The following is a 228,225-nucleotide window of genomic DNA, read 5'->3' as shown; positions in this document are numbered from 1 at the left end:
GGACAACGCACCGAAAGTCCCTCTGGAAAAAAACACCGACGGCACTAACCCCGGCACCAAAGGCACCAGTCCCGGCGTGAAAGGCATGGACCCGGAACCCGCCAATAAAGGCACGGACAGCGGCACCGGCGGCGGCATGAGCAACAAACAAGGCATGGGCGGTAGTGGCGGCGGCGGCGATGGCGGGACCGGTGGCGCGGGTGGCAACGGTGGCAGTGGCGGCAGTGGCGGCGGCAGTTAAGCGTTGAACCATCGCGGCCCCGCGTGCAACACCTGACGAACAAGCCTTTGCGGAGCATTGCATCGGCTTGTTTTGCCTTCTATCAAGCCCCGCTGAACGCGCGTTCCAGCCTCGCTATATCGAGTTTCTTCATCTGCAGGATCGCGTTCATCACCCGGTCATTCTGACTGGCGTTACCGCTGCCCATTTTTTTCAGCAACAGGCTAGGCAAAATCTGCCAGGACACGCCGTACTTATCCTTGAGCCAGCCACATTGCTGGGCATTCGGGTCGCCACCTGCCGAAAGCCGATCCCAGTAGTCATCCAGTTGCTCCTGGTTTTCACAGTACACCTGCAACGATATCGCTTCGTTGAAGGTAAAGAGCGGCCCGCCGTTAAGGGCAGTAAATAACTCCCCGCGCAACTCGAACATCACGGACATTACCGACCCGGCCGGCCGCCCATGCACCTCGAAGCCGGCCTCGCCATAGTGGGTAATACCAACAATTCGCGAATCTTCGAAAATACCGGTGTAGTACTCGGCAGCCTGCTGCGCCTGATCATCGAACCACAGGCAGGGACTGATCATTTGTTTATGGCCATGACTATTCTCCAGAGAAGCGTGACGCCCAACGCCACGTACTTCATTAATCGATTCACGATGCCCGGTTTCGACATCACTGCAATCAACGGCGGCACCCTCGATCCTTCAGCGTCTATAAACATGGAACAAGCCGTTTCAGGATTGAAACAACCAACTTCCTAAACTAGATAATAACTAACCAAACAACTTACCAATCGTCAGAAACAACCGTCCATAAGCACTTGATTTAGCCGCTCACGTGGCGATTTGATAGGTTGCTATTATGCTTGGCTTCTTGCGGGCGAACTCTGGCAGCCACGTTATTGATACGGGCACAGCAATTCAAATACCCAAAGGTAAAGCCATCATGAAAGTGATTACTATCAGTTTGATTGCCGTGGCAATTACAGCGGCGGCTATGCAATCAGCCGCCGCAGAAGCATTTGTCAGTGATCAAGGCGAAGCAAAAGGCTTCATGGAAGACGCCAAGGCCAATGTGCTATTGCGCAACTACTACTTCAATCGCGACGGTAAAAATGGCATTGGCGACCGAAGAGACTGGTCGCAGGGCGTATTGGGTAATTTCTCCTCAGGATTTACTCAAGGCACTGTCGGTTTCGGCGTGGATGCCTATGGCTGGTTCGGTCTTAAACTTGATGGCGGCGCAGGAACGTCAGGCACCGGCAACATTCCGGTAGACAGCGATGGCAGCCCGGAAAACAACTTCAGCAGTGCCGGTGGCGCACTCAAGGTGCGTTTCTCCAAGACCATGCTCAAGTGGGGCCAGATGCAGCCTACTGCACCAGTGTTCGCGGCGGGCGGCACCCGATTATTCCCCCAGACGGCGACGGGACTTTCCCTGCAAAGCAGCGAAATAACCGGACTGGATCTTGAGGCTGGCCACTTCACCGCCGCCAACGGTCCGCAACATACCGACTCCGACGGTGAAATTTTCGCGACCTACGCAGGGGTAACTGCCAACAGTGTTGATTATGTGGGTGGCAAGTATGCAATCACCGATACCCTCTCCGTTTCGCTGTACGGATCGGAGTTCGAAGACATCTGGCGTCAATACTATGCCAACGCTAACTACACCTTGGCGCTGGCCAACGATCAATCATTGATCTTCGACTTCAATATCTACCGCACTAACGATGAAGGCCAAGCCAAGGCTGGCGATATCAGCAACACTACGTGGTCGCTGTCTGGCGCCTATGCATTCCTGGCGGGCCATACTTTCACTCTCGCCTATCAACAAGTACACGGTGATGAGCCATTCGACTATGCAGGCTTTGGCGATAACGGACCTGGCTCGAGCGCGGACTCCATCTTCCTCGCCAACTCGATTCAATACTCGGACTTCAACGGCCCGGGTGAAAAGTCCTGGCAGGCACGTTACGACCTGGCTATGAGCGCCTACGGTGTTCCCGGTTTGAGCTTCATGGCGCGTTATGCCAACGGCAAAGACATCGACGGCACCAAGATGGCGCTGGACAGCCCGTATCGCGCGTACGGTTATGGTGAAGACGGCAAACATCACGAAACCAACCTGGAAGCCAAATACGTGGTCCAGCAAGGCCCGGCCAAGGATCTTTCGGTACGCCTGCGTCAGGCCTGGCATCGGGGCAACGCCGATCAGGCCGAAGGTGACCAGAATGAATTTCGGGTGATCGTCGATTATCCGATTTCGATTCTTTAACTCTTACGAAATTCGTTGGGGGCTTGCTGTAGGACCGGCTTTAGCCGGGAGGGTAATTGACGCCCTCGCGACTAAAGTCGCTCCTACGGCTGATTCGCGGGCAAGCCTCGCTCCAACGATTTGCCGCGCGATACTGTGGAAGAAATCGCTTTCATGCTGATATCCCGGTGCAACTGACTTCTTCCACCGGCACAACCTCCCACTGCACATAACACACCACCACCGGCATGCCATGCTCGGCGCAGAAATCCAGCCAGCGCAGTTGGTTGTCCTGCAAGCGGTCGCCGGGGCCTTTGACTTCGATCATGCGGTAGCGTCGCTGCTCAGGGAAAAACTGGATCAGGTCGGGCATGCCGGTGCGATTGGCCTTGATGTCCAGCAGAAGTCGCCGAAACCAATGGCGCAGATGCTCCACCGGCAAGCACAGCAAAGCCTGCTCCAGTAGTTCCGGCGTCAGCGCGCCCCAGAACACGAACGGCGATTGCAGGCCGAACTTGCTCAGGTAATGCTCGCGAATCGTCACTTTCCAGTCATCGCCATCCAGCTGTGCCAGGCACTCGTCGAACAGCGTAGCGCGGCGCTGATAGAAGTCCGGGCTGTGCAAGTCAGCAGGTCCACTGTGAAACGGATGAAAGAACGCGCCCGGCAATGGCGCAAAAATCGCCGGCCAGCACAGCAGGCCGAACAGCGAATTGATCAGGGTATTTTCCACGTAATGCACCTGGCTGCCCTCCTCGGCCAGATGCAGCTGAATCAACTGCTCGACGTGCAGATCCGGGCGCGGCGCTATGCAAAGGTCCAATCGCAGCACATCGCGAACCACGCGTCGTTGCTTACCGGCCAGGCCCAGCTTGCGTTGCAGACGCGGCAAGATGCGCAGCAAATGCTGTTTTTCCGCGTCGTTCTCCGGGGCGGTCTGCGCCTGTTCCAGCAGGGCCATGGCCTGTGCATACTCGGCGCTACGCTCCAGCACGCGAATTCGCCGGGAGCGGGCTCCGGGATATTGGCTCTGTTCATAGACGCGCAACGCCAGCGGCCAATTCTGTGCCCGCTCGGCCTGCTGCCCGATCTGAAACAGCAATTTGCCATGCCGCATGCTTAACCATGGGTTCGAGGTATTGATCCCGATGGCCGCGAGCGCCAGCTCAGTCAGATCCGCTGCATCATCCAAAGCCTGACGACACAGGTGCAGGGCGAGACAGGTGTCGACGTCCGCGCGTTCAGTGATGCCTCGGGACTCTATGGAGAATTCGACTTTCTCATAGCGATAGATGCCCAGATCAGCCAGCACAAACTCGGACCATTCCTGGTACAGGTTGCCGAAATACAACAGCCGCAGCCGGTCGCAGATGGGCATGACCGTCAGCTGAAAAACCTTGTCGTCGATCCCTGCAAACCATTCGTCCAACGCCAGCGCCGACTCATGTAATGGCTGCAACCGGGCCAGCAGCTCGGTTTTGCGTTCGACGCCTTTTATCCCGTGATTCTTGAAACACTGGCTCAGTTCCGCCTTGCGCAGCAACGCGAAGAGTTGTTCGAGGCTCAGCGCTGGCCGAGGATCGACCCAGCCAGTCTGCAACAACGGCATGACCGCCAGCTGGGTATCGCCGATTTCTTCGTAACTGAGCTTGCTGGCCCGAAACAACAGGCCCTTGCGCATGACCATGCGCACCAGCAGCCCTTGTGCAGGTTGCGGCAACGCGTCGAAGGTGGTGATGAAATGCCGTTCTTCCTCGTCGAGCAAATCGTCATAGCGCTGGGCGATCCAGGCCAGGACCTGACGAAAGTTATCGAGGTAGTAGAAAGGGTTTTCCAGTTCTAACGTAGGCACGGCCGGGTTCACGCGTGGGAAAGATCGCTCAAGGATACTGGTTATCCGTACAGATTCCAGCCTGGTTACCTGCGGCCGGATAAATGGTGGCGATACACGGTCCGGATCACGGTGAGTCATCCCCCGCGCAGGGTATAGAATCCCCCGATGCGACCGGCTCATTGGAGAACGCCATGCACATCCGCACTGCCCCGCAGATTTATCTGGCCGGCTTTGACGTGTTCCGTCAGGACGCCATCGAACACGGCAACTACCTCAAAGCCCTGTGTAGCGCCCACGGCCTGGAAGGTTTGTACCCATTCGACAACGAAGTCGTCCCTCAACTGTCGCCCGAAGCAACCGCCAGCATGATCTGCTCGATGAACATCGCGATGATCCAGCGCTGCTCGGCGGTGCTGGCCAACCTCAATGTATTTCGCGGATTCGAGCCTGACTCAGGCACGGCCTTCGAAGTGGGCATGGCGGTCGCGCTGAACAAGCCGGTGTGGGCGTATTTCGAGCCGGTGCCATCTCTGCGCGATCTGGTGCCACATGATGGCAACGGCTGCGATGCGAAAGGTTATGTGGTGGAGGATTTCGGCCTACCGCGCAACCTGATGCTGGCGTGTACCTGGGCCGGAGCCAGTTCGACTGTCGAGCTGGGCGTCGAGGCGCTGTCGCTGCATCTGGCGTCAATTCAGCGATGAAGAACCTACATCGCTGCCGAAGATCGGGTCCAGCTTGTCCGAGTCGCTGAATTCATCCAGCCCCAGTACATCCAGATCCAGATAACCTTCCGGGTCGGTATCTTCGTCGGCATCGGCGTCATTGAGGGGCGACTGATCACCACCAAAATGGTGATCGCTGCTGGCGAAAAGCGGCACCAATGCCTTATGGCTCAGCGATTGTAGGTGGCTCTGCATCGTGTCTTGCTCCTGATCGTTTTCCTCGATCGAGGGTGCCGTTCACCCCCGTATAAGCCACAGGCTAACCCAGTGCGCGCAGAAATGGAGCCACCCGCATCACGTCCAGCTCAAAAATTCCCCACTGCTGTCGCGCAACATCTGCACCATGGCGTGCGCCGCAGGCGACAGATAGCCGCCCTTGCGTACCGTGCAGCCGATGGTGCGTTTCATCGTCGTGTGTTCCAGCGCCACTTCGCGCAAGCGTTGCATATTGTTGCCGAACTCCAGGGTCTCCCTGGCGGTGAAGCTCAGCAGGCTGGTGCGCTCGATCAGGCCGGGCAACAGCGGAATGGAGTTGGCCTCGATCTGCACCACCGGCAACGGCAAGCGTTGCCTTAAAAAGGCCTCGTCCAGCCATTTGCGCGAAGAAACCCCCACCGGCGGCAGCACCCAGCGATAGCTCGCCAGGTCCTCCATGGTGTAGCGGGTCTTGAAAATCGGATGATCCTTGCTGGCGATGACCACAGCCTCATCCTTGAGGATTGCATGACTCTCGCACTGTTCGTCATCGGTGATCAGCGAGCAGATGATCATGTCCAGCTGGCCGGAACGCAGCGACTCGCGCAACAGGTCGTCCTGGCCGATGACCATTTTCAGGGTGATGTCCGGCGCCCGTTGCAGCAATGCCGAGGTCAGCTTCGGCAGCAGGTATTCGGCCATGGTCGCCGCGCAGCCCAGGCGAATGTTGCCCACCGCACCGCTGGCAAAATCCCGCACCTCGCGCTGGGTCTGGGCGATGCTCTGCTGCAGGACCTTGCCCCGCGCCTGCAACAGCTCACCTACCGGCGTCAACTTGATGCGCCGGCCGTCGCGCTGGAACAGCTTGGTACCGAATGATTCTTCCAGACGCTGGATGCTTTTGGTCAGCGCGGGCTGGCTGCGGTTGAGTTTCTGCGCAGCGCGGCCCAAGTGGCCCAGCTCGGCGATCGTTTCAAAATAGGTGAGATCGCGAAGATCCATAATTCATCAACCAAAGTTATCAATTCATGATTATTAGAAAATAGACTTGATCGGTTGCAGTGTCGATACTTGCCGGTACTGGATGCCTCGATGAGCATCTACCGTTACGGGAGCTCTCCCTTGCTGCGCGCACCACGCTTTTCCCTCCACGCCCTTCCCCCAATGCTGCAATGGTTCGGTTTGATCCTGATCGCCGGAGCGGTCGGGCAACTGTTGATGTATTGGCAAATCCCCGCTGCGCTGTTTCTCGGCCCGATGCTGGTCGCGATTGGTTTCGGCGTTTCCGGGGCCAGCATTCGCATGCCCAAGATCGCGTTTCAGCTGGGCCAGGGCACGGTAGGTGCATTGGTTGCGCACTCGATGAGCATGGCCGTGTTGGTGACTGTCGTGCAGTCCTGGTATGTGATGTTGTTCGCCACCGTGCTCATCGTGCTGCTCAGCGCTGTGGTTGGCTTGGCATTGGTGCGTTATGCGGGCATCTCTGGCAGCACGGCCGCTTGGGGCACTTCGCCAGGTGCGGCATCGGCAATGGTCGCTATGTCCGAGGATTACGGCGCCGATTCCCGCGTGGTTGCGACCATGCAATATGTGCGCGTGGTCTGCGTGGTCACTATCGGTGCGCTGGTCAGTCGCCTGATTGGCGTGGAAGGCGGCGGTACCCAGGCTCATGCACGCGATATCGCAGTGGAGGGCCTGAACCTGCTGAATTTCGCCCTGAGTCTGGGCGTGATCGTTTTCGGTATCTTTGTCGCCAAACGCATGCCGGCCGGGGCGTTGATGGGGCCGCTGTTGATTGGCGGTGCACTGCAATTGAGCGGGATGCTGCAAATCACCTTGCCGTCGTGGATGCTCGCTTTGGCTTATGGCGCTATCGGCAGTTATGTTGGCTTGCGTTTCGATCGGCCAACGATCAGTTATGTCTGGCGCCGCCTACCGGCAATGATTGCGGGCTCGTTGCTGCTGATTGTTCTGTGTGCCCTCTCCGCTTGGTTGATCGCCGTGATGCTTGGCAAGGATTTCCTCTCGGTCTATCTGGCCACCAGTCCCGGCGGGCTGGATGCTATGGCGATCATCGCCATCGATACCCACTCCGATGTTGGTTTCGTATTGGCCATGCAAACCCTGCGCTTGATCGGCGTGATCCTCACCGGCGCTTTCTTCGCTCGGCAGATCATTCGCCTGACGACACCAAAGACTGCGCAAGCCCATTGAAAACGCATTGAATCTCTTGTCCACGAACCTCTCAAATAGCTATCGGCTGCTGCACATGAGAGGAACGCCCCGTGGATCCGCTTAAAATCGCTACCTTCAACATCAACGGCATTCGCGCCCGGCTACCGATCCTGCTGGAATGGCTGGACCGCGAAGCCCCCGATATCGTCTGCCTGCAGGAGCTCAAGGCGACCGACCTGGCGTTTCCCATCGGCGATATCCGCGACGCCGGGTACGGCGCAATCTGGCACGGACAAACCTCCTGGAACGGCGTAGCGATCCTCGCCAAGGGCATGGAACCGCTGGAAATCCGCCGAGGCCTGCCGGGCAATGAAAAAGACAGTCACAGTCGCTACCTGGAGGCAGCCGCCCATGGGGTGATCGTGGGCTGTCTGTACCTGCCCAACGGCAACCCGCAGCCGGGGCCGAAGTTCGACTACAAACTGGCATGGTTCGAAAAGCTCATCGACCACGCCGCATCGCTGTACGCCAGCGGCCATCCGGTGGTGCTGGCGGGTGACTACAACGTGGTGCCGACCGATGAAGACATCTACAACACCCGTTCATGGCTCAAGGACGCGCTGCTGCAGCCGGAAAGCCGCGAGTGTTTTCAGCGCCTGCTCGACCAAGGCTGGACCGACGCCTTGCGTGCGCAGTTTCCGGACGAGAGGATTTATACGTTCTGGGACTATTTCCGCAATCACTGGAAAACCAATTCGGGGCTGCGCATCGATCATCTACTGCTCAATGCCGAAACCACTGCGCGCTTGACCAACGCTGGCGTAGACCGCTGGCCCCGCGACCTGCCCCACGCCAGCGACCATGCGCCGACCTGGGTTGAGCTGGATATGGGGGATTGATCGAACACAATCCCCGGCAGCAGCACGCGGGCGGCATTCGGACTTGTCGGCGAATCAGACGCCTCGGTGACCCAGTTCCACCGCGTCATCGTTCTTCGCGGGCAAGCCTCGCTCCAACGGGGCCGGTGTTGGCTGCTGGACGCATTGCTTGCTCCCACAAACCTGTTCTGGCTGTTGATCTGGCTTTGGCTTTGGCTTTGGCTTTGGCTTTGGCTTTGGCTTTGGCTTTTGATCTTGACCTGCCCCGTCGGGAGGCCGAGCGCAGGTTTTGCGCAGTGGGCAACCCGGCATGGATGCCGGGTTAGCCGCCCTTGGCCAGGGATGGCCGATGGCGGCGGGCCCACGGAGCAAGACCGGAGCGAGGGTATGTCGAGCCCAGGCGAGGCTCCGGACGTCAGGGGCGAGAGCGCTTGGTTACTTGGCGCTTTTCCAAGTAACCCGCCGTCAGGGCGGAACCCTAAGCTGCCGTTACCGCAGCAACGGATATGTACTCGATCAACAACCCTGTTTGGCAAACTACCCCATCGCCGCCAACCCCGTCGTCAAACTCGGCGCCAACGGCAGCACCGGCAGGACTGTCGCCTGATAAGCGTGATACAGGTCGGGTTTGCCAGCCCAGATGTCGGCGCTTGGCTGGTTTTGTGGGTTGAGTTCGTGATGCCAGCTACCCTGCTCATAGTCGATGAACAGGGTTTCGTTGAACTCCCAGAAGCGCCGATACCAGTCTTCATACTGCTTTTCGTCGGTGCGCTGTAACAAGGCAGCGGCAGCGGCGGCGGCCTCGCAATGCACCCAATGCAGACGATGACGCACCACCGGGCGATTTTGCCAGTCCAGGGTGTAGACGATCCCCGGCAAGCCATCGACTGCCCAGGCATTGCGGCAGGCGCTGGCGAACAACTGCTGCGCATCTTTCACCAGCCAGGCGGGCGTGGGCAGATGCGCCCGTTGCCGTGCCGCTTCCAGATGCAACAACAGCCGCGCCCATTCGAACGCATGGCCCGGCGTAGTGCCGAACGGGCGAAATCCGTCGGCGGGATTGTCCTGGTTATAGTCGGGCAACGGTTCCCAGCGCTGGCTGAAGTGCTCGACCACCTGAAAATCATTGGCGGCGGCGTGGCCGTGAATCACGCGTTCGACGATGCGCAGCGCACGATCCAGCCATTGCGCGTCGCCGGTCACATCGGCCAGGGCCAGAAAGGCTTCGGTGCTGTGCATATTGCTGTTGGCGCCGCGATATTGCTCTTCGCCGCTCCAGTCCCGAGCGAAGGATTCGCGCATGGTGCCTTCTGCTTCGCTCCAGAAGCGGTTCTGAATGACCCGGATCGACTCCGATAACAGCTCCTGCGCGCCCGCTCGCCCCGCCACCACAGCGGAGCTGGCCGCCAGCGCGACAAAGGCATGCAAATAGGCTTGCTTGTCAGCCTTGAGGCCGTCGTCAAGCGGCCCGCTGAACCAGCCACCGTGCTCGGCGTCGCGCAGCGGCCCGGCGAGCGCCGCAATGCCGTGATCCACCAATGCCGCGCAACCGGGTATGCCGCGCACATGGGCCATGGCGAAACTGTGGGTCATGCGGGCGGTATTCATGGTTTCGGCACGGGCGTCGGCAGCCAGTACGCCGCGTACGTCCAGATTGCCGAACCCTTGGGGCAGGCGCGAAGCCTTGGCGAAACTCAGCAGGCGGTTGCCTTCGCGAGCCAGCCATTCATGGTGGGCCGGCGCGCGCAGCCAACTGCTGAAGGTGTGATTTTTATTGTCCATGGAAGCTGTTTCGCCTCTGTCGATAGTCCGATGGCCGGGATGATCGGCCGTGGCGAATCATGCCCGGCCCGGACGGCCAGCGGCAAGCTATCCAGCACATGGACAGCTCGCCGTTACGCCTCGACAGCTGACGCCTGCTCAGACCTTGAAGCGCGCCACCACCGCGTTCAACTCCACGGCCAGACGCGACAGCTCATGGCTCGACGCACTGATCTGATTGGCGCCATGGGTCGATTGCATGGACAGATCACGGATGTTGACGATATTGCGATCAACTTCGCGCGCCACCTGCGCCTGCTCTTCAGCAGCGCTGGCGATGACCAGATTGCGCTCGGAAATCTGATTGATCGACGAGGTGATGTCGGTCAAGGATTCGCCCGCACCCTGCGCCAGCGACAGGGTCTCCCCCGCGCGCTGACTGCTGGTCTGCATCGATTCGAGCGCCTGAGCGGAACCACTGCGCATCGCCGTGACCATCTTGTCGATTTCCAGCGTCGACTGCTGGGTGCGGTGCGCCAAAGCCCGGACTTCATCGGCCACCACTGCGAAACCGCGTCCCGATTCCCCTGCCCGCGCGGCTTCGATGGCGGCGTTGAGCGCCAGAAGGTTGGTCTGCTCGGCAATCGAGCGAATCACGTCCAGTACCTTGCCGATATCCTGGGACTGATCCGCCAGGTTCTGCACCAGCTTCGAGGTTGCCTGGACGTTATCGGTCAGCGTCTGGATCGACTGCACCGTATCCACCACCCGAGCCTGCCCGGCCTGAGCCGACACGGTGGATTGATTGGACGCATCGGAGGTCGACACGGCGTTGCGTGCCACTTCTTCCACCGCCGAGGTCATTTCATTGATAGCGGTGGCCGCCTGATCGATTTCGGCGTTCTGCTGGTGCAGGCCACGGTAGCTGTCTTCGGTCACCGAATTCAGTTCAGTCGCCGCCGACGCCAGCTGGGTCGCCGAGCTGCCGATATGACGCATGGCCGAACGCAGGTTGCCCTGCATTTTTTCCAGCGCGGCGAGCAGACGCGTGACCTCGTCCTTGCCATCCACATGAATGGTTTGTGTAAGGTCGCCAGCAGCAACACCTTCAGCCGCGAGCACCGCCGTCTGTAACGGACGCACGATGCTGCGGGTCAGCCACAGCGCCAGGCCGATAGTGCCCAAGCCGGCAATGATCACGAAGATCAGCACAATGGTCTGCGACTTGCTGTATTGCGCCTCGGCTGCCTTGCCTTCGAGGTCGACCTGTTTGGCATAGAACTCGCTGAAATCGCTGAGTTGTTTGCCGGAGCCGTCGACAATCTGCTTCATGTCCACCAGCAGCAGCTTGTTCAGCGCGTCGCGGTCGTTCTGAGCCGCCAGGACGAATGAACGCTCGAGCCCTTTCTGATAGTCACCCAGCGTTATGCGGAACTGATCGTTGAGGACCTTTTCTTCCGGGGTATCGACAAAAGCGTTCAACGTATCCAGTTTTTTATTCAGGTCCTGATTGCGAACATCCAGCTGACCGCGATAGGTCGGGATGTTCTTTGGATCCGGGTCCAAAGCCATGCGCAGCGAGATAGTGCGGATACGCAGCATGTTCTCCCGAATATCGTTGACCACCCGCATACTCGGCATCCAGTTGCTTTCAACCGCCAATTCGCTCTGGCGAATGGCCGACATCTGCGCCAACGCGAACCAACCCAGCAATGCAACCAACAGGGAAATCAGGGTGAAGCCAAGGCCAGCCCGGCGGGCGATGGTCAAATTACGTAGGTTCATGGCCGTGAGCTCTTGTTATTGAACAGAAGGGTTATCAGGAAACAGGACTTGGCAGGCTTGAATTGTCCGACAACTTTAGACTCTATCGACTTGGCGACGGGGTTCTTGAGCGTTTCTTGGTAACAATTCTCTCATCTGATCAAGAATTGTCCGACGAACGAAGACACTCAATCCGATATCCGCTTGTCTAGAACCTAAGTGCCTGGAGTTTTTTATCAGCGCTCAGGCATGTCTTGAGGAGATTTCGTCATGCATCTTGAAGGTTCCTGCCATTGCGGTGAGGTCGAGTTCAGCCTGAACAGCGCCCATCCGTATCCTTATCAACGCTGCTACTGCTCGATCTGTCGCAAGACACAGGGCGGTGGCGGCTATTCGATCAACCTCAGCGGCGACGCTAAAAGCCTGAAGGTCAAAGGCCGCGCACACATCGCGATTTATCACGCCAGGATGCGTGAGGATCATCACGTGCATACCAGCAGTGCCGAGCGGCATTTCTGCAAACTGTGCGGCAGTGGCTTGTGGCTGTTCAGCCCTGAATGGCCCGAGCTGATCCATCCGTTTGCGTCAGCTATCGATACACCGCTGCCGACACCGCCGGAACACACGCATCTGCTGATCGACTCCAAGGCGTCGTGGGTGGAAGTGCAAGCCCACGAGGGCGATAAGCTGTTCGATGGCTTTCCCGAAGAATCCATTGCCGACTGGCACGAGCGCCTGGGTCTGGTCCGCTGAGGGATGTGGCTTTTACTTGCAGTGAACCTTGCACCCGGCGCCTGACTCCCAACAAAAAGCCTGTCAGGAGAACGCCATGGCCCTGCATACCGTCGCCCGCTTTGCTGATCTTGCAGAAGATCGCGGCAGCGAAATCAAGATCGGCGACCAGCCCATTGTTCTGGTGCGAATGGGTGAGCAAGTTCGCGCCTATCAAGGTAAATGTCCTCACGCAGGCGCACCATTGGCCAAAGGCGCGATTTGTAACGGCAGGTTGATTTGCCCCTGGCACAAGGCGATGTTCGAGCTAGAGGACGGCAGCCTGAGTGAACCTCCCGCGCTGGAAGGCTTGCGGCGTTATCCGGCGCAAATCCTGGACGGCATGATCGTGGTCGATGATCAGCCGATGCCTGCACCGGCTCGCGACGGCAGCGCCGATCCGCGCAGGTTTGTGCTCATCGGCGCAGGTGCTGCAGGCATCGCCGCCGCCAGTACCCTGCGGGAAAAGGGTTTTGGCGGGGCGTTGATCCTGATCGATGCAGAAGCGCAGCCCGGCTACGACCGCACCGCATTGAGCAAATTCGTGATCTCCGGGGATATGCCGCCGGATGAAACACCGCCGCTGCGGGAGGAAAGCTTCTATCGCGAACAGCACATACAACGCATCCATGCCAGGGTCGTATCCCTCGACAGCAGCACCAGGCAGGTGATTCTGGACGACGGGCAGACGCTGAACTACGACGCCGCCCTGATCGCGACCGGCGGCAAGCCCAAACCCATTGATTTACCCGGCTCGGATTTGCCTCAGGTGCTGCTGCTCCGCTCCCGCGACGATGCGCGCACTGTGCTGTACGCCGCGCAACCCGGTTCGAAGGTGGTGATCATCGGCGACAGTTTTATCGGGCTGGAGGCGGCCTCGGCCCTGCGCAAACGCGGTCTGGCAGTCACGGTACTCGCGCGTCATGAAATTCCGTTCCAGAAACAGTTCGGCGAACGTATCGGCAAAGCGCTACGCGGCTTGCATGAGCAGCATGGCGTGCTGTTCCGCACCCACGTCGAGGCCACTCATTTCGAGGGCGATGAACGCCTGGAAAGCGTGCGACTCAACAACGGGGAACATCTGCCTGCGGACCTCGTTCTGGTGGGAGTTGGCGTCAGTCCGGTGACCGATTTTGTCGAGGATATCGAACGCGAAGAAGATGGCTCGCTTCGCGTCGATAGCGGCATGCAACTCAGGGCGGGGCTTTGGGCCGCTGGCGATATTGCTACCTTCCCGCTGGCCGACAAGCCGCTGCGTATCGAGCACTGGCGCCTGGCACAACAACACGGCCGCATCGCCGCGCTCAACATGCTGGGCGGCGCTGAACACTATGCCGACGTGCCGTTCTTCTGGACCTACCACTTCGGCAAACGCATCGACTACCTCGGTCACGCCGAGCAATGGGATGACATTGTCTATACCGGCGAACCGGAAAAATTCGAGTTCGTCGCACTGCTCTGCCAGAGCGGAATTGTCGCGGCAATCGTGGCCTGTAAATACGAACGCGCTGTCGCGTTGCTGGCCGAGCGAATGAAACAGCCATTGCCGGTGCAGGAAGCATTGCAGTTAATGGAGGCGTGTCGGTGATGTGTTCCGTTGGAGCGAGGTTTGCCCGCAAATCAGGCGCCTCGGTGAGTCAGAGCCACCGCGTTATCGTTCTTCGCGGGCAAGCCTCGCTCCAACGGGGTATAAGGGCACGCCGTTCTGGCCAATTCAAACCCGCTCTGAAATCTCGATCAAATTTAGATCCGGATCACGCACATACACCGAGCGAATCGGCCCGGTAGCGCCGGTGCGCAGGATCGGGCCTTCGATGATCGACCACTGCGCCGCGTTCAAACGCTCGATGACCTGCTCCAGTGGAATCGACGCGATAAAGCACAAGTCCAGCGCGCCCGGCACCGGTACATGAGCCTTGGGCTCGAACTCATGGCCGCGAATGTGCAGATTGATTTTCTGATTGCCGAACCGAAACGCCATACGCCCGGCGCCGAAGGTTTCCAGCTGCATCCCCAGCACGCGAGTGTAGAAATCCTTGGTGGCTTCGCCATCGACGGCAGTCAGTACCAGGTGGTCCAGATGATCGATCATGGTTGGGCTCCGTTGTTTGGCGGGTTCAGCGTGGCCGCGGGAGGCTTGCCGGATAACAGGAGGCGCGCCTTGTCGGTCAAGTAGTAGGCCTGCGCGGGACTGCGCGGCGATGCAGGTTTGGTCATCTGGATGAGCCCGGCAACCAGTGCCGGGTTAAGGTAACTGTTGCGAAACGACTGGCGATGCGTAAGCCCTAGATGCTCAATCAGCTCGGCAGCACCAAGTGCCTGACCGATGCGCAAAGCGTCAAGAAGTCGCCGGACTTGGTCGGTCACTTGTGCGGCTACTTGTGCGGTAGCTTGTGCGGTCGGTTCAACACTCTGGATACTCGACGCAGCCGCTTCTGCGAGTGCCTGCTGTAGCGCGTTCAACATGAACTCTACAAACGGCGTGGCCTCAGCCAGTTGATCCGCCGCAGCCAGCGCTGCGTAGTAAGCCTCCTGCTGCTCGCGGATAACTGTCTCGACAGGAAGATAAGCCAGCATCGGTCGCCACTGGCTGAGCATGAGCGTTTGCCATAGTCGCCCCATCCGTCCATTACCATTGGCAAATGGATGAATGAATTCAAATTCGTAGTGAAAAATGCAACTGGCGATCAGTGGATGGACTTGCGCAGTTGCTACCCAACCGAGCAAATCATCTATCAAGGTCCTGACCCGATTGGCTGGCGGAGCCATGTGCAACAGTCGATTGCCACGATAGATGCCCACTCCTCCTTGCCTGAAGCAACCGGCATCATCAATCAATCCCTGCATCAGCAGGTTATGGGCAGCCAATAAATCGACACAGTTGCTCGGCCGCCATTCGGTCATCGCTTCATAGGCAGCGAACGCATTGCGTACTTCCTGAATTTCCCGAGGCAAACCCAATACCCGCTGCCCATCGAGAACCGCAGTCACTTGCTCAACACTCAAGGTGTTGTTTTCGATGGCAAGGGACGCCTGAATCGTCCGTATCCGATTACCGCGTCGCAACATCGGCGCTTGACTGACTTCACCCAGGGCCGACAGCCGCCCTAATTCTTCGCTGATGTCCGCCACCAAGGAAAGCATTCGCGGGGTCAAGGTCACGGGAGGTTGGTATTTCTTCATGCATTCGATTCCAGGATCAATTCACTGCGCAAACCGACACTATCGTCGCTCATCTGCCCGGCAGAATCACGCCCGAGACTGAACAGACGCTGCACCCCGCTTCACATGCTCAATAAACCGAGCCACGGCCGCAGCCTTTTCGTAGCGTCGGTAAATCAGCGACAGGCATGAGCGAGGCTGGCAGTCGTGGAGCGGACGGTAAAGCACGTTGGGCAGCTGGATGCGCTCGACCATCGATTGCGGCACCACGGCAACGCCCTGCCCCAATGAAACCAGGGCAACCACCGACACCAGTCCGCCGGGTTGCGGGCCCAGTTTCGGGGCGAACCCGCCTTGGGCTGCAACGTCGAAAGTGCCTGATATCTGCTCGGGCAGAATAAAGGTTTCGTTCTGCAGGTGCGATGCTTCGATCTGTTTCAGGTGGCAGAGCCAGGAACCGGCCGGCAGCGCCAGAACGAATGCTTCTTCGAGCAAATCCAGTCGGCTCAGCGACTCCCCCAACGGCATCGGCGAGCGCACGTAGCCGATATCCAGCCGCCCTTCCTCGATCAGGCGCGGCAAGGTCGGCATCAGCTGTTCGGTAATCGTGAAGCCCACATCCACATAGCGTTGTCGAAATTCGCTGACCTGATTTTGCAAAACACCCGAGAACACCGCCGAGGCGACGTAGCCCAGCTGGATATGTCCGGTTTCACCGCGCCCGGCCCGCTGTGCACTGAGCTGCGCGGATTCGAATTGGCGCAGCGTCGCCTCGGCTTCGATCTGCAAGGCACGTCCGGCTTCGGTAAGGCTCACGTCCCGTTGCGAGCGCTGCAACAGGCGCGTGCCGAGTTCGCTTTCCAGGTCCTGAATCTGCCGGGTCAAGGTCGGCGGCGCGATACCTAGCTGTTCGGCGGCGCGAACAAAACTCTTGTGCCGGGCGACCGCCAGGAAGTAGCGGAAATGACGTATTTCCATAGTTTAATTAGCTCACAGGTAATTAAGTGACGCGACGCAGGTAATAACACCAAGGGAATGCCGGGATAAGCTGCCCATTCATGCACCTTAGGAAGATCAGCGATGCGCGTCAAATCAGTTCTCGTCATGCTTTGCAGTGTGCTTGCCTTACAAATAGCCAACGCAGCCGAGCCCGCAGCGAGCATTACTCACAAAGCAACGCTGGATTTGAAAACCGCCAGCCGGTTGGTGCAGACGGCACAAGACTACGCCAGCCAGCACGGATGGCCCTGTGCGGTCGCGGTCGTTGACGACGGCGGATGGCCCATTCTGACGGCTCGCATGGGCAGCGCTCCGGTCGTGGCCGGCATCGAACTGGCCCAGGGCAAGGCGCGGACATCGGCCCTGTTCAAGCGTCCATCGGATGATCTGGAGAAAGGCATCAATGGCGGGCGCACAGCGGCCATCACTGCCGGGCTGCTGATGATGAAGGGCGGCCAGCCGATTCGCGTCGAAGGCCAGGTAGTGGGTGCCATCGGCGTCAGTGCCGACACGCCTGCCCACGATGATGAAATCGCCCTTGCCGCGCTGCAGTCCTTGCAGGTTCTTCAATCACACCAGTAATCGCAGGCCCACCATGAAAATCACCAGACCCAGCCCACGCATGACGCTCCTGACCGCTTCCGGCGTCTGCTCACTGATCGTTCTCGACACCAATATCGTCGCCGTGACGCTGCCCAGCATCGCTCGGGACCTGGGCGCCAACTTTGCCGACATCGAATGGGTGGTCAGTGCCTACATGCTGGCTTTCGCCGCGCTGTTGCTGCCGTCCGGCAGTGTGGCGGATCGTTTTGGGCGCAAGAAAATGCTGCTCTGCGGGCTGGTGCTGTTCATCGCGGCTTCGCTGGGTTGTGGCGCCGCGCCCAATATCCTGTTCCTCGACATTGCCCGCGCCCTCAAAGGCGTAGGTGCGGCCCTCCTGCTGACATCGGCACTGGCCACCATCGGCCATGCCTTTCATGACGAAACCGAACGGGCCAAAGCCTGGGCATTCTGGGGCGCCTGCATGGGCGTGGCGATGACGGCCGCGCCCACCGTGGGCGGGCTGATCGCCGAACTGTTGGGCTGGCGCTGGATTTTCTACCTGAATCTGCCCGTTGGCCTGCTGCTGATTGCCATGGTTCGCCGCAACATCGAAGAGTCGCGCAACGAACAGTCCGCGCGTCTTGATCCCTGGGGCAGCCTGACCTTCAGCGCGGCGTTGTTGTGCCTGATCTGGGGATTGATCGAAGCCAATCGTATCGGCTGGGACAGCCCGGTCACGTTTTTGCGGTTGTTCGGCGGCTTAGGTCTGCTGGCGTTGTTCGTGCTGGTCGAGCGGCTGCAACACAGGCCGATGGTGGATCTGCAGCTGTTCAAATCCCCGCGTTTCATTGGCGCATTGCTGGGCATGTTCGCTTACGCCGGATGCGCTCAGGTGATGATGACTCTGCTGCCGTTTTACCTGCAAAACGGACTGGGCTTCAGCGCCATTGCTTCAGGTCTGGGTATGCTGCCCTTTGCCCTGACCATGCTGGTTTGCCCGAAGATCGGCGCCAGGCTGGCGCGGTACTGGTCTCCGGCAACCCTGATGGCGTCGGGTTTGACGCTGGTCGGTTGCGGCAATTTGCTCAGCGCCTGGGCGGTGTCCGGCGTCGGTTATCTCGGATTTGCCTGTGCCATGGCGGTTACCGGTGCCGGTGCCGGGTTGCTGAACGGTGACACCCAGAAGAACATCATGGCGTGCGTGCCTCGTGACCGCGCCGGCATGGCCTCGGGCATGAGCACCACCATGCGCTTCAGCGCGATCATGCTGGCCATCGGCGTCTACGGTGCGTTATTGGCGAGCCACACCGAGCAAAGCCTGAAGGCCGCCATGCAGGCGCAGGCGTCGAACTGGCTGAATCAAGCCGACGGCATCGCCTCGAGGGTGGTTGCCGGCGATATGGGCGCGGCCATGGCACCCCTGACCGAGAGCGCGCGGCTGATCGTTCAACCCCTGGCGCAACAGGCCTTTGTGCAAGGCTTCGCGACATTGCTCTGGGTTGCCGGGCTGCTGGCCTTGCTTGGCGCTGCGGTGGTGGGTGCATTGATGCGCAAGCCCATTGCGCAGTTACATCTGCAATCGGCGTGAAGAGCGTTTTTTTATCCGGTTCTTTTCAGGCGAGGGAATAAAGCTCGATGAGCTTCGTCGTACAGGCTCAAGAAGTTGAACTCACCTGAACGAGATGCTCATCATGAAAACCGCACTGATTGCCTTCACTTTGCTGGCCCTGGGCAGCGTTGCTTCTGTCGCCAACGCTGGCCTCAAGCCTCAAGCCAATGTCCAGGATTACACCTACGGCACAAAACTGGACATCGCCAAAGTCGTCAGCACCCCGGAACTGAATTTCTGCGGGGTACGGCCAGTGGAAATGACTTACGTCGACCACATGGGCAAAACCCACACCCTGCGTTACGAGGTCAATGGCACCGGTTGCCTGGGTGACAATTGATCTGCGCTGATCAGCGCGCCGCCAGTTGCCAGAGGCGCGCCAGATCCCGCGCCCTGTCGTGCAACAGGGTCGGGGCGTCGCGACAGGCCTGCTCCAGTGTCATTGGTCCGCTGGCCAAGGCAAACGCCGCGCTGATGCCGTGCTCGTACAAGCTGGCGTAACCCTCGCCGAGGGTGCCGGCCAGGACAATGACCGGCACGCCAGCCCGCCGGGCGACGCGCGCCACGCCGAACGGCGTCTTGCCGCGCAAGGTTTGGGCATCGAAGCGACCTTCACCGGTAATCGCCAGATCCGCGCCTTGCAACGCCTGCGCAAGACCGGTGAGATCAGCCACCACCTCGACCCCCGGCCGGAACGACGCGTTCAAGTAGGCCTTGGCCGCAAAGCCCATACCGCCCGCCGCGCCGCAACCCGGCTCGTCACGCAGATCGTGGCCGAGAACTCCAGCCGAAAGATCGGCGAAGTGCCCAAGGGCGTCATCCAGTTGCAGAACCTGCTCTGGCGATGCGCCTTTCTGCGGGCCGAAAATGTGCGAGGCGCCGTTGAGCCCGCACAGCGGATTGTCGACATCAGCCGCCACTTCAAATTGCACGTCGCGCAAACGCGCATCCAGGTGTTGCACATCAATCCGGGCGACCTGCGCCAGTGCCAGCCCGCCCGGCGCAACCGGTCCGCCGTCGACATCAAAAAACCGTGCGCCGAGCGCCGCAAGCATGCCGCTACCCGCGTCATTGGTAGCGCTGCCGCCAATCGCCAGAATCACCCGCACGGCTCCGGCATCCAACGCCGCGAGGATCAACTCGCCGGTGCCTCGGGTGCTGGTGATGCGCGCGTCGCGCTGGTCGAGGGTCAACAATTGCAAGCCGCTGGCCATGGCCATTTCGATGATTGCGGTCTGGCTCGCGGCCAGCCAGCCCCAATGGGCAACAACCGGTTGACCCAGCGGGCCGCTGACTTCGGCGCTCATCAGCTCGCCGTCACACGCGGCGAGGACCGCTTCGATGGTGCCCTCGCCGCCATCGGCCATCGGGCATTTGATCAGCTCGGCGTCGGGCCAAACCTCGGCGAGCCCGCTGGCAATGGCATCCGCAACACCTTGAGCACTCAAGCTGTCCTTGAAGGAATCGGGGGCGATGACGATTTTCATGTTGTTGTTCTCCGTAAACGCAGTGTCGCGATGTTCTCATCCCGGAGCGGATTTGCCTCGCGCCCTGCGCACCACGCAAACGGCAGCTTATTGGTCATTTGAACAAAGCGCGGCGCGTGGCGTCATGTGCAGGCCCAGGTACAGGCGCAGCAGATCATCGGTGCGATAAGGATCGCAGCCGCTCAGTTCGGCAATTTTTTCCAGGCGATAGCGCAGGCTGTTGCGATGGATGCCCAGCACATCGGCGCAGGCCTGGCTTTCGCCGCTGTAGTCGAACCAGCTGCGCAGGGTTTCCAGCAGTTGAGCGTGGTTGTGCAAACGCGCAATCGGCTGGGCGACCTGCGCCGCCAGCCAGTCATGTCGATAGCGCCAGAACAGTACCGGCAGGCGATACGCTGCCAGGCGCAACAAACGTTGCTGCGGCTGAACCTCACGCGCGTAATCCAGCAAATCCCGGGCTGCGGCGACCGCATGACGCAAGTTAGGCAGGTCAGCTGATTGCTCCACCGTCGCCATGCGCAGCACCTGCCAGCCTTGCTCGTCGAATTGTTCCAGCAGCAACGCGTCGTCGCGGTCCTTGCCCACGGCCCGACACCAATGGATCAGCATCGGCTCGCGGGTCAGGCACCAACTGTTGGCATAACGGCCATTGAGCCAGGCCACGACTTTCGCGGCATCGGTCGCCGGCCCGGCCAGTTCGATCAACACCGCCTGTCGTGGCAAATCCGGTTGCAGCCCCAGCTGCTGGACCTCGTCCAGCAGATTCTGCGGACAGTCGGTCCGCAGCAGGCGCGCCAACAAATCCTCGCTGCGTTGATGTCGCCAGTGCTGATCGGCCTGCTGGCGGCGATGTTCCATGAGCATCTCGGCGGTCATTTTTACCAGTTCGGCGTAGACCCGCACCTGCTCCGGTTCGCCGGTGATACCGAGCACGCCCACCAGTTGCTGATCGAGCATCAACGGCAAGTTCACGCCCGGCTTCACCCCGTCCAGTTGCCGCGCCGTGCTGGCGTCGATTTCCACCACGCGGTGGTTGGCCAGCACCAATTGCGCACCTTCATGCCGGGTATACAAACGCTCGGCGTCGCCGCTGCCGATGATGATGCCCAGATAATCCATGACGTTGACGTTGCACGGCAATATGGCCATGGCCCGGTCGACGATGTCCTGCGCCAGCGAATGATCAAGGGCGAACATGGCGGGCTCCAGGCGAAGAACTAAAGATGATGTGCATACAGGTGCCGCTGGTTTTTATTTGAGCGTTGAGTCTGCCTGATTCTGGATGCGAGTGCGATTGACGTGGCAAAGTGCTGGCACTGCATGCATTTCGTTGAACCTGTCACGGCTTGCGCCGCTCTATCGATGCACCTTCTTCAGCGGAGAATCCCTTATCTTGCCCAGGCATCGACTTGCATTGCTGCTCTCTGCTCTCACCCTTCAGGCCTGTGGCTCGATGGCCAGCGACGATAAAGCGTCGGACAGCTTCGCCGCTTATCGCCAGCAGACCCTGGAATGGATGCAGCAACAGCGCAGCTTTCAGACCACGGATCACAAAGCGGAACTGCAATGGAACGCACCTCAGGAGTGGCGGCCGCAAGGTCAGCTCAAAGGTGGCATTTTGCTGGTCCATGGCTTGGGGGATTCGCCCTGGTCCTTCCATGACATCGGCGAAAAACTCGCCGCTCAAGGGTTTCTGGTGCGCACCGTGCTGCTGCCCGGTCATGGCACGAAGCCTTCGGACATGCTCGACGTGACACTCGCGCAGTGGCAGGACGTGGTCCGCCAACAGGCGAACATCCTCAGTCGTGACGTACCGAAGGTGTATCTGGGCGGGTTTTCCACGGGCGCCAATCTGGTGCTCGACTACGCCTATGATCACGATGAAATTGCCGGGCTGGTGCTGTTCTCGCCGGCGTTCCGCTCCGACAGCCCGTATGCGTGGATGACGCAATGGATCGTCTGGGCGCGGCCATGGCTGGCCAGCCCTGACGACGGCGTGCGCCCGCTGCAAACGCCGGTGCGTTACCTGAATGTGCCCACCAATGGCTTCGCCCAGTTTTATCGCAGCAGTGTTCTCGCGCAGAAACGCCTGGGCCAGCGCAGCTATGACAAGCCAGTGTTTGTCGCCATTACCGAGCATGATTCGGTGCTGGACACCGGTTATGTGCTGGACAACTTCAACCAGCGTTTCAGTAATCCGTCCAGCCGCCTCATCTGGTACGGCGACGATCCGGCTGAGTCAGCAAAAAGCGCCCGAGTGCTGGTCCGTACCGATTACCTGCCGGACTACCGGATCAGCCGCTTCTCGCACATGGGTTTGATGTTCTCCCCCGCCAACCCGCTGTATGGCGAAAATGGCAAACAGCGCATCTGCTGGAACGGCCAGAGCACCGCTGATATGCAGTTGTGCTTGAACGGGGATCAGGTCTGGTATTCAGACTGGGGTTATCGCGAGGCTGGCAAAGTGCACGCACGACTGACGTTCAACCCGTATTTCGAGTGGCAATCCGAAGTGATGTTGCAGGTGTTGGAGGCGTCCGGGTCTTTGGCAAAATAACGCGCCTGGTTCCTGAGACCTGTAGGAGGGAATTCATTCCCGAAGAGGCCGGCTGTAGCGCCGAGTAATCCGAAGCTTTACCGACGCCTTCCCGGATGAATCCGGCCCCACAAAAGCCCAACCGCCAGCATCCGCTTTCACTCCAGCGGCGCGAGCCTTTCGCGACTGTTGCTCAGGTGGGTCCACATGGCGGCGCGGGCGGCGTCCGGGTCCTGGCGGCGGATGGCGCTCAGCAGCGCTTCATGTTCCAGATTGGCCAGATAGCCATGATGCGCAAGGTTGCTGCCAGCGCGCTCACTGGCGGCGATGCGGCTGCGAGGGATGATCGCGCTGCCCAGGTGGTGCATGATTTCGGCGAAATACGGATTGCCGGTCGCTTCGGCGATCAGCATGTGAAAGCGCTTGTCCGCCTCCACGCAACTGTCTTCCTTGGCCAGCAGATCCTGATAATCATCCAGCGCCTGGCGCATGGCAGCCAGTTGCTCGTCCGTGCGGCGCAACGCCGCCAAGGCAACTGCCTGGGTCTCCAGGCCGATGCGCAGTTCGATGATGTCGCGCACGCTCGCCGCGGTTTCGACTTTCAGGCGCAGCCCGGTGTGATCGCTGCGCTCCAGGACGAACGTGCCGACACCGTGATGGGTCTCCACCAGTCCGGAAGCCTGCAATTTTGAAATCGCTTCGCGCACCACGGTGCGGCTGACCCCGTGCTCGCGGACGATTTCGCTTTCCGAAGGCAGCTTGTGGCCGGGCGGAATCTTGCCAAGAAGAATGCGCTGGCTCAGATCGGTGACCAGATCAGTGGCCAGATTATGTTGCCGACGCTTGGGAATCGGCCGGATAGGCTCTTGCATGGAAAGAGGTGTCCTGGACACGAAATCGCGGAATTGGCTTGGAAGACATAGTACTGCGCACTTGTCTGACGAGCTAGCGAAGCAAGCTGACTTGTCTATCTTGTATGACGAGTAAAAAATCACCCATCAGCTGTGAAAGCACCAATAGGCTGCCTGATAAATTTTTTTGCCGAGTCGTCAATTAACGCCTAAATCACCAGAAATACCAATTAATACAGGCATTATCCGGCAATTAAAGAGCCCCACCCGCGCCTACCCTTCCCTTGCCCGCAGAAAATAACTGACAAAACGGATCAATGCCTCCTTGCGTCATAAATCGTTACTTGTATGATGTCTATCAACACAAGCAACATAGCTTGCCCAAAACCCGCATAAAAATAACGAGTGGGAGATACACCTGTGAACACATCCAATACCAGGGTGAGTGACGGCGCGGATTCGGTTTTGCTTTCGGCGGTATCGAAAGTGAAGCGTCATGTTCTGCCACTGTTCGTCATCATGTTTATCGTCAATTACATCGACCGGGTGAACATCGGCTTTGTGCGTTCGCACATGGAGCACGATCTGGGCATCGGTGCCGCCGCCTACGGGTTTGGTGCCGGACTGTTCTTCATCGGTTACGCGCTGTTCGAAGTCCCTTCCAATATCCTCCTGCAAAAAGTCGGCGCCCGTATCTGGCTGACGCGCATCATGCTCACCTGGGGCATCGTCGCCGCCTGTATGGCGTTCATCCAGAACGAAACCCACTTCTATATCCTGCGTTTCCTGCTCGGCGTTGCCGAGGCCGGCTTCTTCCCTGGTGTGATCTATTACTTCACCCGCTGGCTTCCCGGTGTCGAGCGCGGCAAGGCCATTGCGATCTTTTTGAGCGGTTCGGCCATCGCCTCGCTGATTTCCGGCCCGCTGTCCGGCCTGTTGCTGCAAATCAACGGCTTCGGCATGCACGGCTGGCAATGGATGTACTTCATTGAAGGCATGTTCTCGGTGGGCTTGTGTGCCTTCGTCTGGTTCTGGCTGGACTCCAAACCTCACGATGCCAAATGGCTTACCCGTGAGGAACAGGACGCGCTGGTCAACGCCATCGACGAAGAACAACGGGCTCGGGAAGCCGCCAATCCGATCAAGGCGTCGTTGGGCAAGCTGCTCAAGGACCGCCAGATCATCCTGTTTTGCCTGATCTACTTCTTCATCCAGCTGACTATTTATGCCGCGACGTTCTGGCTGCCGAGCATCATCAAGAAAATGGGCGACCTGAGCGACATTCAAGTCGGCTTGTTCAACTCGATCCCCTGGTTGCTGTCGATCATCGGCATGTACGCCTTCGCTTCGTTCTCGGCGAAATGGAAGAAACAGCAGGCGTGGGTCGCAGTAGCCCTGCTGATTGCCGCCGCCGGGATGTTCATGTCAACCACCGGCAGCCCGATCTTCGCTTTCGTCGCAATCTGCTTTGCAGCGCTGGGCTTCAAGTCGGCATCGTCGCTGTTCTGGCCGATTCCCCAGGCTTATCTGGACGCCCGTATCGCCGCCGGCGTGATTGCCTTGATCAACTCGGTGGGTAACCTGGGTGGCTTCGTTGCACCAACCACCTTCGGGCTGCTGGAACAACATACCGGTTCGATTCAAGGCGGGCTTTACGGCTTGACGGCTACGTCAATCATCGCCGCCATCATCGTCTTCGCCGCCCGCAATACGCCCAAGGTTGCCAACGCCGCACCTGTGATCACTCCAGCACCGGCCTCCCACTCTTGATCGTGCGCCACGACTTTTAAGGACTCAAACATGAATACGTTGAACAACCAGACCGTCAACAAAGCGCCTGTCATCACCAGCATGCAAGTGGTTCCAGTGGCCGGTCACGATGACATGTTGCTCAATCTGAGCGGCGCCCACGGACCGTTTTTCACCCGCAATATCGTGATTCTCAAGGACAACGCCGGGCACACCGGTGTCGGCGAAGTGCCCGGCGGCGAACGCATTCGCCAGACCCTGGAAGACGCTCGGCAATTGGTGGTCGGCAGCGCCATCGGCACCTATCAGAAGATCCTCAACTCTGTACGCCAGGCATTCGCCGAGCGCGATTCCGGCGGACGCGGCCAGCAGACTTTCGATCTGCGGGTGACCATTCACGCGGTAACCGGAATCGAAGCCGCCCTGCTCGACCTGCTCGGCCAATATCTGGACGTGCCGGTCGCCGCCTTGCTGGGCGAAGGTCAGCAGCGCGACGAAGTGAAAATGCTCGGTTATCTGTTCTACGTCGGCGATCGCAACCAGACGGATCTGGCCTATCGCGGCGAGCCGGATGCCGACAACGACTGGTTCCGCCTGCGTCACGAAAAAGCCCTGACCGCCGACGCCGTGGTGCGCCTGGCCGAAGCCGCCCATCAGCGCTATGGCTTCCAGGACTTCAAACTCAAAGGCGGCGTGCTCAGTGGCGACGATGAAATCCAGGCCGTAACGGCATTGGCCGAACGTTTCCCCGAGGCGCGCATCACGCTTGATCCGAATGGCGCATGGTCGCTGAAAGAAGCGATTCGCCTGTGCCGGGATCAGCACCACGTGCTGGCTTATGCCGAAGACCCATGCGGTGCGGAAAACGGCTATTCGGGTCGTGAAGTCATGGCTGAATTCCGCCGGGCCACGGGCCTGAAGACTGCGACCAACATGATCGCCACCGACTGGCGAGAAATGGGTCATGCGATTCAGTTGCAATCGGTGGATATTCCGCTGGCCGATCCGCACTTCTGGACCATGCAGGGTTCGGTACGTGTCGCGCAGATGTGCAACGAATGGGGCCTGACCTGGGGCTCGCATTCCAACAATCACTTCGATATTTCCCTGGCGATGTTCACCCACGTGGCGGCAGCGGCACCGGGCAATATCACGGCTATCGACACCCACTGGATCTGGCAGGACGGCCAGCGCCTGACCAAAGCGCCGTTGCAGATCGTCGGCGGCTGTGTGCAGGTGCCGAAAAAACCCGGCCTGGGCGTCGAACTGGACATGGATCAGGTGCACAAGGCCCACGAACTCTATAAAGGCATGGGCCTCGGCGCACGAGACGACAGCGTGGCCATGCAATTCCTGATTCCGGACTGGAAATTCAACAACAAACAGCCGTGTCTGGTGCGTTGATTCCATAAACAAGCCCCACCCCGTTCCGTAGGAGCGAGGCTTGCCCGCGAATCAGGCGCCTCGGTGGACCAGACCCGCCGAGTTATCGTTCTTCGCGGGCAAGCCTCGCTCCTACGGGGACGGATGTTTGCCGCGCGATACCGGCGCGCCCCATTCATCATGGATTTGCCAAGCTGGCACGCGGCGCGCAACCCCCTTGCGCGCCGTTTTTTCTACCTGCGCAAAGGCCGTGCTAAGGTTTGCGAACCTTCCGTCTCGATGCCCCGCCATGTCCCATATCGCTCACACCCACCCCCGTCTGAGCATCGCCGCAGGCCTTGGCCTGATCAGCGGTTTCGCATCGGCAATCCTCACGCCGGATATTTCCCTGACCACCAAATGCCTGATTGCATGGAACGTCGGTGTGTGGATTTATCTGGGGCTGATCATGCTGCGCACCTTCCGAACCAATGCCGAAGACGTCGAACGCATTTCCCTGATCGAGGACGAAAACGCCCGCCAGGTGCTGTTTACCGTATGCATTGCCGCCTTGGCCAGCCTCGCGGCGATTACCCTGGAGCTGGCCGGCAGCAAGGAAATGACCACCGACGCCCGAGCCATGCATTACGCCTTCACCGGTTTCACCATCGTCGGTTCATGGCTGGTCACCGGGGTCATTTTCAGCCTGCATTACGCGCGGCTGTTCTACACCTGGAAAGGCAAGGAACCGGCGCTGCGTTTCGCCGACGGCGAACTGCATCCTGACTACTGGGACTTCCTGTATTTCTCCTTCACCCTCAGCGTTGCCGTGCAGACCTCCGATGTCGGCGTAGCCACCCAAGGGCTGCGCAAGACCGTCCTGGCTCAATGCCTGATCGGCTTTGTGTTCAATACCGCGATCCTCGGGTTTTCCATCAACATCGCGGCGGGACTGTTTGACTGAGGTGCAGCACTGACTCCAAATCCTGTTTCACACCGGGCTGACCAGGCGGTAAGGTAAGCGCACAATCCTAAAAACCTTTCCTTTGCTTTAGCGAGGCGATCTCCAAATGACTCAACGTTCTCCTACGAGAATTGCGGTGCTCGATGACTGGCAGTCGGTGGCCAGCGACGTCGTGGACTGGTCGGTATTGAACAGCATTGGCGAAGTCACCTTCCTCCACGAATTCCCGACCGACACCGACAGCATGGCCGCGCGCCTGCAGGCATTCGATGTCATTTGCGTGATGCGCGAACGCAGCACCTTCGATGAAGCCCTGCTCAGCCAGCTGCCGCACCTGAAATTGCTGGTCACCGGCGGTATGCGCAACGCTGCGATTGATGTGAAAGCCGCGGGCAAACTCGGTATTCAGGTGTGCGGCACCGACAGTTACAAGCACGCCGCGCCGGAACTGACCTGGGCGTTGATCATGGGCATCACCCGCAATCTGGTGGAGGAAGCCAATGCTCTGCGCAGCGGCCAATGGCAAGTCGGCCTGGGCAGCGATCTGCATGGCAAGACGCTGGGCATCCTCGGCCTGGGCAGCATCGGCAAGTGGATCGCCCGCTACGGCCAGGCGTTCGGCATGAAGGTGATTGCCTGGAGCGAAAACCTCACGGCCGAAGCGGCTGCCGAATCCGGCGTCACCTATGTCAGCAAGCAGCAATTGTTCGAACAGTCCGACGTGCTTTCGGTGCATCTGGTCCTCAGCGATCGCAGTCGCGGGCTGGTGGATGCGCAGGCCTTGAGCTGGATGAAGCCCAGCGCCTACCTGATCAACACGGCGCGCGGGCCGATTGTCGACGAGGCTGCATTGATTGAAACCCTGCAACAACGCCGCATCGCCGGCGCCGCGCTGGATGTGTTCGCTATCGAACCGCTGCCCGCCGAGCACCCGTTCCGCACCCTGGATAATGTGCTCGCCACGCCGCATATCGGCTATGTCACCGAGAATAACTACCGTACGTTCTTCAGCCAGATGATCGAGGATATCCAGGCCTGGGATGCCGGGGAGCCGATTCGGGTGTTTGCCTGATACATTCGGGGATAAATCCCCTCCTACAACGGCCTCCACTGTAGGAGGGGACTTGTCCCCGAAAAGGTCATGACCTTTACCAAAATGTTTTTGCCGCCACGGACGTCTGAATCTCTCAAATTGCGACCAAGGAGCTTCACCATGACCCAGCCTCGATTCGACCTCAACAGTGTCCTGCTGGTCATCGACATGCAATATGACTTCATGCCCGGCGGCGCGCTGGCGGTTGCCGATGGCGATGCGCTGGTGCCGCAGATCAATCGACTCGGCGAGCAATTCAGCGGCGTGGTTATCACTCAGGACTGGCACCCTGTCGGGCACATTTCATTCGCTTCCAGCCACCCCGGCCGATTGCCTTTCGAAACCACCACCCTGCCCTACGGCCCGCAAACCCTGTGGCCGGACCATTGCGTGCAGGGCAATCATGGCGCGCAATTGCACGCGAATCTCGATCTGCCTCACGCGCAATTGATCCTGCGCAAGGGCTGCAACCCGCATATCGACAGCTATTCAGCCTTCCTCGAAGCCGACCGCAGCACACCGACAGGTCTGGCAAGTTACTTGAAGGAACGCGGCGTGCAGACGGTCTTCGTGGTCGGCCTGGCCCTGGATTTTTGCGTGGCGTGGTCGGCGCTGGACGCACGGGCCGCGGGCTTTACCACGGTGGTGATTGAAGATGCCTGCCGCGCCATCGATATGAATGGTTCTCTCGACAAAGCCTGGCAGGACATGCTCGCGGCGGGTGTGACGCGGATTGATAGCAGTCAATTGCTGAATTAACGAATACCTCGTTGGAGCGAGGCTTGCCCGCGAAGAACGATAACGCGGTAAATCTGACCCAACGAGGCGCCTGATTCGCGGGCAAGCCTCGCTCCAACCGGCCGTGTTGCAACTCAACCCAACGCAAAACGCTTCAACGTCTCGCCTTCAAGGCGATAGCGCACCCATTCGTCCTGCGGCTGTGCGCCGATGGATTTATAGAAGTCGATGGCTGGCTGGTTCCAGTCCAGCACGCTCCATTCGAAGCGCCCGCAGCCGCTGTCGTAAGCGATTCTGGCCAGACGCCGCAACAACGCCTTGCCCGCACCGACGCCGCGATGCTGCGCGGAGACAAACAGATCCTCCAGATACAGCCCCTTGCGGCCCAGCCAGGTGGAGTAACTGAGGAAATACACAGCAAAGCCGATGGGTTCATCGTCCAGCAGGCAGATCAACGCCTTGGCCGGGGATGGCTCGTCGAACAGACTGCGCTCGATCTCCGCCACGCTGGTCAGCACTTCGTGCTCGGCTTTTTCGTAAATCGCCAGCTCAGTGATAAAGCCCAGAATGACCTTGGCATCGGCCCGGGTCGCTTCGCGGATTTCGAGGGTCAAAACAGTTCTCCTTTTTATGGATTGGGCATCGTTCAGGGTCGAACGATGGGCGGTGAATTGTGTCTTAACCAGCAGCCCGGCTGCAGCATTCATCTGTCTCAGCCCTCATCTGTCTGAGCCCCCATCAGTAGCAAGGAAGTCGTATGCAAGAGCACACCGAAGGCAAAACCCCGGGTCTGTCCGCTGAAGAAGAACGCGAAGTCGATAAAAACCAGCCGCCCCGCGCAGCGGTACTCCACGAGACTATCCGTATCCAGGGCGATCACGAACTGGAGCGCAGCGTTGCCGCGCTCTGGTGGTCGGCACTGGCTGCGGGCCTGACCATGGGCCTGTCGCTGATGGCCATGGGTTTGTTCAAATCCCGGCTGGCGGATGTCGAGTCCAGTCATGTGATCGCCAGCCTGGGTTATTCCGCCGGGTTCCTCGCGGTGATTCTGGCCCGTCAGCAACTGTTCACTGAAAACACCATCACTGCCGTTCTGCCGGTGATGAGCAAACCGACGCTGGCCAATTTCGGGCGCTTGCTGCGATTGTGGGGCGTGGTGCTGGTGGGCAATCTGTGCGGCACGCTGCTGGTTGCCTATGTGATGCTGCATTTGCCGATTTTCGATACCAAGACCGACGAAGCCTTTCTGGAAATCGGCCGCAAGGTCATGGAAAACGACGTCACGCACATGTTTTCCAAAGGCATCGTGTCCGGCTGGATGATCGCCACCATGGTGTGGATGATTGCTTCCATGGAGTCGGCGAAGATCTGGATCATCATCCTCATCACCTACCTGATGGCCCTGGGCGACTTCACCCACATCGTGGTGGGTTCCGCTGAAGCCGGGTATCTGGTGTTCGCCGGCGAGCTGTCCTGGCATGACTTCTGGCTGGTATTTGCCGGGCCGACTCTGGTGGGTAACATCATTGGCGGCAGCTTTATCTTCGCCCTGATCAGCCATGCGCAGATCCGCAGCGAGAACGACACCACCGCGAAAATGGAACGCGACCGCAAAGCCAGCGCCCTGGCCAAGAAGCAGCAGGATGAGCAGGATCAGGCGGCCAGCTAGAAGCGAGCCGTTGCACATGAAAATCTTTTCAGAAACCCGGCGCGCCTTTGCAGGCAGAATACGGCTTTGGCCGTAACCCTTTCAGGCAGGCAACATGACCCGAATTCTGACCATCGAAGACGACGCCGTCACGGCACAGGAAATCGTTGCCGAACTGAGCAGCCATGGACTTGACGTGGATTGGGTCGACAACGGCCGCGAAGGCCTGGCGCGGGCGGTCAGCGGTGATTATGACCTGATCACCCTGGATCGCATGCTGCCGGAAGTCGACGGCCTGGCGATTGTCACCACCTTGCGCGCTCAAGGCATCTATACCCCGATCCTGATGATCAGCGCCCTTTCCGATGTGGACGAACGGGTACGCGGCCTGCGTGCCGGTGGCGATGATTACCTGGCCAAACCCTTTGCCTCCGACGAAATGGCCGCGCGCGTTGAAGTCCTGCTGCGCAGACGTAATCCGGTAGCGGCCTCGGAAACCCTGCTGCGGGTTGGCGATCTTGAGCTGAACCTGATCAAACGCGAAGCCAGTCGCGGCAAACAGCCGCTGACGTTGCTGCCCACCGAATACAAGCTGCTGGAATTCATGATGCGCAACAGCGGGCAGATCATCACCCGGATGATGATCTTCGAAGAAGTCTGGGGTTATCACTTCGATCCGGGCACCAATCTGATCGACGTCCACATTGGTCGCTTGCGCAAGAAACTCGATCCACCCGGCATGACCCCGCTGATTCGAACCGTGCGAGGCTCGGGCTATGTCATTGCTGAACCCGTCTAACGGCTGGCGTTCATCCAGCAGCCGCTTGCTGGCGCTGTACAGTTTTCTCTTCGTGGCCTGGAGCTGCACCCTGATCGGCGTGGTGTACTGGGAAGTTACCAGCTATCTCGACAATCTCGCCCGCCACTCGCTCATGCAACGCCAACAACTGTTCGCCCGCTTCCAGGGCGAACAGCTGATCGAAGCGCTGGCCACCAGCATGACCTTCGACATGCGCGCCGTGGACGCCTACGGCCTGTTCGACGCGCGACTGCAACCATTGGCCGGACCGATCCGCACTATCCCGGCCAATCTGCCGCTGGACGGCACGATTCACGAGCTCAACAACTGCGTCGACTCCGATGACCCCGACATGCCGCGCGACAGTTGCGATGCCGTCGCCAGCCGAACCCTGGATGGCCACTGGCTGGTGCTGGTGCGCGACAACGGTTCACTGTTCGCCGTCACCACACTGATATTGCATGCCCTGCTCTGGGGTTTGTCGCTGACGATTATTCCCGGCATTGCCGGCTGGCATTTGCTGCGGCGTCGCCCGTTGCGGCGCATTCGCGGCATTCAGGCCAGCGCCGAGGCCATCGTCGCCGGGGACCTCACCCGCCGCTTGCCGGTCTCAAGCCGTCGCGACGAACTGGACATGCTGGCCGTGATTGTCAACGCGATGCTCGACCGTATCGAAAAACTGATGAACGAGGTCAAGGGCGTCTGCGACAACATCGCCCACGACCTGCGCACGCCGTTGACCCGTCTGCGTGCCCAGCTGTACCGCATTCAGCAGCAGTCGCCAGAAGACTCCCTGGTCGCCACGCAAATGGATCAAGTCATCGCCGAAGCCGACACGCTGATGGCGCGCTTTCGTGGCTTGCTGCGAATTTCCGAGCTGGAAGATCATCAACGACGCTCGGCATTCGTCGAACTGGAACCCACGGCGCTGTTGCAGGAAGTGCATGACTTCTATTTGCCATTGGCAGAAGAAGGCGGTGTCAGCCTGCATTTACAGGTGGACGACAACCTGCCGCCATTGCTGGGCGACCACGCCCTGCTGTTTGAAGCGTTGGCCAATCTGCTGAGCAACTCGATCAAGTTCACACCACCGGGCGGCAGCGTGATTCTTGGCGCACGGTCCGAAGGCGGCAGCACCTGCATCTCCGTGGAAGACTCCGGCCCCGGCATTCCTGAAGCAGAACGCAAAGCCGTATTCCGACGCTTCTATCGCAGTGAAAACGGCAATCAGCAAAGCGGCTTCGGCCTGGGCTTGTCCATCGTCGCGGCCATCGTCAACCTGCACGGCTTTACGCTGCACATCGGCACCAGCTCATTGGGTGGCGCGAGCTTGAGTCTGGATTGTCGGCAAAGCGCTACGGGGCGATTGTCGTAGGAGGGAATTCATTCCCGAAGGGATCTATCAGGCGCTGGAGATGCTTCGCCTGAGTTGACCTCTTCCCGGATGAATCCGGTCCCACAATACCGTCATCCCGTGGGACCGGATTTATCCGGGAAGGCGATGGTGTTTATTCGATCGTTTCAACCAACGGAAAATCAAACAACGCCTGCGGCGCTTCGATCAACAGCGCCCGGCGCACGCTATCCGCACAGCCTAATTCCTGCAGTTGCTGAACTACGGTATCGAAACTCACGTCCTGCTCATGCTGGGTATGCGGCCAATCGCTGCCCCAGACCAGTCGGTCCAGGCCGAAATGCTTGACCAGTAACGGCAAAGCCGCCTGGGCGAAGGTCATGTTTTGCTGGTTGCTGCCGCCGAGGCGGTAGATGGCCGAGACTTTTACCCACACTTGCCCTGTCGAACCGGTCTCCAGCAAAGCCTGGAACGCCGGATGTTCGACGCCCGACAGCGCGTCCGGACGGCCGAAGTGATCAATCACGATTTTGCAGCCGAAAGGCAACAGCCCGCTAATCACTTGCGGCAAATCGACAACGCCGCGATGCAGTTCCACGTGCCAGCCCAGATCGGCGACATGGCCTAACAGACGCTGCCACTGAGGCTCGGTAAAGTCAGGCAGCGCCTTGCCCATCAGATTCAAGCGTATGCCGACGATACCCTGCCCGGCCATCTGTTCCAGTTGCTCACGACTGGTATCGATATCCACCACGGCGACACCGCGCAGTTGCTTGGGGGCTTTTTGCAGGGCGGCCAACAGGTATCGGTTATCAGTGCCCAAAAAGCTCGGCTGCACCAATACGCCATGACTCAAACCGTGAATGCGCAATTGCGTGAGGTACGCATTCAGCGTGGCATCGTAATCGGGCGTGTAGCGTCGGCCTGACGTGAGTGTCAGCTCACGGTTGAATACATGGGCGTGGCCATCGATGCCGAGGATCGGCGAGGTAAGGGAATCAGGCATGGAACTCATCTTGGGAAAGAAAGGCGCGATGTTCGACACCGCGCCAGGGGCAAAGCGTCAGGCTTGCTGTGGGGCCTGGTTGCCTTTGGCATCGGTTTCGGTCGAAGTTGCATCGAGGCTGCGGCCACGGGTTTCCGGCAGGCAAAGCGCGGCGAGGACAGCAACGCCGTAGGCGATCCCGGCGTCGATACCAATCGCCGAACCCAGTGACATCGACTCACTCATGTGCCCGACCATGAACGGGAATACCGCTGACAGGACACGACCGAAGTTGTAGCAAAAACCAACCCCGGCGCCGCGCACGTCGGCTGGATACAGTTCGTTGAAAAACGCGCCGAGGCTGGCAGGAATACCGGCTGCGAAAAATCCCAGCGGGAAACCGAGGAACAGCATCTGCGTGTTGGTCAGCGGCAGGAATACGTAGCACTGCACGGTGACGACGCAGCACAGGGCGAACAGCAGAATATTCATGCGGCGGCCGATACGGTCGATCAAAAAGCCGCTGGCCACGCACCCGCACCAGAAGGCAAAGATGATCACCGCCAGGTAACCGCCGGAGTTCAGCACCGACAGGTTGCGTTCGGTCTTGAGGAAAGTCGGCAACCAGGTCATGACCGCGTGATAACCACCGTGCGCACCGAGGCCCAGCAGGCCGCCGAGCAAGGTGACGCGGATCAGTTCAGGGCGAAAAATACCGGCCATGGATTTGAAGAAGCTCGCCGGTTTGATCTTGGCTTTTTGCAGGCGCTGGAAGCTGTCGGGTTCTTCGACGTTACGACGCACCCAGATAATCATCAGCGACGGCAACAGACCGACCAGGAACATCACGCGCCAGGCCATGTCTTGCGGGACAAAAGAATAGATCAGCGTGAACACGCCGACCGCCAGGCCCCAGCCCACGGCCCATGCGCTCTGCACGGTGCCCATGACCTTGCCGCGATATTTCGACTGGATAGTTTCCGCCATCAGCACCGCGCCCGCTGCCCACTCGCCGCCGATACCGAAGCCTTGCAGCGCCTTGACGATCAGCAGTTGATGGAAGCCGGTGACGAACGCCGAAAGAAAGGTGAACACCGAAAACCAGAGGATCATCCATTGCAGGGTGCGCACCCGACCGTAGCGGTCCGACAGCGTGCCGCCGACCCAGCCACCCAGTGCCGAAGTGACCAGTGTCACGCCGCTGATCAGGCCTGCGTCGCCCTTGGTCAGGGCAAACGCGGCAATCAGCGCGGGAATCGCCAGGCCGAACATTTGCACTTCAAGGGCATCCAGCGACCAGCCGCCGAAGCAGGCCCAAAACGTTTTGCGCTCACGAGGAGTGACTTGGCGATACCAACTGAACATGTTTTTATCCTTATGGTTGTACGTGCTGTCAGCGGATCTCGACGCTGTAGCGGAAATGGCTGGCGTGGCCGCGTGAGCGACGCCATTCCAGAGGCTGGCCGGCGTAGTTGCGAGCCAGACGTTCGATCACCACCACCGGGCTGTTTTGCGGGATATGCAGCAATCGCGCATGCACATCGCTGGCGGCCTCGGCGGTCAGGGTTTCTTCGGCGTAGGCCACGACCTGGCCGCACAGGGTTTCGTAGATTGGGTAAAGCAACGGGCCGTGCAGCTGCAGATCGGTATCCAGCAGCGCCTGGAACAACACGCGCGGCAACCAGATTTCTTCAGCAAGCACCGGTTGTGCATCCAGCAGTCGCAGACGTACCAGGCGAATCACCGGCGCATCGGGAATCAGGCCCAGGGCCTGGCTAACGGCCGAAGGCGCAGCCATCGGTTCGATGGACAGGATCCGGCTCTCGGGAACCTGACGTTCGCCGGCAGCGGTCTGGAAGCGGAAAAAACGAAACAGCGAAGACTGAAATTGCGGCCGGCGAATGTAAGTGCCCCGCCCCTGCTGTCGTTCGAGAATGTTGTCGGCGACCAGCATGTCGATGGCCTTGCGCACCGTGCCGGTGGAGAGGCAATACTCGCTGGACAGCGCCGCTTCGGTGGGAATCGCTTCGCCTGGACGCCAGCGGTTATTGGCGATCTGCTCGGCCAGTTGGTCACGCAGGCGTTGGTAAAGCGGGAGACGTTCGTCGCTGGAGAGTCTGTTCATATTGTTATTGGTCTAGTCATCTATATGAATTTGTGCGGAAGTATTGTCTCGTTACAAATGCCCGTCAAGACCAAGACAAGCAATTCTCATAGATCCTTTTTCTATAAGATGGCTGAGTTTTGCCATCGAACTAACCCTCGGTGGTGATATTGAACCCGGCACCGAAGCGAGATGATGCAATTGACCGATATTGATGCCGAACTGGCGAACTGGAACGATCTGCAGCTCACCAGCCCGAACTGGGGCCTGCTGCTGGGTAACGGCGCGAGCCTGGCCGTGTGGAAGAATTTCGCCTATGACTCGCTGTTCGACCTGTCCCAGACCACCCGCAACAACCCCATGAGCCGTACCGAGCTGGCCGTGTTCAGCGCCATGGAAACGAGTAATTTCGAGCCGGTACTGGCCGCGCTGAAGTCGACGATGCGCGTCAACGCCGCGCTGACCATCAGCTCCTCCTCGCCGCGTAACCGTTACTTTGCGATCAAGGAAGCGCTGATTCACGCAATCCGTTCGGTGCACATTCCGTGGAAACTGATCGAAGTCAAGACCCTCGCGCGTCTGAATAGCGCGCTACAGCAGTATTCCAGCGTGTACTCAAGCAACTACGATCTGCTTGCCTATTGGGCGGTGATGCATGCGCCGGAGCACTTCGACGATCTGTTCAACGATGAAGCAACGTTCAATCTGCATGCAGCGCAGGCCAAAGCCACCCGCGTGCTTTATCTGCACGGCGGCATGCATCTGGTGAAAAACCTCGACGGCACGGTGCGCAAATTGCTCTCCTCGGAAAGCACCCTGCTGGGCAGCTTTGCCATCAACGCGCTGGACGACGTGCCGCTGTTCGTCTGCGAAGGGACCAGCGCGGAAAAAATGAAGATGATCCGGACTTCGGATTACCTGTCGTTCTGCCACGGACAACTGGCACAGCACTCCGATGCGCTATGCATCTTCGGCCACGCGCTGGGCAAACAGGACGCGCACATCCTCGCTGCAATCCGCCAGGCCAAACCGCAACGTATTGCGATCTCGGTGCTGCCGCGCAGCACTGCATTCGTTGAGTTCCAGAAGCGTCACTACCTTGAGCTGTTCGGCGATATGCAGACGCAACTGAGCTTTTTCGACGCGAAGAGTCACCCGCTGGGTAACCCGGATTTGCTGGTTGCGGCAAACCCGTCCTTGTAGGAGCAGCTGGCCTGACACGGAAAGTCGCACGCCCGTTGGAGCGAGGCTTGCCCGCGAAGGCTCCGTTTCAAGCGATAGATAAAGTCGACCGAAAATCCGGCTCCCGGACAAGTCCGGTCCTACCTGATCCGTGCAAATCTGTAGGAGGGGACTTGTCCCCGAGGCGTCAGTCAGCGGCACCCCTCCTTTGTGGGAGCAAACTTGTTCGCGAAGCGGCTTACCTGATACACCGCCTCGCCAACAAGTTGTCTCCTACAGGGATCAGCCTGCGACTTTCTTCAGCCACGCTTGCAGATCGTCAACTTCCGCTTCGCTGATGGTATGGCCGACGCCGGAATAGCTGTGGAATTCAGGCGTTATCCCTAACGTTTTCAAATAGGCTTCGGCATCTTTCGCGCCGCTGAACGACACTCGCGAATCGGCAGTGCCGTGACCGATGAACACGGCCAGGTCCTTGAGCTGCGCATCAGGCTTGGCTTTCAGGTCGGCGCGCAGTACCGGCAATAGCCGGCCGCTCAACGCCGCGATACCGCCGACCTGCTCGGGATGCCGCAGCCCGACTTCGTAACTCATCATCGCCCCCTGGCTGAAACCTACCAGGAAAACCTTGCCCGGTTGCGTGTGATATTTCTCGGTGGCCGCCTTGATGAAACGGCTCAACAGCTCGCCACTGTTTTTCAGATCCACGGTCACACCGTCGTATTCGGCGGTCTGCGGTTTTTGGGTGAACCACTGGTAGCTGCCGGGTTGCAGTTGCACCGGGGCGCGGACCGACAGGTAGTTGTAATCGGCCGCAAGCACGTCCTTGATACCGAACAGGTCTTTTTCGTTGCTGCCGTAGCCATGCATGAAGATGACCAGCGGCTTGTCCCTGGAATCAGTGCTGGCCTGGGCCAGATAACTCAAGGGCAAGTCGGTCTGGAGCGCGTCCTGCGCCTGAACCAGCCCCGAACACACCAACAGCAGTGCAGTAAAAAACTTCAGCATATCGTCATGACCTCATAAGAGCGCCGCCGGATCAGGCGGCGCGATGCGGATGTCGGGCGCCATCATACGCGGTTAATCGTCGAGGCTCTGGCGGGCTTTTTCCGGACGCAGCAACTGCATCTGCTGGCGATAATCGTCCGTCACCTGACGCGACTGGCTGCTGCTGGTGATCACACGCGGGGTGATCAGGACGATCAGCTCGGTGCGATCCTTGGTTTTCGTGGTGCTGCCGAACAGCCATTTCAGGCCGGGGATTTTCCCCAGATAAGGCACGGCGGTACCGCTGTCGCTGTTGTCCTGCTTGATCAAACCGCCGAGCAGCACGGTCTGACCACTTTGCACTGCAACCTGGGTCGAAACCGAGCGGGTCGAGATACGTGGGTTGGTCTGGGTGTCGGTGGTGGCGCCCGCATCGCTGACTTGCTGCTGGATGTCCATGTACACCAGGCCACCCGGATTGATCCGCGGCACCACATCGAGGATCACCCCGGTCTGGATGTATTCGACGCTGCTCAGCGTGGTGTCGGAGTTGGTGGTGTTGACGGTGGTCTGGCTGATGGGGATGTTGTCGCCGACCTGGATCTGTGCCGACTGGTTGTTCATCACCACCAGCGACGGTGCCGACAGCACTTGCGTGCGGCCATTGGTTTCCAGCGCGTGCAAGGCAATCTGCAAGTTGGTGCTGACGAACGAGTAGAACAGCGAATCCGTGCCCAGACCCGCGCCGCCAGCACCCAATGCGCCCTGGCTGCCCGCCGTGTTGGCGACAGTGGTGCTGGTGGAATTACCCGCTAGACGCCCGAGGTACCATTGCACGCCGAGTTCCAGGGAACCGCTGAGTTTCACTTCAAGAATGCGCGTTTCGATCTGCACTTGCAGCGGCGGATTGTCCAGGCGCTTGATCGCGACTTCAATCTCCTTCCACTGCGCCGGACGCGTACGCACCAGCAACTGGTTGCTGCTCTTTTGCGCGGTGATACGGGTGCTGGAATCGAGAGATTTTGCTGCCGTGCCAGACTCGCCGCCCTGCTCTGCACTGCTATCGGCTCCGCTGTCCTGGCTTTCGTCTTCGGTTTCGGCGTCGGGATCCTGCTCTGCCTCGGCATTGGAATTCTGGGTGTTGCCCATGCCCATGCCGCTGCTGTTGCCCATGCTGCCGGAGCTGTTCATGCCGCCGCTGCTGTTCATCCCGCCAGAGCCGCTGCTCGAATTGAGCGAAGACAGGGTCTTGGTGCGCAGGCCTGGCGCGACTTTGGCGGCTGCGTCGTCCTTGATCGCGCCATTGCCGTAGATCTGCCGCAGGTACTTGGCCAGGTCGGAGGCTTTCATGTTGCGCACGTCGTAAACGTACATTTGCGGCTCGTTGCCGCCGCCTTCATCAATGGTGTGAATCCACTCGCCGACTTCGCGCAGGTACTCGGGCTGCGATGAGATCGCCACAATCGAGTTGGTCCGCTCCACGGGCAGGAAACGCACCATGCCCGCCAATGGCATGCCGCTGTCGGGACCGAACATTTTCTGCAACTCGGGCATCAGCTCGCCGACCGACGCACGCTGCAGGCCGTACACGCCCACCGACATGCCTTTGAGCCAGTCCACATCGAAGGTGTCGATGGTTTCCTGATAGTTGGCCAGTTCGTCCGGCGTACCGGCCAGGCTCAACACATTGCGCGCCGGGTCCACCAGCAGGAAGGCGTTTTCCCGGGCGAAAGGCTTGAGCAGTTTCTGCATTTCCGTGGCCGAGATGTAGCGCAATGGAAATAGCCGCGCAGACATGCCGTTGGACGGCTGCGCCACGGCCATTTCCGGAACCAGCTTGCCGGCCACCGCCTGACTGGCAGGCAGGATCACGTAGCGATCACCCTGTTTGATCATGGCGTTGTCAGTCCAGGACAGCAGCGTTTCCAGAATCGACAGCGCCTGCTTCTTGTTCACCGGCTTGGACGTGGAAAAACTCACGTCGCCCTTCACGCCCTGGGCAATGCTGTAGTTCTCGTGCAGCAAGTCGCCCATGACGCTGTTGATCACCGCCTCAATCGGCTGATTGGTGAAGTTGAACACGATGTCGCCGCTCTCCCCCGCCCGCGCCGCAGGCGCCGCTGCCGGTTTACGCACGAATTGCTGATTGCCACGGATCAACTGCCGCGAAGGCGCGGTGGCGGCCTGCGGTTGCTGAGTATCGGCTGGCGGCAGCTCGCTGCGTGGATCCACCGGGGCCCGTTGCGCACCGGTGCCTTGCAGCGCCTCGCGCATCAGGCCGTCATCCTGATCGACAGAACTGGAAGGAGACGCGCAGCCGCCGAGGGCGACAGCGGTAGCAAGGCACAGCATGGGGGTGCGCAAGGTGGCTATGTTACGGACTCCTGGAAAAGTAGCGATCACGGGGTGGACTCACGGGGAAGAGAAATAGGGGGTGTGTTGGACGGCGGCGGCAAACGCGGAGCGCGCAGGCTCAGGGTCTGAGTGCGGCCATCGGAAGAAAAATCGGCTTGCATCGGGGTCAGTTGGTCGAGCTTCCAACCATTGGGCAGCGCCTGGCCCTGGTGAATTTTCAGTGGCGGGCCATCGGCGCGCTTGATCAGCGCCACACGCAGGTCGCCGTCGATCATCACGCCGGTCAGGGTCAGACCGGCAAGATTGGAAACCTGGGCTTGCTGGGTCGAGCGATCCGGGCTGCGGTCGGTGCTGAACAGCGGCGCTTGCCAGGTTGTCGACAGGCTTTGCAGGCTGGCGTTGGGCGCGACATGGGTTTTGCCCGCGTCATCGATCAGGTTGCGCGGTGCTCTTTCCGGCAACCAGCCAGGCGAATCAGCCACGCCGCCGAGAATGCCGGCGATCAGCAAACCCAGAACCAGCACGACGCCCAGCAGGCTCATTTCAGCAGCCCGTAATGAACCGATCATGGCGCGGTCTCCACAATGGCGGCTGGTTGCAGATATCCGCGCACCAGCAGATGCGCCACCAGCTTGCCCGCACCGCCCTTGGCTGGGGCGTTGGCGTCGCGGCGCACGCTCATTTCATCGACGAACAAAAACGGCCGCTGGTATTCCAGCTCATGCAGGATCACCGTCAGCGGCTCGATGCCGCATTCCAGGGTGAGACTGACTTTCACCTGCCGATAGGGCTCGGCGCCATCCTGTTCAGGGGTGATCGGCATGCGCTGGGTCAGGCTGCAACCGGCGCCGGTGCTGGCGTGGCGGTTGATCAGGTCGGCGATGCGTTGCATCAAGTCGGCGGCGACGGCGCTTGGGTCTTCGCCAGGCAACAGGCTGGTGCTGCTCGCCGGATCGTTGCGGGCTTGCTCCAGTTGTTGTTTCAGCGAATCGCCCTGGCGCAGCAGACCGGCATAGCGTTGCTGCTGTTCACGCAACTGCTCGGCCTGCTCGTTCATATCCCGCAGCGGTCCGGCGAACCAGCTGTCGACCAGCAGCCAGTAACCGGCGCAGAGCACCAGAGACAGCACGATCAACGCCGCGCCGCGACGTTCACGGGGTGTCAGTGGTCGGCGCATCGGCGGCCTCCTGATGCAGGTGGGCGCGCAAGGAAAAATGATCCTTGCCGGTTTGCGCGTCGGGTTGAATCACGCCCTGGAACTGCGCGTTCTCCAGGCTGTGGCAATCCTTGATCCGCGCGATCAAGGCACTGGCCTTGGCGCTCTGCCCGGAGAAAGACACTTCGGCGCTGTCATTGATTTCCAGTTGGTCGATCCAGGTGTCGCGCGGCAGGCAGGCGGTCAGCTCGTTGAGCAGCGCGGCCAGCGGCGGCTGCGCGGCTTTGCGGCGGATCAGGTAATTGGCGGCGCCACGGGTGTTGGTCAGTTGCTGACGGATTTTCTGCACTTCGGCGACCTGGGATTTCTGCGCTTGAACCGTGTTTTCCATCTCGGTTAACAGGCGCTGACGGTCGTCGAGCCACAGCAGCATGGCGGCGATCAGCAAGCCGCCGCACAGCCAGGCAAGTTTGCGTTGCAAGCCCAGACCGCTGCGGCGCTGGCGGGGACGCAGCGGAATCGGCAGCAAGTCGATGCCCATGCGCTGGTCGTCGCCACCGCCGACATCCACGGCATGCGGTTGCAACCCGAGGGCTGCGCATTCGGCGAGAATCTGATCCAGCCGCTCGCGCAAAATGGCCACCAGCGTGACCTCAATCGAACCGGCATTGCGGCGTTCCTGACGCGCCACGAAGTACAGTTGCGAAGCGTCGAACGGAGTAAAGCGGTCCAGCTCATAACCCACTACGGTGGCCAGATTGCGCGCGGCTGCCAGCGGTAGTTGCAGGGTTTGCACCAGCACCGCCGAGGGTGGCAGGAGAAGAATCTGCTGCACCTCGGCAGGCAGCACCGGCAACGCTGCGGTCAACGGCCAGGCGTGCAGCTGCTCCGGCGTGTCGTGGATCAACAACCGTTGCAGTTTCTGCGGCAGACAGGCGCGCAACTCGACCAGCCACAAGTGCCAGCCGCGTTGCAGCAGACTGCCGCGCCACTCCTGGGCGATGCGTTCGACCAGAGCCAATATCGGCGCTGGCAGCGTCGTCAGCCGCGCTGAAATAAGTCGATTCATTCTTGCCAACGCAGCACCCGATAAGGCTGTGCGCTTCCCTCCGATGGGCTCAATAAAACAGTGGTTTGCAAACGGGCCGCAAAGCCGCCCGCGCGTTGTGCCCGACTATCGATCATCAACACCTGTCCCGCATCGGCGCCAACCGCGCTCTGATTCGGCAGGTTCAACGCCCGGCGCACCAAGCCCGAAGCAAAGGCCGGATCGGGCCGATCCATCCCGCTCCACAAGGTCACTTCCGGCAGCAGGCGCAGGTAGAGCGCCTGAGTCATGCCCGGCAGCTGGCGCACTTCTTCAATCACCCTCAAGGGCGGCGAGCCATTGCCACGCCGGCCGTCCAGCGCCTGGGCCATGGCCGCGGCCTGGTCTTTACCCGCCCCGCACGCCTGCGCCACTCGCGCGATATCGCCGACCACCGCGCTGTTCAAATCCAGCTTGCCGCGCTCGCTGCGCACGCTGACCAACAGTTGCGCGTCATCGAAACGCAGGGCGATGTCCCGGCCATCGGCGATCCAACGCTTGCGCTGGGCCGGATCGGCCAGCCCCTGCACCGCCAGCGCCAAACCCGCTTCGGCCGCCAGCAGCGCCTGGGTATGCTGGCGGGCGAACAGCGCCTGACGGGTTTCCAGCTGTACCCAACCCGCCAACCCGCCCAGCAACAAACTGAGCAAGGCCAGCGCCCACAGCACCAGCAGCAAGGCAACGCCCCGTTCGTGTTTCATTGGCCGCCCGCTCCGCCGGATAGATCCAGACGCAGGGCGACTACTTCCGTCAGCCACGGCACCGGGCCATTGACCTTGGCGTCGATACGCACGGCGCGGGGCAGACGCGTCGGCCACGGCCAATCGCTGATCCAGCCTGTCGCTTCACCCTTGGGTGACACGCCGCGATAGCTGAGTTGCAGCTCTTCAACGTCATGCACCAGCACTTGCGGGTCGCCCCAGGGTTTGGCGACCGTGCCGTCGGCGCTGGACTGAACCTGGGCGAAGGCCACCTGCAGATCACGTTTGCCTTCGGCGCCGCTCAACTCCAGCGTATGCAGCTGAATGCCGCCGCCCAGAGTGCCGGGCAAGGTGGCCACGAACTGCAAACGTTGCGCCGAGCCGACAAAAAAGCCGCTGCTTTCGCTGTCGTCTTCCGAACTGTCCAACGGCAACGCCTGGCCGATGGAACTGCGCAAGAAGCGCTGCGCCGCACGCATTTCGTCCAGACTGGTGGTGTAACGCTGCGCTTTGAGCACCGCGCGATTGGCCCCCAGCAACGCGCCGCCGACCAAGGCCATCAGCACTCCCATCAGGCTCAGCACCAGGAGGATTTCCAGCAGCGTGAAACCACGCTGGCGCTGCTTCACGCGCCCGCCTTGTCAGTCGGCCCGCGCAGTTTCAGCGTGCTGAACGTCGCTTTGCGGCGGTCTTCGCTGACGGTCAGGTCCAGGCGATACACGCGCGCCTGACCGGCTTTGCCCGGCTGCTGACTGATTTCCAGCTGCCAGTTGATGTCGCCGTCGAGGACGCCGTTACGCGTACCACTTTGCAACGGCCCGGCGGCTTCCTGATCGAACACCGTGCGCGCGGCATGGCTGAGCCGATCACTGCGCGAGACCTGTTGCAACGAACGCGCGCTCTGACCGAAAGCCACCAACAGCACGCTGCTGCACACCGCCATGACGGTCAGGGCAGCAAGCATTTCCAGCAAGGTAAAACCCGTCTGGGCGCTGCGCCTCATTGCAACGCCTTGGACTGCACGCTGCCGGTCAGCCAGCCGATATCGATGCGCCAACGACGATCACCATTGGCCAGCATCACGTTGCCTCCGGTGGAACCACCATCGGGGTAAAACTCCACGGTGGAACCCATTTCGGCAGCGGTCTGCAAGGTAACCTTCAACTCCGCAGGCCACTGGCGAATCGGTTGCCCCGGCGCCTGAAAGGCCTTTTTGCGCAGATCAAATACGGTTCTGGCCGGCTGCCCGGTGACAATCGCATTGACCCGGGTTGCCCGCAGCGCATCAACCATCTGCCCGACCGCCTGACGCTCCTTCGCAGCGTGCAAGCCTTGTTGCAAGCCGAAACCCACCAGGCCAACGGCGATGCTCATCAGCACGATGACCACCAGCATTTCCATCAGCGTGAAACCACGGCTCGCAGCAGGCATTCGCATAAAACGTGTTATTCCCAGTTGCCAAGGTCGGCGCTGTAACCTTCGCCGCCCGGCTGGCCGTCCTGACCATAGAAAATCAGGTCAAAGGTGCCGTGCTGGCCGGGGAAGCGATAACCGAAGGCGTGACCGAACGGGTCTTTCAGGTCCGACGGCTTGGCATACGGGCCAGCCCAGCCAGCGGCATTGCCGGATTTTTCCACCAACTGTTGCAGACTTTTCGGCGGTGAACCGACGTCCAGGCTGTAGCTTTCGATTTTCATGCCGAGGCTGGCCAATTGCGCCTTGCCCGCGCCGTATTTGCCCTTATCGACGTTACCGCCCACCTGACGCACAACAATCGTCGCGACAATGCCCAGCAGGACAATGACCGCGAGCATTTCCAGCAGGGTGAAACCGCCTTGTTTACGGCCGGATGCAGCGTTGAATCGGGTACGGCTCATTGCGTTGAATCCTCAAGTTTTCACATTCAGATATTGCTGGTCAGGCTCATCAGCGGCAGCATGATGGCGAGCATGATCACCGCCACCATGGCGGCCATGACCACGGTTAGGGTCGGCACCAGTGCCGCGAGCATGCGGTCGATGCCGCGCTTGGCCTCGACGTCGAACACGTCGGCAACCTTGAGCAGCATGCTGTCCAGCTCACCGGCCTGTTCGCCGACTTCAATCATTTGCAGGGCCAGGTCCGGCAGCAGCGGTTGCGCACCGAAGGCGCTGGCCAGGGTGCCGCCGCCTTTGACCGATTCCGCGGCCTGCGCCACCTGCGCCTGCAACGCGCGGTTGGTGCAGACCTGTCGGGCAATCACCAGCGCTTGCAACAGCGCCACGCCGTTATGCAGCAAGGTGCCGAGGGTTCGCGCCAGACGCGCCGCTTCGATGCGCTGCAACAACGGACCGATGATGCGGATGCCCAGCAGACGCCGGTCGTTGCGCTCGCGGCGTTGTGGGTCGCGCATGCGTACGCGCAGGCCCCAGATCAAAGCAATCAGGCCGACCAGCACCGCCAGACCATACGCACTGAGGAACTGGCCGAGGGCCAGGATCACTTCGGTGATCATCGGGATCGGTACGCCCAGATCCTTGAAGATCGGCACAAACTGCGGCACGACATAGGCCAGCAGCAACGCCAGCGAACCGAGTACACCGACCACCAGAAACGCCGGATAGATCAGCGCATTGATCACTTCGCCGCGCAGCAACTGGCTGCGTTCCAGGTAATCGCTGAGCTGGCGCAGAGTGCTTTCCAGCGCGCCGCCGGCTTCACCGGCGCGGACCATGCTGATGTACAAGGCGGAGAACTGGCTGCCCTCCTCTTCCAGCGCCACCGATAAGGGTTTGCCGGCTTTTACCTGTTCACGAATACGTTCGATGAGGGCGCGGGTTTGCGGCTGGCCGGGTTGCTTGAGCAGAATGCCCAGCGAGCGCTCCAGCGGCTGACCGGCGCCGAGCAAGGTCGCCAGTTGCTGGGTGAAACTGACCAGCGCCGCGCCATTCAACAGCCCGCCGCCAAACGCGTTGCGCAAACCGCCGATGCCTGCTGCTTCTATATGCAGGATCATCAGGCCGCGTTTTTGCAGTGCCGCGACCGCAGCGGCCTGATCCTTGGCATCGAGGTTGCCGTTCTGCGCAGCGCCCTGGCTGTCGAGGGCGCGGTATTTGAACAGGCTCAATTGCCTTCACCGCGAGTCACGCGCAGCACTTCTTCAAGCGAGGTCACGCCGGCAACCGCCTGGCGCAAGCCTTCTTCATGCAGGGTGCGCAAGCCGCCGCGTCGCGCAGCCTGCTCCAACGTCGCCGCGTCGGCATGGCGCATCAACAGGCTGCGCAGTTCTTCATTCATGACCAGCAATTCGGTGATCGCGCTGCGGCCGTGATAACCGCCGCCCGGCGCATCGGCGCGCGGCCGGTACAGCAGGATCGGGCGTTGGTCGGTAAAACGATCAAGCCCGTGTTCTTCAATCAATTCAGGCGGTGCTTCGAAAGACTCGCGCGTAGCTGGATCAAGGCGGCGCACCAGACGCTGGGCCAAAATCCCGTTGACGGTCGAGGCAATCAGATAGCTTTCGACGCCCATGTCCAGCAAGCGGGTGATACTCGCCGCCGCGCTGTTGGTGTGCAGGGTCGACAGCACCAGGTGACCGGTCAGCGACGATTGAATCGCGATGCGGCAGGTTTCCAGGTCGCGCATCTCGCCGATCATGATCACGTCCGGATCCTGACGCACGATGGAACGCAGCGCGCCGGCGAAGTCCAGGCCGATGGCCGGCTTGACCTGAATCTGGTTGATGCCTTCGAGCTGGTATTCCACCGGATCTTCAACGGTGATGATCTTGCGCTCGGCGGTATTGAGCCGCGACAGCGCGGTATAAAGGGTAGTGGTCTTGCCGGAGCCGGTCGGCCCGGTGACCAGCAGAATGCCGTGGGGACGTTCCAGCACTTCAAGAAACTCATCGAGGCGCTCGCCATCGAAACCCAGGCTTGGAAAGTCAAAATTGATGGTCTGCCGATCCAGCAGCCGCATCACCACGGACTCACCGAAGCTGGTGGGCACCGTGGACACTCGCAAATCCAGCTCCTTGCCCTGGATGCGCAGCATGATCCGCCCGTCCTGCGGCAAACGGCGTTCGGCGATGTCCAGCCGCGCCATGATTTTCACCCGAGAAATCACCGCAGCGGAGGAACTCGACGGTGGCGCTTCGGCTTCGTGCAGCACGCCATCGATGCGATAGCGCACCTTGAGCTGGCTTTCGAAGGGTTCGATGTGAATGTCCGAAGCGCGATTTTCCACTGCGCGCTGCATGATCAGGTTGACCAGGCGGATCACCGGCGCTTCGGACGCCATGTCTTTAAGGTGCTCGATATCCTCAAGAGCACCGCCCTCTTCGTCGAGGTTCTCGATCAAGGTGCCCATGGCCGAACGACCCTGGCCGTAGTAGCGCTCGATCAGGGTTTCCACTTCATTGCGCGGCCCGATGGACAGCCACACCGGCACGCCACAGGCATAAGCGATGGCCTGAAACGGATACAAAACGCTGGGATTGGCGGCCAATACGCGCAACCCGCCCTGACTCCAGCCCACCGGTACCAGTTGGTACTGGCGCATGAAGCGTTCGGTCAGGGTTGGCAGCGGATCCAGCAAGGGTGGTGCGGAATCGGCGAGCAGCAGCGGCGCATCCAGCAGCGCCGACCAGGCTCGAGCCAATTCGAATTCGGAAACCAGCCCCAGGCGCGTCAACAGCCCGAGCAGTTCGGTGCCATCGGATTCCTGGGCCAGACGGCGGGCGCGTTCCAGATCCACGGTTTTCAGACCGGCGTTTTCCATCAGCCAGGCGCAGACCTGCTCGGCATCGGGAATCAGCAATCGGGAAGCGTCGACGGGAACTAACGGCATGGGCACGGACATCTGTGTAAATCGAAGGAGCAGTGTTCGCAGCGCTCCCTTGAATTAATGGAGCCTGAATCAAGGGAGCCTGCGAGCAGGAATCTCAAAGCGTGATCAGTTCGGCGCTTTTTGAGTCGTGGTGGTCTTGGTGGTGCTGCTGGTCGGGCGACCGCCTTTGGTGGTTTCAGTCTTCTGCTTCTTCACGGCCTTGGCGTCGTGAGTCTGGGTCAGCACGGTGGAGTCGGTAGCACCGGACTTTGCATCGGCGTCGGTTGCATCAGCGGCCATGGCAGCACCACAAAGCGCAAAACCCAAAACAACACCTGCACCGATCAAGGGCAACTTCATAAACAATCTCCACACACAAATATAATGAATAGACATAAAGATAGCCTGAGCAACTCAGGACATTCTCATGCAACTTAATAGAACTACGGCAAAAGGCCATCAAACCAGGCGGCCTACGCTGAAAATTCTTAAACCAATCGACCAGTAGGTTTAGCGAGAGTTCAAATTTGTAAGCAAAAAATTCCAAAAACCACTCAAAAGCGATCTGAATGAGCTTTTGTTTGACTTCTTATGACAAGAATTGTCTTAATTACGCCGCCAGTGACCTGCCGGACGCCATTTTTGTGATGGCACTTCGGCACTAGGCAAGAAGTGCAACTTAGACAATTCTTATAATATTAAATCGTCGAAATTAACCAGTTATTGCAATGAGCCATCACGCTCAAAGTTGCGAAAGTGGCCAACTATTGCCTGTAGAAACGTAACACACTTTGCCGGGATACATACTTCCCGGCCATGAATTTGAATGAGCAGTTGTCGGAGATACACATGAACAAACGGAAAATGATTGGCGCCCAGTCGGCCTTGGCGCTACTGGCATTGGCGGTGTCGCAGGTATATGCGGCGACCAGTCCTGCGCTGAACGAAGGCATGGTCACGCGAGCGGAAAAAGCCGCTGACAAGACCCTGGCCAAAATGACCATGGAAGAAAAACTGGCCTATATCGGCGGCACCGGCGGCTGGGACGTCAAGCCGCTGACCCAGTACGGCGTTCCGCAGATTCACGGTGCCGACGGCGGCGTCGGTGTGCGTTACACCAGCGAAGGCAATGATCAGGGCGTGGTTTACCCATCCGGCCCGAACCTGGCCGCGACCTGGAACCCGCGCCGCGCCATCGACCTGGGCCGCGCCCTGGGTTATGACACGGCTTCCGGTGGCTACCAGTTCATCACCGGCCCTGGCGTCAACCTGTACCGCATGCCGTACAGCGGTCGTGCCTTCGAATACCTCTCCGGTGAAGATCCGTTCCTCGGCGCCAGCCTGGGCCCTGCGGTCATCAACGGCATCCAGTCCCGTGGTGTCTGGGCCAACGCCAAGCACTTCGCGGCCAATGACCAGGAAAGCAATCGCTTCCACCTGGACGAAATCATCAGCGAGCGCGTGCTGCGCGAGATGACCCTGCCGTCCTTCGAGTCTGTGTCGAAGAACAGCAAAGTGGCGATGATGATGTGCTCGTTCCAGAAAGTGAACGGCGAATACGCCTGTGAAAACCAGCACCTGATGCGCGAAATTCTCAAGACCGAATGGGGCTATCCAGGCTTCGTCCAGAGCGATTACAACGCTGTGGTCAACGGTTTGAACGCTGCTCAGGCGGGTACCGACCTGGACATGATGGGCTATCAGATGAATAGCACCATTCTCAAGCCGTTCCTGGACAGCGGCGAGCTGAGCAGCGCGACCATCGATGACAAGGTCCGTCGCATTCTCAAGCAGATCTACCTGTACAAGTTCGACAGCAAGGCGCCGTTGACCACCCACAACATGAACAGCGCCACCAGCAACCGTGTTGCCTTGAACGCTGCGCGTGAAGGCATCGTGCTGCTGAAAAACCAGGACAGCCTGCTGCCGCTGGACGTCAAGAAAGTCAAAACCATCGCGGTGGTCGGCAGCCTGGCCAAATACGCGCCACCAACCGGTTTTGGTAGCGCCAACGTCATGGCGGCCAACTACATCAGCGAGCTGAGCGGCCTGCAACAGATCGCCAAAGGCGCCAAGGTCGAATTCATTGATGGCCTGTCCCTGGACCAGACCACTTCGAACTGGACCAGCACCAACACTGACGGCAAAAGCGTCAAGGGTCTGAAAGCGGAGTTCTTCAGCAACGCCAACTGGTCCGGCGATCCGTCGGTTACCCGTACCGACACCCATGTCAATCTTGACTGGTCCGAAGGCAACTTGCCGAGCGCCGATGACGCGTACAGCACCGGCAACACCTCCACCGATTACAACGGTCAGACCAGCGGCAATATCACTGGCGATGACTCCAACACCTCGATCCGTTACAGCGGCCAGTTCACCCCGGCCGTCAGTGGCGACCAGGTGTTCAAGGTGCGTGCCGACGGGGCGATTCGCCTGTGGGTCAACGGCAAGCAAATCATCAACAACGGTGATGGCAAGCCGCTGATCAACAACAGCATCCCGCCGACCATCCCGCAGTTCGCCAAGGTCAACCTGGAAGCCGGCAAAGCCTACGACATCAAGCTGGAATACTCCCGTCGTCCGGGCTACATCTCGACAATGGGCGGCCTGGTTGGCGTGCAGATGAGCTGGGCATCGCTGGCTGCGCCGCAGGATCTGTCCAAGTACGACGCGGTATTGGTCGCAGTGGGCAACAACAACGAATACGAAGGTGAAGGTTTCGACCACAGCTTCGATCTGCCGGAGTTCCAGGGCGAGCTGATTCAGAGCATCGCCAAGGTCAACCCCAATACCGTGGTAACCATGCACGGCGGTACCGGCCTGAAGATGAGCGACTGGATCGATCAGGTTCCGGCTGCGCTGCACGCGTTCTATCCAGGTCAGAACGGTGGTCAGGCCCTGGCCGAGATTCTGTTCGGCAAGGTCAACCCGTCGGGCAAGCTGCCGATCAGTATCGAACGCAATATCGAAGACAACCCGATCTACGCGACTTTCCCGAAATTCGACAATGCGGAAACCCTCACCGAGATGAGCTACAAGGACGACTTGTTCCTGGGCTATCGCGGTTACGAGAAGAACGGCACCAAGCCGCTCTACCCATTCGGTTACGGCCTGTCGTACACCACGTTCGGCTACAGCAACATCAGCGTGACGCCAGGTGTCGCAGTGGGCAACACGCCGATCAAGGTGTCGTTCGACCTGACCAACACCGGCAAGGTGGGTGGTTCGGAAGTGGCCGAGCTGTATGTCGGTCAGCAGAATCCGAAAGTCGAGCGCGCGCTCAAGGAACTCAAGGGCTACAAGAAAGTGTTCCTGAATCCGGGCGAGAGCAAGCACGTCACCATCGAGCTCAACGATCGTTCGTTGGCCTACTACGATGTGACCAGCAAGCAATGGGTCGTGGACGCAGACAGCTTCAATCTGTCGGTAGGCGCGTCGTCGCAGGATATTCGCCTGAACGCCAAGCTGGTCAACCCGTTCCGTCAGGAACTGTCGACCACTACCAGCAACCCGCTGCCACGTTCGGCGTTGAACTCGACGCTGCGTGAACTGCCAGCGGTCAACACTGGTGGCGTTCTGAACCAGAACACCGACGATGAGATGGACACGACCGAAGACAATTGATCGGTTGATTCAGGGATAGATAAAGGCTCAGGGACGAGCTCTTATCGCTGTATCGACCCGCGCGATGTAGCTGTCGAATCGCTCCACCAGATCGAGCTGATCGGGAAACCGCAGCCACTGGATCTGCAAACCGTCCATCATTGCCAGAATCTCCTGGATCAAACCCGCAAGATCTACATCCCCGCGTACTTCCCCCATTTCCACCAGATCGGCGAACTGGCTGTACAGACGCCCGTAAATCCCCTGATAGCGATCCTGAAACCAGTGCCAGGCTGGCTGGTTCTCGACCAGGCTTTCTGCGTTGAGGATGGTGAACGCGCGCACCACGCCAGGCGCGGTGGCGTTGGAACGATTGATGGCGCGCAGGCTGCCCAACAGACCTGAAAGAGATTTTTCGGCGCGGACTTCATCGGCGATGCGTTGATTGACCTCGTCACGGCGCTGCAAAACCCCCATCAGCAGGGAAATCTTGCTCGGGAAGTGGTGCAGCAATCCGGCGACGGAGATCCCCACAATACCGGCGACCTGCGCCATGGACGCGCCGCTGTAACCTTCCAGGGAAAACACCTGCAACGCAGCATCGAGTAATTCTTCGCGACGCTTCTCGCCTTTGGGCGCACGTCGATGTTTCGGGGTGACTGGCAGATCCGCTGCGACTCCAGGCGGGATTGACTGAGTCATTTCAAGCTCCTTCTTGGGCAGCCGCGTACCCTACCCACAAAGACAAATTGTCGCAATCAGCGCCGTCCGCGAAATGGATGCCCATCGGACTGCACATTGGCACGCTATTTTCAGGGGATTCACTGTTCTGGAGTGTCGGGCCAGCAAATCCGCTGCTGACACGGATGTAGCACGCACTAATGACAGCCACTCAATGCAGTGGCGTCCATTAATAGTGCAATGAGTCGATCAACGGCTCGCAAGCCTTGCCATCGAAAAGGAGCTTCTGCTTATGTTCACTCTATCGCAGCTCAAGGAATCCTGGTTTCCACGCCGCGAGGCGAGCCCGGAGCAAACCGGACTCGACACCGAGGTTACCGGCCACGAACCCGCAGAACCGCTGATGAACATTGCCATGGCCGACGCCAGCAGCGCCCATCTGGACGATTTCGTCGATGGCGTCGAATGGGACTTGCTGCTGGTAGACCTGGCCTGCTTCACGGAAATGCCGGATTACGCCGGCTATTCCAGGCTCTAGTCAGCCGGTGTAGCTACCAGCTTTCCCCCAGACCCAGCAGGCCGAGAATCTGTTTGCGTAGATCGACCAGATAAGGGTCATCGCGATGGCGTGGATACGGGCGCTCGATGGTCAGTTGCGCCTTGATACTGGCCGGGCGGTCACTGAACACGATGACCCGATTGGCCAGCAACAACGCCTCTTCCACGTCATGGGTGACCAGCAACGCCGTGTAGCCCTGACGTTGCCACAGATCGATCAGCTCTTTCTGCATGGTGATGCGGGTCAGTGAATCCAGCTTGCCCAACGGCTCGTCGAGAATCAGCAGGCGCGGTTCGTTGACCAGCGCACGCGCCAATGCCACCCGCTGCGCCATCCCACCGGATAATTGCCGGGGATAAGCGCGGCCGAACTCACTCAAACCCACCTTGGCCAGCGCCGCATCGACTTTGGCCTGATGCGTCTTGAGCAAACCCTGAGCCTGCAAGCCCAGCGCGACGTTGTCCCAGACGCGCCGCCACGGGTACAGCGTCGGGTCCTGAAACACCACGACCCGACTCGGATCAGGCCCGGTGATTGGTGCGCCGTCGGCCAGCAGCGCGCCGGAATCAGCAGGCTCCAGCCCGGCGACCAGACGCAGCAAGGTCGACTTGCCGCAGCCGGATGGCCCCAGCAACGCGACGAACTCACCAGGCGCAACATCAATGGAGACTTTTTCCAGTACGGGTAGACGTTGGCCGTCCAGTGCAAAACCGTGGCTGAGGTGTTCAATGCGCAGGGCCAATCCGGCCGTCTGCGTTGCTGTTGTATCGAAAGCTGCCGTTACCATTTCATGGCTCCTTGCTGCCAGGCCAACAGGCGATCACGAATCAGGAACAGAGCGGAAATCAGCCCCGAACAGGCCAGCGCCATGATCAACAGCGCGGCATACATGTTGGCGTAAGCCGCCCAGCCTTGCGCCCATTGCAGATACCAGCCAATGCCGGACTTGACGCCCATCATTTCGGCCACCACCAGCGTCGAGAACGATGCGCCAAGGCCCATGAACAAACCGACGAATACATGAGGCAACGCTGCCGGAATCGCCACGTTGAAAATCAGGAAAGCCGGCTTGGCGCCCAGGGTGCGCGCGACGTCGTAGTACGCCTTATCGACGCTGGCAACGCCGGACCAGGTCAGCACCGTGACCGGAAACCAGGTGGCCAGCGCAATCAGAAACACACTGGCACTCCAACTGGTCGGGAACAGGAAGAAACACAGCGGCAGCAACGCCGTGGACGGCACCGGGCCGAGAATCCGCAGCACCGGATGCAACCAGTAGCCAATGCTGGTGGACCAACCGATGGCCACGCCAGCGACAAAGCCGGTCGCCGCGCCGAGGGCAACGCCGGTGCCGAGCAACACCGCCGAATGCAGCAGACTGTCGCCCAGCCGTGGCCAATCCTCGACATAGACATCAAGCAAGGCTTGCGGCGGCGCGAAAAAAGGCACCGGCAGCACGCCCAGCTTGGCGGTGAGCAATTCCCAAATGCCCAGCAGAATCGGCAAGGCGATCAGCCAGGCCCCGGCAGGTTTGACCCGGCGCGAAACGGCCGGCAACCAGCGCCCGACAATCCCCGCCAGCCCGACCAGCGCGGCGACCACCAGACACAAATTCGCCAAGCCTTGAGTCATCGGCCAGTTGCGCGTGGCATTGGGCATGTAGACGATCAGTGCGGCGACCGCGATCCAGGCCGCGACCGCCACGGCGCCCTGAACCCAGTTACGTGCCGGAGCACGCACGGGCGAATCGACCCGGGAAATTGCTTCAGCTGAAGACATCGGCAGTGATCTCCTTGGCGAACGCCTTGGCATCGGTGCTTTGGCGAATGACTTCAACCGTCTGCAAGTCGGTGACGTAGGTGACGATTTCCTGAGTCAAAGCCGCGCCAACCGCGTGATGGCCGTGGGTGTGGTCATGCAGAATCGCTTCGACTTCCTCGGTGGAGGTGTTCAGCGCATAGGCCTGGAAGCCTTTGGCGACCACTGCGGGATTTTTCACTGAATAGTCATGGGCCTCGAGAATCGCCTGGGTCAGTGCCGCAGCCACGCGCTTGTCTTCACGCACCAGCTTGCCGGTCACGCCGACCACGCAGCAGCTGAGGTTGGCGTATTCCTCAACCAGGTTGGTCGACAGCTCCCGAGCCTGGCCGGACTTGATCAGGCGATACATGAACGGGTCACTGCCGCTTACGGCCTGCACTTCGCCACGCTCCAGCGCGGTGCCGAGCAGATCTGCCGGGTACAGGCGCCACTCGACATCGCGCACCGGATCGACGCCGTGCTTTTTCAGCAGGATGGAGAAGAAGTTGCGATCCGGACTGGCCATGTCGGTCACACCGATGGCCTTGCCCTTGAGGTCTTCGAGCTTATTGACGGTGCCGTTGACGGCACTGAGCAGGCGCAGGCAGCCGCCGTGGGTGCCCGCCGTCAGCTTGACATCGAAACCCTGCTCCAGCGCCTTGAGCCAGCGCAACGCCATGCCAATACCGGCATCGGCCTTGCCGGTGGCGATGGCTTCGAGCAGCACTTCGGTGGAGTTGCCGAAATTGACCAGCTCTACATCGAGGTTGTGCTTTTTGAAGAAACCCTGACCGTGAGCAATGACGACTGGCGCCAGGCACACCGCATTGAGGTTGATCGCCAGCTTGAGGGCGCGCGGTTCGGCAAGCTTGATGAATTCGCCGGTTCCGGCTGGCTCGGCGCCGATGTCAGCGTGATGCCCGGCATGTTCGTCCACAGCCCAGGCGGAACGCGGCAAGGAAGCCAGCAAAGGGCTGGCCAATGCGACACTGGCCAGACCCAGCAGACGACGACGGGTCAAATGATCAAAGGCTGTCATGCGGTGTTTCCTTGAGAAGTGATGAGGTCAGGCCGTCATCTGAAAATCCTTTTAATAACTTTTCTCAAGGTTCCAGTGACTGGTTAAAACCATATCACTGGTAAAAACATTCCGAAAATGCATTTAAATTCTAAACTAATATGCAAACAGTCTATTGGTCATAGGGATCGCTGAGCGAGCCGTCGCCGAGGGCTCGCTGCATCAAAACGGTGTCGACCCAGCGCCCGTGCTTGAAGCCTACCGCTTCAAATACGCCGACCCGCCGAAAACCCATCCGTTCGTGCAAGCGAATCGAAGCAATGTTCTCGCTATTGCCAATCACCGCAACCATTTGCCGCCAGCCGCCGCGCACACAATGTTCGATGACTTCGGCCAGCAACGCCTGACCAATGCCCTGCCCGCCCATGCCGTCTTTCATATAAACCGAGTCTTCGGCGGTAAAACGATAGGCAGGTCGCGGTCGATATAAGGTGGCGTAGCCATAACCGACGACTTCTCCGCCCAGCTCCGCAATCAGATAAGGCAACCGGCGAGCCAGGATCTCGGCACGACGACGGAGCATTTCTTCCAGACTGGGTGCTTCCAGTTCGAAGCTGGCAAGGCCGGTCAGCACGTGTTGCGCATAAATAGCCTGTACGGCAGGCATGTCATCCTCACGCGCGTCGCGCAAGGTCAGGGCTGGGTTCATGGTCAGTTCTCACAAGGGAAAGGTCGCTCCAACAACGAATCGAATTCTATCTGTAGGAGGCAACTTGTAGGCGAAGTAATGTCTCCGTCTCTTTATTCTGGCGCCGCGCTTCGAATCGAGTGGCACCAACAGCATTCGCGGTGCGGCTTATTCAGGTTCCGTCCTGACGGCCGGGTCCATTTTGTTACGGCAAAATAGACGAAAACCATGTGCGCTGACGTCCGGCCCGACTTCGTCGGGTTTGGCGGTGTCGGCAAGATAGCGGCACGGAAAGCAAAAAACAAAGCACGGGGCAAGGGCTGAACGCCGATTCCGTTGGAGCGAGGCTTGCCCGCGAATCAGCCGTAGGATCGACCGTAGGAGCGACTTCAGTCGCGAGCCGCTCAATTGCCTCCCGGCTAAAGCCGGTCCTACAACGATTCGCGGGCAAGCCTCGCTCCAACAACGGGCAGAGCGTCATCACCATTACGTTGATTGCCGAGCCAGCCGCCTGGAAGTAATCTGCTTCCCTGATCCCCGTAGGACAATCCACATGCAGTTCCTGCCGTTGCTGGAAGCCTCATCACCTATCAAGGCTCAGGTGCGCAACCTGCGTAATCAGCTCGCGGTGCGCAGTTTCATGTACAGCGATCATGAAATCAGCGAATCGGAACACGCTGCCTGGCTGCGATCTCTGGAAGACAATCCGCGCCAGTCGGTATTTGTGGTGCTGATCGACGGCCTTGCCTGCGGCGTGGTGGCGTTGAATGCGATCAACGCCACCCACCGCAGCGCCGACTGGGCGTTTTATCTGGACAGCGCGCTGCAAGGCAAAGGCGTTGGCAGTCGGGTCGAGTTCTGGTTGCTGGATCATGCCTTTAATACGGCAGGCCTGGAGAAGCTCAACTGCGAAGTGCTGGCGACCAATCAGGCGGTGATCCGGCTGCACCAGAAGTTCGGTTTCATTATCGAAGGCGTGCGTCGCCAGAACGTCATCAAAAACGACGAACGTATTGATGTGGTATTGCTGGGCATCACCCGGGATGAATGGGCTGTACAGCGGCCGAAGATGCTCGATGTGATGCGCCGGCTTAAGCGCTGAACCTGACTAATGTGGGAGGGAATTTATTCCCGAAAGCGTCGGAATGGCTGATGTAGATACGTCGCCCGGACCATTGTCTTCCCGGATGAATCCGGTCCCACAAGCGTTGTGAATACGGCGCTATAGTGAACGGTCTGCGCCGAATCGTCGGTTGCGCAGTCTGGCTTCTAGTTGTACGATGACTGTCAACTTTTTCGCTTCATCTACCGTGCTGGCAGCCTGTTTATCCGGTGCAGCGCGGTCGGCAGATGTCTAAAACAGGCAACACGCCCGATTAAACCCGCAAATATTTTTGCCAAACAACTCTTTACCTATAACAACAGGAGACACAGATGCCTAATGTTCTCGGCCACAACTTCATCGCAGGTGCCCGCAGCGCCCTTGGCGAGCCGCAACACAAAAGTCTCGACGCCACCACTGGCGAAGCGCTGCCATTCAGTTTTTATCAAGCCACCGACGCGGAAATCGATGCGGCAGCCCTGGCTGCGCAAGCTGCGTTTCCTGAATACCGTCAGCTGAGCCCGGCCCGTCGCGCAGAGTTTCTTGAAGCCATCGCTGATGAGCTGGATGCGCTCGGTGATGATTTCGTTGCTATCGTTTGCCAAGAAACCGCACTGCCAGCAGGGCGTATCCAGGGCGAGCGCGGTCGCACCAGCGGCCAGATGCGTCTGTTCGCCAAAGTCCTGCGTCGCGGTGATTACCTCGGTGCGCGCATCGACCTCGCCCTGCCGGATCGCAAGCCGTTGCCACGTACCGACCTGCGTCAATACCGCATTGGTGTAGGCCCTGTTGCCGTGTTCGGCGCCAGCAACTTCCCGTTGGCCTTCTCCACCGCTGGCGGCGACACCGCTTCGGCACTGGCCGCCGGTTGCCCGGTGGTGTTCAAGGCTCACAGCGGCCACATGGCGACTGCTGACCTGGTGGGCTGCGCAATCATCCGCGCTGCCGAGAAAACCAACATGCCTAAAGGCGTGTTCAACATGATTTTCGGCAGCGGCGTCGGCGAAGGCCTGGTCAAGCATCCGGCCATTCAGGCGGTGGGCTTCACCGGTTCCCTGAGCGGCGGCAATGCGCTGTGCAAAATGGCTGCGGAACGTCCGCAACCGATTCCAGTGTTCGCGGAAATGTCCAGCATCAACCCGGTGGTTCTGCTGCCGCAAGCCCTGTCCGCTCGCGGCGAATCCGTGGCCAAGGAACTTGCCGCTTCGGTGGTCATGGGCGCAGGTCAGTTCTGCACCAACCCTGGCGTCGTGATCGGCGTCAGCTCGCCTGCCTTCACCGCGTTCCTTGAGCAGCTCAAGGAACAAATGGGCGGCCAGCCAGCGCAAACCATGCTCAATGCTGGCGGTCTGCGCAGCTACAGCAAAGGCGTCGAGCATCTGTTGTCGCACCCTGGCATTACTCACCTGGCAGGCAAGCCGCAGGAAGGTAAACAGGCTCAGGCGCAACTGTTCAAGGCTGATATCAGCCTGCTGCTCAATGGCGACGAACTGTTGCAGGAAGAAGTTTTCGGCCCAACCACGCTGGTGATTGAAGCGGCTGACGATGCCCAGCTGAAAAGCGCGCTGCAAGCCTTGCGCGGCCAGCTCACCGCTACCCTGATCGGCGAACCGGCTGATCTTGAGCAATACCAATGGCTGGTGCCGGTGCTGGAAGAGAAAGTTGGCCGTATCCTGGTCAACGGCTACCCGACTGGTGTTGAAGTCTGCGAGGCCATGGTCCATGGCGGTCCATACCCGGCGACTTCCGATGCCCGTGGCACTTCGGTCGGCACCCTGGCGATCGATCGTTTCCTGCGTCCGGTCTGCTACCAGAACTACCCGGATGCCCTGCTTCCGGCAGCGTTGCAAAACGCTAACCCTCTGGGCCTCAAGCGCCTGGTGAACAGCGAGTGGAGCGATCAGCCCATCGCTTGAATACTGACTTCGGTCAGATAAAACGGCGCGGCCCTCAAGCCGCGCCGTTTTTTTTATGCCCCGCGCAAAACCATCAGAATGGGCTTGCTGTAGGCCGCACGATAATTTCGCTGACGTCCACATCTGCGGGCTGTTCGATTGCGTAAGCAATGGCGCGGGCAATCGCCTCGGCCGGAATCGATATCTTGCGAAATTCACGCATCTCAGCACGACCACCTTCGTCGGAGATACTTTCCGCCAGTTCCGATTCCGTAACTCCCGGCGACACCAGGGTCACGCGGATATCGCCGCCCACTTCCTGTCGCAAACCTTCGGAAATCGCCCGCACCGCGTACTTGGTGGCGCAGTACACCGCTGCCGTGGGCGATACCGCGTAGGCACCAATCGACGCGATGTTGATGAACTGACCCGAACGTTGCTGCTGCATGATCGGCAACGCAGCCGCGATGCCATGCAGCACGCCACGAATATTGACGTCGATCATCTGGTTCCACTCCTGAACCTTGAGTGCTTCCAGTTTTGAAAGCGGCATGACCCCGGCGTTGTTGAGCATCACGTCCAGGCGCCCGTGACGGGCGACCGTTTGCTCAACCAGCGCCTGCACGCTCTGCAGGTCGATCACATCCAGCGAATGATATTCAGCGCTGCCGCCCGCCTCCTGGATCTCGGAACACAGGCGCTGCAGACGCTCAGTGCGGCGCGCCCCCAGCACGACATGCGCGCCGCGCTCTGCAAGCAGCCGCGCAGTTGCTTCGCCAATGCCGCTGCTGGCACCGGTAATCACCACGATTTTGTCTTGAATAGTCGACATGTCGGCACACCTGAAAATGTGGATGCTCAGGGCGAGCATCGCTGCAGGATCAGGTTAGGCGCACGACAATTATGCAGTTAGACGGATTCTCCGCAGTTCTTGCCCGATTCTGTCCGCTGCGTCTGGAAGCGGATTGAACTCACGCCAGAGCGCCTCCTCGAATCTGAGAGGCAGGCATTCGCCCTTCCCTCCTCAAGAGGTAGCGTCATGGACATGAAAAAACTTGCCACACACGTCAAAGCCGGCGAAATCCAGGAGATTCAGCTGGTGACCATGGAAGGCGGTTCGTATGTGATTCACGCAGTGATGCAGGGCACTTCGCATCCGGTGCAGGACGGCCACGGCGACACCTTTCACGTCGCCTCGGTGGACGAGGCGCGTAAATATCTGGCGGGTGTACCGGAAGTGCCGCTTTATCTGGTGCATCCGACCGTTTATGACGAGATGGTGGGACAAGCCGACAGTGACGCCGTGCCCACCCGCGAGCCGATTCCGTTTCGCTCAAGCCTGTGACGGCTGACCCAGCACGGAGCTCATGCTGACACTGGTGAGCTCGTCGCGTAACTCTTCGATAAGCGTCAGCACGGCTTCATGGCTCTTGAGCTTGTCGACGGCGATACCCGTCACGACCAGATCGACCCGGCCGCTGTCGCGATCATAAATGCGCACCATCAGTGAGCCGTCCGGGCTGACAGTGCAGTCGCACGCCATGGGCTCGAAACTGTGTTCGATCAGTTGGCGCACCTGGGCCAAGTACGTCACGAGCGGCGGCCTGCGGTGATCATGCATCTGAGCATTTGCAATGTTTTCCCCTGCGTCAGTACGAAAAAGGATCGTCAGGTTATAAACAATGCAATGAATTAAACAGACGAATTTGCACTGGTCCGACTAGTACGTTCGCACCAGCACGGATGAGCTATTTACGTTTATCAGAGGAAAACAGCGCCCGCTTGCGCGCCCAGATAATCGCCTCCGAGCGACTGTGCAGGCCCAGTTTGGAGTACATGGTAGCCACGTGATTTCGCACGGTATTGGGCGCCAGCTTGAGTCGCAAGGCGATTTCCTTGTCTGCCAGGCCTTCGCAGATCAGGCCCAGCACGTCCTTTTCCCTGGCGGTAAGGTCAACCAGCGACGTGCCCGGCAACTCGGGTCGCTTGACGCTTTTGGCGCTGGCAAGCTTGTCGATCAGCGTGCGGGTGAACCATGACGCATCCTGCATCACCTCTTCAATTGCGCTGACCAACTCGCTTTCCGAACGCTTGCGTTCAGTAATGTCCATCAGCACCAGCAAGTAGCAGGTCGCGCCCTGAATACTGACCGTGTCCGCCGAGGCAACGCAGTCGATGATGCCGCCGTCTTTTCTGCGCACCTTCAGATCCATGCCCTCGATGCGGCCGGATTTTTCCAACGCCTGCAACAGTTGGGCGCTGGTGGTTTTGCCGTCCAGAAAGTCGATTTCCTTGAGCGTTCGCCCCGTGACTTCCTCGCCAGTAAAGCCAGTGGTTTTCAGGAAGGCGTCGTTGACTTCCACCGCCTGCTGAAGGTCAGCGCTGCACACCAGGGTTGGCACCGGGCTCAGGCGAAATGCCTTGGCGAAGCGCTCTTCGCTCTGGCGCAAGGCGATTTCGATCTTGCGCCGTGGCTCCAGATCCATGAAGGAGAACAGCATGCAGTCCTCCTCATTGATATCCAGCGGCTGGCCGGCGACGATAACCAGCTTGTTGCCACCGTCAGGCAACTTCAGGTCGGCCTGCATTTGCGGGATGGTGAGGCCGTCATTGAGGCGCTGGATCGCCAGATCCTTGCGCTCGGCGTTTTCCAGCACGTCCACTTCATAGACCGAACGGCCGATCACTTGCTCACGGCTGTAACCGGTCATTTCCAGAAAGCCCTGGTTGACCTTGATATAGCGCAAGTCACTAAGGCGACAGATGACCGCAGGTGCCGGATTGGCATTGAACGTCTTTTCAAAGCGCTCCTCGGCGTTGGCCCATTCCGTGGCGTCGGTCATGATCAAGACCAGCAATTCCGGTTTGCCGGCGCTGTCGGTGAGAATCATGCTGCGCACACTGTGCACCCAGCATTTGTCTTCAAAGGCTTTGGCCCGCACCTCCACTACCATGTCACTGAACGTCTCGCCGGTTGCGACCCGGTTGATGGGATAGTGCTTTTGAGCCAGCGTCTTACTGTCGCGATAGCGCAGGGCGAACCGCGACGCGTAATCGCTGGCGTCAGTACCCAACTGCCCGACCTTGTCCACGCCGTGCATGGCCAAGGCTGCTTCGTTGGCCCAGACGATGGTCTTGTCCAGCTCGATCAGCAGCACGCCATCGGACAATCCGGAGATGATCTCCTGCAATTGTCGACGATTGGTTTCACTCTCCAGAACTGCCTGACTCATTGCTTCTCCTTGGGTATTCATCTGCGTGGCTGGCAGCCAGCCTCTGCCACGGTTGGACCGGTGTGCCCCGTCACGAATTCCACGAGACCTGCATCCCTGCGCAAAAAACCTGTGCGACCGGTGGACACTTCGAAACCGGCGCGGTCAAACCCTGCGAATGCGCAAACGACTGCATGCAGTGGTTCATCGGGCATCGGCAGCAACCATCAGGCGCACGGCGCTTCCGCAGGGGAATCACATGGACGCTCAGGGGCTACGTCGCAATAACCTGTCCCTGGACGGGTTGAATTTTTTCCTCGCCGATGTCCGTGACGGGCTCGGCCCGTACCTCGCGATTTATCTGCTGGCGGTGCACCACTGGGACCCGGCCAGCATCGGTGTGGTCATGACCGTGGCGGCAATCGCCGGGCTGATCACCCAGGCGCCAGCCGGAGCCTTGATTGACCGCACGCGAAGCAAACGCGCCGTGGTGGCAGGCGCCGCCTTGCTGGTTACGGTGAGTTGCGTGGTGCTGCCGTTTATTACTTCATTCACGCTGGTGGCCTTGACCCAGGCCGTCAGTGGCGTTGCGGCGTCAGTGTTCGCCCCGGCGATTGCCGCGATTTCATTGGGGATCACCGGCCCCAAAGCGTTTACTCGCCGCACGGGTCGCAATGAAACCTTCAACCACGCGGGCAATGCCTGCGCAGCACTGCTGGCGGGCGGCTTCGCCTGGCTGTTTGGCCCGGTGGCGGTGTTCTACCTGATGGCGGCCATGGCAGTCGCCAGCGTGATAGCGGTGAGTTGCGTGTCCGCCAAGGCCATCGACCATGACCTGGCCCGCGGCCTGGATGCCGATCATGTGCACCACAGCGACCAGCCTTCAGGGCTCAAGGTCGTGCTGGGCAACAAGACGCTGCTGCTGTTCGCCATTTGCTGTGGGCTTTTCCACCTCGCCAATGCGGCGATGCTGCCCCTGGTCAGTCAGAAACTCGCTCAGGTCAATCTGCAGATGGCGACGCCGCTGACCTCAGCATGCATCGTTGCGGCGCAACTGGTGATGGTGCCTGTGGCTCTGCTGGTAGGCACCAAGGCCGACATTTGGGGGCGCAAACCTTTGTTGCTGGCCGGGTTCCTGATCCTGCCGATCCGCGGTGTGCTGTATGTGCTGTCCGACGATCCCTATTGGCTGGTCGCGGTGCAGTTGCTCGACGGCATCGGTGCCGGGCTGTTCGGCGCTCTGTTTCCGCTGGTGGTCAAGGACCTGACCCAAGGCACAGGCCGCTTCAACGTGAGCCTTGGTGTAATCTCGACGATCTTTGGCCTGGGCGCGGCGCTGAGCAACAGCCTGGCAGGATTCGTGGTGCAGGCGGCCGGTTACAGTGCGGCATTCCTGACCCTTGCGGCGATCGCGGCAGTGGCATTTGCCTTGTTGCTGATGATGCCGGAAACCCTGGAAACGTCCGTCAGGCACATCAGCAAGCCTGTGGGAGCCACACTGCCGAGCACCTGAAATCGATTGTCTCGCCGCTGTCATCCCCTTCAAACCTGAGTAGATTCAATGCCTGCATTCGACCCGTCAACGGCCATCTGGATCGTGGCCGCCCTGGCTACCTGTGGCGTCATTTTGCGTCCGTGGCGCGTGCCGGAATTTGTCTGGGCCATGGGCGGAGCCATTCTGCTGACGGTATCAGGACTGATCCCGCCCCACGCCGCGCTGCACGCAGTCGGCGAGGGCCTGGATGTTTATCTGTTCCTGATCGGCATGATGGTGCTGGCCGAACTGGCCCGCCAACAGGGGCTGTTCGACTGGCTTGCGATGTACGCCGCGCAACATGCGCGCGGTTCAGGGCAACGCCTGTTCGACCTGGTGTTTCTGGTCGGCACGCTGGTGACGGTGTTTCTCTCCAACGACGCAACAGCGGTGGTCTTGACCCCTGCGGTGTACGCGGCGGCGCGGGCAGCCAAAGCCGAACCGTTGCCCTATCTGTTCGTCTGCGCGTTCATCGCCAACGCAGCGAGCTTCGTCCTGCCGATTTCCAATCCGGCCAATCTGGTGATCTTCGGCAGCCACATGCCGCCGTTGCTGACCTGGCTCTGGCATTTCACCTTGCCGTCGATTGCCGCCATCGGCCTGACGTATCTGGTGCTGCGTTTCACCCAGCGCGCCCATCTGCGCCAGCCGCTGGAAACCACCATCAACCTGCAACCGCTGTCCAGCGGCGCCCGCCTGACTGCGTTTGGCATCGTGTTGACCGGGATTGTGCTGCTCAGCGCGTCGGCGCTTGGCGTGCAGCTTGGATTGCCGACCTTCTGCGCCGGTATCGCCACAGCCGGCCTGATTCACATGAGCCAGCGACTGAGCCCGTTACCGGTGCTCAAAGGTGTGTCGTGGGGCGTATTGCCCTTGGTGGCCGGGTTGTTTGTGCTGGTGGAAGCGCTCGCGCAGACCGGACTGATCGATCAGCTGGCCCATGCGCTGCAAACCCTGGCGGAACGCTCCAGCGTCCAGGCCATCTGGGGCGCCGGGGTGCTGGTGGCGATTGCCAGCAACCTGATCAACAACCTGCCAGCCGGATTGATTGCCGGGTCGATGGGCCACATCGCGCACCTGCCCACGGAAGTCAGCAGCGCGTTGCTGATCGGCGTCGATCTAGGCCCCAATCTGTCGATCACTGGTTCGCTGGCGACCTTGCTCTGGCTGATCGCGGTGCGCCGTGAAGGCGAGAATGTCAGTGCCTTCACTTTTCTGCGGCTGGGTATTCTGGTGATGCCGCCGGCGCTGATCAGCGCGCTAGCGGCGTTGTCGATCACGGCGGGCTGACAGCCGGGGATGGGCTTGCCGGAGTCAAGACGGATTGAGCGACTCCACGCCCATTTCGTCCCAGACTTCTTCGGCCAGATGAAACGTGGCATTGGCCGCTGGAATGCCGCAGTAAATCGCGCTTTGCATCAGCACTTCCTTGATCTCGTCGCGGGTCACGCCGTTGTTTTTCGCCGCCTTGAGGTGCAGGCGCAGTTCACCCTCGCGGTTCATGCCGATCAACATGGCGATAGTCACCAGGCTTCGGGTATGCCGTGGCAAGCCCGGCCGGGTCCAGATATCGCCCCAGGCATGCCGGGTGATCATTTCCTGAAACTCTTCATTGAACGGCGTGAGTTTCTTCAGGCTATTGTCGACGTGGGTATCGCCCAACACCGCGCGGCGTACTTGCATGCCCGCTTCATAACGTTGTTTCTCGTCCATCCTGTCCTCCGGTTTCAAGCTTGCAGAAAGGCCAGCACGCGCTCATTGAACGCAGCGGCGGCTTCGACACTGGAAAGGTGTGCCGCATTTAACTCGGCGTATTGCGCATCGGTAATCAGCTCGACGAGATAGTGCCCGTCGGCGGGCGTGGTGACTGGATCATGGGCACCGCTGACCACCAGCACCGGCAGCGAGATCGAGCCTAGCTGAGTACGGAAATCCGCGTCGCGCACCGCCGCGCAATTGGCCGCGTAACCTTGGGGAGAGGTCTGCGCAAGCATGTTCACCAAGGCCTCGACTTGTTGTGGCTGCGCCGCGACAAATCCGGGGGTAAACCAGCGTGCGATGGTCGCTTCGCGCAGCGCCTGCATCCCCGCAACACCGTCACGCAATACGCCTTCAATGCGCGGATTCCAGATGTCCGGGCTGCCGATTTTCGCCGCGGTATTGCACAGCACAACATGCTTGAATCGTTCAGCTGCGTTGATCGCCAGCCATTGGCCAATCAGCCCGCCCATGGACAGGCCGCAGAACGAAACCTGCTCCAGTTGCAGTGCATCCAGCAGCGCCAACACGTCGCGGCCATTCTGCTCGATGCTATACGGACCTTCGGTCACCAGCGACTGGCCATGCCCGCGCGTGTCGTAACGCAATACCTGAAAATGCTCGACGAACGCCGGAATCTGCGCGTCCCACATGTGCAGATCGGTGCCCAGCGAATTGGAAAGCACCAGTATCGGCGCGCCTTGTGGACCGTCGAGCTGGTAATGCAGATCGCCGTCAGTGAGATGAATGAAAGGCATTGAGGCTCCTGAATATTTAGTGAATGACGTTTGTAGGAGCCAACTTGTTGGCGAGGCAATCCGAGCCTCGCCAACAAATTCGCTCCTTGTATGTCGCCAGCGCGCATCGTCGAAGCGACGATTCACGTTGGTAGCGCATATTGAATCGGGTCGCATCAACAGAGTTTGTGGTGTGGCTGGATCTGGTTTCGCCCTGACGGTCGACCCCTTTGTTTCGGCATAGGGGGAAACCATTTTGCGCTGACGTCCGGCCCCTACGCTCAGCCTCCCGACGCGCGTCTGGCGGTGTCTGCCAGATCACGGCACTCAAAATCGTTGGAGCGAGGCTTGCCCGCGAAGGAGGCAATTCAGCCGGCGAAAATGTCGGCCGACAGACCCATTCGCGGGCAAGCCTCGCTCCAACAGAATCTGGATAAATCCGGTCAACTGAACACCGCAAATCCACTGTAGGAGCGGACTTGTCCGCGAATCAATAAAGGACATCACCGATCCTTCAGTGCTTCATGCTCTGCCACCGCCCGCTCGACCCAATGTCCGGCCTGACCCAGGTAATTGGCGGGGTCGAGCAGATGATCCAGTTCAGCGCTGGACAGCTCGGCGCTGACTTGCGGATGTTGCCCCAGCACCTGACGCAGTTGCGTGCCCTGCTCCACCGCGCTGCGACAGCATTGTTCGATCAGGTGATGGGCGGCATCGCGACCCAGACGTTTGGCCAGCGCGATGCTCACCGCTTCGGCCAGCACCAGGCCTTTGGTCGAACCGAGGTTTTCCAGCATCCGCGCTGCGTCCACTTCCAGTTCCGGAATGACCTGCAAGGCCTGCTGCAACGAGCCGGAAACCAGACAGCACAGTTCCGGCAGGGTTTCCCATTCGGCATGCCACAGGCCCAGACTGCGTTCGTGCTCCTGGGCCATGGCGGCAAACATCGTGGCGACCAGCCCCGGCGCGCGCACCGAGGCGCTGATCATCACCGCCGCGCCGACGGGATTGCGCTTGTGCGGCATGGTCGAGGAACCGCCCTTGCCCGCCGCTGCCGGTTCGAACAGCTCACCGACTTCGGTTTGCATCAATAGGCTGATGTCCCGACCGATCTTGCCCAGGCTGCCAGCGATCATGCCCAGCAGGCTGGCGAACTCCACCAGACGGTCGCGATGGGTGTGCCAGGGTTGCTCGGGCAGCGTCAATTGCAGCTCCCGCGCCAAGGCTTCGGCCACGGCAAAACCCTCGCCGCCCAGTGCCGCAAGGGTGCCGGATGCGCCGCCAAATTGCAGGCTCAACAGACGCGGCTTGATTTCCATCAGGCGCTGGCGATGCCGCGTCACGGCACCCAGCCAACCGGCGATCTTCATGCCCAGTGTTACCGGCGTCGCCTGCTGCAACCAGGTGCGCCCGGCCAGCGGCGTTAGCGCATAGCGTCGTGCCTGTTGCGCCAGAGTGTCCGCCAATTTGCGCAGATCGACTTCCAACAGTTGCACCGCCTGGCGCAGTTGCAGGATCAAGCCGCTGTCCATGGCGTCCTGACTGGTGGCGCCCATGTGCACGTAACGTTCGGCGGTGGGATTGCGCGCGGCGATCTTCTTGCCCAGCGCCTTGACCAACGGGATTGCCGAGTTACCTGAATTGCCTACGGCAACCGCCAGCTCATTGAAGTCGAACAACTCGGTGCGGCAGGCGGCTTCGATGTCCGCAACCACATCAGCCGGGATCAATCCGATACTGGCCTCGGCCCGGGCCAGCGCTGCCTCGAAGTCGAGCATGCCCTGCAGCCGACCGTGATCGGAGAACACCTCGCGCATGGCCGGTTGCGTGAAGTACGCGTCGAAAAGCTGATTCACTTCTGTGCTCCTTCTATCAGGTGGCGTCCGAGTGACTGACCCAGCCTTTGATCAATACGGCAATCGCCGCCAGCGCCGCAGGTACCACCAACGCAGTCAGCACCTGTTCGAAATTCCAGCCCAGGCCCAGCAACGTAGCGCCGGCCCATGCGCCGAGAATTGCGCCGAAACGGCCGATGCCGAGCATCCATGAAACACCGGTGGCGCGGCCTTGTGTGGGATAGAACCGCGCCGCCAGTGAAGGCATGGCCGATTGCGCGCCGTTGATGCACATCCCGGCCAGCAGCACCAACGTTGCCAATACCGCGACATTACCCAGGCTTTGACCAACCAGCCAGGCGAAGATCCCGGCCAGAAAATAAGCCACACCAATCACTTTATGCGGATTGAATTTGTCCATGGCCCAGCCCACGCCAACCGCACTCAACACACCGCCGAACTGAAACAGCGCGCCGATAAACGCCGATTGTTCCATGCTCGCGCCGCTGTCGCGCATCAGGGTCGGCAGCCAGCTGGTCAGCAGGTAGACGATCACCAGACCCATGAAATAGGTCAGCCACAGCAGCAAGGTGCCAGCGCTGTACGTACCGGAGAACACCACTTTCAGGACGTTGCGGCTGCGTACGGTTTTCTGCTCCGGCACGCTGAAGCCCTTGGCGTTGGCGACTTCCAGCGGCGAGATCGGCGCCAGCACCTTGCGAATGCGCTCCACACCGCGATTGCGCACCACCAGGAACCGTGCCGATTCCGGCAGCCAGAACAACAGCACCACGGTCAGCAGCAGCGGCAGGATTCCGCCGAGCATCAGCAGGCTATGCCAGCCCAGAGCAGGGATCAGTTTGGCGGAGATGAACCCACCGCAGGCCATGCCCAGATTGAACCCGCAGAACATGCTGGTCACCAGCAGCGACTTGAGTCGTTCCGGGGTGTACTCCGAGAGCAGCGTCGTCGCGTTGGGCATGGCGGCCCCCAGGCCGACGCCGGTCAGCAGGCGCAGGATCAGCAATTGGTCGATGTTGCTGCTATAGGCTGACAACAGGCTGAAGACGCCGAACACAAACACCGCCACGACCAACACCACCTTGCGGCCGAAGCGGTCGGCCAATGGCCCCGAACCCAATGCGCCAAAGACCATGCCGATCAGCGCAGCACTCATCACCGGGCCCAGGCTCGCGCGATTGATGCCCCAGTCCAGGCTCAATGCGGGCGCGATAAAACCCATGGCAGCGGTGTCCAGGCCATCGAGAAAAACAATCAGAAAACACAGCGCCACCACTCGCCACTGGTAGCGGGACAAGGGTTGGGCATTGATGAAAGCCTGCACGTCGAGCGTGCCAGCCTCCGGGAAGCGAGCCGAAAGTGTCATGGTTGTTCCTTTTCTTATTATTGGGGTCGCCCGCTACAGCGGACGCCCTATATGCACGCGTTTTTCTACACAACTGGAGCCGGTTCAGAAATCGAAGAACACCGTTTCGTCCTCGCCCTGCACCCGAATATCAAAGCGATAAGCCAACTTGCCATCGACGCTGCACCGCTTGGCAATCAGCGTTTCCCGGCGCGCTGGTTGCTCGATCAGGTTCAATACCGGATCAATCGCGTTGGCCTGGGCTTCATCATCGAAGTACAGCCGGGTTTGCAGGTGGATGTTGATCCCTCGGGCAAACAGCGACACGTTGATGTGCGCGGCCATCGGGGTACCGGCTGCATTGAGCACGATGCCCGGCTTGACGGTGTTCAACAACCACTGGCCATCCTCGCCCGTGGCAGTGCGACCAAAACAGTTGAAGGGCTTTTGCGGATCATAGATCGAGTCGTAAACGCCCTGGTGATCGGCCTGCCAGAACTCCAGAAAGGCATCGCGAATCAAGTGACCGTTGCCATCGAAGACGTTGCCCAGCAGCACGATATGCTCGCCTGGCGCGTCGGCCATGGCCATTTCATGAGCGATTTCCAGATCCCGGGGCGGGTTGCCCGCGGCTTCCAGCGCCAGGCCGATATGCACATAAGGACCGGCGGTTTGCGAAGGGGTTTCAGGCAAAAGTTGAACGGGCATGCTCGTGCCTCCTCAGCGGTTTTCGAAGTGCGTGCTGCGCTGGCCGCGCAGCACGATGTCAAAGCGGTAAGCCAGGCAATCCATGGGATTGGCCATGCCCATGTCGAGCCGGGCGATCAGGCTTTGCACGGCTTCCGGGTTGGCGATGGATTTGACAATCGGGCACAGCGGGATCAGCGGATCGCCTTCGAAATACAACTGGGTGATCAATCGCGTGGCAATCGATGGGCCACTGACCGATACGTGAATATGCGCCGGGCGCCAGTCATTGGGGCCGTTGCGCCACGGATAAGGGCCAGGTTTCACGGTGCGAAAACTGTAGTTGCCGTCACGATCGGTCAGGGCGCGACCGACGCCGCCAAAGTTAGGATCAATGGGTGCCAGATAAGCATCGCGCTTGTGCCGATATCGCCCGCCGGCGTTGGCCTGCCAGATCTCCACCAAGGTGTGCGGCACGGGTTTGCCGTATTGATCGCAGACCCGACCGGCAACGATGATGCGCTCGCCAATCGGCAAGCCGCCACGGTTGAAGTTCAGCAGCAGATCGTTGTCATGCACGCCAAAATTCAGGTGGGAAAAATCAGGGCCGGTGGCCTCGGAAACGGACTGCGGAATGCTCACCAGCGCTTGTTTTGGCGAGCGCAGGATCGAGGTCTTGTAATCGGGGGTCAAGGCTTTGGGGTGCCAGTTTCGGTCACGAATGACGAAACGACTGCTGTCTGCATCAGACATTGGGTTCTCCCTGGTTTTTATGAGGAGTTTTAAGTGGCGACATGACCGCTGAGGACGATGCACCAAGCTGTAGCGCAGTGTCCCTTGCCCTGAACCAAACCGAAATTGAATAAAATGACGCGATCCATATCCAGATGGTTATGGATGCACCGGTTTGCCGTAGTCATCGCCCACTTCCCGCAACACATCCACACACCACTGCGCGGCCCGGGAAAGTGGCAGGGCCGGATTGCTGCAAATGCCCACCGAACCACCCGGTTCACGGATGCCCAGTTCCAGCTCGCTCAACTCGCCGCTGTTCAGGTCTTGCTGCACTGCATCAAACGGCGCGATCCAGATAGCATCGCTGCTTTGCACATAGCGGCGACTCAAGGTCAGCGACAAGGTTTCCAGACGCTGGCGCGGCGGGTTGATGCCGTATTGCACGAACAGGCTGTCGGCGAATTTGCGAATGGTGGTCCCCGCCAATGGCAGGACCATGGGGAAATTTTCCAGGCTTTCGCGCTTGACCACACCTTGCAGCAACGGATGATCGCGGCGCACCACCAGGGTCATGGACTCGCTGTACAAGTGCTCAAAAGTCAGGCCCTGAATCAACGGGCTGTCGGTCATGCGCCCGACCACCAGATCCAGCTCGCCAACCCGTAGCTGCGACAGCAGATAAGCGCTCGGGCCGGTCATCACGCTGACGATCAACGCCGGATGTCGGGCGTGCAGGCGACACACCACTTCCGGCACCAGTTGGCTTTCGACGGTCGATAGCACACCCAGGCGCGCGGTAACCGGTTCATGTTCGCCGGAGCGCAGGCTGTTCACCCCTTCACGCAAGGACTGCACGCTCGGCCCGGCGAATCGCAGAAAGGCCACGCCCGCCTCGGTCAACGCCGCACCACTTTTACTGCGCAGGAACAACTGGGTCGCAAGCAGGGTTTCCAGCTCCTTGAGGGTCTTGGACAGGGCTGGCTGACTGATCGCCAGTTGGTCTGAGGCCCGGGCCAGACTGCCTTGGCGGGCAACCTCGAGAAAACACACCAGATGGCGAAACTTGATTCGGGTATCGATATTCAATGCAGTATTCGCCTTCGAAAGAAAGCATCCGCTCAACGCTGGATGCGGAAGTGCTTGGGTGACTGACCGGTGCAACGCTTGAAAAAACGCGAAAAATAAGCCGGCTCGGAAAACCCCAGACGGTCGGATACCTGATTGACGGTCAACGTGGTGTAGACCAGGTCGCGCTTGGCTTCCAGCAGCAGACGCTGATTGATGATCTGCAAGGCCGATTGTTCGGTCAGTCGCCGACACAAGGCATTCAGATACGCGGCGCTGATGCCCAGTTGCTCGGCGTAACGCTCGATAGGCCAGTGCTCACGAAAGTGCACACCGACGGCGCGAGTGAATGCCTGCAAATGCTCTCGCCCGCGCTCCCGGGATCGCAGGTCCTGCGGCACATGTTCAAGACTCCGCCGACCCAGCCAGATAGACAGCATGGTGATCAGGGATCGCAGCATCGAATCGCGTCCGGGCTTGTGCTGAGAATATTCATCGATGATCGCGGCAAACAGCGTATCCAGCTGTTGCCGCTGTTCGCTGTGCACGGCATGGCAGGCAGCGACGGCCAGTACCGGAGCATCCAGCGCTGCATTCAGCTGGTCAGCCAAAGGTTGGGCGAGACTGAGAATATAGCCCTGAATGTCTGCGGAAAAACTGAAGCGGTGCACACTCAGCGCCGGGATGACCTGCAGTGCAGCCGACTCCACGTGGCGAACGACATCTTCCACATACAGCGTCGCCAGCCCGGATTGCACGTAAAGCAGCTGCACCAGATCGCTGTGGGCATGAGAGCGAATTTCCCAGTCATGCAACTTGCTGCGCTCCGGAATCGACTCGCAATGAATCAGGTCCGGTGTCGGCCAGGCGCTGGTTTCGCCATAAAGCTTGAAGACCGGTACAGCCACTACGGACGGTTTGCTCATGCCGCCTCCGCTGAAAAATGCTATGAAAAATCCATGAAAAGCAGCGAATAATGTCTTCAATCCGTACCTTTAGCCACCAAAAATACAGGACAAAAAAATAACAGCGTCTCGCAAGGACCACCCGAATGAAAACCCAAGTCGCCATTATTGGCGGCGGGCCGTCCGGCCTGCTGCTCGGACAACTGCTGCAACGTGCCGGAATCGACAACGTCATCGTCGAGCGCAAGAACCCCGATTACATTCTTTCCCGAATTCGCGCCGGGGTGCTGGAACAAGGCATGGTCGACCTGCTGCGCGAAGCCGGCGTCGCTGAACGTATGGATCAGCAGGGCATGGTTCATGAAGGTTTCCAGATAGCGTTTGCTGATCGCTGCGAACGCATCGACCTCAAACAGCTGACGGGCGGCAAAACCGTCATGGTCTACGGCCAGACCGAAGTGACCCGCGACCTGATGGACGCTCGCGCCGAATCCGGGGCCGTCACCTTCTACGACGCAGAAAACGTCCAGCCACACGGTATGCAGACCGATTCACCGTATTTGACCTTCGAGCATGACGGCCAAACCCTGCGCCTGGACTGTGATTACATTGCCGGTTGCGACGGTTTCCATGGGGTTTCCCGGCAGTCGATTCCTGCTGAGAGCCTGGAGATCTTCGAGCGGGTCTATCCCTTCGGCTGGCTCGGCGTACTCGCCGACACCCCGCCAGTCGATCACGAATTGATTTACGCGCGCCACGAACGCGGCTTCGCCTTGTGCAGCATGCGCTCGGCCACCCGAACCCGTTATTACGTGCAAGTGGATGCCGGGGAAAAAGTCGAAGACTGGTCCGACGAGCGCTTTTGGCAAGAACTCAAGCGACGCCTGCCAGCGCCCGTTGCAGAACGCTTGATCACCGGGCCATCGATTGAAAAAAGCATCGCGCCACTGCGCAGTTTTGTCGTCGAACCCATGCAATACGGACGCCTGTTTCTACTCGGCGACGCGGCGCATATCGTGCCGCCCACCGGGGCCAAAGGTCTGAACCTGGCGGCCAGCGACGTCAGTACGCTGTACCGCATCCTGCTCAAGGTCTACCGGGAAAACCGCACCGACTTGCTGGAACGCTACTCACAGATCTGTTTGCGGCGCATCTGGAAAGCCGAGCGTTTTTCCTGGTGGATGACTTCGATGCTGCACAGTTTCCCCGACCACGACGCCTTCAGTCAGCGCATTCAGCAAACCGAACTGGATTACTTCGTGGGCTCGGAAGCCGGGCGCAGGACAATTGCAGAAAATTATGTCGGCCTGCGCTATGAAGAGATCGACTGAGGTTTGGACGTAACGCTTGGTGGCTGCTACAAAACGGTATTGAAAATCAAGAAAAAAACTCAAAATTTGTGGCTGCTCATTTCCTGACCATCGCCCGAAACGCCCGGCCCGCCGGGCTTTCACATTCTTATCCACAGACATACCCCCACTTTCCGTGGACAACTTTATTCACGCGTTCAACAAAAGATTTGCGGACCCTGTCAAGGGCATTACTGCAAACGAGTGATGCCCCCCTCTTTCGAGGTAAATGCTTGACCAGGCTTATTTCAGCGCCGATCAGTCCGGGCGGCTGTACCTCAACCAGACGCCACCGCCGTCCTGCACCTCTGCCGAATCCAGCTTCAGGTAGGTCGGCTGGGTCCATGCTTCAGTACTCACTTCGAAGGATGCCGGATGCTCGCCGCGACCGTCGATCAACGGCAGGATCAGCACGCTGACCTCATCCACCAGTCCGGCGTTGACGAAGGCACCGCTGACATGTGGGCCGCCTTCGACGATCAGACGTTTACTGCCCAATTCCCGGGAGAGCGTCTCGACGACGTGGGCCAGATCGATGCCGATCTTGCCGCCAAAAATGTAGGACACCTGAATGCTTTGCAGATACGCCAGATAATCGTCGGCCACGGTTTGCGCAACCACCTCGACCACATGGGAACCCAGCGCCTGATTGCTTTTCCAGGCGACTTTGCCATGGGGATCAATGGACACGGCGTAGCTGGAAGCATTGCGATCAGCGAAATAATCGGTGCGGGGGATTGGCGACAGGTTCAGGCCACGGGGGTAATCATCGCCATGGGCGATTTCCTGCATGGTCACGCGACCGCAGATCCAGGTATCGAAGTTGAAGGTTTTCGCCAGTTCCTCATAAAGGTCGCCAGCGGCTTTTTTGAACGGGCGTTCCCAGCCGTCGGTCAGGGCGTGGCCGTCGATGGACGACATCATGTGGCAGATGACATAGGGCTTCATGGTTCAGGCTCCGTGCATTATTCAGTGATTCGCCAAACGGCGACGCTGTAATTCCGACCCGATCCCGCAACCGATAGTTCGCAGCGTTCAAGGCTGAGTGCGGCACCCCTGGTGGTCCGCCCGCAGCCAGCGCAGGAGATGCTGCGCGTCCGGCTGATTTCGACATATTGCGCTTATTTGCAGTGAATTCGAGTCCGCTTTGGTTAGGCCGATGCCAGTACATTAACGTTGCAGGGTGCCGCAGAGCGACCTGAGAACAATCAAAAAATCGCCTCCAACACCTGCCAACCACTGGGAGTCCTTTATGACAACATCTGGTACCCGCGCATTCAAACTCGCTGGCCTGGCGCTATTGACCAGCAGTGCAACCCTGGCGTTCGCCGAAGACATCACCTTCGTTTCCCAAGGCGGGGCGTATCAGGAAGCCCAAAGCAAGGCGATCCTGGAACCGGCAGCGAAGAAGCTCGGCCTGACCCTGAAACAGGACAGCTCGCCCAAGGCCTACCCGATCATCAAGACTCAGGTGGAAAGCGGCAAAGTCACCTGGGATGTCGTCGACCTGCCCACTGGCGACTGCATTCGCGGCGAGCAGGAAGGCCTGTTCGAAAAGCTCGACCTGGCGCTGATCCCCAATGCCGCGCAATTGCCTGCGGACGTGAAAGACGACTACAGCGTCGGCTACATCAGCTACTCCACAGTGCTGGCGTATCGCACCGACGCCTTCAAGGGCAAAGCGGCACCCAAGACCTGGGCGGATTTCTGGGACACGAAGAAATTCCCCGGCCAGCGCTCACTGCGCAACCTGCCGCGCCCTACGCTGGAAATCGCCTTGATGGCCGACGGCGTTGCCCCGGACAAACTGTATCCGCTGGACGTTGAGCGCGCGTTCAAGAAGCTGGAAGAAATCAAGCCGCATATCGCCACCTGGTGGACTTCCGGCGGCCAGTCGGCACAGCTGATCAGCGACGGCGAAGTGGACATGATCCAGGCGTGGAACGGCCGCATCACAGCGGTACAGGCTGATGGTGCACCGGTGGCCTTCGATTACAACCAGGGCGTGCTGGAAACCAACTCGCTCTGCGTGCTCAAGGGCTCGCCACACAAAACCGCCGCCATGAAGTTCGTCAACGAAGCCATCGACGCCAAGTTGCAGGCCGCCCTGCCGATGATCATCGATTACGGCCCGCTCAACCCGGAAGCCTTCAAGACCGGCACCATCCCCGCCGAGCGCGCCGCGAAGCTGCCATCAGCCCCGGAAAACATGTCCCGCCAGGCCCTGCTCTCGGCCAAATGGTGGGCTTCCCAGGATGGCGTGAAAGCCGAAGAACGCTGGTTGGCGTTTGTGCAGAAGAAGTAAACCACAGCGCACCCGCTCACGATTGAACTGTAGGACCGGCTTTAGCCGGGAGGGCGACGGTCCTGACGACGGACCTGCCTCGAATGGATTGACCTCCTCCCGGCTAAAGCCGGTCCTACAAAATGCATTCCAATCCGATTCCAGCCGCAAGCCCCGGTGTAGACGGCCCAACGCAGGACATGCCGTCAGCCGACCCTATTACGCAATAAAGCGCTTCGCCACCAGGGATTTGTAGCCGCTTCATCCGCCGTCATCTCGGTACATTACAGGCTGCATGGTCCCGCAGAGTGACCGAGAATCACACGCCTGCTTTCAGAATATGCCCCTTCTTCGGGAGTCCTCCACATGACAACACCCAAGCACTGCGCACTTCAGGACGGAGGCCGATATGTCCAATGCCTATCTCGCTAAAACCCTGCCTGGCTCCGATGATCAGCCGCAGCCGCCGATGACCACCACTCAGGCGCTGGCCCGGGAAGAACGCAAAGAAAACACCTCGATGCTGCTTCTGCTGGCACCCGCGCTGTTCATGGTCGTGGTGTTGCTGATCCTGCCGATGTGCTGGCTGGCATTCCAGTCAGTGCAGACCGAGGAAGGCTTCTCGCTGGCCAACTACGCGCGGATCTTTCAGGAACGCATTTACTGGGACACCTTCAGCCTGACGTTCAAGATCAGCTTCATGGTGACCATTCTCTCCATCGTCCTGGGCTTCCCCATCGCCTACGCCGCCTCCCGGTTGCATGGTTTCTGGGCCAATCTGATTCTGGTCTGCGTGATCATCCCGTTCTGGACCAGCGTGCTGGTGCGGTCCTATGCCTGGCTGGTGCTGCTGCAACGACGCGGCCTGGTCAATCAGACGCTGATGGATCTGGGCATCATCGATCAGCCGCTGAACCTGATGCACAACACCACCGGCACGGTGATCGGCACGCTGCACGTCATGCTGCCGTTCATGGTCCTGCCGCTGTACTCGGTGATGAAAAAGATCCCGCAAGACTTGCTGCAAGCCTCGGAAAGCCTCGGCGCCAAACCGTTCTACACCTTCCGCCGCGTATTCCTGCCCATGGCCGCGCCGGGCATCATGGCCGGTTCGATTCTGGTGTTCGTGATCTGCCTGGGCTTCTTCATCACCCCTGAATTGCTGGGCGGCGGTCGCACGATTCTGGTGTCGATGCTGGTGCAGCGCAACGTCGAGCTGTATCACGCCTGGGGCGCCGCCAGCGCGGTCGGTCTGGTGCTGCTGTTCGTGGTGTTCCTGATTTTCTGGGGCATCAACCGCTTCATTCCTATCGAACGCATTCTGGGAGCGCGCTAAATGAAACTCCTTGCCAACCTGCGTCATGTGCGGCTTTCCCAGGTGTTGTTCACGCTGCTGGTCGCCGCGATCCTGCTGTACCTGATCATCCCGGTATTGATCGTGGTGCCGATGTCGTTTTCCGAAGCGCGCTTCCTGCAATTCCCGCCCAAACAGTGGTCGTTCCGCTGGTATGAAGCGTTCTTCAACAGCGCCGAATGGATGTCCGCCGCCAAGGTCAGCCTGATCACCGCGACGGCGACCATGGTCGTCAGCCTGCCAGTGGGCATGGCCGCGGCCTACGCGATCAACAGTTCGAGCCTGCGGGTGATTCGCACCCTGCAGATCATTCTGCTGTTGCCGATGATGGTGCCGATTATTCTGATCGCCGCCGGGGTGTTCTTTGTGTATGCGCGAGTCGGCCTGATCAGCACGCTGACCGGGCTGGTACTGGCGCACATCATGCTCGCCCTGCCCTACGTGATCATCGCCTTGCTGGCCGGACTGCGAAACTTTGATATGTCCCAGGAAATGGTCGCCCGCAGCCTGGGCATGAATCGCTTTCGCGCGTTCATGGCCGTGACCTTGCCGCAGATCAAACCGAGCCTGGTGTCGGCCACGCTGTTCGCGTTCATCACCTCGCTGGATGAAACCGTAGTGGCGCTGTTCATTTCCGGTGGCGACAACCAGACCCTGACCAAACGCATGTTCACCGCCTTGCGCGATGAAATCGACCCGACAATTGCGGCAATCAGTTCGCTGCTGATTCTCGCTTCGCTGCTGCTGGTGGTGATTGCCGGTCGCAACAAGTCATAAACCAGGCCCGGCCAATTGTGCCGCCAACGCAACGAATTCGGCATTTGCACTTCATTCCAGCGCCCATCTCGGCATCGGGCGCTGGCTGGACATTTTTACAATGAGTCCATCGTCCGGACCTTCAAGGCATTCTGATCATGTTGAAAAGCACACTGCGTGACCCTTCCCTGCTCGTCGAACGCGCCTATGTCAACGGCACCTGGATCGAGGCCGACGATGGCGCCACCATCGCCGTGACCAATCCCGCCGATGGCAGCGTTATCGCCCATGTCCCGGCCTTGCAGGCCGCTGAAACCCGCCGCGCCATCGAAGCCGCCGAGAGCCGCTTCGTCACCTGGCGAGAAGTACCGGCCGCCGAGCGAGCGCGGTATCTGGAAACCTGGTACGCACTGATCATGGAAAACCAGGAAGACCTGGCCCTGATCATGACCGCCGAACAAGGCAAGCCATTGAGCGAATCCCGTGGCGAAATCGGCTACGGCGCCAGCTTCGTCAAATGGTTCGCCGAAGAAGCCCGGCGCATCTACGGCGACACCATTCCGGCGCCCACTGCTGATCGCCGTATCGTGGTGCTCAAACAACCGATTGGTGTCGTGGCGGCAATCACGCCGTGGAACTTCCCCAACGCCATGATCACCCGCAAATGCGCCCCGGCGTTGGCTGCGGGCTGCACCGTGCTGGTCAAACCTTCGGAAATGACTCCATTGTCAGCCCTTGCCCTGGCGGTATTGGCAGAACGCGCGGGCATTCCCGCCGGTGTGTTCAGCGTGCTGACCGGCATGCCGGCGGGTGTCGGTAGCGAAATGACCAGCAATCCGGCGGTGCGCAAACTGTCGTTCACCGGTTCGACCAAGGTCGGCAAGCTGCTCATGAGCCAGTGCGCCAGCACCATCAAGCGCCTGAGCCTGGAACTGGGCGGCAACGCGCCGTTTATCGTGTTCGACGACGCTGACCTGGATCTGGCGATTGCCGGCGTCATGGTCAGCAAGTTCCGCAACGCCGGGCAAACTTGCGTCTGCGCCAACCGCATTCTGGTGCAGGACGGCATTTACGACCGATTTGCCGAGCGCCTGAGTCAGGCGGTTGCACAACTGAAAGTCGGCGACGGCTTGTCCGAGGGCGTGACCATCGGCCCGCTGATCAATGCCGCTGCGGTAGACAAAGTCGGTCATCACATCGGCGACGCCCTGGAAAAAGGCGCGAGCATCGCCATCGGCGGCATGCCGCAAGGCGACGGTTTATACGTGCAACCAACGGTATTGCTCGACGCCACGTCGGACATGTTGCTGGCCAGCGAAGAAACCTTCGGCCCGGTCGCCCCGCTGTTCCGCTTCAAGGACGAAGCCGAAGCGCTGGCAATGGCCAATTCCACGCCTTACGGTTTGGGCGCTTATTACTTCACCCAGGATATTCGCCGCGCCTTTCGCGTTGGCGAGCGCCTGGAGTTCGGCATGGTGGGCCTCAACACCGGCATCATCTCCATGGAAGTCGCCCCGTTTGGCGGTATGAAGCAATCCGGCACGGGGCGTGAAGGCTCCAAATATGGTCTGGACGAGTTCCTTGAGGTCAAGGCCTGGCACATCGGCGGCCTTGGCTGAGAACGGTTTGAAACCTTGCACGCCTTACGACTGTGCTCACATCGCAAGCAGAAACGCCGACAGCGTCGGCGCCCTGCAAAGGAGAATGCTTCATGAATTTCACTGAAGGCTTTGAATCGGTCAGCGTCAATCAGGTCTGCAAGGACTACGGCAGCCTCAAGGCCTTGAACAACGTCAGCCTCAAGGTCGAGGCTGGCGAGTTCATGTCGCTGCTTGGCCCCTCGGGCTCGGGCAAGACCACCTTGCTGAGCATTCTCGGCGGCTTCATTCGGGTCAGTTCCGGAAGCATTTTTTTCGGTGAGCGCGACGTCACCCTGATGCCGCCGCATAAGCGCGAAATCGGCGTGGTGTTCCAGAACTACGCGCTGTTCCCGCACATGACCGTTGGCGAAAACGTCGCCTTCCCATTGCGCGCCCGAGGCGAAAACGCCAGCAAAAGCCGCGACCGGGTCAAACAGGCATTGGCCACAGTAGAACTGTCCGGCTATGAAGAGCGCTCAATTGCCGCCCTCTCCGGCGGCCAGCGCCAGCGTGTCGCCCTGGCGCGAGCCATTGTCTTCGAACCCAAACTGATTCTTATGGATGAACCGCTTTCGGCGCTGGACAAACAGCTGCGTGAAACCATGCAGATCGAACTCCGCGCCCTGCACAAACGCCTCGGCGCCACGATGATCTACGTGACCCACGATCAGCGCGAAGCCCTGACCATGAGCGACCGCATCGCGATCATGCGCGGCGGGCAGCTGGTGCAGGTCGATACCCCGCGCCGTCTGCACGATCATCCCAGTGATGATTTCGTCGCCAGCTTCATCGGCGAAAGTACCCTCGTGCCGCTGCAACGCAGCGCTGGTAACGGCCTGACGTTGGGCAGCACGCCACTGCGCACCACGCGCCCGGTCCCGGCTTCCGGCGACCTGTTCCTGGCGTTGCAATCGGAGAAACTCATGCTCGACAGCGACGCTGCCGGGCCGGAGTGGAACCGCCTGCGCGGGCGGATCTCCGACATCGTGTTCCAGGGCGAGAGCCTCAAGGTGTTCGTCGACCTGGAAGGCGGCCCGACCGTCAGCCTGCGCCAGCCGAGCCACCACGAAGGCAACCTCAGCCTGCCGCCGATTGGCGCGCTGATGTCCATGCGTCTGCACCCGGAAGACACCATCGTGGTGCCGAGGGCGGTGGTTTAGATACGCAATTCCAAGCCGTAGGACCGGCTTTAGCCGGGAGGATGTTCTCGCGGCTAAAGCCGCTCCTACGGTTCGCATTTGCCCTATCCAATTACCAACAGCGAAATATTTCGTAACCCCCCTGCAAAACAGTCGATCACAGCACTGCCTGCGCCAAGTTCAGCGCTTGTCACTCGCGATCAATCCTTATCCTGAGCACATTACTTGCCGAGCCCGGCGCACACGGAGATCGAGATGAATTCTGCACTGACTGAAAACCAACGCCTGCTGGCCCTGCGCGAACAGCACATTCCTCGCGGTATCGTCACCGCGCACCCAGTGGTCGCCGCACGCGCCCAGGGCGCTGAATTGTGGGACGTGGACGGCAAGCGTTACCTGGATTTCGTGGGCGGCATCGGCGTGCTCAACGTCGGTCATAGCCATCCGCGCGTTGTGGAAGCGGTGCGCAGCCAGGTCGGGGACATCTCCCACGCCAGCTTTCAGGTGGTCGCCTACGAAACCTATATCGAAGTGGCTGCACGCCTCAACGCCATGATCGGCGGCGACGAGCACTACAAAAGCGTGCTGTTTACCTCTGGCGCGGAAGCCGTGGAAAACGCGATCAAGATCGCTCGGGGCTACACCAATCGTACTGGCGTGATCTCCTTTCGCGGCGGATTCCACGGTCGTACCTTGCTCGGCGTCACGCTGACCGGTATGAGCCAGCCGTACAAACAGAATTTCGGCCCCTTCCCCGCCGAGATCTATCACGCCACCTACCCGAATGCCTATCGCGGCATCAGCAGCGACGATGCCCTGGCGGAACTCGATGAACTGTTCGCCACCGACGTTGCGCCGGACCGCGTAGCAGCGATCCTCATCGAGCCGGTGCAAGGCGACGGCGGCTTCCTTACCGCGCCAAAGGAATTCCTCCAGGCCCTGCGCGAGCGCTGCACCAAACACGGCATTGTGCTGATCCTCGACGAAATCCAGACCGGCTTCGGTCGTACCGGCACCATGTTCGGCTTCCAGCATGCCGACATCAAACCCGACCTGGTCACGGTCGCCAAAAGCCTGGCTGGCGGCATGCCGCTGTCCGGCGTGGTCGGGCGCGCAGAAATGATGGACGCACCCACTCCGGGCGGTCTGGGCGGGACGTATGGCGGTAACGTCGTAGCCTGCGCAGCAGCACTGGCGGTCATGAAAATTTTTGAGGAAGAAGACCTGCTGGCCAAAGGCGAAGCCCTCGGCGCGCAGCTGCACGAAGGCTTGCTGACCTTGCAGAAACGCTATCCGCGAATCGGCAACGTGCGTGGTCTGGGCTTCATGCAGGCCATCGAAATGGTCGCCGACGATGCTCGGCAAAGCCCGGATGCGGCCTTGGCGCAAACCGTCATCGACCATGCGCGCAATGCCGGTCTGTTGGTGATCAAGTGCGGCGTGCATCGCAACGTGGTGCGTTTCCTCGCGCCACTGGTGACCAGCCCCGCGCAATTGGCCGAAGCCTTGCAGATGCTCGACAGCGCACTGGCCGCCGCCGGTGCCTGACATCCTGTTCGCCCGACCTGAACGTCGGGCGTCTTGCACGTGAAGGACCGCCACGAATCACTCAGGAGCGAACCATGAAAGTTACCCAATACCAGGCGTTGGGATTTTCCTTCGGCACCCTGGTTGATCGGGAACGGGGCATTCTCGAAGGCCTGCGACCGTTGGCAGTGCAAAGCGTGACGACCACCAGCGATGATCAGTTGCTGATGGCTTATCGACACATGGCCGACGAACTGGCGGCGAGCGGTTCAGACATCAGCCCGAGCGCTTTTCAGGGGCAACTCTATCAACGTCTGGCGCATCAATTGCATGTCACTCCCGGCTGGGACGAGAGTGTTGCGTTTAGTAGCTCCTCATCCCAGTGGCCGATTTTTGAAGACGCGCCGGGAGCCTTGCAGTACCTGAGCAAGTTTTACCGGTTGATACTCATCGCCCCACCCCACGGCATTGATGTGGGCTCGCTGCTGCGCCGTTTGCCGGTGGATTTCGATGCGATCATCGAGCCACAGAGCAACGACTGGCACGCCAGCCTGGACACCGCGCTGCAAGGGTTGGGACTGGAGCGCGCACAGATGTTACCGGTGCGCAGTACCGAAACAGATGATCCGTGGAATGAACGTGTGGATTTCCCGGTGTGTACCTTGCGCCGGGATCATGGCCAGCCGTGGAACAACTCACCTCAGGCGCTGGACGGCAAGCGCTGTGAATACGCCAGCCTCGCCGACCTGATACACGCCCATCAGAAGGCCTTGCACGCCTGAGGCCACGACCCAGATTCGAAATTGCGAGGATTGAACTATGGATGCTGCCACCAAGCTTGATCGTATCGACATCAACATCCTGGTCCAGTTGCAGAAAGACGGGCGCATGACCAATGTCAGCCTCGCCGAAGCCGTGGGCCTGTCCCCCAGTCCTTGCCTGCAACGGGTCAAGCGTCTTGAGTCGGCCGGTTACATCAGCGGCTACGAAGCCCACGTCAACCTGGCCAAATTCGCCAACTCGGTGACCGTGTTCACCGAAGTCACCCTCTGCGATCACAAGCGCTCCGACTTCGTGAAATTCGAGTCGAGCATCCGCAACATCGACGAAGTGCTGGAATGCCATTTGATCAGCGGCGGCTACGATTATCTGGTGCGCTTCCTGTGCAGCAGCATTCAGCATTATCAGGAGTTGATGGAGTCGATCCTGGACAAGAACATCGGCATCGAGAAGTACTTCAGCTACATCGTGATCAAGTCGCCGGTGATCAAAAGCACCGTGCCGTTGCGAAGTCTGGTCAGAGCGGTTTAACCGTGGGACAACCGTAGGACCGGCTTTAGCCGGGAGGGCGTTCTCCCGGCTGAAGCTGGTCCTACGGCCGTCGTACAAAATAGCGAATCGCGCTTCAACCTAGAATGCAATACACCTTGCGCACGGTCTCTTCGCTGCTCCAGGCGTTAGTTGCCCCCGCCGGCACCACAACGACTTCCCCCGCTTTCACACGATTGGCATGCCCGCGCTCCGACGTCAGTGTGACGCTGCCTTCCAGGATGTACATCAATTCGCTGTAACCCGGCTCGACCTGTTTGCGCGCATACGGCTCGCACTGCCAAAGGCCGATGCGCAAGTTGGAGGTGCTGAACACTTCAGCGCTCCAGGCTTGCGGTGCCGGAGTCAACAGTACGTTGGCCGCTGGCGGGCTGCACGATTGCAAGGTTGAGAGCAGATCGATTTTCACCGGGCGCTTCGGCATGCCCTTGCTCGGCGCCAGGCCCGGAAACGCCATGAACACCCGACGCAACAGACCCCGATGCTGCCAACGCACCTTTATCCCACGCGGCACCACAAAGCAGTCGCCCGCCTTGAGTTCAAGATCAAAACCGTCACCGCGCAGGCTCAGCTCGCCCGCTTCGACGATGCCCAGCTCAACCCAGGGGAAGTCTTCGATCAATAGGTTGGCGCCGACACTGACGCTTTCACCCACGGCATAGTCCTGCGCTGAATCATGAAAATGCACGGTGCGCCCGGCAGCCAGCGGATCGTTGTGCAAGGCAAAAGCGGCACGGGGCAACTGTCGGCGGGTGTGGGGAATCGGGTAATGTAAAATCTCGGGCATGGGATTGCGCTCGCCACGGCTCATCGGCCGATGATGTCCAGAAATTGCTGCCAGCCGGCTGCCAGACGAACGCCCGGTGCGCGGAAAGCATGCAGTGGAATAGGGTTGAAATGATCGCCGGCCAGCAAACCCAGCTCGACTTTTTCGCCAGCGGTCATGGCTGCCAGTTGCTTACCCATCCAGGTCGACATCGCCACGCCGCCACCGTTGTAACCGATGGCATAGAAGCTGCGCTCGTCGAGCTGACCGGCATGGGGCAGATAATCCAGAGTCATGGCCACCAGGCCCGACCAGCGATAGGCAATCTTCTGCTCGCGCAACGTCGGAAAAACCACCCCCATGCTGCGTTGCAAATCATTGAAAGCGCTGTCCGAGTCACCTTTGCCAAAGGCACCACGTCCGCCGAAAATCAGCCGATCACCGATGACCCGGAACCAGCGCAGCATGCGTTTGGTATCGCCGCACACCTGGCCGCCCGGCATGATGCCAGCGAGGATATGCGCGGGCAGCGGTTCGGTGGCGATGATCGCGCTGCGAAACGGAATCAACCGGCGATGCAAGGTGTCGGTGGCCTTGGTCTGATCGGAATAGCCGTTGGTGGCGTAGATCACCTGTTTGGCGATGACCCGCCCTTGAGGTGTCTGCACCACGACGTGCTCGCCTTCCCTGCGCACCTGCTGCGCCGGGCTGTTGATGTAGAGCTTGACCCCGCGATCATGCAGGCTCTGGGCAATGCCTCGGGCGTAATTCAACGGATGGATACCGCCTGCCTTGGGCGTCAGCAAGCCACCGCTGAAGATCGTCGAGCCGGTCATTTCCCGAACTTGTTCGGCGCTGATCATCACCGACGAACTGCCGCCGGTTTCGCGCTTGATCCAGTTTGCAGTGGACTCAAGACCGACCAACGCGTGAGCATTGTGTGCCGCAGCAATGTGCCCGCCCATGTGCAATTGCGCATGGGTGAGCCCGAGGCTGTCGATCAGTTCCACCAGGCTGTCCACGGCGGCATAACCGGTGTGATACATCTGCAAGGCCGTGTCACGACCAAAGCGCTGCATCAGAGTCGAAAAACCGACCCGGAATTTCGGCGAAACCACCCCGCCGTTGCGCCCGCTGGCGCCCCAGGCCAGGGTATTGGCCTCGACGATCAAGGGTTCGCGCCCACTGAGCGCAATATGGTGCGCAGCGCTCAAACCGGTATAACCCGCGCCGATGATCACCACGTCACAACGCCGCTCTCCCTCCAGGGATTGCAGCGCGGGCGCGGGTTGGGCGGTAGCAGCCCACAAACTGTCAGGAGTCATCGCCGACCTCATGTATGACATTTTTAACCAACTAAATAGCGATACTCATCGGTAGGAGGGGACTTGTCCCCGAAAAGCAGAGGGCCAGACAACGCGTGAATCCGACCAATCCACGCTGTTCGGCCTACCGCCTTCGGGGACAAGTCCCCTCCTACCCAGACTGTGTGAAAACTACTGCGCTCGACAATACTGCGTTAAAAACAGGCGAAAAATGCTCATTTAGAACACCTAGACTCCGCTTTTTCGCCTGTTTTTGCCTTGTCTTGTCATCGCTCGTGACGTTTTCACACAGTCTGTACCGGACCTGCATCAACCCAACTCTTTCTCGACCGCATCGGCCAGTTGCGCCAGGGACGTGAAGTGGTAATGCGGTTTGGTGTGCTCGGACTCCAGCGTGCCGCCGGAGCCTTTCTGGGCAAAGCGACGCTCGATCCAGCAGGTCTGATAACCCAGGCGCATGGCTACGCCTATATCGTGATACTGGCTCTGGGCAACGTGAAGGATGTTCTCGAACAGGATGCCTTGCGTCGCGAGCACGCCACGGGTGTAAGCGAAGAACTGTGGATCAGGCTTTTCGAAGCGTACGTCGTCAACCGTGACGCGCACATCGAAGGGTTCATCCAGGGTCTTGGCCATGAAATCCAGGGCCCAGATCCGCGAGTTAGTCGTAGCAACCAGCTTGAAGTGCTTGTGCAGACGTTTCAGGGCTTCGACCGAATCCGGGAAGGCCGGGAAGTTTTTCACTGCCAGACTCAAGCCTTTGGCGTACTCGTCGTTATCCGGCAAGCCGAGTTTGGCGGCCATCAAGTGATAGCAACGTTCCAGATCGTCTGGCCACCAGCCCGAATCCGGGTTGGCTCGGGCTTCGCGATAGGCCTTGAGGAGATCGTCATCGCTGCAGGCCTTGCCGGCATCGCCCGCGACTTCACGCACATGGTTCAGGATTCCGGCTTCGAAATCGATGAGGGTACCGACGACGTCGAACGTCAGGGCTTTGAACTGCTTGAATGACATAAGGCGCTCCGCAAGATAGGTCATGAGGGTGAAGCTGTCTGGGGTCAATTATCGACCCCGCTCTCTCACGAAATATTCTGTTTTGACCTGACCTCAGGGCATAACCTACTGTTTTTTTACTCCTCGCGGCACACCTGCCCTCAATCGGTAAAATCGACCTTTTCCGCCAGACCGAGATGCGGGTAGAGCGCATCGATTCGAACCAGGTCATCGCGCATTTCTTCGACGATCCACTCGCGGACATTTTCCACCACCGGGCGCAGTGGACGGTTGCTCGGGGAGACCAGACAGCAACGGCGCGAGGCAACCCGCACGTGATCGGCAGCCGGCAACAATTCGCCCTTCACCAGGCAGTGGGAAACCACGTTCAACCAACCCAGTGCAACGCCCTGCCCGAGCAAGGCCGCCTGCACCACCACCGCGTAATCGGAAAATACCAGGGCGTTGTCACTGCGGCCGGGAGCCGCGAAGCCCTCGGCCCAACTGCGGTCCTGGTTGTCCATATTGATCAGCGTTGGCGGACATTTCTGGTTGCTGCTGTTCAGCACGTTCTTGAGGTACGAAGCGTTGCACACCGGCAGGGTGATTTCCGGGACAAGCAGGCGATCCGTGGCTTTTACGCTGCCGGCGTCCAGATAACGCATGCCCAGATCGACATCCACCAACGGCCCGCCGATGCGCCCCGACATCAACTGGTAACGCATGTCCACGGTGGGGAATCGTTCGTTGAAACGGCTCATGCGCGGCATCAGCCAGTGAGTGGTGAACGCCGTGGAAACCGACAGGGTAACGGTTTCAATACCCGTGGCGCGGGACTCGATTTCACTGATCGCCGACTCGATGGTGCTGAAGCCTTCCTGCACCCGGCGATACAAAATGCTGCCACTTTCGGTCAGCCTGGCGCCGCCGCGCACCCGCTCGAACAGCTGCACGCCAAGGTGTTCTTCCAGCCGCGCCAACATGCGACTGACCGCAGGCTGGCTGACGCACAGCTCATCCGCCGCACGAGTGAAGCTGCCACATCGAGCGGCCGCCTCGAAGACGAATAATGAGCTGGAGCTGGGGAGCTTACGGCGTAAGTTAGACATGACCTGAGTTTATGCCTGACACAACTATTAGTAAATTGCCGGAATGAAAAATACCGGCTTATTCTTGCGAGGAAACGGCTATGCTTCTTGCCTGAAAAAACTCGCTTGCCGCCCCTTTCAATTCGCCTGCAGAAGAGCACTTTCCCCATGCATAACGCGCTTAAGTTCTATATCGATGGTTGCTGGGTCGAACCGCATTCCAGCAGTCGTATGCCAGTGATCAATCCGGCCACCGAGCAACCGTTCAGCGAGATCGCCCTGGGTAATCAGGCTGACGTGGACGCCGCCGTGTCCGCTGCGAAACGCGCCTTCCCGGCGTTCGCGCGCACTTCAGTGGCGGAACGCAAAGCGCTGCTCGAGCAGATTCTGGCTTCGTTCATGAAACGCTACGACGAGATCGCCGAAGCAATCATGCTGGAAGTCGGCGCACCGAAGAGCCTCGCCCATGACTGGCAAGCCGGTATCGGCAAGCGCCATCTGCAGGAGTTGCTGCGCAGCCTGGACGGTTTCGCCTTTCAGAAAATGCGCGGCTCGACCCTGATCAATTTCGAGCCGGTGGGCGTGGTGGCATTGATCACGCCATGGAACTGGCCAATCAACCAGATCGTCTGCAAGGCCGCGCCGGCCTTGGCCGCCGGCTGCACCATGGTGCTCAAGCCCAGCGAAATCGCGCCATTGAACGCGCTGCTGTTTGCCGAAGTGATGCACGACGCGGGCGTGCCTGCGGGAGTGTTCAATCTGATCAACGGTGACGGGCCTACGGTGGGCGCGGCGCTGGCCAGTCACCCGGATGTCGACATGGTTTCGTTCACCGGCTCGACCCGCGCCGGGGTTGAAGTCGCCCGTCTGGCGGCGCCGACGGTCAAGCGCGTGCATCAGGAACTGGGCGGCAAGTCAGCAAATATCCTGCTCGACGATGCGGACCTGGAAACTGCGGTCACCGCCGGGGTCAACTCCTGCTTCGGCAACAGCGGCCAATCCTGCAACGCGCCAACCCGCATGTTGGTGCCCGCAGCCTTGCATGACCAGGCTGTGGACATCGCGCGGCGCGCGGCCAGCGCGTGTCGTCTCGGTCCGCCGGAAGATCCGCAGACCACCATGGGCCCGGTGATCAGTGAGCGGCAGTACCAGGCCATTCAACGCATGATCGCCATTGGCATTGAGGAAGGCGCGCAGTTGATATGCGGTGGATTGGGACGCCCTGAACATCTTGATCAAGGTTATTACGTGCAGCCGACGATCTTCGCCGGGGTTGCGCCGCACATGACCATTTCCCGGGATGAAATCTTCGGCCCGGTACTGTGCATCCAGCCGTATGTCGACGAACAACAGGCCATCGCCATGGCCAATGACAGCGTGTTCGGCCTCGCCGCCTATGTGCAATCGGCAAGTCTTGAGCGGGCCCGAGCCGTTGCCCTGCAGCTGCGGGCGGGCAGCGTGTCGATCAATCATCCGGCCTGGGACGCGGGCGCGCCGTTCGGCGGCTACAAGCAGTCCGGCAATGGTCGCGAATATGCAGAGTGGGGGCTGGAAGCGTTTCTTGAGGTCAAGGGCATCATCGGCTATCAGCCTTGAGGTACTGACTTTGAACTGAAAGCCCGGCAAAGCAAAAGACCGCCCTGATCAGGCGGTCTTTTGCTTTGCACTGCTGCTCATGGACTCAGCCTTGATCAGATCGGCAATACGCTCGGCGATCATGATGGTCGGCACGTTGGTATTGGCGCAAGGAATGGAAGGCATCAGTGACGCATCGCACACCCGCAGATTGCCGACACCGATCACCCGCCCATCACTCAAGGTCACCGCCGCCGGATCATCAATGTTGCCCATGCGACAGGTGCCGGAAGGATGCCAGGTGCCGCCGACGTTCTTACGCACGAATTCGGTGAGGACTACATCGTCGGCCAAGAGCTTGTCCAGGGTTACGCCCTGCGTGACCAGACCGTGAATCAACGCCTTGCGCAGCGGACCGGCGATGTCCAGCAGCAGGCTCAACAACCCGCGCTGCACACCGTTGAACAGGCCCGGCATGGCGATTTTCGCTACCCGAGGCGAGTAGCTGGACGGGAACACCACGCTGCGCACGGCGGTCATCGAAGGTGCTCGCAAGGTATTGGCCCCCAAGCGCAACGCCTGTTTGAGACGCTCCAGATCGCGCGGGTCCGAGAGCATGTCGAAATTCACTTCAGGTTCATCGAGAGGATTGTTGGAGACCAGGCGCAGCCGCCCTCGGGAATAGGATTTATTGACCCAGAAGAACATCGTCCCCAGCCGATAGCCCACCGAATGCCAGCCCGAGCGCGACAGGATTGCACCATGCATGTCGCATTCAACGGTGTTATTCAGCCCGGACGAAAAGCGCACGATGGCCTGTTCGTGATGCTCATCCTTGAATGGCGTGCGTCCGGCTTTTTCCAGCAATGCGGACACGGCTATCGAGGGATGTTCCATCAGATTGCCGCCGACGCCCGGACGATCCACCACCAGGCGAATGCCCAGATTGAGCAGCTCATTGACCGGGCCGATGCCGCTGCGCATCAGCACCGCCGGGCTGTGGATCGCCCCGGCGCAGACAATCACTTCGCGCGCCATGACCTGCTCGACCGCGCCGCCCTGCCGGAGCAGCCGCGCGCCCGTGGCCCGACCCGCTTCGATCAGTACTCGATCGACAACGGTGTCGGTGAGCAAGGTGAGATTGCGCCGCTTGCGTACTTCGTCCGTCAGATAACAGACCGACGTGGGGATGCGCTCGCCCTGTTCGCTGACACCAATGGCCCCGGCATACACGCCCTGCTCCCAAACGCCATTCTGATCAGCCTTGCGCACCAGTCCGCGTTCGGCCAGGGCATTGATCACCGCATTGACGAAAGGTGACAGCGCAGCCTCGGGCGTGCGCCGAATTCTGATGGGGCCTTGTGAACCGTGCAGCGGACCAGCGAAATCGCAGTCTGTTTCCAGCTTGCGAAAATACGGCAGCACACTTTGCCAGTTCCAGCCGTCGGCGCCCAGTTGCTGCCATTCGTCATAGTCGGCCGGAGCGCCGCGATTGGTCATCAGCGCGTTAATCGCCGAACCGCCGCCAAGAATTCGCGCCTGCTCGTAACGACGCTCCGCCTGCGGCTTGCCACCCATCCTGGCGGCCAGCCGTTTCCAGATATTACTGACGTCCAGATAGGCCCGCCCCGGATAGCGACTGCGAATTTCTGCGGGCAAATCCCCGGCAGAAATGTCACGCCCGGCTTCCACCAGGCACACCTTGTGGTCAGGGTTTTCCGAGAGCCGCGCGGCCAGCACGCAACCCGCGCTGCCGCCGCCGAGAATCAGGTAGTCGATCATGGGCTACACGCTCCTTCTGGCAAGCTGGTAGGAGGGGACTTGTCCCCGAAGCCTATGGACCTGACAACGAGCTGATCCGAAATCAACGCCACCTGAACCAGAGCTTTCGGGGACGAGTCCCCTCCTACCTGATGCTGCCCAATCTTTTACTGAACGAACTGCAACCAACGATCCTTGGCGGCAATACCGGCAGGTGACGACCACCATTCTTCGGAAAGCAGCGCCTGTTTCGCCGCGTTCTCTGGCGAACTTGGCAGTTCCTTGGCGCGTTCGGCGGTAATCTTGCCAGTGGCAAACGCCGCCGGGTTGCCTGGACCGTAGTCGATGTACAGCGGCAGATTGGCCTGCAGATCCGGCGAGACCGCTTCGTCGAGGAACTTCACCGCCGTCGCGTAATTAGGCGCGTTTTTCAGGATGCATAACTGGGTGTTCTGCAACAGACCGTCGTTGTAGGTGAAATCCACGTCGGTGTTGTCCTTGCGCACGGCGCTGGCGCGACCGTTCCAGATCATCAGCATGTCAACTTCGCCGTCATTGAGCAGTTGCGCCGACTGGCCGCCGGAACTCCACCACACGGCGATATCCGGTTTGATCTGTTGCAGGCGTTTATAGGCGCGATCCACATCCAGCGGATAAAGCTTGTCGCGGGGCACGCCGTCGGACAGCAAGGCGGCTTCGAGTGTACCCATCGGGTCGTTGCGTAAGGCGCGGGTGCCGGGGAATTCCTTGACGTTCCAGAAATCGGCCCAGCTCTGCGGCACTTTTTTCAGGGTTTTCTTGTTGTAGCCGAGTACCGACGAATAGAACTCGTAGGCAACCGACCAGGTTGTGCGGTAAGCCGCGGGCATGCCCTGCGCATTGGGCATCTTGCTCAGGTCCAGCGGCTCGATCAAACCTTCTTTGCCGCCGCGAATGCAGTTCGAGGTTGGCGTATCGATCACGTCCCACAAGGGTTTTTTCGTCTCGCCCTGGGCTTTGACCATTGGCCATGCGTCTGGAACGCTGTCCTGTTTGACGGTGATGTTCAGGCGCTTCGCAGCCGGATCAAGGATCGCCTTGGTCTGCGCCTCCTGATAAGTCCCGCCCTGGGAAACAAAGGTAATCTCGGCCGCCATGGCGGGGATCGAGCAAGCTACCGACAGACACAACAGGGATAAGACTGAACCACGGGACAAGGTTTTCATGGCAAATCATCCTGAACGTAGATTAATTCGGCAGCTTCAAAAAACCTCGACTGAATCCTGGCAATGGCTTGCGTGCTCAGGTCTGATTTTTTTGTTTTACCGAGCGGGACGGCAGGACGTTACAAGAGCTGATCCCGAGTCGACAATGAACGAATAGTCAGACATAGCATAACTTCAGGTTATAAAACAAATCTCGGGAATGCCTTACCCTTGTTGGAGCGAGGCTTGCCCGCGAATAGCTATAACGCGATGGGCCTGGTCCACCGAGGCGCCTGATTCGCGGGCAAGCCTCGCTCCAACGGGACAGGAATGCGCGGCGCTTGCAGTGACTCAATCATGCACCCACCCATCAAGTACAAACGCTCATATTTAACTCGCCAGAAAGCAGGTTCTACCGTATCGGCGCGGCGAACGGCAGACGCTTGGCCAACGCCTGGGCCAGGTAATGGGTAAACACCGAAATCCGCTGCGGCAAATGGCGACGTTGCTGGTAAACCGCGTAGATGTCGCCATTGGGTGCCTGATGATCTTCCAGCACCGCTTGCAAGCGACCGCTTTCCAGATGTTCCTGAACGTCCCAGCGTGAGCGCAGGATCAGGCCGTGACCCTCCAGCGCCAGACCGACCGTGACCTCACCGTCGTTGCTCGACAAGGTTCCGCTGACCTTGTGTGCATAGTCGACGCCGTCCTTATGGAAACGCCAGATGGCATAGTCGCTGCCGAACTGACGCAGCACGATGCAGTTGTGCCGAACCAGATCCGCCACCTGTTGCGGCGCGGACATGCTTTCCAGATAGCGCGGCGCGGCACAGAGAATGCGCGGATTTTCCAGCAGACGAATACCGATCAACCGCGAGTCAGGCGGCTCGCCCATGCCCACACCGATATCGAACTGATCGTCCAGCAGACTGACCGGCTGGTTGGTCAACTCCAGGGAAATCTCCAGCTCCGGATGCAGTCGGGCAAAGCTCGACACCACGGGCGCCAGATGCCGACGGCCGAAACCCAGCGTGCCATTGATGCGCAGGCGCCCATGCAGCGTCGGTTGGCGACTGCTCAGCGCGCTTTCCAGTTCTTCAAGCTGGCGCAGGATCGGTCGGCCACCGTCCAGATAGAGCGTGCCTTCGGGCGTCAGCGACAAGCGGCGGGTGGTGCGTTGCAGCAATTGCACGCCCAGGCGACTTTCAAGCTGGCTCAAGCGTTTGCTCACCGCCGGCAGCGACAGGCCCAGATGACGCGCCACCTCCGTCAGGCTGCCTCGCGTTGCCACCTGCTGAAAGAACGCCAGGTCGTCGATCATGCTCACCGGATTGTTTCCTTAAATTTAAGAATGGCTTTCGTTCAAGGCCAATTATTAATTCAGAAACACTGCATACACTGAGTCGCATCCACTGATCAATCCCCTGGAGTCGAACACATGAGCAAGCCCCACTACAAAATTGCAGTGATCCCCGGCGACGGTATTGGCAAGGAAGTGATGCCCGAAGGCGCCCGCGTGCTGGATGTGGTCGCGAAAAACCACAATCTGCAGCTGCAATGGGACTGGTTCGATTTCGCCAGCGCCGATTATTACCTGGCCCACGGCAAGATGATGCCCGACGATTGGTTCGAGATTCTCAAAGGCTACGACGCGATTTACTTCGGCGCGGTGGGCTGGCCGGATGTAGTGCCGGACCATATTTCCCTGTGGGATTCGCTGTTGCAGTTCCGCCGCGAGTTCGATCAATACGTCAACCTGCGCCCGTGCCGCCTGATGCCCGGCGTCAAGGCGCCGCTGGCCAATCGCGAGCCCGGCGACATCGATTTCTGGGTGGTGCGCGAGAACACTGAAGGCGAGTATTCCAGCGTTGGTGGCAAGATGTTCCCCGGCACGGAACGGGAAATCGTCCTTCAGGAAACCGTGATGACCCGGATCGGCGTCGACCGCATCCTGAAGTTCGCCTACGAGCTGGCCCAGAGCCGGCCGAAAAAGCACCTGACCTCGGCCACCAAGTCCAACGGCATCGCCATCACCATGCCGTACTGGGATGAGCGCGTCGTGGAAATGGGCAAGAAATACCCTGAGGTCAAGGTGGACAAGTACCACATTGATATCCTCACCGCGAACTTCGTCCTGCACCCGGACTGGTTCGATGTGGTGGTGGCCAGCAACCTGTTCGGCGACATCCTCTCCGACCTCGGCCCGGCCTGCACTGGCACGATTGGTATCGCGCCGTCGGCGAATATCAACCCGGAGCGGCACTTCCCGAGCCTGTTTGAACCGGTACACGGTTCCGCGCCGGACATCGCCGGCAAAGGCATCGCCAACCCTATCGGGCAGATCTGGTGCGGCGCCATGATGCTCGAACATCTGGGCCACCCGAAAGCTGGCGCCGAAGTGTTGACCGCCATCGAAGCCGTGCTGGCCATGGGTCCGGAACGCGCGCCGCTGACTGCCGATATTGGCGGCACCGGCAACACCGAATCCCTGGGCAAGGCCATCGCAGCAGCCTGCGAGCGCTGAAATAAAGCGCAATCTCCCGTTTGCCAAACGAGAAACGGGGGATTGTTGCGTTCGAATCAGGCATCTTCATGGCTCACTTCAGAGCTGTGAGAACCACCATGACCCTGCTGTTCAAGATCGATGATGCACGTGGCCAAGTCTGGAAATCCCTGTTCCAGCAACATGCGCCAGACATCGACGTGCGTCTGGAATCCGACGGTTGTGATCCGGCTGACGTGCGCTATTTCGCCTCGTGGATCGCGCCCAAGGCGCTGCACAGCACTTACCCCAATCTGCAAGTGGTGTTCGCCACCTCGGCGGGCGTCGATCAGTTCGACCTGAGCGAACTGCCGCCACACATCGACGTGGTGCGCATGCTCGACCCCGGCATAGCCCAGGGCATCATCGAATACGCCTGCTTTGCGGTATTGAGCCTGCACCGGGAGATCCCGTTGTACCTCGAGCAGCAACGCCAGCATCAATGGCAAAACCGCCCGCTGGTGTCTGCCAGTCAACGACGCGTTGGCGTGATGGGCCTGGGCAATCTGGGCGTGGCGGTGCTGCAAAGCCTGCAAGCGTTCGGCTTTGCCCTGAGCGGCTGGGCACGCTCGGCCAAAGTGATCGACGGCGTGCAGTGCTTCGCCGGACAGGACCAACTCAAGCCGTTTCTCAATCAATGCGATGTGCTGATCTGCCTGTTGCCGCTGACCGATGACACTCGGGGCATCATCAAAGCTGAGCTGCTGGCGGCCCTGCCCCATGGCGCAAAACTGATCAATCTGGGGCGCGGCGGCCATCTGGTGGAGGCAGATCTGCTCGACGCGCTGGCGTCAGGCCAGATTGATCGGGCGATTCTCGATGTGCTTAACGACGAACCACCGGCAGATGACCATCCTTACTGGCAACACCCCCGCATATGGCTGACTCCACACATTGGCGCGATGACGTCACCGCAGACGGCTTTCGAAGTCTTGCTGGGCAATATCCGCCGCCATCAACGCGGCGAATTCATGCCGGGCACCATTGACCGTAGCGAGGGATATTGAGCCGCGGCACCCAGACCATATCTAAAACGTATCGAATCACAACTTTCTATATATTTTTAATTCCCGATTGCAAGCATTAGCCTTTGGAAACCGCGCGCTGTGATGAGCAGACGCGCGGCAATAATTCTAAAAATAAAGGCAACACGCCCGGGAATAACAATGCACAAATCCCCTTCTGCTCTAGGTTTCACCACTGCTGTACTTGGTTTGTCGATGGCTGCGCCGTCCATGGCCGAGGCGGATTTTCTAGCAGACAGCAAAGCCGAACTCGAACTGCGCAATTTCTATTTCAACAGTGACTATCGTCAGGACGGCGCCGCCCAGTCCAAGCGCGACGAGTGGGCACAAGGCTTTCTTCTCAAATACGAATCGGGTTTCACCGAAGGCCCAGTCGGTTTTGGTGTCGACGCCATGGGCTTGTTCGGCCTCAAGCTGGACTCCGGACCGGATCGCCAGAACTCAGGCCTGCTGCCGGTAGGCGACGAAAAAGCGCCGGATAATTACGGCCGCAGCGGCGTGACCGGCAAGGCGCGGATATCCAAGACCGTGCTGCGCGTCGGCACCTTGATCCCCAAACTGCCCACCGTGCTGCCCAATGATGGTCGTCTGCTGCCGCAAACCTTTCGCGGCGCCCAGGTAACGTCCACCGACATCGACCGCATGACACTCAATGCCGGACAGCTGACCAGCAACACCTTGCGCAACGTCAGTGGCCATGACGATATCGAAGTGGCGGCCAAAGGCGTCAAAGGTGCCGTGCCCAGCGATCAATTCAACTTCGCCAGCGCCAGCTATGCGTGGGACAAAACCCTCACCACCAGTTACCACTACGGCGGACTGGAGAAGAACTACAAGCAACACATCTTCAATATCGTCCACACCTTGCCCATCGGCGAATCCCAGTCGTTCAAGACTGACCTGCGCTACGCCGACTCCAGCAAGGACGGCAATACCAACATTGATAACCAGGCACTCGGCGCGCGCTTCACCTATCGCATCAGCGGGCATTCGTTCGGCGCCGCTTGGCAGAGCATGAAAGGTGAAACCGGATTCCCACACCTGGACGGCACCGATTCGTACCTCGTCAACTACGTGATGATCTCGCCGGACTTCGCCAACCCCGAAGAGAAATCCTGGCAGGCGCGTTATGACTTTGACTTCGCCAGCGTCGGCATTCCCGGCCTGACCTTCATGACTCGCTACCTCAAAGGCGACAACTTCGCCCGCACCAAAACCCTGGAAGGCACCGAGTGGGAGCGCAACACCGATATCAGCTACGCGTTCCAGAGCGCGCCTTTGAAAAACCTTGAAGTGACATGGCGTAACGGCAGCTACCGCAGCAACGGCACTGGCAGCGACATCGACCAGAACCGCTTCATCGTCAGCTACACGCTACCGCTGTTGTGAGCCCGACCCACCTCTAACACGCCTGAAATCCCGGCCTGTGCCGGGAACGGAGACTTCAATGAACACCAAGAAAACCCTGATTCAACTGGCCGTGGCTTATGTCCTGAGCACCAGTTACGGCGCCTATGCCGCAAACACGGCTGATGTCCCTTGCAGCAGCACCGAACAATGCGCCGCCCAGGCCGCAAAAATCGGCGCCACGGTCGACAAATCACAGGCCAGGGGCGATAAATCCGAAAGCCAGTTTTCCTGGCTGAACCGGATCAACAAGGCTTCAATCGTGATGCTCACCGAAGAAGGCATCGTCAAGCCGGAAATGGGCCGCAAGATCGCCGGTGGCGTGCGCTTCGCTATTGATCAGGCGGACAAACCCGGTGGCAAGCAGCCCAGCGATGTGTTGCAGCTCGAACAGATCATGACCGACAAGATCGGCCCTGAAGCGTCGCTGATTCACTCCGGCCGCAGCCGCCAGGACATGCTCGCTACTTACCGCCTGGCGAAGTTGCGTTTTCAGGTGCTGGCCTACGCCGACGCGCTGAACTCTACGCGACAACGTGTGCTTGAACTGGCCGCCAAAAACGTCAACACCCTGGTCCCGGCGTACACCAACGGTGTGCAGGCCATGCCGATCAGCTACGCCCACTATCTGCTGGCGTTTGAAGCCGCTTTCGACCGGGACGGCCAACGCATCCGCGAGCTGTACACACGTCTGAATCAGAGCCCAATGGGCACGGCGGTGCTGGCGAACTCTGCTTATCCGCTGAACCGCGAACGTCTGGCGCAGCTGCTCGGCTTTGATGGCGTACGGGAAAACTCCCTGGACTCCAGCCAGGTATCGACCTACGACATTCCGCTGGAAGCGGCGAATATCGCGTCGTCCTCGGCGATTCGTGTCGGCGCCATGATCGGTGACATCCACACGCAATATCACCAGATCCGCCCTTGGCTGCTGCTCGACGAAGGTTCGACTTACACCAGCAGCGCCATGCCGCAGAAGCGCAACCCTGGCCTGTTGATGCGCGCCCGTGAATCGGCTTCGGATGTGGTCGGCCTGGCGCAAACCGTGACCTTGCGCGCGCATAACGTCACCACCGGTATGACCGACTACAAGTTCGCCTTCGATTCCCTGGGGTTGTTCACCTCGACCAAGGACATGTTCGACGGCATGAACAGCGTGCTGGACGCCTTGCAGGTCAACCCGCAACGGGCGCTGGAAGAGCTTGAATCGGAATGGACGACTTCCATGGAACTGGCCGACACCCTGGAACGCCAGCACAAGGTGCCCTTCCGCATCGGTCACAGCTTTGCGTCGCTGATCGTCACCGAGGCTCGCGAAAACGGGACGACCCCCAAGACCTTCCCGTTTGCCGATGCGCAGAAGCTCTACACCAAGGCCGCTGACAAATACAGCTGGACGCCCAACACGCTGCCGCTGGACGAAGCCGCGTTCCGCGCTGCGCTGTCGCCGGAAAACATGGTCAAGACCCGCAAAGGCACTGGCGGCCCGCAGCCACAGGAAGTGCAACGCATGCTCACCGAAGCGCGCAAAACGCTGTCCGCAGACCAAGGCTGGTTGCAGGAACGCCGCCAGAAAATCACCCAGGCTGACGGCGATCTGGACCGCGCGTTCGAGAAGTTGCTGGATTCGAAGGGCTGAGTAAATACGGTTTCGTTGATACCGTCTTGACCTTCATCGCGCAAGCGCGGTGCAAGGGCCATAAAATACTTATGTAGGAGGGGACTTGTCCCCGAAAGGCGGTAGCTCAGGCAGCGTTAACCTTCCGGATTTTCGTTGTCAGGACCATCGCTTTCGGGGACAAGTCCCCTCCTACCGGTTGTTAGATATTCAGGAGCGAACTTGTTCGCGAGGCGCCATTTCGTTTTCGCAGGTTGAATGCCTCGCCAACGAGCTGGCTCCTACAGAAACCGGATTCAACAACTCGCCAACCCTTGCCGCAACGCCGCCCGGTCGATGGACCGCTGCCAGCAACAGATGACCAGACACGCGACGCAATTGCCCAGCACGTTGGTCAGGGATCGACATTTCATCAGGCGCTCGACACCCAGCAACAGACCCACGCTTTCCAGAGGAATGACATGCAGCATGTTCAAGGTGGCGATCAGGGTAAAAAACGCCGAGCCCGCGACGCTGGTCGAACCCAATGACGTCAGCATGCAGATCAGCAGCACACCGATCAATTGCACACTGCTCAGCTCCACTCCCGCCAGATGGGCAAGAAACATCACCGAGGTGGTGACATAAATATTTGACCCGCTCAAGTTAAAGGTATACCCGGTGGTCAACACCAGCCGCACAACTTGACGATCACACCCCAACTTTTCCAGCTTGCTTATCAGCCCTGGAATTGCAGCCACCGATGCGCCAGTGAACGTCACCAGCAATAGCTCTTCCTTGATATAAGCGGTCAGGCGCCACAAACTTATCCCGACCGCACGGGCAATACTTGCCAGAATAAAAATGACAAACAGCGCGCACACCAGATACATGACCAGCACAAATTTAAACAGCGGAAGAATTGACACAACCCCAAATTTACCCACGGTAAATGCCATGGCGCCAAATGCAGCGGCGGGGGCAAATTTCAAGATCAGGCGCAATACTCGAAATAACAGACTGATCGCGACTTCCAGACGGGCCTGCAAGACTTCCCCCACCTGCCCGACCCGAGGCAACAGCAGCCCCGACATTACCGCCAACAGCATGACCTGAAGGACCAGATTCTGGGACAAAGCCTGGTAAATGCTGGACCAGACCTCTCCCACGGAGAATTCGCCGAACAGCTTGAGCGTCGGTACGGCTGGACCGGCAAGTGCAGCCGCGGCTTGGACAATACGCTCAGGAAAGATCTGCGCCGTCGTCGTATCCAGACTGAACCACAGGGCTGTGCTCATCCCCAATAACAGCGCAACAATCGACATCACCTGGAAATAAACAACTACCTTGCGCACCAGTCGCACATGTTTGCCTTGCTGGTGCAGACTCGCCACCCCGGAACATACCAACAGGAACATAATGAAGGGCATCAGCAAGCCGATCAACTTCACGAAACCATCGCTCAGCGGTTTCATGTAGACGGCCAGATCCGGACGCAGCAATCCCAACAGGACGCCACAACTAATGGCGAGCAGGATTTGCAGGGTTGCGTTCTTCAGAAGCTTGACAGGCATCGAGGCTCCGCCACAAAAAATATTATTGTTATTGTCGCAACGTCGCGGCTTCAGCCATAGTAGCCACGCGTGTAATGAACTTCGCCGTAATGTTTTGGCCGGCCCGGAATAATAAGACTTGGAACAGGATATACCAACATGGAACTTCGGCATCTGCGTTATTTCGTCATGGTGGCCGAAGAACGACATTTCACCCGTGCGGCGGCGCGCCTGAATATGCAGCAACCGCCGCTGAGCCAGCAGATCCGCGCGCTGGAACAGGAGTTGGGTTTCGAGCTGTTCAAACGCCATCCCAAGGGCGTCGATCTGACGGCGGGCGGGCTGGTATTTCTTGCGGAAGCCCAGGAAATTCTGACCCGTGTCGAGCAAGGTGCGCTCAAGGCAGCGAGAGCCGCCAACGGCATCGAGGGCACGCTGATCATCGGTTTCACCAGTTCCGCCGCCACGCATCCGCTGATCCCGCAAATCATTCGTGCCTACCGCGAACGTTATCCCGGCGTCGAAGTGGCGTTGAAGGAAGGCAGTGCCCGGGAGCTGACTGAAGAAGCCATCGAAGGCCGTCTCGATGTGGGCATTCTCCGAGCCCCAGTAGGTCAGCACCACAGCATCCAGTTTCATCGCCTGCATAACGAAGAAATGCTGCTGACCTTGCCGCTGCGCCATCCGTTGCTGGATCAGGTAGACGCGTCGACGCAGATTCCGGAAATCTCTATCAACGCACTCAGGGATGAAAAATTCATCCTGGTACGTCGCCCCGGCGCACCGGGCATGTATGCGAATCTGATCAAGGCCTGTCAGAACGCCGGTTTTAATCCGCATATTGCGTTCGAGGTGGAACGCATGCTGACCAACGTCAGCCTGGTGGCGGCTGGCGCTGGCGTGTCAATTGTCCCGGCCTCCATGAAGGACGTGCATCGCGAAAGCGTCGTGTACTGCCGGATTCTCCACGCCCGTCCGCGCCTGCTTGCGCCGTTGACGCTGGTCTGTCGCACCTTCAACCTGCCCGCACCACTGGAAAATTTCATTCAACTGGCGCGCCACTTGAGCAGAATCTATCGCAAGGTCTGAGTGTCAGCGCAACACCGAACTCAAGAACTGCCGGGTGCGTTCTTCCCGTGGCGCAGAAAATATCTGCTCCGGCGGACCTTGCTCGATGATGCGCCCGCTGTCGAAGAACACCACTCGATCCGCCACTTCCCGCGCGAAACCCATTTCATGGGTGACGACGATCATGGTCATACCTTCCTTCGCCAGCCCTTTCATGACGTTGAGCACATCGCCGACGGTCTCCGGGTCCAGCGCGGAAGTGGGCTCATCGAACAGCAACAGGCGCGGGCGCATCGCCAGGGCGCGCACAATTGCCACGCGTTGCTGCTGACCGCCGGACAGTTCCGACGGATAACCATTGGCCTTGTGGCGCAAGCCGACGCGATCGAGCAACTGCAACGCACTTTCCCGGGCCTCGGCTTTGGACATCCGCTTGAGCTTGACCGGCGCCAGGGTCATGTTGGCGAGCACGGTCATGTGCGGGAACAGCGTGTAGTCCTGAAAGACCATGCCGACTTCTTCGCGCAGTTTCGCCAGTGCCTTGCGGTCGCCTGCTTTGGTGGCTGCGCCGCCATCAATCACCACGGTGCCGCCCGAAGGCTCTTCCAGGCTGTTGAGGCAGCGAATGAAGGTCGATTTGCCCGAGCCACTCGGCCCGATGACCACCACCACTTCGCCCTCCTCCACATCGAGGTCGACGCCCTTGACCACTTCGTGTTCGCCGAAGCGTTTGCGCAAATCGCGCACTGTCAGCATTGCGCTCATAGGCCGGCCTGAAGGCGCGTTGCGGCTTGCAGACGATCATCAGCGGCGGCGAAGCGGTCGCGGCGAGCCTGATTGGCCTGACGTTCGCGGGCAATCCGCGCGTCGGCCTTGTCCAGGCTCGGCAACAGCGAAACCAGCGACGGCCCGCCCGCCGAAGCACGGGATTGCACATTGGCGGCTGGATCAAGGCATTCGCGAACCTTGTCGGCGGACAACTTCAGCGGATGGCCCAATTGCTCAACCGCGCACATATCCACCATGGTGGTATCGATCTGATGCGCCGACAGCCCGGCATCCATGGCCATGCGCACCGCCGCGCCCACCACGTGGTGTGCCTCGCGGAACGACAGGTCGGCTTCGCGCACGATGAGATCGGCCAGACCGGTTGCCGTGGAAAAATCCTCGCTGGCGCGTCGCGCGGCCAATTGCGTATTCGGCGTGGCCGTGCGCAACACCAGATCCAGCAGTTTCAGACAACGCTGCACTTCCTCGGCGGCTTCCCAGAAACCTCGGGTGCCCTCACGATTGGCATCGCCGGTGTGGGAGAAGTTGCTGCCCTTGACGGTGATGCTGGCGCCCATCAACAGGCCGACGATATGCCCGGTGCGGCCTTTGAGGTATTCGAGGACCGTCGGGTTCTTCTTCTGCGGCATGATGCTGGAGGTGGCCGCAACGCTGTCCGGGAAATCGATGAGGCTGAATTCATGGGTGCTCCAGACAAAATAATCCTGCGCCACCCGACTCCAGAACACCGACAGCAAACTCAGGTGCGACAAGCTCTCGAGAATGAAATCCCGGGAACCCACCGCGTCCAGCGCGTTGTCCAGGTAGCCGTCGAAACCCAGCAGTTCGGCGGTGCGCGCGCGATCAATGGCAAACGGCGTGCCGGCGAATGCTGCGGCGCCCAGCGGGCTCTGGTTCATGGCGTCCAGGGTTTGCGTCAAGCGCTGGGTGTCGCGCTGCAAGGCCTGCTCCACCGCAGACAGGTAATAGCCATAAGTGATGGGTTGCGCCGGTTGCAAATGGGTGTAACCCGGCATGACGACTTCGGCATACAGCCGGGCGTTGGTGAGTGCGGTCTGCCTGACCTGATGCAGTAAGTCCACAAGGTTGAGCAGCACTTCCCGGCAACGCAGGCGGTCAAGGGTCGCAAGAATGTCGTTGCGGCTGCGTCCGGTGTGCAGGCGGCCGCCGATATCGGTGCCGATCTGCTCGATCAAATGGGCTTCGTAGTTGAAATACGCGTCTTCCCGAGACGGGTCCAGGGTTACCGCGTCAGGACCGGCGGCTTCCATGTCGAGCACGCCTTTGGCCAGCACGGCGGCATGTTCATGGCGAATCAGGCCCTGTTCGGCGAGCATCACAATGTGCGCCTTGTTGACGTTGCCCAGGCTGACAAAACCTTGGGCGAAGCCTTCCAAGCGCGGCTGATAGATGTATTCGTTGACCTCTGGCGCGGTGGTTTCTTTCAAGCGACGACTGACTTTGGATTCCTGCATGATCAAACCTCTGAATGAGTTGGACGCGTCACCGGGCGACCCAGGCGACGTTCGAGATAACGACTGAGCCAGGTCAGCGCCGAACAGATAACGAAATAAACCAGCAGCACCACGCCGTAGACCGTGAACGCCGGGCTGACGCCGGTCATGACCGTGGAGCGCTCGATAATGATTTGGCCGACCTTGAGAAACTCGCCGACACCGACCAGCGCACCCAGCGAGGTAGCTTGCACGAGCATGGTCAGCAGGCCGGTGAAGGCCGGCAGAATTGCCCGCATCGATTGCGGCGCGATGATGTACAAATAGATGTGCCAAGGCCGCAGCCCCAGCGCCCAGGCGCTTTTCCACTGGTGACGGGCCACCGATTCCAGACCGCCCCGCACGATTTCGATGCCATTGGCGCTGCCCCACAACGTCAGGCCGGTGGTCACTGCCGCGAACGGGCTGAGATCGAGGCCCAGCATCGGCGCGCCGAAGAAGATGAAGAACACGTTGACGATCAGCGGAATCGAACGAAACAGCTCGACGTAGGCATGGATCGTCCAGCGCAACAGCGGGCTGCGCAGCGTCGCCAGCACGCCGAACACCGCTGAAATGACAGAGGTGAACAGCAGGATGACCAGCGCCAGACGCAAGGTCATCCACAAGCCTTTGGAGATGAACCCCCAGTTTTCGATCACAAAATTCATGAGCAACTCACTGCCGGAAAGGACGTTGCAAATGCGCCGAGAGGCGGCTGGTCAATAACGCCAGAATCGCAACCAGCCCCAGATAGATCACGCAGATCGCGCTGAACATCTCGATCGCCCGAAAATCCGTGGCGATGCGATCCACCGCGACGAACGTCAGCTCCGCCAGGCCGATGGCCTGCAGGTAAGACGAGTTCTTGATCAGCGAAATCGCGGTATTGAGCACCGCTGGCAAACAGGTCCGAAAGGCAATCGGCAAGGCCACCAGATAAAAGTACTGGCTCGGTTTCAGGCACAGCGCCTGGCTTGCTTCATGCAAACCGTGCTCTACCGTGGCCAGCCCGCCGCGAATGTTTTCCACCTGATACGCCCCGGCCCACAACGACAGGCACAGCACGCCAGACCAGAACAGCGACAACTCCATGCCCACGGCGGGAAGCCCGTAGAAGATGAAGAACAGCTGCACCAGGATCGGCGTATTGCGGATCAACTCCACGTACGCCACCACCAGATGGGACAGCACCGGCACCTTCAGGACGCGCATCGCGCCACCAAAAACGCCGATCAGCAGCGAACAGGCTATGGCGATCAGCGACACACGCAGGGTCATCAAGACGCCGTCGAGCAGCGCTGGCCATTGCGCGACCAGGTAGTTGAAATCGAAGTCCATAGCGTCGTCCGATCAGATTTTTTCAGCAGGTTTGGCTTGCTCGAACACGCTCAGGTAATAGCTGCGGATGCTCTCCGGCACGTATTGCACGACCCAGCCACGGAACAGCTTTTCTTCGTGCATGCGCGCAATCGCCGCACTCAGGTAGTCGCGCCATTGCTCGTCGTTTTTGCGCACGCCGATGGCGGCATCGGAGATCTGGAAGGGTTCGCCGATCAGTCGGGCGTTGGCATCGTTGGCCGTTACCACCACCAGTGTTGCTGCGTCGTGGGTGTAAGCGTCGGCACGGCCCTGGCGGAAAGTCTGCAAGGCATCGGCGGCGCTGTTCATGCGCAGGGTCTTGACGTTGGGCATGTGGTCTTCAAACCACTTGGCCTGCACCGAGCCCTTCAAGGTCGCCAGAGTCTTGCCATCCAGATCGGCGATCTTCTTGATCGGGCTGTCCTTGGCGACGATGACGTCGCTGGCGCCCCAGCGATACGGCGTGGTGAAGTCGATCACCCGTTGACGCTCAGGGGTGACGCCCAGGGTTGCGATCAGGAAGTCCACTTTGCGCCCCAGCAACTGTGGCACGCGGTTTTCTGCGGTGACGCAGGTAAACGTGACCTTGTCCTTGGAACCCAGCGCCCAGAGCGCAACGGTGCGCGACATCTCGACTTCGATGCCGGCGAATTCACCGTTGTTATCCTGAAAACCATACGGCGGTTGGTCGCAACGCACACCAGCACGCAGCTGACCGGCTTGTTTGATTTCATCGGGAACTGCGGGAAGTTCGGCGGCATGGACCTGCGACAGCCCGGCAAGGGCCAGACAAGAGAGTGCCACTGCATTGCCAAGGAACTTGAGCGAAAACGACATAATGCCTCCTGGTGAATTAAACATGAGGTCCACCCACCGGCGGACTCATGTAACGGATTCAAGGGCAGAACTGAGAAGGTGGGACCTGTGCAGACTGGGCCGATCTCTATGGACGGCCTCGATGTGCAGAACAGTTATAAAGCCTCTGGCTCATGCCAACAAATGCCAATACAGTAGCCATCCATACGCAATTGATATGGCCGACCATGAACTTCAAACAAGTCGAAACGTTTCGCGCGGTAATGCTCAGTGGTTCGATGACGGCAGCGGCCGAATCCCTGCACACCTCGCAACCCAATGTCAGCCGTTTGATCGCGCAACTGGAACGCAGCAGCGGCTTCAAGCTGTTCGAGCGCGTGAGTGGGCGGCTGTTGCCAACGGATGAAGGTGCAGCGCTGTTCGCCGATGTGGAGCGGGCCTTTATCGGTTTGCAAAGCATCGAGGACTCGGCGCAGAACATTCGCCGGGCAGGTACCGGCAAACTGCGCATTGCTTCAGTGCCGTCGTTATCGCTGACGGTATTGCCCCGAGTCATCCAGCGTTTTCGCCAGCAGAATCCCGATGTGGCGATTTCGATTCACACCAGCGACTCGCCCACCGCCACGCACTGGACCGCCTCGCAATACTGCGATCTGGGCCTGGCGTCCTATATTGGCGAGGAAACACCGGGGGTGAAACCGACGCTGATCTGCGACGTGCCAGGGATCTGCATCTTTCCCAAAGGGCATCGGCTGGAGGCCTTGGAAACCATCGGCCCCGAGGATTTGCGCGAAGAAGAGTTTGTCTCGCTGCTGCATAACGACGGCACCCGGGCGCGGATCGACCGCGCGTTTGCCATGCCACTGGATCGCCGCAAGCTGAGCCTGGAAACACCTTTCGCCGCGACCATTTGCTCGCTGGTCGGGCTGGGGCTGGGCGTAAGTATCGTCAGCCCGATGGTGGCGTTGGAATACCGCCACATGGGCATCGAGATACGCCCTTTCCGGCCGCAGATTCGCTTCTCGACTTACTTGCTGTTGCCAGCGGATCGCCCGCAAAGCCTGCTTTCACAACGCTTTGGCGCGCTGATCACCGAGATGCTCACCGAAGCGGCCAAGGATTGGCAGTGAGCCGCGAACCCTCTGTAGGCACGAACTTGTTCGCGAAGAGGCCGGCGTAAATTGCGCAAATCTACGTCGCCGGCACCTACACCTCGCGGATAAATCCGCTCCTACAGGGTGGCCACATTTCAACTGTGGGAGCGAGGCTTGCCCGCGAATCATGCGCCTCGGTGAATCAGACCCTCCGCGTTATCGTTCTTCGCCGGCAAGCCTCGCTCCAACGGGCCGTGGCCAATCTGGAATATCACCTTTCATCCCAAGCCCAACAAAAAGTCCTGCACGTAGGGCACCACCGAAATGCCGGCGTGAGCGACGTTGGGCACGATGTCCTGTTGCACACGAATATCGTGGGCTTGCAGGTTGCGGGCGAGCGTGGCGTTGCGCTCGACTCGGGTGCTGCCGGCGTCGTTGATGCCTTCCTTGAATTGCACTGAACCCGGAGCGTAGTGAATCTCCCAGGTTTCCAGATCGGCTGCGCCCACCAACAATTGCACGTCCACTTCACGCAGCGCAGGCAGGTTCAGATTCTTGCCGAAGATTTTCTCGATGCCACCTGTGCCAACCCACCAGTCGCGGTTGTCGTCGATCAGAGTCACCGAACCGGGCGCGCCGATGGACACCGAGCGCAGCCGTTCCGGGTGCAGGTAATAAAACCGATTGGCGAAGTGCCCGCCGCCGGAATAACCAAACAGCGAAAAACGTTCGAACCGGGTATTCAGAACCTGCGCAATTTCATCGACCATCGCCAGCAAAACCTGGTCATAACGAATATCCCCTTCGACCAGATACTTGAAGCCATGAGGATTACCGTCGCCCAGCGGCCCTACCGGAAACAGCGGCGCGAGGATCACGTATTTGTTGAAACGCCCGAATTCGGCAAAGGCATCGCGGTACTCGACCATGGTGCGCCCGGTGCCATGCACGGCGACCAGCAAGCGGTGCTCTTCGGGACATTGATCGAAACTTTGCGGCACATACAGGCAGTACGCGAACCGTGGATCCATGCGGCAGGAAAAAATTGTCGTGGCGCCACGGTAGTAAAGCTTGCGACTGCGTGCTTCCGGGCTGTCTTCAGGGTTGGCTAACATCATTAAACCTCGGCGTTTTGTGCCATTATTGGCAGCCATTATTGGCGAAGGGTCGGTGACTGAGTCGGGGCCCTCGCTGCATCAAATTTTTTCGCCCGGTATCAAGCTATGTGTGGACGTTTCCATTGAAAAAAACCGTTACTGATCGCAGCCAACTGGTGGTGCTGATCTCCAAAGACATCAACGCGGGAATCCTCCCGGCGGGCAGCTGGCTCAAACAGATTGATCTGGAGGAGCGCTACGGCAGCTCCCGCCTCGACGTGCGCCGGGCGCTAGACCAGTTGGTGGTCAAGCGCATGGTCGAACATCTCCCCAATCGGGGTTACTACGTGCATACCCCGGACCTCGCGCAGGTCTCCGACGCCCGGGAGATACGCGTTGCGCTGGAATGCGCGGCGGTCAACCAGATGATCGTCAGCGACGCCGACCTGGAGCAGCTCGACGTCCTCGCCCAACGTTTCAATACGCTGGTGCAGGAAGGCACGCTGCTGGAACGCTACAACGCAAACCTGGATTTCCATCGCACCCTCTATGAGCTGTGCAGCAACCGGCAGTTGATCGAATTCATTGAAGACATGCGCAGTCGTCCACCGTCATCTCCCGGCGGAACCTGGCGTACCCATGTGCGGGCCGAGCAATCGAGCCGGGAGCATTTCCAGATGGTCGATGCCCTGCGCAACAACGACCGTGAACGACTCAAACAACTGATTGCCGCGCATATCCGCCAGATCCCGCTGGAGCAATGACCCTCAAGGCTTGACGCTGACGCCCCAGAGGCGCGGCTTCTGGCCTATCCACGAGTTGTAACCCTCGACCTTCTGGTTCAGCGCCATGATGTCCAGCCCGTTGTACATGACGATCATCGGCACCTGATCGATGAAGCGTTCATGCAACTGGTCGAACAGCACCTGGCGCTTGCTCACGTCGCCTTCTTTCAGCGATTGCGCCAGCAGGTCGATGGCGACCGGGTCTTCCCAGCCTTTACGCGGTTCCTTGTCCTTGTTGCCGGTGACCTGTTCAAAGCTCAAGGCCGGGTCGAAACGCGCTGAGTAGGTGAACGACATGGCCTGGTAGCGACCGGTCTGGTAGCGCTCCAGTTGCGTGCCCCACTCCAGCACTTCAACCTGAACGTTCATGCCGACGGCTTGCAGCATGGCCTGGGTAATGATCGCCAGGTCGTAACTGGGCACCATCGAGCGGCGGTTGGCGACGATGGTCAGCGGTTGCCCGTGATAGCCAGCCTGTTGCAACAGCGCAGCGGCCTTTTGCGGGTCGTAGCTGAAACCGGCTTTTTCGGCGGCACCGTAATAGTTGGACGCCACGCTGACGATGGAATTGTTGGCAACACCAAAGCCATTACTGGTGGTCGCCACCAGTTGATTGACGTCGATGGCCGCCGCAATCGCCTGACGAATGCGCTTGTCCTTGAGCAGCGGATCTCGGGTCTGGAACATCAGCACGTTCATGGTGGCGCTGGGCGATGTCGAGACTTTCAGATTGGAGTGGCTCTTGATTTCCGGCAGATCGGTTTCAGTGACTTCGGCCATGTCCAGGTCGCCGGAAAACAGCGCGGCCTTGACGGTTGCCTGATCGGGGATGATGACGAAACGCACCTCATCAGCCAGCGCCTGCTTGCCGCCGGTATAACCGTCACGCGGGCCGGGCAGCGACTGATATTTGGCGAATCTGGTCAGGCTGACGTATTGCCCGCGCTTCCACTCGCCCAACTGATACGGGCCGGTCCCCACCGGTTTGACAAACTCGCCCTGGGCGTTGAGCGATGCCTTGTTCAAGATGCCAGTGCCGCCGCAGTCGGTGCGCGCCAGGGTGGCGAGGAACATGCCGCTGGGCTTTTCCAGACGCATCACTACGGTGTGCTCGTCAGGCGCCTGGATGTCGATCACCTTGGTCAAGCCACTGCCATCGAACTCGGACAGACAACGCCATTGCGTCTTGGGCTCCATGTCGCGTTTCCAGCTCCACAGCACGTCGGCGGAGGTCAGCGTGTCGCCGTTGTGAAAGATCACGCCTTTGCGCAACGTGAAGGTGTAGCTCAGGCCATCGGCAGAAATGTCGACTTTCTCGGCAAGCAAGGGTTTGACTTCGCCTTTCTCGCCGTACGCCACCAGCCCCTCGACCATATGCAGCACAACCTGATCGGTGCGGTCATCGCGGTTGACGCCGGGGTCCAGCCCGCGAACATCCGAGTTCAGTGCCAGACGCAACGGCTGGGCTTGCACGACACCGGCGCCGAGCATGGCAACCAGACCAAAGGCCAGAGCCTTCTTCACAGAGCTTTTCATCAGCGATTCCTTGGAAAAACCAACACATTCGCGCCGTCGCCCAAGCCACGGCATTCAGATAAATCACAGGGTGATGCTGTAAACACAGAACTCATGGCGCCGCACTGCTGCGCAGCTGATAGCTGCCGTCGGGCAAACGCAGCAGCGGATTGGCGGCCGCCAGCAGACGTCGGGTAAACGGGTGCTGCGGGTGATCGAAGACCTGCGCGATGCTGCCCACTTCCACCAGGCAACCGTGCTGCATGACCGCAACCCGATGCGCGATGCGCTCCACAGCCGCCAGGTCATGGGAAATGAACAGGCAGGCAAAGCCGTACTGCGCCTGCAAGCGCTCGAACAATTCGAGAATCTGTTTCTGGATGGTCATGTCCAGCGCCGAAATCGGCTCGTCGGCGATGACCAGTTTCGGATGCCGAACCAGCGCCCGACCAATCGCCACCCGCTGGCGTTGCCCGCCAGACAGCTGATGCGGAAAGCGTGTGGCAAATTGCTCGTCCAGGCCCACGTCCTTGAGGATGATGCGCACCCGCTCGGCGCACTGCGCGCGGGTCAGGCCGGGCACGTGACGCAAGGGTTCGGCGAGGATGTCAGCGATCCTCGCGCGCGGGTCCAGTGAGGAAACCGGGTCCTGAAAAATCATCTGGCACTGCAGGCGATGCTCGCGGTTGCCGCGTTTGAGAATGTCCACGCCGTCAAAAAATATTTCCCCGGCGCTTGGTGTGATCAGGCCGACCACTGAGCGGCCCAAGGTGGTTTTGCCCGAACCGCTGGCGCCCACCAGCGCCACGGTTTCCCCGGCGGCAATCGTCAGGTTGACGCCATCCACCGCGCGCTTGGCTTCGGTACGGCGCATGAACCGCTTGCGACCGGGGTGATCGATGGTCACGTTGCGAATGTCCACCAACGTCGAAGACGTCGAAGGCGGCGCCAGTTCACCCCGGGTCGGCAACGCCTCCAGCAACTGCCGTGTGTAGTCAGCCTTGGGGCCAAGCAAGATGTCCCGGGTCGGCCCGATCTCCACCGCCTTGCCGTGACGCATCACGACGACCTTGTGGGCATGGCGCACCACCAGCGACAAATCGTGGCTGATGAACAGCACGGCGGTGCCGTATTCCCGGGTCAGTTCCAGCATTAATTCGATGACGTCGGCCTGAGCCAGGGTGTCCAGCGCCGTGGTGGGTTCGTCGGCAATCAGCAAGGCCGGACGCAACAGCATCACCGAGGCAAGCATGATGCGCTGGCGCATGCCGCCGGAAAACTCATGGGGGAACGCGCTCAGGCAGCGTTCCGGGTCGTCGATGCCGATGCGGCGGAGCATTTCCAGCGACCGGGCGCGAATGGTTTTCTCGTCCTGATCGGTGTGCAGGCGCAGCCCTTCAGCCATTTGCTGGCCGATGGTCAGCGTCGGGTTCAGCGAAACCATGGGTTCCTGAAAAACCATACCGATCCGCGCGCCGCGCACCTGGCGCAGTTGCTCGTGATCGAGGGTGCACAGGTCAACGTCATCGAGCAGCAACTGCCCTGCCGAAACCCGCATGGGCGGCGGCAGCAAGCCGATAACCGCTCGCGCGGCCATGGTCTTGCCGCTGCCGGATTCGCCCACCAGGGCGACAATCTCACCCGGCGCCATATCAAAGCTCAACCGATCTACGGCAAGCGCTCCATCGACGCCGACCTGGATGCTCAGATTGCTGACGCGCAGCAATGGCTTCACGCTGACCATTAACGGTTCATCCTTGGGTCGAGGCGATCACGCAATGCATCGCCGAAGAGGTTAATGCCGATCAAGGCGATGGCGATCATCAAGCCCGGGAAGAAGCCCAGCCATGGCGCAGTGGCCAGATGCGGACGGCTGGCGGCGAGCATGTTGCCCCAGGTCGCCGCGGGCGGCGGGACGCCGAGGCCGAGGAAACTCAAGGCGCTTTCCGAAAGGATTGCCCAGCCGAACATACTGGTCGCCAGGACAATCAGCGGCGCCACGCAGTTGGGTGCGATGTGTTTCCACATGGTGTACAGCTCGGAGTTGCCGATGACTCGCGAGGCCTCGATGAACTCCCGCTCGCGCAACGACAGCACAGTGCTGCGTACCACGCGCACCACCGTCGGAATGTAGGCGATGCCCAACGCCAGCACGATGCCGTACTGACTGGCGCCGACAATTGCCAGCAAACCCAGCGCCAGCAACATGCCGGGGAACGCCAGCAACGCGTCGTTGACCATCATCAGCAAGCGGTCAGTCCAGCCGCGCAAGTAACCGGCCAACAGGCCGAACAACGTGCCGACGGTAATCGCCAGGGAAACGGTGAGCAGGCTGATCCACAGACTGGTGCGCGCGCCAATAATGATCCGGCTGAGCACGTCACGGCCGAATTCGTCAGTGCCCAGCACATGCGCCCACGACGGTGGCTGGAAGCGATGCAGCAGGTCCAGTTTCAAGGGGTCGTAAGGGGTCCAGAACACTCCGGTCAGCGCCATTGCCAGCAGCACTGCCACCAGCAGACCACCGATCAGGGCGTTGAAAGACGGCATGCGCATTCTGCGAATGGGCGCCGCAGGCGGCACGGCAAGCGGCAATGACTCGTTCAGTGTTTTCATACTTTCACCCGAGGATCGAACAGCGGATACATCAGGTCGACGACCAGATTGACCAGCACATAAACAAAGGTGATCAGCAACAGGCTGCCCTGCAGCACCGGATAGTCCCGGGCATAGATGGCGTCGACCATCAGCCGGCCAATGCCCGGAATGGTGAACACGGTTTCGATCACCGCGATGCCGCCGAGCAAGTTACCGAGGATCAGGCCGATGAGCGTCCAGGTTGGCGCGAAGGCATTGCGCAGCGTGTGGCGCCAGAGCACCGCTCGTTCCGATAAGCCTTTGGCCCTGGCGTGGGCGATGTAATCCAGACGCAGCACTTCGATAGTGCTGGCCCTGGCCATGCGAATGATCACCCCGCTCTCATGCAGCACCAGCGTGGCGATCGGCAGAATCACGTAGGTCAGCGCCTTGCCGAAGTCTTCGCCAAACGGCACATAACCCACCACTGGTAACCAGCCCAGCGCCAGGCCAAACGCATACAGCAACAGCAGGCCCATCCAGAAACCGGGGATCGACAACAGCAAGGTTGCCGCTGTAACCAGCCCGAGGTCCACCAGGCTGTTCTGCTTCCAGGCGGCGAGCATGCCCAGCGGCACGGCGATCAGCGCGGCGAGAAACACGGCGCTCAGGACGATGGTCAGGCTGACGCTGAAACGGTCCAGAACCAGCGGTAATACCGCTTGCTGACTGGTGATGGAATGACCCAGATCACCGCTCAGCACCGCTTTGATCCAGATCAGGTACTGAATCCACATCGGCTGATCCAGGCCCAGAGACTGACGCAGCGCGCTCAGATTGGCCGGATCCGCCATGTCGCCCAGCATCAGCAATGCCGGATCGCCGGGAATCAGGCGAATCATCGCGAACACCGCGATGGAAATCAGCAGCAACGTCGGAACCGCCATGGCCAGACGCGCAATGATCAAACGAAGCATTTATCTTCCTCGGTACTGTACTGGCCGAAATGCATTTCTGTAGGAGCGAGCTTGCTCGCGAAGAACGATAACGCGTTGGATCTGGCCCACCGAGGCGCCTGATTCGCGGGCAAGTCGGACGCCGCCCGCTGGCTCCAACAGAAAAATGAAAATCGGCCGTTGGGCAATCCCCTACCATACTGCGTAACGTGCGTAATCGGACTCCATCTCCAGTTGGTACTTGCCGAAAAGACGACTGATTGCTGGCAGCGGTGCGATTTCCATGTAGCCGCTGGCCGGGCGCATGACGATCATCGCTACGGTTGCCGACAGATTGTCTTCACCGCTGGAGCTTGGCCGCGGCGGACGGCACACGGCGAACGGCGTGCCGAAGTCATCGAAGAAAGCGGTTTTCATATGTTCCAGGGTCAGGTCACCCTGGCGCTGGCGAAGGATTTTCTCGACCCGGATGTCGCGGTAGAAACTCTCCGGCGCGCCACCGATGCCGGTATTTTTCAACTTGACCTGTGCAACCGGGCTGCGCCAATGGTTGGCATGCACCAGCAAACCGTTGTCTTCAAACAACGGGAAGACTTCATCGGGCGCGCACTCGTAGTTGATGCCGAAACCACCGGCATGGCTGAGCATCATGTTGTTGGAGCCGGACTTGGGCGTCACCGCCACGACCTTCATCGCCAAGGCGAAATGATTGGCTTCCAGCGCCTTGCGCCGAATCAACGGCAAGGGTACGCCCAAGGTCTGGTAGTCGCGGTCCGATTCGAGGTTATTGCCGGTGATTGCGGTACCGATGGAGTTGAGCCCCGCCCGGCCCAGGCCACCGGCTTCGGTAAAGGTCAGCACATCCGGGCCGTCTTCACGGCGGATGTGCAGGACCACGCCGGTTTCGGCGCACTCGGCGCGCCAGTCCCAGTTCTGCCCGTGCAGCAATTCGTTGTGCAAGGTGGCGCCGGGCAGGATGATCGCCCCGGTGCAGCCATCCAGCTCAGGCCTGTCCAGCATGTTGCGACGGCCCAGATGGATAATCTCGGTCCGTGCGTTGATCAGGACGATGGCCTCGAAATCCTGACCGCAACCCTGGGCAATGCCGCGCATTTCTTCCAGGTACTGCGGTTCAAAGGCTTCTATGTTGGGCACGAACTGATTGACCAAGCGCCGAATGCCCGCCCAGTCGTAACCCATGTCCAACAATTGCTGACTGTAGACTTCGATGCTGCGGGCAATGATCAGCGGACAGGCTTTGCCGTATTGCACGCCGCGCTCAAAGGGCGTGCCGCTGATTTCGATGCAAGGGAACAGACGACTCATGTCACCACCTCAGTTGTTTGGCGGTTACCTGAGCAAGACCCGAGCCAAAAATCCAAAAACCCTGACAATATTGGCGCCAATTTAGGTTTTTAAAAAATACGGCCGCGTTTCGCCTGATTTTGGTGCGCAAATACGAGTATTGACTGGGTAGATGTTCCACAAACGTGCAGATAAGTGACAGATCCCATTACCGGCCGATCAGGCAGTAGCACCTGATCGGCCGCTATCCATCAGCGCCGTTCTTCTCGAATGAATGGCTCACCCAAGGCACCCGGTTGGCTGCCCGAGCTGGCCGCCGAGTCGCGCTGGCCCATGGCGACCCAGATCATCACCAGCAGCGTGACCGCGTAGGGCGTCATCAGCACGAAGTATTGCGGCAGGCGCACGCCTGTGGTCGCCAGTTGCGGAATCAACGCTTCGATGCAGCCGAACAACACGGCTCCGGCCAGCGCCCGCCAGGGCGACCAGCGCGCAAAGATCACCAGGGAAACGGCAATCCAGCCGCGCCCGCCGGTCATGTCGGCAATCCACATCTTGGTGCTGAGCACGGAGATGTAACCGCCCGCCAGACCGATCAACGCCGCACCGGCCATGATCGCCGCCAACCGATAGCCCAGCACGGAGATACCGGCGGCGTCCGCAGCCTGGGGATTTTCACCCACGGCACGCAAGCGCAGGCCGTGATTGCTGCGGTTGAGGAACCAGACCACGGCGATGAAAATGATCGGCGTGAGATAAACCAAAGGGTTCTGCACGAACACTTTGCCGATCAGGAGCAATTCGGAAAACGGCCAAAGCGGCACCGCTGCCAGCCCGGTGACCGGGTGGTTGGTCCACTCCAGCAAGGTGCCGAGTAATCCGGTCAGCCCCTGGCAGAAGAACACCAGCGCCAAACCGGCGATCACCTGATTGATGCGCATCACCAGCACCATCAGCGCGAACAGCAACGAAACCACGCTGCCCGCGAGCATTGCCGCCAGTAACGAAATCAATGGCGTACTGAAACTCAGTTGCGCACCGATGGCCGCCAGCGCGCCCACCAGCATCAAACCCTCGGCGCCCAGCGCCAGCACTCCGGCGCGCTCGGTAAGGATCAGGCCCAGCGCCGCAAGGGCGAAAGGTACGGCGAAGTCGGGCGAGTTGCCCAACCAGTTGGCAATCATGTCCATCAGGATTCTCCGCTCTGCTGGCTAGCCTGAATGCGCCGCAGGCGATGGCGAATGAAAAAATCCGACGAGGCGACGCAGATCACCAGGATTGCCTGGATCAGCTGCACCATGGAAAACGGGATCTGATAGAACACCTGCAAACTGCGCCCGGCCACGAACAGCATGGCCACCAGCAAGGCCACGATGGTCGCCGCCAGCGGGTTATTGCGCGCCAGGAATGCGATGAGGATTCCGGAAAAACCGTAGCCTTGATAGAACGCCTGAGTCAGGCGCCCTTCCTGCCCCGCCGTGACGATAAAACCGGCGACGCCGGCCAGCGCGCCGGATAACAGCACCGTGCCGATGATCATCTTGCGCACCGGCACGCCGACCGCACTGGCCACACGCGGGTTGGCATCGACGAAGCGCAGATACAACCCGGCGCGGGAAATGCCCACGAACCACAGGGCAAACAGCGTTACCAGCCCGGCCAGCAGGATCGCAGCGTTGTAACCTTCGAACAGATCCGGCAACCGCTCGAAGCTGCGGAACGCCGGGGAATACGGAAAGTTGTCGCGGGGGTCCTTCCAGCTGCCATACAGCAGATGCAGAAGGAAATTGGCCGCGATGTAATTGAGCATCAGCGTCGAAATAATCTCGTTGACCTTGAGACGCAACTTGAGCAGCACCGGCGCCAGCGTCCACAGCACACCGCAGATCATCGCGGCAGCCAGCATCAGCGGCAGGCGAATGCCTGGCGGGCCCACTTCGAACAATGAAATGGCGGTCGCGCCTATACCGCCCCAGATCATCTGGCCTTCCAGGCCGAGGTTCCAGAACCGCGCGCGAAACGCCATACAGCCGGCCAGGCCCACCAAAATCATCGGCGCGGCTTGAAACAGCACGGACTTGAAGTTCTGTGGATCGAGCACCGTCAACACCACGAACTCGTTGAGCAGTTCTTCGGCTGGCACCCCGGCACCGACCAGAATCGCCGCCGAAATCCACAGGCCAACCACCAGCGCCAGCGCGATGATCAGCGCCTGCCAATACCAGGCCAGTTGCTGGCGAATTTCCAGGGCATACCGCCGTGCCAATAAAGGCTGGCGGCGTGGCATTGAGGATGGAGTGGAATGCAAAATAGCTTCAGGAATAACGTCAGTCATGACTCACCATGGCCTTGCCAATCGCCTGACGATCCGCAGGACGCTCGAATTCCGCGACAATACGGCCGCTGTTCATGACGCCGATACGGTCGGCCAGCGCCAACACTTCATCAAGGTCTTCGCTGATCACCAACACCGCCGCGCCAGCGTCGCGAGCCGCGCGCAGTCGCCCGTGTACTGCCGCCGTGGCCCGCGCATCCAGGCCGCGACTCGGGCTATGCACCAGCACCAATTGCGGGTCACGGCTGAATTCCCGGGCGATCACCAGTTTCTGCGCGTTGCCCCCAGAGAGTAATGCCGCTTTCTGTTGCAGCGAACGCACGCCCTGTACATCGAAGGCGCGAATCGCCTCAGCGGCGTCCTGCTCCAGTTTTTTGCCGCGCAGGCGCAGGAACGAGCCGTAACGGCCGCTGTGGATCTGGCCGATGCCGAAGTTTTCCGCCACCGACAGCGAGCCGGCCAGCGCCGCGCCGTAGCGGTCGGCGGGAATCGACGCGATGCGCAAGTCGCGACGGCGCTCGGGCGAGGCCAGGCGCAAGTCGCCAAACCCTTGCAGGAGCATTTCGCCCTGGGTCGGCTGCGGCAAGCCCATCAAGGCGTTGGCCAGTTCGCTCTGACCGTTGCCGCCGACACCGGCGATGCCGTAGATCTGCCCGGCGTGCAGGGTCATGTTGACTCCGGCCAACGGGCCTTGCCCGGCTACCGAGCTGAGATTCTTCACAATCAGCCGCGCTTCACCGGCAGCCGCCATCGGGTATTCCTGGGTCGGCGCGGATTCACCTACCGTGAGGCGCACCAGCTGCTCGACCGTGACGCTTTGCGGATCAAGGGTTTCCACGGTACGTCCGCCGCGCATCACCGTGACCCGGTCGGCGTAGCGTTTGACGTCGGACATCTTGTGCGTCACCAGAATCACCGCCGCGCCTTGCCGCGCAAACGACTGCACCGTGCTCAACAGCCCTTCGGCTTCCTTATCAGTGAGAACCGCTGTCGGCTCATCGAGAATCAGAATGCGCGCCCCGGCCAGCAGCACCTTGAGGATTTCCACCCGCTGCTGCTCGGCAATCGACAAGCTCTCGATGGTCCGCCGTGGATCAATGGCAAAGCCCAGTTCCCGGGCCTTGGCGCTGATTTGCTGTTCAAGGGTTTGCAGACGTCTGGTATAGCTGCCCTGCCCCGGCTCAGGCGGCAGGCCCAGCAAAATATTCTGGGCAACCGTGAACGGCCGCACCAGCTTGAAATGTTGATGCACCATGCCAATCCGGTGGCGGCTGGCGTCCTTGGGACCGTTGAGCCGCACCGGGTTGTCATCGATGAACAGCGATCCACTCTCCGGCGCGTACAAACCCGCAGCGATATTCATCAGCGACGATTTGCCGGCACCGTTTTCCCCCAGCAGCGCATGCACTTCGCCCCATTTGGCGGTGAAGTGCGCATCGCTGAGGGCCTTGAAGCCATCAAACGTCTTGCTGATACCGGTGAGTTGGATCGCGTTAGCCTGGCTCATTGCTGGGAAGCCACACCTTTGACAAACCAGTCCATTTTCCACAGATCGGCATCGGACATGGCGGTGCCGGCAGCAATACGTTCCTTGCCGTCGCGGTCGTTCATCGGGCCGCTGTAAATAATCTTCTCGCCATTCATCAAGGCTTCCCGGGCCAGCTCGATTTTCTTCTTGTTCTCTGCCGAGATGTGTTCGCCCGCAGTGAGCGTAATGTCCGTGCCGCCCTGTTCCATGGACAACAGCGCGCCATTGGGATTGGGCACCCAATTGCCGGCCATGACTTTCTTCAGCTCAGGCGCCAGGAAGCGATCCCAGACCCAGGCCGAGGAACACACGGTGGCTTTCGGCGCGAATTCGCTTAGGTCGCGATGGTGACCGGTGCCGAGTACCCCGCGTTCCTGGGCGACAATCTGCGGAGTCGGACTGTCGACGTGCTGACCGATGACGTCGGCACCGTTATCAATCAGCGCCATGGCGGCGGCGCGTTCCTTGACCGGGTCGTTCCAGGCGCCGGTATAGATCACGTTGACCGTGGCATTGGGATTGATCTGTTGCGCGCCCAACTCGAACGCATTGACGGTCCAGTTCACCTGGCCAAAGGGATTTGCAGCGACGAAGCCGAGCTTGCCGGTCTTCGATGCAGCGCCCGCTGCCATGCCGCACAGGTATTGGCTTTCGTAGGTACGGCCGTAGAACGATTCCAGGTTCGGCGCATTGGTGGTACCGGAGCCGTTGAGGAAGGCAACTTTCGGGTATTTCTTCGCCAGTTCCAGGAAGGTGTCGGAATAGCCGAACGCGGTGCCGATGATCACGTTGGCACCCCGGGAAATCAGGCGGTCCACCACCGGGGTAATCGCTGCGGCGTTCTCCGGCACGCTTTCGACGTACTGGATTTTGGTGCCCAGCTCTTTCTCCAGCTTGACCCGCGACTCATCGAACGCCTGCGTCCAGCCACCGTCATTGCGCGGGCTGATATACACCATGGCGATTTTCGCCGGTTTTTCCAGGGTCAGGCCGTCCGCCATGGCGCCATTCGCCAAGCCGAGCAGTACCGCCGCACCCAAGGTGTGCTTGAGAAATCTGTTGAGCATTTTGATCTTCCTGATGATTGGCAAACGAAAGGCAATAAGCGACTTCACAGCATGAAATTGATACGAAACACGTTCTGTTCGGGGTCGAGCAGCACCGCCTGATACCAGTTGTAATAAGTCAGGTACGGCGCCTTGACCAATGTCGCGCCGCTGGCCAGCGCCAGCGGCACCAGACGGTCGACTTCGGCTTGTTCGGACACGTCGATATTGAGCAGAAACTTCACGCCGCTGCTCCCGGCATACTCGCCGAGACCGAGCAGCTCGTAAGCTTCTGGCGCGTTGAAACCGATGCAAGATTTGCCGGTGTCCAGGCCACGAAAAATCGGTGAGCGGATCGCGTCGATTTCGCTGAAGCCGAACAGCGCAGAATAGAATCCGCTCAGGGCAACGATGTCCCGGGCAAATACGTTGACGTAGGAAAGGTTGTTCATCAGGCCACCTTGCTGCCGCCGAAGGTGGTCTGCTTGACGAATTTCGACAGCAGATGGTCGCCGGAAGTGACCGGCGCGTGGCGTGCTTGCTGACCTTCGGCGAGGCAGCCGGGCAGGCATTCGATCAAGGCGTCGTAATTGGGCTGATGGAAAAAAACGAGGGACTGGCGGCGATTGTCAGACTCGCTGTCAGCGGGCGGATTGACCACGCGGTGCAAGGTGGAGATCCAGCGGTCGTTGGTCCACAGCATCATCAAGTCGCCGATATTGACCACGAAACCGTCCTCGACATACGGCACATCGACCCACTCACCCAGCTGATTGCGCACCTGCAATCCACCCAGCGCGCTGTCCGGACGGACGATGGTCATGCTGCCGTAGTCGGTGTGCGCGCTGGCACGCATCTGCCCGGCTTCCACCTCGGCCTTGATGTCCGGGTAACTCAGGGTGCGGAACATGCTGATGTGGCGGTCGATGCGGTCGTCGAAGAAGTGCTCGTCCAGCTCCAGCGCCAGGGCGAACAGTCGCATCATCGAGCACGCCAGCTCGCTCATGGCGGCAAAGTACTCGCGATAGGCGTCCTGAAAACCCGGCAACAGGCTTTCCGGCGGCCAGACATTGGGCGCGAAGTGCGAGCCAGCAACAGCGTTGTGATAGCAGTCCTCGTCCGGCACGTCGCTGGGGCCGATGGAAAACGACTCTTTCAAATCCCCCGGCGCGCTTTCTTCCAGCGAATAAGACAGGCTTTCCTCGGCCACTGCGCTGTAACCGCGCACCATCTCCGGGCTGGGCCGATCCACCTTGCGCTTTTCGGCCAGGGGTAAATCGAAGAACTGTCGAGTCAGAGCGGACACACGCTGCACCAATTCGGCGGGGATCTGATGATGAGTGATCACCAGGAAACCGATGTCCCGACAGGCCTGATTGACGGCCCTGGCGACGGCAGCCTTGCCTTCTGCGCTGCCGGAAAAATACGGTGCAAGATCGATAATGGGGACGGATTGCAAGGTCATGCGACTAACGCCTCTCGCGACACAACATTGAAGATGCACCGGTTGCCCGGCCTGAATGTGCGAGGGAGAAAAGCAGTAACTGTGCCAGTCTTTAAATAGGGCTGTTATTCAATGAGTTAGTTATTAATGATGAATATTTCAGATCAAATGGTCCGAAGCAGAGCACTTGGTTTGTGCGCGATGGCACGAAAAGCGGGCACGGGGGTTGATTTGGGTCATTGATAAATCCGGTCCCACAGGATCGCGTCGGCAGAACTGACGCCTTCGCGGGCAAGCCTCGCTCCAACGGATCCTGCTTCAATTCGGCCGCCAGAGGTGTCGACTGGACTGACGCCTTCGCGAATAAATTCGCTCCTACAATTTCAAAATCGGCGCGATCTGGTGGGACCGGATTTATCCGGGAAGGCGTCGGTTCAGTCAGCGAAATAGTCGGAGCCTGTCCCGGCCTCTTCCCGGATAAATCCGGTCCCACAGGGATCGCGTCGGCTGAACTGACACCTTCCTACTCAGCGCGAGGCTCAGCCTTGACGGGGTTTAATCCCATTAAGGATCAACCCTTGCAGATTCTCCAGGGTCTGGGTGAAGAACGCCGGGTCTTGCAGAGAATTGCCGGTCACTGCACTGATCTGCCGGGCGAAGTCTGCGTAGTGCTGAGTGGTCGCCCACAGGGAAAAAATCAGATGGTGCGGCTCGATAGGCGCCAGCTTGCCGGCATCGATCCAGCCCTGAATCACCGCCACCTTGGCTTCGACGATATCGCGCAACGGCTGCTCAAGTTCAGCGAGCATCAGCGGTGCACCCTGAATGATTTCCAGGCAGAACAAGCGGGATTCGGCCGGGTGATCACGGGACAATTCCAGCTTGACCTGAATGTAGTCGCTGATCGCCTGGATCGGGTCCTGCTCGGCGCTGAACCCGCGCAGCGGTTTAAGCCAGACGTCCAGCAACTGACGCAGCACGCTGGTGTACAGCTCTTCCTTGCTGCTGAAGTAATAAAGCAGGTTGGTCTTGGACACGTCGGCCATGCTCGCGACCTGATCCAGACTGGTGCCGTGCAAGCCGAAACGAGAAAAAATCTCCAGCGCTGCTTCGAGAATCGCCGTGCGCTTGCCTTCTACCAAACGCGTGCGACGGTTCAGCGTGGAAGCACTGGCGGCCCGCGTCCCCTTGTCCTTTGCGACAGATTTGGCTTTGATCGCAGCGACCTTGGGCTTGACCACACGCGTGCGTTTGAGAGGTTTGGGCGGCGTGGCTGGAGTTTCGTTATTCACGTTTACGACCGATTCGATAGTGCGTACGGGGGCACTTTACCCCGCAAGACACCTCTTGGGTATTTGCAGCATCTAATATGGAGTGAACTTGTGTGGGAGCGACCGGGGTGGCGATCCACCTTGCTCGCGAATCGTTATTTCAGGCGATACAAAATATCGGCTGGACTATCGATTCGCGGGCAAGCCTCGTTCCAACAGATCGTGTTCGGCGTTTCTGCCCCATCCCCGTGCGTCGCGCACAAACCAAGTGCTCTAACCTGGACCAAATGGTCTGAAATCTTCGCAATTATTTACCAAGCTATTGTTTTAAATAGACTAAAAAAATCTGGCCTGCTTCATGCAGAAGCCAATGTGTACCGTGTACCCGACTCTCCGGGCAGCGCAATCATCGTTCGCATGCAAGAGGCCTTCTCATGGATATTGGAATCTTCATTCCCATCGGCAACAACGGCTGGCTCATTTCAAGCAATGCGCCGCAGTACATGCCGACCTTTGAATTGAACAAGGAAATCGTGCAGAAGGCCGAGCATTACGGCTTCGAATTTGCGCTGTCGATGATCAAGCTGCGCGGCTTCGGCGGCAAGACAGAGTTCTGGGAACACAACATGGAGTCGTTCACCTTGATGGCCGGGCTTGCCGCCGTCACCAGTCGAATCCATTTGTTCGCAACGGTTGCCACGCTGACGATTCCGCCCGCCATCGTTGCGCGCATGGCCTCGACCATCGATTCGATTTCCGGCGGCCGCTTCGGCGTCAATCTGGTGACCGGCTGGCAGAAGCCGGAATACGAACAAATGGGCATGTGGCCGGGGGATGAATTCTTCTCGACCCGTTACGAATACCTGGCCGAATACGCCCAAGTGCTGCGCGACTTGTGGGGCACCGGGCACAGCGACCTGAAAGGCAAGTATTTCACCATGAACGACTGCCGGGTCAGCCCCAAACCTCAAGCCGAGATGAAGCTCATCTGCGCCGGGCAAAGTGAAGCCGGCATGGCATTTTCCTCGCAATACGCCGACTACAACTTCTGCTTCGGCAAGGGCGTGAACACGCCGATGGCCTATGCGCCGACCGCCGCGAAGCTGATCGAAGCCAACGAAAAAACCGGCCGCAACGTCACGTCTTGCCCGCTGTTCATGATCATCGCCGATGACACCGATGACGCCGCCCGAGTTCGCTGGGAGCACATCAAGGCTGGCGCCGATGAAGAAGCCATCGCCTGGCTCAGCGAAAAAGGCGCTGCAGACAAGAGCCCTGGCTCGAACATGCGGCAGATGGCCGACCCGACTTCGGCAGTAAACATCAACATGGGCACGCTGGTCGGTTCGTGGGCCAGCGTCGCGCGCATGCTCGATGAAGTCGCCACGGTGCCGGGCACCCAGGGCGTGATGCTGACCTTCGATGATTTCGTCAAAGGCGTTGAAGATTTCGGGCAAAAAATTCAGCCGCTGATGACCAGCCGTCAACATATCAACCCACTGCAGGAATCCGCCTGATGAATGCACCCGCGCACACTTCCGGTTATCTGCTGCCGGAATCCACATCGCCGACCCGGCAACTGCCCGCACGTCCTGAAGCGCTGAGCATGAAGGCCAGCGAGACCGCTTTGATCGTGGTCGACATGCAGAACGCCTATTCAACACTGGGCGGTTATCTGGACCTCGCCGGTTTCGATGTCAGCAGCACCGGACCGGTCATTGCCAATATCCAGAAAGCCCTGGTGGCCGCTCGGGCCGCCGGGATGCCGGTGATCTTTTTCCAGAACGGCTGGGACCCGGATTACGTCGAAGCTGGCGGTCCTGGTTCGCCCAACTGGCATAAATCCAACGCACTGAAAACCATGCGCAAGCGTCCTGAACTGCAAGGCAAGTTGCTCGCCAAAGGTGGCTGGGATTATCAGCTGGTGGATGAATTGCAGCCGCAGCCTGGCGACATCGTGGTGCCGAAAACCCGCTACAGCGGTTTTTTCAATACCAACTTCGACAGCCTGTTGCGCAGCCGCGGCATCCGCAATCTGGTGTTCACCGGCATCGCCACCAACGTCTGCGTCGAATCGACTCTGCGTGATGGTTTCTTCCTCGAATACTTTGGCGTGGTGCTGGCCGATGCAACCCACCAGGCCGGACCTGACTTTGCCCAGCAGGCTGCGTTGTTCAACATCGAAACCTTCTTTGGCTGGGTGTCCAGCGTCGAGGATTTCTGCACCACCTTTAGCACTCAAACCGCTGCGATCTGAGGAGTTTCATCATGGCCAAGAAATCAATCATTCCCGCCGGCACCAGCAAGCCCATCGCGCCCTTCGTGCCCGGTTCCATGGCGGATGGCGTGCTGTATGTTTCCGGCACCCTGCCCTTCGACAAGGACAACAATGTGGTTCATGTCGGCGATGCAACGGCGCAGACCCGCCACGTTCTGGAGACCATAAAAAGCGTGATCGAAACAGCGGGCGGCACGATGGATGACGTGACCTTCAACATGATCATGATTCGCGACTGGGCGGATTACGCCAAGGTCAACGAGGTGTATGCCGAATACTTCGCCGGGGAAAAACCGGCGCGCTATTGCATCCAGTGCGGCCTGGTGAAACCCGACGCCTTGATCGAAATTGCCAGCATCGCGCACATCGGCTGAACCTATAACGAAGCGGACGCACGAGCGTCCGCGCTGGAGTCTTGCATGCACTACGAAATACTCGGCTGTCAGGCAGCAGATGCACCGACGCTGGTGTTGAGTTCCGGTCTGGGTGGTTCAGCACGCTTCTGGGCGCCGCAGTTGCCGGTGCTCACTGAGCAATACCGCGTCGTGGTCTACGACCAGGCCGGAACCGGGCGCAGTCCGGCCAGCCTTGCCGAAGATTATTCGATTGCGAGCATGGCCGGTGAGTTGCTGGAAATGCTCGATGAACTGGATATCCGGCAATGTCACTTCATCGGCCATGCGCTGGGTGGATTGGTTGGACTGCAAGTGGCGCTGCAACGCCCGCAACTGCTGCAAAGCATGGTGTTGATCAACGCCTGGAGCAGCCCGAATCCCCACAGTGAACGCTGCTTCGCGATCCGCAAAAATCTGCTGCGCGATACCGGCCCGGCCGCTTACGTTCAGGCCCAGGCGCTGTTTTTGTACCCCGCCGACTGGATCGCCGCGCACAGCGCACAGCTGGCCGAAGATGAAGCGCACGCCTTGGCGCACTTCCCGGAAACCGACAACCTGCTGCGGCGCATCGCCGCCTTGCAAGCCTTCAACATTGAACAGCAGCTCGACCAGATCAAAACGCCTGCCCTGCTGATCGCCAATCGCGACGACATGCTCGTGCCGTGGCAGCGTTCGCAACATCTGGCCGACAACCTCTGTAACGCGCGCCTGGCATTGCTCAACTACGGCGGTCATGCCTCCAGCGTCAGTGACGTGGAGCCTTTCAATCGCGTACTTCTTGACTATCTGGCCAGCCAGGCCTGAGCGGAGACACTGACATGCAAATAGCCAAACTCGCCGTTGCCGCGCCAGCGCCGATTGCACAGCAGGATTTTCGCGACGCCATGGCCGGCCTGGCTGCCGCCGTCAACGTCATTACCACCGATGGGCCTCACGGCCGTTTCGGTTTCACCGCCACAGCGGTGTGCAGCGTTACCGATTCGCCGCCGACCCTGCTGGTGTGCCTGAATCGCTCGGCTTCGGTGCATCCGGCGCTGACCGCCCATGCAACCTTGTGCATCAATACCCTGACCAGCGATCAGCGCGAGCTGTCCAATCTTTTCGGCGGCAAGACGCCGATGGCCGAACGCTTCGCCGCCGCACGATGGTCTGAATGGGTGACCGGTGCGCCGGTCCTGGACGGTGCTGCCGCTTCGTTTGATTGCCGGGTCAGCCAGACGATGAGTGTCGGCACACATGACATTCTGTTCTGCGAAGTATTGGCCCTGCGTCGACAGAACGACGCAGCAGCGCTGGTGTATTTTGATCGCAGTTATCATGGCCTGCCCGCCGCCGCACCTATATAGCCCTTCAAATGAATGGTTAGATTAAGCAAGCAAAATCCAGACGAATGAATGCTCAACCGGCGAAGATTGATATCGGATTGCTATCGCTTATTCCGGTAACTTAGCGCGATATGCCGATCATCGGAAGTCGCGAATTTTCTCAACTACCAGGACTCCATCTATCGACGACATCAACAACAGAGGGGATGCAGACATGCATCATTCCAGACATTACCGGATCGACTATTTATTGCACGGCAAGTACAAGAGCTTCTATGTCTGCGCTCAGGCAATGGACAATGCGTCAGCCTGGAACTGGGCAGCCGTGGATGCGGGATTTGGCCAGATACCCAAATACCGTATGGACAAAGTACCCGTTATCAGTAAACCCAAAGCCGAGCAATTCGGCTTGAGTGATGTGCAGTGGACAGAGTCATGAGTTTCATTTAAACGCCCTTTTCGTTCATTGCACGAGCGCTCTCAAACGGGCCTCAAGCGCTGTTTCGAAGAACACATGCAAGTTGTCTATTTCACTGTGACTCATCGTTCCCGAAGCCTCCAGGCCGAGCACGAACCCATCGGCACGTGCGCCAGACTTTACTGCCTGGATCATGGAGTTTGCTTGTTCTATTTGTCTGAGCAGGCGCATTACCTGGCGTTTGACGGGTTCGGTGAGGATCAGTGTTTCGATGTTCATCTCTTCTGCGTCTCGTTAATCATCTGAACAATGGCACGCAGTCGGACAGCGCCGACCGGTGCCATTGATTACGAAACAGCACTTCGTAGAAAGTTTGCCTGATCGTTGTTTAGGCGGACGAACGGCGAGCCAAAAAAGCCCCGGTGTTTACCGAGGCTACATGCGCTGATCGGAATTACGGGCGCTCCGCTCGCTGAACCCTGGCCTGATAGGCCGGCAATGAGGCTGCATAGGCCAAGGCCTCTTGTCGGGTGCCGAAAGAACCCAGTCGATCATCCTTGGTACAGACTTTCCACGGACCGTTATTAACGCTGATGACTTGATAACCATTGATTTGCATCTTCGAGAGCATGGGCGTGCTCATACAGTTACCTCCATTTCAGTTAAGAGAAAGGGATTGCCTGCCTACCTTACACCCCGGCGAAGGCGATTCGAAGGCGATTCGGGTGCCTTACGTCGCGTTACCCTCCCCCCGCAATCCCGGCAGCAAACTGCCCCCACAGAATCGCGTCCAGCGGATTTGACCTCTGACGTATGCAGAAAGATTTGCACGCTAGATATTATGGTATACCATCAGACGCAATACACACCAATAACCCTGTCTGGGAGCCACTCATGAGTTTCGAAATTCGCAAAATCGTCAGCTACGCCGAGGAAACCTTCATCGAAGGCGGTAAAGCCACCGACAAACCGGTGACCATGATTGGCCTTGCCGTGGTGATCAAAAACCCGTGGCTCGGCCGTGGTTTCGTCGAAGATCTGAAGCCGGAAATCCGCGCCAATTGCTCGGCGCTGGGTGAATTGATGGTCCAGCGCCTGACTGACGCCATCGGCGGTGCCGACAAAATCGAAGCCTATGGCAAAGCGGCGGTGGTCGGTGCCGATGGCGAGATCGAGCATGCCTCGGCAGTGATCCACACCCTGCGCTTCGGCAATCATTACCGCGAAGCCGTGAAAGCCAAGAGCTACCTGAGCTTCACCAACAAACGCGGCGGCCCCGGCACTTCGATTCAGATCCCGATGATGCACAAGGATGACGAAGGCCTGCGCTCGCACTACATCACCCTGGAAATGAAGATCGAAGATGCGCCACGCGCCGATGAAATCGTCGTGGTCCTCGGTGCCGCCAATGGCGGGCGCCTGCACCCACGCATCGGTAACCGCTATATCGATCTTGAAGACCTGGCCGCCGAGAAAGCCCAGTAAGACTCATAGCGCAGGAGCGATCCATGATTCGGCTCACCGCTGAACGCACCCCCGCCGGCACCAGTTACCTGGCGACCGGCCAAGGCCATCCCGTGGTGTTGATCCACGGCGTTGGTTTGAACAAAGAGATGTGGGGCGGCCAGGTCGTAGGTCTGGCTCCGCACTATCAGGTCATCGCGTACGACATGCTCGGTCATGGCGCCAGTCCGCGCCCGGCGGCCGACACGCAATTGCGTGGTTATGCCGAACAGCTGGAAGAATTGCTCGACCATCTGGGCCTGGCGCAGGCCACGGTCATCGGTTTTTCCATGGGCGGGCTGGTCGCGCGGGCTTTCGCCCTGCACTTCCCGCAGCGCATTTCCGGCATGGTGATTCTCAACAGCGTGTTCAATCGCTCTGCCGAGCAACGTGCCGGAGTCATTGCCCGCACCAGCCAGGCCGCCGAGCACGGGCCGGACGCCAACGCCGCCGAAGCTTTATCGCGCTGGTTCAGCCGTGAATATCAGGCGGCCAACCCGGCGCAGATCGCCGCCATTCGCCAGGTACTGGCTGATAACGATCCGCAAGGCTATCTGACGACGTACACCTTGTTCGCTACCCAGGATATGTACCGCGCCGAAGACCTGGGCCGTATTCAAGTGCCGACGCTGATCGCCACTGGCGAACTGGACCCCGGCTCCACGCCGGAAATGGCAAGGCAACTGGCCACGCATATTCCGGGTGCGCAAGTTGCGGTGCTCGCCGAACAGCGGCATATGATGCCGGTGGAGTCGCCGCGTCTGGTCAACCAGGTGTTGCTGGAGTTTCTGACCAGGGCTGACGTAAACAATCAGGCAAAGGGGATCGTTGCATGACGCTCGCGCGCTTTCAGATGTGTATTGATGGGCAATGGGTCGACGCCCTCTCCGGCAAGACATTCCAGAGCCTCAACCCGGCCCTCGCCCAACCCTGGGCCGAGTTGCCCGACGCCGACGAAGCCGATGTCGACCGTGCCGTGCAGGCCGCTCAGCGGGCGTTCGAAAACCCAGCCTGGCGCAAGCTGACCGCTACGGCGCGGGGTAAGTTGCTGCGTCGGCTCGGTGACCTGATCGCCGAAAACAAGGAACAGCTGGCTCAACTCGAAAGCCGCGATAACGGCAAGCTGATTCGTGAAACTCGAGGTCAGGTCAGCTATCTGCCCGAGTTCTTCCACTACACCGCAGGCCTGGCGGACAAGCTCGAAGGCGGCACCCTGCCGCTGGACAAGCCCGACCTGTTCGCCTACACAGTGCACGAACCCATGGGCGTGGTGGCCGGGATCATTCCCTGGAACAGCCCGCTCTATCTGACCGCCATCAAGCTCGCCCCCGCACTGGCTGCAGGCAATACCATCGTCCTCAAACCTTCGGAACATGCTTCGGCAACCGTGCTGGAACTGGCGCGCCTGGCCCTTGAGGCGGGCATCCCGCCCGGCGTGGTCAACGTCGTGACCGGTTATGGCCCAAGTACCGGCGCGGCCCTGACCCGTCACCCGCTGGTGCGCAAGATTGCTTTCACCGGTGGCGCGGCGACCGCCCGCCACGTGGTGCGCAGCAGTGCCGAGAACTTCGCCAAGTTGTCCCTGGAGCTGGGTGGTAAATCACCCAACATCATTTTTGCCGACGCCGATCTGGACAGCGCCATCAACGGCGCGATTGCCGGGATCTACGCCGCGTCCGGGCAAAGTTGTGTGTCCGGTTCGCGGTTGTTGGTGCAAGACGAAATCTATGACGAGTTCGTTGAACGCCTGGTGGAGCGCGCCAAACGTATCCGCATTGGCAATCCTCAGGAAGACGCCAGCGAAATGGGGCCAATGGCTACCGCGCAACAACTGGCGGTGGTCGAAGGTCTGGTTGCCGATGCGCTCGCCGAAGGTGCGCGCCTGCGGACTGGCGGCAAGCGACCGCCGATGGACACAGAAGGCTGGTACTACGAGCCGACGCTGTTCGAATGCGACCGCAACTCGATGAAGATCATGCAGGAAGAAGTGTTCGGCCCAGTGGCGTCGGTGATTCGCTTCAAGGACGAAGCTGAGGCGCTGGCCATCGCCAACGACTCGCAGTTCGGCCTGGCGGCAGGCATCTGGACCCGGGACCTGGGCCGCGCCCATCGTCTGGCCCGGGATGTTCGCTCCGGAATCATCTGGGTGAACACCTATCGCGCCGTGTCAGCCATGGCGCCTATCGGCGGCTTCAAGAACAGCGGCTACGGTCGCGAAAGCGGCATCGATTCGGTGCTGGCCTATACCGAGCTGAAAACGGTGTGGATCAACCTGTCGGCCGAGCCAATGCCGGATCCGTTTGTGATGCGTTGAGGCAACCAGATCAGAGTCCGTTGGAGCGAGGCTTGCCCGCGAAACCATTGGATCAGTCATCAAATCCAGTGAATATGCCACCCGCTCGCTCCAACGCTTCAAACACAAAGGAGAGTCCCGAAATGATCGAACCTGGTATTTACAAAGAAGTCATGGGCTCATTTCCGTCCGGCGTCACGGTGGTCACCACCCTGGATGCCGAGGGCGGGATCGTCGGCATAACCGCCAGCGCCTTCAGTGCGCTGTCCATCGACCCGGCGCTGGTGCTGTTCTGCCCCAACTATGCTTCGGACACCTATCCGATCCTGCGTGACAGCAAGCAGTTCGCCATTCACTTGCTGTCCGCCGACCAAACCGCCGAAGCCTATGCGTTCGCCAGCAAGGGCAAGGATAAGGCCAAGGGTATCGAATGGCATTTGAGCGAACTGGGCAATCCGCTGCTGGGCAAGGCCACCGCGATCATCGAATGCGAGCTGTGGCGCGAATACGATGGCGGCGATCACGCGATCATCGTCGGCGCGGTGCGCAATCTGATCCTGCCGAAAAACCCGGTCACGCCGATGATTTATCACCGGGGCAAGCTGGGTCCGCTGCCGGTACTGGTCTGACAGGCGCCGGTCGCGCAGTGAAGTCCGCTTCGGTTGCAGTCAGCGTGTCGCTTGCACAAGCCTGCGTGATAAACTCGCCGCTGTTTTTGGCTGCGTCACCGGCGAGATTTGCCGATTCGCGGCCATGTACCAGACTTGCAGAGCATAACGGCTCTTTTCGCTTCACCCATGACAGTCACAATCAGAGCGGGACTCCATGAAACGCCTTCCACTCGACGACAGCTTCAAGGTCAATCGCAACCCTATTACCCTGCGCGAAATCGTGCTGGACAAGCTGCGTAGCGCCATCATGAATTTCCAGCTGCTGCCCGGCGACCGCCTGGTGGAACGCGATCTGTGCGAGCGTCTGGGCGTGAGTCGCACTTCGGTTCGCGAAGCCCTGCGCCATCTGGAATCCGAGGGCCTGGTGGAGTTCGCCGACGCCAAAGGGCCGCGCGTGGCAATCATCACTCTGGAAGATGCCTGCGATATCTACGAGCTGCGCTGTGTGCTCGAAGGCCTGATCGTGCAGTTGTTTACCCTGCGCGCCAAGGCCAAGAACATCCGGGCGCTGGAAAAAGCCCTCGAAGAAAACCGCAAGGCGCTCAACGAGGGTGAGCTGCAACAGGTCATCGACTCGGTGCAGAGCTTCTACGACGTGCTGCTCGAAGGTTCGGGCAACCATGTCGCAGCCACTCAGTTGCGCCAGTTGCAGGCACGCATCAGTTACCTGCGGGCGACCTCCGTGTCCCAGGAAAACCGTCGCAGCGCCAGTAACGAAGAGATGGAACGCATCGTTGCGGCCATCAAGAGCGGTGATCCGCTCGCCGCGCATCAGGCGTCGGTGGATCACGTTCGCAGTGCCGCCAAAGTGGCGCTGGATTACCTCAAGCTGAAGCAGAACGATGGCAGCAAGGTTCGTGAAATCGTCGAGCCGGTGGCCCTCAAAGAACCGCGCATAGGCCGTTGACATGGTCACTCCGCGCTTCTGTCCGCAATGTGGGGGCGCTGACCTCGCTCAGCGCATTCCAGCGGGTGACACACACCCGCGATTGATTTGCGGCAGTTGCGCTTACGTTCATTACGTCAATCCCAAGATCATTGCCGGCTGCATCATCGAGCGGGACGGCAAGTACCTGTTGTGTCAGCGCGCCATACCGCCGCGTCCCGGCACCTGGACGCTGCCGGCGGGCTTCATGGAAAGCGGCGAAACCACCGAACAGGCCGCACTGCGCGAAGTCTGGGAGGAAACTGGCGTACGCGCCGAAATCGTTTCACCCTACTCGATCTTCAGCGTGCCGCGCATCAGCGAGGTGTACATCGTATTCCGCGCCCTCGCCCTGGAGATCACCGGCCAGTTCGGCCCGGAAACCCTCGCCTGCCGCTTCTTCGCCCCCGAAGACATTCCGTGGGACAGCATTTATTACCCGGCAATCCGACAGATCCTCGAGCGCTACATCGAAGAACGCCAGACCGGTTCATACGGGATCTACGTCGGCAACGACGATACCGGCAAGGTGCATTTCATTCGCTGAACTGCGCTAGCCTTTTTTAGCGAACTTGGTGGGAGCGAGCTTGCTCGCGAAAGGGCAAGTTCGGCCGACACATTTTCTTAGCCTTATTTAAAAGCTTCGCGAGCAAGCTCGCTCCCACAAGAGCCGCTTCTCAAACTCCTTCTACAATCACAATCTCGGCCGTCGACGCGCCCTGGCGATAGCTCAGCGCGTCCTGATATTCCGCCGAGTGATAGCAGGCCAGTGCCTGTTCATACGAATCAAATTCGATCACCACGGTGCGCTGCGCAGCCGCCTTGCCTTCCACGGCCTCGCTACGCCCTCCTCGGGCCAGAAACCTGCCGCCATACAGCTTGAACGCGGCCGGGGCGCGCTGCGTATAGCCGGAATATTGCTCCGGATCGTTGACGTCCACCTGCGCAATCCAATAAGCCTTCATCTTCACCTCCGCCCTTGAAAAATATCTGTCGCTTATGATTTATCTGTCTTATGGTATACCACAAATAAACAGCGATACGACAGCCGGAGCCAGCCCATGCCTTTCAACCGAATCGAAGAAATCATAGAGGATTACCGTCAGGGCAAGATGGTCCTGCTGGTGGATGACGAAGACCGGGAGAACGAAGGCGATCTGTTGCTCGCGGCGGACTGTTGCGATGCCCAGGCGATCAGCTTCATGGCTCGCGAGGCGCGAGGCCTGATTTGCCTGACCCTGACCGACGAGCATTGCCAGCGTCTGGGCCTGGAACAAATGGTGCCCAGCAATGGCAGCGTGTTCGCCACGGCCTTCACAGTATCCATCGAAGCGGCCAGCGGGGTCAGCACCGGTATTTCCGCTGCCGACCGGGCCCGGACAGTCGCCGCAGCGGTAGCCAGCGATGCCTGCGCCGACGACCTGGTGCAACCCGGGCATATCTTCCCGCTGCGCGCCCGGGAAGGTGGCGTGCTGACCCGCGCCGGCCATACCGAAGCCGGTTGCGACCTGGCGCGGCTGGCCGGTTTCACTCCCGCTTCGGTGATCGTCGAGGTCATGAACGACGACGGCACCATGGCCCGACGCCCGGACCTGGAAACCTTCGCCGCCCGACACGGCATCAAGATCGGCACCATCGCCGACCTGATTCACTACCGCTTGAGCACCGAGCACACGGTCCTGCGCATCGGCGAGCGGGACTTGCCGACGGTACATGGCACCTTCCGTCTGATCAGTTATGAGGATCGCATCGAAGGCGGCGTCCACATGGCAATGGTCATGGGCGACATCAAGCGCGAAGAGCCGACGCTGGTGCGGGTCCATGTCATCGATCCGCTGCGGGATCTGGTGGGTGCCGAATACACCGGGCCGAGCAACTGGACACTTTGGGCTGCCCTGCAAAAGGTCGCAGAGGTGGGCACTGGCGTGGTCGTGGTGCTGGCCAACCACGAGTCATCTCAGGCGTTGCTGGAACGTATTCCGCAACTGACCCAGGCGCCCCGGCAGTTCAGCCGTTCGCAGTCGCGGATTTATTCGGAAGTCGGCACCGGGGCGCAAATCCTGCAAGACATTGGCGTCGGCAAACTGCGTCACATGGGTGCCCCGCTTAAATACGCGGGCTTGACTGGCTACGATCTGGAAGTGGTGGAGACCCTGCCTTTCCCGGGATGAAGGTCGATAAAAACCTGTTTTTTTCAGGTATTTTTCTGTTTTAGAGGCGGTTTTTCAAGTCGGTGGCAACACGCTGAAAGCCCTGCCACAAGGGCGTTTTGTCCAATATACAAAGGGGCTAAAGGCGATCACGGAGCATAATTCCAGTGATCTTTGATGGCTAAACCCTTGCAGAAAGTTTGGAATACCATAATATGATATTCCGTAGACCGGAAGAACAGTCAGGCGCGCTCCAGCACTGGAGACAGCACAAACAACAGCCCCTGACACGGTCGCCCGTACAAAGGCCCAATGGACCTACTGCTCCCGATAAGCGGGCAACAACAGCCCGCTCAAAACACAACAAATGAGGGCGTACAAAATGGTGTTGAGTAAACGTGCAATTGCAGTCCTGACGGCCGGTGTGTTGTCCGTATCAGGCGCCGCGGCGATGGCCGCTGACAGCCTGAACTTCGTCAGCTGGGGCGGTTCGACTCAGGACGCCCAGAAGCAGGCCTGGGCGACGCCTTTCACTAAATCCAGCGGCATTGCGGTGGTGCAGGACGGGCCGACCGACTACGGCAAACTCAAGGCAATGGTTGAAAGCGGCAATGTGCAGTGGGACGTCGTGGACGTCGAGGCTGACTTCGCCCTGCGCGCCGCCAGCGAAGGCTTGCTGGAGCCGCTGGACTTCAATGTCATCAAGAAGGATCGCCTCGACCCGCGCTTCGTGTCCGACAGCGGTGTGGGTTCGTTCTTCTTCTCCTTCGTGCTCGGCTACAACGAAGGCAAGACCGGCAAGAACAAGCCTGAAGACTGGGCCGCACTGTTCGACACCAAGACGTTCCCTGGCAAACGCGCGCTGTATAAATGGCCAAGCCCTGGCGTGCTGGAACTCGCCCTGCTCGCCGATGGCGTTGCCGCCGACAAGCTTTACCCGCTGGATCTGGATCGTGCCTTCAAGAAACTCGACACCATCAAGAAGGATATCGTCTGGTGGGGTGGCGGCGCGCAATCCCAGCAATTGCTGGCTTCCGGTGAAGTCTCCATGGGCCAGTTCTGGAACGGCCGGGTCTTCGCCGTACAGCAGGATGGCGCGCCAGTGGGCGTGAGCTGGAAGCAGAATCTGGTCATGTCGGACTTCCTGGTGGTACCAAAAGGCGCCAAGAACAAGGACGCGGCCATGAAGTTCATCGCCAATGCCACTGCAGCCAAAGGCCAGGCTGACTTCTCCAATCTGACCGCCTATGCTCCGGTGAACCTGGACAGCGTGCAGCGTCTGGACTCGACCCTGGCGCCTAACCTGCCTACAGCGTATGCCAAGGACCAAATCACTCTCGACTTCGCGTACTGGGCCAAGAACGGTTCGGCCATCGCGACACGGTGGAACGAATGGCTGGTCAAATAAAAATGACGGCCGTCACGGCCCGTCAATCCAACCCGGCCGGTGGTGCTTCCAGCACCGCCGGCGCGGTACCGAGCCAGGCGGTGACAACGAAGCAGTCCGCTTCCTTGGCACAGCGCTGGCGCGGCAGCCGCAATCTACTCCCGGCCCTGATCTTTCTGGGTCTGTTCTTCTTCGCTCCACTGATCGGGCTGTTGCTGCGCGGCGTGCTGGAGCCGACACCCGGCCTGGGCAACTACGAACAACTGTTCGCTAACTCAGCCTATTCCCGCGTGCTGTTCAATACCTTTTCGGTCGCTGGTCTGGTCACGCTATTCAGCCTGCTGCTGGGTTTCCCGCTGGCCTGGGCAATCACGCTGGTGCCTCGCGGCTGGGGCCGCTGGATGCTGAACATCGTGCTGCTGTCGATGTGGACCAGTCTGTTGGCACGCACCTATTCCTGGCTGGTCTTGCTGCAGGCTTCCGGAGTAATCAACAAAGCATTGATGGCCATGGGGGTGATCGATGAACCGCTGGAGATGGTGCACAACCTGACCGGCGTGGTGATCGGCATGAGTTACATCATGATTCCGTTCATCGTGCTGCCGTTGCAGGCAACCATGCAGGCGATTGATCCGATGGTGTTGCAGGCCGGTTCGATCTGCGGCGCGAGTCCCTGGACCAACTTCTTCAAGGTGTTTTTGCCGCTGTGTCGGCCGGGGCTGTTTTCCGGCGGGCTGATGGTCTTCGTCATGTCGCTGGGTTACTACGTGACCCCGGCATTGCTGGGCGGCGCGCAGGACATGATGCTGCCGGAGTTCATCGTGCAGCAGGTGCAATCGTTCCTCAACTGGGGTCTGGCCAGCGCCGCTGCGGCATTGCTGATCGTGATTACCCTGGTGCTGTTTTACTTCTACCTGAAGCTCCAGCCGGAATCCCCGGTCGGCGCCAGCAACGCGAGGTAAGCCGACATGCTCCTGACTCCCAATGCCATGAGCCCGCAATTACGCTTCGGGCTGTACCTGACCACGGGCCTGATCGCGCTGTTCCTGATCCTGCCCATCGTGTTTATCGTGCTGCTGTCGTTCGGTTCGTCGCAGTGGCTGGTGTTTCCACCGCCGGGCTGGACGCTGAAGTGGTATCAGCAATTCTTCTCCAATCCGGAGTGGATGGCCGCCGCGTTCGCCAGCCTGAAAGTCGCGGTGCTGACCACGATCTGCGCCGTCGCCCTCGGCCTGCCCACGGCTTTTGCCCTGGTGCGTGGTCGTTTTCCGGGTCGCGACCTGCTGTACGGCATCTTTACCCTGCCGATGATCGTGCCGCTGGTGATCATTGCGGTGGCGGTCTACGCGCTGTTTCTCAAGTTGGGCTACACCGGCACGCTGTTTTCATTCGTGGTCAGCCACGTGATCGTCGCCCTGCCCTTCACCATTATCTCGATCATCAATTCGCTGAAGCTGTTCGATCAGTCCATCGAAGACGCTGCGGTGATCTGCGGCGCATCGCGTCTCCAGGCCATCGTCAAAGTGACCTTCCCCGGCATCCGGCCCGGCATGGTCGCCGGAGCCCTGTTTGCGTTTCTGGTCTCGTGGGATGAAGTAGTCCTGAGCGTGATGATGGCCAGCCCGAACCTGCAAACCCTACCTGTCAAAATGTGGACCACCTTGCGTCAGGACCTGACACCCGTGATCGCCGTCGCTTCGACGCTGCTTATCGGTCTGTCAGTCATGGTCATGGTGATCGCAGCGACGCTGCGTCGACGCAACGAAGCGAGGAGTACGTCATGAGTGCGGTGATAAAAGAAGCCGGCCAGCACGATCAGAAAACCCTGGTCAGCCTGTGCAACCTGAACAAGCACTACGGCGATTTTGCTGCCGTGGACAACATCTCGCTGGATATTCAGGACGGTGAATTCCTCACCTTCCTGGGGTCCAGCGGCTCGGGCAAAAGCACCACGCTGTCGATGCTGGCCGGGTTCGAAACCCCCAGCTCCGGGGAGATTCTGGTCAGCGGCAAATCACTGATCAATGTGCCGCCGCACAAGCGCGACATCGGCATGGTGTTCCAGCGCTACTCGCTGTTTCCGCATCTTTCGGTGCGCGACAACATCGCCTTCCCGCTGGCGATTCGCAAACTGGCCAGCGCCGAACGGGAAAAACGCGTGGATGCGATGCTCAAGCTGGTTCAGCTCGAACAGTTCGCCCATCGCCGCCCTTCGCAGCTTTCCGGTGGCCAGCAACAGCGCGTGGCAATTGCCCGGGCGTTGGTTTACGAGCCGCGCATTCTGTTGATGGACGAACCCCTCGGCGCGCTGGACAAAAAACTGCGCGAAGAATTGCAGGACGAACTGCGTCAGCTGCACCGCAGGCTGGGCATCACCATTGTCTACGTGACCCACGATCAGGAAGAAGCCATGCGCCTGTCCCAGCGCATTGCGATCTTCAGCCACGGCAGGATCGTCGGTCTGGGCAGCGGTTATGACCTGTATCAGAACCCGCCGAATGCCTTCGTCGCCTCGTTCCTGGGCAACTCCAACTTCCTCAAGCTCAAGGCCCAGGGCAACGCGGCCGCGACGTTTGAAGGACAGCCACTGTCCATCCGGCTCACTGCCAGCCTGCAGATCGGGCAGGACGTATTGCTGATGATCCGCCCGGAAAAAGCCCAGGCGCTGAGCCTCGAACAGGCCGCCAGCGAACCTTTGCTCAGTGGCTGGAACGAAGTCACCGCCAGCGTCACCGAAGTGCTGTTCCTCGGCGAAAGCCAGACCTGCTCGGTGGTCACCGCCAGCGGCACCGCCATGACCGTCAAGGCACTGTCTGCCACCGGCATGCCGATGAAACCAGGCGACAAGGTTCGCGTGCGCTGGGCTGCTGGCGATGCCTGTGTGTATACCGAATGGGCCGAAAGCGATTTGAACAAGGTGGCTGGCGCCCACTGATCCTCGGCGTGTCGGCGATGCCCTCCACTGGAGGGCATCGTCGTTTTCGACTAACCCGATGTCGTGTAAAAAGCACTTGCAACAATGGTATTACGGTATACCATAAACCAACAAATACGTTACTCACGACCAGAATGCAGCCAAGACCCGCACGCAGAGGAAACGAACATGATCGACGCAAACGCCTACAAGAACGTCATGGGCTCGTTCCCGTCCGGCGTGACGGTGATTACCACGCTCAATGACGAAGGCGAAGTGGTCGGCCTGACCGCCAGCGCCTTCAGTTCGTTGTCCATGGACCCGCCGCTGGTGCTGTTCTGCCCCAACTACAGCTCGGATTCGTATCCGACCCTGATCAAGAACAAGCGCTTTGCGATCCATTTCCTGTCCGGCACCCAGCAGAGCGAAGCCTATGCCTTCGCGCGCAAGGGCAAGGACAAGGCCGCCGGCATCGACTGGACCCTGAGTGAACTGGGCAACCCGTTGCTCGCCAACGCGACGGCGATCATCGAGTGCGAACTGTGGCGCGAATATGAAGGTGGCGACCACGCAATCATGGTCGGCGCGGTGAAAAACCTGATCGTACCCGAGCTGCCAAACAGCCCGATGGTGTATTGCCGAGGCAAGATGGGTGCGTTGCCCGCTCTGGTTTGAACCAGCGCAACCCAGGCAATTCCGAAGCTGGCTTATTCATTCGCAAAACAAAAAATTCGAGGGAAAGCGTCATGAAATTTTCGTTGTTCGTGCATATGGAACGCTGGGATGAGCAAGTCAGCCACCGGCAGTTGTTCGAAGACCTGACCGAGCTGACGCTGATGGCCGAAGCCGGTGATTTCAGCACCGTGTGGATCGGCGAACACCACGCCATGGAATACACCATTTCCCCAAGCCCGATGCCCTTGCTGGCGTATCTGGCGGCAAAAACCACGAAGATCCATCTCGGCGCCGGTACGATTATCGCGCCGTTCTGGCACCCGCTGCGGGTGGCGGGCGAATGTGCCTTGCTGGATGTGATCAGCAATGGCCGCATGGAAGTCGGCCTGGCGCGCGGTGCCTATCAGGTGGAATTCGACCGTATGGCGGGCGGCATGCCCGCCTCTTCCGGTGGCCAGGCGCTGCGGGAAATGGTCCCGGTAGTGCGCGCACTGTGGCAGGGCGACTATGCCCACGACGGCGACATCTGGAAATTCCCTACCTCCACCAGTGTGCCAAAACCGATCAAGACGCCGCCGATGTGGATCGCCGCCCGCGACCCGGATTCCCACAACTTCGCCGTCGCCAATGGCTGCAATGTCATGGTCACGCCGTTGATGAAGGGCGACGAAGAAGTCGTCGACCTGAAGAACAAATTCGAAGCGGCCCTGGCCAATAACCCGGATGTCCCGCGCCCGCAGCTCATGGTGTTGCGTCACACCCACGTGCATGCAGTGGATGATCCCGAAGGCTGGAAAGTCGGCGCAACGGCGATCTCGAAGTTCTATCGCACCTTCGATGCCTGGTTCGGCAACAAACAGACGCCGGTGAACGGTTTCCTCGCCCCGAGCCCGGAAGAGAAGTTCAAGGAACGCCCGGAGTTCGAATTGGAGAACATCCGCAAGAACACCATGATCGGCACCCCAGAAGAAATCATTACCCGGATCAAGTACTACCAGGAACTGGGCGTCGACGAATTCAGCTTCTGGTGCGACAACAGCCTGCCCCATGCCGAGAAGAAGAAGTCGCTGAAGCTGTTTATCGAACACGTGGTGCCGGCGTTTCGTTGAGCCGGGCGCAATCCTGGAGGTATCCCCAGACGCAGATGTGGTGCCCATAATGTGGGAGCTCACGAGCAGCGCGAGGCTGCGATTTCGGTCTGCCTGACACACCGCATCGCGGCCGTCGTAACCTCCGAACGCTCCCACAGGGATCATGCGTCCCACGGGGTGACCGTATTCCAACCGTAGGACCCGTAGATACTCTGTTCCCGGGCGTGGGAGTCGCACACATATCCAGTAGCCGCAGTGGAGCGAATTCACCTTTGCGCTCTCACCGCGCATTCCGGTGTTTGGCAAAGGAGGTAGGCCGTTTGCTGAACCTGTGGGAGCGATCGGGCTTTTGATCTTCGCTTTTCCGTGCCGCGATCTGACAGACGCCGCCAAAAGCGCGTCGGGAGGCTGAGTGGAGGTGTCGTGGTGGGGTGCGCTCGGCATGGATGCCGAGCGAGCGAAGTTGGCAGGCCCGTGCCTTATACCGATTTGTTTGCGCTGAAACTGCGGGTCTGGGCATCGGTCGCTCCCCGCTCGAAAATTGCCCCTTCAATACCCAACACCTCCCGATTATCCGAATAGATGCCGACGCCGGTTTCATAGACCTGTTTGATTGAGTTGTCCGCGCAACGAATCCGGTAACTGAGCTTGAACGGTTCCTGGCGGGACAAGGCATATTGAACTTCACGCCAGACGTAGTCGGCGTCTTCGGGAAGAATCAGGCTGTTGTAGGTAAAGTCGTGATTGTCCACCAGCCGCTCCGGCGGATAGCCCGTCAGTTGCAGGCACCCGGCACTGACGAACTCCATCGTCCAGTCCCGGTTGTTGCGGCCCCGGTAAATCAGCCCCGGCATGCTGTCGAGCAGACTGACCGCACTGCGTTGACTGGCCTGGAGGGCAACCTCCCGGCGTTTATGTGCAGTTATGTCGCCAATGACCAGGTTGTAGCCCGCGCCTGCGGCTTTCAGGCTGACCTCGAACCAGCGCAGCTCCCCCGACGGGTGCACAAACCGAAGCCGCTGTTTGAAGGAAGTGTCCGGATGCCGACGCAGTTCCCGTAATGCCTGAAGCCAGAGCGAGCGATCTTCCTGGTGGACGTAATCCACGATGTCGCATTGCGCATCGGGCTTTTCCATCAGTTCAACCCAGGCCCGATTACAGCGCGCTATCCGGCCATCTTCATGCAGCTCCAGCAACGCAACAGGAAAACGGTCCAGCACTGCCAACGACTGCTCATCGCGTAACGAGTCCGGTGCGACACTTTGCAGGGTCATTCAGTGGCGCTCCTGTTGTCTGACCGAAGCAGCATTGTGCACCCAGGCCGCCAACTCCAGGCGTGAATGCAGGTTCAGTTTCTGCAACAGATTCTTGACGTAGATCTTGACCGTGCCGTCGCTGATGCCCAGCTCGCGAGCGATCTGTTTGTTGCTCATGCCGGCGGCAATCAGGGTCAGGGTTTGCCCCTCGCGCTCGGTCAGGCTGCTGGTATCGGCCATGGCAGGACCTCGCTCGGGCTCCAGCTGCCCGGCAAGCAACGACACCAGACAATCGTCCAGAACAATGGCGCCTTTGTTGCAGTTGCGCATGTAGGCCAGGAGCGCATCGGGCTCGGTTTCCTTGAGCACATAACCGTTGGCCCCAAGCCGCAACGCCGTCAGCAATTCACCGCGATCCATGGATGCGGTCAGCACCACGATTTGACACCCCAGGCTCAGCTGACGGAGCTCATCCAGAACTTGCAGGCCACTCAGGCCAGGCATATGCAAATCCAGCAACACCTGTTGCGGCGCCAGACTGACTGCCAGGTTGATTCCTTCTCTGCCGCTGGCCGCTTGCCCGACCACTTCAAAGTCGTCGCTGGCGGCAAACAATTGCGCCAGGCCCTTGCGAAACAGCGGGTGGTCATCGATCAGTAACAAGGTCGTGGCTGACATCGAAACTCCCTGATGTGTCCGCGTGAAAAGCAGATAGTCCCAGGTGCACGCGAACACCGTGGGGCCGGATTGGCTCGATGGATAGTCGAGCGCCAATAGCTGAAGCGCGCTCGCGGATGATCGCCAGGCCAAAGTGATTTTCTTCTTCTGAGGCAGGACTCAGGCCGATGCCGTCATCTTCGACCGAAATCGAAGCATCACCCTCCTGGTCCTGCCGTAATTCGATGCGCACATGCCGGGCATGGGAGTGGCGCACCGCGTTGGTCAAGGCCTCGCGAATGATCTGCAGGACTTGCAGCTCGGTTGCAGGACTCAAGGCATCGTCGGCCAGGCGGTTGTCCAATTCGAAGACGATGATGCAGCGCCGGGAAAATTCGGCGACCGAATCCGCCAGGGCCTGACGCAGCGACCGGCCGTCCATGGTCAGCCTTGCGCTGGTAATCAGCTCGCGTACCTGCCGCTGCAATTGGCTCAGGCCTGCACTCAGCTCTGTAAGGGAAGCGGCAACCACTTCAGGTTCCGACATTCGGCTCTGGATCAAGCGCGCCTGGAACGACAGATACCCCAATTGCTGGGCCACCGAATCGTGAAGCTCACGGGCCAGTGCGCCATGTTGAAACGTGGCCTGTTTGCGTTGCGACTCACGCTTGTGCCGCAGCAACTGCACCGCTACACCCAGTGAATGCGCTGCGTCTTGCAGCAGCAAGCGCAAATACCTGCCGGCCGCCCCGGTTGTATCGAGCAACACGAACCCTTTGCCCTGGGCGCCTTCGTCCGGCAGGGCACAGACCAGTCGCTGCACGCCACGCTTGCGGCATGTGGTGCAGGCCAGAGGCATCGGCCCCGGCGTGGCGGCCCGCCAGGGACAAGCCGCGTCCGTGTGGCACTCGCTGATCAGGATTTTGCGTGCTGGCCCGAAGTCCATGTCACTGAGAATCAAATTCAGCTTGCAGCCGGGCAGCAACGCGTCGAAACGGTCCAGAAACAGCGGCAGGGCACCGTCAGTGTGCACCACGCCCAACGGCAGCTCAGCCAGCAGCTTGCGTGCATGGCTATCCTGCCGGGGCTTGAGCCACTGAAACCAGCGTGCCAACCCGTGCAGTCGGTTTTGCAAACCAGAGATCCTTTTTTTATTGGCCGGCCATCTGTTTCGAACCAGCAAGTTTCATGCCCCAACCACCCGGTTTCACAGGACTACCCCCAAAGGGATACCCCTTTTTCCGGATTGATCGGACATTCCTTCTGGGAAATTATCTTGCCTGTCAGAAAACATTCCGGACCGCCAGGCTCAGTCATTCATGCCTGCCCGCCGCCATACGCTCAGCAAGGATGAAAACCCATGCTCGACAGACAATGCATTGACGACCACAGGCTGCATAACAGCCTTCCCCGCTATGCCGAACCGCAGTCAATGGCGGCGGTGACGCACTGTCTGGCGGTCACTCAATCAGCCGAAGCCTGCGCGCCCTTTGTCAGCCGGTTGGGGCAGCGGCGCATTCTCGATGCCCAGGCCGATGGTTTCGTGGAGGATCTGCGCCGGTGGCTCGCCGCCGCCAGAGTCGGCAGTCATCTGTGCATCATGGGCGACGAAGATTTTATCTGGCACGTCCACAGTCAGGCGCGGGATGCCGGGCTGCAAGACGACGAGATCGAAATGACGCTGTGCTCGGTGTCTGGCGCTCGCTCCGTCTACTGCGTGCATTGCGGGCTGACTCAGCCTGGTGATGCTGCCGCTTCCCTGCAATGCCGGGGCTGCGATGTTCTCCTGGAAATACGTGAGCATTTCTCACGACGCCTGGGCGCTTATCTGGGTGTCTGCATGGATGCCGATGCCCCCTACGCGAAGTTGCGTTCATGAGCGCCGGTCTGCAAGTCCAGGTCAGCGCAGCACGGATGCTCACGCCCATCGTGCGCGAATTCACTCTGGCTCCCTGCCGGGGAAACCTGCCCGGATTCTCGCCCGGCAGCCACGTGCAGGTGCATTTGCCCATCGGCGAGCGAAACCTGCGCAACGCCTATTCGCTGACGAGCGATCCGGCCAACAACGATCACTACCGGATCGCCGTGCGCTTGCAGGAGCGCTCCCGAGGCGGTTCCCGTTACCTGCACGACAGGGTAAAGGTGGGCGACACCCTGACCATTTCTGCGCCCGCCAATCTGTTCGCCCTGCACTCCACCGGGCAGTTGCACATTCTGATTGCCGGGGGCATCGGTATTACGCCGTTCATGGCCTACATCCAGACCCTGGAACAACGTCAGGCGAACTTCGAGCTGCATTACCTGTATCGCCCTAGCCTGACCGACGCTTATCTCGAACAACTGCGAGCACGTCTTGGCTCACGGTTGCACGGCTACGAAACCAGCAAGGATTTCGATCCGAAGGCGATTTTCAGCAATCGTCCCCTGGGCAGCCATGTCTACACCTGCGGCCCGCAATCGCTGCTCAGTGCTGTTGAAGAGCAGGCCAAGGCGCTGGGCTGGCCCGCCAGTCGCCTGCATTGCGAAGCCTTCAGCGCCCCGCAACCCGGCCAGCCATTCGAACTGGAACTTACCCGCAGCGGCAGGCGCCTCCAGGTCGGTGCCGACCAAAGCCTGCTCGAAGCCCTTGAAGACGCTGGCGTGCCAGTCCCGAACCTGTGTCGTGGCGGTGTCTGCGGCCACTGCGTAACCCGCCATCTGGGCGGCGAAATCGAACATCGGGACAACTTTCTCAGCGCTGCCGAACAGGCCGAGTTCCTCATGCCTTGTGTTTCCCGAGGCTACGGACCTTGCGTTGCGCTGGATCTTTAGTTTTCCGGATCTTTCAGGAGTCAACATCATGTCCATTCTGTTCAGCCCCAAAGAGACCTATCGCGAAAACTTCAGCTTTCGCAACAGTCCCAGCGCTATCCAGCGCTTCCCTTTCCCGTTCAACGAAGACAGCTACCTGTACTCAGTGAATATCGAGCCGGCCAACTCGAAAGATCCCGGTTCCATTTACGAACACTGGTTCGACATCGACGAACATTACCTCTCGGAAATGGCCGAGCGTGCGTTGGTGCTGGACAAGGATCCAGGCCGATATCTGGTCATGCCGCACATGCAGCCCGCCGCGTGGGATGCCCTGCAAATGCTTATGGAGAACCTTTCCCGGGATTACCCCCAGTGGTTCGAGCTGGATCAGGACGGCCAACACTGGCATTGGCGCAACAAGGCGTTGGACATCGATCAGCGGTTCATTTTCGGTGATGCCTCGACGTTGCCTTGCGAGCCACTGGAGTTCATCACCCGGCAGGTCCAGGGGGATTTCGCCCTGCTGGATCAGCGCGATAACGACTTGTTCATGGATGCCGGCATGGTTACCAGCCCCGCCGACTGGTCCCTGGCGTTCGATGCGGGCATGAGTTTCAAGCAATGGCACACGCCCGTGCCCATGGCCAATCAGATGGGCGTCTTCGATCGAGCCTTGAAGTATTTGCTCGCCATGCAGACAGGCCAGCCGGTGCGGCGTCTGAACTGGACGCTGACCATCAATCCACGTCTGGATTCATCGCCGGAAACCTTTCACGAATGGGGCTCCGATCGCGGCACCGTAACACCGGACAACGTCGGGCAGCGGGTGCATCTGCGGGTCGAGCTGCAGTTCATGGCCCGTCTGCCGCGCAGCAACGGCCTGATGTTCAGCATTCGTACCTATTTGATCAGCATGGACGAACTGGTCACGCAACCGGGCTGGGCCTGCCGCCTGCATCGCGTCCTGCGTGACCTGCCCGATCCCATAGCGGATTACAAAGGCATGACCCGCTATCGACAGACGCTGGTCGAGTGGCTAAGCCACTTTGATCCAGACGCCTGATCTCCCCGCCGACTTCTTTTCAGACAAGGACACATTTATGGCTAATTCATGGCGCATTTCTGCACTCGCTGACCGCCATCGCGCACTGGGCTCCAACCTTGAAGACTGGAACGGCATGGGCACCGCCTGGACCTACGACTCTGACCTGGCCGATCACCATGAAGCGATTCGCACCCGCGCCGGGCTGATGGACGTTTCCGGCCTCAAGAAAGTCCACTACGTCGGCCCCCATGCCGAAAACCTGTTGCAATGGGCCACGACCCGGGACATCAGCAAGCTGTACCCCGGCAAATCCGTGTATGCGTCAATGCTCGACGAGGAAGGCAAGTTCGTCGACGACTGCATCGTTTATCGCACCGGCCCCAATGCCTTCATGGTGGTTCACGGCGCAGGCACCGGACACGACATGCTGGTGCGCTCGGCTCAGGGCCGTCAGGTAGCGATCCTGTTCGACGATGACCTGCACGACTTGTCGCTACAAGGTCCGCTGGCCGTGGATTTTCTGGCCGAGCATGTATCCGGCATTCGCCAGTTGCCCTATTTCCACCACATGCAGACCCGGCTGTTCGACCGGCCGGTGATGATCTCCCGCACCGGTTACACCGGCGAACGCGGTTACGAAATTTTCTGCAAGGCCGCCGATGCTCCGGCCCTCTGGGACCGGATTCTTCAAGAAGGGGCAGGCATGGGCATCATTGCTTGCGCGTTCACGGCCCTTGACTGGCTGCGCGTTGAAAGCTCGCTGATGTTCTTCCCCTACGACAACTCCCAGATGTACCCCTTTGCCGATCAGAAAGCTGGCGACACGCTCTGGGAAATGGGGCTGGACTTCACCGTATCGCCAGAAAAACTGGAGTTTCGCGGAGCCGAAGAGCACCGGCGACTGCGTGGCAAGGAGCGATTCAGGATCGCCGGCGTATTGCTCGACGGCGCGCGGGCCGCCGAAGCGGGCGACACCCTCTGGCATGAGGGTAAGCAGGTCGGCGTGGTGACCTGCGGCATGTACTCGCGCATAACCAAACGCTCCATGGCGATTGCCCGGATGAGCGTTGCCTGTTCCGTCCCCGGCGTCGCTCTGGAGCTGCGCGGCAGCCAGCAGACCCGTGCGCTGACCCACGCCCTGCCCTTTGACGACCCGCAGAAAACCAAACGCACGGCCAAAGGCTGATCACGTCCGCCGATTTGTACAGGAGCGCTCCATGAGCACCCAAGACGAACATTACATCCTCAAGATCAATTGTCCGGCCGCCTCCGGGATCGTCGCCGCGATCACCTCGTGCCTGGCCGATCAAGAGTGCTACATCAGCGAGCTGGCGCAATTCGACGATGAATTCACCGGGCAGTTTTTCATGCGTGCGGTGTTTCGGTTCAACAAGCAGGCGGTTGCCGACATCAACGCGCTGAAACGACAATTAAGCAGCCTGGCTGGCGGCTTCGATATGCAATGGGAGCTGTTCTGCACCAGCCAGCCCACTCGCGTGCTGTTGATGGTGAGCAAGTTCGACCATTGCCTCACCGACCTGCTGTATCGCCACCGCAAAGGCGAAATGGATATGCAGATTACGGCGGTGGTCTCCAACCACCTTGATTTGCGGGCCATGGCCGAGCGTGAGGGCATCCGCTTCATTTATCTGCCCGTGACCAAAGACACCAAGGCCAGCCAGGAAGCGGAACTGATGCGCATCGTTCAGGACACCCGGACCGATCTGGTGGTGCTGGCGCGCTACATGCAGATTCTGTCCGACGATCTGTGCAAACAGCTGTCAGGGCGTGCCATCAATATCCATCACTCGTTCCTTCCCGGTTTCAAAGGCGCCAAGCCTTATCACCAGGCCTATGACCGTGGCGTGAAGCTGATTGGCGCCACCGCGCACTACGTCACCAGCGACCTGGACGAAGGTCCGATCATCGAACAGGAAATCCAGCGAGTCGACCATACCCATCTGCCGGATTCGCTGGTGGCCATCGGTCGGGACACCGAAACCGTGGCGCTTTCCAAGGCGCTGAAATATCACCTGGAACACCGGGTTTTCATCAACCGGGACAAGACCGTGATCTTTCGCTGAGCGCTCCCTTCGAACATTACGAGGCACGACCATGACCCTACGTGTGGCAATCATCGGCGCCGGCCCTTGCGGCATGGCACAACTTCGAGCGTTTCAGTCAGCCCGTGACAAGGGCGCCGTCATCCCGGAACTGGTCTGCTACGAAAAGCAGCAGGATTGGGGCGGCATGTGGAATTACACCTGGCGCACCGGGCTGGATGAAAACGGCGAGCCGGTGCACGGCAGCATGTACCGCTACCTGTGGTCCAACGGCCCGAAAGAGTGCCTGGAGTTCGCCGACTACACCTTTGAAGAGCATTTCGGTCGGCCCATTGGCTCTTACCCACCCAGGGAAGTGCTGTGGGATTACATCAAGGGCCGCGTGGAGAAAGCCGGTGTACGCGATTACATCCGCTTCAATCACGTCGTGCGTCAGGTCAGCTTCGACGAAGACAGCCAACGCTTCACTGTCAGCGCTCATGACTACACCCGTGATATCACCAGCAGCGAGGAGTTCGATTTCGTCATCAATGCCTGCGGGCATTTCTCGACGCCGAAAGTCCCCCACTTCCAGGGCTTCGAACAATTCGCCGGACGAATTCTCCACGCTCATGATTTTCGAGAGGCGCTGGAGTTCAAGGACAAGGACCTGTTGATCGTCGGCAGCAGCTATTCGGCCGAGGACATTGGCTCCCAGTGCTACAAATATGGTGCGCGCAGCATCACCAGTTGCTACCGCAGTGCGCCCATGGGCTACAAATGGCCGAGCAACTGGGAAGAAAAACCGCTGCTGCACCGCCTGGAAAACAATCGTGCCTGGTTTATCGACGGCACCAGCAAACACATTGATGCCGTCATCCTGTGCACCGGCTACAAGCATCACTTCCCGTTCCTGCCCGACGAATTGAACCTCAAGACCGATAACCGTCTTTGGCCGCGAAACCTGTACAAGGGTGTGTTCTGGGAAGCGAACCCGCGCCTGATCTACCTCGGCATGCAGGACCAGTGGTACTCGTTCAATATGTTCGACGCCCAGGCCTGGTATGCCCGTGATGTGATCCTGGGGCGTATTGCACTGCCTTCCCACGCCGACATGTTGGCGGACAGCCAGCAATGGTATGAGCGGGAACAACTGCTGGAAACCAACCAGCAGATGTTTGAATACCAAGGCGCCTACATCCAGCAACTGGTCAATGCCACGGACTACCCCGATTTCGATATCCCGGCCGTCAACGAGACCTTTCTGCACTGGAAGCATGACAAGGCCGCAGACATCATGGGCTACCGCGACAAGTCCTACCGCTCATTGATGACCGGCACCCAGTCACCACCCCATCACACGCCCTGGCTGCAAGCCTTGGACGACTCCATGGCGGCGTATTTGGGTGAGCCGGCTTCCTCTATCAAGTCGGTCGGTTGACGCGGAGCGTGAACATGAATGCTCCTCGCGTTTCCCAACCCTGGGAACCCGGTCTGTTTGCCCGCGCACCGCGAACGGAACGTTATCGCGTCGCTGCGGGCGGGCTGACACTGATCGAGCTCCACCCTGGCGACCATCTACAGGTAATCGATATCGAAGGACGGCAAACCTGCCAGATGCTGGTCATTCAGGCCAGCGGACGGAACGCGCTGGGCGCCTGGGGTTTGAGTCAGTCACCGGTCTGCCGCTTCATCAATGAACGTCTGGCGAGCGGAACATTGCAAGCGCGCCGCATCGACCAGGCCTTGCACAAGCGCGGCCTGGACTGGCGTCAGTTGCCGGGAGCAACCTCGTTGTGGGGCGATGAAACGCCCGCCGGGCACCATCGTGACTTTGTCGCCGATGAGCATCTGCTGATCATCGTCGGCGCACCGGACGGGCCGACCACAGTGGATCAGCAATACCGCCCCAGCGAACTGCGTCTGCTGGTTGAACGCGCCACTGCATCACCTCTTCTGCTGCCGACCTTGCCGGAGCCGCTGGGCGAACTGGTCGACGAATTTACTATTCAGGCCGGGACAGCCAAGGGCTACAGCGTCGCCAAAGGCCAATATATCCAGGTGCTGGACGTTGCCGGTCGCCAGTGCTCGGACTTTGTTGCTTTTGATCGACGCGCACTGGACCGGGGCCTGGAGCTGGATCTGGACCAGACCGTGACCCGCACCCTGAACGGCAGCGCTTACCCGGCACCTGGGCTGTTCGCGAAGTTTTTCGACCGACACATGCAGCCGATGCTGGAAGTGGTGCGCGATACCGTTGGCCGACATGATTCCTTCGCTCTGGCCTGCGCCGCGCGCTACTACGAAACCCATGGCTACTTCGGGCACGACAACTGCAGTGACAACCTCAGCAAGGCGCTTGCGCCATCCGGCGTCCAGACGCGCAACGGCTGGCCCGCCATCAATTTTTTCTTCAATACCGGCATTGACGCTCACCAGCACATGACCCTCGACGAGCCGTGGTCGCGCCCCGGCGACTATGTGTTGCTGCGCGCCATGAACGATCTGATCTGCGGCAGTTCTTCCTGCCCGGATGACATTGATCCGGCCAATGGCTGGGACCCGACTGATATCCATATCCGCATCTACAGCGAAAAGGAGCACTTTTCCATCGCCATGAGCACTCGAACCACTGCCGACGCCGATCCGGTTCTCACCCGGGAATCGGGGTTTCACTCGCGCACCAAAGCCCTGACGGGCAGCTTCGTCGATTACCGCAACTGGTGGTTACCGCTGCGCTATGACGGGTTCGGCGCCATCGACGAGTACATCGGTTGCCGGGAGCGGGTGGCGGTCATGGACCTGACTGCCCTGCGCAAATTCGAAATCCTCGGCCCGGACGCCGAAGCACTGTTGCAGTATTGCCTGACGCGGGATATCCGGCGTCTGGCAATCGGTCAAGTGGTGTATTCGGCCATGTGCCATGAGCATGGCGGCATGCTCGATGACGGCACCCTGCTGCGTCTGGGGCCGGACAACTTTCGCTGGATCTGCGGTGAGGATTACGCCGGTGTCTGGCTGCGCGAACAGGCGCAAAAGCTGGGCATGAAGGTGTGGATCAAGTCGGCCAGCGATCAGATTCACAACCTGTCGGTACAAGGCCCACTCAGCCGCGAACTGCTCAGCCAAATGATCTGGACGCCGTCCACTCAACCCGGCGTGGAAACACTGGGCTGGTTTCGCTTTCTGGTGGGTCGCCTGGACGGTTACGACGGCTGCCCGCTGATGATCTCCCGCACGGGTTACACCGGCGAGCTGGGTTATGAGGTCTGGTGCCAGCCACAGGATGCCGGACAGGTCTGGGATCGTCTCTGGCAACTGGGCCAGCCCTTGGGCATCGTCCCGCTGGGTCTGGAAGCGCTGGATATGCTGCGAATCGAAGCCGGACTGATCTTCGCTGGCTATGAGTTCACCGACCAGACCGATCCATTCGAAGCAGGCATCGGTTTCAGTGTGCCCCTCAAGAGCAAGACTGACGACTTCATTGGGCGCGAGGCGCTGATCCGGCGCAGCACCCATCCGGCTCACAAGCTGGTGGGGCTGCAATTGAGCGGTAACGAAGGGGCTCACCATGGTGACGCGGTGTACAGCGGTCGAGCCCGGGTCGGTGTCGTGACCAGTGCCTGCCGCTCGCCCCTGCTGGCCAGCAATATCGCGTTGTGCCGCATCGATGTGGCCTGCGCCGAGATCGGCACAGAACTTGAAATTGGCAAAATCGATGGCCTGCAGAAGCGCATCAGCGCCAGGGTCACGGCACCGATTTTCTACGACCCGGACAAGAGCCGCGTACGTAGCTGATCGGCACCAGGAGCAACTGCGCCAAAAACTTTGACTGCCCCACGATAACTCTACTCAGACATGGGAATACAAAGATGCAAGCGACTACGTTCGAGACCGTACCGCAGGCCGCGCCTTCGGTCGGCCTGCACCGCAAGATCGATTGGCGTGGGGCTTTCTGGGTGGCCAGCGGCGTGCCTGCACTGGTGCTGTTTTCCATCGGTGCAATTGCCGCCACGGTCGGCAAACCCGCGTGGATCGTCTGGATCGTTTCAATCCTGTTCGGCTTTATACAGGCCTTCACTTACGCCGAGATCGCCGGTCTGTTTCCACACAAATCCGGAGGTGCATCGGTGTATGGCGCCATCGCGTGGGTGCGCTACAGCAAGTTGATCGCTCCGGTTTCGGTGTGGTGCAACTGGCTGGCCTGGTCCCCGGTATTATCCATTGGCTCGGGACTGGCGGCAGGTTATATCCTCACCGCACTGTTCCCCGCTGACGCATTGATCAACACGTGGCAATTGACACTGCTGGATCTGGGCTGGATCAAGAGCGGGCTGTCACTGCGGATCAACGCAACCTTTGCCATTGGCCTGCTGATCCTGCTGGGCGTATTCGCGGTCCAGCACGGCGGCATTCTGCGCTCGGCGCGGCTGACTCTGGTGCTGGGCATCACCTCACTGATCCCGCTGGTATTGGTCGGTGTGGTGCCGCTGCTGACCGGGGATGCCACCCAGGCCAACTTCCTGCCACTTTACCCCCTTGCTCGCGACGCGGCCGGACAAGTCATCGACGGCGCCTGGGATATCTCCGGCTGGTCATTGATGGCCGGTGGCCTGTTCATTGCGGCATGGTCGACTTACGGCTTCGAAACCGCTGTGTGCTACACCCGGGAATTCAAAGACCCCAAGCGCGACACGTTCAAGGCAATTTTCTATTCCGGCCTGCTCTGCATCGTCGTGTTTACCCTTGTTCCGCTGGCCTTTCAGGGCAGTCTCGGTCTGGGTGAGCTGGTCACCCCCGCGGTGTTGGACGCCACAGGTGCAATCGTGACCCCGGCGGTCTACAGCGGCCTGCTCTCCCCCGGCATCTACAGCGGCATGGGTGTCGGCCAGGCCATGGCGGATAGCATCGGCGGCGGCAAAGTCGTGGCCAATATCGTGCTGATCATGCTGATTCTCGCCACGTTGCTGGCCATCATGACGTCGATGTCCGGTTCATCGCGCACCCTGTATCAGGCTTCAGTGGACGGCTGGCTGCCCAAATACCTGGGCCGCACCAACGAACACGGCGCACCCACTGCCGCCATGTGGACCGACTTGTCGTTCAATCTGCTGTTGCTGCTGATGTCTGACTACGTGTTCGTGTTGGCCGCCTCCAACGTCAGTTACATCATCTTCAACTTCCTCAACCTCAACGCCGGCTGGATCCATCGCCTGGACCGCCCGGACTGGGTTCGCCCCTACAGGGCACCGACACTGCTATTGGCGGCCGGTGGCGTGCTGAGTTTCGTCAATCTGGCCTGCATGGGCCTGGGCGCCGACATCTGGGGCGCCGGTACACTGGTGACGGGGCTGATCCTCGCGGTGCTGATCATTCCCGTCTTCTGTTTCCGCCACTATCTGCAGGATAAAGGGACGTTTCCTCAAGCGATGCTGACCGACCTGCATCTGCAGGTCGACGCGGGCGCCAGGCGCGCAGGCGTACTGCCTTATGTCACGTTGATTGCCGGTGCATTGGTGGTGTTCTTCTGCCATCGACTGGTAGCCTGACGCCCCCTTGCAAATCCTCGCGATGGATCACTGCGGCCCAGTGTCCATCGCCTCCCCCGCCATCAATACCAAGGTGACTCACCCCATGAGCGTTTCCCCTGCATTCGCCCGGGACATCGACGGCAAAGCCATCGCGGCCCAGGTCCTCAGCGAAGTCAAAGACGAAGTCGGCGCATTGGCCCGACAGCAGATCCATCCCGCGCTGGCGGTGCTGCTGATCGGCGACGACGCCGCCAGCCAGGTTTACGTGCGCAATAAACTGCTCAGGGCTGAAGAAGTGGGTATCCGCTCACTGGAATACCGCCTGCCAGCCAACACAACGCAAGCACACGTGTTGACGCTGATCGCGCAATTGAATGCCGATCCAGCGGTCAACGGTATTCTGGTGCAGCTGCCGTTGCCTTCGCAGATCCAGGAACACATCGTGATTCAAGCCATAGACCCCATCAAGGATGTGGACGGCTTTCATCGGCAAAACGTCGGTGGCCTGGTCCAAGGTGCGACAGTGCTGACGCCCTGCACGCCCAGCGGTTGCATGCGCCTGTTGTACGACACCTGCGGCGACTTGAGCGGCCTGCATGCCGTGGTGATCGGTCGTTCCAACATTGTCGGTAAACCCATGGCAACCCTGCTGCTACAGGCCAATTGCTCGGTCAGCGTGGTGCACTCACGTAGCGTCGACGTAGCGGCCTTGTGCCGGATGGCCGACATCGTGGTTGCGGCCGTCGGCCGCCCGCAAATGATAGATGCCAGTTGGCTCAAGGCCGGTGCGGTGGTCATTGATGTGGGGATCAATCGTATCGAGACGCAGACGGGCAGCCGTCTGGTAGGGGATGTGGACTATGCCAGCGCGCGAACCGTTGCCAGCGCAATTACGCCGGTGCCCGGCGGCGTCGGGCCGATGACCATCGCCTACTTGCTGAAGAACACAGTCATCGCGACCCGGTTGCAGCTGGAAGAATCCAGAACCAGAGCGCCAGAGCCACAGTTTGCGTAACGCAGCAAAAGCTTCTGTCAGATAGACACGACAACGCGGGGTCAATCATGAACCCGCGCCCCGGCAGCCAACCTTAGTGGTTATAAGCCCGCTCATTATGCTCGGCCAGATCCAGCCCCATCTCTTCCACCGACTCGTGAGCACGCAGACCGACGATTGCATTGACCACCTTGAGGATGATCCAGCTGACCACGAAGCAATAAACCGTGGTCATCAGCACGCCTTTGATTTGCGCCACAACCTGGCTGCCCATGGTCACGCCTTCGACCAGACCGCCCAGCGCTGGCACGCAGAACACGCCGGTCAGCACCGCGCCGATCATGCCGCCGATACCGTGCAGGCCGAACACATCGAGGCTGTCGTCATAACCGAAACGCTGCTTCAGGACGGTCACGCTCAGGTAGCAGAACACCCCGCAAAGCAGGCCAATCGCAAGCGCGCCGCCAACACCGACGTAAGCGCATGCTGGCGTAATCCCCACCAGACCGGCCAACGCGCCACTGGCCAGACCCAACGCACTCGGCTTGCCGACCTTGAACCACTCGGTGAACATCCAGCCCAGAATCCCGGCGCAGGCGCCCAGTTGGGTGTTGAGCATGACAATGCCCGACAAGCCACTCAGACCGCCGCCCGAGCCGATATTGAAACCGAACCAGCCGACCCAGAGCATCGCTGCGCCAACCATGGTCAGGCTCAGGTTATGCGCTGGCATCGGCGTGTTTTGATAACCCTTGCGTTTGCCGAGGATCAAACACGCCGCCAACGCCGCAACGCCTGCATTGATATGTACCGCCGTGCCACCGGCGAAATCCAGTACGCCCCAGTTGTGCATCAAGGCGCCCGCTCCGCCCCAGACCATATGCGCGACCGGCGCGTAGACCAGGGTGAACCACAAAGCCATGAACAGCAGCGCGGCGGAGAATTTCATGCGCTCGGCGAAGGCACCGGCAATCAGCGCAGGCGTAATGATCGCGAAGGTCATCTGGAAGGTCACGAACACACCTTCAGGGATATCGCCCACCAGGCTCTCAGCGGTCATGCCGGACAAGAACGCCCGGCTCAGCCCGCCGACAAAGCTGTTGAAGCTCACTTCACCTTCAACCATGTTGGTGGTGTCCACGACCATGCTGTAGCCATAGATCACCCACAACACGCCCACCAGACCGGCCACGCCGAAACACTGGGTGAACAACGACAGCATGTTCTTGGCTCGCACCAGACCGCCATAAAACAGGGCAAGGCCTGGCAGACACATGAACAACACCAGCACAGCGGCGGTGATCATCCAGGCGGTGCTGCCGGTATTGAGCGTTGGAGCGTCGGCCGCATGGGCCAACGGGCTGATGAAACTCACAGCCAGTAGAGTAAGAAGGGATTTGCCAGGTAGACGGTTAACCATTTTCGAAGCTCCTGCAAATGAATGGAAAGTGTCTGGCAGTGAGCAAAGTGAAGTGCGGCGCCGGGCCTTTGCGGCCTCTTTCAATTCAACGCAAACTCGCGCCTACGGATCAAAATCCGACGCGAGACCAACAGTGGATTGCACCCTGTCGGCCGGCACGCAGGATCCGTAGGACCGGCTTGAGCCGGGAGGGCGGAAGGTCTGACGACGCAACCGCTGCGAATGTACCGGACTCCTCCCGGCTAAAGCCGGTCCTACGGGGTGTGTGATGAGAATCAAGACGGTATCTACGGTTCTTGAGTGATCAGTAACCCGTAACCGCCCCCGGAATCCACGATGTACCGGCCAGTGGCACCCGCGCCATGGCTGCCGATTCGACCGTCAGCGCCACCAGGTCCTCAGGATCAAGGTTGTGCAGGTGCGACTTGCCGCAGGCGCGGGCCATGGTTTGCGCTTCCAGCACCAATACGCGCAGGTAATTGGCCAGGCGACGGCCACCTTCCACCGGATCAAGGCGCTTGGACAGCTCCGGGTCTTGCGTGGTGATGCCCGCCGGATCGCGGCCGTTTTGCCAGTCGTCGTAGAAGCCTGCGGCCGAACCGATTTTTTTCAGTTCTTCATCCAGACGCGGATGGTTGTCGCCCAGCGCGATCAATGCCGCCGTGCCAATCGCCACTGCGTCAGCGCCCAACGCCATGGCCTTGGCCACATCGGCGCCGTTACGAATACCGCCGGAAACGATCAGCTGAACCTTGCGGTGCATGCCCATTTCTTGCAACGCCTGAACCGCTTGCGGAATGGAGCACAGAATCGGCAGGCCGACGTGCTCGATGAACACTTCCTGTGTCGCTGCCGTGCCGCCTTGCATGCCGTCGAGCACGATGACGTCGGCGCCCGCCTTCACGGCCAGCTTGACGTCGTAATACGGGCGGCTGGCGCCGATTTTCACGTAGATCGGCTTTTCCCAATCGGTGATTTCGCGGATCTCGGCAATCTTGATCGCCAGATCGTCCGGGCCCGTCCAGTCCGGGTGACGGCAGGCCGAACGCTGATCGACGCCAATCGGCAAAGTACGCATACCGGCCACACGTTCGGTGACTTTCATGCCCAGCAACATGCCGCCGCCGCCCGGCTTGGCGCCCTGCCCCAGGACGATTTCAATGGCATCGGCTTTGCGCAAGTCATCCGGGTTCATGCCGTAACGCGATGGCAAATACTGATAAACCAGATGCTGCGACTGGCCGCGCTCTTCCGGGGTCATGCCGCCGTCGCCGGTGGTGGTGCTGGTTCCGGCGATGGTCGCGCCACGGCCGAGGGCTTCTTTGGCGTTGGCCGACAGCGCGCCGAAACTCATGCCGGCGATGGTCACCGGGATCTTCAAGTGCAGCGGCTTCTTGGCGAAACGGTTGCCGAGGATCACATCGGTGCCGCACTTCTCGCGGTAGCCTTCCAGCGGATAACGCGACACGCTGGCGCCGAGCAGCAGCAAGTCATCGAAATGCGGCAGCTTGCGCTTGGTGCCGCCGCCGCGAATGTCATAGATGCCGGTTTCGGCGGCACGCTGGATTTCCTGAATGGTCAGGCGATCGAAAGTGGCCGACTCGCGTAGAACCGGAGGTGCTGCTTTTGGAGTTGTAGGCTCGGACATGGTGGTTCTCCTGGATCAGTACGCGGACGCGTTATCGACTTTGAAGTTGTACAACTGGCGGGCAGAACCGTAGCGCTTGAAATCAGCCGCATGATGCTCGAAACCGGCGCGGTTGAGCAGCTCTTGCAGTTCTTCCAGGTGCTCGGCGCGCATCTCTTTCTCGATGCAGTCCGAGCCCAGGGATTCCACTGCGCCCTTCACGTAGATGTGGGTTTCGTACAGCGAGTCGCCCAGCGCATCACCCGCGTCGCCGCAAACCACCAGACGCCCTGCCTGGCCCATGAAGCAGCTCATGTGGCCAATGCTGCCGCCGACCACAATGTCGATGCCTTTCATGGAAATACCGCAGCGCGCCCCGGCGTCGCCTTCAATGACCAGCAAGCCGCCGTGAGCCGTCGCGCCCGCCGCCTGGGAAGCGCTGCCTTTGACGCGCACGTATCCGGACATCATGTTTTCGGCACAACCAACGCCGACATTGCCGTGCACGGTAATCGACGCTTTCTGATTCATGCCCGCGCAGTAGTAGCCGGCGTGGCCCTGGATATCGATGGACACCGCTTCGTTGACGCCAACCGCAAGGTTGTGCGCGCCGTTGGAATGAGTCACGACCCATTCGCGGTCCTGAACATTGTTGACTTGATCGTGCAGCGCCTGATTCAGCTCACGCACGGTGGAAGTGGAAAGATCGATAGTTTTCATGTGTGCGTTCCTTAAGCCGACTCGCGTTCCCAGATGTACATGGTGGCCGGGGCAGGTTCCCAGACCTTGGCGTTTTCGATGCCCGGCAGGCTCGACAGCGCCTGATATTCCGAAGCCATGGCCACGTAATCGTCGGTTTCGGCGAGGATGGCGGGCTTGCACGCAATCGGATCGCGGATCACCGCGAAGCCGTTGCGGGTGCCGATGGCGAAGGTGAAGAAGCCGTCCAGCGCTTCCAGCGAACTGTCCAGCGCAGTCTTCAGCGAGTCGCCTTGCTGCAGGCGCCAGGCCAGGTAACCGGCGGCGACTTCAGTGTCGTTTTCGGTATCGAAATTGATGCCTTCGCGGCGCAATTCCTGGCGCAGACGGAAGTGGTTGGACAGCGAGCCGTTGTGCACCAGGCACAGGTCGGCGCCGGTGGAAAACGGGTGACTGCCTTCCATGGTCACGGCGCTTTCGGTGGCCATGCGGGTGTGGCCGATGATGTGGCTGCCCTTCATGTTCCCCAGGCCGAAACGCTCGGAGATTTCCCGAGGCAAACCCATGCCCTTGAGGATTTCAATGCTCTTGCCAGCGCTCATGATTCGCACGCTCGGCGCCAGCTCGGCCAATGCGGCACGCACCACGGCTTCTTCAGCCTTGATCTTCAGCACGATGGCGCTGGCGTTCTGAAACCAGTCCAGAGACGCGCCGAGCCGACCTTCCAGTTCGCCGACCAGCGCCTGAAAATCGTAGTCATCGGTGGTGGCCTGCAAGGTCAGCTTGATCCAGCCATCACCCACTTCATCGCCATAAATCGCAAAACCGGCGCTGTCCGGGCCACGATCCGTCATGGCTTCGAGCATCGGTTCAAACAGTTTGCCGAGTTGGGATTCCAGCTTGGGGTTCTTCAGGTAGAGACCCACGATTCCACACATATCCAAAACTCCTGGGCAGAAAACGCCCTGTCATTCGCAAGGCGTCGAAAATAGTTAGGGTTGCAGGCTGATCAGAAAAACTCGGTGTAGCGTTTGATTTCCCAATCACTTACATGGCGGCTGTATTCCACCCACTCCATGCGCTTGAGCTTGATGAACTCACCGACGATTTCCTGGCCCATGACTTCGGCGAACAGCGGGTCGGCTTCCAGTGCATCGCAGGCCTCTTTTAGCGATTGCGGCAAGGTACCGATGCCGCGTGCGGCGATTTCTTCGAGGCTCAGGCTGTAGAGGTTTTCATTGCAGATCTGATCGGGTTCCAGTTGACGGTCGATGCCGTCCAGCCCGGCGGCAATGATCGCGGCGCTGACCAGATACGGATTGCAACCGGCATCCGGCAGGCGAAACTCCAGACGGCCATATGGCACGCGAACCATGGCCGAGCGGTTGTTGGCGCCAAAGGCAATAAACGCTGGCGCCCAGGTCGCGCCGGACAACGAGTTACCAACCACCAGACGCTTGTAGGAATTCACGGTCGGCGCGGCGAAGGCACACAGCGCCGGGCCATGAGCGAGCAGACCGGCAGCGAAGTGATAGGCCATTTTCGACAGGCCCATGCCGTTCTTGTCGCTGGCATCGAAGAACAGGTTCTTGCTTTCGGCACTGGCGATGGACAGGTGAAAGTGCATGCCGTTGCCAGCACGTTTCGGGTCCGGCTTGGGCATGAACGAGCAGATCATGCCCATGTCATTGGCGATCTCGCCGGCCGCCATACGGAAGAAAGTGAAACGGTCCGCCGACTCCATGGCGTCGCTGTAGGTGTAATTGATCTCGAACTGGCCGTTGGCGTCTTCGTGGTCAATTTGATAGATCTCGAAACCCACCGGCTGCAAGGCTTCGGTCAGACGTTCGAGAAACGCCCGGGAACGGGACAGGCCTTTATAGTCGTAACACGGCTTGTCGAGGTTATCGCTGGCGTCCACCAGTTGCAGCTTGCCGGCTTCGTCCCGGCGCATGAGGTTGAATTCAGGCTCAAGCCCGGTGTTCAGGGTCCAGCCCTTGTCTTTCAGGCGCTGAACCTGTTGTTGCAGGACGTAGCGGCTGTCATAAGGATGCGGCTTGCCATCGACATGACCGATGCACACCACCCGACCGTAGCCCGGCTGCCAGGGCACCGGTGTCAGGGTCGACAGATCGCCCTTGGCCATGAAGTCCGGCCCGTGGGGCTCCATGCCCATGCCGCAGATGGCGAAACCGGCGAAACCCGCACCGGCTTCAGCCACAGCTTCCAGACCGCAGATCGGCACCGACTTGGTTTTCGCGGCGCCATGGATATCAACGAATTGCGCCAGCACGTATTTGATCCCGTGTTCCTCGATCAAGCGCTGTGTTTCTGGTGGCAACATGCGAATTCACTCCTCGCGAATGGCAAGCGTTGTAGATAAGGATCGCTTTCCAACCGCCTTCTCTCGACAACTTATTCCGAGAAGGAAAGTTAGTTTCCCTTGAGGAATGCAAAGCCCTTGCCACTTTGGTATGCCAAGAGACAAATGGAGCGAGTACGGGAATTTCTGCTGTATATATGGGAAACTTGTTTTCTCCGTGGGAATAACCAAACGCCCAAGAATTCACCAGTCGGGCAATTCGCACATTACTGGTGCGAAATAAAGATTAATGAACGGAAAGTGTGCAGACCTGATGAACATGCCGAACGAACCCGAACCCAAGTTGAAACTCGAGCAGTACCTGGGCATACAGATCAAGCGCCAGCGTCAAGCGCAGGAATTGAAGCTGGCCGATGTGGCGCGGATCGCGGGCATCAGCCAAGGCATGCTGAGCAAGATCGAGAACGCGCAGGTCTCCACCAGCCTGGATAACCTCAGCCGTCTATGCGATGTGCTGGGCATGCCCATGTCCAAGCTGTTCGCCCAATACGATCAGAAAGGCAGCAGCGCCTTGTTGGTCAAGGCCGATGAAGGACTGGAAGTGGTCCGGCGCGGGACCGAGAAAGGTCACACCTATCACCTGCTCAACCACACGCGTGGGCCGAAGAAGAGTTTCGAGGCGTACATGGTGACCATGGACGACGCCAGCGAAGAGTTCCCGACCTTCTCCCATCCTGGCACCGAGTTCCTGCATTTGCTGGAGGGTGAACTGGTGTATCGGCATGGCAATCAGCTGTACCGCATGCAGGCTGGCGATAGCCTGACTTTCGACGGCGACATTCCGCATGGTCCCGAAGAGTTGGTCAAAGTACCGATTCGCTTGCTGTCGATCATGAATTACGGGGCGCAGGGGGAGTAAGGCAAGCCCGCCCTGTAGGAGCGAATTTATTCGCGAGGCGCTCGTGGCGGCGACACAGATTTACGGCGTTAGCGCTGGCTCGCTCCCAAAAGGGAAATGTACCAATACCAATACCTATTGCGCGGAATCGCCCCTACACCTCATAAAAATTTCCTGACAGTTAAAAAACTTTCCATAAAGCTCTAGACGCGCAATTCCCTTTCGCCTATAAAACGGCATCGTGAATATTTAATTCCTGTAGAGAATTTTTCTTCACCCACGAAAACCTATTTCACCCATGAATTTTCGCCCTGCGCCGAGCTGCCGCCATTCTTCCGAGGGAAAGCCATGCAACACGAAAAGAACCATTTCATTCTCAAGATCAGCTGCCCGGCCACTTCCGGCATCGTTGCCGCCGTCACTTCCTACCTGGCGAACAACAGCTGCTACATCGGTGAAATGGCGCAGTTCGACGACGAGTTCAGCGGCAAATTCTTCATGCGCGCGGTGTTCCGCTTCAACGACGGCCATGAAGGCGACATCGCAAAGCTCAAGGCCGGTTTCGATGACGTCGCCGCTGCGTTTGCCATGCAATGGGAATTGCACGACACCCGCGAACCAATGCGCGTGTTGTTGATGGTCAGCAAGTTCGACCATTGCCTGACCGACCTGCTGTACCGCTATCACAAAGGCGAGATGGACATGACCATCACCGCCATCGTCTCCAACCACCTCGAATTGCGGCACATGGCCGAGCGCGAGGGCATCCGCTTTATCTACCTGCCGGTGACCAAGGACACCAAGGCAGCGCAGGAAGCCGAGCTGATGAAAGTGGTGGACGACACCCGCACCGAACTGGTGGTGCTGGCCCGCTACATGCAGATCCTGTCCGATGACTTGTGCAAGCAGCTTTCGGGCCGGGCGATCAATATCCACCATTCGTTCCTGCCCGGTTTCAAGGGCGCCAAGCCTTATCACCAGGCTTACGAGCGAGGCGTGAAGCTGATCGGCGCCACGGCGCATTACGTCACCAGCGACCTGGACGAAGGTCCGATCATCGAGCAGGAAGTGCAGCGTGTCGATCACGCTTACCTGCCCGCCGATCTGGTGGCCATGGGCCGCGATACAGAAACCGTGGCGCTGTCCAAGGCGGTTAAATACCACTTGGAACATCGCGTCTTCCTCAACAAGGACAGAACGGTGATTTTCCGGTGAATACCTCTAAATTGATCGACGGCAAAGCCGCAGCGGCCCGGGTTCTGACCCAGGTGAAACAAGACGTGGCGGCGCTCAAACGCGACGGCATCGAACCGGCGCTGGCAGTGATTTTGCTGGGTGAAGATCCAGCGAGTCAGGTCTATGTGCGCAACAAGATTCTGCGCGCCGAAGAGGCTGGCATTCGCTCTCTGGAATACCGCCTGAGCGCCGACACCTCGCAAGCGCAGCTGCTCAACGTGATTGCCGAACTGAACGCCGACCCCGGCGTCAACGGCATCCTCTTGCAGCTGCCATTGCCGGCGCACATTGAAGAAGCCCGCGCCTTGCAGGCGATTGATCCGCGCAAAGACGTCGACGGTTTTCACAGCGAAAACGTCGGCGGCCTGAGTCAGGGCCGCGAGGTGCTGACGCCCTGCACGCCCAGTGGCTGCATGTATCTGTTGCGCGAAGCCTGCGGCGACCTGAGCGGCAAACACGCGGTGGTCATCGGCCGTTCCAATATCGTCGGCAAACCCATGGCCGCCCTGCTCCTTCAAGCCCATTGCTCGGTGACGGTGGTGCATTCGCGCAGTACCGATGCCAAGGCGCTGTGTCAGCTGGCCGACATTGTGATTGCCGCAGTCGGCAAGCCGCGCTTGATCGACGCCAGTTGGCTCAAACCCGGCGCAGTGGTCATCGACGTTGGCATCAACCGCATCGACGACCACGGCCGCAGTCGGCTGGTGGGCGATGTGGATTTTGACAGCGTCCTGCCCCAGGTCTCGGCCATCACTCCGGTGCCCGGCGGCGTCGGCCCGATGACCATCGCCTTCCTGATGAAAAACACGGTCACCGCTGCCTTGCAGCAGGCCCAAGCGCAACGCAGCCAATCGGAGGCCGTATGCCTTTCAATCTATTGAAATACGGGCTCAGCTCGGAATACCCGGTAGACGTCGACCTGCCGCCGCCCAAGGAACTCAAATCTTCCTATGACGTGGTGATCATCGGCGGCGGCGGTCATGGCCTGGCCACCGCTTACTACCTGTCCAAGTACCACGGCATCACCAACATTGCGGTGCTGGAAAAAGGTTATCTGGGCGGCGGCAATACGGCGCGCAACACGGCGGTGATCCGCTCCAATTACCTGACCAGCGAAGGGGTGAAGTTCTACGCTGAATCAGTGCGGATGTTCGAGGGGCTGTCCAACGAATTTGACTTCAACATCATGTACTCGCACCGAGGCCAACTGACCCTGGCCCATACCGACGCGACGGTGCGCTCATTCCGTCAGCGCGCCGAAGTGAACAAGCATTTTGGCGGCCGCACCGAGATGATCGACCGTCAGCAGATTCGCGAGCTGGTGCCTTCCCTCAACCTTGATCCGGGCCACATTCCGGTACTCGCCGGGCTCTGGCACATGGACGGCGCCACCGCGCGTCATGATGCGGTGGCCTGGGGCTACGCCAAGCAAGCGGCCAAGCGCGGCGTGGAAATACATCAGCTCACTGAAGTCCAGGAGCTGATCATCGAAAACGGCACCATCACCGCCGTCAAAACCAATCGCGGCACCATCAAATGCGGCTGCGCGGTGCAGGCCGTGGCGGGCATGAGTTCGCAACTGATGAAGAAAGCCGGGATTCGCTCGCCGATCCAGACGTTCCCGCTGCAAGCCATGGTGACTCAGCCGTTCAAGCCGTTCCTCGATCCGCTGGTGAGTTCGTCTGCGCTGCACTGCTACGTGCAGCAGACCAGTCGCGGAGAAGTGGTGTTCGGCGGTGGCTCCGATCCGTACCCGCTGTTCAACACCCGTTCCACCCTGGATTTGAAGGAAAGCCTGCTGGCGCACGCCATCGAGATGTTCCCGTTCCTGGCCAACGCCAAGTTGATGCGCCAGTGGGCCGGGATCACCGACATGACCCCGGATTACAGCCCGATCATGGGACTTTCACCGGTGAAAAATTATTACCTGGACGCCGGTTGGGGCACCTGGGGCTTCAAGGCCACGCCGATTTGCGGCAAGACCATGGCCGAACTGGTCGCCAGTGGTGGCAAAACCCCGGAGCTGATCAAGCCGTTCGGCCTGGAACGGTTTTCGACCTTCCAGCAAGTCAACGAAATGGGCGCCACGGCGGCCAGTCACTGACCCGCCATTGAGTAAGGAACGCACTATGAAAGTCATGAATTGCCCGCTCAATGGGCCGCGCAACATCACCGAGTTCACCTACGGCGGCGAATTCAAAGCCATGCCGGACCCGGCCACCTGCACCGACGGCGAATGGGCCGACTACGTGTTCAATTACGAAGACACCTTGGGCGTGGTCCGCGAATGGTGGATGCATACGCCGTCCAGCTACTGGTTCCTGGTGGAACGCCACACCGGCAGCGACGAAATCCTGCGCACCTTCGACCCCAAGGAAGTGTTCACCTCGCGGGTCGAATTTTCTGCCACACCCGCCGCCCCGGCCAAGGAGATTGCCCGATGAGCACGCTCAACCGCCTGCCCGCGCCCATGGGTTTGCTGATCGATCGCAATCAGCCGCTGAGTTTCAGCTTCGACAATCAGCAGTATCAGGGCTTTGAAGGCGACAGCATCGCCAGCGCCCTGCTCGCCAACGGGCGTTTTCTGTTGTCCCGCTCGTTCAAATACCACCGGCCACGCGGCCCGCTGACCATGGCCGGGCAAGACGCCAATACGCTGATCCAGTTGCCCCATGAGCCGAATGTGCTGGCCGACTCATTTGCGCTGCAAGACGGTTTGCAAGCCAGCGGCCAGAACTTCAACGGCTCGCTGGATAACGACAAGGACGCGTACCTGGGCAAGTTTTCCAAATTCATGCCGGTGGGGTTCTATTACCGTTCGTTCTATAAGCCCAAGGGAATGTGGAAAGTCTGGGAACCGATCATCCGTAAGAAAGCCGGGCTCGGCGTGCTCGACCTGAAATTCCAGCCCGAGTATTACGACAAGGCGTACCTGTTCACCGATCTGGCAATCATCGGCGCCGGACCTGCTGGCTTGCAGGCCGCACTGACCGCCGCCAACGCTGGCGCCAAGGTGCTGCTGATCGAGCAACAACCGATTCTTGGTGGTTCGCTGACCTACGCGCGCTTTGATATCGAAGGCCAGCGCGGCGAAACCCTGCGCCGCGAACTGGTGGACGCCGTTGAAGGTCACGCCAATATTCGCGTGCTCAAGCAAGCCACCTGCAACGCCTGGTTTACCGATAACTATCTGCCGGTGATTCAGGGCAAGCGCATGTACAAGGTGCGCGCGACGCAATGCCTGATCGCCAGCGGCTCGTTCGATCAGCCGGTGATTTTCCGCAACAACGATTTGCCCGGCGTGATGCTGACCAGCGCCGCCCAGCGTTTGATAAAGCTGTACGCGGTCAAGCCGGGCAAACGCGCGGTGGTGCTGACCGGCAATGACGACGGTTATCTGGCCGCGCTGGACCTGCATGAGCAAGGCGTGGAAGTGGCGGCGTTGGTGGATATGCGCGCCAATCCAGTGGATCGTGCGCTGCTGCTGGCCCTTGAGCAACGCGGCATTCCTTGCCATCCGGGCAGCACGGTTTATGAAGCGCTGCATGAAAAAGGCATGCGCCATGTCAGTGGCGTCGACCTGCGCAAGATCACCGGCCAGGGCCAGGTCGCCGGCAGCGGCTTGATTCTGGACTGCGATTTGCTGTGCATGTCCGGCGGTTATATGCCGGTGTACCAGTTGTTGTGTCAGGCGGGCGGCAAACTCAGCTACGACGACCAACACGCTGAATTCACCCTCAGCGGTTTGCCGAAAAACCTCAGCGTCGCGGGTTCCGCCAATGGTTATCACGCCCTGGACAACGTTCTGGCCGATGCCATTCATGCCACGGCGCACATCGTCACTGCGCTGCATCTGGAACTGAACGCCAGCCCGTTGCCGTTGCGCACCGAGGCCCAGGTCAACTTCCCGTGGCCGATCTTCCCGCACCCCAAAGGCAAGGATTTCGTCGACTTCGATGAAGACCTGCAAGTGCGCGACATCATCAACGCCACCAAAATCGGCTATCGCGACATCCAGTTGGTGAAACGTTATTCGACCGTGGGCATGGGCCCGTCACAAGGCCGCCACTCGGCGTTGCCGACCGCGCGCCTGGTGGCGTCCTCGACCCAGCGCAGCGTCAGCGAAACCGGCGTCACCACTGCCCGCCCGCCTTTCGAAGCGGAAAAACTCGCCCACGTTGCCGGTCGGGCTTTCGATCCGTACCGCCAGACGCCGATGCACAAGCGTCATCTGGAAGCCGGCGCAAAAATGATGCCCGCCGGCATCTGGCAGCGCCCGGCCTACTACGGTAAAGCCAATGAGCGGGATAAATGCATGCAAGCCGAAGCGCTGCATGTACGCAACAAGGTCGGCATCATCGACGTCTCGACCCTGGGCGGCCTGGATGTACGCGGCCCGGACGCCGCCGAGCTGCTCAATCGCATGTACACCTTTGCCTTCCTCAAGCAGCCGATTGGCCGCTCGCGTTACGCGTTGATGACCAACGAACATGGCGTGGTCATCGATGACGGCGTGTGCGCGCGCTTTGCCGAGCATCACTTCTACGTCACCGCCACCACCAGCGGCGTGGATCGCATTTATCAGCAGATGCTCAAGTGGAACGCGCAATGGCGCCTCGACGTAGACATTGCCAACGTCACGGCGGCGATTGCGGCGGTGAACGTGGCCGGTCCCGATTCGCGCAAAGTGCTGGAGCAAGTCTGCACCGACCTTGATTTGTCGGCCGAAGCCTTTCCGTATCTGGGCGTTCGCTCGGGCACTGTTGCCGGGATCAAGGCGCGACTGTTGCGCGTGGGTTTTGTCGGCGAACTGGGCTACGAAATTCACGTCCCGGCGCGTCACGCCCTGCGACTCTGGGATGCGCTGACCGAAGCGGGCAAGGCGTTTGACATGCGTCCGTTCGGCGTCGAAACCCAGCGCCTGCTGCGCCTGGAAAAAGGCCACGTGATCATCAGCCAGGACACCGACGGCATGACCCATCCCGCTGAAATCGACATGGGCTGGGCGGTCAGCAGAACCAAGCCGTTCTTCGTCGGCCGCCGCTCGGTGGACATCCTCGAAGCGCAACCGATGAAACGCAAACTGGTGGGTTTCACCCTGCCCAAAGCCAGCCCGCAACCTCTGGAAGGCCATCTGGTGCTCAAGGGCCCGGACATCAGCGGCAACGTCACGTCCTGCGAGTATTCGCAAACACTGGGCAAAATCATCGGCATGGCGTACGCCGCCTTCGACCAGAGCCAGCCGGGCCAGCAGATTCCGATTCGCGTCGAAGATGGCGTGATCGTCCAGGCCACGGTGGTGCAATTGCCTTTCTTCGACCCTGAAACCAAACGCCAGGAGCTCTGAGCCATGTCCAGCCTGCAAGCCGAACGTTACATCGGGCTCAGCCCGCTTCAACCCTGCGCCTTGATCGATTTGACCGACGTGCCGCGTGTCGGTTTTCGCGGCCAGCAGAGCGCCGAATACCTCAGCGCCCGGGGTTTCTTCCTGCCGGATGAGCCGAATCATGCCGTGACTCAGGCCGACGGCAGCCATGTGGCGCGATTGTCCCAGACCGAATACCTGATTCTGGGCAGCCTTGAGGATCGCGGCCAGCGCATCGCCGACGAAGAAGCGCGCTGGGAACTGGATCACAGCGCCAACTACCTGCTGCCTCGGCAAGACAGCCATGCCTGGCTGCAACTGAGCGGGCTGCATGTGTCGGAGGTCATGGCCAAGCTCTGCGGCGTCGACCTGCGCCCGCAAGCCTTCGCCCCCGGCGCCGTGGCGCAGACGTCGGCGGCGCGGATCAATGTGATCGTGATCAACCTCGGGTCGGCAGAACTCCCGGCGTTTCAGATCCTCTGCGATCGCGCTTCCCTCGACTACTTCAAGGGCGCGCTGCTGGATGCCATGGGTGAGTTCGATGGCCAGTTGCTGGAGTTGGATGTGGCGTAGACAGCGATTGTGGTGTGGGAGCGAGCTTGCTCGCGAAGAGGCGAGCACACCCAGCCTATTTCGTCGAATGGAGCACCGCTTTCGCGAGCAAGCTCGCTCCCACATAAGCCTCGCTCCAACCAAAGCAATTGGAATCACTCATGCTCGAAACCCCGGAAAAAGACACCGACTACAGCGTCCCGGCTTTGGCCCGGGGCTTGAGCGTACTGGGCATGTTCAATGCCCGAACACGCACCCTGAGCATCAATGAAATCGCCGAACGTCTGGGCGTCAGCACCTCGGCGGTTTACCGAATTCTGTTTACCCTGACCAACATGGGGTATCTCAACAAACTCAATAGCCACTATGAGCTGGGTGCGCGAGTGATCAGCGATGGCTTCAGTTATCTGGCCAGTCGCGACATCGTCGAAGTGGCGATGCCGCACCTGAACCAGTTGCGTGATCGCACCTCGCTGTCCTGCCACCTGAGTATTCGCGAGCAGACTGATAGCCTGTATCTGTTCCGCGCCTTCGCTGCGCAACGGCTGTCGGTGAATATTCCCGTCGGCACCCGCATCGCTTGCCACTGCACGGCCATGGGCCGAATGTTGCTGACCGCCCTGGACGAAACCGCGCTGGCTCAGCTGTATCAGCATGTACGCCTGGATGATTACCCCGCCCCCGCCCCGCGCACCTTGCCGGAGCTGCAAAGTCTAATCGCCGCTGACCGCAATCGCGGCTGGGTACTGCACCGCTCCGATTACTCGACCGCAATTGCCACCTCGGTCAAGGATCACAACGGTCAGGTGGTGGCCGCCGTCAACCTTTCCGGCCCCGATGCGGTGATGGACCCGGAAGGCGCGCAAGACCATTTCCAGCGGCTGCTGCTCGAATGCAGGGCGCGAATCAGCCGCGAACTGGGTTATCCAGGCTGACGCGAACAGGTATCTCATGCCAGCCAGCGACCTGTTCCGCGAACGCCCCCTCAAGAACCCCGGAACGACGCCGATAGCGGCATACCATAATACTAATTTTGCGTCATTTGCGGCCTGCACGATCAACACCAGCGGTACTGGGGTTTTAGGTCAGCAGCTCTCTGGAGTTCGGATGAATATCAAACAGAAACTGACCTGGGCGTTCGCCGTCATCGCTTGCTTGCCGATCGTCGTGGTCGCCAGCATCGTCATCGTCAACCTGCGCAGCGACGCGGCAGATGATTTCGTCGACAGCAGCGGTCGGGAAATCCGCCAGGTCGCCAATGCCATGCAGCTGTTCTTCGAAGGTATCAGCCAGAACGTCGATTACCTGGCCAGCCATCCGCTGATTACCAATACCGGCGAAGGCATCAAGAGCTACATGAGCGCCGATGCGCCTACGCTCCCCGAGTCCGATGCCCACAAGGCAATATATGAATTCTTCGCCGGTATCGCGAAAAGCCATCCGGCCTATTCCTATGTTTCCTACGGCCTGGCCAACGGCAGCTACGCGTTCTGGCCCGGCGATCCGAAGATGGCCAGTTACGATCCGCGCCAACGCCCGTGGTACAAGACTGCCCTGGCCAACCCCGGCAAAACCCTGCGTACCGACGCGTATTACTGGGCCGGCGACGATGCGGTTCTGGTCAGCACCGTGCGCACCGTTACCAACAAGCTAGGCAGCCCTGGCGGCGTGGTCAACATCGATGTGTCGCTCAAGCAGCTGACCACCATCGTCAAACAGATCAAGCTGGGTGAAACCGGTTATCTGCTGCTGATGGAAAACAACGGCACAATTCTGGTCGACCCACGCCAGCCAGAGCACAACTTCAAGAAGCTGGCCGATCTGGGCGACGGCTATGCACAACTGGCCAAAGCCGGCACCGGCCTGAGCGAAGTGACCCTCAATGGCGAACGCTTCATGGTCAACGTCTTCCCTTCCGAGCAACTGGGCTGGAGCTTCATCGGTCTGATCAAGCAGGATGAGGTGATGAGCTCCGCGACGCGCCTGACCTGGCTGGTGGGCATTATTGCCGCAGTCATGGCGCTGATCTTTGCCCTTGTCGGCGCCAGTTTCGCCTCGCTGATAGTGCGCCCGATTCGCAGCGTGGCCAGCGGCCTTGAAGGCATTGCTCAAGGTGAAGGCGACCTGACCAAAAGTCTTGCGGTACGCGGCAACGATGAAACCGCGCAACTGGCCAACTGGTTCAATCAGTTCCTGACCGCCATTCGCAGCCTGATCCAGCATATCGGTCTGGCGGCGACGAAAATTCTCGACACCTCCACCAGCTCGACACGCGTGTCCCACGACATGGCCGAAGCTGCCGACCGACAACGCGAAGCGGTAGACATGGTGTCCACCGCGTTCCACGAAATGGTCGCCACCGCCAACGAAGTCGCCCGTTCCTGCAGCCAGGCCGCCGATTCGGCCGACAGCGGCCAACGTCAGGCACGCGAAGGTCAACGGCAGATCGACGACGCAGTCAGCAGCGTTGATCAACTGAGCGCGGAGCTGTCCCAGTCGGCCACCGCCATGGTGCAGCTGGAAAAAGACAGCAACGCCATCCAGTCGATCCTTGACACTATTCGCTCCATCGCCGAGCAAACCAACCTGCTGGCGCTCAACGCCGCCATCGAAGCCGCCCGCGCAGGCGAACAAGGCCGGGGCTTCGCGGTGGTGGCCGATGAAGTACGCGCCCTCGCCAAGCGCACCGCCGACTCCACTGCCGAAATCGATAACCTGCTAGGCACGCTGGCTCGCCGCACCTCTTCGGTGACTCAACAGATGCACGCCAGTCTCAGCGTGTCCCAGCAATCGGTGGAAAAAATCGGCCAGGCGCGCAACAGCTTCGGACAGATTCGCGAATCGGTGGACGTGATCCGCGACATGAATACCCAGATCGCCACAGCCGCCGAAGAACAGCACCATGTGGCCGAAGACATCAACCGTCACATCAGCCAGATTCATGGCGATGCGCAGCTGGTTGCCGATCTGGCCGAAGCGGCCCGCAACGACTCGAAGAGCCTCGCTGTCCTGTCGAGCGAACTGGATGCGCTGGTAAAGCGCTTCCGCACGTAATGTGGTGCGGCAGGTTGAGCGGTATGTGGCAGCGAGCTTGTTCCTACAGGAAGCGCCTAGAAATACTTCAACCAGACGATATCCTTGCGCCGCGCCTTGAAGCTGGCAAAGGCGCGTACGGCGGGGAATAATCCGACCGCCAGCAATACCGAACATAGCCACACCGCGCCAACCGAATCAAAGCCGAAATAATCGCCCTTGTTGGCGCCCCAGATTGCCGTGGCGATCAGATACAGAATCTTCAGCACATACAGATGCAGCAGGTAAAAGAACATCGGCGCTGCACCGAATACCAGCAGCGGCTTCATCCAGCCGCGCCCCGCCGCACGCTCGAACCAGACCAGCAGCAACAGACCAAGCCCCATCGTCAGGCTGAGAAATACCAGCGATGGCGGGTATTTGGTGATGTTGAAAAAGCTCATCAGCGTTTGCACGCCGGTCTCGCCGGATACCCAAGGCTTCTCGCCATAACCATTGATCAGACGCAGAACGAAGAATAGCGCAAGCGCGCCCAATCCGCAGGCGACCAGTTTGCGCTGACGCGTGCCTGCATCGGCACCCGACGCAAACCACGGTCCCGCTGCGTAACCCAAGGCAATCACTCCGATCCACGGCAGGACCGGGTAGGAAGTGCGCAGGCGCAAGCCTTCGAAAGGCTGCAGCCAGCCGCGATCATGCAAAATCGCCCAAGGCACATACAGTGCCGAATCTTTGCCGAAATGCACGGCATCCAGCAGGTTATGCCCGGCAATGATCACCAGTCCCAAGGTCACCAGCGCCCAACGCGGCAGGACAATCAGCACCGCCAGCGCGACCATGCTCAGGCCAATCGCCCAGATGACCTGCAGATAGATCGAGGTCGGCGGAAACTGGAAGGTCCAGGCGAAATTCACCAGGGTGAACTCCAGCACAATCAGGAACAGACCGCGATTGAACAGGAAGCCGGAAACTCCGGCCTTGTCGTGGCGCTCGCCATACAAGAACGCCGACAGGCCGGTGAGAAAGATGAACAGCGGCGCACATAGATGCGACAGCGTACGACTCAGGAACAACTCCGGCGGCGTGCTGGTCACGTCCATCGGGTCGGAAACCTGGAGGTGCAGGAGGAACGTTTCCCGTACGTGATCGAGGAGCATGAACAGGATAATCAGGCCACGCAATGCATCGATGGACTGCAGGCGCGTGGACACCAACGGCTTCGGAATAGGGGTCGTCATGGAGCACTCAGGGTCAGGGGATTCAGTTGCAGCGCCAGCTCGTCGCATTTGGCAAGGCACGGCTGATATCAATAAGACGAAGCGCTGCACGCGATCTTAAGAGAAGACCGATAAATGTTATGTTATATCAATAACAGAAACAATGAATCCTGCGGGTCGGAACTCGATCTGTAGGACCGGCTTTAGCCGGGAGGGCGCCCTCCCGGCTAAAGCCGGTCCTACAGATCGCCACCGCTGCCCCCAGTGAGCGCCTCAATCAATACTGCGCAGCCCGGTCAGTAGCTCATCGCGACATTTAAGCAAAGCGCTTTCGATGTTTTCCCGGGCCTGTCTGATGCGCCATGCGGGCCCTGCCACATCGATGGAATAGTAACCCTGCGGGGTTTGCAGGCTAACGGCGACCGAGGCCACGCCCACCGTATGTTCTTCGTTGCCAAAAGCCATACCCTTGCTGCGTACCTGCTCCAGCTGTTTGAGCAAATCAGGCAAAGTCAGCGTGTTGGGCGTCAGGGGTTTGATTTTCCGCCCAAGCAGTTTGATCACCGCTTCGTCATCCATCGTCGCCAGCAGCGTTTTACCGCCGCCGGTGCCGTAGATATTCAGGAAACCGCCCGGCACCGGGGAAACCCGTAGCGTCTGGCCGGAAACCACCGTATGCAGAATCAGCAGCTCGGCTCCGGTAGCACTGGCCAGCAACGTGGTTTCCCCGGTTTCAGCAGCGAGCGCTTCCAGATACGGCCGGGATCGCTGGACGATATCCACGTGACTGTGGGAAGCCAGACGCATCAACGCAGGGCCAAGACAAACGCCGCCACGACCATGAACTTCCAGCAACTCTTCCAGGGCCAGGGCATCCACCAGACGCTGGACAGTCGAACGCGGCAAGCCGCAACGCTTGGCGATTTCCCCCAGGCTCAAGCCCGCCGGCTCCCCTTCCAGACAGCGAAGAATGGCTGCCGCCCGGGAAATGACCTGCACCCCACCGCGATCTGTATCTGAAATTGTCATCATGCGCCTTGCCTTATGTATCACTGATTGGTACGGTGTACCACATTGTAGGTTTATCTCATATCACCTTAGCAGGATTTTTACGTGGCAGTGCCCTCCTCACCTCCGGTTCCCGCGCCGTTTACGACACGCCTCGCGCTAGGGCTGGTGGGCGTGCTGATCGCTGCGCTCACGTCCGGCATCAACGACCGGGTCACCGAAATTTCCCTGGCAGATATTCTCGGCATCTATGGCCTGGGTCACGACCAAGGCACCTGGATCAGCTCGGTATACTCCGCCGCCGAAGTCTCAGCGATGTTGATTGCGCCCTGGTTTGCCGTGACGTTTTCCTTGCGGCGCTTTGCCATTGTGGCGACCTTCGCCTTTACCCTGTTCGGCGCGATTATCCCTTTTGCGCCCAATCTGGAAAGTCTCGTCAGTCTGCGCGTGCTGCAAGGTTTGGCGGGCGGCGCTCTGCCGCCATTGCTGATGACCGCCGCCCTGCGTTTTCTGCCTTGGCACATAAAGCTTTATGGCCTGTCAGCCTACGCGCTGACCGCAACCTTCGGCCCTAATCTGGCGATGCCATTGGCCGCCTTGTGGGCAGAAGGTGCCGACTGGCGGATGGTGTTCTGGCAAATTATTCCTACCGGATTGCTCGGCGCGGCCTTGATCGCCTACGGTTTGCCTCAAGATCCGCTGCGTCTGGAGCGATTCCGCCAGGCGGATTGGCGCGGCATGCTACTGGGTGTGGCGGGCCTCTCAATGCTGGTGATTGCCTTGACCCAGGGCGAACGTCTGGACTGGTTGAGCTCGCCACTGATCACGACCCTGCTCCTCGGCGCGGCCATCTGCATCCCGCTGTTTCTGCTCAACGAATGGTTTCATCCGCTGCCGCTGTTCAAATTGCAGCTGCTGCAACGTCGCAACTTCGCTTACGGGCTGATCACCCTGATCCTGTTCTTGTTTGTCGCCATGGCCGGCAGCGGCATTCCCGCCTCGTACCTGACGCAGATCCAGGGCTACCGACCGCTGCAAACCATGCCGACGGCGCTGATCATTGCGCTGCCGCAACTGGTGATCGCGCCGCTGGTGGCGCTGCTGATCAATCGCAATTGGGTTGATTCGCGCTACGTGATCGCCTTCGGACTGCTGCTGCTGACCGTTGCCTGCCTGGGCGGCTCGTTGATTACCAGTGAGTGGATTCGCGATGATTTTTACCTGTTGCAGATCCTGCATACCATTGGCCAGCCCTTGGTCGTGGTGCCGTTGCTGATGAATGCCACCAGTGTGATTCAACCCGTGGAAGGCCCATTTGCCTCGTCGATGGTCAACACCTTGCGCGGCTTATCGTCGGTGATGGCCGCCTCCGCACTGGAAAACTTCGTTACCCATCGCGAGCACTTTCATTCCAATGTCCTGCTCGACGGTGTTGCTTCGCGAATGCCAACCCTTGACCCCATGCAGACCGCGCAAGCCACCTCGGTTCTGGCGCGACAGGTTCGCGAACAAGCCTATGTATTGAGTTTCAGCGATGCCTTCCTGGCAGTGCTGGCTGTCATCAGCGTTTTGCTGGTCATCCTGTTGACCCTTCCCAAACGTGCCTATCCACCGCAACCTCCGGTACCGACATGAAACAGCATAGAACCGCCCTCTCTCTGATCGGCATCACGATCCTCGTCTGCGCGGCTTATGTCGGCTATCGCCTGATAAGCGGCGGCACGGTCGAGCACACCGACGATGCCTATATCCGCGCCGACTCGGTGTTGGTGTCGCCGCGCCTTTCCGGTCAGATCGTCAAGGTTGCCGTGGAAGACAACCAGCTCGTCAAGGCGGGCCAATTGCTGGCCGAAATCGACAGCGCCGATCTGCTGGCTGCCCAAGCATCGGCAACCGCCAATGTCCAGGCGGCTTCGGCACAGATCCTCAACCTCAAGGCCAGTATCGAGCGTCAGGCAGCGGTTATTGATCAAGCGTCGGCGACCACTCGCGCGACCTCGGCATCGCTCAAGTTCGCTCAGGAAAACGCCCGGCGCTACCTGAACCTGTCCAATGCCGGCGCTGGCACGCAACAGGAACGGCAGAAAGCCGACGCCGAATTGCTCGGCTGGCAAGCGGCCCGCGATCGGGATGAAGCGTCGCGAGTGGCCGCAGCGAAAAGCCTGGATGTGCTCAAGGCACAACTCGAAGTCGCCAAGGCCGCCTTGGCCAAGGATCAGGCGGCTTTACAGCAGGCGCAGCTGAATGTGTCCTACACCCGGATTACCGCGCCACAGGACGGCATGGTCGGCCAGCGCTCCGTACGGGTCGGCGCCTATGTTTCGCAAGGGCAGGCATTGATGGCCATCGTGCCGCTGCAAGATGCTTTCGTGGTCGCCAACTTTCGCGAAACCCAGCTGGCCCACATGCTGCCGCAGCAAAAAGTCGAGCTGAACGTGGACAGCTACCCCGATCATGCTTTCACCGGCTATATCGACAGCATCGCCCCGGCCACCGGCCAGTCGTTCTCGTTGATTGCCCCGGATAACGCCACTGGCAACTTCACTAAAGTCACCCAGCGCCTGCCGGTAAAAATCCGCTTCGACGCCAATCAGCCGGATCTGGACAAGCTGCGCATCGGCATGTCGGTGATCGCCCGAATCGACACGGCCCGGGAGCATTGAGATGAAACACAGCGTGTTGTTTCTGGCGATGTTCAGCTTGGGTGCCTGCAGCGTCGGGCCGGACTTTCAGCGACCCGATGCTCAGTTGCCGACAACCTGGCACGCGTCGCCGCACTCGGGCGCGGCGCCGGGCAGCCCCGCAGACAGCCAATGGTGGCAACAGTTGGGCGACGCGCAGCTAACCTCGCTGGTGGAGCGTGCGGCGAAGGCCAATCTTGATGTGCGCGGGGCGAGTAATCGTCTTGAGCAAAGTCGCGTCATGCGCCAGGTTACCGGCAGCCAGCAATTGCCGGGCGTCAGCGCCAATGGCAGCTATCGTCGCGCGCGTAACAGCGCCGAAGGCCTCAATGATCCATCGGGGCAAGAGGGCCAGGCACCGTTCGAGTTGTGGAGCAGCACGCTGGACGCCAGTTGGGAAATCGATCTCTGGGGTCATGTGCGGCGCAACATCGAAGCCGCCGAGGCCGAAATCCAGCTGACTCAGGCCCAGCGTGACGGCGTGCTGTTGAGCATCGCCGCCGAAACCGCCACCGACTACATCCGTCTGCGCGGCGTGCAGGCGAAACTCGGCGTGGCGCGGCAAAACCTGGAAATCGCCCAGCAAAGTCGGCAGCTGACCCAAGCCCGTTTCGAGAATGGCGTCACCACCAACCTCGACACGTCCAATGCCGCCGCGCAAGTCGCGACCATTCAGGCAGTGATCCCGGCATTGGGTGCCGAACAGGACCGCTTGATCAATGCCCTGAGTTACCTGCTCGCCGAGCCGCCGCGCGCGCTGAATGCCGAACTGATCGAGCCGAAAAGCATTCCTCACCCAGCCCCGGATGTTCCGCTGGGCCTGCCTTCGGAGCTGGCGCAGCGACGTCCAGACATCCAGCAAAGCGAAGCCGCCTTGCACCGCGCCACTGCAGCAATTGGCGTGGCGCAGGCCGACTTCTATCCTCGGGTCAGCCTCGGTGCGACCTTTGGTTCGCAAGCGCTGGACGGCTCGGATCTCGGCGCCTGGAACTCGCGCCAATGGTCGTTCGGCCCAAGCCTTTACCTGCCAATTTTTCAGGGCGGTCGACTAACCGGCACCCTGGAACTGCGCAAACAACAGGAACAAGAAGCCGCGATCAACTATCAACGCGTGGTGCTTGGAGCCTGGCATGAGGTCGATAACGCCATGACCGATTACGCCGCTGAAAAACAAAGGCACACCGCGTTGCAGGAAGCCGTCAGCCAGAACAACATCGCCCTGAGCACGGCCCGGGATCGCTACACCCAAGGCGCGGCGGACTTTATCAACGTGCTTGGCGTACAACGCGCGCTGCTGGATACCGAAAGCGCGTTGGTGGACAGCGCCACCGCCGCAGCCATAGACCGGGTTCGGTTGTATCGGGCGTTGGGTGGGGGTTGGCCGAAGGGTTGAGGAGCCACGATATCGGCCCGTTGGAGCGAGGCTTGCCCGCGAAGGCAATAGGCCAAGCCGAAGAGGATTTAGTGGGTGGACCGGCCCCTTCGCGGGCAAGCCTCGCTCCAACGAAATCCTACAGAGCCAGGCATCCATAAAAAAACAGGCTGCCCTCATGCCAAAGGATCAGCCTGTAAAAACGCAGTTTTCTGTGTAGCCGTTCAAACCATCATTTGGCCGTTATCACCGACAACTTGATAATCCCGGCACGTTCAATCGAGGCCATGGCTCGCGCCACTTCGCCGTAGTTCACGCCGTCGTCGGCCTGCAACTGCACGCGCACGTCGGGGTTTTTCGCCTTGGCGCTGGCCAGGTTGATTTCCAGCAGGTTGGGCTGGATTTCATCCTTGTTGATGAACAACTTGCCCTGCCCATCGATGCTCACCACCAGCGGATCTTTCTGCTCGACCGGGGCGACCGATTCGGTCTTCGGCAGGTTGATCGGGATCGAGTTGGTCAACAGTGGCGCAGTGACGATGAACACCACCAGCAGCACCAACATCACGTCCACCAGCGGCGTGACGTTGATTTCGCTCAGCACTTCATCGCTGTCCTGGGTGGAAAAGGCCATATCAGGACGCCTCCTTCACTTTCTGCCCGGCAGCGGTTGCGCCGGACTTGTTCAGCACCGGATGCAGCAGCACGCGGAAGGAATTTTTCTGCGCCAGGCTGTAGAAGTCGTGGGCGAAGTCATCGAGGTCGGCAGCGGTCAGTTTCAGGCGACGCAGGAAGTAGTTGTAAACCAGCACCGCCGGGACGGCGACGGCGATCCCCACACCGGTGGCGACCAGTGCCGCACCAATGGGGCCGGCCACGGTTTCCAGGCTCGCCGAACCCGCAGCGCTGATGCCCTTGAGCGCGGACATGATGCCCCACACCGTACCGAACAGACCGATAAACGGCGAGGTGCTACCGATACTGGCAAGGATCGCCAGGCCGGTTTCCAGCGAGCGGCGCTCCCGTACAATCTGCTGGCGCAAGGCGCGTTCCAGACGGTCCTGATGATTGATGGCCTGGCTCAAATCGACGGCGTGCGCGTTGTCCGGCACCTGAATCGCGGCGTACCCTGCCAAGGCCACGCGGGCAGCGGCACCCGGTTGTTCATGAGCCAGTTGCGCGGCGGAATCCAGACTCGATGCGGCCCAGAATTGCTTGTGGAATTTGCGATCCTGAACTTTCAGGCGGGTGAACTGCACGCCCTTGAGCAGGGCCAGGCCCCACGTGGCGACGGAGAAAATCACCAGCAGCCAGATGACCGCGTGCTCAATGGATTCGAAGGGGGAAGCAAGTAGGTTCATGGCGAAACTCTCTCTGAACAAGGCATGTGTGGTGTAGCGACGCGCCTTTGGTTCAGGTAGCTCGCGAATTCAAACGAATAGCTGATCTAGCGGATCTTGAAATCGATGGGCACGCTGACCCAACCGTCCTGGGCGACATCGCCCTGCTTGGCCGGCACGAAACTCCAGCGTTTCACTGCGGCCAGTGCTGCGTCGTCGAGTTGATCGCGTCCGCTGCTTTTCTGAATCTGGATTTCACCGGGTTTGCCGCTGGCCAGCACGTGCACGCGCAATAACACCGTGCCTTCCCAGCCGCGCCGCATGGCCAGCGCCGGGTATTCCGGGGCCGGGTTTTTAAGGTAACCGGCGCTGGCCGAAGCCGGGGTCACCGGTTTAGCTGCGGGTGGTGCCGGAGGCGCTGGTGCGGCCACCGGTTGTGGCGGTGCGGCCGGAACGGGCGGTTGCTCGACGGGCTTGGCGACCGGTTTTGCCACAGGTTTCACCACTGGCTTAACGACCGGCTTGGGCTTGGGAATCGGCTTGGGCGGCGGCGGTTTCACAGCCAGTTCATCCTCAACTGGCGGTGGCGGCTCCTCGACCACCGGCTGCACGACCGGCTCGGGCGGAGGCGGCGGCGTTTCCACCACCGGCGGTGCTGGCTGGGAAAATTCGATAGTCATCGGCGGGATTTCCGGCGGAACCACGGGCAAAACAGCCGGCGGATTCTGGTTGACCCAGTAAATCACCGCGCCGTGCAGCACAATGGCGAATACCCCGAGCAGCACCGCTTCGCGTCGGCTCAGGATCCGTTTCGGCGTGGTGTGCAGGCGTGACAGCGCCAACGGCCCACGATAGATCCGCCCCAGATCGAGCAGCGCGCCGCCCGGTGCCGGACGCCACAGCGCTTCATGCGCAGTGGCGGTTTGGACATTGCCCATCATTTACTCCTGCAAGTCCTGGAATGAGTTTCACGACCCGGCGGAGAACGGATGGCTCTGCGACGGCGCTTGGAGTGAATAATCCACGAGACGCTTTATCTCTTAAAAGAATATTTTCGACGATAGTTATTCGGTAATCGCATATAACGCTTCAGGCTGGATCGATTTGTGGGAGCGGGTTCACTCGCGAAAGGGTGCGTCAGGCGCGACGAAGGGTGTGCCTGAGTCGGCACCTTCCCGGATAAATCCGGTCCCACAGGATCGTTCCGATTTCGAAATTGTGGGAGATGCTATGTTGGGGGTGAATTCCCAAATGTAGCGTCTAATCGGCACATCGCTACCACCCGCAGCCGTCCATCCTTGCTCAAGGAGACAAGTCATGACTTACATCGCAGCGGAAAATCGTTACGACATCATTCCTTACCGCCGCACCGGTCGCAGTGGCCTGGTCTTGCCGGCATTGTCCCTGGGGTTGTGGCACAACTTTGGCGACAGCACGCCCATCGACACGCAACGCGCCATGTTGCGCACGGCGTTTGATCTGGGCATCAATCACTTCGATCTCGCCAACAACTATGGCCCGCCGTATGGCAGCGCCGAGGTCAATTTCGGGCGTTTGTTGCGCGAGGATTTCTCCCGTTATCGCGACGAGCTGATCATCTCCACCAAAGCCGGTTGGGACATGTGGCCGGGGCCTTATGGTCAGGGCGGCGGTTCGCGCAAGTACGTACTGGCCAGCCTCGATCAAAGCCTGCAACGCCTGGGCCTGGATTACGTGGATATCTTTTATTCACATCGATTCGATCCGCATACGCCGCTGGAAGAAACCGCCAGCGCACTGGCTACGGCAGTGCAGCAAGGCAAGGCGTTGTACATCGGCCTGTCCTCCTATTCCGGCAGCAAAACCCGCGAGATGGCGGCGCTGCTCAAGGAATGGAAAGTGCCGCTGTTGATCCATCAACCGGCCTACAACCTGCTCAATCGCTGGATCGAGAAAGACCTGCTGGACGCCACCGAAGAACTCGGCGCGGGCGTGATCGCCTTCACCGCGCTGGCCCAGGGCTTGCTCACCGACAAATACCTGAACGGCATTCCCGAGAACGCGCGGATCAATCGCCCCGGCGGTGGCTCGTTGCAGGCGGCGCACTTGTCGGAGGAAAACCTTGAGCACGTGCTGGCGCTCAATGACATCGCCAAGCGTCGCGGCCAGAGTCTGGCGCAAATGGCCCTGGCCTGGACCCTGCGCGACCCGCGCGTGACCTCAGCGTTGATTGGTGCGAGTCGGCCGGAACAAATCGTCGAGAACGTCGAAGCATTGAAAAACCTCGATTTCAGCCCGGAAGAGCTGGCCGAGATCGACCGTTTTGCAGTGGAAGGCGGCATCAACCTGTGGGAAAAGCCGTCGTCGGCGCAGTGAAGGATATCGCCAACACCAATCCGTAGGACCGGCTTCAGCCGGGAGGGCGAGCGTTCGGACGCCGCCGTCACGAATGGTCCGGCCCACTCCCGGCTAAAGCCGGTCCTACGGAATGCGCTCAATCTTCAGAAGTATTTCAACAGCGAGAACAGATGAAACTCATCACCCTATTGGCCGTGGAAGGCGGCATGAACCTGTGGGAAAACGCGGTATGGAAAAAGCCTGAATAACGCGTCAGACAGGCTGCCGCAGGCCCCGACGAGTCAGGCAATTCGCTCATAAGCTAATGCGAATAAGTTATTTATTTACAGTTTCTTAGATCATTTAGTCTTTGTTTCAGCCAGTCCTCGGCCCGCCTGATTCGGAGCTTCATGATGAAACTGCACTTCTCTATTCGCCTGCTGGTGGCCCTGTCTTTGACTGGCGCTTCATATCTGGCTCAGGCGGCGGACTTCACGGTCGCCTACCAGACAACCGTCGACCCGGCCAAAGTCGCCCAGGCCGACAGCGCTTATGAAAAAGCCACCGACTCAAAAATTGCCTGGCGCAAATTCGAGAATGGCGCGGATGTGATTAGCGCCATTGCCTCGGGCGACGTACAGATTGGCTACCTCGGCTCCAGCCCGCTGACCGCCGCCGCCACGCGCAAACTCCCGGTTGAAACCTTTTTGATCGCGACCCAGATCGGCGCCGCTGAAGCGTTGGTCGCTCGCAACGGTTCGGGGATCAATTCGCCGCAAGACCTCATTGGCAAGAAAATCGCCGTGCCGTTCGTTTCCACGGGCCATTACAGCCTGCTGGCAGCGCTCAAGTATTGGAAAATCGATCCATCGAAAGTCACCATTCTCAACCTCGCGCCGCCCGCGATCGCCGCCGCCTGGAAACGCGGTGATATCGACGCGACTTACGTCTGGGACCCAGCCTTGGGCGTCGCTAAAGAGACCGGCAAAGTGCTGATCACTTCCGGCGAGCTGGCCAAGGTCGGCGCACCGACGTTTGACGCCTGGATCGTGCGCAAGGATTTCGCCGATAAGCACCCGGAAATCGTCAAGGCCTTCGCCAAGGTCACCCTGGATGCCTACGCCAGTTACCGCAAAGACCCGGCCGCCTGGCTGGCGAACACCAGTAACGTCGACAAAGTCGTGAAGCTGTCCGGCGCCAAAGCTTCGGATGTGCCCGCGCTGCTGCAAGGCAACGTGTATCCGCTGGCCGCAGATCAAGCCGCACTGCTCGGCGCGCCGACCATTGAAGCGGTGACCAAGACTGCGGTGTTCCTCAAGGAACAAGGCAAGGTTGACGCGGTATTGGCCGACTACGCGCCTTACGTCAGTGCCAAATTCATCACTCAGTAAGCACAGCCTGCAAAGGAGAACCAACGATGGCTTTGCTCAAACTGGAGCGCATCAGCGCACAGTATCCCGGTGCGACCGAACCGGTGCTGGCGGACATTTCCCTGAGCCTGGGGCCGCAGCAGCTACTGGTCGCCCTCGGCCCTTCGGGCAGCGGCAAGACCTCGTTGCTCAACCTGATCGCAGGCTTCGTCAGCCCCAGCGCCGGCCAGATCACTCTGGACGGCGTTGCCGTGAACGGCCCGAGTGCCGAGCGCGGCGTGGTGTTCCAGGACGATGCGCTGCTGCCGTGGCAGGACGTGCTGACCAACGTTGCCTTCGGCCTGGAACTGGCGGGCCTGCCCCGCACGGAGCGCGAAGCCAAAGCGCGGGAAATGCTCGCGCTGGTGGATCTCGCCGGGTTTGACCAGCGGCGGATCTGGCAGCTGTCCGGCGGCCAGAAACAGCGCGTCGGCCTGGCCCGGGCGTTGGCGGCGGATCCTCGGGTGCTGCTGATGGATGAACCTTTCGGCGCGCTGGACGCCTTCACTCGAGAACAGATGCAAGAGTTGCTGCTGCAAGTCTGGCAGCGCACCGCCAAACCGGTGTTCCTGATTACCCACGACATCGAAGAAGCGGTATTTCTCGCCACCGACCTGATCCTGCTGGCCCCCAACCCCGGACACATCGCCGAACGCCTGCAACTGGATTTCGGCCAACGGTATGCGGCGGGCGAATCGGCACGGGCGATCAAGTCCGATCCGCGCTTTATCGACACCCGGGAACATGTGCTCGCCAGCGTGTTTTCCCAACGGGGCATCACTCGGGAGCAACGCGGATGAAAAGCTATGAATTGAGCAACCCCGCGAGCAAAGCCGCCGAACCCGCTAGCGCTGCCCTGCTCTGGCAATTGAGCACCCGCTCGATCAGCGTGCTGACCCTGATTGTGTTGCTGACCGTCTGGTGGGCCGCCACTGCGAGCCAATGTATCGATCCGTTGTTTCTGCCGCCGCCTTCCGCCGTACTGGAAAAAGGCTGGTTGCTGATGACCAAAGGCTACATGGACTCAACGCTGTGGCAGCACCTGGGCGCCAGCCTGCAACGCATCGGCCTGGCATTGGGCATTGCTGTGTTGACGGCGATTCCGGTCGGTATCGCCATCGGTCATAACCGCATCGCCCGGGGCATTTTCGACCCGTTGATCGAGTTCTACCGACCGATTCCGCCCCTCGCTTATCTGCCCTTGATCGTGATCTGGTGCGGCATCGGCGAGTTCTCCAAAGTGTTGCTGATTTACCTGGCGATTTTCGCCCCTATCGCGATCTCCACCGCCACCGGCGTACGCACCGTGGACCCGACCAAACTGCGCGCCGCGCAATCCCTCGGGGCAACGCGCTGGCAACTGATTCGCCACGTGATCCTGCCCAGCGCCTTGCCGGAAATCCTCACGGGCGTGCGCATCGGCCTGGGTGTCGGCTGGTCGACGCTGGTCGCAGCCGAACTGATCGCCGCCACCAGCGGGCTGGGCTTCATGGTGCAATCGGCCGCGCAATTTCTGGTTACTGACGTGGTGGTGCTGGGCATTCTGGTGATCGCCCTCATCGCTTTCGCCATGGAAATGGGCCTGCGCGCCCTGCAACGCAAGCTGGTGCCGTGGCATGGGCAGAGTCATTGATTGCAGCGAATCCACCTCTGAATTGAAACGCTATTCAACCGTAGGACCGAATTCATCCGGGAAGAGGCCGGTACTTGCCGCCAATTTCGCAGACCAGACTGACGCCTTCCCGGATGAATCCGGTCCCACAGGAAATCCGAGTTCCAACTATGAACCTGCACATCTCCCCCATCACCCCAGCCCTCGGCGCGCAGATCAGTGGCGTCGACCTGAGCCAGGAGCTGACCGGCGACCAGCGCGACGCCATCGAGCAGGCATTGCTTGATTATCAGGTGTTGTTCTTCCGCAATCAGCCGCTGACGCCACGCCAGCACGCGGACTTTGCCGCCTGCTTCGGCGAGCTGCATATTCATCCGATTTACCCGAATGTGCCGGAACAGCCCGAGGTGCTGATCCTCGACACAGCGGTGACCGACGTGCGCGACAACGCCGTCTGGCACACCGACGTGACCTTCCTGCCGACTCCAGCGCTGGGCGCAGTGCTCAGCGCCAGGCAATTGCCGGAATATGGCGGCGACACCTTGTGGGCCAGCGGCATCGCGGCTTACGAAGCGCTGTCCAAACCCTTGCAAACGCTGTTGCAGGGTTTGACTGCCGACCCATGATTTCACCCGTTCCTTCCCGTTGGAACGCTTCGGCACCAGCGCCGAGGACATCGCGCGCTGGGAAGCCACCCGCCGCCAGCATCCGCCGCTGTCCCATCCGGTGATCCGCACGCATCCCGTCAGCGGGCGCAAATCGCTGTTCGTCAACGAAGGCTTCACCACCCGCATCAACGAACTGAGCGACGCGGAAAGCACTGCGATTCTGGCCTTGCTGTTCAGCCACACCACGCGCCCGGAGTTCACCTTGCGCTGGCGCTGGCAGGTCAATGACGTCGCGTTCTGGGACAACCGCGTCACCCAGCATTACGCGGTGGACGATTACCGCCCGCAGCGGCGAGTCATGCATCGGGCGACTATTCTGGGCGATGTCCCTGTCTGAACTGATTCAGGCCGGTAATTGAGATTCCGCCGCCATCGCGCCCGCCAAAGAACCCACTCTTGATCAATGACGAGAACCCCATGCAACTGTCCCCCGCAGTGGAAGTAAAACAGCGCTCCCGACAAACCGACGCCAGCGCTCGCCGATTGAAACCGCTGCTGCGCCTGGACGACTTTGAAGCGGCCGCTGAAAAACATCTGCCACGGCCCATCTTCGGCTATGTGGCGGGCGCGGCCGAAGACAATCTGTCGCTGGCGTGGAACCGTGAGGCCTTCAACGACTATGCATTTGTCACCCGCACGCTGGTGGATATTTCCCAACGCAGTCAGGCGACGGAGCTGTTTGGCCAGACGTTCAACTCGCCGTTCGGCATAGCGCCCATGGGCATCAGCGCGTTGTACGCCTATCGCGGCGACTTGATCCTGACCCAGGCCGCCGCCGAGGCGAATATCCCGATGATCATGAGCGGCTCGTCCTTGATCCCGCTGGAAGACGTGGTCAAAGCCAATCCGCAGGCGTGGTTCCAGGCTTATTTGCCAGGGGACGAGCCGAACATCATCGCGCTGGTACAACGGGCGCAGACGGCGGGTTTCAAGACGCTGGTGATTACCGTCGACACGCCGGTCCAGGCCAACCGCGAGAACAATCTGCGCGCCGGGTTTTCCACGCCGTTGCGGCCAGGATTCCGGCTGGCCTGGGATGGTGTCACGCATCCGCGATGGCTGTTCGGCACGTTCTTCAAAACGCTGCTCAAACACGGCATGCCGCATTTCGAAAATAATTACGCCCACCGGGGCGCACCGATCATGTCCTCGACCGTTGGCCGGACCTTTGCCAATCGCGGCCATCTGAACTGGGCGCATCTGCAGCTGGTTCGCAGCCTGTGGCCGGGCACGCTGGTGATCAAGGGGATTCTGCACAAGGACGATGCGATCAAAGCCTGCGAGTACGGTGCCGACGGGATCATCGTCTCCAACCATGGCGGCCGACAACTGGACGGCGCGGTCGCCCCGCTGCACGTGCTGCCCGGCATTGTTAAGGCGTGCCCGAATATCCCGGTGATGCTCGACAGCGGTGTGCGACGCGGCACCGATGTGCTCAAGGCCCTGGCGCTGGGCGCACGGTTTGTCTTCGTCGGTCGCCCGTTCGGCTTTGCCGGTGCCGCGGCCGGACAGCCGGGTATTGCCCACGCCATCGGCCTGCTCGCCAACGAAGTGTCCCGCGACATGGCCATGCTTGGCGTGTGCTCCGTGGCCGAGCTGGGTCCGGCGCAACTGCTGCGCAAGCCTCAATCGGGCTTCGAACCCTTATGAATGCCCAACCAATAATGCAAACTTTTTATAATTACCTTAGAAGATAATAGAATTTCACACCACGCCCTCATATCCATATGTTGTAGCCATGGATTCGGACGCTCAGGTTTTTTCATTGTCCGGACGCTGCCTTGAACCCCATTCATGAACCTGTAAGGAACGTTCTTCATGACCATCGAATTCATCGGCTACATCGCTACCCAACCGGGATCGGAGATTCACCCGCGCAGCGGCCCGACCATCCAGCCCGAATACGTTGCCAAAGTAGCTAAGGCCCACGAAGACGCCGGGTTCGACCGCGCGCTGGTGGCCTACCATTCCAACAGCCCGGACAGCGCTTTTGTCGCGGCGCATGCCTCCAGCGTCACCAGCAAACTCAAGTTCCTGATCGCCCACCGTCCCGGCTTCATCTCCCCGACCGTGGCCGCGCGGCAATTCGCGACGCTGGACGTGTTCAACGGCGGCCGCACCGCGATTCACATCATCACCGGCGGCGACGACAAGGAGCTGCGCGCCGATGGCAGTCACATCGGCAAGGACGAACGTTACGCGCGTACCGATGAATATCTGGGCATCGTGCGGCAGGAATGGACCAGCGAAAAACCTTTCGATCACCAAGGTGAGTACTACCAGTTCGAAGGCGCGCATTCGCTGGTGAAATCCCCGCAACAGCCGCATATCCCGGTGTACTTCGGTGGTTCCTCGCCAGCCGCCATCGCCGTGGCCGGCAAGCATGCCGACGTGTATGCGCTGTGGGGCGAGACTTACGATCAGGTACGTTCAGTCGTCAAACAAGTGCGTGAAGAAGCCGCCAAACACGGGCGTACCGTGCGCTTCAGCCTGTCACTGCGGCCGATCCTGGCCGATACCGAGGAAAAAGCCTGGGCGCGTGCCGACAGCATTCTGCAGAAAGCCACGGCCATTGCGCAGGCCAACGGTTTTGTACGTCGCGAGCCACCCAATGAAGGCTCACGCCGCCTGCTGGCCGCCGCCGCCCAAGGCTCGCGCCTGGACAAACGCCTGTGGACCGGCATCGCCGGCCTGCTGGGTGCGCAGGGTAATTCGACTTCACTGGTGGGCACGCCGGAACAAGTGGCCGAGGCGTTGCTGGACTATTACGACCTGGGCATCACCACGTTCCTGATCCGGGGTTTTGACCCACTGGACGACGCCATCGACTACGGCAAGAAACTCATCCCCCTGACCCGCGAACTGGTCGCCCAACGCGAACGCGAGGCGCAAGAGCGAGTGGCTTGATCACAGCACAAACAAAAAGAGCGGCTAAGGCCGCTCTCTTTATTTGTGAATGAGGCTCGCTCCAACGGCCGAGATTCAGAGCTTGGCAATCGACACTTCTGTGGATTTGACGAACGCGATGACTTCGCTGCCGATCTTCAATTCGAGGTCGTGCACCGAACGAGTCGTGATGACAGAAGTGACGATACCCGATGCAGTTTGGACGTCGATTTCCGAAACCACCTGGCCTTCGACGATGGCGCTGATGACACCTTTGAACTGGTTGCGAACGTTGATTGCCTTGATGGTCATGTGATTCTTCCTCGGGAATTGACGGGATGTTACACATAAGGTGCGCGAGACGATCAACATCCACAAGGAATGAATAGCGATGTTTTTATTCCTGAAAGATATATACAGCCTTTATTGAGGCAAACCGGCAACTGTTCGTCCAGCAACAGCCAGACAACAGATTGCACACCAGCGTACAGCTAGCGCCCCGCATTGCGCCGCTTAGCCCGTGAAACGCCTGCCTTCCAGCAAGTGGCACAGAGCCTGCATTATTCCATTTATGCAGGAAGCTGATCTGTTGACTGCGAATTTCTGAATAAGAACATCAACGCTATCGCCCTTGCCTGGCTTGCCTCTACTAGAGAACTCTCCGATGAAAAATCCTGCTCGATTCCCCTTCCCCAGCGCTCGCTATCTGCTGGGTGCCTGCGCACTTGCCATCGGCTTGCAATCCTGGGCACAGGCGGCCGAAACCACGCCCGCTGAAGTGCATCTCGACTACGCCTATTACTCGCCGGTGAGCCTGGTGCTCAAGCACTTCGGCTGGCTGGAGCAGGCGCTGCCGCAAACCAAGGTCGGCTGGGTCTTGAGTCAGGGCAGCAATCGTTCATTGGAATACCTGAACAGCGGCGGCGTCGATTTTGCATCGTCAGCAAGCCTGGCCGCAGTGTTGAACCGCGCCAACGGCAGCCCGATCAAGTCGGTGTATGTCTACAGCCGCGCGGAATGGACCGCTTTGGTGGTGCGCAAGGATTCGCCGTACAAGACCGTAGCCGATCTGAAGGGCAAGAAAATCGCCGCCACCAAGGGTACCGATCCTTACCTGTTCACCCTGCGCAGCCTGCAAAAGGCCGGCTTGAGCAAGGATGACGTGGAACTGGTGCACTTGCAGCATCCGGATGGCCGCACCGCGCTGGAAAAAGGCGATGTAGACGCCTGGGCCGGGCTTGATCCGCACATGGCCGCAAGCCAGGTGCAGGCCGGTTCGCGCTTGCTGTATCGCAACACCGACTTCAACAGCTATGGCGTAGTCAGCGTCACCGACAAGTATGCCCAGGAGCATCCGGAAACCATCGAAACCGTGTTGAGCGCCTATGAAAAAGCACGGGAATGGTCGGTCAAGCACCCGGATGAACTGGCGCAGCTGCTCGCCACTGAATCCGGCCTGCCGCTGGAAGTGGCCAAGCTGCAACTGTCGCGCACCGACTTGAGCACGCCGCAGCTGAGCAGCAAGGACATCGTCGCCTCCAAGGCCGCTGCGCCGATTCTGGTTTCGGAAGAACTGGTGCGTCGCGGGGTGAACGTCGATCAAGTGATCGATCAGTTGATCGATACCGGCTTCAGCAAAACCCTGACCGCCAGCAAGTAAACCCGGACGGCGGCTGCCGGAGAGAGCCATGAACAGCAAAACCAAAGCACTGCCAGCGGACCTTGCGCAGGGCCAATCCAGCCAGCCGCAGGTCGCTCGGCGATCAGCGTGGACCCGCCGTTTGAAAGGTCTGGCGCTGCCGTTGGCGATCATTGTCGTGCTGGAAATCGTGGTGCGCATTGGCTGGCTGCCGTCTTACCAGATGCCGGCGCCCAGCGAAATCGCCGTCACCCTTGGGGATCTGGCCGAAGGCGCGCTGTGGAAACACATCAGCGCCAGCCTGCTGCGGGTGCTGATCGGCTTTGCCATCGGCGCCAGCCTGGCCTTGATCTTCGCCGCGTGGGTGGGGTTGAGCCGGGAAGCCGAAGCGTATCTGGAGCCGACGTTCGCGGGTCTGCGTTCGATTCCGAGCCTGGCCTGGGTGCCGCTGCTGCTGTTGTGGCTGGGCATCGACGAAACGTCGAAGATTGTGCTGATTGCCATCGGCGCGTTCTTCCCGGTGTACCTCAACGGCGTCGCGGCGATCCGCGACATTGATCGCAAGCTGGTGGAAGTCGGGCAAATGTATGGCTTCAGCCGTCGTCGTCTGGTGCGGCGGATTCTGCTGCCCGCCGCCCTGCCCGGATTGTTCACCGGCTTGCGTAGCGGCATGAGCCTGGCGTGGATGTTCCTCGTCGCCGCCGAATTGATTGCCGCCACCAAAGGCTTGGGCTACCTGCTCAGCGATGGCCGGGAAACTTCGCGTCCGGACATCGTGCTGGCCGCAATTATCGTGTTGGCGGTACTAGGCAAACTCAGCGATGGGGTGCTCGCCGGGCTGGAAAAACGCTGCCTGGCGTGGCGCGACACCTTCACCGGCCAACGCGCAAAGGATTAACTCATGCCCGAAGCTCTTTTGGATATCCGCGTCGAACGCAAGACGTTCGACACCACCACTGTGCTGCACAACGTTCACCTGCAATTGCACGCCCGACAAGTCATCAGTCTGCTCGGCCCCAGCGGCTGCGGCAAAAGCACCCTGCTGCGCATCGTTGCCGGACTGGAAAAGGATTACCAGGGCGATCTGCGCAGTAGCGCCGGGGAAGTCGCGTTCATTTTCCAGGAGCCGCGACTCATGCCCTGGCTGACCGTGGAGCAAAACATCGGCTTCAGCGACGACCGTCATTACGACAAGGCGTGGGTCGCGCAGTTGATCGAGGAAGTCGGCCTGACCGGCTTTGCCCAGGCGCTGCCCAAAGCCCTGTCCGGCGGCATGGCCCAGCGGGTGGCGATTGCTCGCGGCCTGTATTCGCGGCCCAACGTGTTGTTGCTCGACGAACCGTTCAGCGCAGTGGATGCCTTCACCCGGATGAAACTTCAGGACCTGCTGCTGCAACTGGCGCACCACCACGCCATCGCGCTGCTGCTGGTCACCCATGACGTCGATGAAGCGCTGTACCTCAGCGATCGCGTGCTGGTGATGGGCAATCGGCCGAGCAGCATCCGCGAGGAATTGCCGGTCAATTTGCCCCATCCACGGGACCGCCGCGACCCGCTGCTGGCAAGCCTGAAAGCCGCCGCGTTGACCCAATTGCAGCATGCGCATGTGATTTGAAACGCGCTCTTCGTCCTGTAGGACCGGCTTCAGCCGGGAGAACGTTCTCCCGGCTGAAGCCGGTCCTACAGATCCTGACACAACCTCCTATCTCCTACCCAAACTCGAGTACGCCATGTCCAAATCCACCCCGAAAAGCCGATCCCTACCTCGCCGTCCGCTGTTGGCCGGTCTTGCCGTTGCCGTTGCCGTTGCCGTTGCATGGTCGTTGATGCTGCCCGCTCAGGCTCAGGAAACCCTGCGCATCGGTTACCAGAAATCGTCGACGCTGATTACCATCCTGAAAACCCAGGGCACGCTGGAAAAAGCCTTGGCCAAGGAAAATATCGCCGTGAGCTGGCACGAATTTCCGAGTGGTTTGCCGCTGCTGGAATCCCTGAATATCGGCAACGTCGACATCAGCGCCGATGTGGCCGATACCGTGCCGATTTTCGCCCAGGCGGCGCAGGCCAAACTGACGTACTTCGCTGAAGAAACCCCGTCGCCTTCCGCTCAGGCGATTGTCGTGCACAAGGATTCGCCGCTGCAGCAGTTAGCGGATCTCAAAGGCAAGAAAGTCGCGGTGACAAAGGCTGCTGGCAGCCACTATCTGCTGATCGCCGCGCTACAAAAGGCGGGCTTGAAATTCTCCGACATCCAGCCGGCGTACCTGACGCCCGCCGATGGCCGCGCTGCGTTCGAGAACAACAAGGTGGATGCCTGGGTGACCTGGGAACCCTTCCTGACCAGCGTGCAGCGTCAATTGCCGACACGCACCCTCGCCGACGGCACGGGTCTGGCGACCTACAAGCGCTATTACCTGACCAGCACCAGCTACGCGAAAGCGCATCCTGAGGTACTGAAACTGGTCTATGCGCAACTGCAACAAGCGGGCAGCTGGGTGAAGAACAATCCGCGCGATGCTGCGCAGTTGCTCGGCCCGCTGTGGGGCAATCTGGATGCGGCAACCGTGGAAATCGCCAACCAGCATCGCAGCTATGACGTGCAACCGGTCAAGGCTGATCAATTGGGCGAACAACAGAAAATCGCCGACGCATTCTTTGCCGCCGGCCTGCTGCCCAAGGCAGTCGATGCCAAGGATGTGGATATCTGGAAGCCCTGATTAAAGGCGCTCAAAGCTCCCAGCGCAGCAGTTCACCCTGAGGCGCTGAGAGCACAGTTTTTCAGCGCACATTGGCAAAGCGGCGCAGGTGCTCCTGCACAGGCTGCGCAACTCCAACAGCATGGCTCGCGCCGTGATCAACGCCCAGCAAGCCAAGCAAGCGCGTGCGAATCCCCTGGAATCCCGCTTGCGCGGTGCTGCGCTGTCTTGGCAGATCGATGCGTAGCTCATCGGCGATCTTGCCCTGATCGAGCACAATGACCCGATCGGCCAACAGAATGGCTTCGTCCACATCATGGGTAACCAGCAGCACCGCTGGCGTGTGTTTGCGCCACAACTCAATGATCAGTTGATGCATGCGAATGCGGGTCAAGGCATCCAGCGCGGCGAAGGGTTCGTCCAACAGCAGTAATTTCGGTTCACGCACCAGCGCACGGGCCAGGGCGACACGCTGCGCCTCGCCGCCAGACAACGTGGCGGGGAACGCGTCGACCCGATGGGTCAGCCCCACTTCGCTCAAGGCTTCCAGCGCACGATCCTTGGCGTTATCAATGTCCAGGCCCAGCACCACGTTTTTCCAGGCACTTTTCCACGGCATCAGGCGCGGTTCCTGAAACACCGCAGCGCGGGCAGTTGGCACCCGCAACTTGCCGCTGTCGATATCATCAAGACCCGCCAACGCTCGCAGCAAGGTGGTCTTGCCCGAACCGCTGGCACCCAGCAAGGCGACGAACTCACCCGGCGCGATATCCAGATCGAGCCCGTCGATCACCCGTTGCTGGCCAAATTGACGGACCACGTTGCGCAGTTGCACGGGGGCGATGTTGCCAGAAACCGGATGAAAATCAGGGTGCAGCAGGTCCAGGGCAACCATGTTCAATTCCTCACAAATGTTGGACGCCAGGCCAGCGCATAGCGCTCCAGCGTACGAATGATGGTGTCGATGACCAGCCCGAGGATGCTGTAGATCAGCAGGCAGATAACAATCACGTCAGTACGCATGAAGTCCCGCGCGTCACTGGCCAGATAGCCGATGCCCGCGGTGGTGTTGATCTGCTCGACGAACACCAGCGCCAGCCAGGAAATCCCCAGGGAGTAACGCAGACCGACGAAAAATGACGGCAGGGAACCGGGCAAGATCACGTGCCAGATCAACTGCCGGCGATTGAGTCCCAACGTATTGGCCGCCTCGATCAGCTTGGGATCGATATTGCGAATACCGGAAAACAGATTGAGGTACACCGGAAATGTAGTGCCGGTGACGATCAGCGCGACTTTGGTGAACTCGCCGATGCCAAACCAGAGGATAAACAGCGGCACCAACGCCAGCGAAGGAATGGTGCGCAGCATTTGCATCGGCGAATCGAGGATCACTTCGCCGCGCTTCGACAAACCGGTAAACAACGCGGCGACCACGCCGATGCACACGCCAATGCTCAAGCCCAGCAAGGCTCGCTGCAATGACACCCACAAGTGCGTGGCCAGCTCGCCGGACTCGATCATCGCCCACAACGTGCCACCAATCTGCGACGGCGCAGCGATCACCCGCGCAGGCAGTAGGCCGGTTTGCGACGCCAGCTCCCAGAGCAGCAATAGTGCGAGAGGACTGAGCAGGCGCAGGACGAAATCCGGCGTTTTCCAGCGCTCGCTGTTTGCCCGACGCTGCGTCGTCGAATCAAGGGGTGCAGCTTTGTCGATTGTCAGAAAGCCCGCGTCGGCGTCTCGAACATCCAGATTTTTTGCAGACATCGGCGTCTTCCAGAAAATACGATGGGCCAGGCCCATAAACGATTTGGCTGCGAAAAGTCCCGGTTACTCCTTATAAGAAGTGTCGGTACGCTCCAGCTCGCGAATCAGAGCGTTCCAGTGACGGGCAACACCCGGCCCGTGACCGTTGGAAAATACCTTGGCTTGCTCTTCAACCTTGGCGACCACTTCGGCAGGCGGATAGATCAACTCGGCGTTGCCGGCAGACTGTGCGGCGACCTGAATATTGCAGGCGTATTCCAGGCGATGCAGTTGCTGGAACGCGTGTTCGACGCTGACTCCGCCGGTGAGCAGGCCGTGATTGCGCAGGATCATCACGCTCTTGTCGCCCAGATCCGCCACCAGTCGTTCGCGCTCGTCCAGATCCAGCGCCACGCCTTCATAGCCGTGATAAGCAATGCGCCCCGAGAACCCCAGCGAGTGCTGGGAAATCGGCAGCAGCCCGCCCTTTTGCGCAGAAACCGCGATGCCATCGCGAGTGTGGGTGTGCAGAACGGCAACCAGATCGTGACGCGCCGCATGAATCGCGCTGTGGATGACGTAACCGGCGTAGTTGATGCCCAGGCCAGTAGGATCGTCGACGATGGTGCCGTCGATATCGACCTTGACCAGGTTCGAGGCGCTGATTTCGTCGAATAGCAAACCGAAGGCGTTGATCAGGAAATGCTCTTCAGCACCCGGCACACGAGCGGAAAAGTGCGTGTAGATGTGATCGGTCCAGCGTTTTTGCGCTGCCAGTCGATAAGCCGCCGCCAGCTTGACACGCACCTCCCACTCTTCCGGCGTGACACGCTCACGCAAGCTCCCGGAACCGGTAACGTTGGAATGGACAGGTAATGCGCTGACGTTGCTCATGGCGTAGCTCCAAGGGGTCAAAGACGTATTGAAGTAGCCTAAGCGCATAAGAAAACATTTAAAAAGCACATTTTAATCTAAGCTAATTATGAAATTTGTTTATTGATTATCGCGTTGGAGCGAGGCTTGCCCGCGAAGAATGATGATGCGGTGATCTGGTTCACCGAGGAGAATCATTCGCGGGCAAGTCGGAACGCCGCCCGCTCGCTCCAACGACCCGCAAATGCATTTTCGTTATAACCTAATCATTAAAAAATAGCATATTAACTACAATCATTATGCTTATATGTTTCCAACGCCGGCATCATCCATAACCGGCCTTACTCCCGCATCACCAGACTTCCCTACCCGACCCCTCTCCAGGCGGAGGTTAACCATCAATAACAAAGAGAGGTTCCATCGCCATGTCCGCAATCCTCGAAAAAAACCTTCAGTCACAGCATGATCACTTTGCTACTCCACTGCAGATTGTCCGTTCGTTGCAGGTCAACCGCCTTGAACCAACCATCGGCGCAGAAATTTCCGGGGTCGATTTAAGCCAGCCGATCACAGCCGCGCAGCGCGATGAAATCCGTGCGCTGCTGCTTGAACACAAAGTGATTTTCTTCCGCGATCAGGACATTGATTCGGCACAGCAAATCGCCTTCGCTCGTGAGTTCGGCGAACTGTATGTGCATCCCACTACGCAACAGAACGACACCAGCAAACCCTTCGCCCACCTCATCGAAGCCCAGGACGCGCGCAAGCTGTACGGGCCCAACACCACTGGCCGTTGGCACACCGACACCAGCTGGCTGTTGAAGCCGACGTTCGGCGCGATTCTGCGCGCGGTGGATTTGCCGCCAGTGGGTGGCGATACGGTCTGGGCGGATGCCGGGGCGGTGTATCGCGCCTTGCCGGAAGCCTTGCGCGAGGAAATCGACACGCTGCAAGTGGTTCATGACTTCAAGAAGTCCCTGGATGCGGTGGGTTATCACTACCCGATCCTCGCCCATCCGCTGGTGCGCACTCACCCTGAAACCGGGGAAGACAGCCTGTTTATCAACTTCTCGCAGAACCCGTCGATCATTGGCTGGGAGCCTGCGCGCAGCAAGCAGCTGATCGAGCGCCTGCATCAGGAATTCAACAAGCCGGAGCATCAGGTGCGCTTCAAATGGCGCAAGCATTCCGTCGCCTTCTGGGACAACCGCGCCACCCTGCACTACCCGATCTACAACTACGGCGACTACCCGCGTCGCATGGAACGGGTGCTGATCGCCGACGACGACATTCCCCACCGCGTGCGGCGCACTGCGCAGGACTGAACGAGACCATCCGGATTGATATCGACCCCGTTGGAGAGAGCGGGCGGCGTTCCGACTTGCCCGCGAAGTCGATGTAGCTGGGCATAGATAAGGGACAGGTGTTCTGGCCTCTTCGCGGGCAAGCCTCGCTCCAACGAGCTGAGTGCACGAAAGCGGCAATACCAGGGTTTCTCAAGGAAGTGGTTGTCATGCAAAACATCAAACCCCGAAAGACCAATGATTACATGGCCTACGCAGCGTTGAGCCTGCTGGCCAGCAGCATTCAGGTGCAGGCCGCCAGCAACGAAGGCAAGGCCAGTGACGACCAGACACTGAACACCGTGGTGGTCACCGGCAATCGCGGTGGTCAGGCGCGAACCGTGGCCGACAGTCCTTCGCCCATCGATGTGATCAGCGCCGAGCAGTTGCAGGCCAGCGGCAAGGTCGGGCTCAAGGAATTACTGTCGCGTTTGCTGCCGTCTTTCAACCTGCCAGCCATTAACGGCGGCGGCACATCGTGGTCGGTGCGCGGCGTGACCATGCGCGGATTGTCCGGCGATCAAGTGCTGGTGCTGGTCAACGGCAAGCGTCGCCACAACACTGCGCTGATCAACAACCTGGCGCGGATTGGCACGGCGGCGGTGCCGGTCAACCTCGACCTGATCCCGGTTTCCGCTGTGGACCATATCGAAGTGCTGCGCGACGGCGCGTCGGCCCAATACGGCTCCGACGCCATCGCCGGGGTGATCAATATCATCCTCAAGGAAAGCGACAACGGCGGCAGCGCCGAAACCAGTTTCGGCCGCTACGGCAGCGGCGATGGCGACACCACGCATCAGACCTTCAATTACGGCTTGCCGCTGCCCAACGACGGCTTCCTCAATCTGGCGCTGGACAGCAAAGAGCAGGAACCCTTCAGCCGCTCCGGCAGCGCCACCGGCAACTTGTATGGCTCCGCCGGTCGCCCCGACAGCCGCGACCAGACGGTTGATCGCCATGGCTGGAACCCGAGTTATGGGCTGGGCCGCGAGAAGGTCACCAACGGCAGCTATAACCTGGAAATCCCCCTGCAGGACGACCTGAAGTTCTACTCCTTCTCGACGTTCAGCTACATGGAAACCACCAAAGTCACCGGCAACTATCGGCCCAACGAAATCAACTCCCTGGCGGGCGACCCGGCCACGCCCTACCCGGATGGCATCCACGCGCAACGTCGCAACCGCACCAAGGATTTCCAGATTGCCGGTGGCTTCAAGGGTGAAGTGGGCGGCTGGAATTACGACGCCAGCTCCACTTGGGGCGAAGACGATTCGACGCTCAATGCCAACAACACCATCAACCCGTCATGGGGGCCGACCAGCCCGACCTCGTTCAATCTGGCTTCGCAGATCTTCGATCAGTGGACCAACAACCTGGACTTCAACCGCAGCTTCGACATCGGCATGAAAAACCCGCTGCAGGCGGCGTTCGGCTTCGAGCACCGCTTCGAGCGCTTTGAAATCGAAGCCGGGGATTACGCCAGCTATACGCCGGGCAATTACGTCCTGCCCAGCGGCCCTTTTGCCGGACTGACGCCCTTGCCGGGCCTTGCGTCCTATAACGGCACCAGCACCGCCGATGCCGGCAGTATCAGCCGCAACAACGTCGCCAGCTATTTCGACCTGGGCATGGACGTGACGGACAAGTGGTACCTGGGCGTGGCCGGGCGTTACGAGCATTACACCCAGGACATCGGCAGCACCTGGAGCGGCAAGTTCTCGACGCGCTATGAAATCCTGCCCGGTCTGGCCTTGCGCGGCACGGTCAATAACGGCTTTCGCGCGCCGTCGCTGGCGCAGACGATTTATGCCTCATCGACCTTCACCTCGGCGGGCGTCGTTAACGGTCAGCAAGTCTCGGTGCCGGTCAAGGTGCTGCCGGTGGACAGCGCCGAAGCCAAAGCGTTGGGCGCGGAACAACTGAAGCCGGAGAAATCCCTCAACTACAGCTTCGGCGTGACCTTCGAACCCACCGACAACTATCGCCTGACCACGGACTTTTACCAGATCGCGATTCGTGACCGCATTGTTTCCACCAGCCTGCTGGGCGGCAGCGCGGTGTCGCAAATCCTCGCCGCCAACGGCCTGTCGCCTTCGCTGTACGCGCAGTACTACACCAACGCCGTGGACACCCGCACCCGTGGCGTGGACGTGGTCAACGAGTTCCGCCAGAACCTCGGCAAATATGGTCAGGTGCGCTGGAGCGCGGCCTATAACTGGAACCAGACCAAGATCGAGAAACTCCAGGCCAACCCCGCCGCACTCACCGGCCTTGGCTCGCAATACCAGCTGTTTGATCGACGCCTGCAAAAGGACCTGACCGTTGCCACGCCGCAATCGAAACTGATTCTGGCCTCCAACTGGAAGGTCGACGACTACGACCTGAATCTGGCCGTGACCCGCTTTGGCAGCTACACCGAAGGCGACAACAACCCGGTCAACGATCGCACCTATTCGGCGAAATGGATCACTGACCTGGACGTCGCCTACGCCCTGACCAAAAGCCTGACCCTGGCACTGGGCGCGAACAATCTGTTCAACGTCTACCCGGACAAGAAAGGCATCACCGATTGGGGCGGCGCCTACAAATACGGCCAGTTCTCGCCCTTTGGTTTCGGCGGTTCGTATTACTACACGCGTCTGGCCTACAACTTCTGAAGCTGGCCAATCCGGATTGATTTACGCGGAGCATTGCCTGCATGACTTCAACTTCGACACCGCTGCTGGATCTGCACGCCGATGTGCTGGTGATTGGCGGTGGCCTGGCCGGAACCTGGGCGGCTGTCGCTGCGGCGCGGCAAGGCAGCCGGGTGATCCTGGCGGACAAGGGTTTCTGCGGCACCAGCGGCGTCACCGCCACGGCGGGCCCCGGTCATTGGTGGGTGCCGCCTGATCCGCAAACCCGCGCCTCGGCCATTGAAAAACGCCTGACCACCGCCTACGGCCTGGCCGATCCGCGCTTCATGGCCCGCGCGCTGGACACCACTTGGAATAGTCTGCCGGGGATCGCTGACTACTACGCGTTCCCTCAGGACGAACACGGCGTTACCCAATACCGGGGCTTGCGCGGCCCGGAATACATGCGTGGCATGCGCCGCCTGGTGCAAGACAGCGGCGTCACCCTTCTCGACCAGAGCCCGGCTTTGCAATTACTGCGCGATGAGCATGGCGCAGTTGCCGGAGCCAGCGGATGGCGACGTCAGGCCGGCGGTAACTGGCAGGTAAAAGCCTCGGCGGTGGTGGTCGCCACCGGCGGCTGCGGTTTTCTTTCGCGCTTGTTGGGCAGCCACACCAATACCGGCGACGGCTACCTGATGGCGGTGGAAGCCGGTGCGGAGCTGTCCGGCATGGAGTTTTCCAACTATTACGGCATCGCTGCTGCGGGCAGCAGCATGAGCCGCTCGATGGTCTACACCTTTGGTGACTATTTCGACGCCAGTGACCGTCAACTGCCCATTCAGCAAGGCCCGGACTTCACCGGTCAACTGGCCCGCGCGCTGCTGGAAGGTCCGGTTTACTGCCGACTCGGGCGCGTGCCGCAAGACATTCGCCAGCAACTGCCGACCATCCAGCCGAACCTGATGCTGCCTTTTGATCGCCACGGCATCGACCCTTATCAGCAACGTTTCCCGGTTACGCTGCATGCCGAAGGCACCATTCGCGGCGTGGGAGGCTTGCGCATCGTTGACGATGATTGCCAGACCACAGTCGCCGGATTGTTCGCGGCGGGCGACGCTTCCAGTCGAGAGCCGATTGCCGGTGCCACATCTGGCGGCGGCGCGCAGAATTCAGCCTGGGCTTTATCTTCCGGGCAATGGGCCGGACGCGGCGCTGCCTTGCTGGCTCAAACTCGCACCGCTTCTCCAGGCTCGTTGCGCGGCTTTGCCAAGGTTGACGCAAAGCCGTTAAAAAGCAGTTCTGCGACTGACATCGGACAGCTCATCAAGCGTATCCAGGCTGAAGTCCACCCGCTGGACAAGAACCTGTTCCGCTCCGGCAATCAGCTGTGCAGCTCGTTGCAGGCGCTGGATTCGATCTGGGATCAACTGCGCGATGCGCCGCCAGGTACTGAAGAAAATCCGCTGCGCGCCCGGGAACTGCTGGCCATGGCTGCAACCGCACGCTGGTGTTATCACGCGGCCGAACAACGCCGGGAAAGTCGCGGTATGCACCAACGCAGCGACACCCCACAACAGAGCGCCGCCTTCGACGCGCACCTGCGAGTCGGTGGGCTCGACAGCGTCTGGTCTCGTCACGATCACCTGAAGACGCCACTCACTCACGGAGCCCTCGCATGATCGAGCTGATTTATTCGGACCTGTGCAACGGCTGCGGCAAATGCGTGGAAGTCTGCCCGACCAACGCCCTGGCGCTGACCGAGCAGGCAGTGCCTGCTATTCGCGATCAAGCGGCCTGCCAGACCTGCTTCATGTGCGAGCTGTATTGCGCCAGAGATGCGCTGTATGTCGATCCCGACTGCGAACAACCACGCCCGCTCGACCCGCAGGCGATTCGCGACAGTGGCCTACTCGGCCAATACCGCCGCGACTCCGGCTGGGACGAATGGGCCGCCGACCCACGCTACACCAACCAACACTGGCGCATGGACGGCATCTTCGCCCTCGCCCGCACCACGCCACCTCCGACAAAACCTTGAGCCTAGGAATTCCCATGAGCGAATCACTGAATCAACTACTCGCCGATCTGCACAGCGAACGCCTGACCAGCTGGGCGCCAGAAGCCTTGCAGGTCAATATAGATCAACGCCAGACGCTGGTGGATGCCGCGAAGCATGCGCGCTTCGTGCAGGTTGGTGATCAGGCACCGGACTTCACATTGCAGAATGTCGAAGGCGGCACTTTCAGCCGTGATCAGCTCACCGCTTACGGCCCTGCTGTGCTGATCTTCTTTCGCTTCGCCGGTTGCCCCGCCTGCAATATCGCCCTGCCCTATTACCAGCGTCAGTTGTTCGCCAAATTGCAGGCCCTCGGCGTGCCGTTGATTGCCGTGAGCCCGCAGGTTCCCGAGCGTCTGATCGAGATCAAACAGCGGCACGGCCTGGAGTTTGAAGTCGCTACCGACACCGACAACGTGCTGGCGCGGCAGCTGGGCATTCTCTACAGCTTCGACGAAGCCTCACGCGCGGCCTCGTTGAGCAAAGGCAACGGGATCGGCGCAGTCACCGGAACTGGAACCTGGGAATTGCCGCAACCGACGGTCGTGGTGATCGATGGCCACGGTCAGGTGATCTTTGCCGAAGTCAGCCCGGACTGGCTGGTGCGCTCCGAAGCCGAGCCGATCCTGCAAGCCGTGGCCAATGTGCTGGATGATCGGGCGGTGCAGTTGGCGGTGTGATCGTATTTTGGAGCTAACTTGAACTGCGCGAAGGGCTTCAACGATAACGCGTGCTGTCTGGAAAACCGCGGTATCCAGACCTTTTTCGCGAGCAAGCTCGGCTCCCACAGATTCATGTCGCTTTGGCTGTTGATCTTGCTTTTGATCTTGATCTGCCCCGTCGGAAGGCCGAGCGCAGGTTTTGCGAAGTGGGCAACCCGGCAGGGATGCCGGGTTAGTCGCCCCCGGCCATGGATGGCCGATGGCGGCGGGCCCACGGAGCAGAACCGGAGCGAGGGTATGTCGAGCCAAAGCGAGGCACCGGACGTCAGGGGCGAGAGCGCTTGGTTACTTGGCGCTTTTCCAAGTAACCCGCCGTAAGGGCGGAACCCTAAGTAGCCGTTACCGCAACAACGGATAGGTATGCATCTCCCTGTGGGAGCGGTCAGTAACCCCGCTGAAAATCCACCTCTTGCGTCAACGGATCGTCCTGATGGAAGCGGCGCAGGTTGTCGACGAACTGTTCGATGATGTTGCCCCACAGATCGCTCGTCGCCGGGGAAACGTGGGGGGACAACCTGACCTGTGGGTGGCTGTAGAACGGGTGATCCGCCGGGGTGGGTTCGATCTGGCTGACGTCCAGAGTTGCACTGGCGATCTGACCTTGATCCAGCGCGGCGATCAGCGCGGTTTCGTCGATCAGGCTGCCACGCGCAATGTTGATCAGGTGCAGGCCAGGTTTGGCGTGACGCAGCAGTTCGCTGTCGACCAAATGCCGGGTGTTACCGGTCGCCGGCGCAGCGAGCACCACATGGTCGGATTCGGCAAACAGCGCTTGCAGGCTCGACGCACGCTCCACGCCAGGCACATCAAAAGGCTTACCCGAACGATTCAGCGCAATCACTTTGATCCCCAGCGCCAGTGCACGGCTGGCCAGCGCGCTGCCGATCGCCCCGAAACCGACGATACCCAGCACGCTGCCGCTGACCAGTTGCAAGGTGAATCGCTGCCACTGGGAAACGTCCTTGATCCACACCTGCGGAAAGCTCTTGGCCCCAGCAAAAATCGCCGCCAAGGCAAACTCCGCCACTGCCACCGAGGAAGTGCCGCGCGCTGAAGACACCTTGGGCACCTCGAACAACCAGTCGGGATAAGTATCAATGCCCGACGATGCCAGCTGCACCCATTCAAGCTTGAAGGGCCAGCCTTCGGGCCGCACAGGTCGCTCGGTGGTGCCCGGTTTGATCAGCGGACGCGCCAGTAAGATCGTCGCTTCGGCGGGGATCGACAGCGGCAAACCAGGCCCGATGCCAATGATGGTGTATTCCGGCAAACGCTGGCGCAGCAGCCTGTTGACCTCTTCGTCGTGCTGACTGGCTATTACGGTCTGTGTCATCAATTACCTCGTGCCGATGGCTGGGCGGACAGGAATTCAGCGGCGCAATGCATCAATGCGCCACTTCGGGAGTTTGCTGGGCAACGGTGCTTTGCCTGGCCTGCTGCGCACTCGCGGTATGGCGATTGAGCGGGACCGGCAGACCAAGATGCCCGCGCAGGGTGTCGTGGCTGTATTCGCTGCGGAACAGGCCACGCTCGCGCAGGATCGGCAGCACCTTGTCGGCAAACGCGGCAAAATCGCTCGGCGCGGTGAGGCGGATATTGAAACCGTCCACCGCACCTTCGACGAACCAGCGCTCGATTTCATTGGCCACGGTCAGCGGCGAACCGACGAAGTTCGAATAACGGGTGGCGAAGCGCAGCGCCGCCTGGCGCAGGGTCAGGCCTTGTTCGCGGGAAGTGTTCTTGATGTGTTCGGCATGCCCGCGATAGCCATTGCTGCCCAGGTCGCCCAGCTCGGGAAAGGGTTCATCCAGCGGGTACTGGCTGAAGTCGTGGTAGTTGAACGGCCGGCCCAGTTCCACCAACGCCTTGTTCAAATCCAGCTCGCCATGCAAGTCACGCTCGATCTGCCGCGCTTGCTCATCGGTGTCGGCAATGATCGGCGCGATGCCAGGCAGGATCACCACGTGATCAGGGTTACGTCCCGCCGCCGCAGCGCGCTGCTTGATGTCCTGATAATAGGCCTGGGCATCTTCAAAATTGTCCACGCCAGCGAAGATCCCCTCGGCAAAATCCGCCGCCAGGGCGCGGCCCGACTCGGAAATACCGGCCTGGAAAATCACCGGCTGACCCTGCCTGGAGCGCTGGATATTCAGCGGGCCGGTGACCGAAAAGAATTCACCTTGATGGTCGAGCCGATGCTGGCGACGCTTATCCAGGAAGGTCCGGCTTTGTTTGTCGCGCGGGAAGGCATCGTCTTCGTAGCTGTCCCACAAACCTTGCACCACTTCAACGTGCTCACGGGCACGGCGATAGCGGTCAGTGTGATCGATATGCTCTTCGCGGCCGAAATTACCAGCGGCACCTTCAAGCCCGGTAGTCACCACGTTCCAACCTGCGCGGCCATTGCTGATCAGGTCGAGCGAGGCAAACTGCCGTGCGACGTTGAAAGGTTCCGTATAGGAAGTGGTCAGCGTCGCCACCAGGCCGATCTTCGACGTCGCCCCGGCGACCGCTGACAGCAGCGTCAATGGCTCCAGCCGATTGAGGTAATGCGGCGCGGATTCCGGCGTGATGTACGGGCTGTCGACGATGAATACCAGATCGAATTTCGCCGCCTCGGCCTGCTGCGCCTGACGCCGAAACCAGTCGATGTCGACGCTGGCATCACCAGGGATTTCTGGATTCAGCCATTCGTTCTGGGAGGTGCCCACGCCCGTGAGAATGGCCCCGAATTTGAGGTGTCGCTGCTTCGCCATGCTGAAAATCCCCTTGATCGTTGGCGGCTAACAAGCCGGGTTCGAGGATGAACATAAGCGCTGGAGGCGGGTCTGTGAAATGCCGAAGGGTTCTAACCTAATATTATTTTAGGTTATCAAATCATCCGTATTAATCATAATATCGCATAATCATGAAACCGATTTTTATAGCATTAGGAAGTTACAAATCAACGGAAAGGATAATTTTGGTTATAACTACAACATGATTAATTATTATATTTATGTAAATTCATAATGCTAAATTCTGATCAACACCTCGCCAAGCGTGCTACCAGACATCTGCATTGACATAGATTCAGGGCTCACCACCACCTTCCCCTCGAATGCGCACGAACTCCGTCAGGCGACCATAACCAGAAAAACCACGAACCTGCCGGACCTTGCATCCGGTGGCGCACGGAGCGATGCCTTGACTATCCATTTCGCACACAGCAACCGGGCCGCCATACCCGCGAAGAAAAACCTTGCCGCCCGACGTGCCGGTGCCCTGCTGCCCCTGACCTTGCTGGCGTTTTCGGTCAGCATCGCGGCTCAGGAAACCGACACCGAAGAAAAACGCCTGGCCACGGTGGTGTCCACCGGCGTTCGCGGTGCCGAGCGTACCGTGGCCGAAAGCCCCGCGCCCATTGACGTGATTTCCGGCGATGCGGTGCGCAAATCCGGACGCGCCGGGCTTTCCGAAGTGCTCTCTAAATTGTTGCCGTCGATGAATTTCGGCTCGAACAATGGCGGCCTCGGGCAGATCAACCGGCCCTTGACCAACCGCAGTCTGGCGCCCGCCTACACCCTGGTGCTGGTCAATGGCAAACGTCGCCACAAGACCGCCTTTCCGGCGTCCGGCTCGGTGGACAACAGCGGCGCCAACGCGGTGGACCTGGATACCATTCCGGTCAGCGCCGTGCAGCGCATTGAAGTGCTCAAGGACAGCGCCGCCGCGCAATACGGCTCGGACGCCGTGGCCGGAGTCATCAACGTGATCCTCAAGGACGCGTCCAGCGGCGGGCATATCTCGGCGCAAACCGGCCAGCTGTTCGAGGGCAATGGCGAATCAAGCCAGATCGAGGGCGACACCGGTTTCGAACTGGGCGATGGCGGCTTCCTGCACCTCAGCGCCGATGTGCGTAAACGCAATGCCACGACCTACAACAACAAGGCGACCGGCAGCAATTGGTTCGCCCTGCCCAACGGCCAGCCTGACCCGCGCGAAGCCAGCTGGGATCGCGACGGTTTGCACAACGGCGATCCGGAGCTGAAGAACTACAACCTGGGCTACAACGCCGCATTGCCAATCAGTAACGGACTGGAGCTGTATTCCAACGGCACCTACGGCGAGCAGGATGCGGTGATCGGCAACAACAAACGCCGGGCCAACGGCGACGGCAACATTCTGGAGCTGTTCCCCAACGGCTACTTCCCCACCAACGACATTCACTCCGAGGATTTCCAGGCGCTGGCTGGCATACGCGGCGACCTGGGCGAGTGGAAATGGGACATCAGCAGCAGCCTGGGGCGCAACCGCGTGGAACATGCCAGCGACTTCACCATCAACCCGTCGCTCGGGCCGACTTCGCCCACCAGCTTCAGTGATCTCGGCACCTGGCAAAACACCGAATGGACCAATAACCTCGACGTCAGTCGCGGCTACGACATTGGCCTGGCCAAACCGCTGCAGGTTTCCTGGGGTGCGGAATTCCGGCGCGAACGCTTCCAGACTTTCGCCGGGGACGAGATCGGCTATCGCAACGGCGGCTACATTTACCCTGCCCTGCAACCCAATGGCAATCCGAACCCGCTGGCAGGTCAGCCAGCGCAAGTCGGCGCTCAGGCAGCGACCATCGTACGCCCGGAATACGAAGTCGATATCGAACGTAAAAGCTACGCGACCTATCTGGATCTGGGGATTAATCCCACCGAAAAATGGTACGTCGGCCTGGCCGGGCGCTTCGAGCATTTCGACGACAGCTCGGGCAACACCTTCAACGGCAAATTCAACTCTCGCTATGACTTCACCGATACCTTTGCCATTCGCGGCACGGTGGGCAGCGGCTTCCGCGCCCCGTCCCTGACGCAGATCGCCTTCACCGACGCCAACAGCCTGACCGCGCGCAATCCCGACGGCTCCATCGTGCCGGCCTTGAACCTGCTGGCGCCGGTTGACTCGGACGTCGCCAAGGCGTTGGGCGCTGAAGACCTCAAGGCCGAGAAAACCTTTAACCTCGGTGCGGGTTTCGTCTGGCGGCCGTTGCCATCGTGGAACCTCACCGCCGATGCCTATCAGATCGATATCAAGGATCGCATCAGCCGCACCGAAGCCATGTACGGCCCGGCGCTGTCGCCGATCCTTACCGATGCCGGGCTGAACTCGGGTTATCGGGTTTCGTACTACGCCAACGCCTTCGACACCCGCACTCGCGGCGTGGATGTGGTCAGCGATTACACCTGGCGCCCGCAGGCATTGGGGCTGGTGCGCTGGACCGCGGCCTTCAACTACAACAAGACCACGATCACCGGGCGCAAGGCCGCGCCGGATGTGTTGTCGTCATTGGGCAGCAACAGCGGTGGCAGCCTGACCTGGGTGGGCCGCGCCCGTGAAGGCGATCTGACCGAGGCCACGCCGAAAACCAAATGGGTGCTCGGCGCCAACTGGCTGATCAACGACTTCGACATCAATCTGCAAACCACCCGCTACGGCAAGGTCAAGGCCCTGCAACAGCTGGAAAGTGGCGACCGCAGTTTCGGCGCCAAGTGGATCACCGACCTGGACGTCAGCTACGCGCTGACTGATGCGATCACCGTGTCGCTGGGCGGGATCAACATTTTCGACGTGCGCCCCGATGACAACGCGGTCGCCAACAACACTGGCGGCTACATCTACGGCAACCCGCCGTTCTCGCCTGCTGGCGGCTTCTGGTACACCAAACTCGCTTACGACTTCTGATCCCAATCACACAAATGGTCGGCATTGCCGATCCTAAGGTTCACCATGAAAACGTTACCCTACAGCCTTGCCTTCACTCTGGTCGCCAGCACCTTGCTGGCTGGCTGCGACAACCCGAAAGCGCTGACCCAGAGCGCTGAAACGAAAGCCACTGCCACGAAAACCGTGGATGCCAGCAAACCCGTGGCCGGCGGCGAGGTTTCATGGGGGATTACCACCGAGCCGGTGTGCTTCGATCCGCATCGTTCGGGGCAGCAAAACAGCTTCATCGTGATCCGTAACTACGTGGATTCGTTGATCGGCAAACAGGCTGACGGCAGTTTCGCGCCGTGGCTGGCCAAGAGCTGGAGCGTGTCGCCGGACGGCCTGAACTACACCTTCGTGCTGCGCGATGACGTGACCTTCACCGACGGCACGCCGTTCGACGCTGCGGCAGTAAAAGCCAATCTGGATTACACCAAAGATCCGAAAAATACCGCGCTGGCGGCGGCATTTCTTGAGTATTACGACCGCACTGAAGTGGTTTCCCCCCACGAAGTGAAGATCGTTCTGGCGCGACCGGATTCGGCGATGCTGGAGTCTCTGTCCAGCGTCAAACTGGGCTTCCTGTCGCCCAAGACCCTAACCAGCGGCGCCGACCTGTGCGCTGGCGGGCCGGGTCTGGTAGGCACCGGGCCGTTTATCTTCCAGAGTTATCAGCGCGGCCAGTCGGCGCGTTTCGTCAAGAATGCCAATTACAAGTGGGGTCCGGGCTACGCCAGGAACAAAGGCGCGCCATACCTGGACGCCGTGACCTATCGCTTCATCCCCGAATACGCGGTCCGCGCCGGGGCCTTGAGTTCCGGGCAAGTGGACCTGATCGAAGGCGTGCAACCCAGCGATATCCCGTTGTTCAAGGATGCCGAGGGCTTCCAGTATCTGGTCGGGCCATCGGCGGAGACTTCGTTCACGCTGAATATCAACTACACCCACGGCGTCGGCACCGATGTGCGCGTGCGCCAGGCCTTGCGCGATGGTTTTGATGTGGATGCAGTGGTCAAAAGCCTGTATCTGGGCACCGTGCCGCGCGCCTGGTCGAACATCGGCCCGGACAACCCGGCCTACAACAAAGCCTTGGTCGGCACCTGGGGCAACAACATCGCCAAGGCCAACGCGCTGCTGGATGAAGCGGGCTGGACCAGTCGCGACGATCAGGGTTATCGCACCAAGGATGGCCAGCGCCTGCGCATCGAAGTCGGCTTCCCGCAGCCCTACGTGCGAGACAATCGCGACCTGTTGATCCAGTCGATTCAGGCCGCCGTGAAGAAAAACATCGGCTTCGATCTCGACCTGCGCATCACCACCGGTGGCGACTGGGCCAAGACGCGCGCCGACGGCAGCTGGCACATTTACCCCAATACCCTCAACCCGTCCGACAGTGCGTTGTCGTTGCGTGATGTGCTGGGCAGCACCGGCTTTTACAGCGGCGTTCGGGAGAAAACTGACCCGATTATCGTCGGACTGATCGACAAAGCGCGTGCGACTTCTGACCTGGCAGCACGTCAGCCGATTCTCGACAGCATCCAGCAACGCGCCGTGGACCAGGCCTACATCGTGCCGCTGTTCGCCCCGAGCTATCAGATCGCAGCCAAATCCAGCCTGCATGACCTGAGCTTCGAAGCGCAGCTCGACTCGCCCTCCAACCTCTACGACGCTTGGCTCAGCCCGTCGAAATAAGGAGCTGTCATGTGGCGTCCGGTGCTTACCCGAATCTTGAGCAGCCTGATGGTGATCTGGCTCAGTGTCTCTGCGGCGTTTGTCGCCCTGCATTCATTGCCGGGCAACATCGCCGATGTGCTGGCCGGTGATGTGGAATATCCCGGCCTGCGCGAAGCCATCGCGGCGGAATGGGGCCTGGACAAGTCGTTGCCCGAACAGTATCTGGATTTTCTCGGACGTCTGGTGGAAGGCAATCTCGGCACGTCCTACATCATGCGCATGCCGGTTTCCGACATCCTCGCCTCGCAGCTTTGGCCCACGATTCAGTTGGCACTGAGCGCCGGTGCCCTGGCGATTGTGCTGTCCATCGGTATCACGCTGCTCACTGCCGGGCGCAGCCTGCGCCTGCGCAAAGTGGCGTCGCTGTTCGAACTGGTCTGCACCTCAACTCCGGTATTCTGGATCGGCATCCTGCTGTTGATGCTGTTTTCCTTCCAGCTGCGCCTGTTTCCGGTGGCTGGCGCGCAGGGCTGGCGCTCGCTGGTGCTGCCCGCCGTGACCCTGGCGCTGCCCACCGTGGGCCTGCTTTCGCAAGTGCTGCGCGAATCCATGGAGAAAGTCCTCGAACAGCCCTTCATCACCACGTTGCGCTCGCGGGGCCTGAGCGAAACCCGGCTGCGCAGCGGCCACGTATTGCGCCATGGCTTGCTGCCAATCATCACCCTCGGCGGCTGGCTGATCGGCGGTTTGCTGGGGGGTGCCGTGATTACCGAAAAAGTCTTCGGCCGACCAGGGCTGGGCACCGTCACGCTCAATGCCATCACCAGTCAGGACGTACCAGTGGTGCTCGCCGTGGTCCTGCTGGCAGCGGCCATCTACGTGTCGATCTCGACCTTGCTCGACATCGTTTATCTGTTCATTGACCCGAGGTTGAGACATTCATGACCCTCTCATCGGCACGCTCAACCGCACGTTCAACGCGGCCTCTTGAAACCCCGGCGGAAAACCCCACCGCCGTGCTGCCGGACAATCTTGCGTGGCAACCCGCGCGTCAGCCGCTGCCCTTGGGCGTCAAGCTGTCGCTGGGTTTCCTGCTGGTGCTGTTGGTGGCGCTGGCGGTGCCGCAGTTATTGACCGGCTACGACCCGCTCAGCGGCGACATCAGCCAAAGCCTGCAAGCGCCGGGCGCCGCGCATTGGTTCGGCACCGACCGGCTGGGCCGCGATGTCTTTGCCCGCGTGGTTCACGGCACCCGTTATTCGTTGTTGATCGGTATCGCCGGTATGCTGATCAGCCTGGTGTTGGGCGTGGTGCTGGGGATTATCGCTGGCATGAAAAACCGTTGGCTGGATGAAATCGCCTCGCGGATTTTCGATGTGCTGTCAGCCTTCCCCGGTGTGTTGCTGGCGTTGCTGGTGATCGCCCTGATCGGCCCTGGCATGATCAACGTCGCGATTGCCATCGGCATCGCCGGCATCCCGAAATTCGGCCGGATGGTGCGCAGCCAGACGCAGCTGGTGCGCAAGGCCGATTACGTCACTCACGCCTGTTTCTACGGCAAAAGCTGCGCTCAGGTTTTCTATAAGCATTTGCTGCCGAATGTAATGGTCGCGATTCCGATTCTGGCCACCATCGATATCGGCAGCTCGATCATGGCGGTGTCCGGGCTGAGCTTTCTCGGCCTCGGCCCGCAACCACCCACACCGGAATGGGGCGTGATGCTCGCCGAAGGTCGCGACGTGTTGCGCACTGCCTGGTGGCCCAGCGTGTTTCCCGGTGCCGCGATCACTCTGACCGTGATCGCCTTCAGCCTGATTGGCAGCCATGTCCAACGTCGTTTCGAGGGCCGTCAGCCATGAGCGTTTCCCAGTTGAATAACCTGCAACAAGCGCTGGTCGAAGTACACAACCTGAGCATCGGTTTCGCGGGTGCCAATGGCGGCAAGCCGCTGGTACGCAACGTCAGTTTCAGCATCAAGCCGGGGCAATGCGTTGCGCTGGTGGGCGAGTCGGGATCGGGCAAAAGCATCACCGCGCGCAGCGTATTGGGCTTGTCCGGCGACGGCGCGCAGATCAGCGCCGACAGCTTTCGCATCGCCGGGCGCGATGCGCTGGCGTTCAGCGAGCAAGACTGGCGCGCGTTGCGCGGCACCTTTGCCGGGCTGGTCATGCAGGATGCGCTGGTGTCCCTGGACCCGTTGCGCACTATTGGCCAGGAAACCGCCGAAGTGCTGATCCGCCACGACCTGCTCAAGGGTCGCCAGGCGCTGACCGCCAAGGTCCATGACGTGCTGCAACAAGTCGGCATTAGCGATCCCGAGTTGCGCGCCGGGCAATACGCCCATGAACTGTCTGGTGGCCTGCGCCAGCGCGGCCTGATAGCCTCGGCGATTGCCGCAGGTCCGGCGCTGATCATCGCTGACGAACCCACCACTGCGCTGGATGTGACGGTGCAGCAGCAAGTCATCAGCGTACTCGCCGAGCGCGTGAAGAACGGCGCAGGCTTGCTGTTGATCAGCCATGACCTGGCGTTGGTAGCGCAGATCGCCGACTTCGTGCACGTGCTGCATGAAGGCGAGGTAGTGGATGCCGGACCGGTGGCCGAAGTGTTGCGCAATCCGCGTCACGCTTACACCCGGCAACTGCTGGCGGCGGTGCCCTCGGCACAATCGCGGGGGCACAAGCTCAGCTCGGCGCGCATCGTCGCCGCGGTTCCCGGCGCTGAAGGCTTATCGATCCGGCGTGAAACACTGACCAAACATCAGATTGAAGATCGAACGGTGCTTGAGGTGCAGAACATCTCGAAACGCTACGGCGCAGGCGGTTGGGGTCGCAAGGCGCGGCCGTTCACCGCCCTGCACGACGCGTCATTCTCGATCCGCAAAGGCGAAGTGCTCGGCATCGTCGGCGAATCCGGTTCAGGGAAAACCACCTGCGCCAACATCGTGCTGGGCTTGCTGACACCGGACACTGGCAGCGTGAAATTGCTCGGCCAGACCTGGAGCGGCATCGGCGAACAACAACGCCGCCCGCTGCGTCGGCACATGCAGTACATTCCGCAGGACCCGCTCAGTTCGTTTGATCCACGCTACACGGTGTTGCAAGTAATCGCCGAGAACCTGCCGAACCCGGCGCTCAATTCGGCGCAACGCCAGGAACAGGTTGTGGAGCTGTTGCGTCAGGTTGGCCTCAACGAAAGCCTGCTGCAACGCCGCCCGCTGACGCTGTCCGGCGGTCAGCGCCAACGTATCGCCATCGCCCGCGCCCTGGCGGCAGCGCCTGCCCTGCTGATCTGCGACGAACCGGTCTCGGCGCTGGATGTGTACGTGCAAGCGCAGGTTCTGGACCTCATCGCCGAGTTGCAGGCGCAGTATCAGATGTCGCTGCTGTTCATCTCCCATGACCTGGGCGTGGTGCAGCACATCAGCGACCGGGTGCTGGTGTTTCATCAAGGCCATATCGTCGAGCAAGGGCCAACCGAACAACTGTTCGCCGCGCCACAGCATGCGTATACGCGGACGTTGTTGGGGGCGCTGGGAACGCAACACCAACTGTAGGAGCCAACTTGTTGGCGAAACAATGGGCCTGCGTACACAGCAATATCGCCTCGCGAACAAGTTCTCTCCTACGAGCGATTCGCGGGCAAGCCTTGCTCCAACGAGTGCGGAACGGTTCCGTGACGAGGAAATCTAACGGCCATATCGTTATTCAATATTGTTATTTAAATAATTTTTTTTATATCTATATTGTTTAAAGCTCAGATGAATTCCCCCGCAACAGCTGGAGTACGGCATGCGCAAACACCCGACATCACGTCCTCGATTCACCCGCTTGGCCACCACCATCGGGCTTGCCACCTCGTTGCTGACCGGCACGCTGGCAATGCCGAGCATGGCCCAGGCTGAAGGCCAGCTGCGGATTGCCGAGCAGTTCGGCATTGTCTATCTGTTGCTCAATGTGGTCCGCGATCAGCAGTTGATCGAGAAGCACGGCAAGCAGGACGGCGTGGACATCAAAGTGGACTGGACGCAGCTGTCCGGCGGCTCGGCGGTCAACGACGCGCTGCTGGCTGGTTCGGTGGACATCGCCGGGGCTGGCGTCGGCCCGCTGCTGACCATCTGGGATCGCACCCACGGCAAGCAGAATGTGAAAGCCGTCGCGTCCCTGGGCAACTTTCCGTATTACCTGGTGAGCAACAATCCCAAGGTGAAAACCATCGCTGACTTCACCGAGAAAGACCGCATCGCGGTGCCAGCGGTGGGTGTATCGGTGCAGTCGCGCTACCTGCAATACGCGTCGGCAAAACTGTGGGGCGATGCCGAGTACGCGCGGCTCGACAAATACACCATCAACCTGCCCCATCCCGATGCCGCTGGCAGCATCATTGCCGGTGGCACCGAGCTGACCGCGCACTTCTCCAATCCGCCGTTCCAGGAACAGGAAGTCCAGGCGCCCGGCGTGCATGTCGTGCTCAACACTTACGACCTGCTGGGGCCGAACTCGCCTACCGTGCTGTTCGCCACGGAAAAATTCCGCAACGACAATCCCAAGACCTACAAGGCCTTCATTGAAGCGCTGAGCGAAGCCGAAGACTTCATTCGCAAGGACAAGGGCGCTGCGGCGGACACTTACATTCGGGTGACCAAGGCGAAAATCGATCGGGCTGCGCTGCTGAAAATCATCGACAACCCGGAGTTCGATTTCACCATTACGCCGAAGAACACTTATCCGCTGGCGGAATTCATGCACCGGGTCGGCGCGATCAAGAACAAACCGGCTTCGTGGAAGGATTACTTCTTCCAGGACGCCAAACCGCTGCAAGGCAGTTGATCCACGACTGACCGTTAATAGCCCTCGTGCTGCCTATGTGGTGGCACGGCGGCTTTTTTGTTTGAAAAGTATTTTTTGAGAGGTCTGTTTTTGAGACCACTGAGTCAAATTCTCTGAACCCCCGCATATTTCTCCCGGTCGCAGGATCAAGCGAGTCTGTTCGTTGCCCGACAACGCATGCCTTGAACCTGATCAATCACCCTGGAGAAGACCCCTTATGAAATCCTATCCTCGCCCGCCGTTTTCCGTGGAAAAACAACCGGTGCCCGGCACCCAACACATCATGAATCCGGTGCCTGACTGCGGCGAAGAAAGCTACGTCGGCCATGGCCGGCTTGCAGGCAAGGTTGCGTTGATTACCGGTGCCGACAGTGGCATTGGCCGGGCTGTTGCCATTGCCTTTGCACGGGAAGGTGCGGACCTGGTGATTTCCTATCTGGATGAGCACGAAGACGCCAAGGCCACGGCGGAGTGGATTGAAAAGGCCGGTCGCCAGTGTCTGCTGATTCCCGGTGATATCGCCCAGAAAGAGCAGTGCCAGGCCGTGGTGGACCAGACCGTCGAACGCTTCGGCCGCATTGATGTGCTGGTCAACAACGCCGCCTTCCAGATGAGCCACGAAACCCTCGAAGAAGTCGCCGACGAAGAATGGGTGCGCACGTTCGACATCAACATCACAGCGATATTCCGGATTACCAAGGCTGCGCTCCAGCACATGCCCGAAGGCAGTTCGATCATCAATACCAGCTCGGTCAACTCCGACAAACCCAAGCCGACGCTGGTGCCGTATGCCACCACCAAAGGCGCCATCGCCAACTTCAGTGCCGGGATGGCGCAGCTACTGGGCGAGCGCAATATCCGGGTCAACAGCGTCGCACCCGGTCCGATCTGGACGCCGTTGATCGTTGCGACCATGACCGAAGACGACATCAAGAACTTCGGCTCGCAGACGCCGCTGGGCCGACCTGGCCAACCCGCTGAACTGGCGCCGCTGTATGTGCTGTTGGCGTCGGATGATGGCAGCTATATTTCTGGGGCCAGGATTGGCGTAACGGGTGGTACGCCGATTCTTTAATCTGATGCCACGCAATTGCTACGGCCGTTGGAGCGAGCGGGCGGCGTCCGACTTGCCCGCGAAGAACGATAACGCGGTGCATCTGTTCCATCGAGGCGCTTGATTCGCGGGCAAGCCTCGCTCCAACAGATCGCACCCATTAATCCTTCAATTCCTGGGTCAAGAAATCCAGGAACGCGCGGGTTTTCATCGGCACACGGCGCGCCGAGGGGTAAACCGCGTTGATGGAAATCGGCGGTGCCTGCCAGTCGCACATCACCGGCACCAGGCGCCCTTCGGCAATCGATTGTTCGACGATGAAAGTCGGCAGCAAGGCGATGCCCATTCCTGCTTCCGCAGCCTGGGCCAGCAAGTCGCCGTTGTTGGCGTGCAGCGGGCCGGTGACGTGGACTTTCTGGGTTTCCTTGCCGTTGCTCAGTTGCAGGCTGACGCCGCTTTGCAGGTAGCCGTAATTCAGGCATTGATGCGCCGCCAGATCCCGTGGCACGTGCGGCGTACCTGCGCGGGCCAGATAGGCCGGGGCCGCCACCAACACGCGGGGCGCGGGCGCCAGATGCCGCGCCACCAATGAGGAGTCTGCCAGGCTGGCAATACGGATCGTGACATCGAAGCCACCCTTGACCGGGTCGACCTGCTGATCGCTGAACACCAGCTGCAATTCCACCCTGGGATGCAATTCGTAGAACTTGGGGATCAATGGCCCGAGCCGACGCAAGCCGAAAGACATCGGCGCGTTGATCCGCAGCACACCGCGTATTTCACCAAGACCGGTGCGGGCCCGCTGCTCCGCCTCATCCACCGACGCCAGCACTTCACGACACGCTTCGTAATATTCTGCGCCCGCTTCCGTTAGATGCAGGCTGCGCGTGGTGCGTTGCAGCAACTGGACGCCGATGGCTTCTTCCAGCGCCTGAATCTGTTTGCTGACTTTGGATCGCGGCACCGCCAGCGCTCGGGCTGCAGCAGCGAAGCCGTTTTCGCCAACGGTGGTGACGAAGGTGCGCATGCACTCAATACGATCCATGACCGTCCCTGAAATGGAAACAATGAGCGGCAACTTTAATTAAATGTTTCCGAAGTTGCCATCTCGGACATACACAAAAAGCACCCGCGCGAGCCCTCCATATGAATGTATGCAAGTTGATACAGTCCGGGCGTTGGCAGATATGTCTTGGCTTCCCTCCAGCAACAAAGTAATAATAAACATTCTCATTTACATCTTTTACGGAATGAATTCAGTGCTCACCCGACCGCGTTCTTATCACTGCGCCATGCTTGCCTTAGGTTGTGTTCTGCTGCCCACGCTATCCAACGCGGACGATTCGGTAACCGAATTGGGCGCTACTGACATTCAGGCTACGGGCGAATCGCAAAATGCCGGTTACACCCGTGCGACCACCAGCACCGCGAGCAAATCCGAAGTGCCGGTCAAGGATGAAGCACAGACGGTGAATTCAGTGACTCAACAGACACTGGATGACTATCAGATCAAGTCACTGAACGACGCGATGAAGTTCGTCAGCGGCGTGTCGGAAACCAACACCCTGGGCAATAGCAAGGACGCCGTGATCAAGCGCGGCTTTGGTTCGAACGACGACGGCTCCATCCTGCGCGACGGTATTCGCTCGGTCGTGGGCCATAACGTGGGCGCCACCACTGATCACATCGAAGTGCTCAAGGGGCCGGCAGCACTGCTCTATGGTGCAGCGGAACCGGGCGGCATGATCAACATCATCAGCAAGCAGCCGCAGTTCACCCAACAAACCACTCTTTCGGGCTCGGCCTTCAGCGAAGGCGGCGGGACTTTCGGCCTGGATACGACCGGTCCTCTGGGTGATACCGGTCTGGCCTACCGGTTGGTGGCCGAGCGCGGCAATGAAGACTACTGGCGCAATTACGGCACCAATGAAAATACGCTGGTCGCCCCTTCGCTGAGCTGGGTCGGCGATCGCGCGAGCATGACCCTGGCTTATGAATACAACGATTATTCCAGCCCGTTCGACCGCGGTACGGTGTTCAGCAACGGCAGTCCGGCAGCGGGCAGCTACAGCAAACGCCTGGACGAAAGCTGGGCGAAAACCGTCGGTATCAGCGAGACCGCCACGGCGCGATTTGAGTACCAGCTCAGTGACACCTGGAAAACCCGGGCAACCTATGGCTGGAACAACGACCGTTACAGTCTCTCGATCGCCCAGCCGACCAAGCTCAGCAATGGCACGCTGACCCGCCAGGCCAATGGTGGCCACTACGACTATGAAAGCCGCTACAGCGCGCTGGACTTCATAGGGGAACAGCAGTTGTTCGGTCAGCGGCATGACCTGCTCGTGGGCATCGACAACGAAGCTTCGGACAAGTATCGCGGCAAGACCTACCGCAACACCGTCACCCAGAACATAAACATCTACGATCCGCAGTACGGCAAGCTGGCCGAACCGAGTGTAGTCAGTGCGGCGCAGAGCAATGCGCGAAACGAGCTGACGTCCACTTCGGTGTATTTCAAGGATAACTGGCACTTGAACCAGCAGTGGATTCTGGTCCTCGGCGGTCGCCAGCAGCATTACGACCAGTACGGCGATCAGGGCCTGGGCAAGTCTTACCAGCTCAACCGCGACGACAACGGCGATACGTTCATTCCATTTGCCGGACTGGTCTATCAGCCCACTGAAGCGCTGTCGCTGTATGGCAACTACAGCCGCTCCTTTGTCCCCAACGACACGGTGGACGACGTCGGCAATACCTTTGATCCAGAGGAAGGTCGCAGCTATGAAATCGGTGCCAAATACAACCCGTCACAAGCGCTGAACATCAACCTGGCGCTGTTCGACATCGTCAAGAAAAACGTCGTGACCACCTCGACGATCAATGGCGTGAGCGTTGCTGAAGCCGCAGGCAAGGTGGGATCCCGTGGGCTGGAACTGGACGTTACCGGACAAATCGCGCCGCGCTGGGACGTGATCGGTACCTACGCTTACACCCACACCGAGATTCTTGACGATCCGGACGACGAAGGTAACCGTCTCAATAACGCACCCATGCACACCGCCAGCCTGTACCTGACTCACCATCTCGCCTTCCCGGAAACCACGGGTCAGTGGCACGCCGGCAGCGGCGCCCGTTACGTGGGCAAGCGTCCGGGAGACAACGACAACAGTTTCTGGATGGACAGCTACACCGTTGCCGACGCATTCCTGCGTTGGGACCTGCCCACCCAAGGCTACAAGACGCGCCTGCAGTTCAACGTCGACAACCTGTTCGACAAACACTACTACCCGTCAAATACGGGCAGCGGCGAACTGCAAGTCAATGTCGGTGAACCGCGAACAGCACGTCTTTCGGCAAGCGTGACGTTCTAAACCGCAATGGGTCAGTCGCAAGTATCTGATGCCAGGATGCTTGCGACAGACCTCTCCCTCGCCTCTCCTCGCCTGCTTTGAAAGAGATTTGCTAAGTCCGTGAACCTTTTTGCAGTCTTCTGGTCGTGCAGCCACTAAAGTCTGGCTGCACCTGCCGATACAAGTTGTAGAGCGCGGGAATCACCCGCGCAGCTTTGATGACAGACAGGCATTCAATGGACACTATTTTTTTGCTGGTTGAGCACGGTCGCGACCAAGGTGAAGTCTACATTCATGGCTGGTTCGACGATGAACGAGCGGCGAAAGAGACCGCTGAAGCGATGGAGTGGAAGGCCTACCGCGAGGAGTCCAAGCGCCAGCACCAATGGTCTTCCCAGCCTCTGCTGGCACCCGACCAGACGCCTCATCGGCGCTTTTGGGTCAAGGGCATTGCCAAAATGGAACAGGCTTTCGCACCCGCAGCAATGATGCCAGCAGTGACCGCGTCCACCGCCGTTCACTGATCAGACGCTTCAGCGCCGCGACGTCAGCTTCACTCGGGGCCCGGCTTTTCAGACAGATCGGGGTCATGCGGATCCGCGTCGGGCAACAATGCCTCGACGGCGGCCCGGTCGACACTGCGAGAAGGCGTCATTGCCACTGATTCGGCCAGTTTGGTCGCCATCTGCCAGTGGCGCTCGTGATGGCCCTCGGGTTTACCCTCGGTTTCCCAGATCATTGTCGCCAGCTGACGTACGGTTTCTTCGTCGACGTTCATGTGCTGTGGTCTCCAGTAGGATCGTGTGGCATCGCCGGCCTTGGCGTGAGCACTCCGGCCAACGTTACGCCAGTTCACGATCGAAACAATACGCGTCACAGGCTCGATCTCCCTAACGTAAACAATTTGCCGGAGCTACCGGTCGATGGTTCGGACATCTGGGCTGTCCCAAACGATAAGTGGAAACGGTAGACCCCTGCTTTTTCTTCCGAGTTCAGTCCGGTCTGGCTAGCGGTAACGCTCTATCCACACGTCAAGGCACGCTTATTAATTCTAAATAGCTATATAAAGCTATGGATAAGTGATTATTCATGCATAACAAAGCTTGATAGGGTGCGTCTACCAGACCACTGGCCGCCACGTCATCCCGAATGCCGAGAATCTGGTCACTTGCCCTATGTGTAACTACCTCGACGCCGCACACCGCACTCGCATCCTTGAGCTGCACGCCTCCTGGACTGCCCGCAGCGACTGGCCCACCTGGCTACTGTTGCTCGGCACTTATTCGGCATGGTTCAGCCTGATTCATTACGCGCCGCTATTGGGCCAGACACTGACGCTGCTGCTGTTGATTCCGGTCATCACCTTCTGGATGTCGTTGCAGCATGAGATGCTGCATGGTCACCCTTCCCCTTGGCGCTGGCTGAATAAACTCTTGGGTTATGCGCCGCTGGCGATCTGGTATCCCTACACCCTGTATCGCGACAGCCATCTGCTGCACCATCGCGACGAAGAATTGACCCGGCCACAGATGGACCCGGAAAGTCGCTACCTTGACGCCCAGGCCTGGCAGCGCAGCGGCGTTTTGCGGCGCGCTGTGCACTGGCTGAATAAAACCTTGTACGGGCGCCTGCTGGTGGGCCCCGCCCTGGCGCTGGGCGGTCTGGTTGTCGAAGAGTCTTCAAGGCTGCGGCACGGCGTGCTGCAAGCCTGGCTAATGTGGCTCAGCCATGGCGCGTGCGTGGTCGCGGTGCTGGCGTTCGTCAACCTGCATGGCGAGCTGCCGATAGTCGGTTATCTGCTGTCCAGCGTGCTCGCTTTGGGGTTATCCATGGTGCGTTCCTACTACGAACACCGCCCCGCCCAGGCACCGGAACAACGTTCGGTGATCAACGAGGCGGGCTGGCCGTGGCGCTGGCTGTTCCTGAACCTGAACTTGCATCTGGTCCATCATGACCTGCCCGGCCTGCCCTGGTATTTGCTGCCGAAGGTCTACGCCGAGCGCCGCGAGGACTGGTTGCGCCGCAGTGGCCAGTTTCTGGTCAACGGCTATGGCGAACTGTTTCAGCGTCACGGCTTGCGACCCATCGACAGCCCGCAGCATCCCTGGCATTCAGGCTCGACAACCAATGTCATGCCGAATCGTCAGTCACTCTCGGTAGCCGGCTCGACATTGAGCACTTCGCCAATCGCATAAAAATGCCCGCCAGCGATGTAGTGCAGGCTGCGCAAGGCCGGATCGGCGTGTTCAAAGTGCCAATGCCCATCGCTGAACACGCGAGTGTCGGACCAGGCGCCAACCACTTCACCGATAAAAAGATCGTAAGCCTGCTGATTGTGCGGCTCAGGAATCAGCTTGCAGACCAGCCAGCCGGAACATCCGGCTACGCAAGGCACGTCCCGCCCCGCCAGATCAACCCACTCCACGCCTGCATGAGCCAGCTTTTGCGGATCGTCATTCAGGCTGGTGGTGCCTACTTGATGGGTCAACTGCAACTGCGCCACGGTGGGCACCTGAATAACGAACGTGCCGCTACGCTCGACAAGTTCCCGGGTCTTCGTGGCTTTATCCAGCACTACGGTCAGTTTGGGCGGCATGAAATCCAGGGCGCAGGCCCAGGCGGCGGCCATCACGTCGACACCGCCGTCGTGGGCAGCAGACACCAGAACGGTCGGGCCGTGATTGAGGAGTCGATAAGCCTTGGCGAGATCGACCGGAGCGATGTGACTGTTCAAGCAACTTCTCCTACAGGACGAGCAGACGGCGTTGAGCCGTCGAGAGTCGCCAAGCATGTCGAATGCACGGAAGGCCGACAAGGGCCACGCGACTCAGGCGGAGCGGCGGTTTCAGTTGCGCAGTTCGTCCAAGCCTAACTGTTTGCGCAACGTGGAGCCTCGTACGCTTTGCGGTACAGGCCCTTGCGTTGAAAATGCGGGATCACGCTCTCTAGTTAATTAAGCGCCTGGGTTTATCGATATTTCGGGTTCGTGGTTGACTGGGAAGTTTACCGAACGAGCAATGAAGCATTTCTCATGAGCTATTTTGTGCAGAGTCTGAGCTTTTGCGATTTCAGACCCCGGTGCGAGGATCACCTTCGGCCGCAAAACAACTGAGGTGAACTGACCAGCGCCGTCGCTCTCCTCGACCATGGTTCCTTGAGCGTTGTCCTCGTAGGCCACCACAACGATCCCGGCCTCAGCACAAAGGCCAAGATACCAAAGCTTGTGGCACGCAGATAAGGATGCCAAGAGCAATTCCTCCGGGTTCCAGCGTGTGGGGTCTCCTCGAAAAACGGGATCGGATGCCCCCTCAATGGGTACTTTTCCCTTAGCCGTGATTACGTGCGCCCGGCTGTAACCCCGATAAGACGACGTTCCTGTTCCCTCGTTGCCAACCCAAGTCACCCGGACTTCGTACGCGTGCGCTTTATCTGCCATTGCTCCCTCCCAAGAAAGTTTTTCGATTCGATAAGTCCGTTAAAAAGCGGACTCATTGAGCGGGCACCCAATATGTATCAGCGCGACTGATGCCAGCTATTGCTCGTTACTATTTCTGCAAAACCCTGAAGGCGAACAAAATCGGTGCCAGAAGCAAACGAAATGAAACGTTGCTTTCAACCATTCTTAACTTAAAGGAATACACCATGAAAACTCCACTGTTCGCCGCACTCATGATGGTCAGCGTGTTCGCCTCGGCCAAAGACAATGTCACTAACGTTTCAGCCGCCGAGGTTGAGCAGTACACCTACTCCGAACCGTTGGACATCAACAAAGTCATCAGCATAACCACCGCTGAAAACGTCAACCCGATCCGCGGCACTGTTGAGTCGCACATGGTGTACACCGATCACAAGGGTGTCATCCACAACCTCGAATACACCACTGAAGCCTACAGCGACCAGGACAGCTGATCGTGATTCACGACCCCGAGGTAGCAGCGAACCCCGCTTGTCGCTGCCTCGTCCAACTTGATAGTCACAGGCAGCCTCGCCTCCACGAGGCTGCCTGATTCGTTTATCACACCTTCAGATCAAAACGATCCAGATTCATCACCTTGTCCCAGGCAGCCACGAAGTCTTTGACGAACTTCTCTTGCGCGTCCGAGCTGGCATAGACTTCCGCCAGCGCCCGTAGCTGCGCGTGAGAACCGAAGACCAGATCTACCCGGGTGCCCGTCCATTTCACCTCACCGGTTTTGCGATCACGCCCTTCAAACTCCGCCGCGGTATCAGAAACAGGCTTCCACTCGGTGCTCATGTCCAGCAGATTGATGAAGAAGTCATTGGTCAACGCTTCGGGCCGACTGGTGAAAACCCCATGAGGGCTTTGTCGATCGTTGATGTTCAAGACTCGCAGGCCGCCAAGCAGCACGGTCATTTCCGGCGCGGTGAGCGTCAGCAGCTGGGCCTTGTCGATCAGCAATGCCTCGGCCGAAAGGCTGTAGCGGCCTTTGGCGTAGTTACGGAAGCCATCGGCAGCGGGTTCGAGGAAGCCGAACGAGTCCACATCTGTCTGCTCTTGGGAAGCGTCCATGCGCCCCGGCGCAAACGGCACGGTCAGGGTTTGCCCGGCATTTTTCGCCGCCTGTTCGATGCCCGCACAGCCGCCCAGTACGATCAGGTCGGCCAGCGAAATCTTTTTGCCGCCAGACTGCGCCTGATTGAATTCGGCCTGGATCCCTTCAAGGGTTTCCAGCACGCTCGCCAGTTGCTCAGGCTGGTTGGCCTGCCAGAACTTCTGCGGTGCCAGACGCAGCCGCCCGCCATTGGCGCCACCACGCTTGTCCGAGCCACGGAAAGTCGAAGCCGCCGCCCAGGCGGTGGAGACCAGTTGCCCAACCGACAAGCCGCTGGCTTGTAGTTTGCTTTTAAGCGCGGCGATGTCGGCTTCATTGACCAGAGCATGGTCAACCGCTGGAATCGGGTCTTGCCAGAGCAGCTCTTCAGCCGGTGTTTCCGGGCCGAGGTAGCGCGACAGCGGCCCCATGTCGCGGTGGGTCAGTTTGAACCAGGCGCGGGCGAACGCATCGCTCAACTGATCGGGGTTCTCAAGGAAGCGCCGGGAGATTTTTTCATAGATCGGATCGAAGCGCAGGGCCAGGTCCGAGGTCAGCATGGACGGTGCGCGGCGCTTGGATGGGTCATGGGCATCCGGCACGGTATCGGCACCCGCGCCATCTTTTGGTCGCCATTGATTGGCGCCGGCCGGGCTCTTGGTCAGCTCCCATTCAAAACCGAACAGGTTTTCCAGGTATTGATTGCTCCATTGGGTCGGCGTTGAAGTCCAGGTCACTTCAAGGCCGCTGGTAATGGTGTCGGGGCCTTTGCCTGTGCCGAAACTATTCTTCCAGCCCAGGCCTTGCTCTTCCAGACCAGCGGCCTCCGGTTCAGCACCGACATTGTCCGCAGGCCCGGCGCCGTGAGTCTTGCCGAAGGCGTGGCCACCGGCAATCAGCGCGACAGTTTCTTCGTCATTCATCGCCATTCGACCGAATGTTTCGCGGATATCTTTCGCCGATGCCACCGGATCCGGGTTGCCTTCCGGGCCTTCAGGGTTGACGTAGATCAGGCCCATTTGTACGGCGGCGAGAGGATTCTCCAGGTTGCGACCCTGGTTGTCGGTGCGACTTTCTTCGGTGCCATGTTTGTCCGCTTCGGCCACCAGCACGCCTTCTCCCGGCGGCTGGGCTTCCTTGCCGTACCGGGTATCACCCCCCAGCCAGGTTTTTTCCGAGCCCCAATATATGTCTTCATCAGGTTCCCAGACGTCCGGACGACCGCCCGAGAAACCGAAGGTCTTGAAACCCATGGACTCCAGCGCGACGTTGCCGGTGAGCACGATCAGGTCGGCCCAGGAAATCCTCCGCCCGTACTTTTGCTTGACCGGCCAGATCAGCCGGCGCGCCTTGTCGAGACTGACGTTATCCGGCCAGCTGTTGAGTGGCGCAAAACGCTGCTGACCGGCACCGGCACCGCCGCGACCATCACCGGTGCGATAGGTACCTGCACTGTGCCAGGCCATGCGAATGAACAGCGGCCCGTAATGACCAAAGTCCGCTGGCCACCAGTCCTGGGACTCGGTCATCAGCGCGTGGAGGTCCTGCTTGACCGCTGCCAGGTCGAGGCTCTTGAACGCCTCGGAATAGTTGAAGCTCTCGTCCATGGGATCGGACAAGGACGAGTGCTGGTGAAGAATCTTCAGGTTCAGCTGATTCGGCCACCAGTCGCGATTCGTGGTGCCACTGCCAGCCGCTTGACTGAACGGACATTTCGATTCATTTGCCATGTGCGAGCTACCTTTGGTCGTGTTCATCCAATTGCCCGGGCCGGTCTGAGCTACGGGATAGGATGAATAGAATCAATGGCACGGGACCAGCTGCTGGTTTATCTACCGTTGTGTCCACACAATAATTCTTGAGATTGGCAATCAGCTTGCCTACAGGGCGGTCCACGGTGGCAGAGCAGGCGCCTGGCTCATGCCTCTCTCCTGCTATCAGGTCAACCGATGGCCTGCGCCAACGGTAGATCAAGCCTAGTCGCCTACTGTGAAGGTTTCTAATAGACGGAGCATTAATTGTTGATAGTCATACTCTGTTAGCTGACCACGCGTTCAGGCGCCGAGAGAAGGTGCTGAAAGCGTCATTCAAGCGTTGTCATGCCCCGGCCGGGTAAACGAATACCGATCAATGTCGGTTCGCCGCTGCCAGCCCTGGCCTTGCCAATACTGCGCAGCCGCCTCATTGGTCTTGAATACATCAAGGTGACATTTAAGGACGCCCTGCGCCTCAAGACTCGAAAGACAACGCTGTACCAATGATTTGGCAATGCCTTGACGTCGATATTCGGGAAGCACCACCAGGTGCTGCAGATAACCCCGGCGACCGTCATGCCCGCACATCACGCACGCGCCAAGCACATCGCCTACTTCGGCGACGAAACTCATTTCCGGATTGCGTTGCAGGTAACGAGCGGTCGCCTCGCGAGAATCGGCGTCACGCAACGAGATACCTGGAGTCTTGCTCATGAGGTCGATGACCGCATCGTAGTCGGCCATGGTCATGACGCGGATAGTGAACATTGGGTTGAGCCTGGTCTGTGGATTTCAGGTTCGGCAGATTAGCACTCGTTGCAGCGACCGGGGTGGCGCTCCACCTTGCCCGCGAATCAGTCGCCTCGGTGAGC

211 protein-coding genes and 3 pseudogenes (1 of these 214 only partly in view) are annotated in these 228,225 nt (G+C 59.8%); 113 read left to right on the top strand and 101 right to left on the bottom strand.

All coding sequences use genetic code 11. From position 1 onward, the window contains the following. On the top strand, positions 1-241 hold the 3' portion of the coding sequence (locus AFK24_RS31205) for a hypothetical protein (protein ID WP_065834275.1). The gene continues 98 nt to the left of window position 1, outside the view; 241 of the gene's 339 nt are visible here — the last part of the coding sequence; the start codon falls outside the window, past its left edge; it ends in the stop codon at positions 239-241. An 82-nt stretch (positions 242-323) separates the two neighbouring features. On the opposite strand, the gene AFK24_RS16840 is transcribed toward AFK24_RS31205, so the two are convergent. Next, on the bottom strand, positions 324-794 hold the full coding sequence (locus tag AFK24_RS16840; RefSeq protein WP_240500405.1) for a VOC family protein: 471 nt from the start codon (positions 792-794) through the stop codon (positions 324-326). Here AFK24_RS16840 and AFK24_RS31610 point away from each other — a divergent pair. Together AFK24_RS31610 and AFK24_RS16835 are read left to right on the top strand one after the other, a co-directional pair. After that, on the top strand, positions 684-986 hold the full coding sequence (locus AFK24_RS31610) for a hypothetical protein (protein WP_240500407.1): 303 nt from the start codon (positions 684-686) through the stop codon (positions 984-986). The genes AFK24_RS16840 and AFK24_RS31610 overlap by 111 nt on opposite strands. 184 nt (positions 987-1,170) lie before the next feature. After that, the gene (locus AFK24_RS16835; RefSeq protein ID WP_065834273.1) at positions 1,171-2,502 is read left to right on the top strand and encodes an OprD family porin; all 1,332 of its coding nucleotides are present in this window, start codon (positions 1,171-1,173) and stop codon (positions 2,500-2,502) included. 151 nt (positions 2,503-2,653) lie between these two features. Here AFK24_RS16835 and AFK24_RS16830 read toward each other — a convergent pair whose 3' ends face one another. Beyond that, entirely contained in the window at positions 2,654-4,333 is a 1,680-nt protein-coding gene (locus AFK24_RS16830; protein ID WP_065834388.1) for a VRR-NUC domain-containing protein, read from the bottom strand. A 173-nt stretch (positions 4,334-4,506) separates the two neighbouring features. Between AFK24_RS16830 and AFK24_RS16825 the strand changes: the two genes are divergently transcribed. Continuing rightward, positions 4,507-5,019, top strand: a complete 513-nt coding sequence (locus tag AFK24_RS16825) for a nucleoside 2-deoxyribosyltransferase (protein ID WP_065834272.1) — start codon at positions 4,507-4,509, stop codon at positions 5,017-5,019. Here the strand turns inward: AFK24_RS16825 and AFK24_RS16820 are convergent. Next, positions 5,005-5,235, bottom strand: coding sequence for a hypothetical protein (locus AFK24_RS16820; protein ID WP_065834271.1), 231 nt, complete (start codon positions 5,233-5,235; stop codon positions 5,005-5,007). The two genes, AFK24_RS16825 and AFK24_RS16820, sit on opposite strands and share 15 nt — an antisense overlap. A 99-nt stretch (positions 5,236-5,334) precedes the next feature. After that, complete coding sequence (locus AFK24_RS16815; protein WP_065834270.1) at positions 5,335-6,237, bottom strand: LysR family transcriptional regulator; 903 nt, start codon at positions 6,235-6,237, stop codon at positions 5,335-5,337. Positions 6,238-6,327: 90 nt separating this feature from the next. On the opposite strand from AFK24_RS16815, the gene AFK24_RS16810 reads away from it, so the two are divergent. Both AFK24_RS16810 and AFK24_RS16805 read left to right on the top strand, forming a co-directional pair. Further along, positions 6,328-7,449 (top strand): AbrB family transcriptional regulator, encoded by a 1,122-nt coding sequence (locus AFK24_RS16810; protein WP_080482191.1) that lies wholly within the window; start codon positions 6,328-6,330, stop codon positions 7,447-7,449. A 71-nt stretch (positions 7,450-7,520) separates the two neighbouring features. After that, positions 7,521-8,309 carry an exodeoxyribonuclease III gene (locus AFK24_RS16805; protein WP_065834269.1) on the top strand — a complete coding sequence of 263 codons (789 nt, stop codon included), beginning with the start codon at positions 7,521-7,523 and terminating at the stop codon, positions 8,307-8,309. 516 nt (positions 8,310-8,825) lie between these two features. Here the strand turns inward: AFK24_RS16805 and AFK24_RS16800 are convergent. From AFK24_RS16800 to AFK24_RS32080, 3 genes and pseudogenes are all read right to left on the bottom strand, one after another. Continuing rightward, positions 8,826-10,070: an AGE family epimerase/isomerase gene (locus AFK24_RS16800; protein WP_065834268.1), complete on the bottom strand. Its 1,245-nt coding sequence runs from the start codon at positions 10,068-10,070 to the stop codon at positions 8,826-8,828. Between the two features lie 138 nt (positions 10,071-10,208). Beyond that, positions 10,209-11,048, bottom strand: coding sequence for a methyl-accepting chemotaxis protein (locus AFK24_RS32085; protein ID WP_430962166.1), 840 nt, complete (start codon positions 11,046-11,048; stop codon positions 10,209-10,211). Positions 11,049-11,066: 18 nt separating this feature from the next. Further along, positions 11,067-11,834: pseudogene (locus AFK24_RS32080) on the bottom strand (MCP four helix bundle domain-containing protein); the annotation flags it as partial. Between the two features lie 249 nt (positions 11,835-12,083). On the opposite strand from AFK24_RS32080, the gene AFK24_RS16790 reads away from it, so the two are divergent. Beyond that, positions 12,084-12,566 (top strand): GFA family protein, encoded by a 483-nt coding sequence (locus tag AFK24_RS16790; RefSeq protein WP_065834266.1) that lies wholly within the window; start codon positions 12,084-12,086, stop codon positions 12,564-12,566. A gap of 76 nt (positions 12,567-12,642) precedes the next feature. Continuing rightward, complete coding sequence (locus AFK24_RS16785; protein WP_065834265.1) at positions 12,643-14,172, top strand: FAD-dependent oxidoreductase; 1,530 nt, start codon at positions 12,643-12,645, stop codon at positions 14,170-14,172. A 126-nt stretch (positions 14,173-14,298) separates the two neighbouring features. Here the strand turns inward: AFK24_RS16785 and AFK24_RS16780 are convergent, their stop codons facing one another. From AFK24_RS16780 to AFK24_RS16770, 3 genes are all read right to left on the bottom strand, one after another. Beyond that, positions 14,299-14,676 carry a VOC family protein gene (locus AFK24_RS16780; protein ID WP_065834264.1) on the bottom strand — a complete coding sequence of 126 codons (378 nt, stop codon included), beginning with the start codon at positions 14,674-14,676 and terminating at the stop codon, positions 14,299-14,301. Continuing rightward, positions 14,673-15,767: a Fic family protein gene (locus tag AFK24_RS16775; RefSeq protein ID WP_065834263.1), complete on the bottom strand. Its 1,095-nt coding sequence runs from the start codon at positions 15,765-15,767 to the stop codon at positions 14,673-14,675. The genes AFK24_RS16780 and AFK24_RS16775 overlap by 4 nt, the downstream gene beginning before the upstream one ends. A 66-nt stretch (positions 15,768-15,833) precedes the next feature. Beyond that, positions 15,834-16,724, bottom strand: coding sequence for a LysR family transcriptional regulator (locus tag AFK24_RS16770; protein WP_065834262.1), 891 nt, complete (start codon positions 16,722-16,724; stop codon positions 15,834-15,836). Between the two features lie 102 nt (positions 16,725-16,826). Between AFK24_RS16770 and AFK24_RS16765 the strand changes: the two genes are divergently transcribed. The 3 genes from AFK24_RS16765 (at position 16,827) to AFK24_RS16755 (ending at position 19,237) form a co-directional block, all read left to right on the top strand. Next, positions 16,827-17,327: a GlcG/HbpS family heme-binding protein gene (locus tag AFK24_RS16765; RefSeq protein ID WP_065834261.1), complete on the top strand. Its 501-nt coding sequence runs from the start codon at positions 16,827-16,829 to the stop codon at positions 17,325-17,327. A 13-nt stretch (positions 17,328-17,340) separates the two neighbouring features. Beyond that, positions 17,341-18,876 (top strand): MFS transporter, encoded by a 1,536-nt coding sequence (locus tag AFK24_RS16760; RefSeq protein WP_065834260.1) that lies wholly within the window; start codon positions 17,341-17,343, stop codon positions 18,874-18,876. 103 nt (positions 18,877-18,979) lie between these two features. Further along, the gene (locus tag AFK24_RS16755) at positions 18,980-19,237 is read left to right on the top strand and encodes a DUF2790 domain-containing protein (RefSeq protein WP_065834259.1); all 258 of its coding nucleotides are present in this window, start codon (positions 18,980-18,982) and stop codon (positions 19,235-19,237) included. A 10-nt stretch (positions 19,238-19,247) separates the two neighbouring features. Here the strand turns inward: AFK24_RS16755 and AFK24_RS16750 are convergent, their stop codons facing one another. Together AFK24_RS16750 and AFK24_RS16745 are read right to left on the bottom strand one after the other, a co-directional pair. Next, on the bottom strand, positions 19,248-20,384 hold the full coding sequence (locus AFK24_RS16750; RefSeq protein WP_065834258.1) for a glycerate kinase: 1,137 nt from the start codon (positions 20,382-20,384) through the stop codon (positions 19,248-19,250). A gap of 87 nt (positions 20,385-20,471) precedes the next feature. Beyond that, the gene (locus AFK24_RS16745; protein ID WP_065834257.1) at positions 20,472-21,581 is read right to left on the bottom strand and encodes a sugar diacid recognition domain-containing protein; all 1,110 of its coding nucleotides are present in this window, start codon (positions 21,579-21,581) and stop codon (positions 20,472-20,474) included. Between the two features lie 256 nt (positions 21,582-21,837). On the opposite strand from AFK24_RS16745, the gene AFK24_RS16740 reads away from it, so the two are divergent. Then, positions 21,838-22,941 (top strand): alpha/beta hydrolase, encoded by a 1,104-nt coding sequence (locus tag AFK24_RS16740; protein ID WP_065834256.1) that lies wholly within the window; start codon positions 21,838-21,840, stop codon positions 22,939-22,941. Between the two features lie 137 nt (positions 22,942-23,078). Here the strand turns inward: AFK24_RS16740 and AFK24_RS16735 are convergent, their stop codons facing one another. After that, a complete protein-coding gene (locus AFK24_RS16735) occupies positions 23,079-23,792 on the bottom strand; it encodes a FadR/GntR family transcriptional regulator (RefSeq protein WP_065834255.1) in 714 nt (237 codons plus the stop codon). 399 nt (positions 23,793-24,191) lie between these two features. Here AFK24_RS16735 and AFK24_RS16730 point away from each other — a divergent pair, with 399 nt between their 5' ends. The 5 genes from AFK24_RS16730 (at position 24,192) to pncA (ending at position 29,698) form a co-directional block, all read left to right on the top strand. Then, complete coding sequence (locus AFK24_RS16730) at positions 24,192-25,541, top strand: MFS transporter (protein WP_080482190.1); 1,350 nt, start codon at positions 24,192-24,194, stop codon at positions 25,539-25,541. A 30-nt stretch (positions 25,542-25,571) separates the two neighbouring features. Further along, positions 25,572-26,924 carry a glucarate dehydratase gene (gene gudD, locus AFK24_RS16725; RefSeq protein WP_065834254.1) on the top strand — a complete coding sequence of 451 codons (1,353 nt, stop codon included), beginning with the start codon at positions 25,572-25,574 and terminating at the stop codon, positions 26,922-26,924. A 268-nt stretch (positions 26,925-27,192) separates the two neighbouring features. Beyond that, positions 27,193-27,846, top strand: a complete 654-nt coding sequence (locus tag AFK24_RS16720; RefSeq protein ID WP_065834253.1) for a DUF1345 domain-containing protein — start codon at positions 27,193-27,195, stop codon at positions 27,844-27,846. Between the two features lie 106 nt (positions 27,847-27,952). Further along, positions 27,953-28,918, top strand: coding sequence for a D-2-hydroxyacid dehydrogenase family protein (locus AFK24_RS16715; RefSeq protein ID WP_065834252.1), 966 nt, complete (start codon positions 27,953-27,955; stop codon positions 28,916-28,918). A 141-nt stretch (positions 28,919-29,059) separates the two neighbouring features. Then, positions 29,060-29,698 (top strand): bifunctional nicotinamidase/pyrazinamidase, encoded by a 639-nt coding sequence (gene pncA, locus AFK24_RS16710; RefSeq protein ID WP_065834251.1) that lies wholly within the window; start codon positions 29,060-29,062, stop codon positions 29,696-29,698. Positions 29,699-29,811: 113 nt separating this feature from the next. Here pncA and AFK24_RS16705 read toward each other — a convergent pair whose 3' ends face one another. After that, complete coding sequence (locus AFK24_RS16705; protein WP_065834250.1) at positions 29,812-30,291, bottom strand: GNAT family N-acetyltransferase; 480 nt, start codon at positions 30,289-30,291, stop codon at positions 29,812-29,814. Positions 30,292-30,434: 143 nt separating this feature from the next. Between AFK24_RS16705 and AFK24_RS16700 the strand changes: the two genes are divergently transcribed. From AFK24_RS16700 to AFK24_RS16690, 3 genes are all read left to right on the top strand, one after another. Continuing rightward, entirely contained in the window at positions 30,435-31,346 is a 912-nt protein-coding gene (locus tag AFK24_RS16700) for a formate/nitrite transporter family protein (RefSeq protein ID WP_065834249.1), read from the top strand. A gap of 94 nt (positions 31,347-31,440) precedes the next feature. After that, the gene (locus tag AFK24_RS16695) at positions 31,441-32,124 is read left to right on the top strand and encodes a response regulator transcription factor (protein ID WP_065834248.1); all 684 of its coding nucleotides are present in this window, start codon (positions 31,441-31,443) and stop codon (positions 32,122-32,124) included. Then, a complete protein-coding gene (locus AFK24_RS16690; protein WP_065834247.1) occupies positions 32,102-33,499 on the top strand; it encodes a sensor histidine kinase in 1,398 nt (465 codons plus the stop codon). The genes AFK24_RS16695 and AFK24_RS16690 overlap by 23 nt, the downstream gene beginning before the upstream one ends. Before the next feature lie 133 nt (positions 33,500-33,632). On the opposite strand, the gene AFK24_RS16685 is transcribed toward AFK24_RS16690, so the two are convergent. From AFK24_RS16685 to AFK24_RS16675, 3 genes are read right to left on the bottom strand one after another with little or no spacing between them, the layout of a single operon-like run. Further along, a complete protein-coding gene (locus AFK24_RS16685; RefSeq protein ID WP_065834246.1) occupies positions 33,633-34,484 on the bottom strand; it encodes an amidohydrolase family protein in 852 nt (283 codons plus the stop codon). A gap of 57 nt (positions 34,485-34,541) precedes the next feature. Further along, positions 34,542-35,828, bottom strand: a complete 1,287-nt coding sequence (locus tag AFK24_RS16680; RefSeq protein WP_065834245.1) for an MFS transporter — start codon at positions 35,826-35,828, stop codon at positions 34,542-34,544. Positions 35,829-35,856: 28 nt separating this feature from the next. Beyond that, positions 35,857-36,588 (bottom strand): GntR family transcriptional regulator, encoded by a 732-nt coding sequence (locus tag AFK24_RS16675; protein ID WP_065834244.1) that lies wholly within the window; start codon positions 36,586-36,588, stop codon positions 35,857-35,859. Between the two features lie 171 nt (positions 36,589-36,759). Here AFK24_RS16675 and AFK24_RS16670 point away from each other — a divergent pair, with 171 nt between their 5' ends. After that, positions 36,760-37,770 (top strand): DUF4917 family protein, encoded by a 1,011-nt coding sequence (locus AFK24_RS16670; protein ID WP_065834243.1) that lies wholly within the window; start codon positions 36,760-36,762, stop codon positions 37,768-37,770. A gap of 261 nt (positions 37,771-38,031) precedes the next feature. Here the strand turns inward: AFK24_RS16670 and AFK24_RS16665 are convergent, their stop codons facing one another. From AFK24_RS16665 to AFK24_RS16605, 13 genes are all read right to left on the bottom strand, one after another. Then, positions 38,032-38,757 (bottom strand): alpha/beta hydrolase, encoded by a 726-nt coding sequence (locus AFK24_RS16665; protein WP_065834242.1) that lies wholly within the window; start codon positions 38,755-38,757, stop codon positions 38,032-38,034. Positions 38,758-38,829: 72 nt separating this feature from the next. Beyond that, positions 38,830-41,136 (bottom strand): type II secretion system secretin GspD, encoded by a 2,307-nt coding sequence (gene gspD / locus AFK24_RS16660; protein ID WP_065834385.1) that lies wholly within the window; start codon positions 41,134-41,136, stop codon positions 38,830-38,832. Next, positions 41,136-41,660: a general secretion pathway protein GspN gene (locus AFK24_RS16655; RefSeq protein ID WP_065834241.1), complete on the bottom strand. Its 525-nt coding sequence runs from the start codon at positions 41,658-41,660 to the stop codon at positions 41,136-41,138. Before AFK24_RS16655 ends, gspD begins: the two co-directional genes overlap by 1 nt. Continuing rightward, the gene (gspM, locus tag AFK24_RS16650; protein WP_065834383.1) at positions 41,657-42,268 is read right to left on the bottom strand and encodes a type II secretion system protein GspM; all 612 of its coding nucleotides are present in this window, start codon (positions 42,266-42,268) and stop codon (positions 41,657-41,659) included. Before gspM ends, AFK24_RS16655 begins: the two co-directional genes overlap by 4 nt. Next, complete coding sequence (locus tag AFK24_RS16645) at positions 42,243-43,316, bottom strand: PilN domain-containing protein (RefSeq protein ID WP_065834240.1); 1,074 nt, start codon at positions 43,314-43,316, stop codon at positions 42,243-42,245. The genes gspM and AFK24_RS16645 overlap by 26 nt, the downstream gene beginning before the upstream one ends. Next, positions 43,313-44,035, bottom strand: coding sequence for a type II secretion system protein GspK (locus AFK24_RS16640; RefSeq protein ID WP_065834239.1), 723 nt, complete (start codon positions 44,033-44,035; stop codon positions 43,313-43,315). The genes AFK24_RS16645 and AFK24_RS16640 overlap by 4 nt, the downstream gene beginning before the upstream one ends. Beyond that, a complete protein-coding gene (locus tag AFK24_RS16635) occupies positions 44,032-44,664 on the bottom strand; it encodes a prepilin-type N-terminal cleavage/methylation domain-containing protein (protein ID WP_065834238.1) in 633 nt (210 codons plus the stop codon). Before AFK24_RS16635 ends, AFK24_RS16640 begins: the two co-directional genes overlap by 4 nt. Continuing rightward, the gene (locus AFK24_RS16630; RefSeq protein ID WP_065834237.1) at positions 44,661-45,038 is read right to left on the bottom strand and encodes a PulJ/GspJ family protein; all 378 of its coding nucleotides are present in this window, start codon (positions 45,036-45,038) and stop codon (positions 44,661-44,663) included. Before AFK24_RS16630 ends, AFK24_RS16635 begins: the two co-directional genes overlap by 4 nt. Continuing rightward, entirely contained in the window at positions 45,035-45,472 is a 438-nt protein-coding gene (locus tag AFK24_RS16625; protein WP_080482188.1) for a GspH/FimT family pseudopilin, read from the bottom strand. The genes AFK24_RS16630 and AFK24_RS16625 overlap by 4 nt, the downstream gene beginning before the upstream one ends. Before the next feature lie 8 nt (positions 45,473-45,480). After that, on the bottom strand, positions 45,481-45,912 hold the full coding sequence (gene gspG / locus AFK24_RS16620; RefSeq protein ID WP_065834236.1) for a type II secretion system major pseudopilin GspG: 432 nt from the start codon (positions 45,910-45,912) through the stop codon (positions 45,481-45,483). A 26-nt stretch (positions 45,913-45,938) separates the two neighbouring features. After that, positions 45,939-47,141, bottom strand: coding sequence for a type II secretion system inner membrane protein GspF (gene gspF / locus AFK24_RS16615; RefSeq protein ID WP_065834235.1), 1,203 nt, complete (start codon positions 47,139-47,141; stop codon positions 45,939-45,941). Next, the gene (gspE, locus tag AFK24_RS16610; protein WP_065834382.1) at positions 47,138-48,862 is read right to left on the bottom strand and encodes a type II secretion system ATPase GspE; all 1,725 of its coding nucleotides are present in this window, start codon (positions 48,860-48,862) and stop codon (positions 47,138-47,140) included. Before gspE ends, gspF begins: the two co-directional genes overlap by 4 nt. 105 nt (positions 48,863-48,967) lie before the next feature. Then, positions 48,968-49,201: a hypothetical protein gene (locus AFK24_RS16605; RefSeq protein ID WP_065834234.1), complete on the bottom strand. Its 234-nt coding sequence runs from the start codon at positions 49,199-49,201 to the stop codon at positions 48,968-48,970. A 489-nt stretch (positions 49,202-49,690) separates the two neighbouring features. Here AFK24_RS16605 and AFK24_RS16600 point away from each other — a divergent pair, with 489 nt between their 5' ends. Next, the gene (locus tag AFK24_RS16600) at positions 49,691-52,465 is read left to right on the top strand and encodes a beta-glucosidase (RefSeq protein WP_065834233.1); all 2,775 of its coding nucleotides are present in this window, start codon (positions 49,691-49,693) and stop codon (positions 52,463-52,465) included. 27 nt (positions 52,466-52,492) lie between these two features. Here the strand turns inward: AFK24_RS16600 and AFK24_RS16595 are convergent, their stop codons facing one another. Then, entirely contained in the window at positions 52,493-53,146 is a 654-nt protein-coding gene (locus AFK24_RS16595) for a TetR/AcrR family transcriptional regulator (RefSeq protein WP_065834232.1), read from the bottom strand. 271 nt (positions 53,147-53,417) lie between these two features. Between AFK24_RS16595 and AFK24_RS16590 the strand changes: the two genes are divergently transcribed. After that, positions 53,418-53,663, top strand: coding sequence for a hypothetical protein (locus AFK24_RS16590; RefSeq protein WP_065834231.1), 246 nt, complete (start codon positions 53,418-53,420; stop codon positions 53,661-53,663). Between the two features lie 13 nt (positions 53,664-53,676). Here AFK24_RS16590 and AFK24_RS16585 read toward each other — a convergent pair whose 3' ends face one another. The 4 genes from AFK24_RS16585 to AFK24_RS16570 form a co-directional block, all read right to left on the bottom strand. Further along, complete coding sequence (locus AFK24_RS16585) at positions 53,677-54,471, bottom strand: ABC transporter ATP-binding protein (RefSeq protein WP_065834230.1); 795 nt, start codon at positions 54,469-54,471, stop codon at positions 53,677-53,679. Beyond that, positions 54,465-55,463 (bottom strand): ABC transporter permease, encoded by a 999-nt coding sequence (locus AFK24_RS16580; RefSeq protein ID WP_065834229.1) that lies wholly within the window; start codon positions 55,461-55,463, stop codon positions 54,465-54,467. Before AFK24_RS16580 ends, AFK24_RS16585 begins: the two co-directional genes overlap by 7 nt. Further along, positions 55,450-56,523, bottom strand: a complete 1,074-nt coding sequence (locus AFK24_RS16575) for an ABC transporter substrate-binding protein (protein ID WP_065834228.1) — start codon at positions 56,521-56,523, stop codon at positions 55,450-55,452. The genes AFK24_RS16580 and AFK24_RS16575 overlap by 14 nt, the downstream gene beginning before the upstream one ends. A gap of 151 nt (positions 56,524-56,674) precedes the next feature. Then, complete coding sequence (locus AFK24_RS16570) at positions 56,675-57,211, bottom strand: GNAT family N-acetyltransferase (protein ID WP_065834227.1); 537 nt, start codon at positions 57,209-57,211, stop codon at positions 56,675-56,677. A gap of 532 nt (positions 57,212-57,743) precedes the next feature. On the opposite strand from AFK24_RS16570, the gene pseH reads away from it, so the two are divergent. Beyond that, complete coding sequence (pseH, locus tag AFK24_RS16565) at positions 57,744-58,292, top strand: UDP-4-amino-4,6-dideoxy-N-acetyl-beta-L-altrosamine N-acetyltransferase (protein ID WP_065834226.1); 549 nt, start codon at positions 57,744-57,746, stop codon at positions 58,290-58,292. Positions 58,293-58,624: 332 nt separating this feature from the next. Continuing rightward, positions 58,625-60,208: an aldehyde dehydrogenase (NADP(+)) gene (locus AFK24_RS16560; RefSeq protein ID WP_065834225.1), complete on the top strand. Its 1,584-nt coding sequence runs from the start codon at positions 58,625-58,627 to the stop codon at positions 60,206-60,208. Positions 60,209-60,281: 73 nt separating this feature from the next. Here the strand turns inward: AFK24_RS16560 and AFK24_RS16555 are convergent, their stop codons facing one another. Then, a complete protein-coding gene (locus AFK24_RS16555) occupies positions 60,282-61,019 on the bottom strand; it encodes an SDR family oxidoreductase (protein ID WP_065834224.1) in 738 nt (245 codons plus the stop codon). A gap of 207 nt (positions 61,020-61,226) precedes the next feature. Between AFK24_RS16555 and AFK24_RS16550 the strand changes: the two genes are divergently transcribed. Next, on the top strand, positions 61,227-61,532 hold the full coding sequence (locus AFK24_RS16550; RefSeq protein WP_065834223.1) for a DUF6482 family protein: 306 nt from the start codon (positions 61,227-61,229) through the stop codon (positions 61,530-61,532). On the opposite strand, the gene AFK24_RS16545 is transcribed toward AFK24_RS16550, so the two are convergent. Then, the gene (locus AFK24_RS16545) at positions 61,521-61,781 is read right to left on the bottom strand and encodes a DUF1652 domain-containing protein (RefSeq protein WP_065834381.1); all 261 of its coding nucleotides are present in this window, start codon (positions 61,779-61,781) and stop codon (positions 61,521-61,523) included. The genes AFK24_RS16550 and AFK24_RS16545 overlap by 12 nt on opposite strands. 154 nt (positions 61,782-61,935) lie before the next feature. Continuing rightward, complete coding sequence (locus AFK24_RS16540) at positions 61,936-63,420, bottom strand: PAS domain S-box protein (RefSeq protein WP_065834222.1); 1,485 nt, start codon at positions 63,418-63,420, stop codon at positions 61,936-61,938. Between the two features lie 238 nt (positions 63,421-63,658). Here AFK24_RS16540 and AFK24_RS16535 point away from each other — a divergent pair, with 238 nt between their 5' ends. After that, positions 63,659-64,912 carry an MFS transporter gene (locus AFK24_RS16535; RefSeq protein ID WP_065834221.1) on the top strand — a complete coding sequence of 418 codons (1,254 nt, stop codon included), beginning with the start codon at positions 63,659-63,661 and terminating at the stop codon, positions 64,910-64,912. 48 nt (positions 64,913-64,960) lie between these two features. Beyond that, on the top strand, positions 64,961-66,223 hold the full coding sequence (locus AFK24_RS16530; protein ID WP_065834220.1) for an arsenic transporter: 1,263 nt from the start codon (positions 64,961-64,963) through the stop codon (positions 66,221-66,223). A gap of 24 nt (positions 66,224-66,247) precedes the next feature. Here the strand turns inward: AFK24_RS16530 and pcaC are convergent, their stop codons facing one another. The 8 genes from pcaC to AFK24_RS16490 all read right to left on the bottom strand — a co-directional run bounded on the left by pcaC (position 66,248) and on the right by AFK24_RS16490 (position 74,042). Next, complete coding sequence (gene pcaC / locus AFK24_RS16525) at positions 66,248-66,646, bottom strand: 4-carboxymuconolactone decarboxylase (RefSeq protein ID WP_047573342.1); 399 nt, start codon at positions 66,644-66,646, stop codon at positions 66,248-66,250. A gap of 14 nt (positions 66,647-66,660) precedes the next feature. Next, on the bottom strand, positions 66,661-67,449 hold the full coding sequence (gene pcaD / locus AFK24_RS16520) for a 3-oxoadipate enol-lactonase (RefSeq protein WP_065834219.1): 789 nt from the start codon (positions 67,447-67,449) through the stop codon (positions 66,661-66,663). A gap of 482 nt (positions 67,450-67,931) precedes the next feature. Next, complete coding sequence (locus AFK24_RS16515; RefSeq protein ID WP_080482186.1) at positions 67,932-69,284, bottom strand: 3-carboxy-cis,cis-muconate cycloisomerase; 1,353 nt, start codon at positions 69,282-69,284, stop codon at positions 67,932-67,934. Between the two features lie 16 nt (positions 69,285-69,300). Continuing rightward, on the bottom strand, positions 69,301-70,650 hold the full coding sequence (locus tag AFK24_RS16510) for an MFS transporter (RefSeq protein ID WP_065834218.1): 1,350 nt from the start codon (positions 70,648-70,650) through the stop codon (positions 69,301-69,303). A gap of 84 nt (positions 70,651-70,734) precedes the next feature. Then, positions 70,735-71,337, bottom strand: a complete 603-nt coding sequence (gene pcaG, locus AFK24_RS16505) for a protocatechuate 3,4-dioxygenase subunit alpha (protein WP_065834217.1) — start codon at positions 71,335-71,337, stop codon at positions 70,735-70,737. A 12-nt stretch (positions 71,338-71,349) separates the two neighbouring features. Continuing rightward, positions 71,350-72,069, bottom strand: a complete 720-nt coding sequence (pcaH, locus tag AFK24_RS16500) for a protocatechuate 3,4-dioxygenase subunit beta (RefSeq protein ID WP_065834216.1) — start codon at positions 72,067-72,069, stop codon at positions 71,350-71,352. Between the two features lie 138 nt (positions 72,070-72,207). Next, on the bottom strand, positions 72,208-73,137 hold the full coding sequence (gene pcaQ, locus AFK24_RS16495; RefSeq protein ID WP_065834215.1) for a pca operon transcription factor PcaQ: 930 nt from the start codon (positions 73,135-73,137) through the stop codon (positions 72,208-72,210). Between the two features lie 32 nt (positions 73,138-73,169). Next, the gene (locus AFK24_RS16490) at positions 73,170-74,042 is read right to left on the bottom strand and encodes a helix-turn-helix domain-containing protein (protein ID WP_065834214.1); all 873 of its coding nucleotides are present in this window, start codon (positions 74,040-74,042) and stop codon (positions 73,170-73,172) included. Positions 74,043-74,167: 125 nt separating this feature from the next. On the opposite strand from AFK24_RS16490, the gene pobA reads away from it, so the two are divergent. Then, positions 74,168-75,352, top strand: coding sequence for a 4-hydroxybenzoate 3-monooxygenase (pobA, locus tag AFK24_RS16485; RefSeq protein ID WP_065834213.1), 1,185 nt, complete (start codon positions 74,168-74,170; stop codon positions 75,350-75,352). Between the two features lie 276 nt (positions 75,353-75,628). Here the strand turns inward: pobA and AFK24_RS16480 are convergent, their stop codons facing one another. Continuing rightward, positions 75,629-76,318, bottom strand: a complete 690-nt coding sequence (locus AFK24_RS16480; RefSeq protein WP_065834212.1) for a dihydrofolate reductase family protein — start codon at positions 76,316-76,318, stop codon at positions 75,629-75,631. Positions 76,319-76,622: 304 nt separating this feature from the next. On the opposite strand from AFK24_RS16480, the gene AFK24_RS16475 reads away from it, so the two are divergent. The 8 genes from AFK24_RS16475 (at position 76,623) to AFK24_RS16440 (ending at position 85,381) form a co-directional block, all read left to right on the top strand. Continuing rightward, complete coding sequence (locus AFK24_RS16475) at positions 76,623-77,675, top strand: ABC transporter substrate-binding protein (RefSeq protein WP_065834211.1); 1,053 nt, start codon at positions 76,623-76,625, stop codon at positions 77,673-77,675. 388 nt (positions 77,676-78,063) lie between these two features. Further along, on the top strand, positions 78,064-78,990 hold the full coding sequence (locus tag AFK24_RS16470; protein WP_065834210.1) for an ABC transporter permease: 927 nt from the start codon (positions 78,064-78,066) through the stop codon (positions 78,988-78,990). Further along, positions 78,991-79,785 (top strand): ABC transporter permease, encoded by a 795-nt coding sequence (locus AFK24_RS16465; protein ID WP_170826346.1) that lies wholly within the window; start codon positions 78,991-78,993, stop codon positions 79,783-79,785. A gap of 137 nt (positions 79,786-79,922) precedes the next feature. Beyond that, positions 79,923-81,383, top strand: coding sequence for an NAD-dependent succinate-semialdehyde dehydrogenase (locus tag AFK24_RS16460; protein WP_065834209.1), 1,461 nt, complete (start codon positions 79,923-79,925; stop codon positions 81,381-81,383). 92 nt (positions 81,384-81,475) lie between these two features. Further along, positions 81,476-82,564 (top strand): ABC transporter ATP-binding protein, encoded by a 1,089-nt coding sequence (locus tag AFK24_RS16455; protein ID WP_065834208.1) that lies wholly within the window; start codon positions 81,476-81,478, stop codon positions 82,562-82,564. 234 nt (positions 82,565-82,798) lie between these two features. Continuing rightward, positions 82,799-84,091: a 4-aminobutyrate--2-oxoglutarate transaminase gene (gene gabT, locus AFK24_RS16450; protein ID WP_065834207.1), complete on the top strand. Its 1,293-nt coding sequence runs from the start codon at positions 82,799-82,801 to the stop codon at positions 84,089-84,091. A gap of 74 nt (positions 84,092-84,165) precedes the next feature. Next, positions 84,166-84,852 (top strand): haloacid dehalogenase, encoded by a 687-nt coding sequence (locus tag AFK24_RS16445; protein ID WP_065834206.1) that lies wholly within the window; start codon positions 84,166-84,168, stop codon positions 84,850-84,852. 37 nt (positions 84,853-84,889) lie between these two features. Further along, positions 84,890-85,381 carry an Lrp/AsnC family transcriptional regulator gene (locus AFK24_RS16440; protein ID WP_065834205.1) on the top strand — a complete coding sequence of 164 codons (492 nt, stop codon included), beginning with the start codon at positions 84,890-84,892 and terminating at the stop codon, positions 85,379-85,381. Positions 85,382-85,475: 94 nt separating this feature from the next. Here AFK24_RS16440 and AFK24_RS16435 read toward each other — a convergent pair whose 3' ends face one another. The 4 genes from AFK24_RS16435 to AFK24_RS16420 all read right to left on the bottom strand — a co-directional run bounded on the left by AFK24_RS16435 (position 85,476) and on the right by AFK24_RS16420 (position 89,592). Next, positions 85,476-86,186, bottom strand: a complete 711-nt coding sequence (locus AFK24_RS16435; protein ID WP_065834378.1) for a cupin domain-containing protein — start codon at positions 86,184-86,186, stop codon at positions 85,476-85,478. Between the two features lie 20 nt (positions 86,187-86,206). Continuing rightward, positions 86,207-87,490: an NAD(P)/FAD-dependent oxidoreductase gene (locus AFK24_RS16430; protein ID WP_240500399.1), complete on the bottom strand. Its 1,284-nt coding sequence runs from the start codon at positions 87,488-87,490 to the stop codon at positions 86,207-86,209. 309 nt (positions 87,491-87,799) lie between these two features. Beyond that, a complete protein-coding gene (locus tag AFK24_RS16425; protein WP_065834203.1) occupies positions 87,800-88,504 on the bottom strand; it encodes an HAD-IA family hydrolase in 705 nt (234 codons plus the stop codon). Between the two features lie 140 nt (positions 88,505-88,644). After that, entirely contained in the window at positions 88,645-89,592 is a 948-nt protein-coding gene (locus AFK24_RS16420; protein ID WP_065834202.1) for a LysR family transcriptional regulator, read from the bottom strand. A 147-nt stretch (positions 89,593-89,739) separates the two neighbouring features. On the opposite strand from AFK24_RS16420, the gene AFK24_RS16415 reads away from it, so the two are divergent. Beyond that, positions 89,740-91,167 carry an aldehyde dehydrogenase family protein gene (locus AFK24_RS16415; protein WP_065834201.1) on the top strand — a complete coding sequence of 476 codons (1,428 nt, stop codon included), beginning with the start codon at positions 89,740-89,742 and terminating at the stop codon, positions 91,165-91,167. 48 nt (positions 91,168-91,215) lie between these two features. On the opposite strand, the gene AFK24_RS16410 is transcribed toward AFK24_RS16415, so the two are convergent. From AFK24_RS16410 to AFK24_RS16400, 3 genes are all read right to left on the bottom strand, one after another. Then, positions 91,216-92,928, bottom strand: a complete 1,713-nt coding sequence (locus AFK24_RS16410) for a GMC family oxidoreductase (protein WP_065834200.1) — start codon at positions 92,926-92,928, stop codon at positions 91,216-91,218. 146 nt (positions 92,929-93,074) lie between these two features. Next, entirely contained in the window at positions 93,075-94,112 is a 1,038-nt protein-coding gene (locus AFK24_RS16405) for an ABC transporter substrate-binding protein (RefSeq protein ID WP_065834199.1), read from the bottom strand. 391 nt (positions 94,113-94,503) lie between these two features. Continuing rightward, positions 94,504-95,418: a LysR family transcriptional regulator gene (locus AFK24_RS16400; RefSeq protein ID WP_065834198.1), complete on the bottom strand. Its 915-nt coding sequence runs from the start codon at positions 95,416-95,418 to the stop codon at positions 94,504-94,506. Positions 95,419-95,529: 111 nt separating this feature from the next. Between AFK24_RS16400 and AFK24_RS16395 the strand changes: the two genes are divergently transcribed. From AFK24_RS16395 to AFK24_RS16380, 4 genes are all read left to right on the top strand, one after another. Further along, positions 95,530-96,615, top strand: a complete 1,086-nt coding sequence (locus AFK24_RS16395) for a tartrate dehydrogenase (protein ID WP_065834197.1) — start codon at positions 95,530-95,532, stop codon at positions 96,613-96,615. 98 nt (positions 96,616-96,713) lie between these two features. After that, positions 96,714-97,640, top strand: coding sequence for a 2-hydroxyacid dehydrogenase (locus AFK24_RS16390; RefSeq protein WP_065834196.1), 927 nt, complete (start codon positions 96,714-96,716; stop codon positions 97,638-97,640). A gap of 159 nt (positions 97,641-97,799) precedes the next feature. After that, a complete protein-coding gene (locus tag AFK24_RS16385; protein WP_065834195.1) occupies positions 97,800-99,047 on the top strand; it encodes an OprD family porin in 1,248 nt (415 codons plus the stop codon). 58 nt (positions 99,048-99,105) lie between these two features. After that, the gene (locus AFK24_RS16380) at positions 99,106-100,704 is read left to right on the top strand and encodes an argininosuccinate lyase (protein WP_065834194.1); all 1,599 of its coding nucleotides are present in this window, start codon (positions 99,106-99,108) and stop codon (positions 100,702-100,704) included. A gap of 275 nt (positions 100,705-100,979) precedes the next feature. Here the strand turns inward: AFK24_RS16380 and AFK24_RS16375 are convergent, their stop codons facing one another. Next, positions 100,980-102,236, bottom strand: a complete 1,257-nt coding sequence (locus AFK24_RS16375; protein ID WP_065834193.1) for a cation:dicarboxylate symporter family transporter — start codon at positions 102,234-102,236, stop codon at positions 100,980-100,982. Positions 102,237-102,374: 138 nt separating this feature from the next. On the opposite strand from AFK24_RS16375, the gene AFK24_RS16370 reads away from it, so the two are divergent. Continuing rightward, on the top strand, positions 102,375-103,304 hold the full coding sequence (locus AFK24_RS16370; protein ID WP_065834192.1) for a LysR substrate-binding domain-containing protein: 930 nt from the start codon (positions 102,375-102,377) through the stop codon (positions 103,302-103,304). Between the two features lie 3 nt (positions 103,305-103,307). Here the strand turns inward: AFK24_RS16370 and AFK24_RS16365 are convergent, their stop codons facing one another. From AFK24_RS16365 to AFK24_RS16345, 5 genes are read right to left on the bottom strand one after another with little or no spacing between them, the layout of a single operon-like run. Further along, positions 103,308-104,048 carry an amino acid ABC transporter ATP-binding protein gene (locus AFK24_RS16365; protein WP_080482184.1) on the bottom strand — a complete coding sequence of 247 codons (741 nt, stop codon included), beginning with the start codon at positions 104,046-104,048 and terminating at the stop codon, positions 103,308-103,310. Further along, positions 104,045-105,547, bottom strand: coding sequence for an argininosuccinate lyase (gene argH, locus AFK24_RS16360; RefSeq protein WP_065834190.1), 1,503 nt, complete (start codon positions 105,545-105,547; stop codon positions 104,045-104,047). The genes AFK24_RS16365 and argH overlap by 4 nt, the downstream gene beginning before the upstream one ends. 2 nt (positions 105,548-105,549) lie before the next feature. Further along, positions 105,550-106,236, bottom strand: coding sequence for an amino acid ABC transporter permease (locus AFK24_RS16355; protein WP_065834189.1), 687 nt, complete (start codon positions 106,234-106,236; stop codon positions 105,550-105,552). 7 nt (positions 106,237-106,243) lie between these two features. Beyond that, complete coding sequence (locus AFK24_RS16350; protein WP_065834188.1) at positions 106,244-106,906, bottom strand: amino acid ABC transporter permease; 663 nt, start codon at positions 106,904-106,906, stop codon at positions 106,244-106,246. Between the two features lie 12 nt (positions 106,907-106,918). Beyond that, complete coding sequence (locus AFK24_RS16345; protein ID WP_065834187.1) at positions 106,919-107,764, bottom strand: transporter substrate-binding domain-containing protein; 846 nt, start codon at positions 107,762-107,764, stop codon at positions 106,919-106,921. Positions 107,765-107,970: 206 nt separating this feature from the next. Here AFK24_RS16345 and AFK24_RS16340 point away from each other — a divergent pair, with 206 nt between their 5' ends. Next, positions 107,971-108,873: a LysR substrate-binding domain-containing protein gene (locus AFK24_RS16340; RefSeq protein WP_065834186.1), complete on the top strand. Its 903-nt coding sequence runs from the start codon at positions 107,971-107,973 to the stop codon at positions 108,871-108,873. 242 nt (positions 108,874-109,115) lie between these two features. Here AFK24_RS16340 and AFK24_RS16335 read toward each other — a convergent pair whose 3' ends face one another. After that, the gene (locus AFK24_RS16335; RefSeq protein ID WP_240500398.1) at positions 109,116-109,955 is read right to left on the bottom strand and encodes an alpha/beta fold hydrolase; all 840 of its coding nucleotides are present in this window, start codon (positions 109,953-109,955) and stop codon (positions 109,116-109,118) included. 122 nt (positions 109,956-110,077) lie between these two features. Here AFK24_RS16335 and AFK24_RS16330 point away from each other — a divergent pair, with 122 nt between their 5' ends. Then, a complete protein-coding gene (locus tag AFK24_RS16330) occupies positions 110,078-110,698 on the top strand; it encodes a GntR family transcriptional regulator (RefSeq protein WP_065834185.1) in 621 nt (206 codons plus the stop codon). Between the two features lie 3 nt (positions 110,699-110,701). On the opposite strand, the gene AFK24_RS16325 is transcribed toward AFK24_RS16330, so the two are convergent. The 12 genes from AFK24_RS16325 to rutR form a co-directional block, all read right to left on the bottom strand. Then, positions 110,702-112,255, bottom strand: coding sequence for an ABC transporter substrate-binding protein (locus tag AFK24_RS16325; protein ID WP_065834184.1), 1,554 nt, complete (start codon positions 112,253-112,255; stop codon positions 110,702-110,704). A gap of 91 nt (positions 112,256-112,346) precedes the next feature. Further along, positions 112,347-113,978: a dipeptide ABC transporter ATP-binding protein gene (locus AFK24_RS16320; protein ID WP_065834183.1), complete on the bottom strand. Its 1,632-nt coding sequence runs from the start codon at positions 113,976-113,978 to the stop codon at positions 112,347-112,349. Further along, the gene (locus AFK24_RS16315) at positions 113,978-114,850 is read right to left on the bottom strand and encodes an ABC transporter permease (protein ID WP_065834182.1); all 873 of its coding nucleotides are present in this window, start codon (positions 114,848-114,850) and stop codon (positions 113,978-113,980) included. Before AFK24_RS16315 ends, AFK24_RS16320 begins: the two co-directional genes overlap by 1 nt. After that, on the bottom strand, positions 114,847-115,788 hold the full coding sequence (locus AFK24_RS16310) for an ABC transporter permease (protein ID WP_065834181.1): 942 nt from the start codon (positions 115,786-115,788) through the stop codon (positions 114,847-114,849). The genes AFK24_RS16315 and AFK24_RS16310 overlap by 4 nt, the downstream gene beginning before the upstream one ends. Positions 115,789-115,959: 171 nt before the next feature. Then, complete coding sequence (locus tag AFK24_RS16305) at positions 115,960-117,093, bottom strand: C45 family autoproteolytic acyltransferase/hydolase (protein ID WP_065834180.1); 1,134 nt, start codon at positions 117,091-117,093, stop codon at positions 115,960-115,962. A 230-nt stretch (positions 117,094-117,323) separates the two neighbouring features. Further along, complete coding sequence (locus AFK24_RS16300) at positions 117,324-118,262, bottom strand: ABC transporter permease (protein WP_065834179.1); 939 nt, start codon at positions 118,260-118,262, stop codon at positions 117,324-117,326. After that, positions 118,262-119,359 carry an ABC transporter permease gene (locus AFK24_RS16295; protein ID WP_080482182.1) on the bottom strand — a complete coding sequence of 366 codons (1,098 nt, stop codon included), beginning with the start codon at positions 119,357-119,359 and terminating at the stop codon, positions 118,262-118,264. The genes AFK24_RS16300 and AFK24_RS16295 overlap by 1 nt, the downstream gene beginning before the upstream one ends. 40 nt (positions 119,360-119,399) lie before the next feature. Then, a complete protein-coding gene (locus AFK24_RS16290) occupies positions 119,400-120,914 on the bottom strand; it encodes an ABC transporter ATP-binding protein (RefSeq protein ID WP_065834177.1) in 1,515 nt (504 codons plus the stop codon). Then, a complete protein-coding gene (locus tag AFK24_RS16285; protein WP_065834176.1) occupies positions 120,911-122,002 on the bottom strand; it encodes a BMP family ABC transporter substrate-binding protein in 1,092 nt (363 codons plus the stop codon). Before AFK24_RS16285 ends, AFK24_RS16290 begins: the two co-directional genes overlap by 4 nt. A gap of 44 nt (positions 122,003-122,046) precedes the next feature. After that, positions 122,047-122,433: a glyoxalase/bleomycin resistance/dioxygenase family protein gene (locus tag AFK24_RS16280; RefSeq protein WP_065834175.1), complete on the bottom strand. Its 387-nt coding sequence runs from the start codon at positions 122,431-122,433 to the stop codon at positions 122,047-122,049. Next, positions 122,433-123,446 carry an isopenicillin N synthase family dioxygenase gene (locus AFK24_RS16275; RefSeq protein ID WP_065834174.1) on the bottom strand — a complete coding sequence of 338 codons (1,014 nt, stop codon included), beginning with the start codon at positions 123,444-123,446 and terminating at the stop codon, positions 122,433-122,435. Before AFK24_RS16275 ends, AFK24_RS16280 begins: the two co-directional genes overlap by 1 nt. 518 nt (positions 123,447-123,964) lie before the next feature. Then, positions 123,965-124,717: an HTH-type transcriptional regulator RutR gene (gene rutR, locus AFK24_RS16270; protein WP_430962164.1), complete on the bottom strand. Its 753-nt coding sequence runs from the start codon at positions 124,715-124,717 to the stop codon at positions 123,965-123,967. 413 nt (positions 124,718-125,130) lie between these two features. Here rutR and rutA point away from each other — a divergent pair, with 413 nt between their 5' ends. The 6 genes from rutA (at position 125,131) to AFK24_RS16240 (ending at position 129,133) form a co-directional block, all read left to right on the top strand. After that, on the top strand, positions 125,131-126,213 hold the full coding sequence (gene rutA, locus AFK24_RS16265) for a pyrimidine utilization protein A (RefSeq protein WP_065834173.1): 1,083 nt from the start codon (positions 125,131-125,133) through the stop codon (positions 126,211-126,213). Further along, positions 126,213-126,953, top strand: a complete 741-nt coding sequence (gene rutB / locus AFK24_RS16260; protein ID WP_065834172.1) for a pyrimidine utilization protein B — start codon at positions 126,213-126,215, stop codon at positions 126,951-126,953. The genes rutA and rutB overlap by 1 nt, the downstream gene beginning before the upstream one ends. Before the next feature lie 11 nt (positions 126,954-126,964). Continuing rightward, positions 126,965-127,348 (top strand): pyrimidine utilization protein C, encoded by a 384-nt coding sequence (rutC, locus tag AFK24_RS16255; protein WP_065834171.1) that lies wholly within the window; start codon positions 126,965-126,967, stop codon positions 127,346-127,348. Positions 127,349-127,393: 45 nt separating this feature from the next. Beyond that, entirely contained in the window at positions 127,394-128,173 is a 780-nt protein-coding gene (gene rutD, locus AFK24_RS16250) for a pyrimidine utilization protein D (RefSeq protein WP_065834170.1), read from the top strand. 14 nt (positions 128,174-128,187) lie between these two features. Further along, on the top strand, positions 128,188-128,715 hold the full coding sequence (gene rutF, locus AFK24_RS16245; RefSeq protein WP_065834169.1) for an NADH-dependent FMN reductase RutF: 528 nt from the start codon (positions 128,188-128,190) through the stop codon (positions 128,713-128,715). A 193-nt stretch (positions 128,716-128,908) separates the two neighbouring features. After that, entirely contained in the window at positions 128,909-129,133 is a 225-nt protein-coding gene (locus tag AFK24_RS16240) for a DUF6555 family protein (protein ID WP_065834168.1), read from the top strand. Positions 129,134-129,157: 24 nt separating this feature from the next. Here AFK24_RS16240 and AFK24_RS16235 read toward each other — a convergent pair whose 3' ends face one another. Both AFK24_RS16235 and AFK24_RS16230 read right to left on the bottom strand, forming a co-directional pair. Further along, positions 129,158-129,391, bottom strand: coding sequence for a hypothetical protein (locus tag AFK24_RS16235; RefSeq protein WP_065834167.1), 234 nt, complete (start codon positions 129,389-129,391; stop codon positions 129,158-129,160). 175 nt (positions 129,392-129,566) lie between these two features. Next, positions 129,567-129,755, bottom strand: coding sequence for a DUF2188 domain-containing protein (locus AFK24_RS16230; protein ID WP_065834166.1), 189 nt, complete (start codon positions 129,753-129,755; stop codon positions 129,567-129,569). Between the two features lie 251 nt (positions 129,756-130,006). Between AFK24_RS16230 and AFK24_RS16225 the strand changes: the two genes are divergently transcribed. The 6 genes from AFK24_RS16225 (at position 130,007) to AFK24_RS16200 (ending at position 135,051) form a co-directional block, all read left to right on the top strand. Then, the gene (locus AFK24_RS16225) at positions 130,007-130,597 is read left to right on the top strand and encodes an amino acid synthesis family protein (RefSeq protein ID WP_065834165.1); all 591 of its coding nucleotides are present in this window, start codon (positions 130,007-130,009) and stop codon (positions 130,595-130,597) included. A 23-nt stretch (positions 130,598-130,620) separates the two neighbouring features. Beyond that, a complete protein-coding gene (locus AFK24_RS16220; protein ID WP_065834164.1) occupies positions 130,621-131,451 on the top strand; it encodes an alpha/beta fold hydrolase in 831 nt (276 codons plus the stop codon). Then, positions 131,448-132,929 (top strand): aldehyde dehydrogenase, encoded by a 1,482-nt coding sequence (locus tag AFK24_RS16215; protein WP_065834163.1) that lies wholly within the window; start codon positions 131,448-131,450, stop codon positions 132,927-132,929. Before AFK24_RS16220 ends, AFK24_RS16215 begins: the two co-directional genes overlap by 4 nt. A 122-nt stretch (positions 132,930-133,051) precedes the next feature. Then, positions 133,052-133,537 carry a flavin reductase family protein gene (locus AFK24_RS16210; RefSeq protein ID WP_065834162.1) on the top strand — a complete coding sequence of 162 codons (486 nt, stop codon included), beginning with the start codon at positions 133,052-133,054 and terminating at the stop codon, positions 133,535-133,537. Between the two features lie 196 nt (positions 133,538-133,733). Next, positions 133,734-134,486 (top strand): GntR family transcriptional regulator, encoded by a 753-nt coding sequence (locus AFK24_RS16205; RefSeq protein WP_065834161.1) that lies wholly within the window; start codon positions 133,734-133,736, stop codon positions 134,484-134,486. A gap of 1 nt (position 134,487) precedes the next feature. Beyond that, a complete protein-coding gene (locus tag AFK24_RS16200; RefSeq protein WP_065834160.1) occupies positions 134,488-135,051 on the top strand; it encodes an NUDIX hydrolase in 564 nt (187 codons plus the stop codon). A 130-nt stretch (positions 135,052-135,181) separates the two neighbouring features. Here the strand turns inward: AFK24_RS16200 and AFK24_RS16195 are convergent, their stop codons facing one another. Continuing rightward, positions 135,182-135,469 carry a DUF1330 domain-containing protein gene (locus tag AFK24_RS16195; RefSeq protein ID WP_065834159.1) on the bottom strand — a complete coding sequence of 96 codons (288 nt, stop codon included), beginning with the start codon at positions 135,467-135,469 and terminating at the stop codon, positions 135,182-135,184. A 96-nt stretch (positions 135,470-135,565) separates the two neighbouring features. On the opposite strand from AFK24_RS16195, the gene ribBA reads away from it, so the two are divergent. The 7 genes from ribBA (at position 135,566) to AFK24_RS16160 (ending at position 142,739) form a co-directional block, all read left to right on the top strand. Next, on the top strand, positions 135,566-136,675 hold the full coding sequence (gene ribBA / locus AFK24_RS16190; RefSeq protein WP_065834158.1) for a bifunctional 3,4-dihydroxy-2-butanone-4-phosphate synthase/GTP cyclohydrolase II: 1,110 nt from the start codon (positions 135,566-135,568) through the stop codon (positions 136,673-136,675). A gap of 361 nt (positions 136,676-137,036) precedes the next feature. Further along, entirely contained in the window at positions 137,037-138,062 is a 1,026-nt protein-coding gene (locus AFK24_RS16185) for an ABC transporter substrate-binding protein (protein WP_065834157.1), read from the top strand. Further along, complete coding sequence (locus AFK24_RS16180) at positions 138,047-139,003, top strand: ABC transporter permease (protein ID WP_080482181.1); 957 nt, start codon at positions 138,047-138,049, stop codon at positions 139,001-139,003. The genes AFK24_RS16185 and AFK24_RS16180 overlap by 16 nt, the downstream gene beginning before the upstream one ends. A gap of 6 nt (positions 139,004-139,009) precedes the next feature. Then, positions 139,010-139,825: an ABC transporter permease gene (locus AFK24_RS16175; protein ID WP_065834156.1), complete on the top strand. Its 816-nt coding sequence runs from the start codon at positions 139,010-139,012 to the stop codon at positions 139,823-139,825. Further along, positions 139,822-140,976 carry an ABC transporter ATP-binding protein gene (locus tag AFK24_RS16170; protein WP_065834155.1) on the top strand — a complete coding sequence of 385 codons (1,155 nt, stop codon included), beginning with the start codon at positions 139,822-139,824 and terminating at the stop codon, positions 140,974-140,976. The genes AFK24_RS16175 and AFK24_RS16170 overlap by 4 nt, the downstream gene beginning before the upstream one ends. Before the next feature lie 168 nt (positions 140,977-141,144). Further along, positions 141,145-141,630, top strand: coding sequence for a flavin reductase family protein (locus tag AFK24_RS16165; RefSeq protein WP_065834154.1), 486 nt, complete (start codon positions 141,145-141,147; stop codon positions 141,628-141,630). 71 nt (positions 141,631-141,701) lie between these two features. Beyond that, complete coding sequence (locus AFK24_RS16160; RefSeq protein WP_065834153.1) at positions 141,702-142,739, top strand: LLM class flavin-dependent oxidoreductase; 1,038 nt, start codon at positions 141,702-141,704, stop codon at positions 142,737-142,739. 461 nt (positions 142,740-143,200) lie between these two features. Here the strand turns inward: AFK24_RS16160 and AFK24_RS16155 are convergent, their stop codons facing one another. From AFK24_RS16155 to AFK24_RS16145, 3 genes are read right to left on the bottom strand one after another with little or no spacing between them, the layout of a single operon-like run. Next, positions 143,201-143,995 carry a PAS domain-containing protein gene (locus AFK24_RS16155; protein WP_065834152.1) on the bottom strand — a complete coding sequence of 265 codons (795 nt, stop codon included), beginning with the start codon at positions 143,993-143,995 and terminating at the stop codon, positions 143,201-143,203. Continuing rightward, on the bottom strand, positions 143,996-144,655 hold the full coding sequence (locus tag AFK24_RS16150) for a response regulator (protein ID WP_065834151.1): 660 nt from the start codon (positions 144,653-144,655) through the stop codon (positions 143,996-143,998). Then, positions 144,624-145,769 (bottom strand): ATP-binding protein, encoded by a 1,146-nt coding sequence (locus AFK24_RS16145; protein WP_080482180.1) that lies wholly within the window; start codon positions 145,767-145,769, stop codon positions 144,624-144,626. The genes AFK24_RS16150 and AFK24_RS16145 overlap by 32 nt, the downstream gene beginning before the upstream one ends. 225 nt (positions 145,770-145,994) lie before the next feature. On the opposite strand from AFK24_RS16145, the gene AFK24_RS16140 reads away from it, so the two are divergent. From AFK24_RS16140 to folD (AFK24_RS16100), 9 genes are all read left to right on the top strand, one after another. After that, on the top strand, positions 145,995-146,513 hold the full coding sequence (locus AFK24_RS16140) for a dimethylamine monooxygenase subunit DmmA family protein (protein ID WP_065834150.1): 519 nt from the start codon (positions 145,995-145,997) through the stop codon (positions 146,511-146,513). Next, entirely contained in the window at positions 146,510-147,445 is a 936-nt protein-coding gene (locus AFK24_RS16135; RefSeq protein WP_065834149.1) for a PDR/VanB family oxidoreductase, read from the top strand. The genes AFK24_RS16140 and AFK24_RS16135 overlap by 4 nt, the downstream gene beginning before the upstream one ends. 28 nt (positions 147,446-147,473) lie before the next feature. Beyond that, on the top strand, positions 147,474-148,490 hold the full coding sequence (locus AFK24_RS16130) for a heme-dependent oxidative N-demethylase family protein (RefSeq protein WP_065834148.1): 1,017 nt from the start codon (positions 147,474-147,476) through the stop codon (positions 148,488-148,490). A gap of 37 nt (positions 148,491-148,527) precedes the next feature. Next, positions 148,528-149,658, top strand: a complete 1,131-nt coding sequence (locus tag AFK24_RS16125; protein ID WP_065834147.1) for an aminomethyltransferase family protein — start codon at positions 148,528-148,530, stop codon at positions 149,656-149,658. Positions 149,659-149,689: 31 nt separating this feature from the next. Further along, positions 149,690-150,556, top strand: coding sequence for a formyltetrahydrofolate deformylase (gene purU, locus AFK24_RS16120; protein WP_065834146.1), 867 nt, complete (start codon positions 149,690-149,692; stop codon positions 150,554-150,556). Positions 150,557-150,587: 31 nt separating this feature from the next. Beyond that, positions 150,588-151,955: an NAD(P)-binding domain-containing protein gene (locus tag AFK24_RS16115; RefSeq protein ID WP_065834145.1), complete on the top strand. Its 1,368-nt coding sequence runs from the start codon at positions 150,588-150,590 to the stop codon at positions 151,953-151,955. Between the two features lie 14 nt (positions 151,956-151,969). After that, positions 151,970-154,312: a DUF1989 domain-containing protein gene (locus AFK24_RS16110; protein ID WP_065834144.1), complete on the top strand. Its 2,343-nt coding sequence runs from the start codon at positions 151,970-151,972 to the stop codon at positions 154,310-154,312. Positions 154,313-154,386: 74 nt separating this feature from the next. Beyond that, positions 154,387-156,063: an APC family permease gene (locus tag AFK24_RS16105; RefSeq protein ID WP_065834143.1), complete on the top strand. Its 1,677-nt coding sequence runs from the start codon at positions 154,387-154,389 to the stop codon at positions 156,061-156,063. Positions 156,064-156,148: 85 nt separating this feature from the next. Continuing rightward, positions 156,149-157,060, top strand: a complete 912-nt coding sequence (gene folD / locus AFK24_RS16100) for a bifunctional methylenetetrahydrofolate dehydrogenase/methenyltetrahydrofolate cyclohydrolase FolD (RefSeq protein ID WP_065834142.1) — start codon at positions 156,149-156,151, stop codon at positions 157,058-157,060. 73 nt (positions 157,061-157,133) lie between these two features. Here folD (AFK24_RS16100) and AFK24_RS16095 read toward each other — a convergent pair whose 3' ends face one another. From AFK24_RS16095 to glnT, 5 genes are all read right to left on the bottom strand, one after another. Beyond that, positions 157,134-158,459 carry an ammonium transporter gene (locus AFK24_RS16095; protein ID WP_065834141.1) on the bottom strand — a complete coding sequence of 442 codons (1,326 nt, stop codon included), beginning with the start codon at positions 158,457-158,459 and terminating at the stop codon, positions 157,134-157,136. A gap of 304 nt (positions 158,460-158,763) precedes the next feature. Beyond that, positions 158,764-160,107 carry an FMN-binding glutamate synthase family protein gene (locus AFK24_RS16090; protein WP_020291093.1) on the bottom strand — a complete coding sequence of 448 codons (1,344 nt, stop codon included), beginning with the start codon at positions 160,105-160,107 and terminating at the stop codon, positions 158,764-158,766. Between the two features lie 15 nt (positions 160,108-160,122). Then, positions 160,123-160,806 (bottom strand): protein glxC, encoded by a 684-nt coding sequence (locus AFK24_RS16085; protein WP_065834140.1) that lies wholly within the window; start codon positions 160,804-160,806, stop codon positions 160,123-160,125. 11 nt (positions 160,807-160,817) lie between these two features. Beyond that, the gene (locus AFK24_RS16080; protein ID WP_065834139.1) at positions 160,818-161,723 is read right to left on the bottom strand and encodes a class II glutamine amidotransferase; all 906 of its coding nucleotides are present in this window, start codon (positions 161,721-161,723) and stop codon (positions 160,818-160,820) included. Positions 161,724-161,794: 71 nt separating this feature from the next. Then, entirely contained in the window at positions 161,795-163,129 is a 1,335-nt protein-coding gene (gene glnT, locus AFK24_RS16075) for a type III glutamate--ammonia ligase (RefSeq protein ID WP_020291090.1), read from the bottom strand. A gap of 292 nt (positions 163,130-163,421) precedes the next feature. Between glnT and AFK24_RS16070 the strand changes: the two genes are divergently transcribed. From AFK24_RS16070 to AFK24_RS32070, 10 genes and pseudogenes are all read left to right on the top strand, one after another. After that, on the top strand, positions 163,422-164,027 hold the full coding sequence (locus AFK24_RS16070) for a helix-turn-helix domain-containing protein (RefSeq protein ID WP_020291089.1): 606 nt from the start codon (positions 163,422-163,424) through the stop codon (positions 164,025-164,027). Between the two features lie 327 nt (positions 164,028-164,354). Continuing rightward, the gene (gene purU, locus AFK24_RS16065; protein ID WP_065834138.1) at positions 164,355-165,221 is read left to right on the top strand and encodes a formyltetrahydrofolate deformylase; all 867 of its coding nucleotides are present in this window, start codon (positions 164,355-164,357) and stop codon (positions 165,219-165,221) included. Beyond that, a complete protein-coding gene (folD, locus tag AFK24_RS16060; RefSeq protein WP_065834137.1) occupies positions 165,218-166,123 on the top strand; it encodes a bifunctional methylenetetrahydrofolate dehydrogenase/methenyltetrahydrofolate cyclohydrolase FolD in 906 nt (301 codons plus the stop codon). Before purU (AFK24_RS16065) ends, folD (AFK24_RS16060) begins: the two co-directional genes overlap by 4 nt. Further along, positions 166,105-167,346 carry an FAD-dependent oxidoreductase gene (locus AFK24_RS16055; RefSeq protein WP_065834136.1) on the top strand — a complete coding sequence of 414 codons (1,242 nt, stop codon included), beginning with the start codon at positions 166,105-166,107 and terminating at the stop codon, positions 167,344-167,346. The genes folD (AFK24_RS16060) and AFK24_RS16055 overlap by 19 nt, the downstream gene beginning before the upstream one ends. Before the next feature lie 25 nt (positions 167,347-167,371). Then, on the top strand, positions 167,372-167,686 hold the full coding sequence (locus AFK24_RS16050; protein WP_065834135.1) for a sarcosine oxidase subunit delta: 315 nt from the start codon (positions 167,372-167,374) through the stop codon (positions 167,684-167,686). Next, positions 167,683-170,589: a 2Fe-2S iron-sulfur cluster-binding protein gene (locus tag AFK24_RS16045; protein WP_065834134.1), complete on the top strand. Its 2,907-nt coding sequence runs from the start codon at positions 167,683-167,685 to the stop codon at positions 170,587-170,589. Before AFK24_RS16050 ends, AFK24_RS16045 begins: the two co-directional genes overlap by 4 nt. A gap of 3 nt (positions 170,590-170,592) precedes the next feature. Beyond that, positions 170,593-171,180: a sarcosine oxidase subunit gamma gene (locus tag AFK24_RS16040; protein ID WP_065834133.1), complete on the top strand. Its 588-nt coding sequence runs from the start codon at positions 170,593-170,595 to the stop codon at positions 171,178-171,180. 140 nt (positions 171,181-171,320) lie between these two features. After that, positions 171,321-172,094, top strand: a complete 774-nt coding sequence (locus AFK24_RS16035) for an IclR family transcriptional regulator (RefSeq protein WP_065834132.1) — start codon at positions 171,321-171,323, stop codon at positions 172,092-172,094. 16 nt (positions 172,095-172,110) lie between these two features. After that, a pseudogene (locus tag AFK24_RS32075) lies at positions 172,111-173,355 on the top strand (cache domain-containing sensor histidine kinase); the annotation flags it as partial. Positions 173,356-173,445: 90 nt separating this feature from the next. After that, the gene (locus AFK24_RS32070) at positions 173,446-174,213 is read left to right on the top strand and encodes a methyl-accepting chemotaxis protein (protein ID WP_430962165.1); all 768 of its coding nucleotides are present in this window, start codon (positions 173,446-173,448) and stop codon (positions 174,211-174,213) included. 56 nt (positions 174,214-174,269) lie between these two features. Here AFK24_RS32070 and AFK24_RS16025 read toward each other — a convergent pair whose 3' ends face one another. Together AFK24_RS16025 and AFK24_RS16020 are read right to left on the bottom strand one after the other, a co-directional pair. Further along, positions 174,270-175,430, bottom strand: a complete 1,161-nt coding sequence (locus AFK24_RS16025; protein WP_065834130.1) for a DUF1624 domain-containing protein — start codon at positions 175,428-175,430, stop codon at positions 174,270-174,272. A 252-nt stretch (positions 175,431-175,682) separates the two neighbouring features. After that, complete coding sequence (locus AFK24_RS16020) at positions 175,683-176,441, bottom strand: IclR family transcriptional regulator (protein ID WP_065834129.1); 759 nt, start codon at positions 176,439-176,441, stop codon at positions 175,683-175,685. 81 nt (positions 176,442-176,522) lie between these two features. On the opposite strand from AFK24_RS16020, the gene AFK24_RS16015 reads away from it, so the two are divergent. From AFK24_RS16015 to AFK24_RS16005, 3 genes are read left to right on the top strand one after another with little or no spacing between them, the layout of a single operon-like run. Continuing rightward, positions 176,523-178,052, top strand: a complete 1,530-nt coding sequence (locus tag AFK24_RS16015; protein WP_065834128.1) for an MFS transporter — start codon at positions 176,523-176,525, stop codon at positions 178,050-178,052. After that, positions 178,049-179,080 carry an HlyD family secretion protein gene (locus AFK24_RS16010; RefSeq protein ID WP_065834127.1) on the top strand — a complete coding sequence of 344 codons (1,032 nt, stop codon included), beginning with the start codon at positions 178,049-178,051 and terminating at the stop codon, positions 179,078-179,080. Before AFK24_RS16015 ends, AFK24_RS16010 begins: the two co-directional genes overlap by 4 nt. Position 179,081: 1 nt before the next feature. Continuing rightward, entirely contained in the window at positions 179,082-180,491 is a 1,410-nt protein-coding gene (locus AFK24_RS16005) for an efflux transporter outer membrane subunit (protein WP_065834126.1), read from the top strand. 211 nt (positions 180,492-180,702) lie between these two features. Here the strand turns inward: AFK24_RS16005 and AFK24_RS16000 are convergent, their stop codons facing one another. The 3 genes from AFK24_RS16000 to AFK24_RS15990 all read right to left on the bottom strand — a co-directional run bounded on the left by AFK24_RS16000 (position 180,703) and on the right by AFK24_RS15990 (position 182,748). After that, positions 180,703-181,104 carry an ExbD/TolR family protein gene (locus AFK24_RS16000; RefSeq protein ID WP_065834125.1) on the bottom strand — a complete coding sequence of 134 codons (402 nt, stop codon included), beginning with the start codon at positions 181,102-181,104 and terminating at the stop codon, positions 180,703-180,705. Between the two features lies 1 nt (position 181,105). Continuing rightward, positions 181,106-181,831: a MotA/TolQ/ExbB proton channel family protein gene (locus AFK24_RS15995; RefSeq protein WP_065834124.1), complete on the bottom strand. Its 726-nt coding sequence runs from the start codon at positions 181,829-181,831 to the stop codon at positions 181,106-181,108. Between the two features lie 86 nt (positions 181,832-181,917). Then, positions 181,918-182,748 carry an energy transducer TonB gene (locus tag AFK24_RS15990; RefSeq protein WP_065834123.1) on the bottom strand — a complete coding sequence of 277 codons (831 nt, stop codon included), beginning with the start codon at positions 182,746-182,748 and terminating at the stop codon, positions 181,918-181,920. Between the two features lie 379 nt (positions 182,749-183,127). On the opposite strand from AFK24_RS15990, the gene mgrA reads away from it, so the two are divergent. From mgrA to AFK24_RS15955, 7 genes and pseudogenes are all read left to right on the top strand, one after another. Further along, positions 183,128-184,165: an L-glyceraldehyde 3-phosphate reductase gene (gene mgrA / locus AFK24_RS15985; RefSeq protein WP_065834122.1), complete on the top strand. Its 1,038-nt coding sequence runs from the start codon at positions 183,128-183,130 to the stop codon at positions 184,163-184,165. Between the two features lie 374 nt (positions 184,166-184,539). Beyond that, a complete protein-coding gene (gene tauA / locus AFK24_RS15980; protein ID WP_065834121.1) occupies positions 184,540-185,517 on the top strand; it encodes a taurine ABC transporter substrate-binding protein in 978 nt (325 codons plus the stop codon). A 26-nt stretch (positions 185,518-185,543) separates the two neighbouring features. Further along, positions 185,544-186,335: a taurine ABC transporter ATP-binding subunit gene (tauB, locus tag AFK24_RS15975; protein WP_065834120.1), complete on the top strand. Its 792-nt coding sequence runs from the start codon at positions 185,544-185,546 to the stop codon at positions 186,333-186,335. Next, positions 186,332-187,168 carry a taurine ABC transporter permease TauC gene (tauC, locus tag AFK24_RS15970; protein WP_065834119.1) on the top strand — a complete coding sequence of 279 codons (837 nt, stop codon included), beginning with the start codon at positions 186,332-186,334 and terminating at the stop codon, positions 187,166-187,168. Before tauB ends, tauC begins: the two co-directional genes overlap by 4 nt. Before the next feature lie 149 nt (positions 187,169-187,317). Then, positions 187,318-188,152, top strand: a pseudogene (tauD, locus tag AFK24_RS15965) (taurine dioxygenase). 80 nt (positions 188,153-188,232) lie between these two features. Continuing rightward, complete coding sequence (locus AFK24_RS15960; protein ID WP_065834373.1) at positions 188,233-189,465, top strand: alpha-hydroxy acid oxidase; 1,233 nt, start codon at positions 188,233-188,235, stop codon at positions 189,463-189,465. A gap of 168 nt (positions 189,466-189,633) precedes the next feature. Then, positions 189,634-190,722: an LLM class flavin-dependent oxidoreductase gene (locus AFK24_RS15955; RefSeq protein WP_065834118.1), complete on the top strand. Its 1,089-nt coding sequence runs from the start codon at positions 189,634-189,636 to the stop codon at positions 190,720-190,722. Between the two features lie 75 nt (positions 190,723-190,797). Here the strand turns inward: AFK24_RS15955 and AFK24_RS15950 are convergent, their stop codons facing one another. Beyond that, positions 190,798-191,013, bottom strand: a complete 216-nt coding sequence (locus AFK24_RS15950; protein WP_020290311.1) for a TOBE domain-containing protein — start codon at positions 191,011-191,013, stop codon at positions 190,798-190,800. A 352-nt stretch (positions 191,014-191,365) separates the two neighbouring features. Between AFK24_RS15950 and AFK24_RS15945 the strand changes: the two genes are divergently transcribed. The 4 genes from AFK24_RS15945 to AFK24_RS15930 all read left to right on the top strand — a co-directional run bounded on the left by AFK24_RS15945 (position 191,366) and on the right by AFK24_RS15930 (position 195,057). Further along, the gene (locus tag AFK24_RS15945) at positions 191,366-192,361 is read left to right on the top strand and encodes an aliphatic sulfonate ABC transporter substrate-binding protein (RefSeq protein WP_065834117.1); all 996 of its coding nucleotides are present in this window, start codon (positions 191,366-191,368) and stop codon (positions 192,359-192,361) included. A gap of 28 nt (positions 192,362-192,389) precedes the next feature. Continuing rightward, complete coding sequence (locus AFK24_RS15940; protein ID WP_065834116.1) at positions 192,390-193,238, top strand: ABC transporter permease; 849 nt, start codon at positions 192,390-192,392, stop codon at positions 193,236-193,238. Between the two features lie 3 nt (positions 193,239-193,241). Further along, positions 193,242-193,955 (top strand): ABC transporter ATP-binding protein, encoded by a 714-nt coding sequence (locus tag AFK24_RS15935; RefSeq protein WP_065834115.1) that lies wholly within the window; start codon positions 193,242-193,244, stop codon positions 193,953-193,955. 115 nt (positions 193,956-194,070) lie between these two features. Beyond that, on the top strand, positions 194,071-195,057 hold the full coding sequence (locus tag AFK24_RS15930; protein WP_065834114.1) for an aliphatic sulfonate ABC transporter substrate-binding protein: 987 nt from the start codon (positions 194,071-194,073) through the stop codon (positions 195,055-195,057). 61 nt (positions 195,058-195,118) lie between these two features. On the opposite strand, the gene AFK24_RS15925 is transcribed toward AFK24_RS15930, so the two are convergent. The 3 genes from AFK24_RS15925 to AFK24_RS15915 all read right to left on the bottom strand — a co-directional run bounded on the left by AFK24_RS15925 (position 195,119) and on the right by AFK24_RS15915 (position 197,679). Then, on the bottom strand, positions 195,119-195,931 hold the full coding sequence (locus AFK24_RS15925; protein WP_065834113.1) for an ABC transporter ATP-binding protein: 813 nt from the start codon (positions 195,929-195,931) through the stop codon (positions 195,119-195,121). Positions 195,932-195,933: 2 nt separating this feature from the next. After that, positions 195,934-196,806, bottom strand: coding sequence for an ABC transporter permease (locus AFK24_RS15920; RefSeq protein WP_065834372.1), 873 nt, complete (start codon positions 196,804-196,806; stop codon positions 195,934-195,936). Between the two features lie 63 nt (positions 196,807-196,869). Next, on the bottom strand, positions 196,870-197,679 hold the full coding sequence (locus AFK24_RS15915) for a class II aldolase/adducin family protein (protein ID WP_065834112.1): 810 nt from the start codon (positions 197,677-197,679) through the stop codon (positions 196,870-196,872). 404 nt (positions 197,680-198,083) lie between these two features. On the opposite strand from AFK24_RS15915, the gene AFK24_RS15910 reads away from it, so the two are divergent. The 5 genes from AFK24_RS15910 (at position 198,084) to AFK24_RS15890 (ending at position 204,355) form a co-directional block, all read left to right on the top strand. Further along, complete coding sequence (locus AFK24_RS15910; RefSeq protein ID WP_170826345.1) at positions 198,084-198,983, top strand: TauD/TfdA dioxygenase family protein; 900 nt, start codon at positions 198,084-198,086, stop codon at positions 198,981-198,983. A gap of 188 nt (positions 198,984-199,171) precedes the next feature. Beyond that, positions 199,172-201,658 (top strand): TonB-dependent receptor plug domain-containing protein, encoded by a 2,487-nt coding sequence (locus tag AFK24_RS15905; protein WP_080482179.1) that lies wholly within the window; start codon positions 199,172-199,174, stop codon positions 201,656-201,658. A 41-nt stretch (positions 201,659-201,699) separates the two neighbouring features. Next, the gene (locus AFK24_RS15900) at positions 201,700-203,298 is read left to right on the top strand and encodes an FAD-dependent oxidoreductase (RefSeq protein ID WP_065834111.1); all 1,599 of its coding nucleotides are present in this window, start codon (positions 201,700-201,702) and stop codon (positions 203,296-203,298) included. Next, positions 203,295-203,657: a 4Fe-4S dicluster domain-containing protein gene (locus AFK24_RS15895; protein ID WP_065834110.1), complete on the top strand. Its 363-nt coding sequence runs from the start codon at positions 203,295-203,297 to the stop codon at positions 203,655-203,657. Before AFK24_RS15900 ends, AFK24_RS15895 begins: the two co-directional genes overlap by 4 nt. Before the next feature lie 14 nt (positions 203,658-203,671). After that, the gene (locus AFK24_RS15890; protein ID WP_065834109.1) at positions 203,672-204,355 is read left to right on the top strand and encodes a peroxiredoxin-like family protein; all 684 of its coding nucleotides are present in this window, start codon (positions 203,672-203,674) and stop codon (positions 204,353-204,355) included. A 424-nt stretch (positions 204,356-204,779) separates the two neighbouring features. Here AFK24_RS15890 and AFK24_RS15880 read toward each other — a convergent pair whose 3' ends face one another. Both AFK24_RS15880 and AFK24_RS15875 read right to left on the bottom strand, forming a co-directional pair. Next, on the bottom strand, positions 204,780-205,730 hold the full coding sequence (locus tag AFK24_RS15880; protein ID WP_065834107.1) for a D-isomer specific 2-hydroxyacid dehydrogenase family protein: 951 nt from the start codon (positions 205,728-205,730) through the stop codon (positions 204,780-204,782). Between the two features lie 52 nt (positions 205,731-205,782). Next, positions 205,783-207,153, bottom strand: a complete 1,371-nt coding sequence (locus AFK24_RS15875; RefSeq protein ID WP_065834106.1) for an LLM class flavin-dependent oxidoreductase — start codon at positions 207,151-207,153, stop codon at positions 205,783-205,785. Between the two features lie 430 nt (positions 207,154-207,583). On the opposite strand from AFK24_RS15875, the gene AFK24_RS15870 reads away from it, so the two are divergent. The 7 genes from AFK24_RS15870 to AFK24_RS15840 all read left to right on the top strand — a co-directional run bounded on the left by AFK24_RS15870 (position 207,584) and on the right by AFK24_RS15840 (position 217,714). Then, the gene (locus tag AFK24_RS15870; RefSeq protein WP_240500397.1) at positions 207,584-210,112 is read left to right on the top strand and encodes a TonB-dependent receptor plug domain-containing protein; all 2,529 of its coding nucleotides are present in this window, start codon (positions 207,584-207,586) and stop codon (positions 210,110-210,112) included. Positions 210,113-210,157: 45 nt separating this feature from the next. Continuing rightward, entirely contained in the window at positions 210,158-211,828 is a 1,671-nt protein-coding gene (locus AFK24_RS15865; protein ID WP_065834105.1) for an ABC transporter substrate-binding protein, read from the top strand. A 9-nt stretch (positions 211,829-211,837) separates the two neighbouring features. After that, on the top strand, positions 211,838-212,755 hold the full coding sequence (locus AFK24_RS15860; protein ID WP_065834104.1) for an ABC transporter permease: 918 nt from the start codon (positions 211,838-211,840) through the stop codon (positions 212,753-212,755). Further along, positions 212,752-213,669 (top strand): ABC transporter permease, encoded by a 918-nt coding sequence (locus AFK24_RS15855; protein ID WP_080482178.1) that lies wholly within the window; start codon positions 212,752-212,754, stop codon positions 213,667-213,669. The genes AFK24_RS15860 and AFK24_RS15855 overlap by 4 nt, the downstream gene beginning before the upstream one ends. Beyond that, complete coding sequence (locus AFK24_RS15850; RefSeq protein WP_065834103.1) at positions 213,666-215,366, top strand: dipeptide ABC transporter ATP-binding protein; 1,701 nt, start codon at positions 213,666-213,668, stop codon at positions 215,364-215,366. The genes AFK24_RS15855 and AFK24_RS15850 overlap by 4 nt, the downstream gene beginning before the upstream one ends. Positions 215,367-215,601: 235 nt before the next feature. Continuing rightward, entirely contained in the window at positions 215,602-216,639 is a 1,038-nt protein-coding gene (locus tag AFK24_RS15845; RefSeq protein WP_065834102.1) for an ABC transporter substrate-binding protein, read from the top strand. Between the two features lie 217 nt (positions 216,640-216,856). Further along, entirely contained in the window at positions 216,857-217,714 is an 858-nt protein-coding gene (locus AFK24_RS15840; protein ID WP_065834101.1) for a glucose 1-dehydrogenase, read from the top strand. A 139-nt stretch (positions 217,715-217,853) separates the two neighbouring features. Here the strand turns inward: AFK24_RS15840 and AFK24_RS15835 are convergent, their stop codons facing one another. Further along, on the bottom strand, positions 217,854-218,738 hold the full coding sequence (locus AFK24_RS15835) for a LysR family transcriptional regulator (RefSeq protein ID WP_065834100.1): 885 nt from the start codon (positions 218,736-218,738) through the stop codon (positions 217,854-217,856). A 247-nt stretch (positions 218,739-218,985) separates the two neighbouring features. Here AFK24_RS15835 and AFK24_RS15830 point away from each other — a divergent pair, with 247 nt between their 5' ends. Together AFK24_RS15830 and AFK24_RS15825 are read left to right on the top strand one after the other, a co-directional pair. After that, positions 218,986-221,067, top strand: coding sequence for a TonB-dependent siderophore receptor (locus AFK24_RS15830; RefSeq protein ID WP_065834367.1), 2,082 nt, complete (start codon positions 218,986-218,988; stop codon positions 221,065-221,067). A gap of 215 nt (positions 221,068-221,282) precedes the next feature. Continuing rightward, positions 221,283-221,570: a hypothetical protein gene (locus AFK24_RS15825; protein ID WP_065834099.1), complete on the top strand. Its 288-nt coding sequence runs from the start codon at positions 221,283-221,285 to the stop codon at positions 221,568-221,570. 29 nt (positions 221,571-221,599) lie between these two features. Here the strand turns inward: AFK24_RS15825 and AFK24_RS15820 are convergent, their stop codons facing one another. Beyond that, complete coding sequence (locus tag AFK24_RS15820) at positions 221,600-221,824, bottom strand: DUF2934 domain-containing protein (protein WP_065834098.1); 225 nt, start codon at positions 221,822-221,824, stop codon at positions 221,600-221,602. 397 nt (positions 221,825-222,221) lie between these two features. On the opposite strand from AFK24_RS15820, the gene AFK24_RS15815 reads away from it, so the two are divergent. Then, on the top strand, positions 222,222-223,241 hold the full coding sequence (locus tag AFK24_RS15815; protein WP_065834097.1) for a fatty acid desaturase: 1,020 nt from the start codon (positions 222,222-222,224) through the stop codon (positions 223,239-223,241). On the opposite strand, the gene AFK24_RS15810 is transcribed toward AFK24_RS15815, so the two are convergent. Next, a complete protein-coding gene (locus AFK24_RS15810) occupies positions 223,190-223,780 on the bottom strand; it encodes a flavin reductase family protein (RefSeq protein WP_065834096.1) in 591 nt (196 codons plus the stop codon). The genes AFK24_RS15815 and AFK24_RS15810 overlap by 52 nt on opposite strands. 219 nt (positions 223,781-223,999) lie before the next feature. Further along, a complete protein-coding gene (locus AFK24_RS15805) occupies positions 224,000-224,482 on the bottom strand; it encodes an OsmC family protein (RefSeq protein ID WP_065834095.1) in 483 nt (160 codons plus the stop codon). Between the two features lie 206 nt (positions 224,483-224,688). Here AFK24_RS15805 and AFK24_RS15800 point away from each other — a divergent pair, with 206 nt between their 5' ends. After that, positions 224,689-224,955, top strand: coding sequence for a DUF2790 domain-containing protein (locus AFK24_RS15800; RefSeq protein ID WP_065834366.1), 267 nt, complete (start codon positions 224,689-224,691; stop codon positions 224,953-224,955). A gap of 106 nt (positions 224,956-225,061) precedes the next feature. On the opposite strand, the gene katG is transcribed toward AFK24_RS15800, so the two are convergent. Then, positions 225,062-227,356: a catalase/peroxidase HPI gene (gene katG, locus AFK24_RS15795; protein ID WP_170826344.1), complete on the bottom strand. Its 2,295-nt coding sequence runs from the start codon at positions 227,354-227,356 to the stop codon at positions 225,062-225,064. 330 nt (positions 227,357-227,686) lie between these two features. Next, a complete protein-coding gene (locus tag AFK24_RS15790; protein ID WP_065834093.1) occupies positions 227,687-228,121 on the bottom strand; it encodes a GNAT family N-acetyltransferase in 435 nt (144 codons plus the stop codon). Positions 228,122-228,225 lie beyond the last annotated feature (104 nt).

This window comes from Pseudomonas syringae, from assembly GCF_001698815.1.
Lineage (GTDB): Bacteria > Pseudomonadota > Gammaproteobacteria > Pseudomonadales > Pseudomonadaceae > Aquipseudomonas > Aquipseudomonas syringae_A.
Note: the sequence above shows the minus strand (reverse complement) of the source record. Positions and strands in the feature narration are given on the sequence as shown.

What these genes read in the sequence shown, in the direction of transcription:
- AFK24_RS15855 (WP_080482178.1), top strand. Translation starts at nt 212,752, where the DNA reads ATGACCCTCTCATCGGCACGCTCAACCGCACGTTCAACGCGGCCTCTT.
- folD (WP_065834142.1), top strand. Translation starts at nt 156,149, where the DNA reads ATGAGCGTTTCCCCTGCATTCGCCCGGGACATCGACGGCAAAGCCATC.
- pcaG (WP_065834217.1), bottom strand. Translation starts at nt 71,337, where the DNA reads ATGCCCGTTCAACTTTTGCCTGAAACCCCTTCGCAAACCGCCGGTCCT.
- AFK24_RS16580 (WP_065834229.1), bottom strand. Translation starts at nt 55,463, where the DNA reads ATGTCTTCAGCTGAAGCAATTTCCCGGGTCGATTCGCCCGTGCGTGCT.
- AFK24_RS16765 (WP_065834261.1), top strand. Translation starts at nt 16,827, where the DNA reads ATGCGCGTCAAATCAGTTCTCGTCATGCTTTGCAGTGTGCTTGCCTTA.
- AFK24_RS15930 (WP_065834114.1), top strand. Translation starts at nt 194,071, where the DNA reads ATGTCCAAATCCACCCCGAAAAGCCGATCCCTACCTCGCCGTCCGCTG.
- gspE (WP_065834382.1), bottom strand. Translation starts at nt 48,862, where the DNA reads ATGCCGTTAGTTCCCGTCGACGCTTCCCGATTGCTGATTCCCGATGCC.
- AFK24_RS16285 (WP_065834176.1), bottom strand. Translation starts at nt 122,002, where the DNA reads ATGCTCAACAGATTTCTCAAGCACACCTTGGGTGCGGCGGTACTGCTC.
- gudD (WP_065834254.1), top strand. Translation starts at nt 25,572, where the DNA reads ATGAATACGTTGAACAACCAGACCGTCAACAAAGCGCCTGTCATCACC.
- AFK24_RS16770 (WP_065834262.1), bottom strand. Translation starts at nt 16,724, where the DNA reads ATGGAAATACGTCATTTCCGCTACTTCCTGGCGGTCGCCCGGCACAAG.
- AFK24_RS16195 (WP_065834159.1), bottom strand. Translation starts at nt 135,469, where the DNA reads ATGAAGGCTTATTGGATTGCGCAGGTGGACGTCAACGATCCGGAGCAA.
- AFK24_RS15840 (WP_065834101.1), top strand. Translation starts at nt 216,857, where the DNA reads ATGAAATCCTATCCTCGCCCGCCGTTTTCCGTGGAAAAACAACCGGTG.
- AFK24_RS16000 (WP_065834125.1), bottom strand. Translation starts at nt 181,104, where the DNA reads ATGGCCTTTTCCACCCAGGACAGCGATGAAGTGCTGAGCGAAATCAAC.
- AFK24_RS16045 (WP_065834134.1), top strand. Translation starts at nt 167,683, where the DNA reads ATGAGCACGCTCAACCGCCTGCCCGCGCCCATGGGTTTGCTGATCGAT.
- AFK24_RS16470 (WP_065834210.1), top strand. Translation starts at nt 78,064, where the DNA reads ATGTCCAATGCCTATCTCGCTAAAACCCTGCCTGGCTCCGATGATCAG.
- AFK24_RS16070 (WP_020291089.1), top strand. Translation starts at nt 163,422, where the DNA reads ATGAACATGCCGAACGAACCCGAACCCAAGTTGAAACTCGAGCAGTAC.
- AFK24_RS16005 (WP_065834126.1), top strand. Translation starts at nt 179,082, where the DNA reads ATGAAACACAGCGTGTTGTTTCTGGCGATGTTCAGCTTGGGTGCCTGC.
- AFK24_RS16235 (WP_065834167.1), bottom strand. Translation starts at nt 129,391, where the DNA reads ATGAACATCGAAACACTGATCCTCACCGAACCCGTCAAACGCCAGGTA.
- AFK24_RS16815 (WP_065834270.1), bottom strand. Translation starts at nt 6,237, where the DNA reads ATGGATCTTCGCGATCTCACCTATTTTGAAACGATCGCCGAGCTGGGC.
- tauB (WP_065834120.1), top strand. Translation starts at nt 185,544, where the DNA reads ATGGCTTTGCTCAAACTGGAGCGCATCAGCGCACAGTATCCCGGTGCG.
- AFK24_RS15890 (WP_065834109.1), top strand. Translation starts at nt 203,672, where the DNA reads ATGAGCGAATCACTGAATCAACTACTCGCCGATCTGCACAGCGAACGC.
- AFK24_RS16215 (WP_065834163.1), top strand. Translation starts at nt 131,448, where the DNA reads ATGACGCTCGCGCGCTTTCAGATGTGTATTGATGGGCAATGGGTCGAC.
- AFK24_RS16320 (WP_065834183.1), bottom strand. Translation starts at nt 113,978, where the DNA reads ATGGTCAGCGTGAAGCCATTGCTGCGCGTCAGCAATCTGAGCATCCAG.
- AFK24_RS15920 (WP_065834372.1), bottom strand. Translation starts at nt 196,806, where the DNA reads ATGTCTGCAAAAAATCTGGATGTTCGAGACGCCGACGCGGGCTTTCTG.
- AFK24_RS16460 (WP_065834209.1), top strand. Translation starts at nt 79,923, where the DNA reads ATGTTGAAAAGCACACTGCGTGACCCTTCCCTGCTCGTCGAACGCGCC.
- AFK24_RS16775 (WP_065834263.1), bottom strand. Translation starts at nt 15,767, where the DNA reads ATGAAGAAATACCAACCTCCCGTGACCTTGACCCCGCGAATGCTTTCC.
- AFK24_RS16760 (WP_065834260.1), top strand. Translation starts at nt 17,341, where the DNA reads ATGAAAATCACCAGACCCAGCCCACGCATGACGCTCCTGACCGCTTCC.
- AFK24_RS16130 (WP_065834148.1), top strand. Translation starts at nt 147,474, where the DNA reads ATGTCCATTCTGTTCAGCCCCAAAGAGACCTATCGCGAAAACTTCAGC.
- AFK24_RS16835 (WP_065834273.1), top strand. Translation starts at nt 1,171, where the DNA reads ATGAAAGTGATTACTATCAGTTTGATTGCCGTGGCAATTACAGCGGCG.
- AFK24_RS15905 (WP_080482179.1), top strand. Translation starts at nt 199,172, where the DNA reads ATGCAAAACATCAAACCCCGAAAGACCAATGATTACATGGCCTACGCA.
- AFK24_RS15805 (WP_065834095.1), bottom strand. Translation starts at nt 224,482, where the DNA reads ATGGCAGATAAAGCGCACGCGTACGAAGTCCGGGTGACTTGGGTTGGC.
- AFK24_RS15820 (WP_065834098.1), bottom strand. Translation starts at nt 221,824, where the DNA reads ATGAACGTCGACGAAGAAACCGTACGTCAGCTGGCGACAATGATCTGG.
- AFK24_RS16340 (WP_065834186.1), top strand. Translation starts at nt 107,971, where the DNA reads ATGAACTTCAAACAAGTCGAAACGTTTCGCGCGGTAATGCTCAGTGGT.
- AFK24_RS15835 (WP_065834100.1), bottom strand. Translation starts at nt 218,738, where the DNA reads ATGGATCGTATTGAGTGCATGCGCACCTTCGTCACCACCGTTGGCGAA.
- AFK24_RS16200 (WP_065834160.1), top strand. Translation starts at nt 134,488, where the DNA reads ATGGTCACTCCGCGCTTCTGTCCGCAATGTGGGGGCGCTGACCTCGCT.
- AFK24_RS16010 (WP_065834127.1), top strand. Translation starts at nt 178,049, where the DNA reads ATGAAACAGCATAGAACCGCCCTCTCTCTGATCGGCATCACGATCCTC.
- AFK24_RS16690 (WP_065834247.1), top strand. Translation starts at nt 32,102, where the DNA reads ATGTCATTGCTGAACCCGTCTAACGGCTGGCGTTCATCCAGCAGCCGC.
- pcaC (WP_047573342.1), bottom strand. Translation starts at nt 66,646, where the DNA reads ATGGACGAGAAACAACGTTATGAAGCGGGCATGCAAGTACGCCGCGCG.
- AFK24_RS16685 (WP_065834246.1), bottom strand. Translation starts at nt 34,484, where the DNA reads ATGCCTGATTCCCTTACCTCGCCGATCCTCGGCATCGATGGCCACGCC.
- AFK24_RS16535 (WP_065834221.1), top strand. Translation starts at nt 63,659, where the DNA reads ATGGACGCTCAGGGGCTACGTCGCAATAACCTGTCCCTGGACGGGTTG.
- AFK24_RS16315 (WP_065834182.1), bottom strand. Translation starts at nt 114,850, where the DNA reads ATGAAAACACTGAACGAGTCATTGCCGCTTGCCGTGCCGCCTGCGGCG.
- AFK24_RS16445 (WP_065834206.1), top strand. Translation starts at nt 84,166, where the DNA reads ATGAAAGTTACCCAATACCAGGCGTTGGGATTTTCCTTCGGCACCCTG.
- AFK24_RS16370 (WP_065834192.1), top strand. Translation starts at nt 102,375, where the DNA reads ATGGAACTTCGGCATCTGCGTTATTTCGTCATGGTGGCCGAAGAACGA.
- AFK24_RS16825 (WP_065834272.1), top strand. Translation starts at nt 4,507, where the DNA reads ATGCACATCCGCACTGCCCCGCAGATTTATCTGGCCGGCTTTGACGTG.
- pncA (WP_065834251.1), top strand. Translation starts at nt 29,060, where the DNA reads ATGACCCAGCCTCGATTCGACCTCAACAGTGTCCTGCTGGTCATCGAC.
- AFK24_RS16085 (WP_065834140.1), bottom strand. Translation starts at nt 160,806, where the DNA reads ATGAAAACTATCGATCTTTCCACTTCCACCGTGCGTGAGCTGAATCAG.
- AFK24_RS16035 (WP_065834132.1), top strand. Translation starts at nt 171,321, where the DNA reads ATGCTCGAAACCCCGGAAAAAGACACCGACTACAGCGTCCCGGCTTTG.
- AFK24_RS16275 (WP_065834174.1), bottom strand. Translation starts at nt 123,446, where the DNA reads ATGACCTTGCAATCCGTCCCCATTATCGATCTTGCACCGTATTTTTCC.
- argH (WP_065834190.1), bottom strand. Translation starts at nt 105,547, where the DNA reads ATGCAGGAATCCAAAGTCAGTCGTCGCTTGAAAGAAACCACCGCGCCA.
- AFK24_RS16135 (WP_065834149.1), top strand. Translation starts at nt 146,510, where the DNA reads ATGAGCGCCGGTCTGCAAGTCCAGGTCAGCGCAGCACGGATGCTCACG.
- gspG (WP_065834236.1), bottom strand. Translation starts at nt 45,912, where the DNA reads ATGAGCCGTACCCGATTCAACGCTGCATCCGGCCGTAAACAAGGCGGT.
- AFK24_RS16720 (WP_065834253.1), top strand. Translation starts at nt 27,193, where the DNA reads ATGTCCCATATCGCTCACACCCACCCCCGTCTGAGCATCGCCGCAGGC.
- AFK24_RS16105 (WP_065834143.1), top strand. Translation starts at nt 154,387, where the DNA reads ATGCAAGCGACTACGTTCGAGACCGTACCGCAGGCCGCGCCTTCGGTC.
- AFK24_RS15950 (WP_020290311.1), bottom strand. Translation starts at nt 191,013, where the DNA reads ATGACCATCAAGGCAATCAACGTTCGCAACCAGTTCAAAGGTGTCATC.
- AFK24_RS15995 (WP_065834124.1), bottom strand. Translation starts at nt 181,831, where the DNA reads ATGAACCTACTTGCTTCCCCCTTCGAATCCATTGAGCACGCGGTCATC.
- AFK24_RS16405 (WP_065834199.1), bottom strand. Translation starts at nt 94,112, where the DNA reads ATGAAAACCTTGTCCCGTGGTTCAGTCTTATCCCTGTTGTGTCTGTCG.
- gabT (WP_065834207.1), top strand. Translation starts at nt 82,799, where the DNA reads ATGAATTCTGCACTGACTGAAAACCAACGCCTGCTGGCCCTGCGCGAA.
- purU (WP_065834138.1), top strand. Translation starts at nt 164,355, where the DNA reads ATGCAACACGAAAAGAACCATTTCATTCTCAAGATCAGCTGCCCGGCC.
- AFK24_RS16745 (WP_065834257.1), bottom strand. Translation starts at nt 21,581, where the DNA reads ATGTTCGCCCTTGATCATTCGCTGGCGCAGGACATCGTCGACCGGGCC.
- AFK24_RS16715 (WP_065834252.1), top strand. Translation starts at nt 27,953, where the DNA reads ATGACTCAACGTTCTCCTACGAGAATTGCGGTGCTCGATGACTGGCAG.
- AFK24_RS16630 (WP_065834237.1), bottom strand. Translation starts at nt 45,038, where the DNA reads ATGAGGCGCAGCGCCCAGACGGGTTTTACCTTGCTGGAAATGCTTGCT.
- AFK24_RS16530 (WP_065834220.1), top strand. Translation starts at nt 64,961, where the DNA reads ATGCCTGCATTCGACCCGTCAACGGCCATCTGGATCGTGGCCGCCCTG.
- AFK24_RS16550 (WP_065834223.1), top strand. Translation starts at nt 61,227, where the DNA reads ATGGACATGAAAAAACTTGCCACACACGTCAAAGCCGGCGAAATCCAG.
- AFK24_RS16115 (WP_065834145.1), top strand. Translation starts at nt 150,588, where the DNA reads ATGACCCTACGTGTGGCAATCATCGGCGCCGGCCCTTGCGGCATGGCA.
- AFK24_RS16150 (WP_065834151.1), bottom strand. Translation starts at nt 144,655, where the DNA reads ATGTCAGCCACGACCTTGTTACTGATCGATGACCACCCGCTGTTTCGC.
- AFK24_RS15935 (WP_065834115.1), top strand. Translation starts at nt 193,242, where the DNA reads ATGCCCGAAGCTCTTTTGGATATCCGCGTCGAACGCAAGACGTTCGAC.
- AFK24_RS16575 (WP_065834228.1), bottom strand. Translation starts at nt 56,523, where the DNA reads ATGACAGCCTTTGATCATTTGACCCGTCGTCGTCTGCTGGGTCTGGCC.
- AFK24_RS16205 (WP_065834161.1), top strand. Translation starts at nt 133,734, where the DNA reads ATGAAACGCCTTCCACTCGACGACAGCTTCAAGGTCAATCGCAACCCT.
- tauC (WP_065834119.1), top strand. Translation starts at nt 186,332, where the DNA reads ATGAAAAGCTATGAATTGAGCAACCCCGCGAGCAAAGCCGCCGAACCC.
- AFK24_RS16570 (WP_065834227.1), bottom strand. Translation starts at nt 57,211, where the DNA reads ATGAACCCAGCCCTGACCTTGCGCGACGCGCGTGAGGATGACATGCCT.
- AFK24_RS16050 (WP_065834135.1), top strand. Translation starts at nt 167,372, where the DNA reads ATGAAAGTCATGAATTGCCCGCTCAATGGGCCGCGCAACATCACCGAG.
- AFK24_RS15790 (WP_065834093.1), bottom strand. Translation starts at nt 228,121, where the DNA reads ATGTTCACTATCCGCGTCATGACCATGGCCGACTACGATGCGGTCATC.
- AFK24_RS16595 (WP_065834232.1), bottom strand. Translation starts at nt 53,146, where the DNA reads ATGACTCAGTCAATCCCGCCTGGAGTCGCAGCGGATCTGCCAGTCACC.
- AFK24_RS16740 (WP_065834256.1), top strand. Translation starts at nt 21,838, where the DNA reads ATGGCCAGCGACGATAAAGCGTCGGACAGCTTCGCCGCTTATCGCCAG.
- AFK24_RS16230 (WP_065834166.1), bottom strand. Translation starts at nt 129,755, where the DNA reads ATGAGCACGCCCATGCTCTCGAAGATGCAAATCAATGGTTATCAAGTC.
- pcaD (WP_065834219.1), bottom strand. Translation starts at nt 67,449, where the DNA reads ATGCCTTTCATTCATCTCACTGACGGCGATCTGCATTACCAGCTCGAC.
- AFK24_RS16800 (WP_065834268.1), bottom strand. Translation starts at nt 10,070, where the DNA reads ATGGACAATAAAAATCACACCTTCAGCAGTTGGCTGCGCGCGCCGGCC.
- rutB (WP_065834172.1), top strand. Translation starts at nt 126,213, where the DNA reads ATGAATGCACCCGCGCACACTTCCGGTTATCTGCTGCCGGAATCCACA.
- AFK24_RS15895 (WP_065834110.1), top strand. Translation starts at nt 203,295, where the DNA reads ATGATCGAGCTGATTTATTCGGACCTGTGCAACGGCTGCGGCAAATGC.
- AFK24_RS16590 (WP_065834231.1), top strand. Translation starts at nt 53,418, where the DNA reads ATGTTCACTCTATCGCAGCTCAAGGAATCCTGGTTTCCACGCCGCGAG.
- purU (WP_065834146.1), top strand. Translation starts at nt 149,690, where the DNA reads ATGAGCACCCAAGACGAACATTACATCCTCAAGATCAATTGTCCGGCC.
- AFK24_RS16440 (WP_065834205.1), top strand. Translation starts at nt 84,890, where the DNA reads ATGGATGCTGCCACCAAGCTTGATCGTATCGACATCAACATCCTGGTC.
- AFK24_RS16600 (WP_065834233.1), top strand. Translation starts at nt 49,691, where the DNA reads ATGAACAAACGGAAAATGATTGGCGCCCAGTCGGCCTTGGCGCTACTG.
- AFK24_RS16090 (WP_020291093.1), bottom strand. Translation starts at nt 160,107, where the DNA reads ATGTCCGAGCCTACAACTCCAAAAGCAGCACCTCCGGTTCTACGCGAG.
- AFK24_RS16695 (WP_065834248.1), top strand. Translation starts at nt 31,441, where the DNA reads ATGACCCGAATTCTGACCATCGAAGACGACGCCGTCACGGCACAGGAA.
- AFK24_RS16655 (WP_065834241.1), bottom strand. Translation starts at nt 41,660, where the DNA reads ATGATCGGTTCATTACGGGCTGCTGAAATGAGCCTGCTGGGCGTCGTG.
- AFK24_RS16510 (WP_065834218.1), bottom strand. Translation starts at nt 70,650, where the DNA reads ATGACACTTTCGGCTCGCTTCCCGGAGGCTGGCACGCTCGACGTGCAG.
- AFK24_RS16790 (WP_065834266.1), top strand. Translation starts at nt 12,084, where the DNA reads ATGCATCTTGAAGGTTCCTGCCATTGCGGTGAGGTCGAGTTCAGCCTG.
- AFK24_RS16365 (WP_080482184.1), bottom strand. Translation starts at nt 104,048, where the DNA reads ATGAGCGCAATGCTGACAGTGCGCGATTTGCGCAAACGCTTCGGCGAA.
- AFK24_RS16680 (WP_065834245.1), bottom strand. Translation starts at nt 35,828, where the DNA reads ATGTTCAGTTGGTATCGCCAAGTCACTCCTCGTGAGCGCAAAACGTTT.
- AFK24_RS16375 (WP_065834193.1), bottom strand. Translation starts at nt 102,236, where the DNA reads ATGCCTGTCAAGCTTCTGAAGAACGCAACCCTGCAAATCCTGCTCGCC.
- rutC (WP_065834171.1), top strand. Translation starts at nt 126,965, where the DNA reads ATGGCCAAGAAATCAATCATTCCCGCCGGCACCAGCAAGCCCATCGCG.
- AFK24_RS15955 (WP_065834118.1), top strand. Translation starts at nt 189,634, where the DNA reads ATGACCATCGAATTCATCGGCTACATCGCTACCCAACCGGGATCGGAG.
- AFK24_RS16395 (WP_065834197.1), top strand. Translation starts at nt 95,530, where the DNA reads ATGAGCAAGCCCCACTACAAAATTGCAGTGATCCCCGGCGACGGTATT.
- AFK24_RS32085 (WP_430962166.1), bottom strand. Translation starts at nt 11,048, where the DNA reads ATGCGTCATATCGGCAGCTCGGCGACCCAGCTGGCGTCGGCGGCGACT.
- rutA (WP_065834173.1), top strand. Translation starts at nt 125,131, where the DNA reads ATGGATATTGGAATCTTCATTCCCATCGGCAACAACGGCTGGCTCATT.
- AFK24_RS15800 (WP_065834366.1), top strand. Translation starts at nt 224,689, where the DNA reads ATGAAAACTCCACTGTTCGCCGCACTCATGATGGTCAGCGTGTTCGCC.
- AFK24_RS16420 (WP_065834202.1), bottom strand. Translation starts at nt 89,592, where the DNA reads ATGTCTAACTTACGCCGTAAGCTCCCCAGCTCCAGCTCATTATTCGTC.
- AFK24_RS15900 (WP_065834111.1), top strand. Translation starts at nt 201,700, where the DNA reads ATGACTTCAACTTCGACACCGCTGCTGGATCTGCACGCCGATGTGCTG.
- AFK24_RS16240 (WP_065834168.1), top strand. Translation starts at nt 128,909, where the DNA reads ATGCATCATTCCAGACATTACCGGATCGACTATTTATTGCACGGCAAG.
- AFK24_RS15825 (WP_065834099.1), top strand. Translation starts at nt 221,283, where the DNA reads ATGGACACTATTTTTTTGCTGGTTGAGCACGGTCGCGACCAAGGTGAA.
- AFK24_RS16110 (WP_065834144.1), top strand. Translation starts at nt 151,970, where the DNA reads ATGAATGCTCCTCGCGTTTCCCAACCCTGGGAACCCGGTCTGTTTGCC.
- AFK24_RS16675 (WP_065834244.1), bottom strand. Translation starts at nt 36,588, where the DNA reads ATGAACAGACTCTCCAGCGACGAACGTCTCCCGCTTTACCAACGCCTG.
- AFK24_RS16390 (WP_065834196.1), top strand. Translation starts at nt 96,714, where the DNA reads ATGACCCTGCTGTTCAAGATCGATGATGCACGTGGCCAAGTCTGGAAA.
- rutF (WP_065834169.1), top strand. Translation starts at nt 128,188, where the DNA reads ATGCAAATAGCCAAACTCGCCGTTGCCGCGCCAGCGCCGATTGCACAG.
- AFK24_RS16095 (WP_065834141.1), bottom strand. Translation starts at nt 158,459, where the DNA reads ATGGTTAACCGTCTACCTGGCAAATCCCTTCTTACTCTACTGGCTGTG.
- AFK24_RS16300 (WP_065834179.1), bottom strand. Translation starts at nt 118,262, where the DNA reads ATGGACATGATTGCCAACTGGTTGGGCAACTCGCCCGACTTCGCCGTA.
- AFK24_RS16455 (WP_065834208.1), top strand. Translation starts at nt 81,476, where the DNA reads ATGAATTTCACTGAAGGCTTTGAATCGGTCAGCGTCAATCAGGTCTGC.
- mgrA (WP_065834122.1), top strand. Translation starts at nt 183,128, where the DNA reads ATGACTTACATCGCAGCGGAAAATCGTTACGACATCATTCCTTACCGC.
- AFK24_RS16465 (WP_170826346.1), top strand. Translation starts at nt 78,991, where the DNA reads ATGAAACTCCTTGCCAACCTGCGTCATGTGCGGCTTTCCCAGGTGTTG.
- AFK24_RS16055 (WP_065834136.1), top strand. Translation starts at nt 166,105, where the DNA reads ATGCCTTTCAATCTATTGAAATACGGGCTCAGCTCGGAATACCCGGTA.
- AFK24_RS16165 (WP_065834154.1), top strand. Translation starts at nt 141,145, where the DNA reads ATGATCGACGCAAACGCCTACAAGAACGTCATGGGCTCGTTCCCGTCC.
- AFK24_RS16280 (WP_065834175.1), bottom strand. Translation starts at nt 122,433, where the DNA reads ATGAACAACCTTTCCTACGTCAACGTATTTGCCCGGGACATCGTTGCC.
- AFK24_RS16350 (WP_065834188.1), bottom strand. Translation starts at nt 106,906, where the DNA reads ATGGACTTCGATTTCAACTACCTGGTCGCGCAATGGCCAGCGCTGCTC.
- pcaH (WP_065834216.1), bottom strand. Translation starts at nt 72,069, where the DNA reads ATGTCTGATGCAGACAGCAGTCGTTTCGTCATTCGTGACCGAAACTGG.
- AFK24_RS16040 (WP_065834133.1), top strand. Translation starts at nt 170,593, where the DNA reads ATGTCCAGCCTGCAAGCCGAACGTTACATCGGGCTCAGCCCGCTTCAA.
- AFK24_RS16080 (WP_065834139.1), bottom strand. Translation starts at nt 161,723, where the DNA reads ATGTGTGGAATCGTGGGTCTCTACCTGAAGAACCCCAAGCTGGAATCC.
- AFK24_RS15845 (WP_065834102.1), top strand. Translation starts at nt 215,602, where the DNA reads ATGCGCAAACACCCGACATCACGTCCTCGATTCACCCGCTTGGCCACC.
- AFK24_RS15915 (WP_065834112.1), bottom strand. Translation starts at nt 197,679, where the DNA reads ATGAGCAACGTCAGCGCATTACCTGTCCATTCCAACGTTACCGGTTCC.
- AFK24_RS16020 (WP_065834129.1), bottom strand. Translation starts at nt 176,441, where the DNA reads ATGATGACAATTTCAGATACAGATCGCGGTGGGGTGCAGGTCATTTCC.
- AFK24_RS16210 (WP_065834162.1), top strand. Translation starts at nt 133,052, where the DNA reads ATGATCGAACCTGGTATTTACAAAGAAGTCATGGGCTCATTTCCGTCC.
- AFK24_RS16750 (WP_065834258.1), bottom strand. Translation starts at nt 20,384, where the DNA reads ATGAAAATCGTCATCGCCCCCGATTCCTTCAAGGACAGCTTGAGTGCT.
- AFK24_RS16380 (WP_065834194.1), top strand. Translation starts at nt 99,106, where the DNA reads ATGAACACCAAGAAAACCCTGATTCAACTGGCCGTGGCTTATGTCCTG.
- AFK24_RS16820 (WP_065834271.1), bottom strand. Translation starts at nt 5,235, where the DNA reads ATGCAGAGCCACCTACAATCGCTGAGCCATAAGGCATTGGTGCCGCTT.
- AFK24_RS16125 (WP_065834147.1), top strand. Translation starts at nt 148,528, where the DNA reads ATGGCTAATTCATGGCGCATTTCTGCACTCGCTGACCGCCATCGCGCA.
- AFK24_RS15960 (WP_065834373.1), top strand. Translation starts at nt 188,233, where the DNA reads ATGCAACTGTCCCCCGCAGTGGAAGTAAAACAGCGCTCCCGACAAACC.
- AFK24_RS16555 (WP_065834224.1), bottom strand. Translation starts at nt 61,019, where the DNA reads ATGTCGACTATTCAAGACAAAATCGTGGTGATTACCGGTGCCAGCAGC.
- AFK24_RS16490 (WP_065834214.1), bottom strand. Translation starts at nt 74,042, where the DNA reads ATGAGCAAACCGTCCGTAGTGGCTGTACCGGTCTTCAAGCTTTATGGC.
- AFK24_RS16170 (WP_065834155.1), top strand. Translation starts at nt 139,822, where the DNA reads ATGAGTGCGGTGATAAAAGAAGCCGGCCAGCACGATCAGAAAACCCTG.
- AFK24_RS16425 (WP_065834203.1), bottom strand. Translation starts at nt 88,504, where the DNA reads ATGTCATTCAAGCAGTTCAAAGCCCTGACGTTCGACGTCGTCGGTACC.
- AFK24_RS16475 (WP_065834211.1), top strand. Translation starts at nt 76,623, where the DNA reads ATGACAACATCTGGTACCCGCGCATTCAAACTCGCTGGCCTGGCGCTA.
- AFK24_RS16305 (WP_065834180.1), bottom strand. Translation starts at nt 117,093, where the DNA reads ATGAGTCGTCTGTTCCCTTGCATCGAAATCAGCGGCACGCCCTTTGAG.
- AFK24_RS32070 (WP_430962165.1), top strand. Translation starts at nt 173,446, where the DNA reads ATGGCCGAAGCTGCCGACCGACAACGCGAAGCGGTAGACATGGTGTCC.
- AFK24_RS16665 (WP_065834242.1), bottom strand. Translation starts at nt 38,757, where the DNA reads ATGCTGAAGTTTTTTACTGCACTGCTGTTGGTGTGTTCGGGGCTGGTT.
- AFK24_RS16735 (WP_065834255.1), bottom strand. Translation starts at nt 23,792, where the DNA reads ATGCAAGAGCCTATCCGGCCGATTCCCAAGCGTCGGCAACATAATCTG.
- glnT (WP_020291090.1), bottom strand. Translation starts at nt 163,129, where the DNA reads ATGTTGCCACCAGAAACACAGCGCTTGATCGAGGAACACGGGATCAAA.
- AFK24_RS16755 (WP_065834259.1), top strand. Translation starts at nt 18,980, where the DNA reads ATGAAAACCGCACTGATTGCCTTCACTTTGCTGGCCCTGGGCAGCGTT.
- AFK24_RS16335 (WP_240500398.1), bottom strand. Translation starts at nt 109,955, where the DNA reads ATGATGTTAGCCAACCCTGAAGACAGCCCGGAAGCACGCAGTCGCAAG.
- AFK24_RS16220 (WP_065834164.1), top strand. Translation starts at nt 130,621, where the DNA reads ATGATTCGGCTCACCGCTGAACGCACCCCCGCCGGCACCAGTTACCTG.
- AFK24_RS16185 (WP_065834157.1), top strand. Translation starts at nt 137,037, where the DNA reads ATGGTGTTGAGTAAACGTGCAATTGCAGTCCTGACGGCCGGTGTGTTG.
- AFK24_RS16785 (WP_065834265.1), top strand. Translation starts at nt 12,643, where the DNA reads ATGGCCCTGCATACCGTCGCCCGCTTTGCTGATCTTGCAGAAGATCGC.
- AFK24_RS16355 (WP_065834189.1), bottom strand. Translation starts at nt 106,236, where the DNA reads ATGAATTTTGTGATCGAAAACTGGGGGTTCATCTCCAAAGGCTTGTGG.
- rutD (WP_065834170.1), top strand. Translation starts at nt 127,394, where the DNA reads ATGCACTACGAAATACTCGGCTGTCAGGCAGCAGATGCACCGACGCTG.
- AFK24_RS15875 (WP_065834106.1), bottom strand. Translation starts at nt 207,153, where the DNA reads ATGGCGAAGCAGCGACACCTCAAATTCGGGGCCATTCTCACGGGCGTG.
- tauA (WP_065834121.1), top strand. Translation starts at nt 184,540, where the DNA reads ATGAAACTGCACTTCTCTATTCGCCTGCTGGTGGCCCTGTCTTTGACT.
- AFK24_RS15815 (WP_065834097.1), top strand. Translation starts at nt 222,222, where the DNA reads ATGTGTAACTACCTCGACGCCGCACACCGCACTCGCATCCTTGAGCTG.
- AFK24_RS16140 (WP_065834150.1), top strand. Translation starts at nt 145,995, where the DNA reads ATGCTCGACAGACAATGCATTGACGACCACAGGCTGCATAACAGCCTT.
- AFK24_RS16295 (WP_080482182.1), bottom strand. Translation starts at nt 119,359, where the DNA reads ATGCCACGCCGCCAGCCTTTATTGGCACGGCGGTATGCCCTGGAAATT.
- AFK24_RS16640 (WP_065834239.1), bottom strand. Translation starts at nt 44,035, where the DNA reads ATGAAACACGAACGGGGCGTTGCCTTGCTGCTGGTGCTGTGGGCGCTG.
- AFK24_RS16410 (WP_065834200.1), bottom strand. Translation starts at nt 92,928, where the DNA reads ATGATCGACTACCTGATTCTCGGCGGCGGCAGCGCGGGTTGCGTGCTG.
- AFK24_RS16810 (WP_080482191.1), top strand. Translation starts at nt 6,328, where the DNA reads ATGAGCATCTACCGTTACGGGAGCTCTCCCTTGCTGCGCGCACCACGC.
- AFK24_RS16310 (WP_065834181.1), bottom strand. Translation starts at nt 115,788, where the DNA reads ATGCTTCGTTTGATCATTGCGCGTCTGGCCATGGCGGTTCCGACGTTG.
- katG (WP_170826344.1), bottom strand. Translation starts at nt 227,356, where the DNA reads ATGAACACGACCAAAGGTAGCTCGCACATGGCAAATGAATCGAAATGT.
- AFK24_RS16180 (WP_080482181.1), top strand. Translation starts at nt 138,047, where the DNA reads ATGGCTGGTCAAATAAAAATGACGGCCGTCACGGCCCGTCAATCCAAC.
- AFK24_RS15860 (WP_065834104.1), top strand. Translation starts at nt 211,838, where the DNA reads ATGTGGCGTCCGGTGCTTACCCGAATCTTGAGCAGCCTGATGGTGATC.
- AFK24_RS16540 (WP_065834222.1), bottom strand. Translation starts at nt 63,420, where the DNA reads ATGAGTCAGGCAGTTCTGGAGAGTGAAACCAATCGTCGACAATTGCAG.
- AFK24_RS16225 (WP_065834165.1), top strand. Translation starts at nt 130,007, where the DNA reads ATGAGTTTCGAAATTCGCAAAATCGTCAGCTACGCCGAGGAAACCTTC.
- AFK24_RS16290 (WP_065834177.1), bottom strand. Translation starts at nt 120,914, where the DNA reads ATGAGCCAGGCTAACGCGATCCAACTCACCGGTATCAGCAAGACGTTT.
- AFK24_RS15850 (WP_065834103.1), top strand. Translation starts at nt 213,666, where the DNA reads ATGAGCGTTTCCCAGTTGAATAACCTGCAACAAGCGCTGGTCGAAGTA.
- AFK24_RS16345 (WP_065834187.1), bottom strand. Translation starts at nt 107,764, where the DNA reads ATGTCGTTTTCGCTCAAGTTCCTTGGCAATGCAGTGGCACTCTCTTGT.
- AFK24_RS15945 (WP_065834117.1), top strand. Translation starts at nt 191,366, where the DNA reads ATGAAAAATCCTGCTCGATTCCCCTTCCCCAGCGCTCGCTATCTGCTG.
- AFK24_RS15940 (WP_065834116.1), top strand. Translation starts at nt 192,390, where the DNA reads ATGAACAGCAAAACCAAAGCACTGCCAGCGGACCTTGCGCAGGGCCAA.
- gspM (WP_065834383.1), bottom strand. Translation starts at nt 42,268, where the DNA reads ATGCGCCGACCACTGACACCCCGTGAACGTCGCGGCGCGGCGTTGATC.
- AFK24_RS16415 (WP_065834201.1), top strand. Translation starts at nt 89,740, where the DNA reads ATGCATAACGCGCTTAAGTTCTATATCGATGGTTGCTGGGTCGAACCG.
- AFK24_RS16585 (WP_065834230.1), bottom strand. Translation starts at nt 54,471, where the DNA reads ATGGTAACGGCAGCTTTCGATACAACAGCAACGCAGACGGCCGGATTG.
- AFK24_RS16175 (WP_065834156.1), top strand. Translation starts at nt 139,010, where the DNA reads ATGCTCCTGACTCCCAATGCCATGAGCCCGCAATTACGCTTCGGGCTG.
- pseH (WP_065834226.1), top strand. Translation starts at nt 57,744, where the DNA reads ATGCAGTTCCTGCCGTTGCTGGAAGCCTCATCACCTATCAAGGCTCAG.
- AFK24_RS16385 (WP_065834195.1), top strand. Translation starts at nt 97,800, where the DNA reads ATGCACAAATCCCCTTCTGCTCTAGGTTTCACCACTGCTGTACTTGGT.
- AFK24_RS16325 (WP_065834184.1), bottom strand. Translation starts at nt 112,255, where the DNA reads ATGAAAAGCTCTGTGAAGAAGGCTCTGGCCTTTGGTCTGGTTGCCATG.
- AFK24_RS16430 (WP_240500399.1), bottom strand. Translation starts at nt 87,490, where the DNA reads ATGACTCCTGACAGTTTGTGGGCTGCTACCGCCCAACCCGCGCCCGCG.
- AFK24_RS16625 (WP_080482188.1), bottom strand. Translation starts at nt 45,472, where the DNA reads ATGCGAATGCCTGCTGCGAGCCGTGGTTTCACGCTGATGGAAATGCTG.
- AFK24_RS16700 (WP_065834249.1), top strand. Translation starts at nt 30,435, where the DNA reads ATGCAAGAGCACACCGAAGGCAAAACCCCGGGTCTGTCCGCTGAAGAA.
- AFK24_RS15880 (WP_065834107.1), bottom strand. Translation starts at nt 205,730, where the DNA reads ATGACACAGACCGTAATAGCCAGTCAGCACGACGAAGAGGTCAACAGG.
- AFK24_RS15830 (WP_065834367.1), top strand. Translation starts at nt 218,986, where the DNA reads ATGCTTGCCTTAGGTTGTGTTCTGCTGCCCACGCTATCCAACGCGGAC.
- AFK24_RS16155 (WP_065834152.1), bottom strand. Translation starts at nt 143,995, where the DNA reads ATGACCCTGCAAAGTGTCGCACCGGACTCGTTACGCGATGAGCAGTCG.
- ribBA (WP_065834158.1), top strand. Translation starts at nt 135,566, where the DNA reads ATGCCTTTCAACCGAATCGAAGAAATCATAGAGGATTACCGTCAGGGC.
- AFK24_RS16160 (WP_065834153.1), top strand. Translation starts at nt 141,702, where the DNA reads ATGAAATTTTCGTTGTTCGTGCATATGGAACGCTGGGATGAGCAAGTC.
- AFK24_RS16645 (WP_065834240.1), bottom strand. Translation starts at nt 43,316, where the DNA reads ATGAATCGACTTATTTCAGCGCGGCTGACGACGCTGCCAGCGCCGATA.
- AFK24_RS16560 (WP_065834225.1), top strand. Translation starts at nt 58,625, where the DNA reads ATGCCTAATGTTCTCGGCCACAACTTCATCGCAGGTGCCCGCAGCGCC.
- AFK24_RS31610 (WP_240500407.1), top strand. Translation starts at nt 684, where the DNA reads ATGCACCTCGAAGCCGGCCTCGCCATAGTGGGTAATACCAACAATTCG.
- AFK24_RS15865 (WP_065834105.1), top strand. Translation starts at nt 210,158, where the DNA reads ATGAAAACGTTACCCTACAGCCTTGCCTTCACTCTGGTCGCCAGCACC.
- AFK24_RS16025 (WP_065834130.1), bottom strand. Translation starts at nt 175,430, where the DNA reads ATGACGACCCCTATTCCGAAGCCGTTGGTGTCCACGCGCCTGCAGTCC.
- AFK24_RS15910 (WP_170826345.1), top strand. Translation starts at nt 198,084, where the DNA reads ATGTCCGCAATCCTCGAAAAAAACCTTCAGTCACAGCATGATCACTTT.
- AFK24_RS15925 (WP_065834113.1), bottom strand. Translation starts at nt 195,931, where the DNA reads ATGGTTGCCCTGGACCTGCTGCACCCTGATTTTCATCCGGTTTCTGGC.
- pobA (WP_065834213.1), top strand. Translation starts at nt 74,168, where the DNA reads ATGAAAACCCAAGTCGCCATTATTGGCGGCGGGCCGTCCGGCCTGCTG.
- AFK24_RS16670 (WP_065834243.1), top strand. Translation starts at nt 36,760, where the DNA reads ATGATGCAATTGACCGATATTGATGCCGAACTGGCGAACTGGAACGAT.
- AFK24_RS16480 (WP_065834212.1), bottom strand. Translation starts at nt 76,318, where the DNA reads ATGAAGCCCTATGTCATCTGCCACATGATGTCGTCCATCGACGGCCAC.
- AFK24_RS15990 (WP_065834123.1), bottom strand. Translation starts at nt 182,748, where the DNA reads ATGGGCAATGTCCAAACCGCCACTGCGCATGAAGCGCTGTGGCGTCCG.
- AFK24_RS16435 (WP_065834378.1), bottom strand. Translation starts at nt 86,186, where the DNA reads ATGCCCGAGATTTTACATTACCCGATTCCCCACACCCGCCGACAGTTG.
- AFK24_RS16605 (WP_065834234.1), bottom strand. Translation starts at nt 49,201, where the DNA reads ATGAAGTTGCCCTTGATCGGTGCAGGTGTTGTTTTGGGTTTTGCGCTT.
- AFK24_RS16780 (WP_065834264.1), bottom strand. Translation starts at nt 14,676, where the DNA reads ATGATCGATCATCTGGACCACCTGGTACTGACTGCCGTCGATGGCGAA.